Origin of the sequence: Coprothermobacter sp., from assembly GCA_013824685.1 — a bacterium.
Taxonomy (GTDB): Bacteria; Caldisericota; Caldisericia; order Cryosericales; family Cryosericaceae; genus Cryosericum.
This window is the reverse complement of the sequence record PNOG01000005.1, coordinates 1-161847: the sequence shown is the minus strand read 5'-3', so window position 1 is coordinate 161847 and position 161847 is coordinate 1. Positions and strand designations below refer to the sequence as shown.

The window sequence follows — 161847 nt, the reverse complement described above, 5'->3', positions numbered from 1 at the left end:
CATACTGAAGCCTGTCCCTATCGTCCGCCACACAACCCACTGTCGGTACGATAGCACATTCGTCAAATTGCACAACAGTGCCCAGGACAGACGGTCAAACAGTAGTATCCGGGCTCCTAGTGCAAGCCCAGCCGCTCTCTTACCAGGAGCCTTACCGCTGCTGCGCTCTCCAGTTCCAGGCTTTCCCTGGCGAGGTCGCGCAGCCCGGCGATGTCCAGCGTGCGCGCAAGACTCTTTGCTGCGGGTATCGATCCAGGAGCCATGCTCAGCTCTTTGACACCGAGGCCGAGCAGTATCGGAATTGCCACAGGGTCGCCAGCCAGTTCTCCGCAAACGCCGACCCATTTGCCCGCTTCGTCGGCGCCGCGAATGGTCCAGTCTATCAACCGAAGGACCGCCGGATGCAGAGCATCCTGCAAGTACGCTACGTCGGCATTCCCACGCTCCGCGGCCATCGTGTATTGCGTCAGGTCATTCGTGCCGATGCTGAAGAAATCCACCTCGCGGGCGAATACTGGCGCAAGAAGGGCCGCCGAGGGTATTTCCACCATGATGCCAACGTCGACGTTCGGCGCAGTCAGAGTTCCACGTCGCAGTACTTCTTGCCGGGCTTCTTCCAAAAGAGAGCGAGCGCGACGCAGTTCTGCAATGTCTGCAACCATGGGGAACATGATTTTGATATTGTGACCTGCTGATGCTCGAAGGATTGCCCTCAACTCGGCCTTGAAGAAATCTGGCTGGTCCAGGCAGAGACGCAGTGCCCGCTTTCCCAAAAATGGATTCTGTTCTTCCTTCTGCGGCAGATAGGCCAGTGGTTTGTCGCCACCCACATCCAGGGTCCTGACCACAAGCGGACGGTCTTCCATCACTTCAGCAATTTCTCGATAGGCTGCGAACTGCTCATCTTCTTCTGGCGTATCAAGGCGGCCCAGAAAGAGAAATTCCGATCGCAGAAGCCCGACGCCATCAGCTCCCGAATCCAACGCTGCCCGCGCGTCCTTTGCAGAACCGATATTTGCCACGATCTCCACCGCAATGCCGTCTTTGCTGACGGCAGGAGTGCGGCTTGTCTGCCGGGCCAGGGCCTCCAGGTTGCGCCACTCCGCGATCTTCTCCTGGTATGCGCTAAGAATCTGCGCAGACGGAGAAGTCCAGACCTGTCCTGTCGATCCATCCACCACGAGGGGTGTTCCCTCGGCAATTTCGCCAAGGGCTTCGCCACAACCAAGAACTGCGGGAATGCCCAGCGTCCGCGCAAGTATTGCGCTGTGCGATGTGGGGCCACCCATTTCTGTGCAGACACCGAGCACCATTGCACGGTCGAGCCGCGCCGTATCAGAGGGTGACAGATCCGCCGCAATCAGAATGCCTGGGAACGGTATGTTCAGGACACCCGCTCCTCCGCCCAACTGGATGAGCACCTGCCGGCCGATATCCGCCACATCGGCGGCACGAGCGCGCATGTAGTCGTCTTCGATTTTCCGATAGTCGACAAGCGCACCTTGAATTGCTTCGCTCCAGGCCCATTCAGCGTTCTTGTGTCCGTCAAGAATGGCAAGCCGAACCTTTTCCAGGAGATCGGGGTCGTTCAAGAACATGAGATGGGCATCAAAAATTGCTGCATCATACGCTGTCGCAGAGATCGATATCTGCCGGCGCAATTGCTGGGTCGAAGCTCGGACGGCGTCCAGAGCCTTCGACAAACGTTTCAATTCTGTCTCGGGGTCATCAATCGTGCGTTGGTTGATTTCCGGTTCGGCCAACTTCAGAACGATTGCCGGACCTGCCGCGTAGCCTGGCGAAGCGGGAATGCCCATGAGGCCGCCATCAAACCTCTTGCTGCCGCGTTCGGCACTTGCCACCGGTACTGTGGCTGTGGACACTGCTGCCTCTTCGGCCTCGCCAAAGTCATGTTCGGCTGCCTTTTTCAGTGCATCGATTGCTGCGGATGCGTCCGGTCCTTCTGCCCACACGTGAATCGTCTCACCGCGCCGCAGACCCATGCTGGCAACGGCATTGATGCTCTTTGCATTCGATCGCCGTGCTTCATTGTCCGTTCGAGCAAGTTGTGTTTTCGATGCAAAGCGTCCAGCTATCTGCACAAAGGTCGCCGCAGGCCGGGCATGAAGGCCGAGCTTGTTCCGTATTTCGATGACCGCATCAGCAGTGGGGCCTGATACAGCCTCTGAGCTCGGCTGTGTCTCAGCGGCGCTGCTCTCCTCGGGCACCGAAAGCTGGGCAGCTTTGTTGCCAAGAGAACCGAGTGCTTCTTCCCGTACCTGCTCCAGAGTTCCGCCGAGGCTCGCCTGCACGGCCGCAGAAACCGCGCCTTCAACGATGGGCGCCGAACTCAACATAAATTTGATTTTCTTCTCTGGCGGCAGGAACTCAAGGGCCATCTCCGCGCTCAAGACTGCGCTGCCCATATCCATCAGTACGAGCACGCCATCATCGCTATACGCTTGTTCCATCGCCTTGGCTATCTCCTCGGCGTTGGTCCCAAGCGGAGAGCTCTCGTCGCCGGTGCCGGCGGCTGTCGCGATAATCAGTGGAGATTGTTGCGTCATGAGCCGCGCAAGTTCGGCAGCTCCCCGCGCAAGAGAAGGGCTGTGGGAAACAAGAACCAGGTTAACCATGGCTTCACCTCTGGTCACGTCAATTGAATGCAACACGTGTTCTGTTCCGACTATAACGAACATGACGAGAATGTCCAATCTCGCGTCAAACAACACCCATAGGACGGGACAAGTTGATGGACATGGTGGATGAGTCGATGCGTTTCTTGACTTTCTGCCGCAATACCTTGATAGTATAGATTCATGATGTAGATGGAAACACCCTGAGGTGAGATCATCAGACGCATAGCGGTGCTCGAGGACGACGATGACATCCGGGAACTCATCGGTCTATACCTGAAGAGGAACTCCATGGAGCCAGTCCCGTTCGCGTCCCCGGTCACGTTCCTCTCGTGGCTCGACACACAGCGGCAGCCCCCGGACCTCCTGATCCTGGACCTCATGATGCCGGAGCTTTCCGGTGCCGACGTCATCAAGGCAGTGCGCAGCCGTCCTTCGTGCAACGCCATGCCCATTGTCGTCTGCAGCGCCAGGGCGGCCGAGAGCGATGTCATTCTCACGCTGGGACTGGGCGCAGACACTTATGTCCGCAAGCCGTTCAACCCCCACGAGCTCGTCGCTCAGGTGGGCGCCATGCTGCGTCGCGCGCAGGTGGGTTCCACTGCGTCCCAACAGAGGGCCATGACCGCGGGACCGATTGCCGTCGACTCGGCACGCAAGACGGCGAGTGTCGGCGGGAAGCCGATCGATCTGACGCCCGCAGAGTACCACATCCTGGCTACGCTGGTCGAGCGGAAGGGTTCGGTCGTCTCCCGTGAAGACCTGCTGCGGGCCACCGGTGAGACCGACGCCATGGAACGCGTCGTCGACGTCCATATCACCAGCATCCGCCGCAAACTCAGCTACGCTGCGCATCTGCTTCGCACGTCACGCAGTTTCGGGTACTACCTCGAGGACGAAGCATGATCCAGCGTCGACCGTACACCCTCCACGTGCTCAGCGTCATCCTTATCGTCACCAGCCTCGTACTTGCGACCGCACTGGTTGCCCTGGTCACGTTAGTGTATCGTCAGGCAAGCATCGATGAGGTCAGCCGCCTCGAGGCTTCCGCACTGCTGTTGTCCAACACGTACGCCGCCGTCCATGCCGGGAGCCCTGCTGTCCCCCTGGTCCGTGGGGATCTTCCTGCCGGACTTCGCCTGACCATCCTGGATACTGAGGGTTCGACTGTCGCCGATTCGAAGTTCGATCCAGGCGTGGTCGCCAACCGCCTCGCTGACTCCGAAGTGAAACAAGCCACTGCAGGCGGCGTGGGCATTGCCGTGTCCTATCGCATCGAATCGGGACAGCGCGAACGCACCGTCTGTGTTGCGATCCGAGACTCAGGCTTGCTCATCGGCTTTGCCGCTGCAAGTTCACCGGTCGGCCTGACCTGGCAGTCCGCGTCCAGAACGCTCTCCTGGGCTCTGCCTCTCCTGCTTGTCGTCAGCGCACTGTGGCTCGTCCTGGCAGTCGTGCTTGCACGCATTGCCACCAGGCCGTTGGCGGACCTCGCCGACGCTCTGGAACGTCGTTCAGTACAGGGCCTGGCAGGCCTTGCCATGCACGCCGACGTCACCGAACTCGGACGAGCGCAGAGAGCAAGCTACGCGCTGCTGCAGGAAAGCGAGATGCTCACCCTGCGGGAACATTCGCAATCCTCAGTCCTCTCTGCCGTTCTGGACGCTGTTCCGCAGGCGATTGCCATTCTCGACAGCACCGGCGCCGTTCTCTCGGCCAACACACACTTCGGACATCTTTTCGGTGGCAATTCCCTGCCGGTAACAGGGCGCCATATTGCGGAACTCGTCACACTCCCTGACTGCCTTGCAGCCATTGAGCGCTGCATCGGCGAGCATCGGCCGCAGACGGTCGTCGCCGAGGACCGCGGTCGGTACTACTCCTGCAGTGTCCACGAACTGGATGAGATGACATTCGGCAAGCAGCGCGTGCTGGTCGTCCTTGAGGACATCACGGATGCCATGGCGCTGCCGCGCATCAAGGCCGATTTCGTCGCCAACGCTTCCCACGAACTCAAGACCCCATTGACCGCCATCCGGGGGTATCTCGAACTGCTGAGGGAAGAGCCTGGTAACGTTCGCTATCTTGACATCGTTGAGCGAAACGTCGACCGTCTCATCGCCCTTTCGTCTGACATCTCGCTTCTCTCTCGCTTCGAGAACAGGGCGCCGGAGATCGAACTTGTGGACTTCAGCGAGCTGCAGCGTGACCTGGTAGAGCTGTTCGACAAACAGGGGCGCGAGACTGGTGTCGCTCTAAGGTTCTCGGTAGACAGCGAGGGACGGTTCCTGTACGCTGACCGTCTGATGCTGCTGCAGCTGTTCATCAACCTGATCGAGAACGCCTATCGCTTCACGCAGGCTGGTGCAATAAGCGTTTCCGCCACCGCAGACGCCTCTCATATCATCCTGAGAGTGTCCGACACCGGCCAGGGAATCCCCGCCCGGGATTTGCGGCGCATCTTCGAGCGCTTCTACTCCCGTGCCACCGACCACGGACGCCCCGGCACCGGCCTCGGTCTCGCGATCGTCAAGCGCATCGTCCTTGCCCACAACGGGACGATCGACGTCGAGAGCACGGTCAACAAAGGAACAACGTTCGTCATTCACATCCCCAGGAACCTGGGGCCTCGCAGACCTGCTGCGACACCTGTAGAACGATCCGACACGAAGAGGGAGGACCCATGAGACGCATGAAGCGTATTGCCATATCCGCACTGATTTTCAGCCTGCTGATCGGAACAATCGGTTGCAGAACTGCTCCAGGGGCTCCGGTCAAGGACCTGGCCATCGCCGGCTCCACATTTGCCGAGCCCCTGTATGTCAAGCAGCTCGACGCCTGGTACGAGAAGACCCAGGTGAAGGGTGTCTATGGTGCTCTCAGCTCCTCCGCTGCGTTGCGCGCATTGCAGGACCGGACGATCGATATCGGCGCAACAGACCTCCTGCTGAATGCCGAGGAGCAGGCACGCCTTCCTGCTTCGGTGCTTGCGATCCCCACGTGTCTCGGCGCTGTAGCGGTCTGTGTCAACCTGCCAGGCAACCCAGCTCTGCGCATGGACGCGGCGCTCGTGTCAGCCGTCTTTCGCGGTGACGTCAAGACATGGAACGACGCGCGCATCACAGCGCTCAACCCGATGCTGAAGCTCCCTGACTCGCCTGTCGTCGTCATCCACCGTGCAGACGGCTCGGGTACGTCCGGTATCTTCACAACATACCTTGCCGCTGCCGATCAGACCTGGAGAGAAAAAGTCGGGGCTGGGCAACTCGTCGCGTGGCCGGCCGGTGTCGGCGTCAAGGGCAACGCCGCCATGGCGGCCATGGTGCGGCAGACGTCCGGGTCGATCGGCTACCTGGAGTACACATTCGCCGTTCAGTCCACCTTGACCTGCGTCGCACTGCGGAACCGTTCAGGGGCGTTCATCACGCCAAGCATCGACTCGATGAAGGCGGCTGTCCCTGCAGACCTGACAGCCGACCTGCAGGGGACGCTGCTGAACCGTCCCGGGGCAACCTCGTACCCTATCGTCAGCCTGACATGGCTCGTGTGCTACCGCGACCAGGCGTATGACGGCCGCTCACGGGAGCGGGCTGTAGCCGTGTATGATGTCATCTCCTGGCTCCTTGGCGATGGGCAGGCGCTTGCCGAGCCATTGCAGTACGGCAGTCTGCCTGAGAGCGTCCGCAAGGCTGCCAGAGACATCCTTACCCAGCTCACCTGGCAGGGGAAGCCAATCAAATAGCGGAGATACAGACCCCAAGCATTGCTTGTCGCCTTAACAGAATCTGAACAGGGTCCAAACACGCAGCAAACATGCCTCCATATGACCATATGATAGTACTCGGAAACCCCAAGGGGTTTATCGAGTACTTGGAGGTATGTATGTCAGCAGCTGGAAGAAGGATCCTGTCGGTAGCACTTGTTGCGCTTATCGCCATTGGGCTTGTGGTGCCCGGCGTCCACGCCACGTCTGCCGCATCGACCAAAACTATTGTCCTCACCATCGATTCCACCGTCGCAACTGTCGCCGGCTCACGCGTCACACTCGACGCAGCGCCCTTCATCGCCGGCGGCCGCACCATGCTCCCTGTCCGGTTTGTCGCCGAGGCAATGGGGGCCGGCGTCTCATTCACGACAAGACAGAACGGGAGCGTCTCACGGGTCAACCTTGGACTGCCGGACACCCCAACGTCACTCAAGGCCATCTCCCTCTCGCTCGACTCCACGACGGCCACCGTCGACGGTCAGACCGTGACGCTCGACACGACCCCTGTCATCCGGGAAGGCAGGACGTTCCTTCCCATCCGGTTCATCGCGGAACAGCTTGGCGCTAAGGTGACGCCCACGGCTGATCCGTCCACCGGCAAGACCAGGACGGTCACCGTCGTCCTGCCCGTCGTCGACGTCGAAGTTCCACGCCAGATGTCCGGGGCTGGGGCGACGTTTCCGCTTCCCCTGTACTCAAAGATGTTTGACGTCTACAGCAGTTCGACCGGCACCCGTGTCAACTACCAGGGCATCGGCTCGGGCGGCGGCATCAAAGCGCTGACCGACAAGACCGTGGATTTCGGTGCCTCCGATGCATTCCTGACCGTGGCTGAGACCACGACGATAGGGGCTCCCGTGCTCCACATTCCGACGTGCGTCGGCGCTGTCGTTCTCACCTACAACCTGGATGGCAACCCCACCCTGCGCTTCGATGCCAGGACAGTCAGCGACATCTTCCTCGGTACCATCACACGCTGGAACGACAGCCGAATCGCCGCCCTGAACCCCAGCATCACGCTTCCTGACCAGGCCATCACGACGGTTCACCGTTCGGATGGTTCCGGCACGACCTCCATCTTTACCAACTACCTTTCCATGGCCGTGCCGATATGGAAAACGAAGGTCGGCGCCGGGAAGTCGGTCAGCTGGCCCGTTGGCCTTGGTGGCAAGGGCAATGATGGCGTTGCAGGGCTCGTGTCACAGAACAGAGGCGCCATCGGCTACGTGGAACTCGTCTACGCGATCGGCGCCAAACTCTCCTACGCGACGATGCGCAACTCATCGGGCAACTTCATCACCGCGTCCCTTGCATCGTCAGGGCGCGCCGCCCAGATCCAACTGCCGGACGACCTCAAGGTCCTCCTCATGAACAGCAGCGATTCACAGGCGTATCCCATCGCCGCGTTCACGTGGCTGCTGGTGTATCGCGAGCAGCAATACTCTGGACGAACGCTGGGACAAGCGATCGCCCTCAAGCGAGTACTGAACTGGATGCTCACAACAGGCCAATCGGTCAACGAAAGCCTTGGTTATGGGAAGATGCCAGAAGCCGCTGTTCAGAAAGCACAGAAACTCATCAGTTCCATGACCTACGGTGGAGCGCCTATCCCCGACTGAATCGCGTCTCTCCCGCTTTCACGCAGCGCTCCTGGTACTCCGGGGGCGCTGTCTCCATTTCCCGGGAGATTCAGCTTAATACAATCTTAACATCCGCCAATGGCGGTACTCACGGTATTGTCCTATTCTATGAGTTTGTATTGTGACATTCGTGTGACGTGCACATCTCGGGAGGTCTGCATGAAGATGTTTGGTCGTTTGTCGGTGGTTCTGGCGACACTACTGGTGATCACCTTGGTTGTGTCCGGCTGCAGTTCCCAGGGAGGTCCCACAACCGTCAAGGAATTGGCGGGGGCCGGCGCGACCTTTCCCTATCCCCTGTACTCCAAGATGTTCGACACGTATGACGGTGTCACCGGCGTCCGCGTGAACTACAACAGCATCGGTTCCGGCGGCGGCATCAAAGCCCTCACCGACAAGACCGTGGACTTTGGCGCCTCCGACGCATTTCTCAATGACCAGGAGACAGCAGCCATGGGGGCGCCCGTCCTGCACATTCCTACGTGCGTAGGCGCCGTCGTGCTGTCGTACAACTTGGACGGCAACCCCGCCCTGAAGCTCGACGGTGCAGTCACCGCTGACATCTTCCTGGGCAAGGTCACCAATTGGAACGACCCGAGGGTAGCGGCACTCAACCCGGGCCTCTCGCTCCCCGACCTCGCCGTCACGGTCGTCCACCGTTCGGACGGCTCAGGCACCACGTCCATCTTCACCAGCTACCTCACGGCGGTCAGCCCATCGTGGAAGTCGACAGTCGGCGCCGGCAAGTCCGTAAGCTGGCCCACCGGCGTCGGAGGCAAGGGGAACGACGGTGTCGCGGGCATGATCTCACAGACAAAAGGCAGCGTCGGCTACGTCGAACTTGTCTACGCAGAACAGTCCAACATGCCATTCTCCTCGCTGAAGAACACGTCCGGCACATTTGTCACGCCGAGTCTCGCGTCGTCCGCCGCAGCCGCCGCAGTCAGCCTTCCCGACGACCTTCGCGTCATGATCGTGAACAGCCCGGGAGCAGATGCATACCCCATCAGCGCCTTCACGTGGATCCTCGTCTACAAGGAACAGAACTATGCCGGCCGCACGCTTGAACAGGCACAGGCGCTCAAAAAGCTGCTGACCTGGATGCTGACCGACGGCCAGGCCATCAACGAGGGCCTGTCCTATGCCAAGCTGCCCGCGCCTGCCGTCACAAAGGCGCTGGCGCTCGTGAACTCCATGACCTATGGCGGCACAGCCATCCCGTAGCGACCGGCGCGAGCTGATCCGCGAGCGCGCGTTCACGGCTGCCGGCCTGACGGCAGCCGTCGCACTCGTCACGACCATCGTCCTGTTCTTCCTTGAGCTTTTCACTTCTTCCCGTGCGGCCCGTGCGGCCTTTGGTCTTCCCTTCCTGTGGCGCAGTGAGTGGAACCCTGTCACCGAGCAGTTCGGCGCTCTTCCCATGGTCGTCGGAACACTCATCACCGGGTTTGGCGCCCTGCTCATCTCGACCCCGTTTGCGCTGGGTATCGCCATCTTCCTGGCCGACTATGCCGGCAAGAAGGTTGCGGAACCAGTCAAGTATCTCATCGGCCTCCTCGGCGGACTGCCGTCGGTCATCTTCGGGCTGTGGGGCCTGTTCGTCCTGGTCCCCCTCGTCAGCAAGTTCGAGGTCTGGTTTGGCAAGCTTGTGGGCAGTGAGGCCCTTGTCGCCAGCGGCACAACCGGTGTCGGTCTCCTGGCGGCCATTCTGCTGCTGGCCATCATGATCCTGCCGTTCAGCGCCTCCCTCATCCTGGAATCGCTGCTGGTCGTTCCCACGGAACTCAAGGAAGGGGCGCTCGCGCTGGGAGCGACGAAGTGGGACACCATCCAGAACGTCGAACTCCCGTATGTCCGCAAGAGCACCGTCGGCGCCCTCGTCCTGTCTCTCGGCCGCGCGCTGGGCGAGACGATGGCCGTCACCATGGTCATCGGCAACGGGATGCGGCTGCCACATTCCCTCTTTGACCCGGCCAATACGCTCGCGTCGGCGATTGCCAACCAGTTCCTGGAGGCCACATCCCCGGTGTACATCGCATCGCTCATCCAGCTGGCCCTCATCCTCTTCGTGATCGCTATCATCATCAACATCGTGGCGCGTGTCATTCTGAGGCAGGGGGTTCAGCAATGACGGCCCGGAAACTCAAGAACGGCCTGATGGGCTTCCTGGTCGCTGCGTCGGCCGGGCTGCTCATTGCCGTACTCGTCATCATCATATGGCACATCTTTATCTCCGGTGTTCGCTACCTGAATTGGGATTTTTTCACCAAGGCGCCCGCCCCGTTCGGCGAGAGTGGCGGCGGCGTGTTCAACGCCATTGTCGGGACCTTCCTCATCACGCTCGTGGCAGCCGCCATCGGGACACCGTTCGGTATGTTCACTGGCATCTATGTCGCAGAACACCGGGGTCAGCGGTTCGCCGACATCGTGCGCCTGTGCGCCGACGCCCTGCAGGGGATACCGTCCATCGTCATTGGCATCTTCGGCTACACGTTCCTGGTTGCGCGCTTCCGCAGCTATTCGGCCCTGTCGGCCAGCGTCGCGCTCGCCTTCATGTTCGTGCCAACGACGGCCCGCGTCACCGAGGAGGTGCTGAACCTCGTACCATCAGGCCTCAAGGAAGCAGCCTATGCTCTTGGAGCCAGACGATCGAGCGTGGTCTGGAACGTCAGCATCAAGACCGCCGCAGCGGGAATCACGTCGGGACTGCTCACGTCGATGGCCCGTATCGCAGGCGAGACTGCGCCTCTGCTGTTCACAGCGTTCGGCAGCCGGTATATCGAATGGAACATGCTGCACCCGATGTCAGCTCTTCCGCTCCAGATCTATATCTACGCCAGCAGCCCGTATCCCGCCCTCCAGCAGCAGGCCTGGAGCGCCGCATTTGTCCTCGTCCTGCTCATCCTGCTGCTCCAGTTCAGCGCCAAACATCTCATCGCCCACGTGTTGCGAGTGAAGGCATAAGGAAGGCACCTATGGAAGAACCTGTCATCGTTCTCGAAACCCAGAAGATCAACGCCTGGTTCGGCAAGGACCAGGTTCTGTTCGACGTCTCAGCGCACATCCCGAAGAACAGGGTCACCGCAATCATGGGCCCGTCCGGTTGTGGCAAGACGACCTTCGTGCGGACGCTCAACGGGCTGCACCTGATGACGCCGGGAGCCCGTTCCTCCGGCACTGTCCTGCTCGAGGGCACCGACACGTCGACCATGGACATCGTGGACGTCCGCAAGCATATTGGCATGGTGTTTCAGAGGCCCAACCCTTTTCCTACGATGACCGTCTACGAAAACGTGCTTGCGGGCTACCGCCTCACCGGCCAGCGCCTTGCGCGGGAAAAGGCGGACCAGATCGTTGAGACGACCCTCAACAAAGTCGGGTTGTGGACCGAAGTCCAGACCAAACTGTTCAGGGCCGGCACGTCCCTTTCCGGAGGGCAGCAGCAACGCCTGTGCATAGCGCGCACGATCGCCATGGAACCGGCTGTCGTGCTCTTCGACGAGCCGACCAGCGCCCTCGACCCGAAGTCGACGGCGATTATCGAAGAATTGCTGTCCGGCCTCAAGTCTGACTACAGCATCATCTTCGTGACCCACGGCCTGCAGCAGGCAGCGCGCATCTCGGATTATGTCGCTTTCTTCATGCTGGGCGAACTGGTGGAGTTCGGCGAGACAAAGCGCGTCTTCGTCGGCCCACAGGACAAGCGAACCGAAGACTACCTGTCCGGCAAGTACGGATGACAGGAAAGGAGTAGACCATGCACGAAGAGAAGCTTCAGGAGATCAAGGACAAGCTGTTCGCGTTCAGCGCCTTGGCCAGTTCCATGGTCGAAAAAGGAACGAGGGCTATTGTGACGAAGAACGAAGCTCTTGCCAAAGAGGTCATCGACCTCGACGAGCCCATGGCAAATGAGTTCGACCACGCCATCGAACGCGAGACCATCAACTTCATCGCGCTGTATCAGCCTGAGGCGCGGACCTTGCGCAGTGTCTACATGTACGCCAAGATCGGGACAGACCTCGAGCGCCTGGCGGACCACGGCGTCAACATCGCCGAGAGCGCCCAGTACTTGATCGCAAGGCCTGACATCAAGCCCTACATTGACATCCCGCGCATGAGCGAAGAAGCGCGGAAGATGCTGGCTGACGCGATGACGGCGTTCTCGACCCAGGACACCCGCCTTGCCATCGACGTTGTGGAGCGCGACGACATTGTCGACCAGTTGGGCAACCAGATCTTCAGGGAGCTCCTTACCTACATGATGGCCGATCCCACCACGATCGACCGGTCGCTCCAGATCCTGTTTGTCAGTGGCAACCTCGAGCGCGTCGCCGACTTGGCGACCAATATCGCCGAGGACGTCGTCTTTGCCACGACCGGACGCCTCATCCGCCACAACCGCCTCAGCAAGGAGGAGCTCGACAACCTGCGCTGAGGAAGCACCTGGAGGATACTTGCTGTCACTCTCGCCTTCGCGGGAATGACCGAGGAGAACGCACTCTTCTGTCGTTGCTGAACGCAGGACCCAGCCGCTGGTTGCGACGAAGAGTCTAGTATGCTGGATATGTTGTTGCTATTGTCTTGGTCGCCTGGTTGTAGCCGACCGTCGCGCCCAGCGACTCGGTGACGAAGCGCAGGGGAAGCAGCATGCGCCCGGCGACAATGAGAGGGACAACCTTTGCGTTCGTGTCAATGGGGGTGTCCAGACCGTTGGCAGCGGCGATCGCTTCGCCGATAGTCAGCTTGATGGTGTTGAGGCCACCAGTGATCGTGGCAGTAAGTTAAAGCCCCAGGCTCAGCCTGGGGCTATAGATCTATGGGTTGTAGGTTATGGCCAGGGCGGCGTTGACGAGACCGTATCCGTAGTACTTATCCCGACCTGCTGTACCTAAGTCCTTTGCAGTAGATTGGAGAGCTTGTCTTACTTGTTCATTTGTAAAGGTTGGGTGCACTGAGAGGACTAATGCCGCAACTCCCGCAACATGTGGACTTGCCATCGATGTACCTTGAAAGAAGTAGTAGCCAAAACTCGTAGGTTTTCCTGATGCGAATGTCTGTTGGAGAATTCCATCTTTGTACCCGTCTTTGTTTTGGTCTACGCTCATATCTCCGCCGGGTGCAACAAGATCAAGGGCACTTCCGTAGTTAGAATACCGTACTCTATTGCCGTCAAACCTTGTTGACCCAACTGCAATGCATTCAGTATAAGCAGCAGGATAACTTACAGACGGCCTTCCATCATTTCCCGAAGCACAGACAATTACCACACCCTTGCCGTAAGCGTATTTTATTGCATTGGACAGCGTCGTAGAGCCTGTTTTTCCTCCAAGGCTCATATTGATGACTCGTGCGCCATGATCTGCTGCCCACATAATACCATTTGCAATTGCATCGTACGTACCTGAACCGCTTGCATTGAGGACTTTGATGGGCAGGATCGTCGCTCCATACGCTATTCCTGCGCATCCCAAAGAGTTGTTTGTTGATTGGGCTATCGTGCCCGTAACGTGTGTTCCGTGCCCATTGTCGTCATTGGGATGAGCATCATTGTTTACAAAATCGTAAGCATCTTGAGTATCGAAGTTTGTCTGGGCAAGGTCTGGTGCACGTGCATACGTTCCCAGGGAATCAGAGTAGTCTTCATAGGCAACACCTGTATCAACAACTGCTACTTTTACCCCGCCCCCTGTTGTGGTCTTCCAGGCGGAAACTGCCTGGACTCCATAGTTGGAGGCATACTCGTTACTCTTCATACCATAATCATAAAGATTCCACTGATACGGTGAGAAATATGGATCATTCGGGAGGTCGAACGCATAGGCAATGTAATTTGGTTCGACATATTCGATATCCGGATCCTGTAAGAGAAGTCTATTGACAGCGTTCATAATATGTGGAGGAATCTTGAATACGACAAAGTTCTTGATTCCTTTACGTGCAATCATCGTTCCGAGGATGTTCTCAACCTTCTTGGTTGCCTTAGCAACATCCACGCCTTCCTTAAATCCCACAATAATCTCATCTGGAACCGACTCGCCTTTATCTACAACACCACACTCTTGCACAAAGAGTGGCTCAGATCCTTGTACGATTGGGGACAGCAGTGCAAATAACACAAAGAAGACTGTTGCGATGATTAGTGACTTTCTCATGCTCTTGCCTCCTCCAAACTGGAATCTGGCAGCACGATGTCGTTTTGAACAGTCCTGAAATTCGCCCTATCGAGTGGCAGCAAATTCTCTTGCTTGCTCGTATTTTACAAACATCGGAATTCTTGTCAAGAAGCGAATCGACTCATCCACCATCGAGGTCCACTGGCTTCCGAAACACATCAGAGAATGGAGCTCACGATGCAGGAAGACAAGAAGCTCTCAATGGTCAAGGCACAGGCATATCGAAACGTCTGCTGTCCACTCGCACTCCTGAAGAGCTGGACAGGACGAGCCTGTTCCACCCACTCTTCCTCTCTCAGGGTCACCTGGATTAGATCGCCAGGAGAAGACAACCCCCTCATCATTAAGAAACGTGGCAGCTACGCGACCATGTCTGGGTGGGTCCACGACCCGATGGTTCACGTACGGGTGTACATGAGGTGAAACGATACCAGCAAGCAGTATCACCGCGGCAGCTCCTGCCTGAGATCCCTGGCGACCCCTCGGAGCGTTCGTGCGTGTCACCACTGCATGCGCGCACGAAAGGGACAGCTGTTGTCACAGGGCTGTTCTTCGGCATACTGGAATCGAGGTGTGCCTATGAACAGACAATTGATGTGTGTAACGTGTGGATCGACCTACCCTTGCGAAGACCGGCGGCTCCGATGCGACTGCGGCGGACTACTCGACGTTCAGCTCGACATGGACAGCGCTCCGTCTCCTGCTGCTCTCGCCGCCACATTCGAATCACGTCTCACGTCCCGTCTGCCCGAGGACCTCTCCGGCGTCTGGCGCTACCGCGAACTTGTGCTGGACTTGCCTGCTGAGGACATTGCCACCTTCCCGGAGGGCCGCACCAACCTGTACACACTGGACGCCGCCCCGCTCGGTCTGTCTGCTCTCTGGGCCAAGCACGAAGGAGAAAACCCTACCGGCTCCTTCAAGGACCGGGGCATGACCGTCGCTGTGAGCTGGGCCAGACACCAGGGAGCACGGGCGCTCATCTGCGCCTCCACCGGCAACACCTCTGCTTCGCTGGCCGCATACGGCGCCCGCGCCCACCTTCCCGTCTTCGTCCTCATCCCTGAGGGCAAGATTGCGCAAGGCAAGCTGGCGCAGGCACTTGCGTACGGGGCTCACACTCTGCAGATCGACGGCAGCTTCGACGATGCCATGCACGCCGTGGAACAGATGGCGACACAGCACAACCTGACCCTGGTCAACTCGCTGAACTCGTTCCGCCTGGAAGGACAGAAAACTATCATCCTGGACAGCTACTTCCAGCTTGGGCAAATGCTGCCGGACTGGATCGTCGTCCCGGGAGGAAACCTGGGAAACACAAGCGCGTTCGGCAAGGCTCTCGTCGAGATGAAGGCGCTGGGCCTCATCGACCACGTGCCGCGTCTCGCGGTCATCCAGGCCGAAGGCGCATCCCCCTTCGCGCGTGCCGCGCAGGACAACTTCCGCCGCTTCGAGCCCGTGCAGCCGGAGACCATCGCGACCGCCATCCGCATCGGCAATCCGGTCAACTACGAGAAGGCCGTGCGCGCCATCCGATTCACGGACGGTGTCGTGACCAGCGTCACCGATGCCGAGATCCTGCAGGCAAAACATGACCTTGACCGACAAGCTATTGGGTGCGAACCGGCATCGGCCGCCTCGCTTGCCGGCCTGCGCAGGCTGGTGCGCGAACAGGTCGTACGTCCCGGCGAGAGCGCTCTGCTGATCATCACCGGCAACCTGCTCAAGGACCCGGACACAACCATCGCACTGGCGACGGGACAGACAGCCGGACTCGGTATCCCGGGGGCCGCGTCGCTGGACGCCTGCGCCAACGAGCCGCGCCACGTACCCTCGGATCCTGAGACGATCGCCCGCATCATCGAGGAGGAATTGCAGTGAAAACCGCACCCGTGACACACGTCATTCAGCTGGGATACGGCAAGGTCGGGGGACCGCTGGTCCACTTGGCGGTCGAGAACCGGGCACGCATCGATCGCGAGACCGGTGTCCACCTGGAATACGCCGCTGTCGTGCGCAGCAGCAGCGTCGCCTTGGGCGATGACCTGGCACTGCGAGCGGCCGACAGGGGAGCATCCTTCGACGAATGGACGCAGCGCGCGCCCGGTATGACCATCGCTGTCCTGGACCCCGTGTTCGACCGCTTCGGGCTTCCGGACACGACACAGTACGTGCTGATCGATGTCACAGCCACAGCCGAAACGGGGCCCCTGCTCCTGGAAGCGCTGGGGATGGGCATCCCAGTCGTCACGGCAAACAAGATTCCCCTCGCGGAGACGCCCGGCTGGTTCGAGCAGGCACGGGCAGTAAGCCGGCAGGCTCGCACGCCGTTCCGGTATGAATGCACCGTCGGCGGCTCCCTCCCTGTCATCAGCACGCTGGTCGACCTGATGACGACCGGGGACACCATCCAGCGCATCGTTGCCCTGCCCAGCAGTTCGCTGTCGTGCATCCTGGGGGGCTTCAACCGTGGGCTGCCGCTGGATGCAGCCATTGCAGACGCCATGCGGAGAGGATTTGCCGAACCCAATCCCCTGACGGACCTTGCCGGCCGCGACGCCCTGCGCAAGATCGTCATCCTGGCCAAGACCATGGGGCTCCCAACCAGCATCGGCGACGTCGACCAGGAACCCTTGCTCGACCAGAATTATTCGGATTTCGAGGCCTTCCAGGACGACGGCATGGCGCGCCTCGCGGCTCGCCTGACGGCCGCCCGGCAACCCGGGATGGTCACGTATTACGTCGGCTCGGTCTCCGCTGACGGGGCTGTCACGCTCAGCCTCCGCAGCTTCCCGCAGGCATCGGTCTGGGGGACACTGGAACCCTCCGAGAACATCTTCCTCTTCAGCACCAGTCGGTTCGGCAACCTTCCGGTCGTCGTCCGCGGCATCGGCGGGGGGGCCATCCTGACCGCCTCAGGCGTCCTTGCGGACGTCATCAAGGCCGCACAGGCACAGAACTAGGGAAGTACTACCCGACACTCATCCCGCGGACCGTGACGCTTTCGGTGCTCATGGGCACGCCCGCCGCGGCCAGGGCACCAGGCAGGGTATCAGCGCCGCGCATCGTCACGGAACCCATCTGGTCCGTGAGCCAGATGTGAACGAAGCGCCCGTCCTTCATGGTGATGCGGAAGCCACGCGTCTCTGACTGCGCACCCAGCAGGGCAGCGCCCGACCCTCGCCGACCAGACAGCGCGGTGAGCCAGGACGCTGTGATGAGCCACTTCGGTGCGACCTGGATGGCGGGCTGGACAAGTGTCATCTCCGCGAACAGATACTCCTCGTGCCGCCACGCGGTCACCCGCACCAGGCGGTCCGCCAGCACCATCATCTGCAATCCTCCGGCACTAATGCTCACCTGCACAGCCCACAGACCGAGGAGCCCAATGAGCCAGAACACCAGCGTCAGTCCCCAATACTCCGTGACAGCCAGTGCAGAGTTGCTGGTGATCAAGAAGGGCATCGCGACGAACACGACGGTGAGCACGAGTCCCAGGATATCGCCAAGGACCACCCGCCACCTGTCGTAGGCGATGACTCCCTCGCGCCTGCGTGGCCACGGCAGAAGGACGTACAACAGCATGGCAAGGCCAAGCAGAGGGAAGAACAGGCCACGCAGCGGATACACGAGCGCATGAGGAGGGCCGTGCAGGCCAGCGCCGAGTGTAAAGTCACCGCTGTCGAGGTGCAACGCGACGGCCTTGACCCATGTTCCATCGGGCAGAGACACGTAGCGCTCTTCCCCATCCGGGATCCCGGCCAGCAGTTCGGGCAAGGGCAGGTCCGTCTGCCGTACATACACGCCACCCCACTCCCCGATGCGGCGGCGCCATGTCTGGTCTGGAGGGTTCCCCTCATCTGTCAGGGATACTCCAGTGGCAAACGTATCCCATGCGGTACCGTCGGCAGTAGTCATCTTCCCGGTGGTCACTGACGCGATGTAGTCGGCAAGCGGCATGGCCTTGAGCGCCTTCTGTTCGTCGGTCCACAGTCCGTAGAGACTGCCTATGTCCTGCTGTTCCTGCGCGAAATCCATGACTTCGATGCGGGCCAGCGGCTCGTGCGTCACGACGAACGCGGTCACGACGGCGGCCAGGACGAGAGCCACCGGCAGGACGCGACGCCAGATCTCCCGAGTGTTTCCTCTCTGTGCTGTGCTCATGCGGGCTCTTCCTCCAGGGCAAGGCGTATGCTACCATCATGGGAACATACTCCCACAACGCAAGGGGCGCGGCGCTATCTCGGCGTCTGCTCCTGTCCCGGGCCGGGGTACCGCATGTACTTGCTCCACAGGTCGAACAGCTGCGCGGTCGCCCTGGCGTCACCCAGACAGTAGCGGGCGATGGTCATGTACTCGCCGGCTGCGTACAAGGCGGTGACGTCACTCCCGTGCACCTCGCGCTTCGGCTGCTCCACGCCCAGCGCACTGCACCAGGCGTCGAGTGAGAACCGGCGGCGGACCGCTCCGAACCAGGTGAACTGATCCATGAGGTCCACGTGCTGGTTACTGTATCGATTGGGCATGAGGTCGACCGTCGGCCGGACGCGATTGGCCGCTGAGCGCACCAGGAGGAAGGGGCAGTCGAAACCGCGCCCGTTGAACGTGATGACCTGCTTCGCCCTGCCCGCCGCTTCCCAGAAGTGCAATAAAAGCTCCTTCTCTGTGCAGGGGACGAACACCGCCTTCTCCTCGCGCACCTGTGAGGCCCCTGCCTGCGGCGCCTGGAAGAACACCGCTGCGTGGTCCTGTTCCGGTGAGTACAGTGCGACGCAGACGACCTGAGCCGTGACAGGGAACAGGCTCAGCGAGTTCTGGACATCCTGCCGTTCCTCATCACTCCTGGCGGAACGCAGCAGCGACTCCTGGATGCCCGTATCCAGCGACTCCCACGGGACCCCGACCGTCTCAACGTCGAAGACAAGCCGTTCCATGCTCACGTCCGGGCCGAGAAGCGGTTGAGCGGCGACATCCGGTCCACCTGAACCTTGTGCATATCGTCGCGGCCGTAGATGCTTTCCAGAAACGCCATCTCGGCGTCGAGCTCGTCGGCCATGACTGTGATGTGCCAGGCCTTCGGTTCGCCGCCTGCTCCGTTGCTCCATCGGTACCCGCGCGTCTTGAGGACGTCCTTGGCATCGAAGGGGGCTCCGATGGCCCAGATGTTGGCGTCATCGGCCATGGCGTGGCCGAGCAGCGGCTTCAGGGCTGGCTGGCCGGACACGGGCAGTGCGCTCGCCAGGATATGGAGGAGGGCCTGGCAGTCGTTCACGGCACGGTGCGCGTCGTAGAAGAAGCCCAGGCAGAGTGCAATCAGCTCCTGCTTCTGGGTCGCGACACCCTCGTCGCGCCAGTGCACCTGTGTCATGGAACACCCCCAGGGCTTGGTTGCGAACACGCTCCACTGCTTCTCCACGAACGGGCGGTCGAACGCGGCGTTGTGTGCGATGATCACGGTAGCCCGGGCGACGAATGCGTCGACTGCGGCCACGTCGATCGCGCGCCCTCGCACCATGTCGTCTGTGATGTGCGTCATGGCGGTGATCTCGGCGGGGATATGGCGCCCCGGGTCCCTCAGCTCGTCGAAGGTGTCGACGACACGGTACACGCGCCCGGTCGACGGAGCGTACTCGAACAACACCATGCCCAGCTCGATGACGTCATCCACCTGTGCGTCGAGACCGGTTGTCTCCGTGTCGAGGATCAAGCCCAGCTGGGTCGGCTCACCGTCGGGTTCGGCATACCGTTCCACCGGCTGGAGCTTCCGGACAACACGGTAGTCGCCCGTCTCCTCCAGCGCCTGCGCCACGACCTCCCACTGCGTTCGCTCGTCGTCCGTCATCGCTTCCTCCCCACCGTGCACACGTCACTGTATGATGTTGTTATACCACGATTCCAGCTGAAGGGCTCGCCCGTGTGGAGAATGTTACGCTTTGGGACGGTTCCAAACTGTAACAATCAATGATACCACGTGGGGTCTGACCCCGTGACGAGTCCGCTGGTAACAAATACGGTCAGGCGCTGAACAGGTCTCCTGGGTCCGATGCCGCGTGCCGAGGGCGGGGAGCGTCGGCCGCTGCAATGCCTTCGTACTGGATGCCGTGCGACGCGCACCAGTCTCGCGCGATCACGCCCGTTCGGCGGTAGAACGCGCGCCAGCCCGGATACTGCTTGACGGTGTCGTTGTAGTTGAGCTGGCCCAGGCGGATCTCGTCCACGAAGTCGACAGCCTCGAGGACGCCGAGGACGTCCTGCTGCCAGATGTTCGGTGTCGGATACGGCTCCATGTTGACGAAGCAGTGGAACCCGAGGTCGTGCGCGCGGCGGAGTCCCGCGATCCTCGCAGGATAGGGGGCAGTGCCCGGTTCATACCGCGTCCGGAAGTCCTCGTCGACCGAAACCAGGGTGATGCCGAACTGGTTCTCGTGAGACAGTTGCAGCGCCTCCTCCGGGATGACACCCTTTGTCAGCGTATGCACGGGGATGTCATAGGAGTTGATGAGACGCATGAGCTGCAGCGTCAACGCGGTGACCTCTGGGTGCTGCTCCATGAAAGCGTCGGTCGCAAACGAGAGGTGCACGTAGCGCGCCTTGCCGCGCAAGCGCGGGAGTTCCTTCTGTGCCAACTGCAGCGCATTGGCGACCAGCCGAGGCTGGCACCATTCCTCATACGAGGCGACTTTGCCAAACCGCTGCATCATGAGGAAGGCGTAGCACGGGAAGCGACACCCATGCGAGCAGCCGACGACGTGCGTCGCTGCATAGGCGCCAGTGCCGCCGATGCCGGTACGGTAGAGCAGTGACTTGCGAGTGACTGTGTCCATGGTCACATGGTACTGCTTGCGACGGCATGGACAAGACCGGCAACAACGTAGAAACCGCCCAAGTGGGCCTCGCGCGGTTCGTGGCCAACAGCCCTCCATATGCCGGCAAAGCGCTTTTGTCCACGTGACTATCCTTTTGGGACGTGGTTTGGCAAGAGTCGGCTGTCCGTCGATTCTGCCAATGAAAAAGGCCCGCAGGAATGACCTGCGGGCCAGGAGAACAAGAGGAATATTGTCAGTGCTTGCCGTTGCCCTTGCCGGGGTTCTCCGGCTGGGGGGTCGCGCTGGTACCGGTCGTCAGGATGAGCTTCACGACCTCCGCTGAACCGTCGGCCAGGACCTTTCCTGTAATCGTCACTTTCTGTCCGACCACAAGGCTCGCAAATGTCACAGTCTTATGCTTTGCGTCCTGTAGGACCGACGTCGCTAAAATACGGAACATGACCGTGGCTGGCGGGCTGGCCTCTGTCGTCACAATGATGAACTTCAAGTCGGAGGAGATGCCGACAATCGTCCCCTGCCACGTCGTCACAGACGTGCCGGTCGGTTGTTCGTTGACTGCGGTGCTCGGTTTCACGTACTTGTCCTCGATGTGGACCTGCTGGGCAGTATACGTCGTACCGGAGAGACGCACGTGCACCTGGACGGTCTGGCCTACCTTGATGGCGACCATGTCCATGGTTCCAGCACCGACCTGCTCGACCTTCGTGTCGGCATTGAGGACGATGCCAGGGACGAATCCGCTTATTTGGAGCAGTGCAGGAGACACAAACGTAACGTTGCCACGGATCTGCTGCTCATTGCTGGCTGGCTGGGTTCCCTGCTGGTCGTTGCCCTCATTGGATGCCGTGTCAGGTTTCACGTACTTGTCCTCGATGTGGACCTGCTGGGCAGTATACGTCGTACCGGAGAGACGCACGTGCACCTGGACGGTCTGGCCGACCTTGATGCCGGTGAGGTCCATCTTTCCGGCTCCGACCTGCTCGACCTTCGTGTCGGCATTGAGGACAATGTCGTTGGCGAACCCGTCGACGCGAAGCATCGTGGCAGTCACGGCTGTGACCTTGCCACGGGCCTGCTGCTCGTTGCTGACAGACTGCGTTCCCTGCTCATCAGTATCTTCGTCAGATGGTGTGTCCTGCACGTCTGCTCCATCCTGCACGATGATCAGGGCGGCCCGCAGGCTCGTGTCGGCCAGTTGCGTTCCCTGCACGGTGGCGTAGAGCTTGCCTACAGACAGCTTGGCGGCTATCTCAGTCGACGTAATAGCCTTGCCGTGGTACTTGAGCTGTGTCTCGGACGTGATGCCGAACGTCTTGCCTGCGACCGTGATAAGGGTGGTTGAGACGCCTGTGATCTCGCCGTTGACGACAACCTTGTCTCCATCCTTGTTGCTGACTGCTGGCTTGGACGTTGCTCCCTGTCCCTGTGAAGCGGCACTGGGCGAGCTTGCCACGGCGACTGTCTCCGCCTGGCTCATCGCTTCGCCGATGTCGCGGCCTGAAACGTTCAGCTGCGCCATGATGAGTCCCCAGCCCAGTCCGTCGGTCCTCATCTTGAGAACGTCCGCCACTGGTTTGTTTGCCCGCTCAGCGATCACCAGCGCAAGGATGCCGTCCGTCTCGGACAACGCGCTGTCACTGACGGCCTGCACGGTTGCTACTGACGTCTGCAGAGCTGTACCCGTCTGTTGGACGGGAGCAGCGCCCAGTGTCCTGGACATCTTCTCCGCCTGCCGTTCCGCTGCCATGGCAGCAATGACCTGGGGTAGTGTCCCGTTCCGGCCAAAGACCGGCGTTACCGTGCTGAGCGCCATGGTCAGGACGATGGCAACGGCAACTGCTCCGAGAGCCGTATTGCGGCGGTGCACACGCACAATGTTCCGCGCGATTCCGTCCCGCACCTTGCCGTGCAGCCCGGCGCCCGGCTCAACGTCTTTGAGTTCGTCGTTCAGCATATCTGTATACTCTCTGTCGTCATGTTCCATGGTCGATGACCTCCCGTAGCCGTTCCCGTGCTCGTGAGAGCCGGGACTTGACTGTTCCTTCCTTCTCACCCGTCATCCTGCAGATATCCTGGATGGAGGCCTGGTCGCCGTAGAACAACCCCATGACGAGGCGATCGGCCGGCGAAATCTGTTGCAGTGCTTCTCGTACGACACCCTTCACGAGCTCGACATCTGAGACATCATCCTCCTCGACTGGTGCCCTGACGGGGTGGTTTCGGCGAAGCTTTCGCTTCGCACAGTTGATGGCGATCGTCCTCAGATAGACTGGTACCGAACGTGTATTGTCCAGTCTCCTGCGCACTTGGTAGAGTTTGAGGTACGCTTCCTGGACCACGTCCTCCACATCCTCCCGCGTCAACAGGTACGTGTACAGGGTTCTGTACAGTTGTCGAACCGTTAGGTGATACAGTTCGTCAAACGCTGTTTCCTCTCCTGAGTGGACACGTGTGACAACTGTCCTGAGCTCGTCGTCCATAGCGCCATCCCTTCGTATCGATGCTCTTGCCTTTCCACAATGATAGCCCAGTTGGTGCCAAAAGGTTGCACGCGACCCAGAAAGGCGTGGCCCCAGTCCAGGGACCGGGGCCAACACAACATCGCTCGCGCTCGCCAGGCACGCAGTTTGATGTCTATGCTTACCTGGAGGCGTGCAACGTCATACACATCAATTCATCTGCGCCTGGCACAACTCACGACTGCGCGCCTATTTACCAGCTGACCCCATAGGCTAGTAGCCGCGCTCCAGGTCCACCAGATTCCGTGGCGTCTCGCCGCGGTCGGCGCGAATGGCGTTCTCGAAGGACTCACCCCAGAGCCCCTCGACGGACACATCCGCAAATCCCCCGGTGTGCGGTGACATCACGACGTTTGGCAGCTTCCAGAATGGCTCGTGGGCAGGGAAGACCGGCTGCAGCATACAGCCGGTAACCGGGTCTTTGGCGACCGGCTGCGGTGGATACACCCACCATGGGTCGATGCCGGCGCCGGCAAGCGTGCCGTCCTTAAGCGCGTCATAGAGTGCCTTCTCATCCACGGTGCGCCCGCGGCCAATGTTGATGAACCAGTGGCCGCGCATTGCCTCAAATTCCGCTCTGCCAAAGTAGTTCTCAGTCTCAGCGGTCAGTGGCAGGACGTCGATGACAAAGTCGCTGGCGCGCAGGAACTCCATCTTTTCGTCGGAGCCGTACGCACGGTCCACCAGGTCGCTGCACGCTCCACCGGGTGTGCGCTTCAGACCGAGCACCTTCATGTCCATGGCGCGGCAGATGCGCAGGATGTGAGCGCCGATGTTGCCCAGGCCAGCGATGCCAACCGTCTTCCCGAAGAGTCCGACGACCGGTTCGTCCATCGTCGTGAAACCGTGCCAGATGCCCTGCCTGAGGTCGCGGTCATAGGGAATGATGCGGCGCGCCAACGCGAACATCAGGGCGATGGCGTGTTCGGCGGTCACCTCACGGTTGCCGTGCGAGTTCGCAAGCGGCACTCCGGCATGCTTGAGTGTTGCCAGATCCATGCTGTCAACCCCGGCGAATGGCACCTGGACCAACCGGAGATGAGGCGCAGCTGCCAGCAACTCCGGCGTCACGGTCCTGGTGACCAATGCTCCGATGTCCTCGCCGCGTCGAGCCAGCTCAGTGGTGTCCGTGATGACCTGTGGGGGCGGACCAGTGAAGCCTGCACGCCGTGCTGCCTCGTCCCATACCTTCTCCCACCCGACAGGTGGGATGGTCCCGATGTAGACTGCCATGGTACTGCCTCCCGTGACTCCGACCTATGATTCTCCTGTTATTGTACCATTATTTCGGGCGGCGAACCAACGACAGCCCGTCCGGATATGGCGACGACGGCCTGTCGTTGCACCTCACTTGCTGTTACGGTCCCCCGTTCGGAGGAAGTCTGAAAAATGTGTAGACCTGACCCCGATCACGCGGTGTGCGAGAGTCATATGCTGCCGGATGCGCCCGGATCCTTCGTTGCGGGCAGGCCCAATGCTCGTATACTGCTGTTATGGAACAGGACAGGAAAGGGCTTCGCAGAGGTGGGGCGGTCGCGGTCGCCGTGTCAGGTGACGCAGCAGACTACGTGAATGGCTTCCGCAAGCGGTATGATCCACACGTGACGCGGATCATGCCCCACATTACACTGGCATTTGCCGCCGACCTCGATGTCTCCGACTGGATGCTGGCACGCCACCAGATCAAGAAGTCGCTGGTCCAGCTCCCTCCGTTCACCGTCCACGTCGCTCAACCGGGGATGTTCATGGACGACTTTGTGCTCTGGCTGCAGCCGACGCCCCCCCATGGCGAACTGCTCACGCTGAGACAGACCATTCTTGAATCGTTCCCGGACGTCGCGTTCGACCGGGCAGCTGACTACGTACCTCACATCTCTGTCGGCTTCTTCAGGAATCGTGCGGAATTGCTCGAGGCAGAGGGCAGCGTCAGCCGCGAACTGGTCCCATTCTCGTTCCGTGTAGCGTACGTCTCGTATCTCCAGGCCGACGAAGGTGACATCTGGCAGTGCGTTGACACGCTGGAACTCGGCGGGCTGAGCACGGGGGTCACCTGCTCCGGCACCTGAACTCACGGATACGTTTGAAGGACTGTCATCAAGGAGGAACCATGAGTATCTTCTATTGCGACACCTGCCACAAGAAGTTCGAGGCGGAGGGTGTCAAGACCAACTGGATCGACCGGACCTATGGTCCCTGCACAAGATGGACTGCCTTGTGCCCTGACTGCAGCGAGGAATGTCAACTGGCGAAGACCGTCCACGCTCACGCCGATGGGGCTGACAGCTTGGAACAGGGTTTCGGCGGCTGCGGAGGAGAGTCCTGCGGCTGCGGAGGCTCCGGATGCTCCTCCTGCGGCGGGTGCTGATCAGGCCCGGCAAGTAGCAAACCAGGTCAGGACAAACGCCACCCGCTCCCTATACTCACTCATGCGAGCAGTGAGGAGGTGAAGGTGGACTACCTGACAGACGTGCAGCGAGCCGTCGACTACATCGAGGGTCACTTGGACGACGACGTTGCAACAGCGGACGTCGCGGGAACGGTCGGCCTGTCGATGTGGCACTTTCACCGTATCTTCCATGCGGTCACCGGCGCGACGATCCAGGAATATGCCCGATTGCGGAGACTCGACCGTGCAGCGCATGCACTCCAGGAAACGAGACGTCCGATCATCGACATCGCCTTCGACGGCCGGTTCGAGAGCCAGGAAGCCTTCACGCGTGCGTTCCGGAAAGCCTATGGAATGCCACCCGGCAAGTTCCGCTCGTCGGGTCGACATCTCCCGTACCTTGGCATCCGTCGCCTCACCACGGCCCGACTCAGACACCTTCAAGGAGGCATCACCATGGAACCATCCATCGTCAGGAAAGCGGCATTCACCGTGGTCGGCATGGAATACCACGGGCGCAACGAGAACAATGAGATCCCTGCCCCGTGGCAGTCATTCATGCCACATATGCGCGAAATCAGCGGTCAAGCCCATCCTCACGAATCATTCGGTCTCTGTATCGGCGACGTGGACTACAAGCAGACGGGGGTGTTCCGGTATGTGGCCGGACAGCAGGTGACAGAGGCAGCAGCCGTTCCCGAAGGTATGATCGCCGTCACGGTGCCGGAAGCCACGTATGTCGTGTTCACGCACCGGGGGACGCTGGAGACGCTCAGACAGACCTATGACTACATCTACGGTACCTGGCTACCCACTTCGAGCAGGGAGCTGGCCGATACCCCCGACTTCGAGTTGTACGACGACCGGTTCGACGCGGCCAGTCCTTCGTCGGAGATGGACATCTACGTCCCACTCAAGGTAACCCCGTAACCGCCGACCCACATCAGTGGCCATACCTGTGGAAAGTGGGTAGAAACTCGGGAAGATGACGGCTGAGCCGCACAAAAGCAACGTCTGAGCTTGTGGATAACCTGTCAGCAGGTTGGCACAGTACGTCGGCGGAGACCTGCAGACGATTTGTTGATGAATGATTCCGGTTCCCCTACAAGTGGTTGCAGGGTGTGGATAAGTCTCAACCTCAGATTGTGACAGCTGTCATCACAGTTGAGACCGGTTACTTGTCGTACGGCTCTCCCTTGAGGATGGAGAACGCGCGGTAGAGCTGCTCCAGGAGAATGACGCGTGCCAACTCGTGCGGCAACGTCAGCTTGCCGAACGATAGGATGCTCGTGCCGGGAGAGAGGGGGCGGACGCCGACGTTCTGCTCGATGTAGGTCTGCAAGGTGGGGTTGAACCCCTCGGCGCCGCCAATGAAGAACGACAGCTTGCGCGTCCCCATGTTCATAAGGTCCTGCAGGCGTTCGGACAGTTCGTGCGACGTGATCTCCTGACCGCGGGGATCGAGCAGGACGCGTGCACCTTCTTCGAACCGTGCATAGTTAGCAAGCTGCCGTGAGGCGACGTCGATGACGCTCACTTCGCAGTAGTGCTCCAGGCGACGACAATACTCGTCCTGCGCCATCTTGTTGTAGGACTTCTTGAGACCGCCACCTTGGGCGCATATCATGATCTTCATGCGGTCAGTATAGCGGCTGCGGTTCCCCGGACAAGGACTGGATTCCCGCCTGCGCGGGAATGACGGGCTGGAATGAAGAAGCCGTCCTATCGGCTGGTGACGTGCCCCATGCCAAGCCGCTTGGACTGGTACAGGCGGTCGTCAGCCAGCTTGATGAGGTCCTCTGCAGAGGAATCGCTGACATAGCCGGCGATACCGGCCGAGAAGGTCACACGCCCCAGTGTCGTGATGAGCTCTGGGCATGCAAAATCGGTCAGGCGTTTCAGGAACAGCTCGGCCTGCTCACGCGACGTCTCGGGCAGCATGAGCAGAAACTCGTCCCCACCATAGCGGAACACCAGGTCAGAGGCACGGACAATCTTGCGAATGCAGCCCGAAAAGACGCGCAGCAGGCGGTCTCCCTCCTCGTGGCCCAGATGGTCGTTGACGGCCTTGAAGCCGTCGATGTCCACCATCACCAAGCTCGTGTCCCGATGGTACCGGGCCGTACGGTTCAGCTCCATGGGGACCATTTCGTCCATCATGCGGCGGTTGAAGAACCCGGTAAGTCCGTCGTGGGTTGCCTGCTCATGCAATTGCTTTGTCTTCTGCTGGTTGTCGATGAGCAGGGCGAGCCCCGATGTGAACGGTGTGAGCAGCCGGATGTCGGAGCGCATGTACGCCGCAAGCTTGGGCGACTCGAGGTCGAGCACGCCGACACAGTGCCCCCCTGCAATCAGCGGCATCGTCAGCTCGGACAATGCGGGCCACAGCCCTTCGACGAATTCGGCGCAATGCCTCGTGTCACGGACAAGAACCGGCTTTGACGACAAGAATGCGTGCACGGTGACACCCTTACCATGCACACTCATTTCCAGGCCAACGTGCTCAATCTCACGCCCACGAGTGGCCTTGAGCACCAGCGCCTCACGCTGCGAGTCATACAGCATGACGACGGCACGCCCATACCCAAGGACACGACCGATGAGTTCGAGAACGTGATCAAGCCGGGCTTGCAGTTCCTGTTCGTCGGTCGCTTGCGTGCCTGCTACCGCCATCTCATAGAGGACGTTCATATGCTGGCTGCGCACCGCCAGTTCACGCGCCTCCTCATAGCGCAGAATGAGGAGTGCGATGGTGCTCACCACTGGCTCGATGACCGTGACTACTTCAGGGGCGATGCGCTGCTTGATGGTCTGGACGTTGACGATGGCGATGACGCGCCCGTGGAGAAGGATAGGGAAGCCGGCCCATGAAGCGGTCTTGGATACCGGCTCGCGCCAGTCGGCATACGAGTTGAGGTCCTCAATGATCCCTGTTTTCTTCGTATGGACGATGTCTGCTAGATTCCTGGGCAGGCCATCCCGGTTGAAGCTACGCTCGGCGCTGCGAATGATGGAGGTGGCGATGTTCGCCCAAGCCTCGATGCGCAGCCGCCCCGCCAAACCGATGGTCATCAGAGTCACACTGCACGACGGCACGAGATGCGCAATCACCTCTACGGCCCGCTGTACCGCCTTCCGGTGCGAACGTTCCTGCAGGATACTCTGCAATTCGTGCAGTTCGATGACCCTACTGCCACGTGACGCGCTCATATCAATTGCATCTTAGCAGGCATCGGGAGATTTTCCAGCCCTGCTCAACCCTCGCGCTTCAGCCCGAAGTTGTCGACGAAGAACTGCATATCTGTCTCCGGGATGTGGTGCACTCCCCCGAGAACGCTTGCATACAACACAGACATGCACGTCTGTTCGAGGAGCTCCATGCGGTTGTACGCCTCTTCCAGGTCCGCGCCGACGGTGATGGCGCCGTGATTCGCCATGAATGCGGCATTGCGGTGAGCAAGTCCTTGGGCAACTTCGCGGGCCAACTCAATCGTTGACGGCGTCACGTACGGCAGACAGGGAACATGACCCAGCAGGACGGTCGCCTCCGGCAGTATGTCGTCCGGCAAGTCGTGGTGCGCCAGCGCGAAGCCCACGGCAAACGGGGGATGCGTGTGGATGACGGCGTGCACATCCGGACGCAGCTTGTAGATCTCGTAGTGCATCTTGCCTTCGGACGACGGCTTGCCATCTCCTCGGAGTTTGTTGCCCTCCATGTCGACGACAACCACGTCGTCTTCGGTCATGAACCCCTTGTTGATGCCGGCGGGCGTCATGGCAATCTCGTTCCCCATCCGAATACTCACGTTGCCACCCAGGGCTGCGTTCATGTTCCTCTCATACAGCCGTTTCGCTATCTCGACCAGTTTCGCTGCTGTCTCCATCTGTGCCTCCCCATGTCCTCCCGGACTGCGAGCTCTTACGTCGCTTCTGAAGCTTGGTTGTCAATCATGGAGTATACCATATACTTAGAAGGTAGGTACACGTGTTCAGTGTGGAGGCGCTATGTACTCGATCATTGTTCATGGCGGTGTCGGCACGGTTCCCCACGCTAAGGAAGAGGCTGTCATCGCCGGGGTCCGGGAGGCTGTCCTTGCCGGAAGTGATGTTCTTGCAAGCAGTGGATCCTCGCTGGACGCAGTGGAGACTGCTATCAAGGTCCTGGAGAACAATCCGCTGTTCAACGCCGGCACTGGATCGGTGCTGACGTTTGACGGAGAGGTTGAGATGGACGCCGCCGTTGCCTATGGCCCTGCACTGGGATTCGGAGCCGTCGCCGGCATCAAGAACATCGAGCACCCCATCTCACTGGCGCGCATGGTCATGGAGAAGACGGACCACGTTCTCCTTCAGGGCAGCGGCGCTCAGGAGTTCGCCCGCATGATGGGCGTCGCGCCCCACAATCCCGTTACCGAGGAACGGCGCGTCCAATGGCGAGAATACCGCGAGAGGTTCCTCCGCGGCGACGCCGGCGACTGGCCGAAGCTCAAGGCCCTCATGAAGGAACATCCAGAGTTCATGCACGGCACCGTCGGAGCCGTCGCCGTGGACGAAAAGGGTGAGGTGACCGCGGGGACGTCCACCGGCGGCGTCTTCCTGAAGCTGCTGGGACGCGTCGGCGACACACCACTGCCCGGCGCCGGCACGTATGCCACGCAGTTCGGCGGCGCTTCCTCGACCGGACTGGGTGAGAGCATGATGCGCACCCTCATCACCAAGACCGCCTGCGACTTCATGCGCATGGGGCTCGACGCCCAGGGTGCGGCCTCGAGCGCAGTGAACATGCTGAGCAACATTTTGGGAACCGAGGCTGGTATCGTCGTCGTCGACAACCAGGGTGGCATCGGTTTTGCCCAGAACACACCGCAAATGGTCCACGCCTACTTCAAGCAGGGAATGCCCGAACCTGTTGCAGGGCTGTAGCCACGAATGCCTGGACCGCCACGGGGGAGCTTGCGCTCCCCCGTTTTCGTTCTAGGGCTGGATTCCCGCATACGCGGGAATGACCGAGGGGAGACTTATCAACGGGACGTCTAGCGACCATCCTGTGAAGAAAACGCGTGTCAACGTTCCAAACTTGACATGCGTGTACGGGTCGGGCATACTCCAGTGTACTACACCTATCCAAGCTTGAGGAGAAATGCAATGACAGACGTACGAACGAGTCGAAGGCCAAGAACCCAGATACTCCGTTTCTGGACAGGAGCTGTCTTCTTTCTGTGGGCAACGGCCCCCGGGATACTTCATTTTATGGCTGAGCGTGGTGTCCACCTTCCATTTTCAACGGCAAGCGTTGACGCAATTTGCCCGTTCGGAGCTCTGGAAACGCTCTACAGCTACATTGGGGGAGGTACACTCATTGGGAAGATCCATGTGTCCAACCTGGTCATGGGCCTCGGCCTCACGCTCGCGACTCTCGCTGGAGGAGCCTTTTTCTGCGGCTGGATCTGCCCATTTGGCACTCTTCAGGAGTGGGTGGACAAGCTTGGACGCCGCATGCTGGGACGCCGCTACAACCATGTCATCCCGGCGAAGGTAGACCACGTCCTGCGGTACCTGCGATATGTCGTCGCGCTGTTCTTCCTGGCCTGGACCTGGGCAGCATCCAGTCTCGTGTTTGCGCAGTATGATCCATGGCGCGCATTCCTGAGCCTGACCGGCGGCGAAATCGCTGTGGGCGGCGAAATCGCCCTTGTCATCAGCATCGTCGGTTCCTTGTTCATCGAGCGATTCTGGTGCCGGTATCTGTGTCCCATGGGCGCGGTCACTGGCCTCGTAGGCAGGCTTTCCATCTTCAAGCCACGGCGCAATGCCGCGACCTGCATCTCCTGCCACGCATGCACAAGTGCATGTCCCTTCCACATCGACGTCGAGCATGTCACGCGCGTCACGAGCGCTCAGTGCAACCGCTGCCTCAAATGCATCGATGCGTGCCCCGTGAGCGATACGCTGACAATCAGGTCCTAGGAGCACACCTATGAAACTCCGCAACTCTGTCTACATCACCCTTATCCTGGCCCTATTTCTTGCTCCCATGGTGGTCTCCATGGCATCGGGCAAGTGGACGACCGGCGCGGCCCCTCTCAGCCAGAGAGCCGGGGCGTCAGGAGGAACAACCATGAACACCAGCGGCATCAAAGGGAAAGATACTCTTGGAGAAATATGCAGCGTCTATGGCATTCAGAAAGCGGACCTCCTGACTGCTCTAGGGGTCACGACAGACTTGCCAGACTCAGCAAAGGCAAGTGACCTCGAGGCCATCTTCGCTGAACAGGGACGCACCTGGAGCATGGATGTCCTGCGGGCGGCAGTTGCCCTTCTTGCAGCACCCTGACGACTTCCTCTCGCTGCACCGACACCATGTCATAGAGCGGGAGCTTCAACTTCCGCGTTTCTGTTTGGGCAAGCCGACCTTTGTCGTTCCCGCGAAGGCGGGAACCCACGCGTCGAACCAAGGATGGATTCCTGCATACGCCGGAATGACGGACGAGAGAACTTGGCGGGCAGTACTATCCCGCTACACTATGGATGTTGCAGGCCCCAGGAGGAATGACCATGGAAGCAAACGAGAACATGCTCGACATCGACACGTACGCCAGAGAAGCGGTGGAGCACCGTCACTATCTGCACGCCCATCCCGAACCTTCGTTCGAGGAACGGGAGACACAGAGGTACATCACCGAGCAGTTGCACAGCCTGGGTTTGAATCCATCGCCCATAGCGAGAACCGGGGTCACGGCGACCGTCGCCGGAACGCGCGGTCCCGCGAATGGCAAGGTCCTCCTGCTGCGCGCCGACATCGACGCCCTGCGGCTGACCGAGGAAACCGGTCTGCCATTTGCCTCACAGAACAAGGGTGTGATGCACGCCTGCGGCCATGACGGCCATACCGGGACACTGCTCGCCGTCGCACACTGGCTGGTCGACCACCGCGACCAGTTCGGCGGGACGGTCAAGCTGCTCTTTCAACCAGCAGAGGAGATCTCCCCCGGCGGTGCGGAGCCATGTGTCAAGGAGGGTGTCCTCCAGAACTCGGACGTCACCTTCGCCTTCGGGATGCATCTGTGGAACGCGCTCGAGTTTGGCAAGGTCGGTCTGCGCGCAGGGCCTCTCATGGCGGAAGCCGACCGGTTCGAGCTGACGGTCACCGGCAAGGGCACACACGCCGCGGCGCCCCACCTCGGCGCGGACCCAATCGTGGCTGCCGCCCAGATTGTCACCGCCCTCCAGACGATCGTTTCACGCGAGACCAATCCTCTCGAATCGCGTGTGGTGACCATCGGCACCATCGACGGCGGCTCTGCATTCAACATCATCCCCCAGAACGTTCACATGACCGGCACCCTGCGCGCACTGTCGCGGGAAGACGCCGAACTCGGCGCCGCCAGTCTGCGCCGTATCGTCAGTCATACGGCCCAGGCTCTCGGAACGACTGCTGAAATCGACTACGAATTCGGGTATCCCCCGGTCATCAATAGCCTTGAATCCATCGCGTTCCTGCGCCCACTCCTCCAGCAGGCTGCCGGCGAGGACAACATCGTCGAACCTGAGATCACCATGGGCGGAGAGGACTTCGCCTACTATCTCCAGCAGGTGCCCGGGGCGTTTGTCTTCGTCGGGACGAGAAACGCGGCAAAGGGTCTCACTGCTCCGCACCACAATCCAAAGTTCACGTTCGACGAAGACATCTTCCCGATCGCGCTGTCGGTCTTCGTGGCCGTTGTGAGGGGATACCTTTCGTGAGACTCTCCACCCGGCGTGTCGCGCAGCTTGCCGTCATGGTGGCACTGCTGGTCATCGGCGCCTACGTGAGCATCCCCCTCCGCCCGGTCCCGATCACGTTCCAGAGTGCCTTTGTCGTGCTGACACCACTGCTGTTCGGCAGCACGGCGTACATCGCCGTCCTGGCATACCTGCTGCTTGGACTGATCGGCCTTCCGGTCTTCGCCGGGGGAGCCGCCGGAATGGTCGCCCTCTCAGGACCGACGGGCGGCTTCCTTGCCGGTTTCCTTCTCGCCTCTATCGTCGTCGGCGCTCTTGCCGAGCATTGGCATTGGGACTCCTGGAGGCGCGACCTGGTTCTTGCCGAAGGATCACTTGTCCTCATCTATGTCCCCGGCGTCCTGTGGATGTGCCGCGTTCTCCTGCTGCGAGGGGGCACGGCCCAAGCAGCTCTCCTCGGCCTTGTCCCGATCATGGCCCTCGACATCGTCAAAATGGCCGTGGTCGCCGTCCTTGCGCGTCCACTGCGGTCAGCCTTGGCTGAGGAGTGACCGTGGCCGGCTACAAGGTTCTGCTTGCGTACGCCAGCGTAGGCGCCGGGCATGAACAGGCGGCACACGCACTGGGAGAGGTTTTCGAGCAGCGTGGTTGGACAACGCGATACGTCGACTTCCTCGACGAGGTCCCTGCACCCCTGCGCTTCGCCATGTGCGACGCCTATCTGCAGCTCATCAAGATCCTCCCCGAAGCCTATGACTTTGCCTTCCAGCACACCGTCAACCAAGACTTCAAGGAGGCGGAACAAACGTCGAGGGTTCTCGCGAACGTCGGCTACAGGAGACTGCGGGACCTGACACTCATGGAAGCTCCTGACGCGATCGTCTCCACGAACCTCTGGCCGACACTGGCACTCTCGAAAGTCAAACAACATCGCCTACAGGGGACGCCGCTGATCAACTGTTTCACCGACTACGTTCTGCAGACACTGTACATGGCCAAGGGGGTCAACTGGCACGTTTCGGCAAATGAGCAAATCACCGCGAGCTTCCAGGCTTCCCATCGGCGCGTCCACCACCTCATCTACTCATTCGGCATTCCCGTCCGCCCGGCATTCGCCGTCCACCGTGCCCGGCAGGAAGCCCGTGCCATGCTGGGTATTCCACAGGACGCCCATCTGGCCATCGTCATGGGCGGCGGACTGGGCCTTGGGCACATCCTCGAGGCATGTGACACCCTGACGTCCAGGCCCTTTGGAGAACCCGTCATCGTCGTGGCTCTCTGCGGCAACAACGCTGATGTCCAGAATCAGATAGGCAGGCTTGCCGTCGCTCGTTCGGCCACACACACCATCACCCCCGTCGGATGGACTGACCAGATTCCCGCGTACATGCAGGCAGCCGACCTGCTCGTCAGCAAGGCAGGAGGCGTCACGCTTGCCGAGGCGGCGGCTATCGGTGTCCCACTCGTCATCTACCAGCCCCTCCCTGGTCAGGAGACCGTGAACGTCCGGTTCCTGACACAGCACGAGGCAGTGTATGCTGCAGAAGACGCCGAGCAGCTCCTGCGTGCCGCCGACGAACTGATGTTCACAGGAAGGGGGCAGGAGATGTCCGGTAACCTCAGGCGCCTGGGGAGGCCCAACGCCTCCTACGACATCGTCGCAAGGATCTGTGAAGACGCGTGCCGCCCGGCACCCCCTAAGGAGTCGTCATGACGGAACTGCTGCCATCCTGGGCTCGGCTGCTGCCCAAACACTTCACCGCGTCGGGTTTTGTCCTGCGAGATGGTCGCATCCTGCTGGTCAATCACCGTAAACACCGTGTCTGGATCTACCCAGGGGGCCACGTGGACCAGGACGAAACGCCAGACGAAGCATGCCTCCGCGAGATCTTCGAGGAGACTGGCGTGCACTGCCGCATTGTGAGCCCGCGGGACGAGACACTGGGCGAACCAGATGTCGTCGAGGTCTTGCACGTTCCATGGATGGTCCTGTGTGAGCGCATCCCGACCGGCGTCGAACCCGAGCACTGTCACATCGACTTCGCCTACGTCTGCGAGCCCCTGCCCGGCGAAGGGGCGCATCTCACCGAGGACACCCGGGAGACGGAAGGCATCGGATGGTTCACGCTCGAGGAGATGGGTTCACTCAGTCTGTTCCCCGACTTCCGCCGTCAGGTCACCAGACTGATGACCCCCAAGACCGTCGGCTAGAACCAGCGCACGACCTCGGACAGGGGGCGCCTCGGACGCGCGTCGGGGTGCTCAGCGGGGTACCCGAGCGCCACCGCGGCGACCAGCTGGCCCGATGCTCCCAGCCATGCTGACAGTTGCTGATATGCCGACCACACGTCACACATCCAGAGCGTGCCCAGTCCCATGTCCTGCGCGGCCAGCAGCATGTTCTGGATCGCCGCCCCGATGGACTGCGTGTCTACTGCTTCCATGAACGTCTGGGAGACGGAGTGCGACGCCCAGGAATGCGTACCTTCCGGGTTGAAGACGAAGATCGTCACCGGAGCGCGTTCCATGACACGCGCCGTCATAATGGCCGTGCCGGTTTCCATCCCGCGGGCCTTGGTGTCTGCGATACCCTCGCGCATCACCCGTATCATCTGCGCGCGTTTCTCGTCGCCCGCCACCACGACGAACCGCCATGGCTGACGGTTCTTTCCCGACGGCGCGAGAATCGCCGCTGCGAGGACCGCGTTCACGGTCTCGGGGGCGACAGGACGCTCAGTGAACTTGCGGATGCTCCTCCGTGCGGCTATCGCTTCCAAGGTGTCCATGACTGGTGCCTCCCCGTCGAATTCATGTGTGTCACAGGGCCGCAGCCAGGGCGCCCATCGGGTCCCACGGCGGCAGGACCGTCGGCTCTTCGCGCAGGACAGAGGCCAAGTCTTCGGGAAGGTAGTCCCTGCTGACGGCGACTTCGTACACATACTCGTCGAACCATGCGTCCGTCATGACCATGAATCCCTTGTCCCCGAGTTTGTCTCCCCACGAGTTCTCGACACGCCACTTGCGCGCATGCCCATCGCCGTCGAGGTCAACGCCCGTCAGCACCATGGCGTGCGTCATGAGACTCTGTCCATACAGGATGCGCTCGGCCTTGTCGCTCATGAACCCCTCGCCGTAAACGAGGTCGTACTCATAGATCAACGGGTCCAGGATGCCGAGGTCCCGTTCTTCGAACTTGCCCACGTCGCAACCGAACCACACGGGCCGGCCGGCGACCAGCATGTCGATCGCGGCCTGCTTGAAAAGCTCGATGGGCGTGTTCAGATACCGGATCCCCTTCGCCTCGACGACATTGCCCAGGTAGCCGATCGTGTACAGGTGGTTCATGGGCTTGTCGGGCGTCGGGCAGTTGATGAGGCAGACCTTGTTCTCGAGGTCCACGCCGACATACCGCCCGAAAAACTCCTGTGGCGTGACGGTACCGTCGCGGTGGAAAGCACCCCCCTTATCCCGCCACTGCCAGAAGAACTCGACGGGCGGTGTACCAAGATGGATGGCGAGCATGCGGAAGATCACACCCATCATCATCTCCTTGCGCGAGCGCAGGACATCCTCTTCATCCCCAGTACCTGCCATCCGCCTCAGTTCGGCGGCATACTCTCGCAGCTTGGCCGTGATGACGGCGTTCATGACCGCTGAGTTGCCGCTGCTCTCCGTCTCGGCCATGACTGCCTTCGGGACGACGCCGTACTTGGCCACGAGGGCGCAGAACATGTCCCACTGGCCGCCGTCCTGCAGAGGGTGGCTCAAGAGGTGCATCAGCAGGCGCCCATCGGTGGGCTCGGACAGCGTGGAAAGGATACTCTCGAGGAAGTAGCTGGCCTTCTCCAGCTTGTCCCAGAACATGAGGTAGCTCTGCGACAGCTCGAACTTGTCGACATCAAGGCGCTTCATTGCCTCGGTGCGGAACGTGTTGAGGCCGGAGAACAGCCAGCAGCGCCCACTCTTCTCCTGAGCCGTCGCCTCGTTGCTCGGCAGCATCACGGAGAACGTGTGGTCCATGCCGGTCGCCGCCTCGTGATTGAGGGCAGCAGTATGCACGGACACCCGTGTCACAGCGTTTTGTGCCAGCCGGTTGACCGGGTCGCTCTCAAATGACATCCTGAACCGCTCAAGCATCTCTGGCGTCATGACTGCCTGTGGATTGTACTGGCTCATGGTTCTACCTCCCGTCGTGCGGGTTCTGCCACCCGTCGTCACGTTCAGACTACACCGCTCCCGCATTTTTGCGAGAGCACCTGGCGTTGTATACTACCCACATGAGACTGCGAATCGCAAGCTGGAACGTACGCGGCATGCCCTGTCCGACCGATCAGCTCGGACTCCTGGCCGACCAGCACCCCGACATCCTGCTCCTGCAGGATGTGGGACCGTCTGCCGTGCGTGCCGTAGCAGACAGTCACCTGTGGGGCGACGTAGCGGACACATGGTCGCCACCTCACCCTCCCGTGTCCATAACACGCCGGGGCGGGTGCTTAATAGCGGCCAACAGCGACTGGGTCCTGACGCCAGCACTGCCAGCCCCGGACGAACTGCTCTCCAATCGTTCGCTTGCCGTTACTGCCACCCATGGAGAGTCCGCCCTGACGCTCCTCTCCTGCTATGCCCCCACCAATACCGGCCGAGGCAGGAAGGAACGGTCCGGCTACTTCAACGCCTTGGCAGCCTGGCTGTCCACCGTCTCCGCCCCCGTCGTGCTGGGCATGGACGTCAACGGCCCGCGCGTGGACCACCCCGACATCGAGCAGAACCGCTGGTGGACACAAGAAGAGGCACTCGTCCTCGGATCAGGTACGCCAACCGAAGACGTCCTGCGCCTGTGGTACGTCGACCATCCCCCAGAACTGAAACGCCGGGTACGGTACTACCCCAACGGGCCCCTTGCCGACTCGTACCACCGCGGGCGGAGAGGGAAGTACCTGCGCTGTCGCTACGACAGCATCCGCGTCTCGCCTGGTATCAGCGTGACAGATGTCCGCTACCTGTACAAAGAAGCTGTCCAGGCGGGCAGTGATCACGCACTGATCGTTGCAGAGATAGAGCTTGCATAACTCGGCTCTCCTCCTGTGACGCTCCACTGCCGTTCGTGCTACAGTATGAAGGGAATGATCAAGGGGGTCCGAAATGCCGTACACGACGAATGGGTCCGGGTTCTTCTTCCTGCAGAGTGCATACCTGAACGTGCTTGAAGACCGGGGTATCGTAAGCCCGGAAACCGCGCTCCCTCTGGACGAAATCGACAGTCTGATCAACCCTTTCGTGAGATTTAGCGGGTTTGGCCAAGGCTGGCTTGTCGTGAACAAGCTGTCACGGTACGGCGTCCTCCGGGCGTGTTCTGGAGAGAGGTACTATCTGGACCAGAACGCTGCCGACCAGTTCAGATACAGTTTTGCGAGATGGCTGCCCTGGTGACAGGCACCTGTAACAGGGGACAGCCCTCATTCTTGTAACATCTTGAATCTACGTAGGAGGTAATGCACTTTGAAACCAACCAGAGACGAAGCGTATGAACTGTTGTGCAAGTACAACGATTCTCCCGCCCTCATTACCCATGCGTTGGCGGTCGAAGGCGCAATGCGGCATTTCGCGCATCTGTTGGGCGAGGATGAGGAAAAGTGGGGGGTTGTCGGACTGATGCATGATATCGATTATCAGATGTTCCCGGATCAGCACTGCATCAAGGCAGGGGAGATCTTGACGGAACGTGGCGTCGACGAGGAGTACATCCACGCGATCATGAGCCACGGGTATGGCATCTGTTCCGACGTGAAGCCGGAGCATGTCATGGAAAAGGTCCTGTTCACCGCGGATGAGTTGACAGGCCTCATCAATGCCTGCGCGATCATGAGACCGTCCAGAAGCGTCCTGGACCTCGAGCTGAAATCGGTCATGAAGAAGTACAAGGATCACAGGTTCGCCGCCGGTGTGAACAGGGAAGTCATCGAGAAGGGCGCTGCGATGCTGAACATGGATCTGGATTATGTCATAACGGAGACCATTCTCGGCATGAGAGAAGTCGCCGACGCCATCGGCCTCAAGGGGGAACTCTGAGCTGACGATCTCACGTGTATGAGTCCCTTGATCTGTCATTCCCGCGCGTGCGGGAATCCATCATTGGTTGGACGTGTGGTCCTCGCCTTCGCGGGGGCCACGGAGATACCGAGACGTCGAGCAATCGTACACACCAGAATGCAGTCGGACAAGACGGGAGGGTTCAATGTACACAGGCAAGATCACAATCAAAGAAACGGATCAATCAGACTTGCCGAATGTCATGAGGCTATGGAACGACGGCGACGTAATGTTCTACGTCGGCTTTCCGAAGGGTCTAGGCGTTACGCTTGAGCGCCTCCAGAAATGGTTGAATTGGGTCAATCAGGATATCTTCCGCAGACATTACAGTATCTACGCTGAAGACATCGGGTATTGCGGCGAGACATATTATGAGATCGATCGTGAACATGATGTGGCAATACTGGATATCAAAGTTCTCCCGGAAGCACATGGCAAAGGAATCGCTGCATATGCTTTGAGTTATTCAATTGATCAGGTATTCCGCCACAATCTGGCTACGAAGGCGTATGTTGACCCTCATCCCGACAACAAGAAGGCATGGAAACTCTATGCGAAGCTGGGCTTCGTCAGCAAGCCAAGGCCCGAGTTTCTTCCAGAGGGCCCAACGTATTTGGAGGTCACTCCAGATACCTTCAGAAGCGCCTGCCGGACAACACCAAGTAGCTTATCGGGCGTGGCCGGCGAAAGTTAACACTTGACCCCAGGGCCTCCAGGGCCTGGTTTCAGGAGATGTCCGTTCCAATCTTCCTGTCGATCCTCCATTGGGGCGGCCTGCCGTCATCGCCCCAATATTCATGCAGCGTCCTGATCCTTCCGCCCTCAAGCTCAAAGAACGACACGGCATGGCAGGACTGGCCGCCGTCCACCGACGCCACGTCTACCACGGAAACGACAAGATCACCGATCTCCTCGACCCGTTCGACCTGAATCGTCCACCGCCCGGGATAACTGCTGTTGACCTCAACGAATTCCGGAACCGTGAACCGTTCATTTGTATTGTGCCAGAAAATGGCGGCGTCACTGCAGAAGCAGTCAGCGATCTCGTGCCATCGCCGTCTGTCCATTGCGTTCCACAACCCGGTGATCAGTTCTTTGGGTTCCACGATCGTCGCCTCCACTTTTTCCCGGACCCAGCCTTCTGCTCCCGTCCGGTACGGCACGAGTATACCACAAGGGGCAGCCGATCATGGTGGTCAATGCAGAAGCCCACCGGCTGGGGTGCCGGTGGGCGGTTTGTTCTGTTCAAGCGAAAGAGGTGTCGGTGACATCTAATTGGGCAGGAGCATACAGTTTCTACTCCTGTGCCAGTTGCCTGATACGATCTTCTCCCAATCTGTAGATCAGCCATCCTTCTCTCGGCACGGCGCCCAGACTCTCGTAGAATTTCTTGGAGGGTTCGTTCCAGTCCAGGCAGACCCATTCGATCCTCGAGCAATTCCTGCTGGCAGCGATCCCCGCAATGCACTTGAAGAACTGCTTTCCATAGCCATGTCCCCGGTATTCCGGTTCTATGAAGACGTCTTCGATGTAGATCCCCGCCTTCCCAAGAGAGGTCGGAAAGTTGCCAAAGAACAGCGCATATCCTATTGGTCGGTGATCCACTTCACCAATCAACACCTCTGCGCTCTTTTTCACAAAGAGAGAATCGAACAGTACTTCCTCGCTGACGACATATTCATCCGATATCTTCTCGTAGCCAGCCAATTCCTTGATGAAGGTAAAGATCTGGTGGTTGTCTTCCTTGACAGCATACCTGATGTTGAAATCGTCCATTGCGGATGTTCTCCTTCTCAACGTCTGCATTTTCTTGGATTCGGGGCACGTAGAGACTCTGCAGGCGTCGCTGCTTACTATATCACAAAGCGGAAGTCGCTGCATCTTCGGTCGACAGTGTTGCCTCCGTCGGCGAGCTGTTTTGTTCGTTGTTTGATGTTGACGAAATAGATGCGTGTGGAGATCGCGCTCATAATCCACACTATTCTACGATTCCATTCTGATGCTTCTAAAGAATCTTCCTTGTCCATCAATATGTTGTGGCTTGTCAACAAACCCTGTTCTAGCCAAATGCTCGTTTGTCAATCCGAAGATCTGATGCCACAATTCGTTGCTGATTTCTTCAATATCGACCATATGCCTGACTGCCGTAAGATCGCCTGTGCGCATTGAAAAGGAATCGAATGCTCGCTTGACGGCATTGTCTATTTGAGGCAAGACGATGTCACCGACTGCAATGATTAGCGGCTGCTCATCCCGATAGAACACAGGAACCATCATTGATATGTGATTGTTCTCTTGTCTGCCGCTGATATATCCCAATTCCGAGAGCAGCAAGGCTGTTTCTGCATTATCGGCTAGATCGCTCCAATACACATTATTCGAGATTACTCTTTTCACCATGCTGCTGCACCTGGAAGCAATACTTTCCATATCAGATGACAGCAGCATTTCAATATCCTCGGCTCTATCAAGAAACTGCGCTAGTTCATGGGGCTCCGAATCGAAAATGCGCGTAAAGCGATACATATCTTTTCTGCGACCATATGAATCACCGAAGCTGTTGAAACGGATCCCGTCGCAGGTATAGTTGTTGCTGCTGCAAAGCAATAAGTCACTATTCTGTGCGACTTCCTCACAGGCTTCATATCCGATAATGAGATAATCGCGATTGTCCGGTTGTGGTTTTGAAGTGCATAGCAGTTTCTCTTTCTCAAAGTAGGCCAACGCCATATCGTCAAATACAGAGTCACAAATCACATGATACAGAATTCGACCAACACTAAACTGCTTGTGGCATCTAAACCGCTGCACTATTGGCACCAATTGATTGTTCAGCTGTTCAAGTGTTCTTGCAATGGAATCGCGCGCACTAGACAGTATGCCCTTCATCTGTCGGACATCACCCTGGAGGAATACGGGAAAGCAAATCCTATAGGTATCATCTCTGCATTCGATGGCTTTGATCCTATGTAAAGAGTCAATAATGGGTCGCACGGTTTCCTGTTCAACTCCCAGGGACCTGGCAATTTCCGCTTTTGAAAGCTCATAGGGAGGATGGGAAGCTATCAGAAAGAGTATCTCTGCTGCGTATTTCTGCGCGCAAACGTGTGCAGGATTGAATGCATCGTATTTGCCAACATCACCAAAATAGAACAAATCCAGCTTTCCCGTATTCATGCAGCGTCTCCCTATGCGAAGCTTACAAATGATTCACACCCACATTCTACAGCAAAGCAGCTCACAGGCGTTGAGTCTGTGAGCTGCTTTATCTTTGGTGGAGGTGGCAAGAGTTGAACTCGCGTCCAATTACGTTAGAAACAGCGTTGCTACAGGTCTGGTCGGCTGTTGTGCCTTGCACTCGGCAGGGAGTCGACGCCCAGCTCTGCGCGATTCTTCGTTTGGTACTCACCTCTGGCAAGGCCCGACTTGCTTGCCACGTTTCACCTGCGCCAAGATGCGATACGAGTCTGTCCGCGCGAGTCTGACGGCGGTCAGTTGAAATGAATGTCCTGCAGGAATTCGGATAGCCCTACCCGATTGCATTTCTCCCCATCAATAGTGACCGTACCGACACTTGCAGTGTCTTGGGACAGGGACTGCCTGAATGGTATGATCCTGCTCCAGCTTACTGTGAGACTCTCTTTGGCTCGTGTGAATCCTACATAGAGAAGTCGTCTCTGTTCCTGCTTGTACTCATGATCCGTCAAAAAGGCAGAGCGATTCCTTCCAGGGATGTTGCCATCATTGCATCCGATGATGAAGACATGTTCTGCATCTAGTCCTTTCGACGCGAAGATGGTCATTACTCTGACACTGGTGTCCATAGTCGATTGCGTACGAGAGTAGTCGAGGAACTTGGAGTACAGCGCTTTCACTGTGTCTCCTTCTTCCCTAAGCTGCTCAAGAGTTCCGCTGAGGTCTGCCAACTGCTCCTCGTCCGTCGGCATAACTCGGTTGAGGACGTCGTCAATGTTGTTGATGTTCTGGTATTCCGCGATTAGCCTGTTGATCTCCTGCAGACGCAGGCAGAGTGCTTTCACCTTCGACTGTCTTCTGTCGAAGTCGTCCGGATTTGCCCTGTGAATAGCTTCTCGTACGTTTCCATATGTGTTTTTCAGCTGACGAAACTGCTCTGCGTAGTTGTCGTCGTCCGGGCAACCAGCGTATGACCTGATTCTCAAGAGGGAGTCGGGGTGCGCGACAACGCCTAGAAGTTTAATCCTCTCCTGTTCAACCTGTGAATAGTCGTTGTCTCCAGCGAATCTCAAGGTCAAGCCTGCAGGCAATCGGCGTCCCTCAGCGTACTGCACGAAATCCCGCCCGAGTTGCTTGCGCGGCACAAGTACCAGGATCTCCTTTGGCTCGATGCCCTGATGGATTCTTTGAAGTATGCTGTCCAGTACGAAGCCAAACTCATCCTCTTGTCGATACTTCGAAACAAGGGAGACCGTCCCTTGGCTCGCAGTGAGCAACGGTTGCAGCAGACTCGTTCTTGTTGGGTCTAGCTGTATCAACAGTTGATTGGCAACCCTGATTACCTCTCTGGAACAGCGACCAGAGTAGGCCAGCGAATGAGATTCGACGCCGTTCTCGTGCGAGAAGGACCTGATTCCGTCAGGATGAGCGTACTTGAAGCTATAGATGGATTGATCCGGATCGCCCACCACCAAGACCAACTTGGCATTCGCACCGAGTATCTTGATGAACTCCTGTTCAAGTACGTTCAAGTCCTGAAATTCGTCGACAAGAATGTACTGGGGCGTCTCAATGTAGTCCGATCTGACCCTTCTGGCCAAATCCACGGCGTTGTACACGACTTCTTCCATCATCGCTGCTTCGTACTCGCCCAGCCAATTCACCACCGCTGCCCTGAATCGTATTTCGCTATCGTCCTCGTTGAACACACTGTCGTGCGGTTGTGTCGCCCAACCGGCGCTGAACCTGTCCAGCATCTGGGCCAGACGTCGTTTGTCTGTTCCCGGAACAAGCCCTGCAAGATCGCAGATCATCACGCGTTTCTCGAACGGCAGAACTATCGTTTCTATTCGGCTTCTGATATCGTGATTGTCCTCGGACAGGAGAAAGGAGAGACAGAAGGAATGAAGTGTGCACGCGCGAGGGACCCTTTCGAGATCTCGTACCTGATCCTTCAGGTCTTTCGCGGACAGACGCGAGAAAGTAATCATAAGGACTTCGTCTATGCCAATTCGAGGGTCCGAGATCAGTTGTTTCGCTTTTGGCACTAAGACTCTCTTCGTCTTTCCGCTTCCTGGTCCCGCGACAACGCAGATTCGCGTCGATGCGGAAGCGAGAATATCCTGATACTCGCGACTGTTGTCAATTGTCGTTCCAGTCATTGGCAGTCCATTCGACACGTCTCGCCCTCCAGTTAATGGATTACCTAGCATATGCCGCTCTGTGTATGCCGTCAATCGACTCGCAGATTCGTGGCGCTGTCGCGTGGCTTGAAGAACTGCAGAAAACGGAAAGCCCACCGGCTGGGGTGCCGGCGGGCGGGTTGTTCTGTTCGTGGTGGAGGTGGCGAGAGTTGAACTCGCGTCCAAATACGTTAAACACAGCGTTACTACAGGTTTAGTCGACTGTTGTACCTTGCGCTCGGCCGGGAGTCGACGCCCCGCTCTGCACGATTTCCCGTTTGGTACTCTCTGGCAAGGAACGGGAACGGCCCTCGCCTTCGAGACCCCTATAGACGCGCCCCTGACGGACCCAGGGATGGACGGCCCGGAGGAACGCTAGCCGCGCTTAGGCAGCTAGAGCGTAATTGTTATTGGCTTGTTTTTTTGTGACAGATGTTTAAAGAGGCCAACTGTCGTCCTCTACCTGCAACCCTGCACCTCACGTATCTGTCGAACCCCAGCACCCCCACGTGTAGGAGATGTCACAAATTAATTATACCACAGATTGCCCACGCGTTCTCGAAGATCACAGTCGCTCATTCGGCAGGCTAGAAAGCCGACGACAGGCGCCACGCTCCTTTTCCTGTCCGCTTGATCAAGTACATCGCTTCGTCGGCGCGGCTGATCAACTCCTGGCTGCTGTGCCCGTGCTCCGGGAACAGAGCGACACCGACCGACACGCTGACTAAAATCGTGCCTTCTGTGATCGTGAACGGTTCATCGAACGATGAGACGACCTTGTCCGCCATCGACGCAATGCTTGCCATATCCTTCACGCCGGGCGCAGCGACGACGAACTCGTCTCCCCCGACGCGTGCGACGTAGTCCCCGTCTCGAAAGACAGAGAGCAGACGCTCCGCAACAGCCACAAGAACTCGGTCGCCGGCATCATGCCCGTACGCGTCGTTCACCCTCTTGAAATCGTCGAGGTCGACGAAGAACACAGCGATGCTGTTGTCTTCAAGTGTCGCCAACCGAATGTTCTCGTCGAGGATTCTCTCGAGAAAGCGCCTGTTGGAAAGTCCTGTCAGACTGTCGTGCTCGGCCAGCCAGGAAGATGCGAGAGCGGCCTTCTCGACCTGCTCTTTTTCTCCACATATGGTTTGATTCATCTCATTCAACCGGATCATGATGCGTGCGTTCTCGACAGCAATCGCCGTAAATGAGGCGATAGCCTCGAGCATCTCGATGGTATCGTCCGAATATGCGTGGTCTCTAGCGCTCTGCACCGTCATCACGCCAACAATGTCATTCTCCCTGAACAATGGAAGATACAGGATTGTCTCCGACCTGACCGGCACCGACCCAAACGTAATGGTTGGCTTGTCGCCGAGCGCTGACCGCGCCTCATCTGACGTTGCATAGTAGAGGATACGCTTCTCCCGCACGCAGAGCGCAGCGAGACTGGACTCGTCGCTCAGAAAGACCGACGATGCCTTCTGCAGGACACCAGACTCGATCAATCCAGGAAACTCGATCTCCCCCGAATCGGGGCTGTAGATGCCAAATCCCAGCGACTTGAGGTCGATAGACGCTGAGAGTTCACTCCACATCCGCATGAGGATGTCTCTGGGTTCGAGGCTCTGCGTGAGACTCCGCCCGATACGCGTCACGATCCGGAGACGCTCGTTTGCGGATTCGAGCCCTTCGCGCCGGACCTTCTCAACTTCAGCTTCGCGCTTCACTTTCTCAAGCCGATATCCTGCAGCCAGCTCGGCCAGCATCCTGGCCGCTTCCGAACTCGACCATGCATGTGCCGCTTCGACCGATTTCTGGAGGTCGCGATAGGCCTCGTCGAAGCGATTCATGGCGGCTTTGGCCGTGGAGAGCGACTCGAGAGCAGGAGGAAGCAGGTCTCCCATCTTGTGGCTGTCGGCTACCTCGACCGCCAGTTCAAAGTGACGGGTTGCCTCTTCCAGACGTCCGAGACTCAGTTCGATGCGTCCGCAGGCAAGCAGTGAGCCAACCTCCTGCAGGGCGAAACCGCAACCCCTGCTCAGCCGGAGAGCTTCTTCAATGACAGCGAGAGCTTCGGCTTCGTGACCACGACCCGCCAGAATGGAGCTGAGACGAACGCGCGCCTCCACCTCGGAGACCGTATTGCCAACCCTCGTAGCAGTCTCGAGACTTCGGCGGTAGGACCGTTCTGCGTCCTCCATCAGACCGCTCTTCGATTGCGCTTCTGCGAGGTTGTAGTAGGTGTCGATGGCATATCTGCTGTCGCCGGCCATGTCATTCTGAATGAGCCCCTCGGCCTCCGACTCAAAGGACAGTGCCTGGGCGGTATCCCCCATCAGAAGAGAGACCTCCCCGAGGTTGACGAGGAAACGGCCAATATCGCTCTTTAGACCCATTTCCCTGGCCTTCTTCAGGCCCTCAGCGAACTGCTCGATGGCATCGTGGTACCGTCCGAGTCGCGAGAAGATCGCCCCATATCCATTGCGGAACTTGATTGCAAGGTTCGGGAGATTGTGCTCCTGGGCAATCTGGTCTCCATGCTCGAATTCTTCCATGGCGCTGTCATACTCGCTGAGGTTGTAGAAACAGAAGCCCGCAAGGTACCGGGACAAGCCCTGCCAATATGGACTCTTCGCATCTCCGGCTTTCGCGTAGATCTCGTCTGCCATGACTTTCGCGGCGTGGGCATCCCTGTCAGACAATGCAAAGGCCTTGTCATACAGCCCCTGCAGTCCTTCCTGCAGAGAGTCCCCGAGACTGCTTCCGTCACATTCCACGTACTCACCCGCATCCGTTTTCATCGCCACAGTATATCGCGTTTTCTCCACCATTCTGCCGCAGGGCCTAGGTCCCCGCCTTCGCGGGGACGGCGGAGGCAAGGCTATGGCCTGAGGTTCCTTGCGATGGCGCAGACCTCCGCCGGGTCCTGCAGGGTATGCAGTCCCATGCCCACCAGATCGGCCCCGGCGCACCGGAACTCCAACACATCATCGGCAGTCCACGCTCCGCCCATCCCGATGATGGGGAGGTGTGTCAGGGAACGGACAACCAGGAGCTTGGCGAGGGTCAGAGGCTTGAGCGCAGGGCCCGAGAACCCTCCGGTGACCCGGGCAAGGAACGGCTTCCCTGTCGCCACATCGAAGCGCGCGGCCTGGGGACAGTTGAACAGTGTGAGAACGTCGACGCCTGCCTGCTCGCATGCGTGCACGATCCCCAGCACATCGGGGACCTCGAAGGGCAGCTTGGCGGCGATAGGCCTGTCCGGGAAGGCGTGGCGCACCGCCATCACCACATCACGGATGGCTTGTGGATTGGTCCCGATGACACCACACGACGCTTCCACGTTGGGACAGGAGAGATTGAGCTCGAGAAGGTCGAACCCCTCGACGCCGGCAAGCGTCCGCGCCATGTCCTCAAACTCGTTTACGGTCTCGCCCGCGATCGAGAGAAACAGATGTGTCGGAAACGGCATCAGCGTCGGGTACACCGTGTCCAGGAACGCCGCGATCCCAGGGTTCTGCAACCCGATGGAGTTGATGAGACCGAACCCGGTGTCCACCAGACGTGGCGGCGGATTGCCGATGCGGGCAAGGGGCGTGACTGTCTTGGGCGTGAACGCGCCCAGGGCCGTAAGGTCGTAGTGTTCGCGCAGCTCGGTCCCGAAACCACCGGGACCTGCAGGGATGATGACCGGACTCACGAAATCGAGACCGGCAACAGAAACTGTCAGTCCTGCCATGTCCACGACACCTCCCCCTCGGGGAACACCGGCCCGTCGGAGCAGACCAGTGCCACACTGCCGTCTCGCCTGCGGACAGGGCAGCCCTTGCACAACCCCTCGCCACATGCCATGCGCTCCTCCAGGGAGACCCAGATGGGACCGTCTTGGTAGCCGTCTGCAAGCACGCGCAGCATGGGTGATGGACCGCAGGCGAACACCGGACCTGCACAGCGGTCTGCCAGAAATGCATCGGTCACGAACTGCGGGTTCACCGTGACCACCGTCCCGGCCGGGAGGAGGGGGGCCAGGAAGGCCTGTTCTGCAGCACTCGCGACCCCGGCGTAGAACCCGGCCACCGGGCGTGTCGCCGCCACGAACAACAGCGGTGCCACACCACACCCTCCCCCGACAAGGAGCGGCGCGGATAAGTCAGGAAACCCGTTGCCCAGCGGCCCCTTGATCTGAACCGTCGCGCCCGGCTGAAGCCGCAGGAGCTGATCCCACAGCAGTCCTTTGCGCCGGATGAGGAAGCTCGTCGTGCCGGCCTCGCGGTCCTGCGCGCAGATCGAGAATGGACGGGGGACGACAGGCCAGTCCCCCACCTTGAGCATCACAAACTGGCCGGGACGCGCGCCCACGCGCCAGTCCACTGCAATCAGCAGCAGAGAACGGTCAGCGGAAAACGACATCCGCCGGACAATAACGTCTGTCACGCGATCCTCAGATGTTCATGATGAGCCGACTCTTGGTCTCCATCTCCTCCGTGTGGGGGCCGTAGGAGATGTACGTGATGGGCACGCCGACCTGTTCTTCGATGAAGGTCATGTACTTGAGGAAGTTGACGTCATCCGTCGTGCGCCAGCCAGGCAACTCCTGATAGGCGGGTTCGGCGACGAAGAAGTCATGTGAGGTCGATGGGACGTCGCGCACGACCCCGCCGATACGGTAGCCGGTGCACACCCGGACGGTCTTCAGCCCATTGAGCACGTCGGCCTTGGTGATGACAAAACTGGTGAGTCCCGACCGGATGGCGGCATACCGCAACGCCGGCAGATCCAGCCACCCAACACGGCGTGGGCGGCCGGTCGTGGCGCCGTATTCCTTTCCCCGCTCGCGAATGCCCTGTGCCACGTCCGTATTGTCCTCACTGGGAAACGGCCCCTCTCCCACACGGGTCGTGTATGCCTTGAGGACGCCGGCCACGTCGTCCAGCTCGAAGGTGGAGAACCCGACCGACGAGACACCGTGGGCCATGCAGGACCCCGAGGTGACAAACGGATACGTCCCGAAGTCCAAGTCGAGCAGGACCCCCTGCGCTCCTTCGAACAATACCGACGTACTGCGGAAGATGTGCGCCATGTCGACCGCCCCGGTAACCTGAACTCCCAGCTCCAGCAACCGGTCCCGTTGACGCATGAGGAGGCCGGAAAGCTCTGCGGGTGGCATGGAAAGCTGGCCCCGGTACAGGTTCTGCTTGATCGTCCAGGAGTTCTCCAGACGTTCCATCAGCATCTTCTCATCAAACAGATGACACAGCTTGATGCCTTCGCGCGACGCCTTGTCGGTGTAGGCTGGTCCGATGCCGCGGCCCGTCGTGCCGATGGGCTCAGCGCGCATCGCTTCCAGCAGCTGGTCCTGCTGCTTGTGCCAGGGCAGGACTAGGAAGACTTCGGGGTCGACGGCGAACCGGGCGCCTACGCCAGGGAAATCCTTTGCCAGCACCTCAAGCTCCGCCACAAGTTGCTCCAGATCGACGACCATGCCGGCCCCAAGAAAACCGCGGCCTGCTCCGTCGGGCAGGATGCATGGCAACAGGTGATTGATGTACTTCTTGTCCTTGACATAGATAGTATGGCCTGCGTTGGCGCCTCCTGCGAAGCGGACAATCCAATCGAAGTCCTTGGCGAAATAGTTGACGACCTTGCCCTTGCCTTCGTCACCCCACTGGGCGCCGACCACTGCGACACGTTTCATGATTGTTCCTCCTTTGCATTGTCCAAGCCGAACCGCGCATAGACGGGGCCGATGTTCCTCAGGTAGTACTGCGGGTCAAAGAGCGCATCCAGTTCTGCCGGTGTCATCAGCGTGGTGATGCGTGGTTCCGCCAGGCAGAGCTCGTGAAAGTCCGCGCCGCCGTTCCATGCCGTCAGCGCCAGACGCTGTACGAGCGCGTATGCGTCCTCGCGACTCATCCCGCCACGCACCAGCGCCAGCATGACACGCTGCGAATAGACGAGACCATGCGACGCAGCAAACGTCGCCTGCATCGCCTCAGCATCCACGACGAGCCCACGCATCAGCCAGATGACGCGATCGAGCATGTAGTAGGCGGTCATGACTCCGTCGGGCAGGATGACCCGCTCCACCGACGAGTGTGAGATGTCACGCTCCTGCCAGAGTGCCACGTCCTCAAAGGCCGCCGTCATGTAGCCCCTCAGCAGACGCGCCATGCCACAGAGGCGCTCACAGACGATGGGGTTCTTCTTGTGGGGCATGGCGGACGAACCCCGTTGGCCGACCTTAAACGGTTCCTGCGCCTCGCGCACTTCGGTGCGCTGCAGAAGCCGGACCTCAGTCGCCATGCGCTCGACCTGGGCGCCCACCAGGGCGAGAGCAGCCATAAATGCCGCGTGCTGGTCGCGCGGGACAATCTGGGTAGAGCATTTCGCCCGCCGCAGCCCCAGGCTCTTGAGAGCAATGTCCTCAACACGCGGGTCAATGTTGGCATAGTTGCCGACTGCGCCCGAAATCTTGCCACAGGCCACTCCATCTGCAGCCGCCGCCAGCCGCTCCTCGTTGCGTTCCGTCTCGGCGAGCCAGGACAGGAACTTGAGTCCGAAGGAAGTCGGTTCGGCGTGGACGCCGTGCGTACGGCCAACCGTCACCGTCGTCCGGAAGCGCGATGCCTGCCCGGCCAGGACGCTCCTCAGTTCGCCCAGCTGGGCAAGGACGAGCTGGCCCGACCGCTTGAGCGCAATGCCCAGCGCCGTGTCCACGACGTCCGATGAAGTCATCCCCAGGTGAAAGAACCGGGCGTCGTCCCCCATGTCACGGGTGGCCGACTTGATAAACGCGATGACGTCGTGGTCGACGGTCGCCTCGATAGCGTGGATGTCCTCCACGTCGAGCACTGCCGCGTCCCGGACGCGCTTTGCTGTTCCGGCAGGCGCCACACCTAGTTCCTCATACGCTGCAGTGACCGCGCATTCGACCTCAAGCCAGCGCTCGTATTGCGCCTGCTCGGTCCAGAGGTCCCGGACCGGCGGAAGTGCATACCGTTCGATCATGTCTGCTCACCTTCCCTTGTTGCGTCCATTCCGGACGCGATATCTGTGCGCCACTGCGCGCCCTCAAAGTGGATGGTGCTGACGCCCGCATATGCCCGCGTGCGCGCTTCGGCCATGGTCGCGCCGATGGCCGTGACCCCCAGCACCCGGCCTCCCGCTGTCACCAGTCGACCATCCTGCTGCCGTGTCCCGCCGTGAAACACCAGGACGTCCTGCGGAACTGTGTCCAGGCCACGTATGGTCATGCCCGTGACCGGCGCCGCCGGGTACCCCCGGGAGACCATCTGGACGCAGACAACTGTCTCGTCCCGCCATTCCAGCCGCGCATCCGCCAGGCGTCCCTCAGCGCACGCCACCAGCGCCGGCACCAAGTCCCCTTGGATCCTCGGCATGAGGACCTGGGTCTCCGGGTCGCCGAACCGACAGTTGAACTCCAGAACCTTGAGACCCTCCCGCGTCACCATGCAACCCACATACAGGACTCCGCGGTAGTCGATCTGCTCGTCCGCGAGTCCTGCGAGCACGCCCAGCGCAATATGCTCATACGCGTCACGCTGGACCGCAGACGTCACGTCCGGCACCGAAGAGAAGCTGCCCATGCCACCCGTGTTGAGTCCCATGTCGCCGTCCCCTGCGCGCTTGTAGTCGCGCGCGGGTGCGAACGGCACGACAGTCTTCCCATCACAGAGGAACAGCAGGGAACACTCGCGACCCCTGAGAAACTCCTCGAGCAGCAACGGACCTCGGCCAGCCAGACTCTGGACGGCCGTCACTGCCTCCCCCTGGGTTGTCGCGATGATGACCCCCTTGCCGGCGGCCAAGCCGTCCGCCTTCACGACGACCGGAAACCCCAGGTCACCCATGTGCGCCAGCGCAGCCCCCGCATCTTCGCAACGGATTCCACGAGCGGTCGGGATCTCGTGTCGTTCGCAGAATCCCTTGGCGAAGGATTTGCTCCCTTCGAGCCGTGCCCCCGCTCCTCCTGGACCAACGACCAGCAGACCCCGAGCGCGAAGGACGTCGGCAATGCCCTTCGTGAGTGGCTCCTCCGGCCCGACGATCACCAGGCCGACCCCGTGCTGCAGGGCAAACTCGGCCAGCCCGGTCGTGTCGTCCGAATGCAGCGGGACACAGGTCGCACATGTGGCGATACCCGCGTTGCCGGGTGCCACCCAGACACGTTCTACCAGGGGACTCTGGCGGATCTTCCATGCCAGCGCATGTTCCCTTCCACCACTGCCAACGATGAGGATATCCATGGGCCCAGCCTAGTGCTGGAAGTGCCGCATATCTGTGAACAGCATCGCGATGCCGGCCTCGTCTGCAGCCGCGATCGATTCCGCGTCCCTGACGGATCCCCCAGGCTGGATGATGGCACGGATTCCTGCAGCGGCCGCTGCCTGGACAGAATCCGCGAAGGGGAAGAACCCGTCTGAAGCCAGCACCGCCCCCAGGGGAGGAGTCGTCGCCTGGCGAATAGCGTTCTGCAATGCCCAGATGCGATTCGTTTGACCACCGCCGACGCCGATCGTCCCCTCACCTTTGACCAGGACGATGGCATTGGACCTGACGTGTTTCACGACCCGCCAGGCAAGCAGGAGGTCCGCCTGTTCCTCAGCGGTCGGTCGACTCACAGTAACAACCCTCGGTTCGTCCTTCAGCAGCAGCGCGTCCCGGTTCTGCACCAGGAGCCCGCCACATACGTCACGCAGCGCAACCTCGTCCTGTCCCAGCGTAGCCGCGGTCACTTGCAGAACCCGCAGATTCTTCTTCCGCCGCAGGATGTCGAGCGCGCCCTCTGTGTACCCCGGGGCAAGGATGATCTCGAGGAACAGCTCGGCCATCTCCGCGGCCAGCGGAGCTTCAACCGTCCCATTCGCTACGACGACACCTCCGAAGATCGAGACCGGGTCTCCGTCCCGGGCTTTCCTCCAGGCCGTCATCAGGTCAGGACCCGTGCCGACGCCGCACGGGATGCCGTGCTTGACGGCGACGACGGTCGGCATATCCTTGGAAAACTCGGTGAGACAGGCGAGCGCCGCGTCCGCATCGCCGATGTTGTTGAAGGAAAGCTCCTTGCCGTTCAGCTGCTGTGCCGCGGTCACTGATCCGGCTGCGGGGATGGGGTCCACGTAGAGGGCGGCTGCCTGATGTGGGTTCTCGCCGTACCTGAGTTCCTGCCGGCGGTCCCAGGTCAGCGTGAGCTGCTCCGGGAAGCGGACGCCCAGCTGCCCCCCGAACCACCCCGCAATGAAGGCGTCGTACGCGGCTGTATGCCGGAACGCGCGGGCGGCCAGCTCACGCCGTGTCGCTTCGCTGATATCGCCGTCCCGTTCGAATTCCGCCAGGACACGGTCATAGTCGGCGGGGTCCACGACGACTGTCACGGCCGCGCTATTCTTGGCCGCCGCGCGGATGAGCGACGGTCCGCCGATGTCCACCTGTTCCACGGCTTCGTCCCACGTGACGCCGGGGCGCTCGACCGTCTGACGGAACGGATAAAGGTTCACCACGACGAGGTCCACGGGGACCACACCGAGTTTCGCGATCTGCTCCATGTGCGCGGGTATGTCCCTGCGCGCAAGGATGCCGGCATGCACCGCCGGGTGCAGGGTCTTGACGCGCCCGTCCAGGCACTCGGGAAAACCGGTCACGTCACTGACCGCCGTCACCGGGACCCCTTCCGCCGCAAGACTGGCGGCAGTCCCGCCGGTACTCACGATCTCCCATCCCATGCTCACGAGACGCCGGGCCAGGTCAACCACGCCCGTCTTGTCTGACACACTGATGATTGCGCGTCGTTTCATTTCTTCCCCTCCCCCATGATATGAACCTGCCGCCCCTGAACGGACAGTCGACCACTGCAGTACAGTGCCACGGCCTCTGGCAGCAGCCGGTGCTCGACGACCAGCACGCGCGCGGCCAATGTCGCCACGTCGTCCGTATCGAGCACATCCACCGCCTCTTGCAGGATGATGGGGCCCGAGTCGGTTCCTTCGTCGACGAAGTGCACGGTCACCCCAGTCAGTTTCGCCCCGGCGTCCAGCACGGCCTGATGCACGCGCTCTCCATAGAAACCATGTCCACAGAACGCTGGGATCAGCGACGGATGGACGTTGATGATGCGGTTCCGATACGTCGTCACCGTCGCGCCGTCCACCATGCTCAGATAGCCCGCGAGGACGACGAGGTCCACCCGGTGCTCCGCCAGAGCGGCTGCGAGAGCGGTGTCGTACGCAGCCCGTCTACATGCCCGCCTGTCGATCAACAGTGCCGTGACACCATGGCGGCGGGCCCGATCCAGCCCCGGCGCGGGCCTGTCCGCAATGACGACAGCCACGGTGGCATCCGGTATCTGTCCCTGTTCCACCGCCGTCATGACCGCCTCACAGTCGGTACCGTTGCCCGACGCCAGAATGGCGATGCGTGTCATCGGCACAGCTCCACGCCTGGTTCCCCGGGGACGATGCGGCCCACGGCACGCGCCCCTTCGCCGGTAAGAGCCTTGACGACGCCGTCCACGGAGGCCTCCGGCACGATGAACACAAACCCCAGACCCATGTTCAACGTCTGGTAGCACTCCTGCTCCTCGAGCTTGCCCAGTCGCGTCAGCCAGTCGAACACGGGAGGCGCCTGCCAGGCACGGATGTCCAGTTCCACCCGCAGCCCTTGCGGTACGACGCGTGGGATGTTGCCCGGGAGTCCGCCCCCGGTGATGTGCGCCATCCCTCCGACAGGGGCTGCTGCGCGGGCGCGCGCCGCCGCGTCCACGTAGATGATCGTCGGCTGGAGCAGTTCCTCTCCAATTGTACGACCGAGCTCGGGCACATACGTGCCGACGTCCAGAAGGTGCTGGTCGAACACGATGTGGCGCACGAGCGAAAAGCCGTTGCTGTGCAGTCCCGACGAGGGGAGACCGACCAAGATATCACCTGCACGCACCGTGTGTCCGTCGACGATATGACCTCGGTCGACCAGTCCCACACAGAACCCGGCAAGGTCGTACTCGTCGACAGGATAGAAGCCCGGCATCTCGGCCGTCTCGCCGCCCACGAGCGCGCAGTGCGCCTGGCAACAGCCTGCCGCCACCCCTCCCACGACCTCGGCGACGCGCTCCGGCACCAGCCGGCCAAGGGCGATGTAGTCCAGGAAGAACAGCGGGTCGGCCCCCATTGCTGCCACGTCGTTGGCACACATCGCGACACAGTCGATCCCCACCGTGTCATGGCGGCCGGTCATGAAGGCGATCTTGAGCTTGGTCCCCACCCCATCGGTCCCCGAGACGAGGACTGGTTCGGCGACCCCTGTCAGATTGGGCTGGAAGCAGCCCCCGAACCCGCCGATGTCCCCCAGGACACCGGGCGTCACTGTCGAGGCGACGGCCGTCCGCATCAGCTCGACCGCCCGGTCGCCCGCAGTGATATCCACGCCCGCCTGCTGATAGCTATCCCGTTGCATGCGCCACCTCCGCCTGTTCAAGGCTCAACTTGTTTCCCTCGTCGGGGACCTCCATGGGATACTCGCCGCTGAAACATGCATCACAGCTCCCCTTGCCCCCGACTGCTTCCCGCAGACCCCTGATGCTCAGGTACTGGAGCGAGTCCGCGTTTACCCGCCCGCAGATCGCGGCTGGATCCAGGCTGGCGGCGATCAGTTCGCCGCGTGACGGCGTGTCGATGCCGAAGTGGCACGGACACACGACTGGCGGAGACGCCACACGCAGGTGAATCTCCGCAGCCCCCGCCGTACGCAGTTTCCGGATGAGCCGCAGGATGGTTGTCCCTCGCACGATGGAATCGTCGACCAGCACGACCCGCTTGCCACGGACGACATCCACAAGGACACTGAGCTTGAGGTCGACCCCCGTCGCCCGCAGCGACTGTTCGGGCTGGATGAACGTCCGCCCGACGTACCTGTTTTTCACGAACCCCTCGGCAAAGGGGATCCCTGACGTCTCGGCATACCCTACGGCCGCCGATATGCCTGAATCAGGCACCGGCACGACAATGTCGGCACACGCCGGCGCCTGGCGGGCCAGCAGACTGCCCGCACGCTTGCGCACAATGTACATCGTATTAGCCCCCATCACGCTGTCGGGACGCCCGAAGTAGATGAACTCAAAGATGCACAGGCGCTCCGGCCGCGCCAGTCCCGACGGGTGACTCGTCACCCCGCCGCAACTCAACGTCACGACCTCGCCCGGCTCCACGTCCCGGACGAGTGTCCCTCCGACAGCGTCGAAGGCGCAGCTCTCGGAGGCCAGCATCCAGCAGTCTTCGCCGCGCCCGATGCTCAGGGGGCGGATACCGTCGGGATCGCGCACGCCGATAAGCGTGTCCGGGGTCATGATGACCAGGGCGTAAGCTCCACATACGACACACATGGCATTGTGGACAGCGTCCACAATGTTCCCCGTGTCGGCGCGCGCTACCAGGTTGGCGAAGAGTTCGCTGTCGATGGACGTCTGGAAGATGACCCCTTCCTGCTCCAGCGTTGCGCGCAGGGATGGGGCATTGACGAGGTTGCCGTTGTGGGAAAGGGCCAGCGCCCCGCCACGGTAACGCACGACGAGTGGCTGCGCATTGACGACCAGGCTCCGTCCACTGGTCGAGTACCGGACATGTCCGCATGCCATCGTCCCGGGCAGTGTCGCAAGACGCTTCTCGTCGAAGACCTCCGACACCAGCCCCATGGCCTTGTGGTGAAGGATCTCGTTCGCCGTGCTGACGGCGATCCCCGCACTCTCCTGACCCCGGTGCTGCAAGGCATAGAGACCATAGTAGGTGGCATGGGCGGCGCGGGTCTGCGGACCGCCGACAATACCAAACACTCCGCATTCCTCCTGCAGACCGGTCATGTCTCTCATACGCTCATCACCCGCGGCAGTGAGCCGCTCCAGGCCGCCGCCAGAGCTGCGACCGGCACTTGGATGAGTGGTTTGCCTGAGACACTGATGTTCAGCAATGTTCCACCTGTCGTCCCCAGCACTGTGAGCGGGACCCCCGTCTCGCGGGCCATATGCACAAGTGCTTGCGGGTCGCCGGCGCCGACGGTGACGACAATCCGCGACGGCGCCTCGCCGAAGAGAAGAGCATCGGAACGTATCCCGGCCGGCAGGGAGAGGTCGGCCCCCGTCCGCCCACTGATGCAGGACTCGGCAAGCGTCACCGCGAGGCCTCCATCGCTCACGTCATGCGCCGACTGGATCAACCCACGGCGTATCCCAGCCAGACACAGCTCCTGGACTGCTTTCTCGCGCTCCAGATCGAGCAGTGGAACATGCCCGGCCGTCCTGCCCGTCGCCAGCCGGACGTACTCACTGCCGCCCAACTCATCCGTATTCACACCCAGCAGAACCACGACACTGCCCGGTTCGCCAAACCCCTGCCGGCAGATGTGGCCAAGGTCTTCGAGGACGCCGACCATGCCGACGACAGGCGTGGGTACAATCGTTGACGCTCCTGTTTCGTTGTAGAAGCTGACGTTGCCACCGATCACGGGGATCCCCAGCTTCCGACAGGCGTCGCTCATGCCGACGACCGCCTGGCTGAACTGCCAGAACACCTCCGGCTTCTCGGGATTGCCGAAGTTGAGACAGTCTGTGAGGGCCAGCGGCCTTGCACCGCTGCACACCAGGTTCCGTGCCGCCTCGGCGACTGCCATGGCCGCGCCCGTTGCCGGGTCCAGCAGGCACATCCGCCCCGGCCCGTCGATCGTCAGAGCGATGCCGCGGTCTGTCCCGTCCACACGCAGGACAGCCGCATCGGAGCCGGGACCCACGACGGTACTCGTGCGCACGACGCTGTCGTACTGGCGGTAGACCCATTCCTTGCTGGCAATCGTCGGTGTCCCCAGCAGCGCCGTCAACGTGCCGGTCCAGTCGTCCTGCTGCTGCAAGCTCGTCACGTCCAGGTCGAGCAGGTCGTCCTGCCATGCCGGACGCACCGCCTCGGGATGCCGGAGAGGCGCCTGTTCCGCCAGCGCCTTGGCAGGGATCCGTCCCACGATGGCGCCTCCGTCGCGGATGGTCAGCATGCCATCGTCCGTGACCAGTCCGATGACCGCGGCGTTCAGGCCCCACTTGTCGAAGATGCGCTGTACTTCTTCTTCGCCCCCCTGGCGTGCAATGACCAGCATGCGCTCCTGCGATTCCGAGATCATGACCTCGGCGGGGACCATCCCGTCCTCGCGGCGCGGTACCAGGGCAACGTCCAGATCGATCCCCACGCCGCCCCGAGCCGCTGTTTCGCAGCTTGCCGATGTCAGTCCTGCTGCACCGAGGTCTTGGATGCCGACCACCGCGTCCGTCCGGAACAGTTCCAGGCATGCCTCCAGCAACAGCTTCTCGAGGAACGGGTCTCCCACCTGAACGGCGGACTTGCGTTCCTGCGAAGCGGCTGTTAGGTCCACCGAGGCGAAGCTGGCGCCGCCTATGCCGTCGCGGCCGGTCGTGGCGCCGACGAGGATGACGGGGTTGCCGACCCCTGTGGCTGCGCCGCGCTTGATGTCACCGTGCCTGATGATCCCCACGCACATCGCGTTCACCAGGCAATTGCCTGCGTAGGAGTCATCGAACCCAACCTCTCCCGCCACCGTCGGAATGCCCATGCAGTTGTCATAGTCGCCGATCCCCTTCACAACGCCCCTGAACAGTGAGCGCTGCCGCGCCTCCCCAAGGTCGCCGAACCGTAGCGAGTCTAGCATGGCAACGGGCCGTGCTCCCATCGTGAAGATGTCCCGGATGATGCCGCCCGAACCGGTGGCCGCCCCCTGGTACGGTTCGACCGCAGAGGGGTGGTTGTGGCTTTCGACCTTCATGACGACCGCCAGCCCGTCTCCGATATCGACGATGCCGGCGTTCTCGCCGGGCCCCTGAAGCACGGCAGATCCCGTCGTGGGAAAGAGGCGCAGCAAAGGGCGCGACGTCTTGTAGCTGCAATGCTCGCTCCACATGACGCCGAAAAGGTCTAGCTCCAGTTCTCCGGGTTCGCGCCCGACGAGTTCGACGATGCGCGCGTACTCCGTGTCCGTGAGACCGACGCGTGCAGCCCGTTCAGCACCGGCAAGTCTCATTCTGCCTCCTTTCGAGTTCCTGGACCATGGACTGCAGGATGTACAGACCGTCAGTCCCGCCCAGCAGCTCCGCCGCCGCCCGCTCGGGATGCGGCATCATGCCGGCCACATTGCCCTGCTCGTTGATGACGCCCGCAATGTTAGCGACGGAGCCGTTCGGGTTGTGCTGCTCGTCCGCCGTGCCATCCGGGGCGCAATAGCGGAGGATCACCTGTCCCCGCCGTTCCATGACAGCCAGCGTCGCCGCGTCCACGGCATAGTTGCCGTCGCCATGGGCAATGGGAAGCCGGAGCACCTGCCCAGCCTGGCAGCGGCGTGTGAACACTGTGTCCGCATTCTCGACACGCACCGGTACGGTGTCACAGATGAAGGTCAGGTCACGGTTGCACAGCAAGGCGCCCGGCAGCAGCCCCGCTTCGGTGAGCAGCTGGAAGCCGTTGCAGATACCCAGGACCATGCCTCCCTGACCGGCAAACCGGACAACCTCCTCCATGAGCGGCGCGAACCGCGCGATGGCTCCCGGTCTCAGGTAGTCGCCGTACGAGAAGCCGCCCGGCAGGATCACACCGTCGAAGCCGGACAGGTCCGTCTCGCGGTGCCAGAGATAGGCGACAGTCCTGCCAAGGACGTCATGAAGAGCACGGTACGCGTCCACGTCGCAGTTGGAGCCAGGGAAGACGGCAACCGCAAACCTCATGCGTCCTCGCCTTCGATGCTGCAGGAATACGCCTCGACGACCGTATTGGCGAGAAGCTGTTCACTCATGCGCGTGAGTGCTGCAAGTGCTGCCGTGCGGTCGCCCGCCGGAAGCTCCAGGTCGATGACCTTGCCGATACGGACCGAACTGACATCGGTGAACCCGAGCGCGTGGAGTGCCTGCTCCACGGCCGTCCCCTGAGGGTCGGCGATGCCCTTCTTTGGGGTGACCAGGACGCGGGCCTTCATTGCCCCCTCCCGGTCAGCAGGCGCCCGAGGACCTCATGATAGCCCTCCTCGACCGCACCCAGGTTGCGACGAAAGCGGTCCTTGTCCAGTTTCTTCCCCGTCGCGCTGTCCCAGAAGCGGCAGGTATCCGGCGAGATCTCGTCTGCAAGGAGGATCACCCCGTCTGCACGCCCGAACTCCAGCTTGAAGTCGACCAGAGTGATGCCGGCGGCGGCAAAGCGCTCCTGAAGCAGTCCGTTCACTTCCAGCGCCAGCCGTCGGAGGGCCGCCACTTCGGCGTCCGTGGCCGCGCCCAGCGCCCGGATATGGTCCTCGTTCACCAAGGGATCTCCCAGCTCATCATCCTTGAAGCTGAACTCGACGACCGGTTCAGCAAGCAGTGTCCCTTCCGCAATACCCAGACGCTTGCTCATCGACCCTGCGGCGATATTGCGCACGATCACCTCGAGCGGGATGATCTGCACCCGCCGCACGAGCATCTCCCGGTCGCTCAGACGCTGGATGAAATGATTGGCGACGCCGGCTGCCGCGAGCATGGTGAACAGGTACGAGGACATCTCATTGTTCATGATCCCCTTGTCCGCGATCGTCCCCTTCTTGACGCCGTTGAACGCCGTGGCATCGTCCTTGAACTCGATGATGCAGCGCGTCGGATCGTCCGTGCCGTACACCCGCTTGGCCTTGCCCTCGTACAACAGTTCCCTGCGTGTCATGCTGAACCTCCCTGTTCAGTCTCGACGGTACTGCAGTAGTGCTCACGGACCACCTTGTCCTTGCTGCCCACCTCGTCTGCCAGACGCCGCTTCTCCTCCACAAGCTGTGCCGCGACCCGCGCGTCCCCCAATCCCACGATCTGCAGCGCCAGCAGAGCTGCGTTCTTTGCACCATCGATACCGACCGTCGCCACTGGCACCCCGCCCGGCATCTGCACGGTGGCGAGCAGGGCGTCCAGTCCTCCCAGGCCAGGCGTACTAATGGGAATGCCGATGACCGGCAGAGTCGTGGATGCGGCCAGAGCGCCAGCCAGATGGGCGGCCTTGCCCGCTGCCGCTATGATGACTTGCACACCGCCGGAACGAGCGCCTCGGGCAAATTCCTGGGCGGCCTCGGGCGTGCGGTGCGCCGAGATGACACGTGCTTCCCAGGTGACGGGATAGGAACAGAGCAGGGCAAACGCCGGCTCCAGGACGGGCAGATCTGTATCGCTGCCCATGACGACGACAATCTGTGGCATGGTGCCTCCTCGCTGGTACGCGTTCAGGAAATGGAAAAACCCCGGTCGCCTGGATTCAGGGCAGCCGGGGTGGTATCGTCTGGTTGGTATGAGGTCGGAGTCTTTCCCCCGATGCAGGGACAGACCCCACTGTCTCATGGCAGTGGCACCTGGAGAATGCGCTGGTCTTCCAGCAGGGGATGGGGTAAGGGCGGAATTCGGGTGGCGGTGGTGGTCGCTGATTGTCGAAGTTCAGCCAAGACCATCAATCGTTCTCCCTTTGAACAGGTGGCTGGTTCTCCACCCGGAATGGTGACATTGATATCCTATCCGACGACTGGTACCTTGTCAACTCATGCCCTCCCACCGCGGCCAGGGAAGCGGTCCTCCCCGCGACAGCACCCCGGAGACCACCTCATTCTGGTGAAGACATCGTGAACAATCCACACCGGTTGTGCCTGGACCCCGCAGTCCGTCGCGTGTGAAAAAGCGCCGGACGATGAACGCCCGGCACGAAAGCACCCCTCAGAAGCGCCCCTCGCATGGAAAAAAGTGCTCGGGGGCATTGAACCAACATGCTCGGGGGGTGATCGTTGTTCAACAAGAACGAGGAAGACCGTGCCTTATGGCTTCTTCTCCTCCATCACCAGGGTTTCGATGATGTCGTCGACCTTGAAGTCATTGAAGTTCTGCAGGCCCATACCGCACTCGTAGCCCTTGAGGACTTCCTTCGCGTCTTCCTTGAAGCGCTTCAGCGAGGAGATGCTGGAGTTGGCATACACAACGACGGCGTTGCGGACAACGCGGGCCTTGGCGCCCCGGATGATCTTGCCGTCCTCCACCAGACACCCAGCGATGGCCCCGACACCGGTGATCTTGAACACGTCCTTGATGCGGGCGCGACCCTGCACGATTTCTTCGAAGACCGGCTTGATCAGTCCGGCAATCATCTTGTCGATGGAGTCGCCCAGTTCGAAGATAAGATCATAGGTGCGGATCTGAACCTTCTCGGTCGCGGCAACCTTGAGCGCTTCGGCCAGAGGGACCACGTTGAAGCCAACGATGACGGCGTTGCTGGCGGAAGCCAGCAGAACATCGGACTTTGTGATCCCGCCTGTGCCCTCGTGCAGGATCTCGAGAGGAATCGTTTTGGTCTTGACCTTCCTCAGCTCGAACTTGACGGCGTCCAGTGTGGAAAGAGCGTCGGCTTTCAGGATGAGGGTGAGCTTCTTCTTCTCCAGCGCCTCTTCTTCGTTGAACAGGTCATCCAGCGTCAGCGGCTTCTTCTGTTCCTGCGCCAGGAACGCAAGTCGCTCCTTCTGCCGCTTCTCGTCGATGATCATGCGGCACGAGTCGACGTCTTCCACCATATGGAAGACCTCACCGGCCTCGGGCAGTTCCGACAGGCCCATGACCTCGATGGGCATGAGTGCCTTCGCTTCGCGCAGGTTCGCGCCTGCCTCGTTGGTCATGCGCTTGATCTTGCCGACACAGTCTCCGACACGGATGTCGTCACCAACATAGAGTGTTCCAGTTTGCACGAGCAGGCGAGTCAGGACACCGATGTTCTTGTCGACGCGTGCCTCGATGACGGAGCCGGACGCTTCGACGGAGGACCGGGTCTTGAGTCCTGCCATCTCCGCCTGCAGGAGGATCATATCCAGCAGTTCGTCCACGCCCTTCCCGGTCTTGGCCGACACGGGAAGGAAGACGGTGTCTCCGCCCCAGTCGTCTGGCTGCAGACCGCGGTCCGCCAGCTGCTGCTTGACGCGCTCGGGATTCGCCTCGGGCTTGTCGATCTTGTTCATGGCAACGATGATCGGCACCTTGGCCGCCTTCGCGTGGTCAAGCGCCTCGAGGGTCTGTTCCTTGACACCCTCTTCGGCGGCGACGACCAGGATGACCACGTCGGTAACCTGCGAGCCCTTGAGACGCATCGAAGTGAATGCCTCGTGGCCGGGAGTATCGATGAAGATAATGGTCTTGCCCTTGACTTGGACCTCGTAGGCGCCGATCTTCTGGGTGATACCACCCTTCTCGCGGCTGGCGACGCTACTCTTGCGGATGAAATCCAGCAACGTCGTCTTGCCGTGGTCGACGTGGCCCATGACTGTCACGACAGGAGGGCGTGTCTCGAACGACTTCATGAACTTTTCCGATGACGGAACATAGTTCTCGCCGAGGATACGAGCAAGGTAATTGGCATCACCGGGGTCCAGCAGACCGCACTCGCGCACCGGGATGCCGTTCTTGAGCATCATCGTGTTGAGCTCGTGCTGCTTGAGGTCAAACTGCTTCGCGAAAGCTGTATAGGTGACAGATTCGGCAAATGCTTTGGGCTTCTCTACAATGATGACAGGCTCGACCGGTGCGGGCGTAGGTTTCTCCTTCTCCTTTTCAGGTGCGGCCTTATGGGTCGCCTTGGCTGCCTTCGGGGTCTCTTTCTTGACCTCCGACGAGGCGGCCTTCTCCTTGTCGACAATCTCCTTGACAAGGGTTGCCGTTTCTTCTTCGATCGTGCCGACGACGCCTTTCACCGGGACTCCCAGCTCAGCCAGGATCTCCAGCATGCGTGCCGACTTCAGATTCAGTTCTTTAGCGAGCTCATAGATTCGTACTTTCTTCATGCGTCTCACCTGCCTCATGGGTTGGGGCCGCTTGCGGCTGCCCTTCCTCTACCTGAACGAGTTCCACCTTCGCGTCCAATAGCCGCTCTACGAGCCGGACGTTGACCCCACCCTTACCCAGGGCGACAGGGAACGACTCGGCGGTGGCGTGCACCACAAAGGTGCCGTCCTCCGGCCTGCGTTCTGCATCCAGCACCTTGGCGGGGCTGAAGGCGTTGATTGCGTATTTTGCAGGATTTGGATCGTATCGGATGACATCGATGTGCTCAAACGCGATCTCGCGCGACACTGCGCGGATGCGTCCGCCCATCGGCCCAATGACTGCGCCCACGGGATCAATCTTGGGATCGCGGCTGAAAACGGCGACCTTTGCGCGCTGGCCCGGCTCGCGGACGATACGCTTGACCTCGACGAGGCCCGAGCCAACCTCGGGGACCTCCAGCTCCACGAGACGCTGGATGAAGTCCGGATGTGACCGCGTCAGGACCACGCGTGGTCCCTGGGCCGACTTGTCGACCGACAGGATGAGCGCCTTGGCGACACCCTGAAAGCGCAGCCGTTCTCCGGGGATCTGCTGATCCTTCGGCATGATGCCTTCGCACCGTGCAAGGTTGATCAGCAATCCCTCCTTGTTCTGGCGCAGGACCTCGCCGTTGACCAGCGTGCCCACCTGTGAGTGAAAGCGCTCAAAGACCAGATCATTTTCACGTTCCTTGATCTTGTCGTCGATGAACTTGCGGGCCTTCACGATCACCGACAGAGGCAGCTGCTCGATCTTGACCTGGATGAGCACGTCGTCCCCGGTCTTCGCCTCTGGCTCCACCTTGCGGGCGTCCTTCAGCGTGATCTCACTGTCGCTGTCCGTGACCTTGGCTACAACAGTCTTGCGCGAATAGAGCCGGACAAGGCCGGTACCCGTGTCAGCCTTCACCAGGAAGTTGTCTTTCTGGTACTGCTGCTGGTATGCCGCCTCGAAGGCTTCCTTGATCGCTGTCACAATGTATTCCCTGGAGATTCCCCGTTCCTTCTCCAGCTCGTAGATGGCACTCTGGATCTCATCCCTCACACGCACCTCCCAATATCTCGTCCCACAACGAGATCTTCGTCACCTGCCGCATGTCGAACGCGCGGTCTACGCCGAGCACAGTCACGTGCACACTGCTCCCGTCCGATGCCTCCAGAGTTCCGATGATCGGCTCCCTGGTCTCCTTCGTCGTTACGCGCACGAGCCGACCGGCGAAGAGCTCCAGCTCCCGCGCTGTCTTGAGAACGCGGTCCAATCCGGGGCTTGTCACCTCGAATGCCGGCAGATAGTCGTCGCCGTACAGCTCGATGAACGCATGGCTAATCGCCCGGCTGACGCTCTCGAGCTCATCGACCGAGATGTCTTTCCCCGGCATCATGAGCACGACGCTCACCATGCCCGGAGCGTTCTCGATAGCGACGAGCGTGGTATCGCTCTTCGCCACTTCCAGCTGCACAATATCCGCAAATCTCGTGTCCATACATCTCTCCATGTGAAGCAAAAAAGTGGCCCGCTCGCGCGCCCACTTTTCGTTTCCACCAATATGAAACGTCCGAAAGCAGGGCTTTCGGACGTCATGTCGCTCAGTTGCTTGTCACGTTCATGACATTACAAGAGACAGTATACCTATGAATGTCGGAATGACAACCTCAATTTCCTTTACAACTTGGCAAGGTCCTCGGACCCGTCTCTAAGAGTAGTCTACCCCACTTGGACCAAGGATCTCGGCAAGTCCCTTCAGGAGCTCCGGGGTGATGGTGACCCAGTGGGTGTTGCCGACCTCGAGGCAGTGGTCGGTCGTGTTGTGGTACAAGATGCGCCAATGCTCCTTGCCCGGATAGTGGTGCGTGAGGAGGAGGACGTTCTTGAGTGTCTCGCCGTTCACCTGCTGCTCCGTCATTGTGAGTTTGAGCACGGGATGGGTCACGGAAACCGGCTTTGAGCCTTTTGCCTGTTCGGGCGTCACGAAGTCGATGAACTTCTTGGCCGTCAGAGACAATTCGTCGCCGTCCATGCGCACGTTCGCCTCCAGGACGATGGCGCCCTCGCGGTCGAAGCACGGCTGGAACTGCCCGAGGACGTACTCGAACACTATCAGCTCCACTTTGCGGCTGTCGTCCTCGAGCGTGCACTTGCCGTAGGCGTGCCCCGCCTTCGACTTGGCGGTCTTTGCAGACGTGAGGAGGCCCATGACCGTGACGGCGGTCCCGTCGTCACAATCCGCGCACTCCGAGACACGCTTGGCCTTGTACTTGGCGAGGAGGGGTTCGTACTGCTGGAAGGGACTGCAGAAGCAGAAGAACCCGAACGCTTCCTTCTCCATTGCCGCGGCGCCCACCATATCGCACGAGGAAACGGAGACCACGGGTTCGTTGACCGAGCCGCCGAACAAGCCTGTCCCTGAATCGTCCGCGACAGGCGCCTTGCCGTTCTGGTTGTTGAACTCCCTGAGGACGGCGACACGGTCCTCGCCGAGGTTCTCGAACGCTCCGGCCTTGATGAGGCATTCGACGGACTTGCGGTTGACCTTACTGCCGCCAGAACGCCGCTGGAAGTCCTTGAACGTCGAAAAGGTGCGGTTGGACCGCTCCTCCATGATCTCGTCGATTGCCTTTGAACCCAGGTTCTTGATGGCAAGCAGGCCAAACCGGATGCCCTGAGAACCGTCGGCCTGCGTCTCCACCGCGAACAGCTTGTCGGATTTGTTGATATCCGGTGGAAGGACGGGGATCCTCTTGCTGCGGCATTCCGCGACCAGTTCCTTGAGACGGTCTTCGGTATCGATGCCCGAGTTCATGAGGGCCGTCAGGTACTGAATGAGATAGTGGACCTTGAGCCACGCCGTGCGGTAGACCATGATGGCGTAGGCAACCCCGTGGGACTTGTTGAACCCGTAGCCGGCGAAAAAGTCGATGAGGGCGAACACGTCTTCGGCGGTCTTCTTTGGGACGCCTTTCTCGATCGACTTCTCGACAAAGACGGCCCGCTGCTTGGCCAGAATGTCCGCCTTCTTCTTGGAGACGCCCTTGCGCAGGATGTCCGCTTCCTGCATCGTGAACCCGGCCATGCGGTTGGCGATCTGCATGATCTGTTCCTGGTACACGATGATGCCGTAGGTCGGCTTGAGCACGCCCTCAATGCTGGGATGGTAGTAGTTGACCTTCTCCTTGCCATTCTTGCGGTCGATATACTTCTGGATGCCGCCGGCCTTGATGGTGCCGGGACGGTAGAGCGAGATGATGGCCGTCAGGTCTTCGATGGAGGTTGGCCGGATGCCGGACGCGACGCCCTTCATGCCGCCGGATTCCATCTGGAACACCCCGACCGTGTCACCGCTGCTGATGAGGTTGTAGACGGCCGGTTCCTCCGTGTCGACGTGGCTGATGTCCACCACCACGCCAAGCTGCTCCTTGACCATCTTGACGGTGTTCTGGATAACACCCAGATAGGAGAGGCCCAGGAAGTCCATCTTGAGGAGACCAAAGGCCTCGACCAAGTTGTGGTCCCACTGCGTGATGACGTTGCCGTCCTTGTCGCGCTGCAGGGGCAGGTAGTTGGTGAGCTCGGTGTCGGCGATGACGACGCCCGCGGCATGGGTGCTGAAATTGCGGTTGACGCCCTCCAGCTTCATGGCCGTATCGAACAGCTCCTTGACTGTGGTGCCGCTCAGCTTTGTGCCGTCATCATACATCTTCTTCAGCTGCTCGACCGTTGTGAGAGCGTCCTCAAGGCCCGTGCCGAACGGGATGAGCTTGGAGATCAGGTCCGTCTCCTTTGGCAGCATGCCCAGAGCTCGCCCCACGTCACGGACGGCCTGCTTTGCCTCCATCCTGCCGAAGGTCGCCACTTGGGCGACCGAGGATTCGCCGTACCGCTCGCGCACATACTGGATGACCTCCCCCCGGCGCGCATCCTCGAAATCCATGTCGATATCCGGCATCGAGATACGGGCGGCGTTGAGAAAGCGCTCGAACAGCAGGTTGTACCGCAGCGGCTCGACTTCCGTGATGCCGGTCGCGTAGGCGACGATGGCGCCGGCAGCAGATCCACGACCAGGGCCGACGGCAATTCCTTTGCGGCGAGCGAACCGGGTGAAGTCTTGGACAATGAGGAAGTAGTCGACAAACCCACACTTCTCGATCGTGTCCAACTCCATCCGCGCCCGGGCCGTCGCCTCTTCCAGCTGTTCAGGAGGATAAAGGCGCTGGATGCCGTCCATGGTCATCTTCTCCAACAGCTGGCGGTTGACCTCGGCATCCCATGGTGTCGTCTGCCCTTCTTCGATGTAGCGGGGCAGGTGATAGATGCCAAGAGGCATTTCGACGTTGCACATGTCGGCAACGAGCTGGGTGTTCTGGATGGCCTCCTCGTCTTCGGGCAGGCGCTCGCGCATCTCATCCTCAGTCATGACATGATAATACGGACCGTTGAAGCTCATGCGGTCCTTGTCGGTCATCTTCTGCAACGTCTGGACGCAGAGCAGAACCTCGTGCGCGGCGTAATCTTCCTTGCGCAGGTAGTGGCTGTCACAGGTAGCCACGGTCTTCGCACCGATGCGCTTCGCGATGCTGCGAAGGATGGGGAGGGCGCGCAGTTCCTCTTCGATGCCGTGATTCTGGAGCTCGATGAAGTAGTTCTCCTTGCCGAAGATGTCCTGGTACTTCCTGGCAATGCCTAGCGCCTTTTCCTCGTCCCCCTTTGCGGCCGTCTCGGCGACCTCGCCCTTGAGGCAGGCGGACAAGGCGATGACCCCCTCGTGGTACTTCTCCAGTGTTTCATAATCGACACGCGGCTTGTAGTAGAAGCCCTCGAGGTAGCCGACGGAGACGATGTGGCTCAGGTTCTGATAGCCCTTGAAATCCTTCGCCAGGAGGATCAGGTGGTTGGGAAATCCCGCTTCCTTGTCCTTCTCAAGGCGGCCGTTCGGGGCCACATAGACCTCGCTGCCGATGACCGGCTTGAGCCCGGTATCTTTCATCTTCAGGTAGAAGTCCAGCACACCGTACATGTTGCCATGATCCGTGATGGCGCACGCGGTCTGCCCTATCTCCTTGAGACGGGCAACGAGCGGGGCGATCTTGTTCATGCCATCCAGCAGTGAGTATTCGGTGTGAAGATGCAGGTGGACGAAGCTCATGCCGGGTTCCTCACTGCGCCGGGAAGCGCCCCTCCGAATACACCCCTCGGATACAAGAACATCCTCGGGGGGATTGAGGAAACATCTTTGGGGGGGAAGCGGGCAGCAGTCTGTGCCTGGTCGAGTGAAACCACTTCGACCACGGCGTCGTAGACAAAGTCGAAGAACGACTGCGAGCGAGCGTTGAGGACTATCTTCACTGGGACACCGGCCAGCGCGCCCGTCGTGCCGACGGTCACCGTCGCCGTCGCCGTGACGGCCTCTCCGTCGAAGGTAAACCGGCCAGTCATGCTCCAGACGTCACATGCTTGCCCCAGCAACTGCACCGGCGCCTGCTTCTCAATGGTGAAGAGACGCGGCGAGAACGTCGCCGGCAGTCCGAGAAGACCCTCGCAGCTTTCCTGCAGGACGTGCGCAGCTGCGGCCGCAGTCTCACCCTTGGCAACGTACGCCCCGTTCTCGAACACGTACCCTGTGCCACCGCGGACCATGAGGGATGCCGTCGGGTTCGCCGGGTCACCACTCATCACAAGAAGGTCACTCCCGTTCTTGACGATACGGCCATCGAACGACCTGTCTTCGCCACCCAGCGTTCGGCGGTATGACGCTGTCAGCTCGTACGCCGGAAGCGTGGCAAGAGAGGAGAGCGGCAGGAGCTGTCCCTCCTGGAGCGTTACCTTGACCGCCTTCGTGTTCTTCCCGACAACCAGGTCGAATGTGGCGTCGGCAAATCCCTGCTTCGTGACTCTTCCCACATAGGTTCCTTCTGCGAGCCCCTCGAAGGTGAACGTTCCGTCCGACCCTGTCGCCGTCGTCGTGTTCCATACGGTTACGGAGGCTCCGGCTATGGGCTGGCCGCCGGATGTCACCGTCCCGGCGCCAAGAAAGAGTGGGGCCAGCTGGACGGTCGTCGGCAATTGCGTGAGGTCCGCCACCTGAATGAACGCCTTCTGGTAGCCTGCGGCTTCGACGCTCAACTGTATCCGATCAGCCTGAACCCGTCCCAAAACCGTTCCGGTCGCATCGGAGCCGAGGGACTCGGAGCCGCCGGAGCCGGTGAACGTCAGCGTCGCATTGGCTACGCCCTTGCCTGAGTACGCAGAGACGATCCGGAGCGAGACAACATTTCGGCGGGCGCAGCCGGCCAGAGAAAACATGACAAGCAGCAGAGCGAGGCCGAGCGCCAGCCCCCGAGCCCTTTGGTTCAAGGCGAGGTGCGCTTCTGCCCGGTGGAAGATCATCCTTTTCATCATGGTTCAACCCCTCGGAATTCGAGTCACATGCCCACCCATCGTCGTTCGCGTGTCGAGCACGGACACGAAGGCGTCCGGGGCCAGCTCGGTGAGCGAGGCGTTGAGGAGTGCAATATTCTTGCGCATTGTGGTCGTCAGGATAATCATGCGGTTGCTGTCCATGCCCGACCCGGAGATCGTCGTGATGCCAAAACCCCGGTCGCGCAGATGATACGCCAGTCGGTACGGGTTCTCGTTGGGAATGATCAGCCACGTCTGGTTGCCGATCGCCAGCTTCTGTTCCAGCCAGATGCCAAACAGCGCTCCGGTTGCGTAGCCGAGAGCATAGCCGAGCATCTTGTAGACGGTCATACTGTTCAGGACCTGAGAGAGGCCGACCAGATAGACCATCACCTCAAGAAACGCAAAGATGAACGTGTACAGGCGGCGTCCCCTGACCAGGAAGTTCATCGAGAGCGTCTGAAGAGCCATGTTGACGAACTTGATTGCAAACACGATCAGCACTGACTCGGCTACCACCCAGAACTCCACCACTCGCAACCTCCCGTTCCTGTACTGACAGGTTCAAGTATAGTGCCCACCGACTGCTGCACAAGCTGGAAGAGAAGAAGGCTGGCGCGTGGGGATCGGATATTGAAATGTTGCGCTGCTGTGGATAACATGTGAACAGTGTGGATAGATTTGTCATCCACGCCTCTCGGCAAAGGAGGGTTCATGTCTCGACCGTTGCGCATCGAGTTCCCAGGTGCTGTCTATCTGGTTTCCGACACCGCTCTTGCAGGTCGCTCCATCATGCAGAGCGACGACGCTCGATTGCAGTTCCTCGCGGACCTCACGGCGGTGGCGGCGAGTCTGGACTGGCGCATCTACTCGTGGTGCATGTTACCGGACCGCTATAGCTTCGTCGTCGAGACGCCCCATGGAGATCTCTCCAAAGGCATGCGTCGGTTCAGCAGCAACTACACGCAGCATATGAACCGCCAGAACATACGCTCGGGGCGAGTTTTCCGTGGACCTTATCGGGCTGTCCTCCTGGAACCCGACGTATGGCTGCTGCCGGTCTGCCGCCACGTCGTCCTCCAGCCCGTGGCATCCGCCGTGGTCGCCACCCCCGAGGAATGGCCCTGGAGCAGTTACCAGGCGACGGTCATGAGTACCCACGTGCGGAGTGCCCCACTTGCTGCCGAGTCTCTGTTGTCTCGGTTCGGCCAAACACAGGAAGAGGCTGTCGCCGCCTATGCCGACTACATACGGGCAGGCATCGGTCAGCCGACCCCTCTCGCGCATGTGATGCCGCCGGGCATCCTGGGAACACAGACGTTCGTCCAGGTGGTCACTGAGCACCTGGTGAGCAGAGCGTCCGAGCCGTCGGTCGCCGCAACGCTCCTGATGCTTGCGCGGCCCTCCCTGACACAGATCTTCGGGCCCGATGTCAGGCGTGAACGCTCGCAGCTCCCACTACGCGTCGCGGCAGCCGTCCATCTTGGCTACTCGCTCGTGCAGATCAGTGACCACCTCGGCGTCCACTATACGACGGTCAGTCGATACCTCCGCGCAGCACAGGACGGGCGGAGAGAAGCGCCTCCGCCCGTCCGCTGAACGACTTCCCTGGACAGCATGAAAAGAAGTCCCAGACCGCCCTTGTAAGCGGTCGGGGACTTGTCATCCGGACACAACCACCGGAACTATTTACACATTATCCACAGATATGCTATGTTTTCGTACCCGATCTACTGGGCGGGGTTGAGCGGGATCACGAGCCAGCAGATGAGATAGACCAGGACGCCCGTCCCCCATGCCATCCCGAGCAATGCCCAGGCGATGCGTACAATGGTTGGATCGATGTCGAAGTACTCTGCCACGCCGGCCGCCACGCCGCCGATCACCTGGTTTCGGCGTGAGCGGTACAGCCTCTTGGAGGAATCGTAGCCGGCTCCGGAAGACGCTGGGCGCTCAGTCTGCGGATGTTCCCACTTGTCCTGAATGGGTCCCTGTTCGCCGAACCCGGCACTCGGCTGCGTCGGCGCACAGGTGCCGCACATGATCTTGCCGTCCACCATCACTACTTCCTCGCGAGCCAGCGCCTTTCCGCACTTCGTGCAGACACCAACCGCTTCTTCATCCGGTCTGTCAAAACTCTTCATTTCCTAGTCCCTCCCTTGATAAGGACAGCCAGCCCGAGCACAAGGAACAGCCCGCCGACTGCCGATTTCCGAATGATGTCGACCACCTGAGCTGGGAAGATGTCCAGCCCCGACAGAAACGCAAGAGAGCCAACAGCGACAGCCACAACTCCCCACATCAGCCCGTTTCTCGACGTCCTGCCTTCAACCGAATCAAACAGCGTCGACATCAGGATGGAGAGTCCCGCAGAGATCACGGCTGCTCCGGCGAAGGTCGTGAGGCTGAACCGGATGACCTCCAGGACCTGCATGAGGACAATGATGCCGATGAAACCAAGCATGGCACTCCAGAACACTGTTTCACGAGCATTGTGCTGGAAGCCCGTCGCGACGCCGTAGATGCCCAGCAGGATCACAAACGCCGCCAGAGGAACGAGGATGCCAAAATGGTATCCCGTCTGCGGAAATGCCTCGAGCAGGAAGTGGACGCCAAAAACGATGAGCAGAGCGCTCAGGGCCACCCGCCGATCAATGTTGTTGCCGTTCATTGCTGTACCTCCACAAGTTGAATCTGTCCAATTGCACTATCGATACGTACGATGAGCTGCCAGTCAGCTCCACCGGCTGCCGCAGCATTGAGAAACGACTTACTCCCCTCATCAACAAATCCCGACGACAGGACGTTGCCAAGGACACTCCCAATGGAAAGCTGTGCTCCCGGTTTGGTGGGAATGCGCACTGTACCGTTCCCCACAGCCGTGTGCAGTGAAACGTCACAGTGCCTGCCCAGCGATCCCGACAAGTCGAGGTCGTAACTCCCGGTAATATTGCCAATGACAAGATCCGCCATGTCCAGATTGCCGAGGCGCGCTGTCGAGAAGCCACCAGTGATGTTCTCGATCTGGACAAGGTCGATAATCGATCCGGATTCGGAGGCGTCGAGTTCGAGTGCGGAGGACGCCCCGGCGAGACGGAGCTCCTTAAGCCGAGCCTGGTCCAGGATCAGTCGCGCTTCACCGACCAGCGTCAGCGTCAGTGTACCGTTCTCGGGAACTATGACCGTCAGGCGCTTGACCCCTGCCTGGACGGAAGAAACACTGTCGAGGCGCAATCCATATGTACCGGTCTTTGCACGGAAATCCCGACGGAATCCCTCGCTGCCGAGAACGATGCTCGCTGAGGTCGCGGCCGGGGATGTGCCCACGACGACCTCGAGGTTGTCTCCTACGATCGATATCCTGCTCGCCGAGCCACCCGGGACTTCCAGGACCGTTCCCTCTGCAAACGCCGGAATGACCATGAATCCTCCGTTCCGTGTTACCAGCGTCACCACGGCGGAGCCGACGACAATCAGGCTCACGACGAGAGCGGCGACCAGGACGCGCTTGCGACCGGTCATGGAAGCAGACTGCATCATGCAGCCGACCCTCCGCCCAAACCGAACAGACGCTCACTAAGGGCAAGACTGCCAAGCAGCAGTCCACCCACCACGGTCAGCGTGCACAGGATCAGCAAGGATCTGAGTTCGTCGAGGTTTGGTCCGACAACGACCTGCACAACCCGCATGATGACCGACGAATGTGCGGCGAGCACGTACGTCCCAGTCAGAAACAGCCCCACGAACAGAGCCCCGAACAGCAGCGCTGCGGCAAGGACGGCCACCGGTTCCCCATTCCTCATGCGTGTTCCCATGAGACGAGCCAGAATGCTGCGTGATGCCCTCTTCCGCTCCTGCTCTGCCTCCCACGCGTCGATACGTTCCCACACGCCACATGCGAACCCCGACGGTGGAACAACGTCGGGAGAGCACGAGAGGGTACTGGAAAGAATGCGTTCCAGCTCTTCGTCTGTCAGATGTCGTGTGTTCATGAAGCACCTCGCTCATGCAGGACTTCCACCTGCTTCTTCAATGCGGCCCTCGCCCGAAACAACCGGACTTTCGCCGTTCCTTCGGCAACACCAAGCCGTCCGCCGATCGTTGCAAGTGAGCACTCTTCAGCGTAGAACATTGTCAGTAGTGCGCTGTCTTCTGAAGAAATCCGTGTCATTGCCTCTACAATCTCCTGCTGTTTCCACTCATCGTCCCGGTCCTGCTCGGGAGCCGCCAGGATCTGCTCGTCCGGCAGGTCCCCACCTTCGCGCGCTGACTTGCGCCAGTGGTCGACCAAACAGTTGTAGGCAATCGTCATGACCCACGGGAGAAAGGGGCGGCTTCTGTCATACGAGTCAAATCGCCTGTATGCCAGAAAAAACGCCTCCTGTGCAATGTCTGACGCCATTGTCCGGTCCCTGACCTTGCTCGCCAGAAAGGCGTACACAGGACGCTCACTCTCCGCCATCAACTGGGCGAAGAGCTCGCGGTCAGCCACTGCTTCCATCCACCTGCTCCTCTCCGCGGTCGATTACTCTACGTGTTCACCAAGCGTACGGTGACAGGAGAGAAAAGGTTACAGGAGAGACTCAGTGCTCGCCGGGGCCGACCGCCTCGAGGTATCCGCGCTCAAGCAGCCACTCGAAGATCTTGCCGGCTTTTGCATAGGAGTACCTCTCTTCTACATCCTTGTAGCCCAGTTCCACCATCTGGTTATCTTCGATCAGGAAGAGGAACTGGACGATGATGTTGCCGCCCTCGGGAGCGTCGCGGTTCTTGTCGATGAACAGGTTGAGGATGTCAAAGTGGGGAATGTGGTGGGGGTTTACCCCCCCCTCGCGCACGGCGTTGGCAATCTTCTCTTCCAGTTGCGCCGTGTCGTGGTAGTCCTTGACGACGATCAGTGCCACGTCCGCGTCATACTCGATATCGCCGCCGCCCGTGCAATTGAACATCGTGGGGCGCTCCTTGGACGTCTCACTGTCGAGGCGGCATCCGTCCTTGTCAAACGACGACACAGCAACGATGGGGGACTGCAGCTCGGTGGAGAGTTGTGCGATGAGGCCGGACACCTCGTCGACCTGCTTCTGGAGGCTAGCGTACGGGTTGACTGTTGGCACCTTCTGCAGATAGTCGAGGAAGATGGCGCAGCGGTCGGCGTGGTGGGAATCCATGATGCCATACGCGACACTGCGGATGTGCTCGATCGTATCCTGACGGTCGCCCTCGAAGAGATAGAAGTTGTCCATGTAGGCCGAGGTCTCCTTGATTCCCTTGTTGAACCGGGTGACGAGCTCAGCCTTGTTCCTGATGTCTCCCTTCTGAAGGACCAGCGGGTTGATGAGTGATTCCTGTGACAGGACGCGGGTCAGGAGGACACGCCTCGTCTGCTCATAGGAATAGTACAGGACTGGGACCTTCTCGTTGCGCGCCACGAGCGTGGCAAGGCGCAGCATCAGGTTGGTTTTCCCGCGCCTCGGAGCACCGCCGAGGGCATAATAGAAGCCGGGGCGCAGCCCTGAGACCGCTATGTTGAGGTTGTCATATGGGGCGATGCTCATGCCAAGGATCGAAGGAAGCCCAATGCCCCGGGTGCGGACCTCTTCGACATACCGAAGCAGCTCGTCACGGATGGGTTCCTGCCTGTCCTGGGACGAGAGGCGCGCCACCTGTCGCAACTGCTCGGAGATCTCAGCGGCGAAGTCTTCCACGCGCCGACCCTGTTTCTCAGCATCGGTGAAGCTGTTGATGTTGTCGGCGATCGTGCGCAGCTTCCGACGTGCCGCGCGCGTCTTCAACCGGTCCAGCATCTCGACCAGTGTCGTCATGTCCTCGCCCCCGGCGTCGGTGAGCTTGCCCACCAGTGTCGCAGTAGCCGGGGTCACATGACGTTCTTCGGTCAGGTAGGCCGTGAACAGGGGAAGGTCGATCTTGCCCCCCTCTCCCTTGTGGTTGGAGCAGTACCACTGAAATGCGTCGAAGACAGCCTTGAGGTCGCCATCTTCGAACAGCGAAGAGCTCATACCAAGCTTCTGGAGCTTCTCAAGATGATGAGGGGCCGCTAGAGCGCCGGCCAGAAGCCGGAATTCGGTCCTGTCTGTCGTCATGCTCTTCCTCCTAACGCGAGAATGGTCTGCCTATATAGTAGCCTCTCGGCAAAAAAGCAACAGACCCATTGACCCCCACCTGCAACGACGTGACGGACGGCAGTTCCGTGAGACTTAACCGCAGTTGTTCAACCATGAGTACCTCGGACGCCTGGTCCTCGGGGAGAGAAGTCATGGCAAGAGACAGGCGCAGCATTCCCGTGTTGGCTTCCAGAGCCATGGCGGTAATGAAGGTGCCGTCCGGGACAAGTGACGAGTCGCCTATGGGCGGATTCTCCAGCTGGGCGATCGAGTTCGCAATCATGACGTTACGTCCCATGAACGCCTGTTTTTTCGGATAGACAGTCAGTACCGGCAGTCTGTCACCGTCGACTTCGGTCAGACTGTAGACAGCGAGGGCCGTACCTGCCTCCAGGCGCCCATCCAGCCTGAACAGCGGATCTGCCGTGTTCACATGCCCAAACAGGCCCTGCACACTATGTCCGCCTACCAGGAGTCGGACGCGGCTGACACCCGCGAGTCTCGTGAGCGTGAGGACCAGGGAGTCCTTGGCCCTCTCTTCTTTCTGGGCGCCCATGTTCAGATCGAGGACGCTCTCCTCAAAGTCGACAGAAGCCGTTCGACCGGAAACGGTGACACCCCGAAGCACATCCGTGCCGGGCAGAGCGCTCAAGAGGCTGGGGTGCACCGGGCCCTCCATGAGAGCGCGTGTAGCCTGGAATGCCAGCTGAGAGCGGGTCAGCCCGGTCGGGAGCGTGCGGCGTTCGACAACTTGGCGGCCGTCACCGGCCACAAAATACAGATCGACCGACTGTCCCTTGTCCAACATCGCTTCATTGGCCCCCAGCTCTCGCTGAGTCTTGACGAAGGAGAGGAAGGTTCCTGTGGGGTGACCGTCGACTGAGAGTTCGACCGCGCTGACGCCTGGCAGAGTCAGCAGGGAATTGACGAGTTGCCAGTAGAGCGCATCTTCTTGCGCAAACCCCATGGGAGTCTGATCGCGCGCCACCCCCAGGACCACATGGAGGATCCCGCCCGGCAGAAGTGTCGCTCTGCGCGCAGTAAATCCGGCGGGGACAGCTGTCACAAGCCCCTGGTCAGCAGGTGGTGTACGCAGGAGATCGATGATGCCCGCCACCTGTTCTACGCGCCGTGTCGGCAGTTTTGCCACGACAGAATTGCTGACCAAGTCCTGGGTCGAGGCATCGAGATAGTACAAGACCGCGGGTGTACTCCACCCACCTCCCTTGCGGAAGCTGGAGCCGACCACAACGGCCAGAACCAGTGCAAGAATAAGGACAAGTAGTCCCCCATCCCGGGAACGTCGCCTGCCGCTGATCCTGCCTTGTCTGCCGCGGGTTGTCATCTGTGAGCCTTCTTCTGATTGCCGCCGGTCTTCATTTCGTCTATACTATATCACACAAAACGGACGCACATTGCCTGGCGACGCTCCGGTGTTCCGTCACAAAGGCGGGGTGGACGCGCCGGCGTTTGCGTACGTGTGACCCATCTCGGGGCCTGATTTTTCTCTGACCGGGGCGTGGTCACTTAGCGCGAGAGCAAAGGGAGCAGAACGTGGAAGAACAACAGTCGGATTCCTGGCAGCACCTGCTCGACATCTTCAGCAAGCAACTCGCGCGCCCGACGTTCGAGATGTGGTTCAAGAACGCGACGACGCTCCACGAAGACGACGTTTCTCTCACCATCGGCGTCCCCAGCGAGTTTGCGAGGGACTGGATTGTCAGCCGGTACTACGACGTCATCAAGGAGACAATCGACGCGATCAAGGGGCAGCCGACCACCATCGCGGTGGAAGTTGTGCAACGGCCGCCGGAAGAAATCCCAACCGAGCCCGGTATGCTCCAGCACAATAATACGCTGATCCTCAATAGGCGCTACAACTTCGAGAACTTCGTCGTCGGCGCAGGAAACCGCCTTGCTTTCGCGGCCTGCAACGCCGTTGCCGGCAACCCGGGCAATGTCTACAACCCCCTTTACATCTACGGTGGAGTAGGACTGGGCAAGACCCACCTTCTCCAGGGGATCGCACACCATATCCTGACCCGGGCCCCAGGCAAGAAGATCGTCTATACGACCGGCGAGAAGTTTACCAACGAGGTGGTCAGTTCCATCCAGAACGCACGGAACAACAACTCCGTCATCGAGAACTTCCACAAGGAGACGCGCGGCGCAGACATCCTGCTCATCGACGACATCCAGTTTCTGGCAGGCAAGGAGCGCACGCAGGAAGAGTTCTTCCACATCTTCAATGCGTTGTACGATGCCCACAAGCAGATCGTCATCACCTCCGACGTCCTGCCCAAGGAGATCGCCACCCTCGAGGAACGCCTCACCTCACGCTTCGAGTGGGGCCTCATCGCCGACATCAGCCGCCCGGACTACGAGACCAAGGTTGCCATCCTGAAGAAGAAGGCTGAGTTGGACAAGATCGACGTCCCACAGGAAGTGCTGGAGTATATCGCTGCGAACATCGGGAGCAACATCCGCGAGCTCGAAGGCGCACTCATGCGCGTCCTTGCGACCGCTTCGCTCACCAACGAGGAGGTCACGCTCTCCTTCACCGAGGAGACGCTCAAGGACATCATCCCGGTCATCAACAAGCCGATCACCATCGACGCCATCATGCAGTCGGTCTCATCCTACTTTCACATCTCGGTTGCCGACCTCCAGGCCAAGAGACGCAGTCAGGACATCTCGATGCCGAGGCAGATTGCCATGTACCTGAGCCGGGACCTGACCGAAGCCTCGCTGCCGTACATAGGCGAGAAGTTCGGCGGGCGCGATCACACGACGGTAATCTACGCCTGTCAGAAGATCCAGCAGGACGTGAAGAACGATGACACCCTGAGAGCACTGCTCGACAGTTTGGTAAAGCAGTTGAAGAGAGGTGTATAACCTGTGGAGAACTATCTCGGCCGTTCCGGACGTGCACAGTGTTGATAACCCGCGCAAGTTATCCACAGCTGCGTCCACAGGTGCCTCAAGCCACACAACTATCCTCAAAGCACATACCAACACTACCAACTGCCTTATCTTGATAGTTATGATCAAGAGAGTCTTTTCATACTAAAGGGAGGAAGAATGAAACTCACAACAAAAGCTGAAGGCTTGAGCAAGAAACTGGCACAGCACGCCAAGGTCATCCAGCAGAAAAGCTCGACCTTCACGTCGGATGCAGTTCTTCTTTCTGCAGAGGGCACGGTGCTTCAATTGACGAGCACTGACCTGACGACGTACCTGGTGAACGCTGAGCCGGCCGAAGTTGCAGAAGCTGGGCGTGCCCTGGTTCCCTTCAAGTTTCTGAAGGACATTGTGTCAGTCTTATCTGGTGAACTCATAATCGAAGGGGATGACAAGAAACTCCAGATATCATCCGGCAAGACGCACTATGACCTGGCTTGCTATCAGATGGATACATTTCCAAGCATCCCGGAGATTAAGGAAGGCCGAGAATATCAGTTCAGTCTCAATGAGTATTCCAGTGCTGTTGACCGTGTTCTTCCCTGTGTTGAACATAATGAGAAACGTCGTCTCGAATTTCAGGGGATTCTACTTGAGCAGACGAAAGACTATTTCCGGTTTGTCGCGACGGATTCACGACGCCTCGGATATGTCCAGTTTGACTTCAAGCGTGAACCACTGCGGGCGATTGTTCCGGCCAAGGTTTTCGAATCGTTCAAGCCGGCGGGTGACGTTCATATCATTATTACCGAGGATGAGTGTCTGTTTTCATCCGGTGATACACAGATCATTTCCCTCCTCATTGGTGCCGAGTTTCCCAATTACAACGACATCGTGCCTCGCGAGTGGGAATACACGGTCAGTGTCAAGAAGTCAGAGCTGCTGGATGCATTGCGCCGGGTTGGTGCCGTTGTCTTTGGTGGAACGGACGTCATCACCCTCTCATTCAAGGAAGGGCGGCTGACGATTCAGGGCACGGCCCAGGATCAGGGAAACGCCCGTGACGAGCTAGGTTATGAGGGAGAGGCCGGTGGTCTTTCTGTCTCGTTCTTCGGAACAAAACTCCTGGATGGCATTTCCTCCGTCGGTACCGAGAATGCCGAACTGCACATGAACAGTGCTGTTCATCCGGTGGTCATCAAAGACCAGGGCAAGGAAGATTTCCTCTACCTCGTCATGCCCCACAAGCAGATGGAGTAGTCGCCCCTCGGAGGGCAATGTATCTGGAATCGCTTTGGGTACAGGGATTCAGGGCGCTGGCTGAACAGCGTATCGACATCACCACACCCATCACTGCTATCGAAGGAGGCAACGGCGCAGGCAAAACGACGCTCCTGGACGCCATCAATTTTCTGGCCTCTGGAAAATCATGTCTGGGGCTGACCAATGCGGAGCTTATCAGGGATGGGGAGTCCTATTTTGTCGTTGGCGGCAGGTACCGGACGCGTGACCCGGTCGCCGGAGGGTCGGTCAGTCATACGGCACAGGGCATGTTCACGACGGAAGGGCGCAAAGAACTCCGTATCGACGGTACTGTCTACCATGGGTTCATCCGCCTTATTGGTGGGCTTCGCGTGGCCCAGTTCAACTTCAGTTCACTGTTTCTGGTCAAGGGCATGCCCTCGGTAAGGCGCCAGTATATCAATCTCCTGATCGCATCGTGTGATCGCACCTACCTGGAAGCACTCTCTGCGTATGCGGCCGTCATGACACGCAAGAATGCTTTGCTGCGGCAGTCGGGTTCTAGCGTCGACGACGCTTCCCTGCTGGATCTGTTTGACGAGCAGATCGTTACTCTGACGACCACTATTTATGCAAAGAGAAGGTCGGCTCTCGCCGCCGTGGGTCTGGCAATGACGAGCCTGATTGCCGATGGGTTGTTTGAACCGCTTGCGGATGTGTCCGTTCTGTATGATCCACGGCCCATTTCCACCGAGTCCATCCGTGCACTCCGGGACCGGGAACTGGCGCGGCATGCCTGTCTGGCCGGGTGTCACCTCGACGATTTTCTCCTGCTCCGAGAGAAGAGGCAGTTGCGGGACACGGCGTCACTGGGGGAGGCGAAGATGGTGTCCTTGCTGCTCACCTTTGCAGGTGCCGAATATATACGGATGGTCACAGGGGAATACCCGGTGCTCCTGCTGGACGACCTGGAAGGCGATATCGACATGCCGAACCTTGATCGGCTGATGCACCTGGTGGCGAGATTCGAGCAGGTCTTCATCGCATCCTTCGATGTTGCGCGTCTTGGAGGCGGACTGAACGCCACGTCCGTACGGCTGTGAGAAGACACGACAACAGTATGCAGCGCATCGGAGAGGTCATCGAGGAGATGCGGCGCACCGGTCGCCTCGACAAGGGCATCATGGTTCAGTCTCTAGGCGATGTCTGGCCCGCCGTCCAGTCGTTGTGGAGTGAGCACACCATTGGCACGTACGTCGCCCGCAACTCTCATCCGGCTGAGTTCAAGAATGGAACATTGACGATACTCTGTGCCAATCCGTCCATCATGCAGGTCCTGTCTGAGCAGAAAGCCCTCATTGTAGAGCGCTTGAATGCTCACATGGGGGACAAGCTCGTGACTGACCTGTCCTTTGGGCTCGACAGTGTTCACGAGGTCCGCATCCATCGGCCGCAGGTCACGTCTTCTGTTTCTGCGCCGGATCCGGACTCTCTGGCTGCCACGATTCAGCTGTCTCCCGCGCAGATGGCAAGAGCCGAGAAGGCCGTGCAGGGCATTCAGAACCCCGCCCTGAGGCTTTCGTTTCTGCATGCCTATGAGGCCTGGATGCGCTGGGATGTCTGGCGACACCAGGAACAGCAGAAACGCAGGACGAACCGGGCGACGTCAAGGAAGTACTGACACTATCCACAGGCACTGTGGATAACTCTTCAAGATGCAGACGCGTTGTCCACAGCGGGCCCCACGCCACCCAAGGGCCCATAGGAGCCTGTGGACTGCTGTGCAACCAGAACTCATGATCAACAGTGTGGTTGAGACTCATCCGAATTTGTGTTTCGCAGATATTCACAGCATCCTGTGGATAACCTGAACTGCGAAGGGGTCCCGGCACAGCCGTGTTGACTTGCGCTCACGTATGGTAAAATGGACACATGAGAACAAGAGTTGCACTGATCGCGCATGACCGCAAGAAGCCCGAGATGATCGCACTGTGCAGGGATTACCAGGAGATGCTGGCTCAGGAGGAGCTGGTCGCCACAAAGAGCACAGGTGGCCTCATCGAGGAATTGACCGGCCTTCACGTCACCAGGGTGAATTCCGGAGAGAAGGGTGGGGACCTTCAGATTGGCTCAATGATCGCCTCTGACGAAATCAAGGCAGTCGTCTTCCTCAGGGACCCCCTGACCGCACATCCTCATGAGCCGGATATCAACGCCGTGCTCAAGATCTGTGATGTCAATAACATCCCTCTTGCCACCAACATTGCGACAGCCAGGCTGGTCCTTGGCCATCTGAAGGAGTTGCAGGACATCGAAGAGCAGCCCCCTGCAACGTAGGTTCTTCTACAACAACAGCAGACTAGCCAGCATCGTTTCCAGTGTTTGGCTCTGCTGCCACCACTCCTTGCGCTGGAGTGTCTCGAGACGAACGGTCCATCGGTGCCCTGCGTCCTCTGCGACCAGGACCCGATAGACGAACGAGCCGTCGCGAGCGCTGAACGTCAGCGCTTTCACAGGCCGACCGTCGAGGTTCGCTTGATCGTCTGCATCTACCCCTCCCCTTCTCAGTGTCCCCTGCTCACACCGGGCGTCTTCGGGCAGGCCGTTGCGAAGGCGTTCAGACGTTTCGTCCAACGGCGAGCCGGCGTCGTCATAGGTGACCTGCAGGGCGACACGCGGGTCAGCGGGGTCGGATGCTCGGAATCCCGCCTGCTCATCCATCTCGATGATGGTCCAGTCTGCAGGGCAGTCGAGTGCGACATGAAGGTCGGGTCGCACCAGATGTAGCGCGTCACTCATGAGTCCACGCTCTGAGGTTCTGTGTTGTTGCCACCCATTTCTCCATCCCGGCAGATTCGGACGCACCCACGAGCGTCCATGAACAGGATTGTCCTGTTTTCATTGTTGGCAAGGCGAGGGCGATTTGGAACAACCCCGGCACAGGGGTGCCGGGGTTGCATATCAAGACTGAACAGGTAGGAGTCTACTGGTTGAGGGCTTTCAGTGTGACAGCAAACGTCTTGGTGGTGCCCTTGCGGTCGGCGACGACCTGGACCGTGTCACCGACGTTCCTGGACCGGATGTAGCCGAGGACTCCATCGATTGTGGTCATCGGTTTGTCGTCGATCGCCGTGATGACGTCCCCGGCCTTGAGCCCGGCAGCCTGTGCCCCGGATCCAGACGTGATCTGGACGATGTAGACGCCTTGGGAGACCTTGAGGCTGTACTGGTCGACGATGGAGGTCGTGAGGGTGGCTCCCTGGATACCGAGGGCAGGCCAGGTCACCTTGCCATCCTTGATGATAGCGTCATACACCTTGCGCGCCGTGTTGACCGAGACGGAGAATCCAAGACCTTGCGCGTTCTGGTAGATTATGGTGTTGATACCGACGACGCGACCGGACAGGTCGACCAGGGGTCCTCCCGAGTTGCCGGGGTTGATGGCCGCGTCAGTCTGAACGACACCCACAAGGGTCTCGGTCTGGGACACCTGAACGTTCCGCTCGAGGGCCGAGATGACGCCGGTGGTGACCGTCTGGCTCAGGCCATAGGGGTTGCCAATGGCGATGACCTTCTGACCCACGGTCAGCATTGACGAGTCACCAAGCTGCACCATCGGGAGGTTGGTGCCACTGATCTTTACCACGGCGACGTCGCTGGTGGCGTCTGTGCCCACAACCTGGCCACGAAACTCGCGCCCGTCTTTGAGCATGACGGTGATCTTGGTGGCATTCTCCACGACATGGTTGTTGGTCAGCACATAGCCGTCAGACGTGATGATGAAACCCGACCCGAGACCGTCCTGCTGTCCCGACGAGAAGCCAAAGGGGTTCTGGCTGACCGAGGTGATGTTAATCTGGACCACGGCAGGGGAAGCGACCTTGACAGCGTTCTCGATGGCCTGTTCTTCGGTCGTGACGATGGTCGTTCCTGAGCCGGTCGTTCTTGGATACGCCGTCGATACCGTGCGTGCCCAGGGGAACGTTCCCGGGTTGGACATGACAACATAGTTGCCCAGGATTCCGCCCAAGACGCTGCCGAGCAGCAATCCGATGATGAGTCCCCACACCAGGAGCACGCGGCCGGGATTCGAAGGCCGGGCGGCGGGCTGAGGTAGAGGGAAAGGCGTGCTATACGCCGGGACGGTTGGGGGAGTCTCAGGCGTGACATAGCCTTCTACTGTGTTCGATGTGTCCAGCTGCTCAGTCTCCTTAGCATCTGGCTTGATGAAGCCATTCTCATCTATCATGTCGTACCTCCTCACCTGCAACAGGGGTGCTTGCCACATACACCTGTGTATACGTAACTATGCCCGTTTTTGTTACAGAGATTGTGAGGAAATCGCCACGAGACCGGGGATTTCTAAGGTGCCAGGAGCACGCCCTTGCCATTCTGCACGAGACTGACCATATCTCCGAATCGTTCGACATAGTGTTCGGCATGCTCAGTGTGGACGGGATACACGTGCCTTGGAGCAAGCCGCTCGACGATGCGGAAGAGGTCTTCCTGCGAAGCATGCCCGGAGGCGTGGATATGCACCGAATCCATACCGGTAAGGTCCAACCAGCGGGCCAGACGCTCCTGACTCCAGGACATCTCCTCGTTGAAGGCCTCGGCCGACGAATGGATGTACAGCGACTCGGGAGCAGGATGCAGGTCGCACAGCTCCTGGACATCCCAGTAGCCCAGCGAAAGCAGGTAGTCCGACTGGTGCGCGGCGACGTCGGCCGCCCTGACGATGCGAGAGCATGACCCGTTGAGGACGTCCTCTACGGCGTCTCGCCGCTCCTTTGGGTCCACGGAATCTGGATCGCCGCCGGCGAAGTGCAGGAGTGTCGATCGGGCCCAGTCCTGCTTGATGTCTCCCTTTTCATACGTTCCGCTGCCGGCGCGCTTGACGTACAGGACGAGCTCCGAGTCTTCCAGGTCGATGGTGGGATAGCCTGCCTCCTGTGCCAGCCGAACGATGTAGGCGTCACGCGGAAGGATGGCCAGCCTGCGTCCGGTGGCATGGGCTACGCGCTGAAAGGTCATGAGGCGGTCCAGGTCTTTCATGCCGAAGTCTGCCATGACCAGCCCCGGAGCCTTCTGGATCTCTTCGAGCGCTTTCGTCTCGACATCTTTCTCGGACCAGAACGCAAAGCGTCGGTGGAATGCCGTGTCGTGAGCCGGCGCGCCCTCGCTCGAACGAAGGTTGGTGCCTTCGATCACGAGAGCGTCAGGGTGGACTGCGGCGAGCTGCTCGATACTGCCCTCCGTCACATGGCCCATGCGACCATGGAACCGGAGGTCTCCCGTGTACACGAGCGTGCCCCCGTCATACTCGACGAGGTAGGCGCACGCGCCGGGGATGCTGTGATCGACCGGGAAGGATGTCACGCGGCAGTCGTGAAACTGCATGGGCCCGTTTAGGTCGGCAAGCTGTCGCTGGCCGTGCTTGTTGGCGCCCAGGTTGGGCCGCAGGATGAAGTCGGTCACGCTATTCTCCGGACCGGAGCTGAACTGCGTCTCCTCGACTGCCCGCAGAACGGCAGCCGTGACCGGTGTGGCATAGAGCGGGATGGTCTCATCCAGAAACGAGATCGAACCCGTGTGGTCGACATGCGCGTGCGTGATGAAGCATGCGTCGATGTGACCAGGGTCCGTCAGTTGTGCCGCCAGTTCAGGCTGCATTTCGCGAAGGAGTGCTGTGAGGTCAGAGCGGTAGAATCGCAGCTTTGGCAGCAGACCTGTCGTCAGGTAGTCGGTGAGGCCCGCAGAAGTGCGCGGGGTAAGGAATTCCTCGAAGTATGAGCCCATGGTGGCGTAGCTGAGCCCGAAATCAAACAGGAGACGCGTTGCATCAGGAGACGCGCCCGCCTCGAACAGAAGCTTGGTGCCGCCAATGGTGGTGGCGCCGTCCAGCATTGTGAACCGTGCCATGAGCAGGAACCTCCTTCGTGGTGCCAGTTGCTGGTCCGTCTACTACGGGGTCGGCATGAGGTCGGCGAACGTGCCGAGTTGGAGCAGCCGCCCCAGAAGGACATAGTCCGTCAGGTCGATGCCCAGGGGCGTGACACTGATGTACCCGTCAGCAATGGCGGTCACATCGGTTCCTTCCTGCGGTATGGGTGGGATCTCTCCCCCTATCCAGTAGATGGGGGCTCCAAACTGGTCCACGCTGGCGGTGACGCGATGCGCATAGCGGCGGCGTCCCTGAGGGACAACCCGGATTCCCCTGACCTCGGAAGCCGGACAATTGGGTGCGTTGATATTGAGAAATAGGCTCCCATTGAGAGCGCTGCTGAAGCTCTTCGTGAGGGGCTGATTGATCCCGATGAGTTCCGGGATGAGAGGAAGCATCTGCTTCAGGAACCAAGCGATGGGGCTGAAATCGAACCCAGAGCTTCCTGTCCGTGGGAATGCGGTGGAGAATGCCACACTGGGGTACCCGGACAGAAAGGCCTCATGGGCGCCCGATACCGTACCGGAGTATGGCAGGTCGTCGCCCAGGTTGTCGCCGTGGTTGATACCGGAGAAAACAATATCGACCCTCTGCTTCACCAGTTCGTCGAGGGCCAGCATCATGCAATCGACGGGAGTGCCCGACACAGCCCAAGCATCGACACCGGAGTGGACGTAGCCTTCCACCCTGGTGGCCCGCAGAGGCTTGTGCATGGTGAGGGAGTGCCCTTTGGCACTCTGGGGAGACGCGGGCGCGACGACCGAAATCGTGTGTTCCGCAGGGATTGCGGCGACAAGAGCTTGGATCCCCTGCGCCCACAACCCATCGTCATTGGTGACAAGGATGTGCATGTGTGTCCTCCTCAGACCTCGTACTCTGTGCGGGCCCGTCCTCTCCTGCTGGTTATCCACGCAATCAGAACGCCAAACAGGAAACCTCCCACGTGCGCCCATACAGCGACCCCCTGGGCTGCGCCGAACGTTCCCTCGAACAGCTGCATCACGAACCAGACACCAAGGAAGACCCAGGCGGGCAGACGTACGGACGTGATGAAGATGAAGAAGACCAGGGTCTGAACCTTGGCTCTGGGGTACAGGAAGAAGTACGCTCCCATGACGGCCGCGATGGCTCCGCTCGCCCCGATAGTGGGGACCTTGGAGGACGGTCCGGAAAGCAGGTGAACCATGGCAGCCGTCACGCCCCCCGTCAAATAGAACAGTAGGTACTTGCCGTGGCCGAGATGATCCTCGATGTTGTTGCCAAAGATCCACAGGAACAGCATGTTGCCGAGGATGTGGCTCCAGCTTCCGTGCATGAACATCGATGTCAGGGCCGTCAGGACATACGGGGCTACCGCCCACGATGGGGCCTCATAAGCGCCCGTCAGGACGCCGGGGATGAAGCCGAACTGGTAGTAGAAATGGTTCAGAGCCGCTCCTCCGCCAAGGGACACCTCCCACAGCCACACGAGACCATTGGCCAGGATCAGCAGAAACGTGATCAGGGGGAAGGTGCGAGTGGGATTGTCGTCGCGGATGGGAAGCATGGATCAGCCTATGCTGGCGCCGTCCAGGGCGTGGAAGCAGGTGCAGTCTTCGTCTGGGCCGGGGATCTGCGGCACCATCTTCTCGATAATGGTCACAAGGTTCTTGAGATTGGCCATGAACGCCTTGATGACCGCCTCGTTGCTGACAGGGTCGACTGCTTCCTCTGCGACCAGCCCGGCGTCGTAGTCTGTGATGACCGAGATGTTGCAGTAGCACATGGCTTGCTCGCGTGCCAGGGAGACCTCTGGATACTGCGTCATGTTGATGGTATGCCAGCCCATGCGGGTGAACCAGTTGCTCTCGGCCTTGGTGGAGAACCGGGGTCCCTCGATGACCACGCAGGTGCCGCCGTCGTGCACCGGCAGACCGAGGCTCCTGATGGTCGCGACTGCGATCTTGTTGAGGACAGGGCAATACGGATCCGCCGTGGAGATGTGGGTGACGACAGGGCCGTTGTAGAATGTCGTATCTGCGCGGCGCGTCCGGTCGACGAACTGGTCGGTGACCACGAGGTCTCCCACCTTGATGTCTGGCTGCAGCGAACCGACGGCGGTAGGAGCGATGATGTGGCGGACGCCGAGGGACTTGAGAGCCCAGATGTTGGCACGGTAGTTGATCATATGAGGCGGAAGCCGATGGTGCTTGCCGTGACGGGGAAGGAACGCCACCTTGCGGCCCGCAATCTCGCCCAGCGAGATGAGGTCTGACGGAGTGCCATATGGTGTTTCGACGTTGATGTCCTGCGCGTTTTCGAGCAAGGAATAGAACCCGGAACCACCGATGATCCCGATTTCAGCACGTTGTTCCATGTGTGTCTCCTTTGTGATGCACAGCGGGGCTGTGCCTGGCTGCTTACCTAAGGAGTATACCAGCAAAGAGCGATGGTTAAAGCCGGCGGGTGCGCCTCGGGCGTGACAGCATTGTGAGGAAAAGGGCGGTGATGACACTCGCACCGAGTGCGACGAAGAAGTAGTTCATGAAGTACTCCTCGGGGAACAGGCGGATGAGTCCGGAGTCTTCAGGGAGGAGCCAGAAGTCGTTCGCAAAAGCGAGCTCGTGGAAGGCGATAAACAATGCATCAAATCCGATGGCGACCGAGATGGCTCCCAGAGCGGCAACGATGGCGAGCACGGTGATGCCGGCGGCGCGAACAACGTGGCGAACGTCACCCTCCCCTCTGCGAAGGAGAGTAATAAGAACAGCCGTCAGCAGGCATGAGACAAGGGCTGTCAGATAGACAGCCTGGAAGATCGCCTGGACGTCGCCCATGTGAGCAAGCTCCAAGGACGAATAGAAGCCGTTGTCCGGCAGAGGTCTGCGGAGTGCAAGGTACGCGAGCAGGTCTGTGACGCGGTGGACGGCTTCAGCCACACTAAAGCGGGGAGCGGCGCCTCCCGTTGTGCCGACCATGGAAAGCAGGAGTCTCTGGAGCGGCAGGAAGTTGACGAGAAGCGAGAACGGCATCAGCAGGACCGCCACGACTGCCGCAGCAGTGGCGAGGACGATGAGCGCTGGCAACGGCTAGTCGAACAGGCCGAGTGAACAGGAACGGACCCGTAGGTGCAACAGGTTGCAGGCCTTGCCCACGACTCTGGGGTCGACGTCCAACTTGCGGGCGATGCCTAGTGCCTTGCCACAATCGATAAATCCGTCGGTCGCTGCCTTGAGCAGTTCATCGCGGACTTCCTGTGCAACATCTTCCATGGGAGCCTCCTGGTTCCTGATTCTACCAGCTGCAGGTGACGACAGTACAGTCTGTCATGCGGGGGCACATTTTCAAGCGGAGCGCAGCACGGGCAGAAGTTCGAGGACGGCCGCTTCGACCGTCTCGATGAACGCCATGTCCTGTACGGATCCTGAGACCTCGTTCGCGTGGGGGTTCCAGTCTCTGAGCAATGCAAGAAGGGCTGCCTCTTCGGCCGGCGTACAGCCAGGGAACCTGTTCACGACGAGCAGATCTGCCCGGGCTGCCATAATGCCCATATTGGACTTGGCGCTCTGCAGCAGGGGGCATCGGAGGACGTACATGTATCGCGACCTCTCCGGGACGGAGGAGCAGTTGCCTTCGATGAGAACGGGTGTCTCTGCAGGCCACCGCTGAAGAGTCGTGGCCACTGCCTCCTCTGTCTCCCGATGAGGTCCGTCGAGGAGAATGATGTCACGTAACGGCCGCAACCATGGAGAGCGTTCCGACTGACTCAGGCGTCCAGTGTCACCTCCTTCGAGGGGCAGTGTCCCGGTCGCCAGCGAGCGCGTCGCGAGGTGCAGGCTGTGCCGTGAAAGCTTGATATACACGTCAAAAGGAAGGTCCCTTACGAGAGAGCGGCAGATCGTGGTCTTGCCCGAATGTCCGGAGGCCGAGTGAACGACCAGGGTCGAACGGGTATAGGTAGTCATGGTTGTCCGCCCCGTGGACTCTCCATTCTGTCGAGTAGTCCCCGCAAGTTCGTTTCGATGAAGTTGCCCATTGGTGCCTCCGAGGTCCGGCTGTCTGCCATTTCACCGTTCGCAGCTCTTGCTCCCGGAGTTGCATTTTTGTCCGGATGTATAGATAATACACAATTAGTGTGTTGTTGGGAGTGCAGTTGCTGTTGTGTCTCCGCGCGCTTGTTGGAAGCGGGCGATGAACAAGGACGGAACCGGGGGTGTGCTGGTGGAACGAAAGGTCCTCGTGGTCGACGATGACGTCGAAAGCCTGCGGCTGTATGGTGACATGCTGCGACGAGCGGGCTATACGGCGGTCACCGCAAGCACGGGTTGGGAAGGCATTGACCTGGCTGTCAAGGAACAACCCGGGCTGATTCTGCTCGATCTCCGTCTGCCGGATATTACCGGCCTGACCGTTCTCGAGACTCTTCGTACCGCTCTGTCGACCAAGAGCATCCCCATCATTGTCGTGTCTGCCATCAGCAAGGACGACGACGTCATGAAGGCCATGCAGATGGGGGCATTCGATTATGTCGTCAAACCTATCACCTACGACGACATGATTCGCAGGGTCGAGCTGGTCTTCTTCTCCCGTGAACGTCAGGGAGAGGGCGACCAGGCGCCCGTCCTGATCGTCGAGGACAGCGCACTAGATGGGGCCGCGCTGTCGGAGCAGCTGACCAGCTGGGGATACCAGGTCACATGGGTGCGGACGGGTCAGGAAGGAATCGAGCAGACTGCTACCGACAACTTCGACGTCATTCTGCTGGACGGACTTCTGCCCGACATCAACGGGTTCGAGGTCGTGAAGGAGATTCGCGCAACAGAGCGGCTGGGCACGACGCCCGTCATCATGTTGACGGTGCTGTCGGGACTCGTGGACAAACTCAAGGGGTTCGAGTGCGGTATCGACGAGTTTCTCAATAAGCCCGTATCGTGGGAAGAACTGCGCGTTCGCATGCATTCCCTGACGCGACTGAGGGGGATGACCAAACAGCGCTTTGCGTTGTCCGAGGTCGTTGGCGTCATCACGAATGCCATCGAACTGGCCGAGGCCACGGAGCCGCATCACAACCAGAAGGTCGCCAGCATCAGCGTCATCCTTGGCAAGAGGATGGGCATCCAGGGGCATGGGCTGTGGGTCCTGGAGATGGCGGGCTCGCTGCATGACGTCGGCAAGCTGGTCATACGGAGAGAGGTCCTCTCCAAGCCGGGCAAGCTCGATGCCTCAGAGTGGGCGGAGATGCAGCGACACAGCGAGTACGGGGAGAAGATCATCAAACCTGTCCATGGATTCAGTGAGGTGGCCGAGGTTGTCCGACATCATCATGAGAAGATGGACGGTTCGGGGTATCCTGACGGCCTGAAAGGGGATCAGGTTTCCCTGTTTGTGCGGATTGTAGGTGTGGCCGACAGCTTTGAAGCCTTGACGAGCGACCGGCCGTACCGTCCGGCGTTCGCCCGCGACCAGGCTCTGGAAATCCTTCGCAAGGAGACTGACGAGGGACGATGGGATCCACGGGTCCTTGCTACGCTGTCCGGCTCCCTCGACGATCTCGACAATCTGTAGTTCGCAGTTCGCCCCTGCCGGGGCCGGAAAGGAAGGTCGTTTCGTGAACGTTGAAGTCCAGGCAATTCTGTTTCCGTACGATGGTTCGAGAACGGTGGCGGTGATCAAGGAGTTCGAGAGTGCGCTCGAGGCAGCCGGTGTCCGGTGTGTCGTCGGCAACATGGCGGTGAGCTGCTATGGCGAGATGGATACGGTCCTCTCCGCCATCAACAAGGCATATCAGGCCATTGCAGTGGCTGACAGGCTCAGCGTCTCCCTTGTCATTGCCAACGACATGCCACAGATAGGCCGGAAAACCTGAGAGGCATGGTCTTCAACTGCCTTCCCAGGCGGACACTTTCCGTGTCCGTCACAGGTGGGGAATGTGTGTTGCACTGCAACCACTGCAACGGGCACTACCTCCAGCATATGGTTCCTGTCACTGCGGCCCGTCGGGTTCTTGAATCGGGAGCATACCGGAGCATCCTTCTGTCCGGCGGAAGCGACACTCGCGGGCGCCTGCCCCTGGTAGAGCATCTGGCATTCATCACGTGGGTTCACGAGCAGGGAATACGCATCAACGCTCACGCTGGCCTGCAGTCGGATGAGGACATCCATGCGCTGGCCCCCTTCTTCGACAAGGTCTCCCTCGACTATGTGTGGGACGATGGGACTGTCCATGACGTCTATCATCTGCAGCGATCTGGCGCTGACTATCTGCACGCAGCCCAGGGCTGGACGGACGCGTTCTCGGCAGCGGGCGGCTCGAAGGCACTGACGTCCGCGAAGCAGCGAGTCAACCTTCACCTTACGATCGGCCTCAAGGGCGGCGTCGTTGTCGGAGAATATGCGGCAATCGATTCACTGATCGCGTTTCAGCCGGCATCATTGGTCTTTCTGGTCCTCGTCCCCACGGAGGGGACAGTCTACGACAGCGCACCTGTTGTTCCGATCGATGACGTGGAGTCGGTGTTCGCCTATGCGAGACTGAAGCTTCCGTCGGCCGACCTCGTGCTGGGCTGCATGCATCCCAGGGTGGCTGGGTACGGCGAGCAGCTGGTGCATCTGGCGGAACGGTATCAGTTCCGGGGCGTCGTCGGTGAGCAGTCGACGGCAGAGGATGCAGATCAGGTGGAGGAGTGCTGTGTCTTCTATAAGTGACGCGCGAGTGCACAGACAGGTGGGTCGGTGAGTCTTCGGGCAAGCATCGGCACGCTGTCCATCCTGGGTCTGCGGGATATCCGCATGGCCGCCATGCCGACGACGGCGTATCTGATGACCAGCGGCAGATGCACAGGCGACTGTGCCTACTGTGGACAGGGACGGGGCGCCGTCGGTGATCACAGCTATCTTTCGCGCATCAGCTGGCCCGAGGTCGGCGAGAATCAGCTGGTCGAAGCGTTTGTCACGCATCCTGGAGTGTTCCAGAGAGTCTGTTTTCAGACGACTGCTTCACGCGGAGTGCTCAGACAGCTGCTCGCGCTCGTGCCACGGATCCACGAGGCAAGCGGCGTGCCGATTTCCGTGTCGTACAGGGTGACAAAGCACGAAGAGGCGGACCAATTGTTTGATGCAGGCGTGCAGCGCATCGGTGTCGCGATCGACTGCTGCTCCGAACGCCTCCATCCTCAGCTTCGGGGTGGGTCATTGGCCGAGTCGGTCACGCTGGTCAAGGATCTAGCCGGGAGGTATCCCGGCCATATCTCGACACACCTCATTGTCGGGCTGGGAGAGGATGAGATGGAGGCTGCCGAGCTGATGCTCGAGTTGCACCGTGCAGGTGTCCTGGTGTCGCTGTTCGCCTTTACTCCAGTTCGCGGCACGCGTATGGAACACGGTGTTTCCCCGGCGCTGGTGTCCTACCGCAAGCTTCAGCTGCTGCTCGGGCTGCTGGATTGGCAGGAGGAAGAGCGTTTCTGTGTCGCCTACGACGCCCGGGAGAGCATGCACGGTCTCGGTCTCAGTGAAGCGCAGATCCGGTCATTCCTGCAGAGGCACTTCGTGTTTGTGACACATGGATGCCCGGGGTGCAACAGGCCGTTCTATACCGAGGTTCCCGGCGGTACCATGTTCAACTTTCCGAACGTGCCGACGGGGGCGGTGCAACGAGAGATTGACCAGTTCATCGAGGAGTTGAAGGTCGACGGGTTCGATTTCACGGAGATGCGGCATAGTGGAGGAGAAGGCAGTCCCTCGGGAGACATGCCGCACTGCCTCAGAGCTGAAGAGAGCCCGGACTCCAAGAGCTGACATAGGCCGATTGCTGACGAAATGACAGAGCCCTGACACGACGTAGGGGCTCTGTCGCAGACAGTGGTCGATGGGGTCAGTTTGCGTGGCCGATCTCGTTGCTGGTATCTTCCTGGGAGTTGAGGATGCCAAGGATGCGCAAGAGATCTTCCTGATTGAAGTAGCTGATCTCGATGATGCCCTTGTTGACCCGCCCCCGTATGTTGACGCGCGTGGCCAGCAGTTTCTGCATGGTCTCCTGGATGTTGCGCAGCGCCTCGTCATGCACGGCGCCCGCGCGGGGCTTCTTTGTCAGCAGGCGCCGAACAAGCGCCTCGGTCTGACGGACCGAAAGCTGCCTGCGGACCACGTCTGCCAACACTGCGCCAAGCTGTCTCTGGTCCTTGAGTGGCAGGAGTGCACGGGCATGCCCGGCGGTGATGGTCCTATTGTCCAGGGCGGTACGCGCGGTCTCCGGAAGGTCCAGCAGGCGGATGAGATTGGCGACCGTGCTTCGGTCCTTGCCGAGACGCTGTGCGAGCTCGTCCTGGGTCGTCCCAAACTTGGTGAGGTACTCGCTGAAGGAGACGGCGACCTCGATAGGCGACAGGTCCTCGCGTTCCAGGTTTTCTGACAGAGCGACCTCCATGGTCGTGCGGTCGTCGAGGTCGCGGACCGTTACCGGAACTTGTTCGAGGCCCACCTGAACGGCAGCCTGGAAGCGGCGTTCTCCGGCGACGATCTCGAACTGGCCGTCCCGTGGGCGCACGATGATGGGCTCAAGGATGCCGTGTTTGCGGATACTCTCGCCCAGTGTTGCGAGCGCTGCCTCATCGAAGCGGCGGCGTGGCTGCAGCGACGACGGGACGATCTGGTCAGGGCGCAGCATGCGAATCCCCCTGTCTCCCGACAAGGTGGGCTGCGTCGGTTCGCTGGCGAAAAGGGCGTCGAGCCCTCGTCCAAGACGCTTACTGTTGTTCACGGGATTCTACCTCCTTGGCGAGCTGCCGGTACGCCTCGGCACCGGTGGAAAGCGTGTCATATTCCAGGATGGTCTTGCCATAGCTGGGCGCCTCGCTCATGCGTATGCTCCTGGGGATGACGGCGGTGAAGACGGTCTCTCCGAAGTGCTTGACAAGCTCATCCTTGACCTGTGCGGACAGGATGGTCCGTTTGTCGAACATGGTCACCAGGATGCCCAGCAGAGCAAGTTCCGGGTTTAGACGCTGCTTGACCAGACTGATTGTTCGCAGCAGGTTCGTCAAGCCTTCCAGTGCATAGTACTCACTCTGGATGGGGACGAGGACCTCGTGCGCCGCTGTCAGCGTGTTGAGGGTCAGAAGCCCGAGCGATGGAGGGCTGTCGATGATGATGTAATCCCAGGACCCGTCCAGGGCAGCCAAGCGACTCTGAAGGACGTACTCGCGGCGATCCATGTCAGCCAGTTCCAGCTCGGCCGCCGCCAGGTTGATTGACGACGGGACCAGCGAGAGATTGCGTTCGTGGCTGGGCTGGATCGCCTTTTCGATCGGATCGCCGGACAACAGGCACGTGTAGATGTTGGATGTGAGTTCCGCTGCGTTGAGCCCGAGGCCTGTGGTTGCATTAGCCTGCGGATCGAAGTCGACAAGCAGGACGTGATGGTTGAGCTCGGCGAGCGATGCGGCGAGCGACAATGCGGTGGTCGTCTTGCCCACACCGCCCTTCTGATTGGCAATGGCGATGATTCTCACGAGCCGTTCCTCCTGGACAACCGGCCGCTGAGGGTCGGAGTCACCTGCAGTATGACGAGCTTGGAATTGCGTTCAACACCCGGCAGGGCATAGTCAAGAACCGTGGCCGTACAGTGGACGCGATGCAGCGTAGCCACGAACGGTGGGTCCTGGAGTTCGGCGAGGTCGCGTTCTCCTTTCCACAGCACCAGCCTGCCATTACTCGCAAGGAGAGGGAGAGCGTACTGAAGGACTGTTGCGATGTGGGCGACGCCCCTGGCGGTGATCATATCGAAGGCTCGTTCGGGCGGGGCGCTCGCATGGTCTTCGACCCGTCCATGGACGACTCGTCCCCGGGGAAGGGGCACGCCGCTCACGAGGCTCTCCAGAAAGAGGGCTTTCTTGCCGACCGATTCCGTCATCGTTACCGCCGTGGTTGGCCATGCTAGTGCAAGGGGAACAACTGGGAAGCCTCCCCCCGTCCCGATGTCGAGGAGCGCGCGCGGGGCCTCGAGACCCACGAGCAAGGGTGCCAGCGAGTCGCGGACGTGCGTCGCGAGCAGGTGCTCAGGATCGGCGTCAGACGTCAAGTTCATGACCTCATTGGTCTTGACAAGCAGGGTCAGAAACGATACCAGCCCCGCGCAGAATGCGTCGGTGCATATCGTCGGCTTCGCCGTGAGAGGCAGTGCTGTAGCGAAGGTGGCCATTGACTGCCGTACGACGGCAAGAAGTTGTGTCGAACCGAACTCTCTGCCACTATCCATGCGGTCCTCCGGTCACTGTTCCACGTGGAACAACCTGATGTTCAGAGCCACTTCGCAAGGACACCCTTGATGACGCCGATCGATGCGAGAAAGACAATCGTGCACGCCCCCAGGACGCCCAGCGAGATGGATGCGATTGCATAACTCTTCTTCATCCGTGTGAACTCAGCGATCAGGCATCCTGTGTAGGCGCCGGTCCCTGGCAGCGGAATGGCCACGAACAGCGCGAGACCAACGAAGAGCCCATACTTCGCCAAGGAGGACTTGCTGCGCACGGCGAGACGGGTGCGGTAGCGCTGGAACCATGTCCACTTTGACACAATGGCGAGTGCGGGCTTCTCGAGGAGATAGAACAGCGGAGCGATGCACAGGTTGGCAAGCGTTGCGACCAGCAGCGCCTCCCACACGGGCATCTTGAGCACGCCGATGGCATATGGCAGCGCGCCGCGGACCTCGACGCCCGGGATGATGGTGATGAGAAAGATATGAAGGATATTTTGCACGAGTGTGGACACTCTCCCAGTATACCGGAGGCCTCCAAGGATGCAACGCGAACGTTGTAAAATGCCGGGCACCGGAGTACAATAGACATGCGCTATACGCTGTGGAACTGGGGGTCAAGGATGCTTGAGGGGAAGTTCGGCAACTGTCAGGTGGACGAAGTCCTCCAGACGATTGTCCAGGGCAAGGGGACCGGCCGCCTCAATCTCGAGGGGACGTCGATCTTTGGTGGGCGCGTCCAGGCGACGTTCTACATCGAGGATTCGCGAATGGTCTCTGTCGAGGTCGGTCCCGGTACGGCATACAGTTCCCTTGTTGACTTGTTCAGTCTCCGCGAAGGAAGTTTCTCGTTTGCGAGCGGTGAGACAGCGAAGACCAAGGACCAGTCTGTGCCGGTTGCAGACATCGTCCTTCAGGTGACGGCCGCTCTCGACGAGTGGAATTCTATGCGCCGGCGGCTTGGTTCCCTGGATGTGGTCTATGCCCTGAGGGTGGACGGCGCTACCAAGGACTTGATCCTTACCAGGGAGCAGTGGCAGGTGATGGCACAACTGGATGGCAAGGCATCGATGCGTGAGATTGCCAGGAAGACCGGCAAGGGGAGTGTCGCTGTGTCGAAGGCGCTCTACGGATTCATAGAGGCGGGGCTTGCAGCCGAGGTAGATGTTCCAGGTATCCCTCAGGATGTGGAACGGGAACAGACACAACGTCGAGGGTTCTTCGGCCTCTGGAGCAGGAAGTAGGAGGGCAGGATGCCGGGACTTCGGGAAGGCCTGTTCTTTGACGACGTCATGCTTCTTCCTCGCCGAAGCGAGGTCGGTGCATCCGACGTCAGCCTCGAATCGAGGCTCTCGACCAATGTCGTGCTGTGTTCACCGTTCGTCACGTCGGCGCGTCAGTTTGCGGCTGACTATCGCCTGGCTTCAACCGTCGCGCGGGCGGGCGGCATCGGCATCATCCCTCTGTTTGGGAGTGTCGAGGATCAGGCGCATGAGGTGCGCAAGGTCAAGGAGCTCACGTGCAAGGATGACGGGGCGGCCTGTGACCTCAAGGGCCGCCCCGTGGTTGGCGCCCTCGTTGATCTCGAACGGGAGGGCGCGCTGGAATGGATAGGCGCGCTTGCGGAAGTCTGGACAGATGTCATCGTCGTGGATGTGCCGCATGCTGACCGCCTCGTGATTCTTCGCCAGATCCAGGCGGTGAAAGCAGAGTATGACTGGCTGCCACTCATGGTCGGCAACGTTCAGACGCGCGCAGGAGCCAAAGACGTCATCGATGCCGGCGCGGACATCGTCGTCGTTGGTAGTGGGTTCAGTTCCTTTGCAGAGGCGACAGAGCTGTCCGGCGTTGGCGTTCCCGAGCTGTCCGCTCTCATGGAGGTCGAGGACGTCGCGTCCCTCTACGGGAGGCCGATCATCTGCAACATGGGTGTGCGCTCTGCCGCAAGCGTCGTCAAGGCTCTTGCCGCCGGGGCCGCAGCCGTCGTCCTCAATACGCTGACGACGGACACCGCCCCCCAGGTCATGGCGCACATTGCGACGCAGGTGCGCGAGAGTCTCAGCTATGTCGGCGCGTGCTCCATTGTGGAGTTGCGTGAGAAGGCTGAGTTCATCCGGATCCATCCGCCGTCCACCGTCTGACCTTGCCTCTCCTCAGAGATGTCAAACGCCCTGAGGTATGAGTCAGGGCGTTTTCATGACAGGCAAGGGACGAGTCCAGTGACCGATCAGCGCTCCTTGACGACCTGCACGTACCTGGCCGTCTTGTCGATGATGCCCTGCAGGTCGGCGCCGTGGTCGCGCATGAACACCATGTAGTCCACGCACCCGTGCGTCATGACTTCCCCGGGGACTGTGATCGGGATGCCCGGCGGATAGGGAGTCACGAGCTCCGCGATGATGCGTCCGACGGAGTCTTCCATGCGGACGCGCTCCCTCTTGGCATAATATGCCTCGAACGGGAAGAGGACCATCTCGGGAATGCTGGGGATGGGTGGCGGAGGAGTGATGCTGGAGGTCTTGCCGTGGCGTTTGCGGGAGATATCCTCGAGTGCCTTGATGAGAATCTCCACTGCTTCCTTAGGTGCCCCGATCGTGATGAATGCCAGGATATTCTCAAGATCAGACAATTCGATTTCGACGTTGTAGTCTCTGTTGAGGATCTCTTCGACCTGGAATCCAGTCAGTCCCAGTCTCGACACATGGACGGTCAGTTTGGTGAGGTCAACATCATAGATGGCGTCGGAGTGAGCGCGTTCCCTGCCCGGGGCAAAGAGCCCCTCGATGTTGTTGATGCGACGTCGAGCATCCTCTGCGAGATCGATGGCCCGTTGAAGCAGGTCGTGACCGTTCGTCGCCATCTGCATACGGGCGACGTCGAGGGCCGTTATGAGGATGTACGAGGGCGACGAGCTCTCCAACATCGTGAGCGTGGCTCGTACCAATTCCTTGTCCACGCGCCGTGAGCCCAGATGCAGCATGGATGTCTGAGTAAGGCCAGAGAGCGTCTTGTGCGTGCTCTGGACGACCATGTCGGCGCCCGCATCGACAGCGCTCTTGGGAAGGTCCGGGTGGAAATGGAAGTGCGACCCATGGGCCTCGTCGACCAGGATGCGACGTCCCGTGGCGTGCGCTTTCTGAACGTAGTAGTCAATGTCCGAGCTGATGCCGAAGTAGTTGGGGTTGGTCACGAAGACGGTCTTGGCTTCAGGGTGGTCCCGGAGCACGCGCGCGAACGTCTTCTTGGACGGGAATGTCTGGAACTGAAGCAGGCGGTCTTCTTCAGCCTCGAGGTAGATGGGGCGCAGTTCGTTGAGGATGAGTGCTCCGTACATCGAGCGGTGCGAATTGCGCTGCACAATGACGCGGTCATAGGGATCGCAGGTCGACAGGATCATGGCTTGGTTTCCGACCGTCGAACCGTTGACGAGAAAGAATGATTCGATGGCGCCGTAGGCTTCAGCGGCTAGCTCCTGCGCTTCCTTGACAACGCCGATGGGGCGATGGAGGTAGTCGAGCCCTTCGACCTCCGTCAGATCGGAAAGGAACACATTCTCTCCCCAGAACTCCTTGAGGCGCGGATGAATACCCTGGCCTGCCATGTGCCCCGGCATGTGGAGGCCGGCGCGGTGCTTGCCGATATACGACTGGACAGCATCGAAAAATGGGGTACGACTCTGATCTCTCATGGAACAGAGTGTACCGGCCAGACCCCTGCTGTCAACGCGCGAGGGTGAATCCTGGTTCCTGGTGTCAGCTGGCTCAGAACGTCTGTCCGGGTTTCAGGACCGCGCAATGGGCGCTTGTCGTGGAATCCACCTTCTTCCGGAACAGTTGCGGGTCGACGGCGATGACCGGGAAGGTCCCGTAGTGCATCGGGATCACGGTGCGTGGAGCGAGCATCTTGACTGCCTCTACGGCGTCGTCGATCCCCATCGTGAAATTGCCACCAATGGGGAGAAGCGCGATGTCCAGTGGGTGCAGTCGGCCGATGAGCGCCATGTCGAGAAACACGCCCGTGTCCCCGGCATGGTAGATGGTCCGCTGTCCGGTCTTGACGACAAAGCCGCAGGGATTTCCCGTGTAGATGAGGTGGCCGTTCTCCGTCACTGAGGAGCCATGCAGGGCCTGGGTCAGGAAGAGTTCACCGAATGGGAAGACGTGATTGCCGCCAATGTGCATGGCATGCACGTTCGCAACACCCTTGCCTGCAAGGTAGGTGACAAGTTCCGCCGGGCCGATGACCATTGCTCCGGTGCGCCTGGCGATGGCGATGGTGTCGCCCAAGTGATCGGAATGGCCGTGCGTCACGAGGATGTAGTCTGGATGGACATCGTCGGGACCCATGGATGCTGAAGGGTTGCCCGAGAGGAACGGGTCGATGAGGATGTCACCGGCTGTCGTGGTGATCAGGAAAGCCGAATGACCAAGGTAGGTGAGCTGCTCACGTGTCAAGGTGTCATATACCTCCTCGTCAGTTTACCTCCTGGGGCATGATGGTCAAGCCCCGGCTCAACCATTCACGGTGAGGCTTGCAATTGCCAAGGATGTGGTAAGATATGTTAAGTAGTTCGTTTTGCGATAGTTCGCGCGCTGCCAACACTGGTATCGAGGAATTGCAGCTGCGCCGGGGGAAGAAAACGTGATCAACAAAGTCATAGTCAGCGTTCCTGCAAGCACCGCCAATCTGGGACCAGGGTTCGACGCTTTTGGGCTAGCCCTCGAAATGCGCAGTACGTATACCGTCGAGGTGCTCTCGCCGGGAGAGAAGGGGAGCGTCCACTTTGAAGGCATGGGCGCCGACGTTCTCAACGAAAAGGGTTTCAAGTTCGTCAGCGAGGTCATGGACTACTTCGAGCGTGCCGAATCGGTGCACCTGCCACCGCTGAGCATCAGCGTCCATACCGGCATTCCTCTGACGCGTGGTCTGGGATCCAGTGCCAGCGCCATCGTCGGGCTCCTGTCGTGCTTCGAGGTCATGATGAACACGCAGTTCGATACCGGCAAAGTCCTCAAGTATGCTATCGCCATTGAGGGACACCCCGACAACGTCACCGCATCGCTGGTCGGCGGGTTCATCATCGCTGCGAGCGACAAGAGCGAAGTGGCCTACATGAAGGTCGTTCCACAGAACCTCAAGGTCGTCGTCATGGTCCCGTCCGGCTTCCTGTCGACGAAGAAGGCCCGGGCGTGCCTTCCTGACACGTATTCGCGCAGAGATGCTGTCTTCAACATCAGTCGCGCCTCGATGCTGTCTGCCTGCATCTTCAGTGGCAGTTATGACCTCCTGCCGTTCGCGCTTCATGACCGTCTCCACCAGCACTACCGCGAGAAGTTTGTCACCGGATTCCGCGAAGTGTCGCGTGCCGCCGACCGGGCCGGAGCGTATGGCAGTTTCCTGTCGGGAGCCGGACCCAGCATCGCCGCTCTCGCTGAGCCCGCCAAGGCGGAGAAGGTTGCCAAGGCGATGCAGAAGGCGATGATCGAGCTGGATGCAGAGGCCGAGACGTTCGTCCTCGACATTTCGGCCCAGGGGGTCATCCTGCAAACCGTCGACGACGAGAAAGCATAGTCCCTCCCCTGGAATGGTTGACCGCCTGCCTCTTATGGCGGGCGGTTCTCCTTTTCCTGGTTCGTCCTACGTCGGGAACCTGTAACGTGGCTTCAGAAGCGGATGTTGAGAATCATATCACGAAAAGTGGCCCTGTCAGACGATTTCAGACAATATGCCGTATCCCTAGACATTTTCGGTTCGCTCAGCCCCACCACGAGTATGTTTCGGTGGAACGAGCCTGGGATGCGGAGTTCAGAATGGCGACCTGAAACATGACCGTACAGGGGTTTTCCACAGCTCCCTGACAGGTTGTCCACGGCACGACCATACGTGACTCCACCAGTTTTCCACATAATCAACAGCGGCTGTGGAGAAAAGCCGATCTCAGGAAAGACATGCGAAGACGCCCCGGCGGTTCATGCCGGGGTGTCTCTTTGAGGTTCCTACAGAACGGGTCGGTCGGAACGGGCGACGCTACAGCTTTGCCAGCAGCCCCGTCCTCTCGTTGAACTGGTCGATGAGTCTGTCGAACGCTGGAGCAGCAGTCCAGATGTGGTTCCAGAACTCCGGCTCCCACAGTTCGCGCAGCTCCTCCGCAGTCTTGCCCTGCTGCTCGACCCAGGTGAAGTACTTGAGGTTATGCAGTTGCTTGCGGTCCCGATAGTTGAGTTCGCGGTACCAGTCCGTCAGAATGCCCTCGAGATACTTCACATAGTCGAGCGCCGCGTCCATCTCGGTATACGGGCCATACTCAGCCCGGAGTTCTTCGATGCGTGACAGGTACAGGTCGGCGGAATCCGTGAACACGGTGAAGACGACGTCGTTCTCGTCCATCTCCTCGTACTTGGCCATCTTGATTGCCGCGACCATGTTTGCCAGAGAGGAGATGCCCATCAGGTTGAGCTGCTCGATGAGCTCGCGCGGGACACCCTTCTTCTCCAAGTAGGCCTTGCCTGCCTCCTCATTGAAGAGGCGAAGCAGGTGCATCGGATACTCGTCGTCGATGGCGGCCACGGCGTCGGTGTTGCGGACGTTGTGGATCCAGGGGACGTGTTTGTCGCCGATGCCCTCGATGCGGTGCGCGCCGAACCCGTTTGCATAGAGGGTCGGGCACTGGAGGGCCTCGACGGCCGTGATATGGCTGTATGGATAGACCTTCTTGAGGTACTCGCCGGCACTGATGGTCCCGGCAGAGCCAGTAGCTGAGACATAGCCTGCCATGCGCGATCTTGGACCTTTGATGGCGTTGAAGACCTGCTCGAATGCCGAACCAGTCATGTCATAGTGCCACAGCGCGTTGCCGAACTCCTCGAACTGGTTGAACACGACGATGCCATCGCCACGGGCGGTCTTCAGCTCGTGTACCTTGTCGTAGATCTCTTTGACATTGGATTCGGTTCCAGGAGTGCCGATGACCTCCTTGGTTCCGATCTCACGCAGCCAGTCGAAGCGTTCCTTGCTCATCCCCTCCGGGAGGATGGCGACGGCATCCGTGGCCAGCAGGGCGCAGTCGAAGGCGCCACCGCGGCAGTAGTTGCCCGTGGACGGCCACACGGCCGCCTGCCGGGTCGGGTCGAACTGCCCGGTCACAAGTCGTGGAACGAGACAGCCGAATGCAGCGCCGACCTTGTGTGCGCCGGTGGGGAAATACTTGCCGACGATGCCCACGACACGAGCCCTGATACCGGTGATGGAGCTTGGGAGTTCGATATAATTCGCGTCGCCGTATAGGCCAGTTTTCACGTCGTTGTGCCACGTGATGCGGAACAGGTTGATGGGATTGACGTCCCAGAGGCCGACTCCCTTGAGCCTGGCCTTGACCTTGTCCGGGACAAGCGACGGGTCCTTCTGCTGTGCGAAGGTGGGGATGATGATATTGCGGTCCTGGGCTAGTTTGACGGTCGTTGCCAGAACGTCTTCGTGGACGGTCATATCAAATACAGCCATGTTGCACTCCTCTTATCAGAGAATCCGCACGTCGGGCACGGAAACACTTATAGAAACCAACTTCTGAGTCTAGCACCCTTGGAGGCTTGTTCAACCCTTGCGTGTGAAGAGCTTGACAAGCCGGCCGGTCGCATCGCGCAGGGCGGCGCCCAGAAGGTCGGGGTCAAGAGTCTTTTCCGGTTCGTTGTGAAACACGGCAAAGGGGACCTCGTGTCCCTTGACTGTGATGAACCCCTCGTCATGCCCTTCGGACAGGCGCGCCCAGTCGTTGACCTTGTAGTATCGCTCCATCTTGGCGTGCTCGAGCGAATGATACAGGATGGAATCGGCCTGTTCGGGGCGATAGCGCCTGCGGTTCTTGCGCAGGGACTCCTCGAATGAGACGTCGATGTACAGGATAGATGCTCGGCTGAGCACGTCGTCCGATAGATGCTGGAAGGCGGTTGCGAAGCCGTTTTCCCCGCCACGGGCAAACTCCATCATGACCGTGTGGTGTTCGAGAAACAGCGGATCCCGCGCCAGCTTCTTGCGGAAATCCAGGTCGATGCGCTCAATGAAGAAGTCCCAGATGCGGTCGTCCAGGAAGTACAGGGCATCGTCCGTGTCCCGCCGGCCAAGGCCCATGAATTGCCTGATCGCGTCGTTCTCGAAGGTCTGCCAGACGTAGGGAAAGTCGTCCAGTTCCTCGAACGGGGCGATGTGGTAGTCCCGCAACCGCTTCTCGTCCGGCAACTGTTTCAGAAAGTCGATCGTCTCGCTCTTGCCTGCTGCCGGTCGACCGATGAGCAGGATCACGTCGAGTTTTTCCATGGTACCTCCAGGCGGGGCGCTTCCCCGGCCCCATCATGTGAAAGCTTGCCCCGAAAGCGCGGTAGGGAGCAGCCTGTCATTGTACCAAACCGTGGGTCATAAGCAACCGACGAGAGCAGCTCTGAGTACTTAATGTTTCTGCTGCAGTTCCTCGATGAGGGTCATCAGGCGCGGCCGCTCTTCGGGGATGTCATCCGCGAGGCGTGCGACGGCCACCGGCAGCAGCCAGCTCCACATGGTGCCTGCTGCGTCGGGCTGCAGCTCGCGGTAGCGCTTCAGCCACGCTCTGTAGAACCGGTCCTTTGCCTCGCGCTCAACCCATGCTACGCGAAAGGATCCGGGCGGCGCATCCGCGATCCGGAGCAGCAATGCGGTGCGTGCGGCGTCGGATGCGGGTGTTCCACATGCGGCAAATGACCAGTCGATGACCATCGGACCCTGCGGCGTCATGAGCACGTTGTCCGGGTGGAAGTCACTGTGGCACAGGGCATCTCCGTCGGGAAGCCGCTCAAGGGTGGCCAGGGCGTCGCCCTTGACACGCGCGACCACGCCGGCCCGGGCGATGCGTCGCGCCAGGTCCTCGCGGCGAGAAGTCAGTCCTGACGCATGACAGTCATGCATGCGGGCCTGCAGTTCGGCGAAGAGGCCGGCATAGTATGTCACCCGCGCAGGTTCACGGCCGAGAAGGGTGAGCATGCTGTGTCCTGTCAGCCGTTCCAGCACCAGCCCTCGGCGACCGTCCACCGTGATGACACTCCTGAACTGGGGCGAAGGGATGCCGGCGGCGTTAGCTGCCCGTGTCCCCTCCATTTCCTGATCGATGAGACGCGAAGGAAACCCGGGGACAAAGAGCTTGAGGGCACTGCCTTCTTTCCAGGCATACACTTCTGCAGTTCGTCCATGACCGAGCAGTGTTGCCGAGCCGATGTGTTCTTCCATGTCATCCTCCTGATGACGATCCTGGGCAGGCATGTCATTCATGGCATGGCCCTGAGACGCGGAACAAGCATCCAGATGAGAGCTGCGCCTGTTAATGCTGCACAAGCGTTCGCGATGATGGCCACGGGCTCGCTCGCCCATTGTGCCAACCAGCCTGTCAGAAGCGAGCCGATGGGCATCATGCCGAAGAACACCAGACTGTAGACAGCGCTGACGCGCCCCCGCAGCGAGTCTTCCACCTGCGACTGGATCAGCACGTTGCAGAGACTGATGACCAGGATGCTGGCAAATCCGACCAGGCCCATGAGAAGCATTGCAAGGACCGTCGAGCGGGCGGCGGCAAATGCCAGAAGAGCGACGGGATAAGCGAACGTCCCGAACGTGGCAATGCGACCCTTCACCTTCAGATGGCTGACGGTCGCGATGGTCAGCGCTGCCAGCAGGGCCCCGATGCCCCGGGCAGACTGGAGCAGGCCGTTGATGGTTGCGCCAGTCGTTGCAGTGCCGTGCAGGACCTTGACTGCCCAGGCCGGGATAAGTGCGGCAAACGAGAGGCCGAACAGCGACGTAACCCCAATGAGGAGGATGAGTATGCGAATGTTTTCGTGCCTCCAGACGTACCTGAGCCCCTCGACGATCCCCGCCATAGGGCTCTGATCCCTCGGGCATAATGGCACCGGTCGAAGGCGCATGAGCAAGAGGGCTGCGATGACCGCGACGAAGGACAGGCCGTTGATGGTGAAGCACCAGGCCGGCCCCAGCAGGGCGTACACAGCGCCCGCGGCCGCTGGTCCCAGCGCCGTCGCCACGTTGAACATCGAACCGTTGAGCGCGACGGCGTTGGGCAGGTGCCGCTTGTCGTCGACGAGCTGGTTCACGAGGGCTAGGCGCGCCGGCGAGTCGAAGGTATTGGCGATTCCGAGCAGAAACGCCAAGACCAGGATGTGCCACGGGCGTATGAGGCCGGTGAAGGTCAGCAATGCCAGGACGAAGGCCAGCACCAGCATGGCAGACTGCGTATAGAGCATCAGCCTCTTGCGTGGTACGCGGTCTGTGACTGAACCTGCATAGAGCATGAATAGCCAGACTGGAAGGCCGGTGGCGAACGCGACATAGCCGAGAAAGGCGGATGACCTGGTCAGCTGGTAGGCAAGATATCCCTGCGCTGTCGCCTGCATCCAGGTTCCAAAGAGGGAAACGAGCTGTCCGGAGAACCATATGCGGTAGTTCGGGTACCGCATGGCCGCGAAGGTATCACGCAGGCTGATACGCGATGCAAGGACCGTGTCCCGGGTATCGAAGCACTTCACAGCAAAGCCCTCGTTCAACTTCTCGTCAACCATTCATCCGACCTCATTTACCAGGGATCGTGCGTTGTGCACAGAACACCATGAGTCTAGCACAAACTGGCGAGGGAGGGTCGGACGCTGGATTGACATTGTCCTTCCTGCTATACTGCGCACAGCATGAAACGTACGGCAGCACGATGATACGACCAGTAGCCCATGAGTGACTATTTCACAGGAGGATGACAATGAGGAGAGGAATCGTTTTGTTGCTGTTGTTGAGCCTAGTTCTGGTCGTTGGGTGCGGAAAGAAGACAGCCCCTGCAGAGACAGGAAGCATACGCGTCACTGTCGAGGACGACAACGGTGATGCAATCAAGGGCGTCGCGCTGACGCTCACGGACGGAGAGGGGAAGAAGACCACCGCTTCCTCCGACAGTAAGGGCAAGGCGTCCTTCACGGATCTCGCCAGCGGCGACTATGAACTGGAGGGGACGGCTTCCGGGTATGACACTGACTCGACGTCCCTGAGCGTCGAAGGAGACGAGCAGGAAGCCACACTGACGTTGACGTCGATGACGGCATCAGAAGACGAAGGATCGGGTACAGAACAGGAAAGCGGCAACAAGAGCATTCTGGAGAACGTCACCAGCTACCGCTGGAAATGGTCTTCAATGGAAGAGGGCAAGATGGACCCCTCAGTCGCGGAGGGCGCATTCGAGAAGCCGGACCACGAGTACTTCCGCACCGGCAACGGCGAGGATCTCAACGAGATCTACAGGGTTGGCAAGACGGTAAAGATGCGTAGCGGCACCGAAGGCGAATGGAATACATTCACCGGAGACGCAGCCGAGGGGATGATGGGCATGAGCGGCATCTACACCAGCATGTTCGGCCAAGATTACTCCTCCGTCAGCAAGGAGGACAGCGGGTTCAAGCGCTCCGACGGGGGAACGGTCAACGGCTACTCCACCCAGAAGTACGTCTATGAGATCTCGCTCAACGGCGCCGTGACAAGCACGACGGCATGGGTCATCGACAGCGGAGAGTTCAAGGGCGGCACCACCCGCTGGGAGACCAAGTCGACCAAAGACGGCAAGACGACCTCGTTCACATGGGACGTCTTCGACCTGAACAAGTCGATCGGTATCGAACTGCCCTGACGGAGCGACAACAGGAGGAGACAGCGCTACTCAAGTCTCGACGCGCACTCCTTTCCAGAACACCACATATTTGATGATGTTGGCTGCCTTCGACTTGGGTTCGAGATACGACCAAGCCGCATCCGCGTTGGTCAGTGTTACGTTGTTCCAGATTGCTCGCGCCATGTGCCACCCTCTTCAAGAATTACGTGCAGTGCAGCATTGACATGTTGCACTGCAACGCCCAGTCTTGGTCCCCCACAGGCTCAGCCTCCATCGAGATCGCTATCGTTGCAGGGTAGTCAAGCAACCCGAACCGCGTAAAATAGAATTGTATATTTGCATATTCGACGTGGGTAGACGGTCACTCCGCCGCGAGAGGACAAACATGATATCAGAAGCAAGTGTACAGGCTCAAAGCACTCTCAGACTCAGCCCGGAACAGGTCCGTGAACTCCTGCCCCAGCGAGAGCCGTTTCTCTTCGTCAACGGTCCTGCGGATGTCGTTCCAGGCGTCCGTGTAACAGCGCAGGCAACCTATCCAGAGGACAGCTCCTTCTACACTGGGCACTTCCCCGGATTTCCACTGACACCCGGCGTAATCATCATCGAGACCATGGCACAGGCCGCCTCACTGATGATGCTGACGACACCACGTTTTTCGGGCCAGATCGCCTACTTCGTCGGCATCAGGGACGCACGGTTTTTCAAGGCGGTCCTCCCCGGCGCAGTTGTAGAACTCACCGGCAGTGTGGTCTCGATGCGGCACGGGGTCATCGAAAGCAACATGGAGGCGTGGACGGGTGGCGTCCGCACAGCTGCTGCGATTCTGACATGCACCTTCCGCGCCCATCGTTCTTCTTCCGATGGGAGAGGGTAAGGTTGGAGGTTGACGGGACATGTTGATGGAGCCGGTTCACGGCAGGGAACGCAAGGGCAGCGTCAAGAACGAACAAGGAGTGTGGACATGGTAGCACAGCATACTGGCACAGACCGGCTGTCTGTCATCATCACCGTCGCCGACCGCATGTGGAGAGGATTCTTCATCAACTGGCTGGCTGCCAGTCCACTTCTCGTAAATCCGGTGAGGGCATCATTGATGCGCCTCTATGGGATACGGACAAGGACGCACGGGATTCGGCCCGGATGCTACTTTGCCGGCCGCGACATCGTCATCGGAGCAGGCACGTTTGTCAACTACCGTTGCTTCTTCGACGGCTCAGCGCCCATTCGTATCGGGAAGAACTGTGGCATAGGCATGGAAGTGCTGTTCTGCACGTCGACGCACATGATGGGACCGGCGACCGAAAGAGCGGGGCGCGTCAATCCCCAACCCATCACAGTTGGGGACGGCTGCTGGATCGGGGCACGCTCAGTCATTCTGCCGGGCGTGACGATCGGAGACGGCTGTGTCATAGCGGCAGGAGCCGTCATCAACAAAGACTGCGCTGCCAATGGCATGTATGCCGGCGTTCCTGCCCGACGCATCAAGGAACTGCCGGTGGAAGATTGACGCGGTGTCACGCATAGCGATGCATCCAGTAGGTCGTTCAGGGGGTCGTATGATGGAGCAGCTGGATAGGGGATACCTCTTCACGGACATCGGCGCACTGGAGGTCGCAGGCACCGAACGCGGCATCGTGTCGGTGACGTTCGTCGAGAACGTCGACATGGGAGCGGCCTGCGTGACGTCGGTCGTGCAGCAGTGCATCACAGAGCTGAGCCAGTACTTCGGCGGCAGGCGGACGACGTTTGCCGTCCACCTGAACCCGGGAGGCACGGAGTTCCGGAGGCTGGTCTGGCATGCGTTGCGGAAAATCCCGTTTGGACAGACGAAAAGCTACGGGGACGTTGCCGCGGCTATTGACCGTCCCAGGTCGGCACGCCCGGTGGGCGGTGCAGTGGGGCACAACCCCATCGCCATCATCGTTCCCTGTCATCGCGTAATCGGCAGTGACGGCTCACTCACCGGCTACGCAGGTGGTCTCGACCGCAAGCGTTGGCTGCTGGAGCACGAGCAGAGGGTTCTGGCTGCTAGAGGCTGAGCACTTCCCGCAGAGGACTGACGCGCACGCCGGCATCATCCAGCGCACGATGGACCATCTCCAGGATGCGGCACGCAGCAGGATTGTCCCCGTGAACACAGATGGAGTCGGCATGGATCGCGACGACCTCTCCTTGCACTGTCTCGACGGTCCCCTCGGTCACCATCCTGATGACGCGAGGGGCGATAGCCTCGGGGTCGTGCAGGACGGAGCCCTCATGGGCGCGAGCGACCAGCGAACCATCCGCCTGGTAGGCGCGGTCGGCAAAGGCCTCGGCGGCAAAAGGGACACCTGTTTCGTGGGCAGCAAACTCGTGCTGTGACCCGGGCAGTCCAAGCAGGATGAGAGCAGGGGCTGCATCCCGGGTCGCTCGCGCAAGGGCGCGGGCGAGATCCGGGTCCCTGGCCGACTGGTTGTACAACGCTCCGTGCGCCTTGACATGGCACAGTGAAATTCCTTCGGCACGACAGAGAGCCGCCAACGCTCCAATCTGGTACAAGCAGAAAGCATAGACTTCATCGGGAGTGCACGTCATGGCGCGGCGGCCGAATCCGACCAGATCTGGATACCCCGGGTGTGCTCCGACAGCGACGCCGCGATGATGTGCCGCTCTCACCGTCGCCAGCATGACCTCCGGGTCCCCTGCATGAAAGCCGCAGGCGACATTGGCACTGGTGATATGGTTCAGGACATGTGCGTCATCGCCGAATGTCCACGCCCCGAAGCTTTCACCTACGTCGCTGTTGAGGTCAACTGCCATGCCCATGGTCCACCTCCAGAGGAGTCACGTCCTGCCATTCAACCACATGCCGTACGCCGTTCACCGTCACCTGCAGTGTACCACCTGCGCGGCACTGGCGCCAGATGGCTTGCAGGCGAGTCAATTCCTTCCTTGCAGAGGACTGCCTCTCCAACATGTCCCGTGCATCATCGAGGGAGCACATGCGAAAGTGGACGCTGTCACCCGGTTGACGTTGTGCCAGCCATCCGAGTGCCGCCGAGGCGACGACGAACGGCTTGATGTATCCCCCGATCGTCTGGCGATCCGCCAGCATGATAATAGGCAGACCTGAGCCTGTCACCTCGACGGCTCCCTCGGGGACGACCTCCGAGATGACGTCCGCACTGCCTTCCAGGTCCAGTCGTTGCCCCTCCAGTCGGCAACCCATGCGGTCGCTGTCGTTGCCCACGGTCCATGTCGCGTCCAGGAATGCCTGTTGTGCGCCGGGTGTCAGCGCGTCGGCCTGTGGACCCGGAAGGACCGGAACCGGTGTGTCCATGGCATATGACGGCCGCAACTCGACCGGGCAGGAAAACCCATCCGGATGCCTTGCCTCTCGCGTCAGAGGGTGCAGAGGAAGACGGTCTCCCGTACGCAGTACTCGTCCTTCGAATCCTCCCAGTGCAGCCCGCAGGAGTGTAGAACGGCTGCCCAGGACACCCGGAACGTCGATACCTCCCGCGACACATAGCCAGGCGCGGCACCCGGCTCCGGTGGAACCGGCTACGGAGAGGACGCTGCCGGCCCGTACCAGGATCGCGGTCCATGCCGGGACGTCATACCCGTCGACCTGCAGACCCATGTCCGCACCCGTCACGGCCACCAGCGTGTCTGTCGTGAACGCCAGGCGGGGACCGGATAGAGTCATTTCCAGTGCCGCAGCTCCTTCCTCGTTGCCGACCAGACGGTTCCCGAGGGCCAGTGCCTGCCGGTCCATGGCCCCTGAGACGGGAACCCCCAGATGCTGCAGGCCCCAGCGGCCGTCGTCCTGTACCGTCGTCAATAGACCGGGCTCAAGCACTTCGAACCCACCAACATCTTGCTCTGAAACATCACATATCTGTGGATAACGTGTGAATTCATGTGAGTGCTGCTCTTCAAATTCCTCGACGCTGATGGGAGAGAAGCAGACGGCGTCTCCTGCCTGCACCAGCGAGGGCTGCTCACGCGAGGGGTCGAACAAGGCGAGAGGGGTGCGACCGATGATGTTCCAGCCTCCTGGGCTGGACACCGGGTAGACGCCCGTCTGTGCACCCGCTATCCCCACACTCCCTGCTGGGACAGTGGCCCGCGGCGTTGCCAGGCGCGGCGTCGCCAGTTGCGGGTCGAGGCCCATGAGGTATGGGAAGCCGGGCAGGAACCCCAGCATGGAGCACTGGTAGCCGGCTGCAGCGTGTCGATGCACGACCTCCTGCTCTCTCAGTCCAGAATGCCGGCAGACGGTCTCCATGTCCGGACCGTATGTGCCGCCATAGCACACCGGGATCGAAACGGTCCTCGGCTGGACGGGCGGGGCGGCCGTGACATTTCGTACGGCTCTGGACACCAGTTCTTGGACCTCTTCCGGTGAGACTTGCAGCGGCTGGACGATCAGCCCCAGCGTGCAGTATCCCGGCACTGTCTCGACCAGCCAGGTGGGATGCAGTGCCTCAGTGGCACGCCCCAGCGCACGGACGCGCGCACTGGTCGAGGGAGAGACGTCGTCTCCGACCACGACCAACCAGCAGCTGTCGCCGTCCTGCACCACAGATACCGCCCATTCCTGCGATTCCATAGTATCATGATAGCCCTGTTCGCTCAGAGTGCGCTCCCGGGTTCGTCGGGACGCGAGAATGGGGTTCCAGCGACGCATCGCTCGATCCTCTGACCCGTCATTCCCGCGCATGTGGGAATCCATCAGCTGAACGGCAAGGGCACCTTCGGGTCAGGGAAAATTGGTGCTCGTGGGTTTCAATGCGTTCGCTTGCGTCGTCACGTTGACCCCTTCCACCACCTGTTGTATGATGCAGTCAGGAGACAGGGGGTGCCACATGTTGCCACGAGTCGTCATACACAATGCCGTGAGCGCCGATGGGCGTATCGACTGGTTTGAAGCCGACGTCGGGGTTCTCTATGACCTCGCGGGGAGATGGCACGAGGAGTGTACGCTGGTGGGTTCAGGGACGGTCCTGGCGGCTCCTGAATCGGCAGCACGGGACAAGGGCCCCTGGGAACCGCAGGTCGCCGTCCCGACTGACACGCGTCCGCTGCTGGCGATCGTGGACAGCCGGGCGCGCGTCCGCTGCTGGAAGACGTGGCTGGCGATGCCCTACTGGCGAGGGGGCGTGGCGATCTGTTCAGACAGCACGCCGGATGAGTACCTGCAGTACTTGGCCGAGGCAGGGGTCGACTTCATCGTTGCCGGACGCGAGAAGGTCGACATGAGAGCCGCACTGGAAGAGCTGAACGCACGCTACGGCATCCAGACTGTGCGCGTCGATTCGGGCGGTATTCTGAATGGCGTGTTGCTCCGGGCCGGACTCGTCGATGAGGTCAGCATCCTCGTGCATCCGGCACTGGTGGGCGGAACGTCGCAGCGCTCCATGTTCCGCGCGCCGGACCTGGCATCTCCCGAAGGCGTCATTGCCCTCACGCTTGTCAGCGCCGAGACTATTGGCGAGGGCCTGGTGTGGCTGCGCTACAAGGTCGCCGGCAGGAGGAAGAAGGCTCCCCGCAAGACCTGAAGCAGGCGACTGCAGAGTTGTGCGCATCCCCAGCCACTTGCTTGACTCGGAGAGCGTTTCCTCTATACCTGAGACAGATGAACGCATGAGACGAATGCCCGTCATTGGCATCAGGGTCGGATAAGTGGAATTCTGGTGGTTTGATTCGGGTGCGTTGCAGGTTCTGTACGGTTGTCACAAGGGGGTCTATCATGGTCACCCGCATACCGGCACAGGAACGCCATTTTGTCGACCTGTCATGGATCCAGGCCTATTGGCTCTTCTCATACGGCGAGTGGTATGTGCCAGGCAACGTGCGCCTGGGCAAGCTGCGCGTCTTCAACGACGACTTGATCCAGCCAAGGGAAGGATTCGGGATGCATCCCCACGAGGAACTGGAGATGGTCACGATCATGCTAGTGGGGCAACTGACCATCACCGATGATGCCGGGGAGCGCACGATTGTCCATGCAGGCGAGGTACACCGCATATCTGCCGGCACGGGGACACGACACACGGAGAAGAACCAGGAGAGCGACCCAGCCCGGTACTATCAGATCTGGATCTTCCCGGACGAACCCGGGCTGATACCATCACACGAGCAGAAGGACTTCACGCAGATGTCGCGGCATGACCAGTTGCTGACGGTGGCCTCGGGCAAGGGGAAGCCCGCTGCGGTGACGCTGCATGCCGATGCCTCCGTCTCGCTGTCGACGTTTTCTCCAGCCTTTGCGCTTGAGTACCCCGTCACAGGCGACCGGTGCGTCCTGCTGTATGTGACGTCCGGATCCATTTCACTCAACGGTACCCTATTGGAGCAAGGAGACCAGGGACGAGTAAGCGGCGAGGCTAAAGCGCTCTCCCTTGCATCGGCAACAGGCGGGAGCTTCGTCCTCGTGGACGTTGCTGCCTGACCCCCTTCAGTTGCTATCGATGGCGTCACCTTGGTGTCCTGAAGACGCCGGCGGCCTCTCCGTCGCGTTGTACGTGACGGGGCTCTTCATATCATGGGATCGTTATGAAGGGAGTCGAGCCATTGTGAGCAGAGGAGCGCAAGGATGATTATCATCAGTCTGATCGACAACTTGGCACTACTGGTGGCGCTGAGCGTGGTGTCCGGATTCATCGGACAGCGTCGGTACCTGGATCAGTATGAGTCGCTGCTGCAGGGTTTCCTGTTCGGCAGCGCGGCTGTCATTGGCATGCTGGTCCCGCTGACCTTGGCGCCTGGGCTGATTTTTGACGGCCGTTCCGTCGTGATCAGCCTGTGCGGCCTGTTCTTCGGCCCCGTGGCGCTCGTCGTAGCAGGTGGTATGGCGGTGACTCTCCGGATAGTCCAGGGTGGATCGGGGGCTGTCATGGGAGTGCTGGTCATCCTGTCTTCAGGCCTTCTCGGCATTCTCTTTCGCACCCGCTATATCCATCAGGACGGGGAAGTCTCAACAAGACAACTCCTGGGTTTTGGTCTGCTGGTCCACCTGGTCATGCTCGCGCTCACCTCGACACTGCCCGCCGGCATGATTCTCGACACGCTGAAACGGATCGGCCTGCCGGTCATCCTAACCTATCCGCTGGCCACCGTCCTCATCGGCAAAATCCTTTCCGATCGTGTAGCGCGGGGCCGTTTCCTGGAAGCGTTGGAGGAGAGCCGGCAACGATTCCAGGGGTTGGTCGAAACGTTGTATGATTGGGTCTGGGAGGTTGATCCGAAGGGACATTACACCTATGTCAGCCCACGGGTGAAAGGCATCCTTGGTTATGAGCCGGAAGATATTGTCGGCAAGACACCGTTTGAGCTGATGCCCGCGGAGGAAGCACAACGCGTGACGGGAATCTTCGGACCACTGACGCTACAACAGAAACCCGTCATCGCATTGGAGAACATCTGCATCCACAAGGATGGACATCCGGTTGTCCTGGAAACCAGCGGCCTTCCCTTCTATGATGCCCATGGGAACTTCAAAGGCTATCGCGGTACCGATTGTGACATCACCGAACGCAAACTGGCCGAGGAGGCACTGCATCGGCTGAATCGCGAACTGCGAGCCATCAGCAAATGTAACCAGACCATGTTGCGGGCAGTTGATGAGCAGACCTTGCTCAACGATATCTGCCGTATCATTTGCGACGAAGCAGGTTACCGCTTGGCTTGGGTAGGATATGCCGAGCACGATGACGCCAAGACCGTACGTCCTGTCGCTTGGGCTGGGCTCGATAGCGGGTATATCGCAAACGCCAACATCACATGGGCCGACACGGAACGCGGACGAGGTCCTACTGGAAAAGCTATCCGAAGCGGCAGAATATCTTACGTTCAGGATTTCACAACTGACCCACAAATGGCCCCGTGGCGTGAAAGCGCTTTGCAGCACGGCTATCGTTCCAGTATCGCCCTCCCCCTCAAGGACAAAGGAGCACATACGTTCGGCGTTGTCAATATCTATTCTACGGAGCCAAATGCCATCACTGCGGACGAAATCCGGCTCTTGGAGGAACTGTCCGGCGATCTGGCGTTCGGCATCATGGTCCTGCGCGACCGCACCGAGCGCAAGCGGGTTGCGAATATTATGCAGACGCGCCTTCGGCTATTGGAATTTGCTAGTTCACACTCGATGGATGAATTGCTTACTGCAACATTGGATGAAATTGAAGCACTGACTGGAAGCACGATTGGTTTCTATCATTTTGTCGAATCAGATCAAAAAACGCTCTCTTTGCAGAATTGGTCAACGAATACACTAAAAAACATGTGCACGGCTGAAGGAAAGGGCAGCCATTATGATATTGCCCAAGCGGGTGTATGGGCGGATTGTGTAAATGAACGTCGCCCCGTTATTCACAACGACTATGCTTCTTTACCTCATCGCAAAGGGATGCCTGATGGCCATGCGCCAATCATAAGAGAAGTCGTTGTCCCGATTTTCAGAGGGAACCAAATCAAGGCGATCATTGGTGTTGGCAACAAATCTGCGAACTATGATGAGAGCGACATCGAGATCGTATCCCAATTGGGCGACCTTTCCTGGGACATCACCGAGTGCAAGCGGGGGGAGGAAGAGAAGGCGAAGCTGGAGGAACAGTACCGGCAGGCGCAGAAGATGGAGTCTGTCGGCCGTCTGGCCGGTGGGGTGGCCCATGACCTGAACAACCTGCTGACCCCGATCCTCGGCTTCGGTGGATTGCTCCTGGACGACTTCAGTCCGGACGATCCACACAGGGAGTCCGTTCAGCAGATCGTGAAGGCTGCAGAGAAATCCCGGGACCTGGTGCGCCAGCTCATGGCCTTTGGCCGCAAACAGGTGCTGGAGTTCAGGCCCCTTGACCTCAACGCCGTGGTCACGGAGTTCGAGAAACTGCTGCGGCACACGCTCCATGAGGATATTGCTCTCAAGGTCATTCTGGCGCTGTCCATCCCTGCAGTCCTGGGAGACATCGGTCAGCTGGAGCAGGTGGTCATGAACCTGGCTGTCAATGCCCAGGACGCCATGCCTGAAGGCGGCAGGCTGACCATCGAGACGAGCGTCGCGGACCTGGACGCTGCCTACGTGGCAGCGCACCAAGGCGTGGTACCGGGCCGCTACGTCCTGCTGGTCATCAGTGACACCGGCATTGGTATGGACGCCGAGACTCAGGAGCGCATCTTTGAGCCCTTCTTCACGACGAAGGAAAAGGGCAAGGGCACTGGCTTGGGCCTTGCCACAGTCTACGGCATCGTCAAGCAGCACGATGGCAACATCTGGGTTTACAGCGAACTCGGCAAGGGGACAACATTCAAGATCTACCTGCCCGCGGTCGAGACTGCCGCCGAACCTGTCGAGAGAGCGCAGGTGACACCTCTCGAAGACCTCCGTGGCACCGAGACCATCTTGCTGGCCGAAGACGCCGCCGTGGTCCGCAGCCTTGCACAGGGTATCCTGGAACAGCAGGGCTATCGCGTCCTGTTGGCAGAAAACGGACGCGCAGCGCTGTCGATCCTTGCCGGCTACGACGGACCGGTGCAACTGCTCCTCTCCGACGTGGTCATGCCAGAGATGAATGGCAGGGAGCTCTTTGCCAGCATCTCCAAGGACCATCCTGGGATGAAGGTTCTCTACATGTCTGGCTATACGGAAAACGTCATTGCCCACCGCGGAGTGCTGGAAGCAGGCGTTCAGTTCATCCAGAAGCCGTTCACCATACACGCTCTGGCCGCCAAGGTTCGGTACACGTTGGACGACGGGGAGCACGAACCACAGTGACCACCGTCGCCCGTGCGCGCCGACGTACCACCATGACCGGAGCGCTGGTTCTCACGCTGGGACTGGCTGCAACGGGCATGTTCCTACTGCATGGCTACCTGCCGGCACTCGACTGGGTGCAGTCGTGGCTGCTGGCCGTCACGGGCATCACGTTTCTTACCTACGGCTATGACAAGCTGATTGCAGGGACTGGAGCAACCCGTGTACCGGAGAGGGTCCTGCTGACGCTGGCGTTTGCTGGTGGTACCGTCGGAGCGATCGCAGGCATGCGGCTGTTTCACCACAAGACCAGCAAAGAAAGCTTCCTGGAACGGTTCTGGCTGGTCGTTGCCGTTCAGATCGTGGTTGTCGCCGGCTGGTACCTCTTCCTGCGCCCCCACTAAGGATTCTTTCACAGAAACCGACCGTATCTGCGAACGGCGCCTCTATCATCGGGCTTGACCGCTGCCTTCGTCTGGCGATAATAAGACCAACCGGTCGGTTTGTGTGCTGAGGCCGGAGGCATTGGGGGTTACCATGAAACAGGAAGAACGTTCGCAGGAGACACGAGGCCGCATCCTTGCGGTCGCCGAGCAGAGTTTCGCTGAACACGGCTACGATGTGACGAGCGTCGACAGCATCTGTCGCGGCGCCGGCGTCAGCAAGGGTGCATTCTATCATCATTTTCCCAGCAAGGGGTCGGTGTTTGTGGCACTGCTCAATGCGTGGCTGGCGGAGCTCGACCGGCAGTTCGCTGCAGCGCAAATCGGAGGTGAATCCGTACCCCGGCAGGTCGCGGCGATGGCAGCAGGAGTGAACGAGATCTACCATGTCGCCGGCACCAAGTGGAGCATCCTGCTCGAATTCTGGGCCAAGTCCAAGGCAGATCCCGAAGTGGCACACAACACCGTCGATATGATTCGCAGATACCAGGGGTTCTTCCAGCAGGTGCTGGAACATGGCGTGTCCGAAGGGAGCTTGCAGATGAAGGATGCGAACCTGGCAGCGACCCTCATGCTCAGCGTCGTGCTGGGGCTGCTGCTCCAGGGCATCCTGGACCCCGAAGGCCAGGACTGGGGGGCGCTCATGCAGCGCGTACTGGCCATGCTCATGGAGTCCATGGGCGGGAGGAAATCATGAGAGTTCTGGTAACGGGTGCATTTGGAAACGTCGGAACGTACGCCGTCGACGAGCTGTTGAGCCGTGGAGTGACCGTCCGATGTCTGGACATCCCGTCGCCCATGTCGAAGCGGAAAGCCCGGCCCTATGCCAGCAAGGTCGAGATCACCTGGGGCGACATCCGCAACACAGAGGTCGTGGCACGGGCCGTGCAGGGTGCCGATGCCATCATTCACCTGGCCTTCATCATCCCGCCAAAGAGTGAGCAGCGCCCCGCGTGGGCTGAGACCATCAACGTCGGCGGCACGTGGAATCTCCTGCAGGCCGCGCTCGCCTCGAGGCGCAGGCCGCGCATTGTCTTCAGCTCCTCCATCGCTCTGCACGGTCGTACTCAGCACCTCGCACCACCCCGGAAGGCTGACGAGCAGCTGCACCCATACGAGGACTACTCTTACCACAAGCTGACCTGTGAACACATGCTGCATGCGTCGGGCCTGCCCTGGGTCATCCTCCGGTTCGGCGCCGTTCCTCCCATTGAATTCGGCGAACTGGACCCCCTCATGTTTGAGGTCCGGATGGACGACCGCATGGAGTACCTGGCGCCCATGGACGCAGGTGCGGCGGTCGCGGCGGCAGCGATGCTTCCTGGACTGGAAGGAAAGACGCTGATGGTCGCGGGCGGTCCATCCTGCCAGGTGACTGGACGGCAGTTTATGCAGCGCTCGTTCGACGCGCTGGGCATTGGGATGCTGCCTGAATCGGCCTTCTCTCAGACGCCGTTCCATTGCGACTTCATGGACACCAAGGAGAGCGAGCGGCTGCTGCACTACCAGCACCACAGCTTTGACGAGACGCTGGCGCTGCAGCGGAAGACCCTGGGATGGAAGAAGTTGTTCGTGCCCATTGTACGGCCATTCATCCGCCGGAAACTACTGGCCATGTCACCGTACTATGCCAAGAGAGTCAGAGCCAAAGCGCTGAAGCCGCAAACGAACCCCGACTGAGTTCAGCCATGCATGCATGCGCACATGCATGGCTTTTCCTGTCCTGGGCGGCATACTGTGGTCCACTGGAAAGAGTGTGGTGGCCCGATTCGCGAGTACTACTTCATCATCCCAGACGCGGACGACGCTCACGTCCTCCTCGTGTCAGAGGTCAATGTTCCGAAGTAGCTGTTGCAATGACCATTGAAAACACCCCCCCTCTGCTACAATGGTGACATGACAAAGAAGATTGCTGTTGTTGGAGTTGGTGGCAGGACGGGAACGCTGTTCGCCTATGAGATGCGGAACTCAGCTCAAATATTGGGAGTTGCCAGGCATGCGCAGCTGGAGGACATAAAGCAGGGCAACATCCTTGTTGCGCGGCAAGGGAGCATGCCGACAAGATTTGAGAGTGATATCGTTGAAGAGCAGGCATTCAGCGGAGAAGCCGCCCCGGATTTCATTTTTCTGACAGTGAAAAATCCCGTTGCTCCATCTGTAAGGTACTACTACGAACGAATACAACAAGAGAAACCTCCTGACCTGGTCTTGTCTCAAAATGGTGTCGTTGCGGCGGAAGAGGCAAGAACCGAACTTGAGCGGATATTTGGTTCGAACGCCCAAAGGATCAGGATAATAAGGGTTAGCCTGTTCAACCCCATTTCTATGGAGAGAATCGAAGGCAACAGTGTCATTTCGTATTTCCTGCCAATAAGATTGGCTTTCGGAGTGGCATTCGGACCTGACGAGATACAGGATCTAAGAGGAATATTCCTCGAGAGTGGATTTGAAGCCGAGGAAGTTCCATCCAAAAATGTCAAGAACATGGAGTTTTCCAAGCTCTTTACCAATCTGTTGGGAGTGCCTTCCTCCTCACACGGGCTGTCCATCGAAGAGGGTTTTGCGGACAAAAAGGTCTTCGAGGAAGAAATTGAATCGTTGCGCGAGTACGCACGAACAGTCAAAAAAGGCGGAGGAAGATTCCTGAACCTGCACCACTATCCGACACGTCTGTATGCTTTGTTGCTCGGCTGTGTTCCGGTGCCTGTTCTGAGCCTTTTCAGGAAGCAGATTGCCAAAGCGATCACGAAAGGGAGAGGGAGCAAGGAGAAAGGAAACATTGATGAAATTGATTACTATAGCGGTGCAGTCGTGGGCATGGGGGAACGCCTGGGCGTTGAAACTCCCGTGAATAGGAAGATTTATCAAACAATGAAGGCAAGAACATGATGGCGTTCATTGCGCTTGCGGTCGGTGCATATCTCCTGGGCTCCATTCCTTTTGGTTTTCTGGTAGGCAAGTTGAAGGGAGTGGACGTCCTGAGGATTGGTTCAAAATCAGCCTCATCGACCAACGTCTCACGTGCGCTCGGCTGGAAATGGGGGGTTGTTTCGGGAGCCCTCGATTTCTCAAAGGGCTTTTTGCCGGCATATTTGGCGAAGACACTTTTGTCGAGTCACTGGCAGATCGTCATTGTCGCATTGCTGCCCATGGTTGGGCAGGTCTTCCCGATCTTTCTTCGATTCAAAGGAGGAAAGGGCGCGTCTACGTTCTATGGCGCGACGCTTGCGTTGATAGGGCCATGGTATTTTGTCTGTTTTTTCCCCATCTTGGTGCTGATCTTTGTGGTGACCAGGAAAACGAGTTTGGCCAACTTGGTGTTCCCGTGGATCCTGGTAGTCTTGATGTACATTTTTTTTCCATTGCATTATGCCATCTTCGCTGTGTCAGGGGCCTCCTTCCTGGCGTTTGCGTTGAGAGGCAATATTAAGAGACTTTGCACAGGAACTGAGCCTGATACACCTCTTACATGGTAACCAGACACGCATTCTTGAGAGTTCTTGCTTGAACCGTCATCATATCCAATACGAGAAGTCGCAGGCGAACGAGATCAAGTGGACGGGCAGCTTGCGCATGTGGCATCTTCTGTGACAAGCGGCGTACCATTATCTAGTCGGACAGCGTAGGGTGAGATAACTCACCAGACAAAGGAGAGGGACATGGAGATGATCGCAGCGTGTGGTCTCGCTTGTACAACTTGTCCGGCACATGTGGCTGGCAAGACGGCTGACAGGGCACTGCAGGAGAAAACGGCCGCCGCATGGTCGGCAGCCTATGGCATCGAGGTCAAGCCCGAGGACGTCGTCTGTGACGGGTGTCAGTCGGCCGGGCCACGACTGTTCTCGCACTGTACTGTCTGCGACGTGCGGGCATGCGCCCACGGCAAGGGCTATGCCACCTGCGCGGAGTGTGACGAGTACAACGAGTGCAAGACCATCAATGGGTTCTTTGGGTTCTGCCCCGAGGCGAAACCCGCGCTGGACAGCCTGAGAGCGAAGTAGTCGGCCTGATGGCTGCAGTCCCGGACCGCTGCGGGAGCTCGGCGGGCTCATGACGTGCACGGGAGGCTCGCGTGATGACTGACGAAGACGGGATGATGATACCGGCCACGCTTTCGACACAACAGGTCGGTCACATCCGAGCTCTTGCGGGTATCTGCGAGGTCGGAGACGGCTACTCGATGGAGGCTCGGCTGGACCTCGGCACACTGGAGACACGGTTGGAGGGTTCAGTCAGCGATGTGCTGTGGTACGAGAGTGGACAGCTTGTCGGGTTTGCGGGCATGAACAGCTACGGTGACCCCTCGGAAGTCGAGGCAAGCATCCTTGTCCATCCCGAGTTCCGCAGGAGGGGCCTGGGTCGTGCCATAGCCCTGGCTGTCATGAGGGAATGTCAGAAGCGCGGAGTCCGGCGGCTTCTGTTCGTCGTGCCACAGGAGTCGCGAGAGGGTGCGGCGTTCGCTGCCGCGATGGGGACGCGGCACTCCCACAGCGAGTACACGATGGATCTTGACGTGAAGCGGATCCCCCCGTTTGAGACCATTCACGACTCGGTGGAGCTCCGGCCCGCAGGGACCGAGGACGTACCCATTATGGCAGCCATTGTTGCGTCAGCGTTTGCAGAGCCGACTCAGGAAGAGGAGCAGGCGCTCGTGCGTCTGATGAAGGACCCTTCGCGTACGACCTACCTTGCGACGCAGGACGGGCGGCCCGTCGGCGTCATCCAGTCTGCCGTCAGCGACGGACGCGCCTTCGTCGTCCACTTCGCAGTGCGGCCGGAGATGCAGGGCAAGGGCATCGGAGGGCAGATGCTGCTGGCCATCGTCCATGGCCTGCAAAACAGCGGCAGCCAGCGGATCACCATCGAGGTCGAGACAGACAACCGGAACGCCTTGTCACTGTACGAGCGGTGTGGTTTCGTGACGGTGGGCGCCACAGACTACGAACTGCTGGAGCTGCCCAGGATCCCCACAGCCCCCGAGCTCCTGTTCGACCACTGACCACGCACGCTGTTGGGCGCCGCCTACGTACTGGATTCTGCAGACACACCCGTCAACTCCTCACTGATGCGCCAGAGGCGCCGTTGGGCGGCGACATCATACGAGGCGTGCGAGGAACGGACTGCCTGTCTGCGCTGGAAGTAGCGACCGGTGACTCCCTCGACGTCAGGTGACGATGCCAGCCAGACGCCGGTGTCCGCACCTTCCTCCGGGCTCAGTCCAGAGAATCGGTCCATCATCCGTTTGACCGTCCCGATGAGCCAGCCGCTGTCCATGCAGATGTTCGTGTGCACCAAGCCAGGGTTGAACGCGTTGACGGTGACGCCGCTTCTCTCCAGCCGCCTTGCCAGTTCGTAGACGAACAGCAGGTTTGCCAGCTTGGACTGCGCGTATGCTTGCTGCGAAAAGTAGAAGCGCTCTCCCTGCAGGTTGTCCCAGTGCATACGCTCACGCCGGTGTTCGTACGAGGAGGTCACAATGATGCGCGACGGCGCGCTGGCTCGCAGGACGGGGAGCAGAAGACTGGTGAGCAGGAAGGGCGCCAGGTGATTGACGGAAAAGACTTCCTCGTGCCCGAGGGTGGTGGTATGCCGCGTCGGGAACACCGTTCCGGCGTTGTTGACTAGGACATGCAGGCAGTCCCAGCGGTCCATGAATGCCCGGGCAAGACCGCGCACCTCGACCATCGACGCAAGGTCGGCGCACAGGAAGTGAACGTCTTCATTGCCCGTGCGTTGTATGATGGCAGACACGAGGTCCTGTCCACGCTGGGCGCTTCGCCCGGTGGCGACGACTGTCGCCCCCACACAGGCAAGAGCCTCCGCCGTTGCTGCGCCGATACCGCGTGTAGCGCCTGTCACCAGGCACACCCTTTCCCGCAACATTGTCGGGACGGTTCCAAGTCTGTTGCGGGTCGTCACGTTGGCTGCATGTCCATTACAGGGGCTTGATGGGCGTGGAGTAGACGCGCGCAGCGGGGATGCTGACCAGCTCGCGTTCGGGATAGCGCAGTGCGGTCAGGCTGCCTCCGTGGACGCAGCCGGTGTCGATGTCGATGGTGTTCCCGACCCATACCGCTTCGGCGACAGGAAGGTGTCCCCAGACGATGACTGCTTCGCCCTCGTACGCATGGGCCCAGTCAGCGAGGATCTTGATTCCGTACTCGTCTCGCTGGCCGGTCGGCGTGCCAAACAGGGCGACGTCGCGCGCCCGCGGCGAATCAATGCTGTGGAGGTCCTGCGGCAGGCCGGCATGCGCGACCACCAGGTTGCCTCCGTCCAGGACGAGGTGTGACGGTAGTCCGTCCAGGAAGTCGCGGACGAGCGCCTGCATCTCCTCACCCGCCGCGTTCAACTCCTGCAGTGTATGGTCGAGCCCATTGCTGATCTTGACCGGTGCTCCCTGCAATGCTCTGAGCAATTTGTCGTCGTGATTGCCGGGTACCGCCAAGGCAGCGCCGGAACGGACCATTGCCATGACGATGAGGAGCGAGCGCACGTTGTCGGGTCCGCGGTCCACGAAATCGCCGACAAAGACCGCAGTCCTGCCCTCTGGCGCCGTGATGTGGGGAATCAAGGACCCCGGGTTCTCGACCTTGTAGCCCATAATCCTGAGCAGTGACAGGAGTTCATCACAGCACCCGTGAAGGTCGCCGATGATGTCAAAGGAGCCGGCCCTGTCGTGCCACACGAGCGGCGAGGGATGAGCGGGTGCTCCAAAGCCATCTGCCTCTTCCGCGGAGTGCAGGACGATGACAGGGTCGAATCCCTCATGTCTCAACACACCCTCGCTAACGGGCGCCTGAGCGCACTGGCGATCCACGACCAAGTCGCCTACGACGCGGTCCTGCCGCTGCCGGTTGCGCTCCTTGCACACCTGCGGCGGAAGCTCGAACAGGATAGCCATGCATGGACGGTGATAGCGGGCCGCGAGCTCCAGCAGTGGCCGGCGCGCCTTCGCCTGCACGTTCGTGGCATCGACGACGGTGATGCGGCCGGCGCGCAGACGCTGTTCGACGATACAGTGCAGGACCGCGAATGCGGCTGTGGTCGCGGTCTGGTCCGCTTCGTCGTCCGCGACGATGGCACGGCAGGCGTCGGACGACACGATTTGAGTCGGCTTGAAGTGGTGTTGAGCAAACGTCGACTTGCCCGACCCGGACGGGCCGACGAGGACGACGAGCGTCCCCTGCGCGATGCCGGGTCTGGTGAATTGTGTGGTCATGGAAGAAGGTATCCCTTTGCTGTCAGAAGGTCGAGGTAATGCCGTGCTGCGTGGACGGCGGCGGCCGGCGCATCGAATTCCGCAGTGGCCAGTTTCAGCGCATCTTCGCGTTCAACGCCTAGCTGGATGAAATTGATGACTTCTGCCTTGAGGTTGTACCAGCAGGAGAAGTCGCGCATCAGACGGTCATTCCACTGGAGGTCGTCGGTAGTCATCCACACCTCCTCGATGGGGCCGATGACTGGGACCCTGGGCTGGAATGCCGGCATGGGAGCGGTGGTGCCCGTCGCAGCCAGTTCAGCGCGGACGACCGGGGTGTCGGCGATCTCTTGTAGCGCGAGGAGTGCGGCACAGGTACGCCGAGCCACCCAGTCCCGTATCAATGGATCGTTGTACCGTACGCTGTCTGCCAGCCCCTGTTCACGTATGCGGGCTGCGACAACGGCGGTGCGCTCGTCCGGGATGCCGGAGACAAGGTCCGCGATCGTATCCAGAACGCCGCGGCCCACCCACTCGAAGGACTGAACGCTGGACTTGTCCGGCGTGTCGTCGCTGGAGTGATAGTAGCGGTCGGGCCACTGGCTCAGCAACAGAGCAGGGACGTGGAGGCTCGCATCGTTGAGGATGGCGTGGTCTGAGCCCCATGTGAACCCGGTGAGCATCAAGCGGAAGTCGTGAGTAGTCAGGTTGACAGCCATGAGGTCCGAAATGAACGATGGCAGCGACCATGGGGTCGCGGTGACTTCGAGTGTGGAGCCGGTTTTTGTCTGGTCTTCGCCGACCATATCCAGGTCGATGGCGCATGCCAGGTCTGGCTTCTGGTCGGCAAGCCACGCGATTGTGCCATAGAACTCGGGCATCCACAGGGCGATAACCTCGCGTTCCAGCGGCACGGTACAGAGGACGCGCACGAGTTCGGCCAGCAGGGCGGCACCGCTGGCGTTGTCGTTCGCGCCCGGCCGGGGGTGGCACAAGTGTGCCAGCAGGAGGATGGGCTTCTGCGGTCCCGGAGTCCCCATGTGAGCTTCCAGCACCTGCAGGTCACCCGTGCCGGCGTCAGCATCAAAGAAGGCGTCGACTTCGACAGCTTCTTCCCGAACCATGTCCTGGAGACGTTTGAACGTGCGGTGGCTGACGTTGAAGCCGAAGCCCTCGCCCTGCGCCTCAGACCCGAACGAGGCATAGTTCACCGTGTCGGGCATCTCCTCGGGCGTCCGGCCGATGCGGGTATCCTGTGCAGGCATGAAGTCGGAGATGACACAGCGCGCCCCGCGCTCCGCGACGGCTTCACGGTAGACGACCGGAGGCTTGCCCGTGGCAAGGACAGCACAGCCCTCGACCGGCTGAGCGTACTCAGTGTCTTCTGTGCCGGACCCGACGTCGACGACGCCGAGACGCTCGATGCCATGACTTGCCCCGGATAGGAAGATGCCGCCGATGGGAGCCATCCTCAGGTCGGGGACCAGCCACTCGCCGGTGGACAGGCGCAGGAAGCCGCCCTTGAGGCCCCATGGGCGTGGCATGAGGTACCCCTGGCATGTGGTGGTCGATGCGTAGTGGCGCACCGTGCCTGGTCCAACGAACTCCTGCAATCTGGCGATGGCGTCGACAAATCCCTGCCCACCCTTTGAACGATGCAGGAGGGCAAGGTCGCGCTCCAGCTCCAGTGCATTCTGCGGACAGAATTCCCGGAGCAAGTCTTCGCGGAGCGTCATCGTTCTCCGGTAGCTGGATTGCGCAGCTCAGCCTCGAGCAGGTCCATATACACCATGTCGTAGCGCACACGGTCGCGGACGACGGACTCGCGGAAGCAGCCGAACTCCCGGAAGCCGATCTTGCGGTAGGCCTTATCGCCGCGCGTGTTGATGGACAGGTGACGCAGGAGGATGCTGTGCAGGTTCAGCTTGTCGAACCCGTAGCGGCATAGGAGGTACAGCGCTTCACTGCCATACCCCTTACTGTGGTACTCCTTCTCGCCCACCAGGATCCCAACCTCGGCGGTACCTTCCTTGTGGTTGATGTCGAACAGGCTGCAGTCGCCGATGAGCTTCTGGTCACCAGCCAGGCGGATGTCCATGTGGACCATACGGCTGCCGGCTTTGGCGACGACGTCGTCGTACCACGCATACTCCTGCTCCAGCGTGAACACCTTGCCGTAGTCGAGCAGAAAGACGTTCAGCTCCGGGTCCGTGATCCAGCGCAAGTACGCCGGGACGTCCTCGCGGCACGCAGGCGTCAGAACGACCTTGGTTCCAGTCATGATGACAGGCAGGTTCTCCATGCTCCAACCTCCTCAGAATCGATGAGACCAGCATACCCACAAGGGCGCTGTGGTGCAAGCGTTCGCAATAGGGGACAGATCTGGGTTCCTGCGGCGGCGTGTTGCGGAGGCACGGAAAAGGCTGGATGCCCGCCTGCGCGGGCATGACAGCGTCGGCAGTATCATGTCGTTCCCCAAGGAGGCGGCACCCCCAGGTAAGAACAGTCTGCACTCATACACTACGTTTTCTTGACAGCAGGCCTCCAGATCCTATACTGTTCACGGTCAAGAACAAACCGGCTTCAGTTCCGTCGTGGACTGTCGCTGTGGCCGCGCGCCGTCGTGCGTGTGGCTTCAGGTTCTGCGCCGTCGTGCGCCGTGCCTTCGGTGAAACGGGGCGCGTTGTCGCCCGTAATCATCCACCTTGGAGGTTGTGTCATGCACACGAGAATTCATCGTTTCATCTGTCTCGTCCTGATTGTCGTCGTCATGCTTGTCGCCGGTATCCCGTCCACGACCGTACGGGCAGCGTACCGACCAGTGTTGTCTGTCGTGCTCACCGTGGGGAGTCCGACGATGAGTGTGAACGGTTTTGCTTTTCCCGTCGATCCAGCGAACCCGAAGGTGGTCCCTATGGTCGAAGCGGCCTGGAACAGAGCTCTCGTGCCGATTCGCAATGTCGTAGAGCTGACGGGCGGCGACGTGACATGGACGCCTGCCACGAGGCTGGTGCGCCTTTCCCTGGAGTCGCACGTTGTGGAACTGACGGTCGGGAATCCAAAGGCGCGAGTCGACGGACGCACGGTGTGGATCGACACAGACCACCGGGTTGTGCCGACGATCGTTCTCGGACACGTGATGATCCCTGTCCGGTTCTCCGCGGAGTCGCTTGGTGGGCTCGCATCCTGGAGTGCCCAGAGCAGGACGATCACACTGACGCTGCCCAAGCAGATGCAACAGGTCACCGACATGATGGGACACACCGTGACGGTGCCGCGTCGCGTCGTGCGCATCGCGACCATTTCCCCGACTGCTACCCAGCTTGTCTTTGCTGTGGGAGCACAGGATCAGCTGGTCGTCGCAAACTTTGGTCCCGCCGTCAAAGGGAAGGCCATGGGAGCGATCTATCCGCGGATGAGCCAGGTGCCTGAGGCCGGCAACCAGAATGCAGCGAACGTCGAGACCCTGCTTGCGGCCCGTCCAGATATTGTCTTGACAGAAGAGGGCCCAGCGCTGGACCAGATGAAGGCAGTCGGACTGCCGGCGTACGCATTTTCCGCTGAGCAGCCTGGGCAGCTCACCGATGCTATCCGGCGGATGGGAGCATTGACGGGCCACACAGCACAGGCAACCGCATCGCTCGATCTCTTGACCGCGAAGATGAAAGAAATCTCGGACAAAGTCGGTGCCGTGGAGTCTGCGAAACGCCTCAAGGTGTACGTTGCTGGGACGGGCATTTTCAAGACCTTTGCCGGCGACTTTTTCCAGACGTTCATGGTGAGGAACGCTGGCGGTGTGAGCGTTTCCGAGCAGCTGACCGGCGGCAAGGTTAACGTTTCTCCCGAGCAGGTGCTCGTCTGGAACCCGGACGTCATCATCCTCACGTCCTACACCAGGGACTCCGTGAGCGACGTCCTTGCCAATCCCAAGCTGCAGAATGTGGCAGCGGTGCGGGACCATAGAGTCTACGTGATGCCGAAGTACGTCGTCTCGTGGGACATGCCCGTTCCCGAGTCATTCCTGGGCACGATGTGGCTGGCCCACAAGCTGTATCCCGATCAGATCTGGTTTGACATGTCGGCCGAGATTGCACAATTCTACCGGCAGTTCTACGGGTTCACAGTCCCCGCGGCTGACCTCGCGGCACTTTCCCAGTAGAGCATGGAGCAAGCTCGTCCATCGGTTGTCGACATCCAGGACCTGGGCTTTGCCTACGGCGAGGCGGTGATCCTCCACGACCTCACCATGGCGGTGGGGCCGCGCGAGGTCTTCGCCATCGTGGGACCGAACGCGGCCGGCAAGACGACACTCCTTCGCTGTGTTGAGCGGGTGCTGTCGCCCCGAACCGGGACGATCCACATCGACGGGCGCGACCTGAAGTCACTGTCCGCACGCGACGTGAGCAGGCGTGCGGCTTCCGTTCCACAGTCTCATGCTCCTGCATTCCCGTATACCGTCCAGGATGTTGTGCTCATGGGACGCAATCCCCATCTGGGCACTGCTGCTCAGCCCGGTCCACATGACGTGGCGGTGGCACAGGAGGCCATGAACGAACTTGGCATACGTGGCATCGCCGCCCGTCCCTACACCCAGCTCTCCGGGGGACAGCTTCAAATGGTCCTGCTTGCCCGCGCGTTGGCGCAGGAGGCACAGGTCCTGCTGCTGGACGAGCCGACGGCGCACCTGGATTTCCGGAACCGGTACCTGGTCCTGGGCAGGATCCGCGATCTTGCCGTCCACCGCGGTTTGACCGTCATCATGACCGTCCATGACCCCAACGACGCCATGCAGTACGCCGACCGGGTGGGGCTTGTGAGCGACGGGGGCCTGATTGCGCTCGGGACTCCAGACGAGGTTCTGACGGCTGACAACCTGGGGCGGCTTTATGGCATGCCCATCGAGGTTCTGACAGACGGCAACCGGCACGTGATTGTCGCGGGGATCGACTGATGAAGCGCGGGCGGTTTGTCCCGATCCTGCTCCTCATGTGGGTGGGCGCGCTGGCGGTGCTTCTGGCGTCGCTGTGCCTGGGCCGCTATCCCATCGCTCCAAAAACGGTCCTGCAGGTGCTGATTTCCCGGTTCATGCCAATTGCCCGCACATGGGACCCAACCGTCGAGACGGTGGTCTGGCAGGTGCGCCTCCCCCGCGCGCTGGCGGCTGCGCTGGTTGGTACCGCGCTTGCTTCTGGTGGAGCCGTCTTCCAGGGACTGTTTCACAACCCGCTGGTCTCGCCGTACGTTCTGGGTGTCTCCTCGGGTGCAGGGTTCGGGGCAGCCGTCGCCATCCTGCTGGGCGCAAGCGCTGCGGTCACGCAGGCCTCAGCTTTTGCGACAGGAGCTGTGGCGGTGTCGCTGACATGGCTGATCGCCAGGTCCGGGCGTGACCGGTCCCATGTGACCCTGGTACTCGCGGGCTTTGTCATCGGCAGTCTGTTCTCGTCGCTGGTGGCTGGCGCGCAATATGTGGCTGACCCATCGACGAAGCTGCCCCAGATCGTCTTCTGGCTAATGGGTTCTCTTGCGTCTGTGCAATGGACAGACCTGCTCAGAGCCGTCGTCGTGATCGTTCCGTGCCTGGTGGCCATTACAGTGCTGCGCTGGAAGCTCAACATCCTTTCCATGGGCGATGACGAGGCACGGTCACTCGGCGAGAACCCCGGGGCGATGAGGGTCGTTCTCATTGGGTTGACGACGATGACCACCGCTGTCAGCGTGGCGCTGTCCGGCGTCATCGGGTGGGTGGGGCTGGTCGTGCCACACCTGGCGCGCGGCATCGTCGGGCCGGATTCCCGCAGGCTCATACCAGCTTCGATCGCCCTGGGGGCAATCTACATGATGATCATCGATGATATGGCGCGCACCCTGACGATGGCCGAGATTCCACTGGGCATCCTGACCGGGATCATCGGTGCGCCGGTCTTTGCTCTGCTGTTGCGCCGGAGCCGCTCGGACTGGGACTAGAGCCTCTGCCGCAGCTGGTTCACGACCTCGGACAACACTCTCCTGTGCTCGACCTCAGATCCGCCGAGAATCCGGACAAGGACTCCTGTCACCTTACGCCACTCCTGCATCTCCCGCCACGTAGCGGTCACTTTCTCCTCTCGAACAGGGACGGTGCGTGTCGCTCGGTGTTCGTTCGCCAGGCACTCCTCAAGAGAGGGCAAGAGAACGATGATACTCACCTCTGGCGCCGGCTTCTCCTGAAGAGGGGCAAGCTGGTCTGGCAGGACCGTGCCATCGACGATAACCGTGCACGTCGCTGCCAGGTCGCGCGCGAGGGCCAGCTGGTGGCGCAGGACGACGGCATACAAGTCTACTTCCTGGCCGTTCCACCGGCTGCGGTCCTGGGACATCACTTGGTGAAACGGCTCATCGACGCGGAGGATGACCGAGCCTACGAGTGCCCGGTGGACGTCAGCCGCGAACGTCGACTTGCCCGCCGCACGCGGACCAGTAATCAGGATGATGTGTGCGCTCATGCAATCATTCTACGAGGCGAAGGCCGCTTGGCAACGTCTGCTCTCATGAATTGTGAATCCCTTGGGGTCAGGCACTTTGGACATTCACAATTGATACCATATCGGGAATCCATCTCTTGTCACAGTTGGGCAAACTGCTTGTTTCAGCGATACTGTGGTCATGAGACGTGAAGGATGATGACTGGCAGGAAGATCCTGAAAGGCGCGCTGACCCAATTGCCCATCGAGCTCTATGAGCTGATGGTCCGGGGCGCTTCACGCCGCCCGCTTCCTCCGATCGCCTTCACCAGCAGGGATCACTTTCCCCATCGGGGGGCGCACGTCGAGTGGTGGTATTTTACCAGCGTCCTGACGACACCCAAGAGGAAGGCACCTGTCGGACTTGAAGTGACCTTCTTCAGAGTGAGGACGCTGGTCGACAGTGTGATCGTCCACGCGGCCGTCACCGACGTCGATGGCCAGAAGTTCTCCTTCACCGGTATGGTCCTGCCCGTACACATCCCGTCCACCTCTAACGTTCAAACAGTGATTGCATTGTTTGGCAACCAGGTGGGGTTCAATGAAGACACCAGCAGTCTCGTCATCGACACACGCTTCAGGGGCCTGCAAGTGCACTGCTCTTGTGCCATCCAGGACGTCATGGCGCAGGGAGCGGGCGGCGTTCTGGAGATGCAGAACAGCCCAGGTGATGCGTCCTATTACTTCACGCTGCCCAACATGAAGACTGAGGGTACGATCGTCCTGAACGGCGAGAGTCTCCCTGTCACCGGGCTGACGTGGCACGACCACCAGTGGGGCAACTTCAATGTGGTCAACCTCAAGTGGGACTGGTTTTCCCTGCGGTTCGACGGCGACGACCTGTACGTCATGCTGTTCAACTTCGACCGGTGGGGCACGACGTATGGAACTGGGAACCTGGAGCGGCATGGGCGAACGATGCGCGTCGAACGGTTCGAGGTGCGAGCGTCGGACGTCTGCCGGGCAGGGAATGGCATCACGTACCCCATCGACTGGGAGATACGGATCTTTGAGAGCGCAGAAGCAGCCTCTCCCTTCATAATTGCACGCGTGAAGCCGGTCCTCAAGGAGCAGTACCTGTCATCATCGATCACGCCGGACTACTGGGAGGGACTGTGCACTGTCCACGCCGAAGTCCTGACCCAGGTCGACCTGGACGGTGCCCGCTTCCTCGACAGAAAGGTGCTGGACGGCTTCGCCTATGTTGAGATGACGGGATACGAACGCTAGGAATTGTGCTGGCGGAAGAGAACGTGATACACTACGCGCAGCAACGTCGTGCATGAGCGGCGGTGGTTCTATGGAGGCACAGAGATGACAGACAACTCGTTTGCGCTACATCTCGCACGAGATGAAGCATTCTGTGGTCGAGAACATGAGCTGGAGGAACTTCTGACCCACGTTCGAAACGGTCAGAGCGTCGCCCGGATAAGTCCTCGCTGCATAGGAAGGTGCTGAATGGGCTTCATTAGGAGACTGTTGGTAGTGCTGGCAGTCATCGTCATCGCCGTGATTCTGGGGTTGGGATACCTGGGTTTTGTTCCAGGGGTCTCGAAACTACTTGGCTCTGATAAGCCAAGGGATTTGGGAGTTACGTACACAGACGCAGATCTCAAGTCCATTCTTTCCAAGAATCGCGTGCAAAGAGTTGTTCTGGAATCGGCGCCCGACATCAAGAGCAGCTTTGTCCTGAAAGGCAGCCAAGCCATAGATAATGTCTTTACTGACAAGGAACTAACCGCTCGCCTCGGCCAGGAATCTGATTGGCTGTTCAATCCCTTCACCAATGTTCAAGTCAAAATCGGGGAGAATGGCGTCATCGAAGCCTCGGGGATAGTCAGAGTCGACAGGCTTAAGGGCTATGCCGAGGCGACTGGGGTGTCTCCAGGAGTTATCGAAGCCATTTCGAAGGGGATGGACAAATACAAGATACCGAGGGTATCTTTTCCCGCCTACGTTCGAGGCAGTCTGTCTATCGAGAATAACAGAGTCAATATCGACCTATCGGAACTAAGCATAGGGAAACTACCTGTACCGAAAGGACTCTATAGCCAGGCCAAAAGTCCCTTTGAGAATTTTGTCTATGAGAGACTGACGAGTGGTGGCTATGGGAGCCTCTATGTGAAATCCTTGAGTTTTGCCAACGGGAAAATGAGGTTTTCTGGGAACATTCCCAAAGTAATCACCACTGCCAAGACGGTCTTGAATAGTCAACACTAGAAGACTAGGCACGTAAGTCAAGGAATGGATTCCCGCGAAGGCGGGAATGACGGCATGGGCGACGCCCACTTTCGCAGGAATGACCATCTTCTCATGGAACTCTTGACACATGACGGTATTGTCATATGATACGGTCATCATGAAAACCAACACGACACTCGACGCGCTGACGTCGTTCTACAAGCTGCTGGCAAATGAGTCGCGGCTGTCCATCCTGCTTGCCCTCCGCGACGGTGAGGACAACGTCGCCGGTATCTGCGGCCAAACGGGCCTGAGCCAGTCACTCGTCTCACACCAGCTGGCCGCCCTGCACCGCAGTGATGTCGTCCGTTCCCGCAAGGATGGGCGCCGCACGTTCTACGCCTTGGCGGACAAGCACATCGACATCATCGTCGGGTTCGCGCTGGACCACCTTGCAGAAAAGGAAGTGCACCATGAGTGACCACCACGACCACGAGCTGCCCACCGGGCGCAACCTGCTCATCTCTATTCTGATGAACATCGTCATCACTGTCTCGGAGATCGTCGGCGGCCTCGTCTCCGGTTCGCTGGCCTTGCTTGCCGACGCATTCCACAACGCGACGGACACCCTGGCCGGCGTCCTGGCGTTCTGGACGCTGCGCCTGGGGCGGCGGGCTCATGACGAGCAGTACACGTTCGGGTATCGCCGCGCCGAGATCCTGTCCGCGGGCATCAACGCCGGGGCCATGGTCGTCATTACGTTTATCCTGTTCCGCGAGGCATACGACCGGTTCCTGCATCCGGTCCCCATCAAGGGTGGCATCATGCTGGCCGTTGCACTGGTCGGGCTGGTGGCCAACCTCGTGTCTGTCCTTCTGCTGCACCGCTCTGCCGGCGAAAGCCTCAACATCCGCGGCGCCTACCTGCACCTGCTGTCGGACACGCTCTCGTCGATTGGCGTCGTCATAGGTGGCGTTGTCGTCATGGTGTGGCACTTGACATGGGTCGACCCACTGGTCACAGTACTCGTGGCAGCGTGGGTCCTGAAGGAGGCGTTCTCGGTCGTCCACGAGGCCGGGGGCATCCTCATGGAACGCGCACCAGATGGGCTGGAGCTGGCGCGGCTCGATGCCGACATTCGTGCACTGTCCCACGTCAAGGACCTGCATCATGTCCATGTCTGGCAGATCAGCGATACCGAAACGATGTTTGAGGGACATGTCAACGTGGATAACATCTCGGTCTGCGACACGGCGCCCATCCGGGCACAGATCCAGGACCTGTTGCACGACAAGTACAGCATCACGCATGCAACACTCCAGTTCGAGTACGAGTCCTGCAAGGGCACCGGGCTCATAGTCCATGGCCATGACTAGCCACTGACATCGGGAGGTACGCCGTGGTTCGACGAACACGTAGCGCACGGATCGCTCTCTGTTGTTTGGCAGTCGTCGTTGCGGCGTTGGTCATGCTTCCAGCAGAAGTATGGGCGGAACGATGGATATCCTATCCAGCGCAGGGAGCGAACAGGCAAGGACGACGACCATCGAGTTCAGCCGAAAACGGGTTACCGGCGACGCTCATGACAAGGCAGTGCCGATATCCGGGAACCTGAAGATCATCTGGGCAACCGGGAATGCAGACGGGGTATCGCCTCATGCCCGGAAGGGGAGTGCGGCCATTGACGTCGGGGCTCCTGCGCCCATCGTACTGACGTTCACCATCGGCTCGACGAAAGCGACGCGAAACGGCACACCGGTGACGCTCGACGCGGCTCCCGTCATCCAGAACGGAAGGACGATGTTGCCGGCCAGGTTCGTCGCCAAGCAGCTAGGGTGTGCAATCAGTTATGACCCGACGACGAAGGTCGTGACGGTTATCTTCCCGAAGCCCTGAGATACCCTGCTACAGGATGCCGGCCTGCCGCAATCCGGCGAGGATGGTGAGCAGGAAGAGCACAACGGCGACGCGGCCCACCCACAGGTGGACGGTCCGCAGCTGTTTCCTGTTGGTGTGTGCCTTGGTCGTGATGAACCCTCCTGCTCCGGTGAGGAACCCCAGCACGATTGTCACCGTGCCACCGATACCGTGGGCGACACGGAGGTGTGGCCCCCCGCTGGCCTGGACCATGCCGACTGCTACAAGGAGCCCTGCTGCCAACAGCACAAACGCGGTCACGGCGGCAGTCTTGTGAAGACGGAAGGACCCCTTGCGGTAGCGTCCGAGCGAAGCGGCCCAGGTGGTCGTGAGAAGAGACAGGACAGCACTGCCCATCAGGATTGCGTGAATTGGCCAGACTCGTGCATAGTCGGCGAACATCGTGACACCTCCACGTATCATGGGACAGACCTCATTTCTGTAACAGGCGCGGCGGGGTACCCTTCCTCCTCTTGGTGCCGGCGTCTCTAGTCTTCATTGTAAGGCCAGGACACGATTTGCAACGATGTACGCCGGTCAGTCCGTTTTTCTTCATGATGCTGGACGGGCACAGCATATGATTGCTGCGCTTGAAAGGAGATGCTTCCATGGAATATCAGGGAACCGTCATACGTCCGGAGGACAGTGTCCGGGCATTCTTCAACCGGGTCTATGGCTGGATGGCCGGAGGCCTCGCTCTGACTGCGGCTATTGCCTGGTTCGTCAGCACCAGCCAGGCGATCCAGCAGGTGATTTTTGGCAACCCGATCGTGCTTATCCTCCTCATTGCTGCCGAGTTCGGTCTAGTCATCGGGCTCGCGCGCACCATCAACAGGATGTCTCCGCAAACGGCGGGGCTCCTGTTCCTCACCTATGCCGCAGTGAACGGGCTCACCCTGTCTTCCGTGTTCATGGTGTATGCGAAGGGAGATATCACCATGGCGTTTGTCGCCTCGGCAGGCATGTTCCTGGCAATGTCGCTTATCGGATCGGCCACGCGCATGGATCTGTCGAGGATTGGCAACATTGCCTTGTTTGGGCTGTTCGGCATCATCGGCATGTCCATCATCAACATCTTCACAAAGAGCTCCGGTTTGGAGTTTCTGATCAGCATCGTCGGTATCGTCGTCTTTTTGGGGCTGGCCGCCTGGGACACCCAGAAGCTGCGCAGGATGGCGCTCAGTCTGGACCCCACGGGCGACAACCCCATCACGATGGCTGGAGAAGACCGCCCCTCCGAATACACCCCTCGGATAGAGCAACATCCTCGGGGGGATTGGAGTAAAGTCCTCGGGGGCAACGCGCAGGCCGAGAAAGTGGCAGTCATCGGCGCTCTGAGCCTGTATCTGGACCTGGTCAACCTGTTCCTGTTCGTCCTCAGGTTCTTCGGCGGCCGAAGGCGTACCTGACTCACCTCCACGTCGTGAATGTGGCTGGACCTCTCCAGATGAGTGATCCAGCCATTCGTTCTTGGGCGGAACCTTTGCAGCCGCTACAGCCAGTGGTATAATCGGCCTACTATGGACACAACACGACTCGTGAGGGTGTTCCACAGGAGAAAGGCCGTCCTCTTTGCTGTCATGGGTGTCCTTCTCGGTGGGCTCTTCCTCTGGAGTGCAGGCGTTCACGCGTATGTTGTCAACGATGCAGGCAACAAGACGTGGATCGTCGCGTTCCGCAGCATGTCGGTGAGCAGCGTCCTGGCGAAGGCGAATACCTATTCCCTGCGCCCGGAAGATGTGGTAACACCGGATGTCGCGGCGGTCATCCCCCATGGGGAAATCGCTATCGTGCGCGCCAAGCCGGTCACACTCACCATCGATCATACCAGTGAAACCATCTATTCGACCGTGGAGACGGTCGGAGAGCTTCTGGCGGACAACGGCATCAAGCTGAACACGGAAGACGAGGTCAGCCCGCATCAGAGCGATCCTGTGCCGTACAACGATGACATCGTCGTCATGCGCACGACCTACGCGTACACCAGCAAGACCGAGACGATCGCCTATAAGCGCGTCTACGAGAAGAACCCGTATATGGAAGTCGGACGCAGCTACATCAGTGTCATGGGCCAGAACGGCCTCCTCCAGAAGACCATCAAAGTGACTAAGGTCGCACAGCAGGCAGTCGGTTCAGCTGTCGTCAAGACGCAGACCATCAAGCCTGTCGTCCATGAGGTCTATGAGGTCGGTGCCGCTCGCCTGGACATCAAGCCCACGCGCACCTACACGATGTCTGCCACCGCCTATTCCAACAGGCGCGCCACGATCCTCGACGGTAAGGACCATCTATACGGTTACTCCGGCTTGTGGCTTCACTACGGCACCTGTGCGGTCGACCGGCGCCTCATCCCCATGGGGACCGTGCTGTACATAGAAGGATATGGCTACGCAGTCGCAGCGGATACGGGGACCAGCATCAACGGAAACTGCATTGACCTGTTCTTCAATTCGTTCGGCGACGCATGCAGGTGGGGCCGACGATCGGTGAAGGTCTACGTCCTTCCCATCACTCGGAGTCAGCTCTACAGCAAGCTGGGCGTCGACCCCGCCAACCCCCGGTAGAAGACTGTCTCCCCGTGGTATTGATGCTCTGGGTCACCAGTGCGTCCTCACGACAGTCTTCTCCTACTGCCCGCGTTCGCGGATGAGGGCCGGCTCTCCGTCTTCGATGAGGACTTCTGGCAGCAGCGGACGACTGTTGTAGGTCGAACTCATGGACCATCCATACGCGCCCGTGTCGCAGATGGCAAGAAGGTCTCCCTGTTCTGGCAACGGCATGAGGACGTCCCGGGCGAAGCAGTCTGCCGACTCGCAGACGGGACCGACGATATCACACGGGGTTGGTTCCGAATCCCTCCGGGTTACCGGGAGGATCGCATGATGCGCCTGGTACAGCGCGGGGCGAATCAGGTCGTTCATGCCTGCGTCCACGACCACAAATGTCCTGGCATGGTGTTTGCGGTACAGGACACGTGTCACCAGCGTTCCTGCGTGCCCCACAAGGTACCTGCCCGGCTCGAACGATAGCTTCATACCTTGGGGAACATCTCGATGCAGGAGAGCCTGCAGGTCCTCCACAGCGAAGTCGGCACCTCCATCATAATTGATGCCGAATCCTCCTCCCATGTCCAGACTGCTCACAGGGATACCGTCGCCCATCAGGGAGTCGCGCAGCTCCAGCAGGCGAGCCAGGGACTTGCGATAGGGCTCGAGGCTTGTGATCTGACTGCCGATATGGCAGGAAATGGTGTCGGGCACGAGCCCGGCGTCCATTGCCAGCCGGAACGCGCCGGGGGCGGCGTCGATTGGGGTGCCGAACTTGGTCTCCTCCGTCTCGGTGGTGACGTACTGATGGGTGTGTGCATCGACGGCAGGGTTGATGCGGATGCCGACGTGGGTGCCCGTTCGCAGGCGGGCAATGGCAACCAGCTCTTCTTCACTTTCAGCGTTGATGAAGATGCCATGGTCCAGCGCAAATGCCAGTTCTTCCGGTGTCTTTCCAACACCGGAGAAGACGATGTGGTCGGCAGGACAGCTGGCGTCCAGAGCCGCCTGGATTTCTCCCCGGCTCACCGTGTCGGCCCCGATACCCATACTGAAGATGAGTGCAAGGAGTGCAGGGTTCGCGTTGGCCTTGACGGCGTAGCGGAGTGATCCGATCGTGCCCAGACTCTGCATCAGACGGGTGGCCTGCCTGCGGATCGAGGAGGCCGAGTAGACGTAGACAGGTGTACCAAATTGCCTCGCGACGTCGGCGAGAGGCAAACGGTCAAGCATAAGGTCTGAGCCCTGGTACATGAGGTCGTTGTTCATCTGGGTCCTTTCTGACACAATACGGGACATCTGTCGTTGGACGAGACGATGGTTCGCGCATCCGGGGGCTCCCGCACCAATCGTTCTATCATGTGCTCGTGCTCCGTCCTGTCAAGTGAGCGTCCAATCAGGCGTCGCCGTCCTTGAAGTGTATCGCCTACCCCGTATACTGAGCGCAGCAAGGATGACCGCATGACCGTCGAACCTGCACGGAGAAGTACGAGACTGCCCAGGAGGATAAACGATGGAACCCGCGAAATTCTGTATCGAATGTGGCAAACCTCTACCGTCCGAAGCGAAGCATTGCCCGAATTGCGGAGCCGACGTCACCGAACTGCATCCGGCTCCGTCGGATGACGTCCAGCAGGTGGCCCCGGCACCGCAGACAGAGGGACCTCTTCCCCAACCTGTCAGCGCAGGGCCGTATAGTGCAGCACCGACGCCCCCACCAGCTGCGTCAGCCTCTCAGCCCGCGCAGGCGGCGCCCTACGGGGGACCCGGTGCGGCGCTCAGGAGCCCGTATGCCAGCCCTGCTCCTTCTGGGTATCCCCAGACGACAGCAGCTCTAGGCTATCAGCGCGCTCGTGGTGCCACATCGGCCAAGCGTCTTGGCGGCGGGTTCATCGCCATCCTTGGCGGCGTAGCCATGCTGGCCGCGCAGGGCATGTTCTACAGCAAGCAGGGGATCCCGTTGAACCTGCAGAACCTGCTGAACGTCGGGCTGGGGCTCCTGTGCCTGGTGAGCGGGGTCATCGCGCTCGCGGTACGGGGATGGGTACCGGTGATCCTCGCGGCGATCCTGAGCGGTGGGGTCTTTGCCCTCTGTGGTCTCAAGTTGTACCAGACCGTGCTGTTGCTGCAAGCGCAGACCCCTGCTGACGCGACGACGTGGACCCTTCAGAACGGCGGCATCATCTGGATCGGTGGCATGATGCTGGGCATGATCGCCTTCAGCAAGGCATTACAGTCGCTATTTAGTCGCCGCTGATCCGCCGCACGCTGGCACAGGAGGAAAGCTGTATCGGACGCGTGACATGGCTGACCGGTCATGGTGCGTGACGCAGGTCGATGGGTTGGGCTGGCGGTATAGCTTGGTACACTGCTGACGGGAAACCATGAGACTCTACAAGTCACGCAGTTCATATGCGACAGCTCCTCGCCCATCCAGGAGCGCGGACGGGGGTCGTTATCATACTCGATCCCGCTACAAGGTGGCGCCCTCGGCCAGGCCGGAACAGGAACGCTCCGGCTGGCGCGATTCCGCGAGCCTGGCGAAGGTGAAGCGTGGTCTGCCGGTGTTCCTGACGTTCTGCGTTGTGTTGGGGCTGGTCTTGCCCATATTCTTCGGACAGATCAAGCGCGTCATGGCACCAGAAGGCGAGACCATTGTCCATATCCGGGCGACGCAGCAGGGGACGGCCTGGTCGGGGCTCCTCGCCTTCCGGCTGAATGGAGCGCAACAGTGGACCGCCTCAATGGTCCCCTACGAAATCATCGTGCGCCCAGGGGTCTATACCCTGACCGTGACCGGTGGCGGACCTTCTGGCGCCAAGCTGGTCAGCGTTGTACCGGTGGGTTCCCAACTGGGTCGCGCCGGCGAGACGATCACATTCACGGCGGAATTTGCTGCTCCATAGATCTCGGTTTCCAGCTTCACTCACGCTCCTCCCCTCTACATCACTGGAGTGTGCAGGCCTGACGATGCTCTTGCCAGAGTTTTCGAGGGTTTCCAGAACGTCTCCTTGTCCATGCGGTGCATCCAAGTGGGCTTGTCCGCGCGGAGGAATCCGTATCGGGACCGACACCCTCAGTCTTCACAGGACTGGATGTACGAAACCCTTCGGTGCGATGTACTAGAGGTGACAGCATCCATGGATGTTGCACTCCGGGGGTGACCCCGTAAGAAGGGAGAACACTATGAGGAAAACGATAGGCAAGGTCGTCCTGGCAGTCGTCATCGCAGGGCTCCTTACAGGCGGTATCGCCATAGCATCAGCAGCGACCAAGCTACGGACCGTGACGACGCCACAGGGGACCAGTGTCGATGTCATCTCGGTGACGGGTACAGTGACGGAGGTTTCGAGTGCGAGTACAACAGAGAACGGCAGGGGAATCATGGGCATGTTCCGGGGTAGACCTGCGGGCTATGCGAAGATCAAGGACAACGCGGACGGGACAGTTTACACACTTGAGCTTGGGCGTGAGGAGGCTGCAGGTATCGCGATGAAGGTCGGTGATGTCGTCACCGTCGAAGGAACGTCGGAGACACGGAACAGCCTCAACGAGCTGCACATCTGGACATTCACGGGTGCGGATGGCAAGACCGTCACGCTGCGCAAAGCTGACGGGACACCTAACATCGAGACGGTAAGCGTTGCCGGCACCGTCACTGAAGTCAACCTGCCGACGACGTCCGTAGCTCCTGCTCCAGGCGACACCGCCAGGCCAGCTCTACGGGCGATGGCGACCATCAAGGTCAAGCAGGCCGACGACACCATCGTGACAGTGGTCCTCGGACATGAAGCGAGCAACATCACCGTGAAGGTCGGCGATGCGGTCAAGATCGAAGGCTTCAAGATGCCGATAGATGCCAACACGGTCATGGCCACCTCGTTCACGGGCGCTGACGGCACGAAGGTCGCGATTGCTGCAGGCGGCTTCCGCGGTGGTTGTGGCATGCGCGGTGGTCGCGGCGATGGGCAGGATGCCGGCCGCGGATTCCGTGGAGGTATGATGGGCGGATGGTCTGGCAGCAATGCTGCTCCGACCGAATCCACTGGTCTCTAGATCCTCCTCTTTCATAGGTGAACCCGAGGCCTCTGCGTCAGCAGGGGCCTCGATGCTATTCTGCGCTCCCTGTCACGGGTTCAGCCAGCCCTTGGTGGCCTGGTTGCCAACTTCCGATGACAATGAGGTATACTGTTTAGAGTACGAGCGCACTCCTGGAAGGATCTCCCGGTCCACGCCGCAACACAGGAGAAATCGCTGCAGAGGGGGTTCACGTGTCAAACAAGTTCAGCATGAACGTCGGTGGCAAGTTGTTCGACGTGGAGATTGAGGAAATCGGTGTAGGAAGCAGACCAGACCTGGCATCCCCATCTTCCAGCATGGCTCCGGCTCACAAGGTGGGCATCATGGAGACGATCCTCCGGGACGCTCAACAGTCGCTCATTGCCACCCGCATGACCACGAAGGAGATGGAGCCTGCATTCGAGGCAATCGACGCCGTCGGGTATCACTCCATCGAGATGTGGGGTGGGGCGACCTTTGACTCCTGCCTCCGGTTCCTCCACGAGGACCCATGGGAACGTCTGCGCACTGTCCGCCATGCCATGAAGCATACCAAGTTGCAGATGCTGCTGCGCGGCCAGAACGTCCTCGGCTACAAGAATTACGCCGATGACGTCGTGGACGCCTTTGTCGAGAAGTCGCTCACAAACGGTATCGACATCATCCGCGTCTTCGACGCGCTCAACGACATGCGCAACGTGGAACGCGCCATCCGCACGACCAAGAAGCTGGGTGGCACCGCTCAGGGCTGCATCGTCTTCACCATCGCCCCGACCTATACGATCGACAAGTACGTGGGCATCGCCCGCGAACTTGAGCAGATGGGTGTGGACAGCATCGCCATCAAGGACATGGCGGGCCTGCTCACGCCCTATGCGACCTACGACCTGGTGGCCGCCCTCAAGAAGATGACGAACCTGCCCATCCAGATCCACAGCCACTACACGACCGGCCTGGCCGGACAGTCGTACCTCAAGGGGATTGAGGCGGGGGCTGACGTCGTCGACTGTGCCATCTCCCCATTTGCCAACGCAACGTCGCAGCCGTGTACCGAGACGATGGTGGCCGCGCTCAAAGGCACACCGTACGACACGGGTATCGACCTCGAAGCCCTGAACGCCGTAGCGCAGTTCTTCATCCCGGTCCGCGAGAAGGCGCTGGAGTCGGGTTTGCTGGACGCCAAAGTGATGGGGGTCGATGTGAACGCGCTCATCTATCAGCTGCCCGGCGGCATGATCTCCAACATGGTCAGCCAGCTCAAGCAGGCCAACATGCTCGACCGGTATGAGGAGGTTCTCAAGGAGGTGCCGAAGGTGCGCGCGGACCTGGGCTACCCACCCCTCGTCACCCCTACGTCGCAAATCGTCGGAACGCAGGCCGTGTTCAACGTGATGATGGGTCGCTATGTCCAGTGCACCAAGGAGACCAAGGCCCTCGTCAAGGGCGAGTATGGCCGCGCGTCAGTGCCGATCTCGGACGAGATCAAGCAGCTGATCATTGGCGACGAAGCGACCATCGACTGTCGTCCCGCGGACCTGATCGAACCTCAGATGGCCAAGTTCCGCGACGAGGTCAAGGAGTATGCCCAGCAGGAGGAAGACATCCTGTCCTATGCCATCTTCCCTCAGGTGGCACTCGACTTCTTCAAGTGGCGCAAAGAACAGCAGGAGAACAAGGTCTGATCGACCGTTTTCTGTCCAACCAGTTGTCGGGGACTTCGCACGAAGGCCCTTTCGCATCCCGGGTGTGTCCGTGGCGGCTGCCCGCTGCCTTCACGATTCGCCGCGCGCGTGCGCCGATGTATCAGAGCGTCCGAACGATGGCCGAGACAATTCGTTCGGCACACTGAACCCGTGCCTCGCCCTTTGCCTCTTGCTTGACAAAAAAAACCGTTCGTGTAACGTTTAGGAAGGTGTTGACGTGCCTTGCCATACGCTGTGGCGCAACGAGATTGTGCACCATGTGTGTGGAGTCTGCTGTTGCGTCTGTACAAATTGGTAAACCGTGACTGAGCAACCGAGTTTGATGAACGCTATGACTGCCTGCGAGGAAGGAGGTGCTTGCCAACCACCGCTCCACCTGAAATCGTCTTCAGCACCTACTCTGCTAAGGAAGGAGAATTACATGAGGAGATTCTTATCTATCGTTCTTGCAGTTGTTATGTTTCTTGCCGTCTGTTCCCCAGTCCTCACCGCGCGCGCCGCCGGTTTCAAGGATGTCGCCGCGTCGTACTGGGCATTTGATGAGATCACCGCTCTGACCGCCAAGAAGGTCATCAACGGGTATCCCGATGGCACGTTCAAGCCCGAGGGCATGGTCACCCGCGAAGAGTTCGCCAAGATGATCGTTATTGCCAAGGGTCTTGCACTTGTGAAGCCCGCTAGGGCTACGTTCACCGACGTTTCGACATCGCGCTGGTCATACGGCTATGTCGAAGCTGCCGTCAAGGCCGGCTACATCAAGGGCATCGGTGGTGGCAAGTACGCCCCCGCCTCCCAGATCAAGCGTCAGGACATGGCGATCCTGCTTGTCCGCGTCCTCGGAAAGGAAGCCGAATCTCAGAAAATCAATGAGCCGGTTGCCTTCGCCAACGACGAGTCCAAGATCGGTGCCTACGCCATCGGCGCAGTCACCATCGCCGTTCGTCCGCGCGTTCAGCTCCTGGTGTGGGACAAGTTCCGCAACCTGAACCCCATAATGTCTGCCACCCGCGGCGACTGCGCGTTCGCCATCTACAACACCATCAACTCTCCGGCCGCCGGCAAGAAGACCGTCACGGTAGCTGAGGAGAACGCTCCTGAGAGCCTCTTCACCCTCATCTCTGACTCCGCCTACACCGCCAAGGCCGTGACCTTCCTCGCCAGCGGACCCATCTCGTTGACCCCCTACGGCGTCCTGTATCCCGAGATGTGCACCTATGTGCCCACCCTCGAGAACAAGCACCTCATCCGTAACGCGGACGGCACGGTCATCACCGACTTCCAGCTCCGCAAGGGCATGAAGTGGTCCGACGGGCAGCCTGTCACAATCGACGACTACATCTTCTCGCACAAGCTGTACATGAGCGACGATATCCAGGTCGTTTCCCGCACCCCCATGGACCTCGTCACCAACATCCAGAAGATCAACGACACTACCTGCCGCATCACCTGGAAGAACTGGGACGCTTACATCCCAACCGGCTGGAGCATCTTCCCGAAGCACATCCTGGGACCCCAGTTCGACAAGGACCCCACGAGCATCAACACCTCGGACTTCAACAACAACCCCACCTACTGCGGACCGTATACCGTCAAGTCCAAGGTCGAAGGGCAGTACATCATTTACTCTTCCAACAAGGACTGGTTCGGCGGTGAGCCCGTCATCGAGACCATCACCGAGCGGTTCATCGACAACACCAACACCTTGCTGATCAACATGCTGACCGGCCAGATCGACGCCTCCTCCGAGTCGCTGACGCTGGACCTCGCCCAGCAGTTCGAGCAGAAGATGGGCAAGGACTTCAACGTCTACTACAACAAGGGAACGACCGCCGGCATCATCGAGTGGAACCTGACCAGCGCGTTTTTCAAGGACAAGCGCGTCCGCCAGGCCTTCTTCTATGGTATCGACCGCAAGCTCATCACCCAGAAGGCCATGGTCGGTACTGACGCAGTCCTGTCGCCCCTGTCCTCCGGTTCCGCCTACTTCAAGCCGGTCCTGGCCAAGTATGCGTACAACGTCGACAAGGCCAACGAGCTCCTGGATGCCGCCGGCTGGAAGTGGAATGCCGCCAAGACGGAGCGCACCCTTCCTGATGGCACCGCAGCCGTCCTGAAGATTCCATATGCGACTGGCGCCGCCTTCCGTATCCGTGAAGTCACCCTGATCCAGCCCATGCTCGCGAAGCTCGGCATCAAAGTCGAGCACAACCCCATGGACTTCAACGCCATGCTGGATGCCAACACGGCCGGCACTTTCATCGTGAGCTTGCATGGTATCAGCTTCAGCAACTATGACGCCTTCGGCTCGATCAACCAGTTCCATTCAAACCAGATCCCGACTGAAGCCAACGGCATGCAGGGACAGAACAACTACCGCTACAACAGTCCTGAGATGGACAAGTGGATCGACGCTGCGCAGAAGGCCACCACGGCTGCTGTCCTCAAAGAAGCCTATGCCAACATCCAGGACATCTTTGGTGAAGATCTTCCGTGCATGTATCTTGAGCAGCGTGTCTATCCCGACGAAGTCCGCAAGGGCATCAAGGGCTACGACCACTTCTTCTCCTCCACCGTCTACAGCAACTGGAACATCCAGTACTGGTATTGGTGGAAGTAAGCAGGACCTGACACACAGCACCACGCGAAAAAACATCGCATAGCTTCAAGGCCCCGCGTCGGCAAGGACGCGGGGCCGTCTTCATGTCCAGCGCGACCGATGTATACTGTCTGCCACGACAGGAGGTCGTCTTGGACGACGGTTCATTGCATGCGCAGGGACAGAACTATCAGCAGCGGACAAACGGCACCGGCGGGGACTTGCCCACCGGATACCGTCCCTGCCCTTTCTGCCATGCCGTCATCCCATGGGAGTCCGAACGGTGCCCGTCCTGTGGACGCGTGCTCATTGAACGTGTTGGCCGCGCCCCCCTGCAAACACCCTCGACTGGGTCCAGGGCGGCAAGGTTCACGTCTTGGTGGTCATCCGGCGTACGTCCTGCGCTGGCACGCATGCGACAGGCAGTTCGGCGAATCGGACGGCCCATGGGGACGGGAGTCTCCTCCGCGACGTGGGCGACGACCAGCCGTGGCACCTCATGGTCTGTGTTCCAGCCGGCCCGGCACCCTCCGCGTTCTCGGTGGCTGGGTTCCGTCCCCGCACCCACGGAGCGAGAGCGTCAGATCCTCCTCATTGCCTCCGCCCTGATGGTCGTACTGTTCCTTATCGCGCTCCTCATAGGGTAGTCGTCCGATGAGGAGGTGGTGGCTATGACACACTGGGAACTGCCTGCTGCCATTCTCGCGGTCGTACTGGCCTATGCGTTGGGATCCATTCCGTCAGCCGTCATCGCGGGGCGACGGGCGGGTGTCGACATCAAGGAGGTGGGCGACGGGAACATGGGGGCACGCAACGTGGCGCGCACCGTCGGAGCCGTCCCTGCCGTGATCGTGGCGCTCTGCGACGTCTTCAAGGGAGCAGCGGCAGTCCTGCTGGCACGGGCTCTCAGTCTCTCGCAGGGCTGGGTTCTTGCGGCGGCCTGGGCTGCCGTGCTTGGCCACGACTTCCCGGTGTTCGCACACTTCCGGGGGGACAGGGTTTGGCAACCACCTTGGGGACGCTGCTCGTGCTGATGCCGCTTGAGATGTCGGTGGCGCTTAGCCTGTTCGGCGCCCTGTACCTGTTGACACACAACTCTGACCTCGGCGCGAGCATTGGCCTCGCGTGTGGACTGTACCTGGCGTACCGAGGGGGGCGCTCACCGGTGCTGTTGTTCCACATGGTGGCGTCGCTGCTGGCAGTCCCCGCCAAGAAGCTGCTCGACCGCCACCGACGCATTGCCATCCAGCGCCACCAGTCCGACCTGGTGTAGAAACCTGTCATGCCTGATGCCGAAAAGGAGTCTGTCATGCCCCTCGGGGCGTCCTTGACATGGACCGTCCTCCGTCCAAACTGTGGGCAGAACTCAAGGACATCGTCCACCGGAGGTGGCTATGACTGCTCGTCATCTTGTCGTGTGCTGTCTATTGCTGACTGTCCTCTCTTGCTCGCTGGCTGGATGCAAGCGTACGTCCGGCAGGCCCTCGCAGACAGCCGGCCTGACCTCCGTCGAGGCTGCCGAACTTGTCTGGCCGGAGGCAAAGAAAAACTTCGGTGATGCTGTGCTGTGGCGCCTCGCACCCGTCGAGGAACGTGAGTCGCTCACGATGCGCCTTGCCTCTGACTGGCAAGACAGTGATCGATCAGCGGCCTGGTTCGTCTGGTACGCCGACCCCGTCGGCGAGAACTGGATGATGTTCAGCATCCAGGGCAAGGCCATTGCCAGCAGGGACATCGGGACACGGAGTTTTTCGAAGATGGCCATGGGCGCTGACTGGCCAAGGGAGCGCCCCGCTGTAGCCATGAAGGATGCTGCGAAGGCCGTCGCCGCTCAGGGTGCAGAGTTTTCAGCTCTCACCTGGACGGAGTTCACCTGCAACAATACCACCGACGGCCGCCAAACGCCGGGGTGGGTGTTCGCTTTCTCCGAGACGCTCGCGTCCGGGGGTCGGCTGACGTACTGGATGTTCGTGGACGGCATCACGGGCGCTGTTCTCCGGGCCGTCAACGACCGGAATGAGCCAATGGAACTGCCCATCGACCGCGAAGCCCTGCAAAAACCGCGGACGGACAGCCACGAGAAGGACCTCCGCCAATTCTTCGGCTTCATCAGCACGAGGCAACCTGAGTGGGCGGTGCGCCAGCTTGCCTATGCGGCATCACCCAACGAAGCCACCGCGCAGGTGTGGCTGGCCAACTTCCAGAGCCTGAGTGCGCTGACGGTCGTGGGCGTCGAGCAGGCTAGCCTGGAGCAGTGGACGGCGGAGCGCGAGTTCTACAAGGTGACGCTGGACGTGCGGACATCTGAGTCGCCGGAGAAGTACGGATGGGACGACGGCCGCAACGTCCGCTGGGTGGAGCTCATCCCGCAGGGCGGTGGCGCCTGGAAGGTCGCTGCACTGGCGACTAACCCATAGCCGCGCTGTAGGTATCCAGACAAAGGCCGCCCCGGAAGGTTCTCTCCTTTCGGGGCGTAATGTCAAGGAATAGCAATTGACGCACATGTTCAGTACAACCAGCTCTATGACTACACTGTGTCGCTTTGTGACCATTGTGTGAGTACGAACTGCGGGACCGCGGTGTACTACACTCAGGAGATGCTTCCGGAAGGGAAGCTTCCCCGAGACCACACACAAGGAGAACGTATATGAAGAGAATACTAGTAGCAGTTCTGGCAGTCGCAGTTCTGGTTGGTTCCGGTGCTGGTGTCGCATCTGCATACGGAGGTGCTCGGCGCACCACTCCGGCTGCCACCTGTACGACGATCGCCAACCTGCCCGTCGAGGCGTTGTCTCAGACCGAGAAGGACGCACTGGTGGAGACGTTGCAGGAGGAGTATCTGGCGCGTGACGTCTACACCGCAGTTATTGCAAAGCTTGGCAGCATTCGTCCCTTCACCAGCATCGTGAAGTCTGAAGAACAGCACGTCGCAGCCTTGACGGCCCTGTTCACCAAGTACCAGCTCGCAGTTCCTGCCGACACACAGGCTGCACGCACCAGCACCCTGATAGCAGGCATCACCACAATGGAAGATGCTCTCAAGCTCGGCGTCACGGTAGAGAAAGAGGACATTGCTCTGTATGAGAAACTGGTCAAGGTCGTCGACAACCAGGACATCCTGCAGGTCTTCGCCAACCTGAAAGCAGCTTCTGTCAACAGACACCAGCCCGCTTTTGAGAATGTTCTTGCCGGCGGTACCGGGATTGGACAGGGGACTGGCCGCGGCGGTCGCGGAGTTGGGCAAGGATCAGGTGGCAACGGCGCCGGTCAGGGTATGCGCGGTGTCGTCACCGGCAGCTGCATCGCAGGCTGATTCTTTCCGTCTCTGACAGTTGTACCCCCGGGATGTTTCCCCGGGGGTTTTCGTTTCGCCGTCCGGTGCGTGAGCCCTGCTACAAGATGCACGGGTGTCGGTCTCCTCACAGAGGTTGACATTCCAATGAAATGAATATATATTCATTTCGTACGAGGAGATGACATGCCCAGACGACAGGTTGCCCGCAGGTGCGGTTTGTATGACGGAGCGCAGCCCTCCTGTCCGGAGGCCGCAGGGACGTTGCATGTCCTTGGGGCTGACGAGATGGAGGCATTGCGTCTCAGCGACCTGCTGGGTCTGGATCAGACGGAAGCGGCACACCTTATGGACATCTCCCAGAGTACGTTCCATCGCATTCTTGCGGGCGCCCGCCGCAAGGTCGTTGCATCGCTCGTCGGCGGACAGCTGCTGACGGTCGCGAGGGCGTGGGACGCAGACATGAACGCCATACCAGTCCACAGACAGCAGGAAGAGAAAACAGGAGGTACCAGGATGGTTACGCGAATCGCACTACCGACCGACGATGGCACGACCCTTTGCCAGCACTTCGGCCGCGCCCACTATTACAAGGTCGTCGAGATCACGGACGGTGAGGTGACTGCCACCGAGCTGAGGGACAAGTTTGCTCACGTTTGTGGCGACGCTGCTCTGGACAGCGGGCTCCCGCACGAAGAGGTGCACAAGCGTCTCGCCGACGCCGCACATGGCTGTGACACCGTCATTGCAGGTGGCATGGGCGGAGGGGCCATGGACGCGCTCCTCACAGCGGGCCTCAAGGTCATGCAGACCGACAGGAGCAGTCTGGACGAGATTGTCGAGGCCTACCGGACGGGAAGTCTTGTGAATGTCACCGGACAGCTCCATGGCTGTCATCACGAAGGAGAAGGGCATGGCAACGGCTGACAATGAGAGCTTGACCTCACAGGTCAACCACGTGCGGCACGTGCTCGCGGTCGCCAGCGGCAAGGGCGGCGTAGGCAAGTCTCTTGTCTCCGCCATGGCCGCAGTCGAGCTGGCACGTCGCGGACTGAAGGTAGGCATCATGGATGCAGACATCACAGGGCCGTCCATTCCACGTCTCTTCGGCATGACCGCGCGGCCTGAGTCCTCGATGGTCGGGATCATCCCGCCCGAGACGGCGACCGATATCAAGACCATCTCCATGAACCTGTTTCTGGATGACTCCGGCCAGCCGGTCATCTGGCGCGGCCCCTTGCTCACATCAGCCATCAAGCAGTTCTGGACGGACGTGGCGTGGGGAGACCTGGACGTCCTCATCGTAGACCTGCCGCCCGGAACGGCCGACGTCCCCCTGACGGCGTTCCAGTCTCTGCCGGTCGATGGCATCCTCATGGTCACGACGCCACAGGAGCTGGCGAGTATGATCGTCGAGAAGGCTGCAGGCTTGGCGAAGCAGATGCGCAAGCCGATTCTAGGCATCGTCGAGAACATGGCGACGGCCACGTGTCCCCACTGTGGTGAGGCATTTGAGCTGTTCGGGCCCAGCCACGCGCAGGAGCTGGCCGACCACATCGGCGCTCCTATCCTTGCGCGGCTTCCCATCGACTCTGAGGTCACCCGGCAGGCCGACACTGGCCACGTCGAAGACGTCCAGATGCCGTCCTTCGCAACAGTCACCGAAGTACTGGCGGAATATGTCGCGACGACATCGACGGTCACTGCTGCGCCCGCGAAGCCTGCCACCCCTCAAGGGTGAGGATCCTGAAGGTCCAGTAACTCGAAAGCCGCAACGTAGTTCCTGAAAGACGTCAGAAGCCCTAGTGCAGGATCCTGCACTAGGGCTTCTGCATGCAGAGCGTGGGTGACATTAGTATTCCGAAAGGACGTGTACTGCCGCCGGAGTACCGTAGAGGAAAACGCATGATGCGTAACGCACTATGCGTCATGAACAGCAAACCACAGGAAGTGTCTGTTATTTCAGTTCGATTGCTGGCGAACGGGATACCCACGCGGCCAACATTGGGTCTACGACGAAGAAGCGTCCCGTCGCGGGGGTGCGTTCTACGAGATCGAGCTCGAGCAGGGGCTTGATGGCCCGCTGTACCGTGCTGGCAACTAGGCCATGTCGTCGCAGGTAATCGGCGGATGTCAGCTGGGTCGTGGATTCTGCCGCCAGCGCCTGCAGGAGTGTTCGTTGCCCAAGTGGTAGGCTGATCCAGGTAGAGCCGAACTCGACGCCTGCCACTGTAAGCAGACTGCCATATGCGTTTTCGATCTTCTCTTTCGTGCACGTCAGACTCGACAAGTCCCATGCAGCGCCAGCGAGCCGCTGCACGTATGCGGGGTATCCATCCACGCGGTCGTAGATAAGGCCGGCCGTCTCTGGTGAGCACTTCTTGCCAGTACGGTCGAAGCGTTCCGTGATGTATGGGACAAAGTCCTCACGTGGAATTCTCTCGAGAGGCGTGAGGTACGCCGTCTGGTACAGAGGTCTTGCGCGAGTGAACATCTCGGTCAGTGCTTGCCGCCGGCTGCCCACAAAGAAGAAGGATATGTTGCGACGGTCCTGCAGATAGGAACGGAAGGTAGCCTCGATAGTCCGTGAGCCAGGCAGTCTTCCGATTTCCTGGAACTCGTCGAGGACAACACATGCGCGGACCTTCTGTCGTTCGACGTACCGGTACATGCTGTCGAGCACGTCGGTAAGCAGCACGATTGGGTCGGCATCCTGAGCAAGACCGATAGAGACGGTCGCTCCCGTGGGAGTAAGGTCGATGGAGGGGACGATGCGCGAAAACAGGTTCTTGACACGCTTCGCCAAGGTGACGGGGTCGGCGCCCCGGCCAAGGTCGGTCACCAGGGCCGCTGCAAGCTTCCGCGGCACATCACTATCGGAAGCTATCGCGAGGAGGTCCACATAGACTGTGAGAAAACCAGAGGCCCGCAACTGTTCCTGCGCCTCGAGGACAAGCGACGACTTGCCGTATTGTCTGGGGGACACCAGGATGACGTTGTGACCGTTCTGAGCGCGACTGCAGAGGTCTTCAAGTTCATGCTTCCGGTCGCACAGATCCGGGCCGCGCACGAGTCCGAGCACAAAAGGGTTTCCAACCATTGCACACCTCCACTCATTCGAATCTTGCCGTCGCCAATACTCATAGTGCATAACGCAGTAAGCGTGACGCATGTTGCGCTATGCTCCCATGGTATTCCGAATCGGCTGTTGGTCAAGGAGATTGGTACTTTGATCTGGCCTGCGGGACCGAATGTGGCTAGACTTACTGTTGGATCTGTTCTGTGTGATGAGGAGGTTCGATGAGCGGCGAAATCGTGCGTGTTGGGATGATCATGTGCAACAGATACCATACCTGCGCGGCTGGCAAATGCCTGCGCGCCTTGAGGGACCGTGAGGGGGCGTTCAGCATCTACGTGGGGAAAGAAGTAGAACTCGTCGGCTGTACCACGTGCGGCGGGTGTCCCGGGGGCAACATCGAATACGCTCCCGCCGAGATGAAGAAGAACGGGGTGACCGTCATCCACCTTGCCACCGGCATGCTCGTCGGCTACCCGCCGTGCGCGCGGATCGACGAGTTCCGACGGTTCATCCAGGAGCAATATGGCATCCCTGTCGTCGTCGGAACCCACCCCATCCCTCAGAAGTACTTCAAGATCCACGACGCGTTGGGTTCCTGGCAGTCTCCCGTGTGGCAGGAGCTCATCCAGCCCACGCTTGCCACCGAGGAGATCCGCCTGGCATACGACTAGACGCTATCAGTTCCCGCCGGCAGGATGATGGAGAATGTGCTGCCCTTACCGACCTCGCTCGTGACGGCGACATGGCCGTGCATGGCTTCCACTGACTTGCGGACGATTGCCAGGCCCAGGCCGTTGCCCCCGGACTCCCGGCTTCGACTGGGGTCGACGCGGGTGAAGCGGTCCCAGATGTGGGGTAGCGCCTCAGGCGGCATGCCGGGGCCCTGGTCGGTGACGGCGATGGTCACCGTATCTTCGGTTCGCTGAGCAGTGATGGCGACGGTTGTCCCGTCGGGCGCATAGCGGATGGCGTTCTCCACCAGGTTGTCCAAGGCGACGGTCAGCAACTCGCGATTGGTCACGAGGGTCACCTCTGTTTCTGGCGCCTGCAGCTTCACCGACTTCGCGTTCAAGGTCTCGGCATGCGCGCTGTGCAGGTCGGTCCAGATGTCCAGCAGCTGGACGGGGGCCAGCGGGGAAGACTGGTCGCGGTCGAGACGTGCCAGCAGGAGCAGCGACTCCGAGAGGTGCGTGGAGCGCTCGGCCTGTGATGCGATGGCTGTGAGATGCCTGCGGAAGTCCTCGGGTTGCTCATCCTGGTTCAGTGCGACCTGCGCGTTGAGGCGGATGGAGCTGAGTGGAGTTCGCAGTTCGTGCCCAGCATCGCCGGTGAACTGCTCCAGCCGGCGCATCGACTCGGCGACCGGGTGCAAAGCGAGACTGGCCGCGATGAGACCGGCCAGGACAATGAACAGGAAAGCGATGGGCCCAGCCCATGCAGCGGATTTCCACAGCTCCTGCATATCTTGTTCGACGGGTCGCATCGTCGTTCCCAGGAGGAATGTGTAGACTGTTCCGTCTTTCAGCCGGCCACTGGCTCCAATAACGCGCACGACCAGGTTGCGGCCGGGCGGGACAGACCGATCGGTATGATTTGGGATGATGCGGGCCGTGGGCGTGTCCGTGCCTGTCACCACGCTGAGCATGCTCTCCGCAGGGTTGATGGTGAAACCGTCCGCTCGCCCGTCCTTCAGCTGGAACTTGAGAGAGAACACCATGCCGGTTCGGGCCACAGTCAGCGAAGAGTCCGCAATCTGGAGGGATTTCTTGGCGGCTACTGTTGGATCCAGACTGCTCAGCAGACCTCTGACAGTCGCAGCATCATGCTGCAGGGTTTTGTCGAGCCGGCCGACGGCTGCTGCCTCATACGTCTGCACGAACCATCCGGCAGCGGGCACCAGCGCCAGGCAGACGACGAGGACCGTGAGGACTGCTTGGCGGGTGACCGCGTGGCGGAGGATCTCCTCGGAAGATGGGACCGTGGATTCAGGCCGTCGGCCCATTAGGTATCCCAGCGCAAAGAGGATAGCGAGAAGGAGAGGGACAGCCCAGAGGAGTGTGTGACGCAGGTGGATGACTTGCCAGTAGCCTGTCTCCGGTGCAACCAGTTCTACGCGGACATTGCCCTTGGTGGCCGATGTCACATAGGCTGGCCGCGGCGTGCCACCCTCGGTGAGAGGAGCCAGGTTGCGCCATGTCGGCGGGTCGCCAGGCTTCTGATAGGCGGCGGGACCGTAGTCGACGCCCGCCCGATCCTGCAGCTTGCCGTCCACCAGGATGCGGAATGAGCAATCCGGGTAGGACATGGCATACGTCGCGTGCAGATATGCTGCCGAAACTTCGCCTTTCGAGAGCCACTCTGACATGGTGTTCGCTGTGGACGTCAGGGTGAGTTCCGTTCCTCGGGCAAAGTCCGCCCGTGCTGTGGCGTGCGTCCTGCTGAGCAGGGTCCACGCAACGGGAACGGCGAGGACGGCACCGACCAGAGCCAGGGTCAGTCCACGGCGCAACGGGGTCCACGACTTCGCTCTGCGCGCGATGTGGTTCGCAGGTATCACAAACACTGCGATGATACACACAGCTGCGAGGCACAGACACACCCACATGGCGATCATGAATGCCAAAGAGGTCCTGACCTGAACTGCAGTGGGACCTGCGCTGCCGATGATGAGCTCGCCCCAGTAGTTGCCCATACCGGAATTTGAGTAGGTCACGTACAACGGCTGGAGTTCCTCCGGCGCATTCACAGGAGCGAGCGACAGGCGGTAGTGCCAGAAGTTTTCACCAATAGTGTTTCCCAAGACCTGGTCGAGATTGTAGTCGGCTCCAACCAGGACGTCGACGTTCTTGCTCGCGATGTGGACACGGATGAAGCCTCGTGTACCGAGAGCGGGCAGCTGGTCAGCAATCGCACTCCGAACCGTCTCATTCGTTATCGCTTTCGTGTCCAGGTTTGCGATGCGCTCCCGGATGGTCGTGCCCACTTCGGCCGTCGTGATCTCCTGGGTGTCTGGGTCGGCTGCACCCGGTGTTGCGTTGCGCATGAGACTCCCCAGGACGATCGCCGCTATGAACAGCAGAACTGCGGCGAAAATCAGACGAGAGCGCGTTCCTGCAAGCTTATGAGTCATGTCCGTCTCCCTTGTCGGAGGGGGCGACGATGCCGTAGCCCAGTCCACGCAGGGTCGTGATGAGTGGATGCTCCGGGTCAGTGTCCAGCTTGGCACGCAGATACCGAATATGCGTGCGCAGCGTGTCGGACCACAGCGATGCCTTGGCGTCCCACAGGTGGTCTTCCAGTTCCTCGCGCGGCACGATGCGGCCCTGGTTGCGCAGCAGATATTCGAGAAGCTGCTCTTCCTTGGTGGCCAATGTCACCGTCCTTTCGTGCACACGGCAGACATGGGTGACAGTGTCCAGCTCTACTGCTCCCGCCCGCAGAACAGATGTCTTGTGGTTTCCATTCCTGCGCAGGAGCGCACGCACGCGTGCCAGCAGTTCATCGAGGTCGAAGGGTTTGGTCAGGTAGTCGTCGGCGCCCGCGTCCAGGCCGGAGACTTTGTCATTTGTGAGGTCCCGGGCAGTCAGCACCAGCACGGGCATGGCATGTCCCTCGGACCGGATCGTCCTGAGAAACGTGAGGCCGTCCATGTGGGGCATCATCAAGTCCAGCAGGATCAGGTCGTACGCCTGTTCGACGTGGACCATGCCGAGTGCATCGCGACCGTCCAGCGCGGTATCGACCACCAGCCGTTCGTGTGTCAGTGCGTCAGAAAGCGCGGACAGCATCGTCGGTTCATCCTCGACAACCAATACTCTCATCGTCGCTCTCCTCCTCTCTCCCAATGTCGCAGGTTTTCCTGCGCGCCTCGATGATACCAGCATAGCGTTAACCCATCGTTAAGTAGAGATATGTCGGTTGCGCTTCCTCGACATGGGGGCACAATACTCGCATGGAAAACATGGAAACCCAGGGCCGGGGAGCACTCAGCACTGACATCTGGAATGTGAAGACCATAGTGCCTGACCCCAAAGGGATTCACAATTCATGAGCATGAAGAAACCCGAAGGGGAGCAACGCACGAGTCCCGTCGCGGGCGCATATGTGCTGGTACGGTCCCGCCGCCGGACTGTGGGGCTGGAGGTCCGGTCCGACGCTACGCTGGTGGTGCGGGCGACCGCACGGACGCCGGTGTGGTTCGTGGAGTCCCTGCTAAGGGAGAAGGCGAGATGGATCGAGGACAAGCTTGCGAAGGCGCGCAGCCATGTGTCCCTGCTGCCGAGGCACGACTTCTTGACAGGAGAACGCTTCCCGTACCTGGGACGCGAATGGCCGTTCGTAGTTGTTGCGTTTCAGGAGACACCGCTGACCTTTGACGAGAAGACAGGGTTCATCCTGGACATGGCGACGTTCGATCGCGGAGAAGGGGTCTTCGAGGAGTGGTACCGCGCCCGGGCACGAGACCTTCTTGCTGAACGAGTCCATCACTACGCGCCCCTGGTCGGTGTGAGCGTTCCACGGCTGCGCATCACGGGCGCCGAGCGGCGGTGGGGATCGTGCAGTACCAGCGGCACCGTCAGCTTCGCCTGGCGCCTCATCATGGCTCCCATGGATGTGGTCGACTATGTAGTCGTACACGAGCTGGCACACTGCTGCGAGATGAACCACTCGGACAGGTTCTGGGCAGTCGTCGCGTCGGTCCTGCCAGACTATGACGCGCGCAGGCGCTGGCTGAAGGACCACGGGGGAACACTGACAATCTAGGACAGAGAAGTCGTGCTACCGGCGGAGGATCCACCAGACGTCACGGCCGGCGAAGCCGCAACGACGGAAGAGGTGCTCTGGTTCACAGGAGTTCTTCACCTGGCCCGCAACCGTCGTAAATGAGACCTTCTGTTCCAGGCGATAGACCAGTTCTTGCACCAGCATGGTACCCAGTCCAATGCCGCGGAACGCCGGGAGGACCTGGATTCGCTCCAGGCAACCCTCACCAGTCGACAGGTCGACGTCGGCGATCCCGCAGGCGACGGGGCGTTTCTCCTTGCGGTCTACGATCCACAGCCAGGTGCGCGCGTCAAAGACCGGGAGCCGAGTCCATGTCGAGATCTCATCGACACCCGGCGTGGGTGTGTCGTAGCAGGCATGCAGGATCGTGGCCACGAGAGGGAGTTCAGTCGCCATGTCGACCTCCCGCACAGCGTATCCGTGGATCGTGGCGCGCAGCGGCAGCTCACTTCCGGTGTGGAGCATACGGAAGACAGCTTCTTTGTGGTCGAACCACGGGGCAAGAGGAGCCACGAAGTCATTGTGGATATATACGGTGGGGACGCCGTCCAGCTTGACCGACGCAGCCTTCAGGGGATCCTGCGTCCGGGTCCCATAGATGAGCAGCTTCCCGGGTTCTCGCAGTTCGACGCCCGTCACCGAGCCGGCGTCATCAATGAACCTGCACTCGAGGGACTGCAGGCGCGCGACGGTCTTCCACAGTGGATTTGGCAGGATGCGCGACGGATCCTTGCGGTACAGGGCGCGCAGTGCCGCCTCGTCGGATGAGGTGTCTCTGGGAGGGGCTATGACTGTTGCCTTTCGTCGGGGCATAGGGGCAGGATAGCGGCCCTGCGGCGCACGTCAACCGTCAGACTGCCGCGTCAGCTGTTCAGCACGTCCTTGGCCCAGCGGACCAGGTCGGTAGTACATTGCTCCTTGTCCATCTTGAGGGGCAGTTTGAAGCCGATGCGACCGACAACCTTGGCTCCGGGCACCAGTGAAGTCAGGATCCGCTGGGTCTTGATGTCGTCGTCGCCGTAGCAGGTGAAGAAAGCGACTCTCGTTCCCTTGAGGTCGGCTCCCTTGAGGAACGTGCGCACGGCCGGGGCTGGGTGGCCGTTCCAGACGGGTGTCCCAATGAATACCAGGTCATAGTGCGCGGCGTCGTGCGCGAGTGGACGGAGAGGCGGTGTGGCGCCGGTGGCAGCCAGAAACCCACCCTTGAAGTACTTCATGAACCCATGTGTCGGGTGCGGCTTGACCAGCTCCAGCTCCATGGAGTCGAGCTGCAGCTCCTTGGCAAGCGACCGGGCCAGAAATCGGACGTCACCGTCCAGTGAATAGAACACGACCAGTGCATTGGGCATTGTGTGCCTCCCTTTCACGCCAGACTAGTCTTGCAGCCCCATGTGTCAAGTGAAGGTTCCTTCGCGCAGGATGCTCCGGCATGTCCTCCCAGGCTGGAACTAGTCTTGGGTGCCGGTCGGCTTCTTTCCCAGCGACGCACAGTAGATGACGAACTCCTGCTCTGCGTCGAAGCCGAGGTAGGTGTTGAACTCGTCGTCGAAGAAGGCATTGATGGCACAGACGCCGCAGTCGATGGCCTCGGCGGCCAGGTACAGGTTCTGGCAGACATGGCCGGCGTCCAGAAACAGGCCGCGATAGGCGCGCTGGCTGTAGCGCCAGACCATGCGGTAGGGAACGGCCGCCCAGATGAAGGTGACGGCACTCAGTTCGACCATCTTCTGGTCGCCGCACAGACCCGTGACGTCCTGCAGGGTCTGCGTTCCAGGCTTGACGAGTTGTAGCGCATGCTCGATTGCAAGGAACCGGTAGATGCCAGGCTTCAGGCCGGTGACGGCACGGACCATCAGATAGGTCTCGAAGGCGTGACGCGCGCCACCGGACGGCACGGTGCGGAGCGTGCAGGGGCGTGGCGTGACCGCCTTGACCCCCTGGGTGCACCACAACAGATAAGACAGTTCCTCCATGCTCAACGGTTCGTCGCGGTAGAGGCGAATGCTGTGGCGACGGTCGATGGCAGTACGCAGGTCCACGCCTGCGATCCTCAGCGTCTTCGGGTCCGGAAGGGCGATCATAGGGATGCCGGCATCCGGAGGTAGTTCAAGAGGGGGTTGTGGCAACCCCCCCTCCTGGTCGGACTGTTGCTCGGGCATATCGGCAGCGTAGCGTGTGTCGTGCAAGAACTGTTGTCCAGAATCCATCGTTCACCTCGGCATCGTGGTATGCTTTCAGTGTAACCGCTCTAGAATCGTCTGCAATCCG

158 protein-coding genes and 1 other RNA gene are annotated in these 161847 nt (G+C 60.2%); 77 read left to right on the top strand and 82 right to left on the bottom strand.

The window, feature by feature from the left end:
* Positions 1–116: 116 nt before the first annotated feature.
* Positions 117–2636, bottom strand: coding sequence for a phosphoenolpyruvate--protein phosphotransferase (gene ptsP / locus C0398_01525; protein ID MBA4364672.1), 2520 nt, complete (start codon positions 2634–2636; stop codon positions 117–119).
* A 231-nt stretch (positions 2637–2867) separates the two neighbouring features.
* Here ptsP and C0398_01520 point away from each other — a divergent pair, with 231 nt between their 5' ends.
* The 9 genes from C0398_01520 (at position 2868) to phoU (ending at position 12477) form a co-directional block, all read left to right on the top strand.
* Complete coding sequence (locus C0398_01520) at positions 2868–3542, top strand: DNA-binding response regulator (protein MBA4364671.1); 675 nt, start codon at positions 2868–2870, stop codon at positions 3540–3542.
* Positions 3539–5323, top strand: a complete 1785-nt coding sequence (locus C0398_01515) for a hypothetical protein (GenBank protein ID MBA4364670.1) — start codon at positions 3539–3541, stop codon at positions 5321–5323. Before C0398_01520 ends, C0398_01515 begins: the two co-directional genes overlap by 4 nt.
* A complete protein-coding gene (gene pstS / locus C0398_01510; GenBank protein ID MBA4364669.1) occupies positions 5320–6378 on the top strand; it encodes a phosphate ABC transporter substrate-binding protein PstS in 1059 nt (352 codons plus the stop codon). The genes C0398_01515 and pstS (C0398_01510) overlap by 4 nt, the downstream gene beginning before the upstream one ends.
* A 71-nt stretch (positions 6379–6449) precedes the next feature.
* Positions 6450–8021 carry a phosphate ABC transporter substrate-binding protein PstS gene (gene pstS, locus C0398_01505; GenBank protein ID MBA4364668.1) on the top strand — a complete coding sequence of 524 codons (1572 nt, stop codon included), beginning with the start codon at positions 6450–6452 and terminating at the stop codon, positions 8019–8021.
* Between the two features lie 186 nt (positions 8022–8207).
* Positions 8208–9266 (top strand): phosphate ABC transporter substrate-binding protein PstS, encoded by a 1059-nt coding sequence (gene pstS, locus C0398_01500; protein MBA4364667.1) that lies wholly within the window; start codon positions 8208–8210, stop codon positions 9264–9266.
* Positions 9244–10173 (top strand): phosphate ABC transporter permease subunit PstC, encoded by a 930-nt coding sequence (gene pstC, locus C0398_01495; GenBank protein MBA4364666.1) that lies wholly within the window; start codon positions 9244–9246, stop codon positions 10171–10173. The genes pstS (C0398_01500) and pstC overlap by 23 nt, the downstream gene beginning before the upstream one ends.
* Positions 10170–11006 (top strand): phosphate ABC transporter, permease protein PstA, encoded by an 837-nt coding sequence (gene pstA, locus C0398_01490; GenBank protein ID MBA4364665.1) that lies wholly within the window; start codon positions 10170–10172, stop codon positions 11004–11006. Before pstC ends, pstA begins: the two co-directional genes overlap by 4 nt.
* A gap of 11 nt (positions 11007–11017) precedes the next feature.
* Positions 11018–11782, top strand: coding sequence for a phosphate ABC transporter ATP-binding protein (pstB, locus tag C0398_01485; protein ID MBA4364664.1), 765 nt, complete (start codon positions 11018–11020; stop codon positions 11780–11782).
* A 17-nt stretch (positions 11783–11799) separates the two neighbouring features.
* A complete protein-coding gene (phoU, locus tag C0398_01480; GenBank protein ID MBA4364663.1) occupies positions 11800–12477 on the top strand; it encodes a phosphate transport system regulatory protein PhoU in 678 nt (225 codons plus the stop codon).
* A gap of 115 nt (positions 12478–12592) precedes the next feature.
* On the opposite strand, the gene C0398_01475 is transcribed toward phoU, so the two are convergent.
* Both C0398_01475 and C0398_01470 read right to left on the bottom strand, forming a co-directional pair.
* Positions 12593–12811, bottom strand: a complete 219-nt coding sequence (locus C0398_01475) for a hypothetical protein (protein MBA4364662.1) — start codon at positions 12809–12811, stop codon at positions 12593–12595.
* A 45-nt stretch (positions 12812–12856) separates the two neighbouring features.
* Entirely contained in the window at positions 12857–14194 is a 1338-nt protein-coding gene (locus C0398_01470; protein ID MBA4364661.1) for a peptidase S8, read from the bottom strand.
* 198 nt (positions 14195–14392) lie between these two features.
* Here C0398_01470 and C0398_01465 point away from each other — a divergent pair, with 198 nt between their 5' ends.
* From C0398_01465 to C0398_01455, 3 genes are all read left to right on the top strand, one after another.
* Positions 14393–14638: a hypothetical protein gene (locus C0398_01465; GenBank protein MBA4364660.1), complete on the top strand. Its 246-nt coding sequence runs from the start codon at positions 14393–14395 to the stop codon at positions 14636–14638.
* Positions 14639–14794: 156 nt separating this feature from the next.
* The gene (locus C0398_01460; protein MBA4364659.1) at positions 14795–16096 is read left to right on the top strand and encodes a threonine synthase; all 1302 of its coding nucleotides are present in this window, start codon (positions 14795–14797) and stop codon (positions 16094–16096) included.
* Complete coding sequence (locus C0398_01455) at positions 16093–17178, top strand: hypothetical protein (protein ID MBA4364658.1); 1086 nt, start codon at positions 16093–16095, stop codon at positions 17176–17178. The genes C0398_01460 and C0398_01455 overlap by 4 nt, the downstream gene beginning before the upstream one ends.
* A 7-nt stretch (positions 17179–17185) precedes the next feature.
* On the opposite strand, the gene C0398_01450 is transcribed toward C0398_01455, so the two are convergent.
* From C0398_01450 to C0398_01420, 7 genes are all read right to left on the bottom strand, one after another.
* Positions 17186–18379, bottom strand: coding sequence for a hypothetical protein (locus tag C0398_01450; GenBank protein ID MBA4364657.1), 1194 nt, complete (start codon positions 18377–18379; stop codon positions 17186–17188).
* Between the two features lie 74 nt (positions 18380–18453).
* Complete coding sequence (locus C0398_01445) at positions 18454–19149, bottom strand: 3'-5' exonuclease (protein ID MBA4364656.1); 696 nt, start codon at positions 19147–19149, stop codon at positions 18454–18456.
* 2 nt (positions 19150–19151) lie between these two features.
* Complete coding sequence (locus tag C0398_01440) at positions 19152–20057, bottom strand: DNA polymerase III subunit epsilon (protein MBA4364655.1); 906 nt, start codon at positions 20055–20057, stop codon at positions 19152–19154.
* Positions 20058–20229: 172 nt separating this feature from the next.
* Complete coding sequence (locus C0398_01435; protein MBA4364654.1) at positions 20230–21045, bottom strand: radical SAM protein; 816 nt, start codon at positions 21043–21045, stop codon at positions 20230–20232.
* 229 nt (positions 21046–21274) lie between these two features.
* Positions 21275–23026 (bottom strand): hypothetical protein, encoded by a 1752-nt coding sequence (locus C0398_01430; protein MBA4364653.1) that lies wholly within the window; start codon positions 23024–23026, stop codon positions 21275–21277.
* On the bottom strand, positions 23016–23522 hold the full coding sequence (locus C0398_01425; protein ID MBA4364652.1) for a hypothetical protein: 507 nt from the start codon (positions 23520–23522) through the stop codon (positions 23016–23018). The genes C0398_01430 and C0398_01425 overlap by 11 nt, the downstream gene beginning before the upstream one ends.
* A gap of 252 nt (positions 23523–23774) precedes the next feature.
* Positions 23775–24794: a hypothetical protein gene (locus C0398_01420; protein ID MBA4364651.1), complete on the bottom strand. Its 1020-nt coding sequence runs from the start codon at positions 24792–24794 to the stop codon at positions 23775–23777.
* Between the two features lie 260 nt (positions 24795–25054).
* Between C0398_01420 and C0398_01415 the strand changes: the two genes are divergently transcribed.
* The 3 genes from C0398_01415 to C0398_01405 all read left to right on the top strand — a co-directional run bounded on the left by C0398_01415 (position 25055) and on the right by C0398_01405 (position 26877).
* Positions 25055–25627, top strand: coding sequence for a hypothetical protein (locus tag C0398_01415; protein ID MBA4364650.1), 573 nt, complete (start codon positions 25055–25057; stop codon positions 25625–25627).
* Between the two features lie 41 nt (positions 25628–25668).
* Entirely contained in the window at positions 25669–25926 is a 258-nt protein-coding gene (locus C0398_01410) for a hypothetical protein (protein ID MBA4364649.1), read from the top strand.
* Positions 25927–26010: 84 nt separating this feature from the next.
* Entirely contained in the window at positions 26011–26877 is an 867-nt protein-coding gene (locus C0398_01405) for an AraC family transcriptional regulator (protein MBA4364648.1), read from the top strand.
* Between the two features lie 244 nt (positions 26878–27121).
* Here C0398_01405 and C0398_01400 read toward each other — a convergent pair whose 3' ends face one another.
* The 3 genes from C0398_01400 to C0398_01390 all read right to left on the bottom strand — a co-directional run bounded on the left by C0398_01400 (position 27122) and on the right by C0398_01390 (position 29831).
* Entirely contained in the window at positions 27122–27583 is a 462-nt protein-coding gene (locus C0398_01400) for a hypothetical protein (GenBank protein MBA4364647.1), read from the bottom strand.
* A gap of 86 nt (positions 27584–27669) precedes the next feature.
* On the bottom strand, positions 27670–29157 hold the full coding sequence (locus C0398_01395) for a hypothetical protein (protein ID MBA4364646.1): 1488 nt from the start codon (positions 29155–29157) through the stop codon (positions 27670–27672).
* 44 nt (positions 29158–29201) lie between these two features.
* Positions 29202–29831: a class II aldolase family protein gene (locus C0398_01390; protein ID MBA4364645.1), complete on the bottom strand. Its 630-nt coding sequence runs from the start codon at positions 29829–29831 to the stop codon at positions 29202–29204.
* Between the two features lie 121 nt (positions 29832–29952).
* Between C0398_01390 and C0398_01385 the strand changes: the two genes are divergently transcribed.
* From C0398_01385 to C0398_01355, 7 genes are all read left to right on the top strand, one after another.
* The gene (locus tag C0398_01385; protein MBA4364644.1) at positions 29953–30870 is read left to right on the top strand and encodes an asparaginase; all 918 of its coding nucleotides are present in this window, start codon (positions 29953–29955) and stop codon (positions 30868–30870) included.
* Between the two features lie 159 nt (positions 30871–31029).
* Positions 31030–31914: a ferredoxin gene (locus C0398_01380; GenBank protein ID MBA4364643.1), complete on the top strand. Its 885-nt coding sequence runs from the start codon at positions 31030–31032 to the stop codon at positions 31912–31914.
* Positions 31915–31924: 10 nt separating this feature from the next.
* On the top strand, positions 31925–32281 hold the full coding sequence (locus C0398_01375) for a hypothetical protein (GenBank protein MBA4364642.1): 357 nt from the start codon (positions 31925–31927) through the stop codon (positions 32279–32281).
* Between the two features lie 194 nt (positions 32282–32475).
* Complete coding sequence (locus C0398_01370; protein MBA4364641.1) at positions 32476–33690, top strand: amidohydrolase; 1215 nt, start codon at positions 32476–32478, stop codon at positions 33688–33690.
* Entirely contained in the window at positions 33687–34220 is a 534-nt protein-coding gene (locus tag C0398_01365) for a BioY family transporter (GenBank protein ID MBA4364640.1), read from the top strand. The genes C0398_01370 and C0398_01365 overlap by 4 nt, the downstream gene beginning before the upstream one ends.
* 2 nt (positions 34221–34222) lie before the next feature.
* Positions 34223–35383, top strand: a complete 1161-nt coding sequence (locus C0398_01360; protein ID MBA4364639.1) for a hypothetical protein — start codon at positions 34223–34225, stop codon at positions 35381–35383.
* The gene (locus C0398_01355; GenBank protein ID MBA4364638.1) at positions 35380–35880 is read left to right on the top strand and encodes a DNA mismatch repair protein MutT; all 501 of its coding nucleotides are present in this window, start codon (positions 35380–35382) and stop codon (positions 35878–35880) included. The genes C0398_01360 and C0398_01355 overlap by 4 nt, the downstream gene beginning before the upstream one ends.
* Here C0398_01355 and C0398_01350 read toward each other — a convergent pair.
* Positions 35877–36455, bottom strand: a complete 579-nt coding sequence (locus C0398_01350; GenBank protein ID MBA4364637.1) for a nitroreductase — start codon at positions 36453–36455, stop codon at positions 35877–35879. The two genes, C0398_01355 and C0398_01350, sit on opposite strands and share 4 nt — an antisense overlap.
* 31 nt (positions 36456–36486) lie before the next feature.
* Positions 36487–37818: an aminopeptidase gene (locus tag C0398_01345; GenBank protein MBA4364636.1), complete on the bottom strand. Its 1332-nt coding sequence runs from the start codon at positions 37816–37818 to the stop codon at positions 36487–36489.
* Positions 37819–37982: 164 nt separating this feature from the next.
* On the opposite strand from C0398_01345, the gene C0398_01340 reads away from it, so the two are divergent.
* The 4 genes from C0398_01340 (at position 37983) to C0398_01325 (ending at position 40453) form a co-directional block, all read left to right on the top strand.
* Complete coding sequence (locus C0398_01340; GenBank protein MBA4364635.1) at positions 37983–38738, top strand: hypothetical protein; 756 nt, start codon at positions 37983–37985, stop codon at positions 38736–38738.
* Positions 38739–38811: 73 nt separating this feature from the next.
* Positions 38812–39099 carry a hypothetical protein gene (locus C0398_01335; GenBank protein ID MBA4364634.1) on the top strand — a complete coding sequence of 96 codons (288 nt, stop codon included), beginning with the start codon at positions 38812–38814 and terminating at the stop codon, positions 39097–39099.
* Positions 39100–39168: 69 nt separating this feature from the next.
* Positions 39169–39738, top strand: coding sequence for a hydrolase (locus C0398_01330; GenBank protein ID MBA4364633.1), 570 nt, complete (start codon positions 39169–39171; stop codon positions 39736–39738).
* Between the two features lie 166 nt (positions 39739–39904).
* Positions 39905–40453 carry a GNAT family N-acetyltransferase gene (locus C0398_01325; protein MBA4364632.1) on the top strand — a complete coding sequence of 183 codons (549 nt, stop codon included), beginning with the start codon at positions 39905–39907 and terminating at the stop codon, positions 40451–40453.
* Between the two features lie 31 nt (positions 40454–40484).
* Here the strand turns inward: C0398_01325 and C0398_01320 are convergent, their stop codons facing one another.
* From C0398_01320 to C0398_01195, 26 genes are all read right to left on the bottom strand, one after another.
* On the bottom strand, positions 40485–40865 hold the full coding sequence (locus tag C0398_01320; protein MBA4364631.1) for a hypothetical protein: 381 nt from the start codon (positions 40863–40865) through the stop codon (positions 40485–40487).
* A gap of 190 nt (positions 40866–41055) precedes the next feature.
* Positions 41056–41535: a GNAT family N-acetyltransferase gene (locus tag C0398_01315; GenBank protein ID MBA4364630.1), complete on the bottom strand. Its 480-nt coding sequence runs from the start codon at positions 41533–41535 to the stop codon at positions 41056–41058.
* 207 nt (positions 41536–41742) lie between these two features.
* Positions 41743–42936 carry a hypothetical protein gene (locus tag C0398_01310; protein ID MBA4364629.1) on the bottom strand — a complete coding sequence of 398 codons (1194 nt, stop codon included), beginning with the start codon at positions 42934–42936 and terminating at the stop codon, positions 41743–41745.
* A gap of 314 nt (positions 42937–43250) precedes the next feature.
* Complete coding sequence (locus tag C0398_01305; GenBank protein MBA4364628.1) at positions 43251–45167, bottom strand: hypothetical protein; 1917 nt, start codon at positions 45165–45167, stop codon at positions 43251–43253.
* Between the two features lie 122 nt (positions 45168–45289).
* Positions 45290–45644, bottom strand: a transfer-messenger RNA (tmRNA) gene (gene ssrA / locus C0398_01300).
* Positions 45645–45724: 80 nt separating this feature from the next.
* On the bottom strand, positions 45725–47965 hold the full coding sequence (locus C0398_01295; protein MBA4364627.1) for a hypothetical protein: 2241 nt from the start codon (positions 47963–47965) through the stop codon (positions 45725–45727).
* A 50-nt stretch (positions 47966–48015) separates the two neighbouring features.
* Complete coding sequence (locus C0398_01290; protein MBA4364626.1) at positions 48016–48981, bottom strand: dihydroorotate dehydrogenase; 966 nt, start codon at positions 48979–48981, stop codon at positions 48016–48018.
* The gene (locus C0398_01285; GenBank protein ID MBA4364625.1) at positions 48861–49568 is read right to left on the bottom strand and encodes an NAD-dependent dihydroorotate dehydrogenase B electron transfer subunit; all 708 of its coding nucleotides are present in this window, start codon (positions 49566–49568) and stop codon (positions 48861–48863) included. The genes C0398_01290 and C0398_01285 overlap by 121 nt, the downstream gene beginning before the upstream one ends.
* Before the next feature lie 7 nt (positions 49569–49575).
* Positions 49576–50829, bottom strand: a complete 1254-nt coding sequence (locus C0398_01280; GenBank protein MBA4364624.1) for an adenylosuccinate synthase — start codon at positions 50827–50829, stop codon at positions 49576–49578.
* Positions 50826–52142, bottom strand: a complete 1317-nt coding sequence (locus C0398_01275) for an adenylosuccinate lyase (GenBank protein ID MBA4364623.1) — start codon at positions 52140–52142, stop codon at positions 50826–50828. Before C0398_01275 ends, C0398_01280 begins: the two co-directional genes overlap by 4 nt.
* On the bottom strand, positions 52139–53401 hold the full coding sequence (locus C0398_01270; GenBank protein MBA4364622.1) for a phosphoribosylamine--glycine ligase: 1263 nt from the start codon (positions 53399–53401) through the stop codon (positions 52139–52141). Before C0398_01270 ends, C0398_01275 begins: the two co-directional genes overlap by 4 nt.
* 9 nt (positions 53402–53410) lie before the next feature.
* Positions 53411–54949, bottom strand: a complete 1539-nt coding sequence (gene purH / locus C0398_01265) for a bifunctional phosphoribosylaminoimidazolecarboxamide formyltransferase/inosine monophosphate cyclohydrolase (GenBank protein ID MBA4364621.1) — start codon at positions 54947–54949, stop codon at positions 53411–53413.
* Positions 54946–55575: a phosphoribosylglycinamide formyltransferase gene (locus C0398_01260; protein MBA4364620.1), complete on the bottom strand. Its 630-nt coding sequence runs from the start codon at positions 55573–55575 to the stop codon at positions 54946–54948. The genes purH and C0398_01260 overlap by 4 nt, the downstream gene beginning before the upstream one ends.
* Positions 55572–56600 (bottom strand): phosphoribosylformylglycinamidine cyclo-ligase, encoded by a 1029-nt coding sequence (locus C0398_01255; GenBank protein MBA4364619.1) that lies wholly within the window; start codon positions 56598–56600, stop codon positions 55572–55574. Before C0398_01255 ends, C0398_01260 begins: the two co-directional genes overlap by 4 nt.
* Complete coding sequence (locus C0398_01250; protein MBA4364618.1) at positions 56587–58008, bottom strand: amidophosphoribosyltransferase; 1422 nt, start codon at positions 58006–58008, stop codon at positions 56587–56589. The genes C0398_01255 and C0398_01250 overlap by 14 nt, the downstream gene beginning before the upstream one ends.
* Entirely contained in the window at positions 58005–60215 is a 2211-nt protein-coding gene (locus C0398_01245) for a phosphoribosylformylglycinamidine synthase subunit PurL (protein ID MBA4364617.1), read from the bottom strand. The genes C0398_01250 and C0398_01245 overlap by 4 nt, the downstream gene beginning before the upstream one ends.
* Positions 60196–60912 (bottom strand): phosphoribosylformylglycinamidine synthase I, encoded by a 717-nt coding sequence (locus C0398_01240; GenBank protein MBA4364616.1) that lies wholly within the window; start codon positions 60910–60912, stop codon positions 60196–60198. Before C0398_01240 ends, C0398_01245 begins: the two co-directional genes overlap by 20 nt.
* Positions 60909–61160 carry a phosphoribosylformylglycinamidine synthase gene (locus tag C0398_01235; GenBank protein ID MBA4364615.1) on the bottom strand — a complete coding sequence of 84 codons (252 nt, stop codon included), beginning with the start codon at positions 61158–61160 and terminating at the stop codon, positions 60909–60911. The genes C0398_01240 and C0398_01235 overlap by 4 nt, the downstream gene beginning before the upstream one ends.
* The gene (locus C0398_01230; protein MBA4364614.1) at positions 61157–61873 is read right to left on the bottom strand and encodes a phosphoribosylaminoimidazolesuccinocarboxamide synthase; all 717 of its coding nucleotides are present in this window, start codon (positions 61871–61873) and stop codon (positions 61157–61159) included. Before C0398_01230 ends, C0398_01235 begins: the two co-directional genes overlap by 4 nt.
* Positions 61870–62394, bottom strand: coding sequence for a 5-(carboxyamino)imidazole ribonucleotide mutase (gene purE / locus C0398_01225; GenBank protein MBA4364613.1), 525 nt, complete (start codon positions 62392–62394; stop codon positions 61870–61872). Before purE ends, C0398_01230 begins: the two co-directional genes overlap by 4 nt.
* 602 nt (positions 62395–62996) lie before the next feature.
* Complete coding sequence (locus C0398_01220; protein ID MBA4364612.1) at positions 62997–65018, bottom strand: translation initiation factor IF-2; 2022 nt, start codon at positions 65016–65018, stop codon at positions 62997–62999.
* A complete protein-coding gene (gene nusA, locus C0398_01215; GenBank protein MBA4364611.1) occupies positions 64978–66072 on the bottom strand; it encodes a transcription termination factor NusA in 1095 nt (364 codons plus the stop codon). Before nusA ends, C0398_01220 begins: the two co-directional genes overlap by 41 nt.
* Positions 66056–66517 carry a hypothetical protein gene (locus tag C0398_01210; GenBank protein ID MBA4364610.1) on the bottom strand — a complete coding sequence of 154 codons (462 nt, stop codon included), beginning with the start codon at positions 66515–66517 and terminating at the stop codon, positions 66056–66058. The genes nusA and C0398_01210 overlap by 17 nt, the downstream gene beginning before the upstream one ends.
* A 198-nt stretch (positions 66518–66715) precedes the next feature.
* A complete protein-coding gene (locus C0398_01205) occupies positions 66716–70162 on the bottom strand; it encodes a DNA polymerase III subunit alpha (GenBank protein ID MBA4364609.1) in 3447 nt (1148 codons plus the stop codon).
* Complete coding sequence (locus C0398_01200) at positions 70159–71415, bottom strand: hypothetical protein (protein ID MBA4364608.1); 1257 nt, start codon at positions 71413–71415, stop codon at positions 70159–70161. The genes C0398_01205 and C0398_01200 overlap by 4 nt, the downstream gene beginning before the upstream one ends.
* A gap of 3 nt (positions 71416–71418) precedes the next feature.
* Positions 71419–71949, bottom strand: a complete 531-nt coding sequence (locus C0398_01195) for a hypothetical protein (GenBank protein MBA4364607.1) — start codon at positions 71947–71949, stop codon at positions 71419–71421.
* Between the two features lie 180 nt (positions 71950–72129).
* On the opposite strand from C0398_01195, the gene C0398_01190 reads away from it, so the two are divergent.
* On the top strand, positions 72130–73014 hold the full coding sequence (locus C0398_01190; protein MBA4364606.1) for a hypothetical protein: 885 nt from the start codon (positions 72130–72132) through the stop codon (positions 73012–73014).
* A gap of 131 nt (positions 73015–73145) precedes the next feature.
* Here the strand turns inward: C0398_01190 and C0398_01185 are convergent, their stop codons facing one another.
* The 7 genes from C0398_01185 to C0398_01155 all read right to left on the bottom strand — a co-directional run bounded on the left by C0398_01185 (position 73146) and on the right by C0398_01155 (position 78882).
* On the bottom strand, positions 73146–73457 hold the full coding sequence (locus C0398_01185; GenBank protein ID MBA4364605.1) for a hypothetical protein: 312 nt from the start codon (positions 73455–73457) through the stop codon (positions 73146–73148).
* Positions 73458–73555: 98 nt separating this feature from the next.
* The gene (locus C0398_01180) at positions 73556–74086 is read right to left on the bottom strand and encodes a hypothetical protein (protein ID MBA4364604.1); all 531 of its coding nucleotides are present in this window, start codon (positions 74084–74086) and stop codon (positions 73556–73558) included.
* Positions 74083–74955: a hypothetical protein gene (locus C0398_01175; GenBank protein ID MBA4364603.1), complete on the bottom strand. Its 873-nt coding sequence runs from the start codon at positions 74953–74955 to the stop codon at positions 74083–74085. Before C0398_01175 ends, C0398_01180 begins: the two co-directional genes overlap by 4 nt.
* Complete coding sequence (locus tag C0398_01170; protein ID MBA4364602.1) at positions 74952–75407, bottom strand: hypothetical protein; 456 nt, start codon at positions 75405–75407, stop codon at positions 74952–74954. Before C0398_01170 ends, C0398_01175 begins: the two co-directional genes overlap by 4 nt.
* Positions 75404–75916, bottom strand: a complete 513-nt coding sequence (locus tag C0398_01165) for a hypothetical protein (GenBank protein MBA4364601.1) — start codon at positions 75914–75916, stop codon at positions 75404–75406. The genes C0398_01170 and C0398_01165 overlap by 4 nt, the downstream gene beginning before the upstream one ends.
* Before the next feature lie 82 nt (positions 75917–75998).
* Positions 75999–77516 (bottom strand): hypothetical protein, encoded by a 1518-nt coding sequence (locus C0398_01160; protein ID MBA4364600.1) that lies wholly within the window; start codon positions 77514–77516, stop codon positions 75999–76001.
* Between the two features lie 10 nt (positions 77517–77526).
* Positions 77527–78882 (bottom strand): hypothetical protein, encoded by a 1356-nt coding sequence (locus tag C0398_01155; GenBank protein MBA4364599.1) that lies wholly within the window; start codon positions 78880–78882, stop codon positions 77527–77529.
* 209 nt (positions 78883–79091) lie between these two features.
* Between C0398_01155 and C0398_01150 the strand changes: the two genes are divergently transcribed.
* The 5 genes from C0398_01150 to C0398_01130 all read left to right on the top strand — a co-directional run bounded on the left by C0398_01150 (position 79092) and on the right by C0398_01130 (position 84017).
* Positions 79092–80432, top strand: a complete 1341-nt coding sequence (locus tag C0398_01150) for a chromosomal replication initiator protein DnaA (protein MBA4364598.1) — start codon at positions 79092–79094, stop codon at positions 80430–80432.
* Between the two features lie 186 nt (positions 80433–80618).
* Entirely contained in the window at positions 80619–81698 is a 1080-nt protein-coding gene (gene dnaN / locus C0398_01145; protein MBA4364597.1) for a DNA polymerase III subunit beta, read from the top strand.
* Between the two features lie 17 nt (positions 81699–81715).
* Positions 81716–82783: a hypothetical protein gene (locus C0398_01140; protein ID MBA4364596.1), complete on the top strand. Its 1068-nt coding sequence runs from the start codon at positions 81716–81718 to the stop codon at positions 82781–82783.
* A complete protein-coding gene (locus tag C0398_01135; protein MBA4364595.1) occupies positions 82780–83361 on the top strand; it encodes a hypothetical protein in 582 nt (193 codons plus the stop codon). The genes C0398_01140 and C0398_01135 overlap by 4 nt, the downstream gene beginning before the upstream one ends.
* A gap of 251 nt (positions 83362–83612) precedes the next feature.
* On the top strand, positions 83613–84017 hold the full coding sequence (locus tag C0398_01130) for a methylglyoxal synthase (GenBank protein MBA4364594.1): 405 nt from the start codon (positions 83613–83615) through the stop codon (positions 84015–84017).
* Between the two features lie 6 nt (positions 84018–84023).
* Here the strand turns inward: C0398_01130 and C0398_01125 are convergent, their stop codons facing one another.
* From C0398_01125 to C0398_01085, 9 genes are all read right to left on the bottom strand, one after another.
* Positions 84024–84479 (bottom strand): hypothetical protein, encoded by a 456-nt coding sequence (locus C0398_01125; protein ID MBA4364593.1) that lies wholly within the window; start codon positions 84477–84479, stop codon positions 84024–84026.
* Between the two features lie 184 nt (positions 84480–84663).
* On the bottom strand, positions 84664–85968 hold the full coding sequence (locus tag C0398_01120) for a serine protease (protein MBA4364592.1): 1305 nt from the start codon (positions 85966–85968) through the stop codon (positions 84664–84666).
* A gap of 74 nt (positions 85969–86042) precedes the next feature.
* Positions 86043–87602 (bottom strand): hypothetical protein, encoded by a 1560-nt coding sequence (locus tag C0398_01115; protein ID MBA4364591.1) that lies wholly within the window; start codon positions 87600–87602, stop codon positions 86043–86045.
* A 42-nt stretch (positions 87603–87644) separates the two neighbouring features.
* The gene (surE, locus tag C0398_01110) at positions 87645–88577 is read right to left on the bottom strand and encodes a 5'/3'-nucleotidase SurE (GenBank protein MBA4364590.1); all 933 of its coding nucleotides are present in this window, start codon (positions 88575–88577) and stop codon (positions 87645–87647) included.
* The gene (locus tag C0398_01105) at positions 88487–89170 is read right to left on the bottom strand and encodes a rhomboid family intramembrane serine protease (protein MBA4364589.1); all 684 of its coding nucleotides are present in this window, start codon (positions 89168–89170) and stop codon (positions 88487–88489) included. The genes surE and C0398_01105 overlap by 91 nt, the downstream gene beginning before the upstream one ends.
* Before the next feature lie 3 nt (positions 89171–89173).
* On the bottom strand, positions 89174–89980 hold the full coding sequence (locus C0398_01100; GenBank protein MBA4364588.1) for an S-methyl-5'-thioadenosine phosphorylase: 807 nt from the start codon (positions 89978–89980) through the stop codon (positions 89174–89176).
* Positions 89981–90056: 76 nt separating this feature from the next.
* The gene (locus tag C0398_01095; GenBank protein ID MBA4364587.1) at positions 90057–90635 is read right to left on the bottom strand and encodes a hypothetical protein; all 579 of its coding nucleotides are present in this window, start codon (positions 90633–90635) and stop codon (positions 90057–90059) included.
* A 57-nt stretch (positions 90636–90692) separates the two neighbouring features.
* Positions 90693–90875, bottom strand: a complete 183-nt coding sequence (locus tag C0398_01090) for a hypothetical protein (protein MBA4364586.1) — start codon at positions 90873–90875, stop codon at positions 90693–90695.
* A gap of 72 nt (positions 90876–90947) precedes the next feature.
* Positions 90948–91568: a hypothetical protein gene (locus C0398_01085; GenBank protein ID MBA4364585.1), complete on the bottom strand. Its 621-nt coding sequence runs from the start codon at positions 91566–91568 to the stop codon at positions 90948–90950.
* 226 nt (positions 91569–91794) lie between these two features.
* Between C0398_01085 and C0398_01080 the strand changes: the two genes are divergently transcribed.
* The 4 genes from C0398_01080 to C0398_01065 are packed head-to-tail and all read left to right on the top strand — an operon-like array spanning position 91795 to position 95397.
* On the top strand, positions 91795–93168 hold the full coding sequence (locus C0398_01080) for a hypothetical protein (GenBank protein ID MBA4364584.1): 1374 nt from the start codon (positions 91795–91797) through the stop codon (positions 93166–93168).
* Between the two features lie 43 nt (positions 93169–93211).
* Positions 93212–93469: a hypothetical protein gene (locus tag C0398_01075; protein ID MBA4364583.1), complete on the top strand. Its 258-nt coding sequence runs from the start codon at positions 93212–93214 to the stop codon at positions 93467–93469.
* 5 nt (positions 93470–93474) lie between these two features.
* Positions 93475–94308 carry a radical SAM protein gene (locus C0398_01070; GenBank protein ID MBA4364582.1) on the top strand — a complete coding sequence of 278 codons (834 nt, stop codon included), beginning with the start codon at positions 93475–93477 and terminating at the stop codon, positions 94306–94308.
* A 27-nt stretch (positions 94309–94335) separates the two neighbouring features.
* The gene (locus C0398_01065) at positions 94336–95397 is read left to right on the top strand and encodes a hypothetical protein (GenBank protein MBA4364581.1); all 1062 of its coding nucleotides are present in this window, start codon (positions 94336–94338) and stop codon (positions 95395–95397) included.
* Between the two features lie 76 nt (positions 95398–95473).
* Here the strand turns inward: C0398_01065 and C0398_01060 are convergent, their stop codons facing one another.
* The 4 genes from C0398_01060 to C0398_01045 are packed head-to-tail and all read right to left on the bottom strand — an operon-like array spanning position 95474 to position 98370.
* Positions 95474–96358 carry a hypothetical protein gene (locus C0398_01060; GenBank protein MBA4364580.1) on the bottom strand — a complete coding sequence of 295 codons (885 nt, stop codon included), beginning with the start codon at positions 96356–96358 and terminating at the stop codon, positions 95474–95476.
* A complete protein-coding gene (locus C0398_01055; protein MBA4364579.1) occupies positions 96345–97109 on the bottom strand; it encodes a sporulation initiation inhibitor Soj in 765 nt (254 codons plus the stop codon). Before C0398_01055 ends, C0398_01060 begins: the two co-directional genes overlap by 14 nt.
* A complete protein-coding gene (rsmG, locus tag C0398_01050; protein ID MBA4364578.1) occupies positions 97106–97855 on the bottom strand; it encodes a 16S rRNA (guanine(527)-N(7))-methyltransferase RsmG in 750 nt (249 codons plus the stop codon). Before rsmG ends, C0398_01055 begins: the two co-directional genes overlap by 4 nt.
* A 41-nt stretch (positions 97856–97896) precedes the next feature.
* A complete protein-coding gene (locus C0398_01045; GenBank protein ID MBA4364577.1) occupies positions 97897–98370 on the bottom strand; it encodes a small multi-drug export protein in 474 nt (157 codons plus the stop codon).
* Positions 98371–98445: 75 nt separating this feature from the next.
* On the opposite strand from C0398_01045, the gene C0398_01040 reads away from it, so the two are divergent.
* Positions 98446–99099: a hypothetical protein gene (locus C0398_01040; protein ID MBA4364576.1), complete on the top strand. Its 654-nt coding sequence runs from the start codon at positions 98446–98448 to the stop codon at positions 99097–99099.
* 9 nt (positions 99100–99108) lie between these two features.
* Positions 99109–99996, top strand: a complete 888-nt coding sequence (locus tag C0398_01035; GenBank protein MBA4364575.1) for a hypothetical protein — start codon at positions 99109–99111, stop codon at positions 99994–99996.
* An 86-nt stretch (positions 99997–100082) separates the two neighbouring features.
* Here the strand turns inward: C0398_01035 and C0398_01030 are convergent, their stop codons facing one another.
* Complete coding sequence (locus C0398_01030) at positions 100083–101543, bottom strand: arginine decarboxylase (GenBank protein MBA4364574.1); 1461 nt, start codon at positions 101541–101543, stop codon at positions 100083–100085.
* 73 nt (positions 101544–101616) lie between these two features.
* A complete protein-coding gene (locus C0398_01025) occupies positions 101617–102309 on the bottom strand; it encodes a metal-dependent hydrolase (GenBank protein MBA4364573.1) in 693 nt (230 codons plus the stop codon).
* 160 nt (positions 102310–102469) lie between these two features.
* Between C0398_01025 and C0398_01020 the strand changes: the two genes are divergently transcribed.
* On the top strand, positions 102470–103426 hold the full coding sequence (locus C0398_01020) for a homoserine kinase (protein ID MBA4364572.1): 957 nt from the start codon (positions 102470–102472) through the stop codon (positions 103424–103426).
* A gap of 456 nt (positions 103427–103882) precedes the next feature.
* Here the strand turns inward: C0398_01020 and C0398_01015 are convergent, their stop codons facing one another.
* The 4 genes from C0398_01015 to C0398_01000 form a co-directional block, all read right to left on the bottom strand.
* Positions 103883–105355: a pyridoxal-5-phosphate-dependent protein subunit beta gene (locus C0398_01015; protein MBA4364571.1), complete on the bottom strand. Its 1473-nt coding sequence runs from the start codon at positions 105353–105355 to the stop codon at positions 103883–103885.
* A 90-nt stretch (positions 105356–105445) separates the two neighbouring features.
* Positions 105446–106165 carry a hypothetical protein gene (locus C0398_01010; GenBank protein ID MBA4364570.1) on the bottom strand — a complete coding sequence of 240 codons (720 nt, stop codon included), beginning with the start codon at positions 106163–106165 and terminating at the stop codon, positions 105446–105448.
* Between the two features lie 129 nt (positions 106166–106294).
* Complete coding sequence (locus tag C0398_01005) at positions 106295–107245, bottom strand: hypothetical protein (protein ID MBA4364569.1); 951 nt, start codon at positions 107243–107245, stop codon at positions 106295–106297.
* On the bottom strand, positions 107143–108447 hold the full coding sequence (locus tag C0398_01000; GenBank protein MBA4364568.1) for an MFS transporter: 1305 nt from the start codon (positions 108445–108447) through the stop codon (positions 107143–107145). Before C0398_01000 ends, C0398_01005 begins: the two co-directional genes overlap by 103 nt.
* Before the next feature lie 185 nt (positions 108448–108632).
* On the opposite strand from C0398_01000, the gene C0398_00995 reads away from it, so the two are divergent.
* The 4 genes from C0398_00995 (at position 108633) to C0398_00980 (ending at position 111577) form a co-directional block, all read left to right on the top strand.
* On the top strand, positions 108633–109553 hold the full coding sequence (locus C0398_00995; protein MBA4364567.1) for a hypothetical protein: 921 nt from the start codon (positions 108633–108635) through the stop codon (positions 109551–109553).
* A gap of 367 nt (positions 109554–109920) precedes the next feature.
* A complete protein-coding gene (locus tag C0398_00990) occupies positions 109921–110412 on the top strand; it encodes a 3-hydroxyacyl-[acyl-carrier-protein] dehydratase FabZ (protein MBA4364566.1) in 492 nt (163 codons plus the stop codon).
* 147 nt (positions 110413–110559) lie between these two features.
* Positions 110560–111045, top strand: a complete 486-nt coding sequence (locus C0398_00985; GenBank protein ID MBA4364565.1) for an acetyltransferase — start codon at positions 110560–110562, stop codon at positions 111043–111045.
* 49 nt (positions 111046–111094) lie between these two features.
* The gene (locus C0398_00980) at positions 111095–111577 is read left to right on the top strand and encodes a cysteine methyltransferase (GenBank protein MBA4364564.1); all 483 of its coding nucleotides are present in this window, start codon (positions 111095–111097) and stop codon (positions 111575–111577) included.
* Here the strand turns inward: C0398_00980 and C0398_00975 are convergent.
* Positions 111567–112343, bottom strand: a complete 777-nt coding sequence (locus tag C0398_00975; protein ID MBA4364563.1) for a hypothetical protein — start codon at positions 112341–112343, stop codon at positions 111567–111569. The genes C0398_00980 and C0398_00975 overlap by 11 nt on opposite strands.
* The gene (locus C0398_00970; GenBank protein ID MBA4364562.1) at positions 112327–114255 is read right to left on the bottom strand and encodes a hypothetical protein; all 1929 of its coding nucleotides are present in this window, start codon (positions 114253–114255) and stop codon (positions 112327–112329) included. Before C0398_00970 ends, C0398_00975 begins: the two co-directional genes overlap by 17 nt.
* 40 nt (positions 114256–114295) lie before the next feature.
* On the opposite strand from C0398_00970, the gene C0398_00965 reads away from it, so the two are divergent.
* The 10 genes from C0398_00965 (at position 114296) to C0398_00920 (ending at position 124719) form a co-directional block, all read left to right on the top strand.
* Positions 114296–115081 (top strand): deaminase, encoded by a 786-nt coding sequence (locus tag C0398_00965; GenBank protein MBA4364561.1) that lies wholly within the window; start codon positions 114296–114298, stop codon positions 115079–115081.
* A gap of 191 nt (positions 115082–115272) precedes the next feature.
* Complete coding sequence (locus C0398_00960) at positions 115273–115974, top strand: pirin family protein (GenBank protein MBA4364560.1); 702 nt, start codon at positions 115273–115275, stop codon at positions 115972–115974.
* A 144-nt stretch (positions 115975–116118) separates the two neighbouring features.
* Positions 116119–119298 carry a hypothetical protein gene (locus C0398_00955; protein MBA4364559.1) on the top strand — a complete coding sequence of 1060 codons (3180 nt, stop codon included), beginning with the start codon at positions 116119–116121 and terminating at the stop codon, positions 119296–119298.
* Between the two features lie 77 nt (positions 119299–119375).
* Positions 119376–119681, top strand: a complete 306-nt coding sequence (locus tag C0398_00950) for a DUF1294 domain-containing protein (protein ID MBA4364558.1) — start codon at positions 119376–119378, stop codon at positions 119679–119681.
* 133 nt (positions 119682–119814) lie between these two features.
* On the top strand, positions 119815–120417 hold the full coding sequence (locus tag C0398_00945; protein ID MBA4364557.1) for a hypothetical protein: 603 nt from the start codon (positions 119815–119817) through the stop codon (positions 120415–120417).
* Entirely contained in the window at positions 120414–121400 is a 987-nt protein-coding gene (locus C0398_00940) for an NAD(P)-dependent oxidoreductase (GenBank protein MBA4364556.1), read from the top strand. The genes C0398_00945 and C0398_00940 overlap by 4 nt, the downstream gene beginning before the upstream one ends.
* A 216-nt stretch (positions 121401–121616) precedes the next feature.
* Positions 121617–122609 carry a hypothetical protein gene (locus C0398_00935; GenBank protein MBA4364555.1) on the top strand — a complete coding sequence of 331 codons (993 nt, stop codon included), beginning with the start codon at positions 121617–121619 and terminating at the stop codon, positions 122607–122609.
* On the top strand, positions 122606–123196 hold the full coding sequence (locus C0398_00930; GenBank protein ID MBA4364554.1) for a hypothetical protein: 591 nt from the start codon (positions 122606–122608) through the stop codon (positions 123194–123196). Before C0398_00935 ends, C0398_00930 begins: the two co-directional genes overlap by 4 nt.
* 183 nt (positions 123197–123379) lie before the next feature.
* Complete coding sequence (locus C0398_00925; GenBank protein MBA4364553.1) at positions 123380–123721, top strand: hypothetical protein; 342 nt, start codon at positions 123380–123382, stop codon at positions 123719–123721.
* 74 nt (positions 123722–123795) lie between these two features.
* A complete protein-coding gene (locus C0398_00920) occupies positions 123796–124719 on the top strand; it encodes a hypothetical protein (GenBank protein ID MBA4364552.1) in 924 nt (307 codons plus the stop codon).
* A 23-nt stretch (positions 124720–124742) separates the two neighbouring features.
* Here the strand turns inward: C0398_00920 and C0398_00915 are convergent, their stop codons facing one another.
* From C0398_00915 to C0398_00900, 4 genes are read right to left on the bottom strand one after another with little or no spacing between them, the layout of a single operon-like run.
* Positions 124743–125603 (bottom strand): short-chain dehydrogenase, encoded by an 861-nt coding sequence (locus C0398_00915; GenBank protein MBA4364551.1) that lies wholly within the window; start codon positions 125601–125603, stop codon positions 124743–124745.
* 52 nt (positions 125604–125655) lie between these two features.
* Positions 125656–126942, bottom strand: a complete 1287-nt coding sequence (locus tag C0398_00910; protein MBA4364550.1) for a hypothetical protein — start codon at positions 126940–126942, stop codon at positions 125656–125658.
* Positions 126939–128657: a hypothetical protein gene (locus C0398_00905; protein ID MBA4364549.1), complete on the bottom strand. Its 1719-nt coding sequence runs from the start codon at positions 128655–128657 to the stop codon at positions 126939–126941. Before C0398_00905 ends, C0398_00910 begins: the two co-directional genes overlap by 4 nt.
* Positions 128654–129223 carry an N-acetyltransferase gene (locus tag C0398_00900; protein MBA4364548.1) on the bottom strand — a complete coding sequence of 190 codons (570 nt, stop codon included), beginning with the start codon at positions 129221–129223 and terminating at the stop codon, positions 128654–128656. Before C0398_00900 ends, C0398_00905 begins: the two co-directional genes overlap by 4 nt.
* 417 nt (positions 129224–129640) lie before the next feature.
* On the opposite strand from C0398_00900, the gene C0398_00895 reads away from it, so the two are divergent.
* The 3 genes from C0398_00895 to C0398_00885 are packed head-to-tail and all read left to right on the top strand — an operon-like array spanning position 129641 to position 132885.
* Positions 129641–131080, top strand: coding sequence for a hypothetical protein (locus C0398_00895; protein MBA4364547.1), 1440 nt, complete (start codon positions 129641–129643; stop codon positions 131078–131080).
* 3 nt (positions 131081–131083) lie between these two features.
* Complete coding sequence (locus tag C0398_00890) at positions 131084–131872, top strand: ABC transporter ATP-binding protein (protein ID MBA4364546.1); 789 nt, start codon at positions 131084–131086, stop codon at positions 131870–131872.
* Positions 131872–132885: an ABC transporter permease gene (locus C0398_00885; GenBank protein MBA4364545.1), complete on the top strand. Its 1014-nt coding sequence runs from the start codon at positions 131872–131874 to the stop codon at positions 132883–132885. Before C0398_00890 ends, C0398_00885 begins: the two co-directional genes overlap by 1 nt.
* Here the strand turns inward: C0398_00885 and C0398_00880 are convergent.
* On the bottom strand, positions 132882–133403 hold the full coding sequence (locus C0398_00880; protein MBA4364544.1) for a hypothetical protein: 522 nt from the start codon (positions 133401–133403) through the stop codon (positions 132882–132884). The genes C0398_00885 and C0398_00880 overlap by 4 nt on opposite strands.
* Positions 133404–133577: 174 nt before the next feature.
* Here C0398_00880 and C0398_00875 point away from each other — a divergent pair, with 174 nt between their 5' ends.
* From C0398_00875 to C0398_00855, 5 genes are all read left to right on the top strand, one after another.
* The gene (locus C0398_00875) at positions 133578–134651 is read left to right on the top strand and encodes a hypothetical protein (GenBank protein ID MBA4364543.1); all 1074 of its coding nucleotides are present in this window, start codon (positions 133578–133580) and stop codon (positions 134649–134651) included.
* Between the two features lie 228 nt (positions 134652–134879).
* The gene (locus tag C0398_00870; protein MBA4364542.1) at positions 134880–135641 is read left to right on the top strand and encodes a hypothetical protein; all 762 of its coding nucleotides are present in this window, start codon (positions 134880–134882) and stop codon (positions 135639–135641) included.
* A 109-nt stretch (positions 135642–135750) separates the two neighbouring features.
* The gene (locus C0398_00865; GenBank protein ID MBA4364541.1) at positions 135751–136083 is read left to right on the top strand and encodes a transcriptional regulator; all 333 of its coding nucleotides are present in this window, start codon (positions 135751–135753) and stop codon (positions 136081–136083) included.
* A complete protein-coding gene (locus C0398_00860; protein MBA4364540.1) occupies positions 135962–136978 on the top strand; it encodes a cation transporter in 1017 nt (338 codons plus the stop codon). The genes C0398_00865 and C0398_00860 overlap by 122 nt, the downstream gene beginning before the upstream one ends.
* Before the next feature lie 109 nt (positions 136979–137087).
* Complete coding sequence (locus C0398_00855; protein MBA4364539.1) at positions 137088–137498, top strand: hypothetical protein; 411 nt, start codon at positions 137088–137090, stop codon at positions 137496–137498.
* Positions 137499–137507: 9 nt separating this feature from the next.
* Here C0398_00855 and C0398_00850 read toward each other — a convergent pair whose 3' ends face one another.
* Complete coding sequence (locus C0398_00850) at positions 137508–137942, bottom strand: hypothetical protein (protein MBA4364538.1); 435 nt, start codon at positions 137940–137942, stop codon at positions 137508–137510.
* Positions 137943–138127: 185 nt separating this feature from the next.
* Between C0398_00850 and C0398_00845 the strand changes: the two genes are divergently transcribed.
* Positions 138128–138928 carry a hypothetical protein gene (locus C0398_00845; GenBank protein MBA4364537.1) on the top strand — a complete coding sequence of 267 codons (801 nt, stop codon included), beginning with the start codon at positions 138128–138130 and terminating at the stop codon, positions 138926–138928.
* A gap of 111 nt (positions 138929–139039) precedes the next feature.
* Complete coding sequence (locus C0398_00840; protein ID MBA4364536.1) at positions 139040–140083, top strand: hypothetical protein; 1044 nt, start codon at positions 139040–139042, stop codon at positions 140081–140083.
* Between the two features lie 63 nt (positions 140084–140146).
* On the opposite strand, the gene lysA is transcribed toward C0398_00840, so the two are convergent.
* On the bottom strand, positions 140147–141364 hold the full coding sequence (lysA, locus tag C0398_00835) for a diaminopimelate decarboxylase (protein ID MBA4364535.1): 1218 nt from the start codon (positions 141362–141364) through the stop codon (positions 140147–140149).
* A gap of 214 nt (positions 141365–141578) precedes the next feature.
* On the opposite strand from lysA, the gene C0398_00830 reads away from it, so the two are divergent.
* From C0398_00830 to C0398_00775, 12 genes are all read left to right on the top strand, one after another.
* Complete coding sequence (locus C0398_00830; GenBank protein MBA4364534.1) at positions 141579–142322, top strand: hypothetical protein; 744 nt, start codon at positions 141579–141581, stop codon at positions 142320–142322.
* 223 nt (positions 142323–142545) lie between these two features.
* Positions 142546–142971 (top strand): hypothetical protein, encoded by a 426-nt coding sequence (locus C0398_00825; GenBank protein MBA4364533.1) that lies wholly within the window; start codon positions 142546–142548, stop codon positions 142969–142971.
* 280 nt (positions 142972–143251) lie between these two features.
* Entirely contained in the window at positions 143252–144121 is an 870-nt protein-coding gene (locus C0398_00820) for a hypothetical protein (protein MBA4364532.1), read from the top strand.
* Positions 144122–144441: 320 nt separating this feature from the next.
* Positions 144442–145806, top strand: a complete 1365-nt coding sequence (locus tag C0398_00815) for an oxaloacetate decarboxylase (GenBank protein MBA4364531.1) — start codon at positions 144442–144444, stop codon at positions 145804–145806.
* A 343-nt stretch (positions 145807–146149) separates the two neighbouring features.
* Positions 146150–148444, top strand: coding sequence for a hypothetical protein (locus C0398_00810; GenBank protein MBA4364530.1), 2295 nt, complete (start codon positions 146150–146152; stop codon positions 148442–148444).
* A 131-nt stretch (positions 148445–148575) separates the two neighbouring features.
* Positions 148576–149070 (top strand): hypothetical protein, encoded by a 495-nt coding sequence (locus C0398_00805; protein MBA4364529.1) that lies wholly within the window; start codon positions 148576–148578, stop codon positions 149068–149070.
* Between the two features lie 24 nt (positions 149071–149094).
* Positions 149095–149457 (top strand): hypothetical protein, encoded by a 363-nt coding sequence (locus C0398_00800; protein MBA4364528.1) that lies wholly within the window; start codon positions 149095–149097, stop codon positions 149455–149457.
* Positions 149451–149696 carry a hypothetical protein gene (locus C0398_00795; GenBank protein ID MBA4364527.1) on the top strand — a complete coding sequence of 82 codons (246 nt, stop codon included), beginning with the start codon at positions 149451–149453 and terminating at the stop codon, positions 149694–149696. The genes C0398_00800 and C0398_00795 overlap by 7 nt, the downstream gene beginning before the upstream one ends.
* Positions 149697–149817: 121 nt before the next feature.
* On the top strand, positions 149818–150840 hold the full coding sequence (locus tag C0398_00790; GenBank protein MBA4364526.1) for a hypothetical protein: 1023 nt from the start codon (positions 149818–149820) through the stop codon (positions 150838–150840).
* Positions 150841–151070: 230 nt separating this feature from the next.
* Complete coding sequence (locus C0398_00785) at positions 151071–151736, top strand: hypothetical protein (GenBank protein ID MBA4364525.1); 666 nt, start codon at positions 151071–151073, stop codon at positions 151734–151736.
* A 165-nt stretch (positions 151737–151901) separates the two neighbouring features.
* The gene (locus C0398_00780) at positions 151902–152642 is read left to right on the top strand and encodes a hypothetical protein (GenBank protein ID MBA4364524.1); all 741 of its coding nucleotides are present in this window, start codon (positions 151902–151904) and stop codon (positions 152640–152642) included.
* Entirely contained in the window at positions 152584–153456 is an 873-nt protein-coding gene (locus C0398_00775; GenBank protein ID MBA4364523.1) for an ATP-binding protein, read from the top strand. The genes C0398_00780 and C0398_00775 overlap by 59 nt, the downstream gene beginning before the upstream one ends.
* Positions 153457–153672: 216 nt before the next feature.
* Here the strand turns inward: C0398_00775 and C0398_00770 are convergent, their stop codons facing one another.
* Positions 153673–154887, bottom strand: a complete 1215-nt coding sequence (locus C0398_00770; protein MBA4364522.1) for a hypothetical protein — start codon at positions 154885–154887, stop codon at positions 153673–153675.
* Positions 154888–155015: 128 nt separating this feature from the next.
* Here C0398_00770 and C0398_00765 point away from each other — a divergent pair, with 128 nt between their 5' ends.
* Entirely contained in the window at positions 155016–155465 is a 450-nt protein-coding gene (locus tag C0398_00765) for a CGGC domain-containing protein (protein MBA4364521.1), read from the top strand.
* On the opposite strand, the gene C0398_00760 is transcribed toward C0398_00765, so the two are convergent.
* Complete coding sequence (locus tag C0398_00760; GenBank protein ID MBA4364520.1) at positions 155462–157924, bottom strand: hypothetical protein; 2463 nt, start codon at positions 157922–157924, stop codon at positions 155462–155464. The two genes, C0398_00765 and C0398_00760, sit on opposite strands and share 4 nt — an antisense overlap.
* On the bottom strand, positions 157914–158678 hold the full coding sequence (locus C0398_00755) for a DNA-binding response regulator (GenBank protein MBA4364519.1): 765 nt from the start codon (positions 158676–158678) through the stop codon (positions 157914–157916). Before C0398_00755 ends, C0398_00760 begins: the two co-directional genes overlap by 11 nt.
* Before the next feature lie 163 nt (positions 158679–158841).
* On the opposite strand from C0398_00755, the gene C0398_00750 reads away from it, so the two are divergent.
* Entirely contained in the window at positions 158842–159558 is a 717-nt protein-coding gene (locus C0398_00750; protein MBA4364518.1) for a M48 family peptidase, read from the top strand.
* A gap of 15 nt (positions 159559–159573) precedes the next feature.
* Here the strand turns inward: C0398_00750 and C0398_00745 are convergent, their stop codons facing one another.
* The 3 genes from C0398_00745 to C0398_00735 all read right to left on the bottom strand — a co-directional run bounded on the left by C0398_00745 (position 159574) and on the right by C0398_00735 (position 161786).
* On the bottom strand, positions 159574–160392 hold the full coding sequence (locus C0398_00745) for a hypothetical protein (GenBank protein MBA4364517.1): 819 nt from the start codon (positions 160390–160392) through the stop codon (positions 159574–159576).
* A 50-nt stretch (positions 160393–160442) separates the two neighbouring features.
* The gene (locus C0398_00740) at positions 160443–160928 is read right to left on the bottom strand and encodes a hypothetical protein (protein MBA4364516.1); all 486 of its coding nucleotides are present in this window, start codon (positions 160926–160928) and stop codon (positions 160443–160445) included.
* Between the two features lie 99 nt (positions 160929–161027).
* Positions 161028–161786, bottom strand: a complete 759-nt coding sequence (locus C0398_00735) for a nitroreductase (GenBank protein MBA4364515.1) — start codon at positions 161784–161786, stop codon at positions 161028–161030.
* Positions 161787–161847 lie beyond the last annotated feature (61 nt).

What these genes read in the sequence shown, in the direction of transcription:
- C0398_01015 (MBA4364571.1), bottom strand. Translation starts at nt 105,355, where the DNA reads ATGGCTGTATTTGATATGACCGTCCACGAAGACGTTCTGGCAACGACC.
- C0398_01420 (MBA4364651.1), bottom strand. Translation starts at nt 24,794, where the DNA reads ATGGCAGTCTACATCGGGACCATCCCACCTGTCGGGTGGGAGAAGGTA.
- C0398_00810 (MBA4364530.1), top strand. Translation starts at nt 146,150, where the DNA reads ATGAACGCTATGACTGCCTGCGAGGAAGGAGGTGCTTGCCAACCACCG.
- C0398_00765 (MBA4364521.1), top strand. Translation starts at nt 155,016, where the DNA reads ATGAGCGGCGAAATCGTGCGTGTTGGGATGATCATGTGCAACAGATAC.
- C0398_00780 (MBA4364524.1), top strand. Translation starts at nt 151,902, where the DNA reads ATGCCCAGACGACAGGTTGCCCGCAGGTGCGGTTTGTATGACGGAGCG.
- C0398_01290 (MBA4364626.1), bottom strand. Translation starts at nt 48,981, where the DNA reads ATGTGGCGAGGGGTTGTGCAAGGGCTGCCCTGTCCGCAGGCGAGACGG.
- purE (MBA4364613.1), bottom strand. Translation starts at nt 62,394, where the DNA reads ATGCCACAGATTGTCGTCGTCATGGGCAGCGATACAGATCTGCCCGTC.
- C0398_01180 (MBA4364604.1), bottom strand. Translation starts at nt 74,086, where the DNA reads ATGAACGGCAACAACATTGATCGGCGGGTGGCCCTGAGCGCTCTGCTC.
- C0398_01220 (MBA4364612.1), bottom strand. Translation starts at nt 65,018, where the DNA reads ATGAGGCAGGTGAGACGCATGAAGAAAGTACGAATCTATGAGCTCGCT.
- C0398_01390 (MBA4364645.1), bottom strand. Translation starts at nt 29,831, where the DNA reads ATGGAGACAGCAGCGAAACTGGTCGAGATAGCGAAACGGCTGTATGAG.
- C0398_01335 (MBA4364634.1), top strand. Translation starts at nt 38,812, where the DNA reads ATGCCGTACACGACGAATGGGTCCGGGTTCTTCTTCCTGCAGAGTGCA.
- C0398_01185 (MBA4364605.1), bottom strand. Translation starts at nt 73,457, where the DNA reads ATGTGCGGCACCTGTGCGCCGACGCAGCCGAGTGCCGGGTTCGGCGAA.
- C0398_01380 (MBA4364643.1), top strand. Translation starts at nt 31,030, where the DNA reads ATGCGTGTACGGGTCGGGCATACTCCAGTGTACTACACCTATCCAAGC.
- C0398_00880 (MBA4364544.1), bottom strand. Translation starts at nt 133,403, where the DNA reads ATGAGCGCACACATCATCCTGATTACTGGTCCGCGTGCGGCGGGCAAG.
- pstB (MBA4364664.1), top strand. Translation starts at nt 11,018, where the DNA reads ATGGAAGAACCTGTCATCGTTCTCGAAACCCAGAAGATCAACGCCTGG.
- C0398_01000 (MBA4364568.1), bottom strand. Translation starts at nt 108,447, where the DNA reads ATGGTTGACGAGAAGTTGAACGAGGGCTTTGCTGTGAAGTGCTTCGAT.
- C0398_00925 (MBA4364553.1), top strand. Translation starts at nt 123,380, where the DNA reads ATGGAGATGATCGCAGCGTGTGGTCTCGCTTGTACAACTTGTCCGGCA.
- C0398_00980 (MBA4364564.1), top strand. Translation starts at nt 111,095, where the DNA reads ATGATGGAGCAGCTGGATAGGGGATACCTCTTCACGGACATCGGCGCA.
- C0398_01200 (MBA4364608.1), bottom strand. Translation starts at nt 71,415, where the DNA reads ATGATGAAAAGGATGATCTTCCACCGGGCAGAAGCGCACCTCGCCTTG.
- C0398_00930 (MBA4364554.1), top strand. Translation starts at nt 122,606, where the DNA reads ATGATGGCGTTCATTGCGCTTGCGGTCGGTGCATATCTCCTGGGCTCC.
- C0398_00990 (MBA4364566.1), top strand. Translation starts at nt 109,921, where the DNA reads ATGATATCAGAAGCAAGTGTACAGGCTCAAAGCACTCTCAGACTCAGC.
- C0398_01040 (MBA4364576.1), top strand. Translation starts at nt 98,446, where the DNA reads ATGCGCTATACGCTGTGGAACTGGGGGTCAAGGATGCTTGAGGGGAAG.
- C0398_00955 (MBA4364559.1), top strand. Translation starts at nt 116,119, where the DNA reads ATGATTATCATCAGTCTGATCGACAACTTGGCACTACTGGTGGCGCTG.
- C0398_00790 (MBA4364526.1), top strand. Translation starts at nt 149,818, where the DNA reads ATGACTGCTCGTCATCTTGTCGTGTGCTGTCTATTGCTGACTGTCCTC.
- C0398_00745 (MBA4364517.1), bottom strand. Translation starts at nt 160,392, where the DNA reads ATGCCCCGACGAAAGGCAACAGTCATAGCCCCTCCCAGAGACACCTCA.
- C0398_01470 (MBA4364661.1), bottom strand. Translation starts at nt 14,194, where the DNA reads ATGAGAAAGTCACTAATCATCGCAACAGTCTTCTTTGTGTTATTTGCA.
- C0398_01160 (MBA4364600.1), bottom strand. Translation starts at nt 77,516, where the DNA reads ATGACGACAGACAGGACCGAATTCCGGCTTCTGGCCGGCGCTCTAGCG.
- C0398_01115 (MBA4364591.1), bottom strand. Translation starts at nt 87,602, where the DNA reads ATGGCACGGTTCACAATGCTGGACGGCGCCACCACCATTGGCGGCACC.
- C0398_00830 (MBA4364534.1), top strand. Translation starts at nt 141,579, where the DNA reads ATGGAACCCGCGAAATTCTGTATCGAATGTGGCAAACCTCTACCGTCC.
- C0398_00845 (MBA4364537.1), top strand. Translation starts at nt 138,128, where the DNA reads ATGGAATATCAGGGAACCGTCATACGTCCGGAGGACAGTGTCCGGGCA.
- C0398_00985 (MBA4364565.1), top strand. Translation starts at nt 110,560, where the DNA reads ATGTGGAGAGGATTCTTCATCAACTGGCTGGCTGCCAGTCCACTTCTC.
- C0398_01175 (MBA4364603.1), bottom strand. Translation starts at nt 74,955, where the DNA reads ATGATGCAGTCTGCTTCCATGACCGGTCGCAAGCGCGTCCTGGTCGCC.
- C0398_00800 (MBA4364528.1), top strand. Translation starts at nt 149,095, where the DNA reads ATGACACACTGGGAACTGCCTGCTGCCATTCTCGCGGTCGTACTGGCC.
- C0398_01425 (MBA4364652.1), bottom strand. Translation starts at nt 23,522, where the DNA reads ATGGACGACGAGCTCAGGACAGTTGTCACACGTGTCCACTCAGGAGAG.
- C0398_01325 (MBA4364632.1), top strand. Translation starts at nt 39,905, where the DNA reads ATGTACACAGGCAAGATCACAATCAAAGAAACGGATCAATCAGACTTG.
- C0398_00870 (MBA4364542.1), top strand. Translation starts at nt 134,880, where the DNA reads ATGGGCTTCATTAGGAGACTGTTGGTAGTGCTGGCAGTCATCGTCATC.
- C0398_00940 (MBA4364556.1), top strand. Translation starts at nt 120,414, where the DNA reads ATGAGAGTTCTGGTAACGGGTGCATTTGGAAACGTCGGAACGTACGCC.
- C0398_01340 (MBA4364635.1), top strand. Translation starts at nt 37,983, where the DNA reads ATGCCCTGTCCGACCGATCAGCTCGGACTCCTGGCCGACCAGCACCCC.
- C0398_01205 (MBA4364609.1), bottom strand. Translation starts at nt 70,162, where the DNA reads ATGAGCTTCGTCCACCTGCATCTTCACACCGAATACTCACTGCTGGAT.
- C0398_01370 (MBA4364641.1), top strand. Translation starts at nt 32,476, where the DNA reads ATGTTGCAGGCCCCAGGAGGAATGACCATGGAAGCAAACGAGAACATG.
- pstA (MBA4364665.1), top strand. Translation starts at nt 10,170, where the DNA reads ATGACGGCCCGGAAACTCAAGAACGGCCTGATGGGCTTCCTGGTCGCT.
- C0398_00775 (MBA4364523.1), top strand. Translation starts at nt 152,584, where the DNA reads ATGTCACCGGACAGCTCCATGGCTGTCATCACGAAGGAGAAGGGCATG.
- C0398_01125 (MBA4364593.1), bottom strand. Translation starts at nt 84,479, where the DNA reads ATGAGTGACGCGCTACATCTGGTGCGACCCGACCTTCATGTCGCACTC.
- C0398_01375 (MBA4364642.1), top strand. Translation starts at nt 31,925, where the DNA reads ATGAAACTCCGCAACTCTGTCTACATCACCCTTATCCTGGCCCTATTT.
- C0398_00760 (MBA4364520.1), bottom strand. Translation starts at nt 157,924, where the DNA reads ATGACTCATAAGCTTGCAGGAACGCGCTCTCGTCTGATTTTCGCCGCA.
- C0398_00950 (MBA4364558.1), top strand. Translation starts at nt 119,376, where the DNA reads ATGTTCCTACTGCATGGCTACCTGCCGGCACTCGACTGGGTGCAGTCG.
- C0398_01005 (MBA4364569.1), bottom strand. Translation starts at nt 107,245, where the DNA reads ATGGGCGAGCGAGCCCGTGGCCATCATCGCGAACGCTTGTGCAGCATT.
- C0398_01415 (MBA4364650.1), top strand. Translation starts at nt 25,055, where the DNA reads ATGGAACAGGACAGGAAAGGGCTTCGCAGAGGTGGGGCGGTCGCGGTC.
- C0398_00750 (MBA4364518.1), top strand. Translation starts at nt 158,842, where the DNA reads ATGAGCATGAAGAAACCCGAAGGGGAGCAACGCACGAGTCCCGTCGCG.
- C0398_01460 (MBA4364659.1), top strand. Translation starts at nt 14,795, where the DNA reads ATGAACAGACAATTGATGTGTGTAACGTGTGGATCGACCTACCCTTGC.
- C0398_00895 (MBA4364547.1), top strand. Translation starts at nt 129,641, where the DNA reads ATGCACACGAGAATTCATCGTTTCATCTGTCTCGTCCTGATTGTCGTC.
- C0398_01035 (MBA4364575.1), top strand. Translation starts at nt 99,109, where the DNA reads ATGCCGGGACTTCGGGAAGGCCTGTTCTTTGACGACGTCATGCTTCTT.
- C0398_01315 (MBA4364630.1), bottom strand. Translation starts at nt 41,535, where the DNA reads ATGGACGATTTCAACATCAGGTATGCTGTCAAGGAAGACAACCACCAG.
- C0398_01240 (MBA4364616.1), bottom strand. Translation starts at nt 60,912, where the DNA reads ATGAGGTTTGCGGTTGCCGTCTTCCCTGGCTCCAACTGCGACGTGGAC.
- C0398_01400 (MBA4364647.1), bottom strand. Translation starts at nt 27,583, where the DNA reads ATGAAGATCATGATATGCGCCCAAGGTGGCGGTCTCAAGAAGTCCTAC.
- C0398_00900 (MBA4364548.1), bottom strand. Translation starts at nt 129,223, where the DNA reads ATGGAGAACCTGCCTGTCATCATGACTGGAACCAAGGTCGTTCTGACG.
- C0398_00975 (MBA4364563.1), bottom strand. Translation starts at nt 112,343, where the DNA reads ATGGGCATGGCAGTTGACCTCAACAGCGACGTAGGTGAAAGCTTCGGG.
- C0398_01355 (MBA4364638.1), top strand. Translation starts at nt 35,380, where the DNA reads ATGACGGAACTGCTGCCATCCTGGGCTCGGCTGCTGCCCAAACACTTC.
- C0398_01255 (MBA4364619.1), bottom strand. Translation starts at nt 56,600, where the DNA reads ATGCAACGGGATAGCTATCAGCAGGCGGGCGTGGATATCACTGCGGGC.
- C0398_00885 (MBA4364545.1), top strand. Translation starts at nt 131,872, where the DNA reads ATGAAGCGCGGGCGGTTTGTCCCGATCCTGCTCCTCATGTGGGTGGGC.
- C0398_01410 (MBA4364649.1), top strand. Translation starts at nt 25,669, where the DNA reads ATGAGTATCTTCTATTGCGACACCTGCCACAAGAAGTTCGAGGCGGAG.
- C0398_00915 (MBA4364551.1), bottom strand. Translation starts at nt 125,603, where the DNA reads ATGTTGCGGGAAAGGGTGTGCCTGGTGACAGGCGCTACACGCGGTATC.
- C0398_01395 (MBA4364646.1), bottom strand. Translation starts at nt 29,157, where the DNA reads ATGAGCGCGTCACGTGGCAGTAGGGTCATCGAACTGCACGAATTGCAG.
- C0398_01230 (MBA4364614.1), bottom strand. Translation starts at nt 61,873, where the DNA reads ATGACACGCAGGGAACTGTTGTACGAGGGCAAGGCCAAGCGGGTGTAC.
- C0398_01280 (MBA4364624.1), bottom strand. Translation starts at nt 50,829, where the DNA reads ATGAAACGTGTCGCAGTGGTCGGCGCCCAGTGGGGTGACGAAGGCAAG.
- C0398_01165 (MBA4364601.1), bottom strand. Translation starts at nt 75,916, where the DNA reads ATGGAAGCAGTGGCTGACCGCGAGCTCTTCGCCCAGTTGATGGCGGAG.
- C0398_01430 (MBA4364653.1), bottom strand. Translation starts at nt 23,026, where the DNA reads ATGGAACATGACGACAGAGAGTATACAGATATGCTGAACGACGAACTC.
- C0398_01295 (MBA4364627.1), bottom strand. Translation starts at nt 47,965, where the DNA reads ATGGTGGAGAAAACGCGATATACTGTGGCGATGAAAACGGATGCGGGT.
- C0398_01010 (MBA4364570.1), bottom strand. Translation starts at nt 106,165, where the DNA reads ATGGAAAAACTCGACGTGATCCTGCTCATCGGTCGACCGGCAGCAGGC.
- C0398_01080 (MBA4364584.1), top strand. Translation starts at nt 91,795, where the DNA reads ATGAACAAGGACGGAACCGGGGGTGTGCTGGTGGAACGAAAGGTCCTC.
- C0398_01190 (MBA4364606.1), top strand. Translation starts at nt 72,130, where the DNA reads ATGTCTCGACCGTTGCGCATCGAGTTCCCAGGTGCTGTCTATCTGGTT.
- C0398_00865 (MBA4364541.1), top strand. Translation starts at nt 135,751, where the DNA reads ATGACGGTATTGTCATATGATACGGTCATCATGAAAACCAACACGACA.
- C0398_00840 (MBA4364536.1), top strand. Translation starts at nt 139,040, where the DNA reads ATGGACACAACACGACTCGTGAGGGTGTTCCACAGGAGAAAGGCCGTC.
- C0398_01385 (MBA4364644.1), top strand. Translation starts at nt 29,953, where the DNA reads ATGTACTCGATCATTGTTCATGGCGGTGTCGGCACGGTTCCCCACGCT.
- pstS (MBA4364669.1), top strand. Translation starts at nt 5,320, where the DNA reads ATGAGACGCATGAAGCGTATTGCCATATCCGCACTGATTTTCAGCCTG.
- dnaN (MBA4364597.1), top strand. Translation starts at nt 80,619, where the DNA reads ATGAAACTCACAACAAAAGCTGAAGGCTTGAGCAAGAAACTGGCACAG.
- C0398_00960 (MBA4364560.1), top strand. Translation starts at nt 115,273, where the DNA reads ATGGTCACCCGCATACCGGCACAGGAACGCCATTTTGTCGACCTGTCA.
- C0398_01170 (MBA4364602.1), bottom strand. Translation starts at nt 75,407, where the DNA reads ATGAACACACGACATCTGACAGACGAAGAGCTGGAACGCATTCTTTCC.
- C0398_01245 (MBA4364617.1), bottom strand. Translation starts at nt 60,215, where the DNA reads ATGAGACTTGCCGGTGCTGAACGGGCTGCACGCGTCGGTCTCACGGAC.
- C0398_01155 (MBA4364599.1), bottom strand. Translation starts at nt 78,882, where the DNA reads ATGACAACCCGCGGCAGACAAGGCAGGATCAGCGGCAGGCGACGTTCC.
- C0398_01445 (MBA4364656.1), bottom strand. Translation starts at nt 19,149, where the DNA reads ATGGAACGGCTTGTCTTCGACGTTGAGACGGTCGGGGTCCCGTGGGAG.
- C0398_01250 (MBA4364618.1), bottom strand. Translation starts at nt 58,008, where the DNA reads ATGAGAGACATGACCGGTCTGCAGGAGGAATGCGGAGTGTTTGGTATT.
- C0398_01105 (MBA4364589.1), bottom strand. Translation starts at nt 89,170, where the DNA reads ATGCTTCCCATCCGCGACGACAATCCCACTCGCACCTTCCCCCTGATC.
- C0398_01350 (MBA4364637.1), bottom strand. Translation starts at nt 36,455, where the DNA reads ATGGACACCTTGGAAGCGATAGCCGCACGGAGGAGCATCCGCAAGTTC.
- C0398_01275 (MBA4364623.1), bottom strand. Translation starts at nt 52,142, where the DNA reads ATGATCGAACGGTATGCACTTCCGCCGGTCCGGGACCTCTGGACCGAG.
- phoU (MBA4364663.1), top strand. Translation starts at nt 11,800, where the DNA reads ATGCACGAAGAGAAGCTTCAGGAGATCAAGGACAAGCTGTTCGCGTTC.
- pstS (MBA4364668.1), top strand. Translation starts at nt 6,450, where the DNA reads ATGCCTCCATATGACCATATGATAGTACTCGGAAACCCCAAGGGGTTT.
- C0398_00785 (MBA4364525.1), top strand. Translation starts at nt 151,071, where the DNA reads ATGAAGAGAATACTAGTAGCAGTTCTGGCAGTCGCAGTTCTGGTTGGT.
- ptsP (MBA4364672.1), bottom strand. Translation starts at nt 2,636, where the DNA reads ATGGTTAACCTGGTTCTTGTTTCCCACAGCCCTTCTCTTGCGCGGGGA.
- C0398_01085 (MBA4364585.1), bottom strand. Translation starts at nt 91,568, where the DNA reads ATGACTACCTATACCCGTTCGACCCTGGTCGTTCACTCGGCCTCCGGA.
- C0398_01465 (MBA4364660.1), top strand. Translation starts at nt 14,393, where the DNA reads ATGCAGGAAGACAAGAAGCTCTCAATGGTCAAGGCACAGGCATATCGA.
- C0398_00910 (MBA4364550.1), bottom strand. Translation starts at nt 126,942, where the DNA reads ATGACCACACAATTCACCAGACCCGGCATCGCGCAGGGGACGCTCGTC.
- C0398_01440 (MBA4364655.1), bottom strand. Translation starts at nt 20,057, where the DNA reads ATGACGGACGACGAGCGAACGCAGTGGGAGGTCGTGGCGCAGGCGCTG.
- C0398_00770 (MBA4364522.1), bottom strand. Translation starts at nt 154,887, where the DNA reads ATGCGTCACGCTTACTGCGTTATGCACTATGAGTATTGGCGACGGCAA.
- C0398_01095 (MBA4364587.1), bottom strand. Translation starts at nt 90,635, where the DNA reads ATGCCGTTCTCGCTTCTCGTCAACTTCCTGCCGCTCCAGAGACTCCTG.
- C0398_01345 (MBA4364636.1), bottom strand. Translation starts at nt 37,818, where the DNA reads ATGACGCCAGAGATGCTTGAGCGGTTCAGGATGTCATTTGAGAGCGAC.
- pstC (MBA4364666.1), top strand. Translation starts at nt 9,244, where the DNA reads ATGGCGGCACAGCCATCCCGTAGCGACCGGCGCGAGCTGATCCGCGAG.
- C0398_01210 (MBA4364610.1), bottom strand. Translation starts at nt 66,517, where the DNA reads ATGGAGAGATGTATGGACACGAGATTTGCGGATATTGTGCAGCTGGAA.
- C0398_01310 (MBA4364629.1), bottom strand. Translation starts at nt 42,936, where the DNA reads ATGAATACGGGAAAGCTGGATTTGTTCTATTTTGGTGATGTTGGCAAA.
- C0398_00920 (MBA4364552.1), top strand. Translation starts at nt 123,796, where the DNA reads ATGACTGACGAAGACGGGATGATGATACCGGCCACGCTTTCGACACAA.
- C0398_01270 (MBA4364622.1), bottom strand. Translation starts at nt 53,401, where the DNA reads ATGGATATCCTCATCGTTGGCAGTGGTGGAAGGGAACATGCGCTGGCA.
- C0398_01235 (MBA4364615.1), bottom strand. Translation starts at nt 61,160, where the DNA reads ATGAAGGCCCGCGTCCTGGTCACCCCAAAGAAGGGCATCGCCGACCCT.
- C0398_00970 (MBA4364562.1), bottom strand. Translation starts at nt 114,255, where the DNA reads ATGGATTCCCACATGCGCGGGAATGACGGGTCAGAGGATCGAGCGATG.
- C0398_00735 (MBA4364515.1), bottom strand. Translation starts at nt 161,786, where the DNA reads ATGGATTCTGGACAACAGTTCTTGCACGACACACGCTACGCTGCCGAT.
- C0398_01120 (MBA4364592.1), bottom strand. Translation starts at nt 85,968, where the DNA reads ATGTGGCAAGCACCCCTGTTGCAGGTGAGGAGGTACGACATGATAGAT.
- C0398_00850 (MBA4364538.1), bottom strand. Translation starts at nt 137,942, where the DNA reads ATGATACGTGGAGGTGTCACGATGTTCGCCGACTATGCACGAGTCTGG.
- C0398_01140 (MBA4364596.1), top strand. Translation starts at nt 81,716, where the DNA reads ATGTATCTGGAATCGCTTTGGGTACAGGGATTCAGGGCGCTGGCTGAA.
- C0398_01515 (MBA4364670.1), top strand. Translation starts at nt 3,539, where the DNA reads ATGATCCAGCGTCGACCGTACACCCTCCACGTGCTCAGCGTCATCCTT.
- C0398_00890 (MBA4364546.1), top strand. Translation starts at nt 131,084, where the DNA reads ATGGAGCAAGCTCGTCCATCGGTTGTCGACATCCAGGACCTGGGCTTT.
- surE (MBA4364590.1), bottom strand. Translation starts at nt 88,577, where the DNA reads ATGGGCGCACGTGGGAGGTTTCCTGTTTGGCGTTCTGATTGCGTGGAT.
- C0398_01130 (MBA4364594.1), top strand. Translation starts at nt 83,613, where the DNA reads ATGAGAACAAGAGTTGCACTGATCGCGCATGACCGCAAGAAGCCCGAG.
- C0398_00935 (MBA4364555.1), top strand. Translation starts at nt 121,617, where the DNA reads ATGACAAAGAAGATTGCTGTTGTTGGAGTTGGTGGCAGGACGGGAACG.
- C0398_01070 (MBA4364582.1), top strand. Translation starts at nt 93,475, where the DNA reads ATGGTCTTCAACTGCCTTCCCAGGCGGACACTTTCCGTGTCCGTCACA.
- lysA (MBA4364535.1), bottom strand. Translation starts at nt 141,364, where the DNA reads ATGTCCCGTATTGTGTCAGAAAGGACCCAGATGAACAACGACCTCATG.
- C0398_00740 (MBA4364516.1), bottom strand. Translation starts at nt 160,928, where the DNA reads ATGCCCAATGCACTGGTCGTGTTCTATTCACTGGACGGTGACGTCCGA.
- C0398_00905 (MBA4364549.1), bottom strand. Translation starts at nt 128,657, where the DNA reads ATGACGCTCCGCGAAGACTTGCTCCGGGAATTCTGTCCGCAGAATGCA.
- C0398_01450 (MBA4364657.1), bottom strand. Translation starts at nt 18,379, where the DNA reads ATGAGCACAGCACAGAGAGGAAACACTCGGGAGATCTGGCGTCGCGTC.
- pstS (MBA4364667.1), top strand. Translation starts at nt 8,208, where the DNA reads ATGTTTGGTCGTTTGTCGGTGGTTCTGGCGACACTACTGGTGATCACC.
- C0398_00855 (MBA4364539.1), top strand. Translation starts at nt 137,088, where the DNA reads ATGGGCGGAACGATGGATATCCTATCCAGCGCAGGGAGCGAACAGGCA.
- C0398_00755 (MBA4364519.1), bottom strand. Translation starts at nt 158,678, where the DNA reads ATGCTGGTATCATCGAGGCGCGCAGGAAAACCTGCGACATTGGGAGAG.
- C0398_00860 (MBA4364540.1), top strand. Translation starts at nt 135,962, where the DNA reads ATGTCGTCCGTTCCCGCAAGGATGGGCGCCGCACGTTCTACGCCTTGG.
- C0398_00875 (MBA4364543.1), top strand. Translation starts at nt 133,578, where the DNA reads ATGATGACTGGCAGGAAGATCCTGAAAGGCGCGCTGACCCAATTGCCC.
- C0398_01100 (MBA4364588.1), bottom strand. Translation starts at nt 89,980, where the DNA reads ATGGAACAACGTGCTGAAATCGGGATCATCGGTGGTTCCGGGTTCTAT.
- rsmG (MBA4364578.1), bottom strand. Translation starts at nt 97,855, where the DNA reads ATGGATAGTGGCAGAGAGTTCGGTTCGACACAACTTCTTGCCGTCGTA.
- C0398_00945 (MBA4364557.1), top strand. Translation starts at nt 119,815, where the DNA reads ATGAAACAGGAAGAACGTTCGCAGGAGACACGAGGCCGCATCCTTGCG.
- C0398_00815 (MBA4364531.1), top strand. Translation starts at nt 144,442, where the DNA reads ATGGCTCCGGCTCACAAGGTGGGCATCATGGAGACGATCCTCCGGGAC.
- C0398_00995 (MBA4364567.1), top strand. Translation starts at nt 108,633, where the DNA reads ATGACAATGAGGAGAGGAATCGTTTTGTTGCTGTTGTTGAGCCTAGTT.
- C0398_01090 (MBA4364586.1), bottom strand. Translation starts at nt 90,875, where the DNA reads ATGGAAGATGTTGCACAGGAAGTCCGCGATGAACTGCTCAAGGCAGCG.
- C0398_01030 (MBA4364574.1), bottom strand. Translation starts at nt 101,543, where the DNA reads ATGAGAGATCAGAGTCGTACCCCATTTTTCGATGCTGTCCAGTCGTAT.
- purH (MBA4364621.1), bottom strand. Translation starts at nt 54,949, where the DNA reads ATGAAACGACGCGCAATCATCAGTGTGTCAGACAAGACGGGCGTGGTT.
- C0398_01305 (MBA4364628.1), bottom strand. Translation starts at nt 45,167, where the DNA reads ATGCTAGGTAATCCATTAACTGGAGGGCGAGACGTGTCGAATGGACTG.
- C0398_00820 (MBA4364532.1), top strand. Translation starts at nt 143,252, where the DNA reads ATGAGGAAAACGATAGGCAAGGTCGTCCTGGCAGTCGTCATCGCAGGG.
- C0398_01260 (MBA4364620.1), bottom strand. Translation starts at nt 55,575, where the DNA reads ATGACACGCATCGCCATTCTGGCGTCGGGCAACGGTACCGACTGTGAG.